At 53.3% G+C, this 230,686-nt stretch carries 187 protein-coding genes, 4 tRNA genes, 3 rRNA genes, 2 pseudogenes and 1 riboswitch (1 of these 197 cut by a window edge); of the genes and pseudogenes, 79 read left to right on the top strand and 117 right to left on the bottom strand.

All coding sequences use genetic code 11. The features are described from left to right. The 11 genes from ytfR to btuB form a co-directional block, all read right to left on the bottom strand. Positions 1 to 1,339, bottom strand: partial view of a galactofuranose ABC transporter, ATP-binding protein YtfR gene (ytfR, locus tag AB8809_RS00980; protein WP_349856683.1) — the 5' portion only. Its footprint begins 182 nt before the window's first position; 1,339 of the gene's 1,521 nt are visible here — the first part of the coding sequence; its start codon is at positions 1,337 to 1,339; its stop codon lies off the left edge, out of view. Between the two features lie 190 nt (positions 1,340 to 1,529). Next, a complete protein-coding gene (gene ytfQ / locus AB8809_RS00975; RefSeq protein WP_130637827.1) occupies positions 1,530 to 2,486 on the bottom strand; it encodes a galactofuranose ABC transporter, galactofuranose-binding protein YtfQ in 957 nt (318 codons plus the stop codon). A gap of 441 nt (positions 2,487 to 2,927) precedes the next feature. After that, positions 2,928 to 3,003, bottom strand: a tRNA-Trp gene (locus tag AB8809_RS00970). An 8-nt stretch (positions 3,004 to 3,011) separates the two neighbouring features. Continuing rightward, positions 3,012 to 3,088 (bottom strand) — tRNA-Asp (locus AB8809_RS00965). Positions 3,089 to 3,140: 52 nt separating this feature from the next. After that, positions 3,141 to 3,256 (bottom strand): 5S ribosomal RNA (rrf, locus tag AB8809_RS00960). Between the two features lie 134 nt (positions 3,257 to 3,390). Continuing rightward, a 23S ribosomal RNA gene (locus tag AB8809_RS00955) occupies positions 3,391 to 6,297 on the bottom strand. A gap of 209 nt (positions 6,298 to 6,506) precedes the next feature. Further along, positions 6,507 to 6,582, bottom strand: a tRNA-Ala gene (locus AB8809_RS00950). A 42-nt stretch (positions 6,583 to 6,624) separates the two neighbouring features. Beyond that, a tRNA-Ile gene (locus AB8809_RS00945) sits at positions 6,625 to 6,701 on the bottom strand. Positions 6,702 to 6,774: 73 nt separating this feature from the next. Beyond that, positions 6,775 to 8,314, bottom strand: a 16S ribosomal RNA gene (locus AB8809_RS00940). The 16S, 23S and 5S rRNA genes sit together here with 4 tRNA genes alongside, the layout of an rRNA operon. A gap of 379 nt (positions 8,315 to 8,693) precedes the next feature. Beyond that, complete coding sequence (gene murI, locus AB8809_RS00935; RefSeq protein WP_349855615.1) at positions 8,694 to 9,551, bottom strand: glutamate racemase; 858 nt, start codon at positions 9,549 to 9,551, stop codon at positions 8,694 to 8,696. Next, positions 9,496 to 11,391, bottom strand: a complete 1,896-nt coding sequence (gene btuB / locus AB8809_RS00930; protein WP_349855614.1) for a TonB-dependent vitamin B12 receptor BtuB — start codon at positions 11,389 to 11,391, stop codon at positions 9,496 to 9,498. The genes murI and btuB overlap by 56 nt, the downstream gene beginning before the upstream one ends. 65 nt (positions 11,392 to 11,456) lie before the next feature. Further along, a riboswitch (cobalamin riboswitch) is annotated at positions 11,457 to 11,690 on the bottom strand. A gap of 129 nt (positions 11,691 to 11,819) precedes the next feature. Between btuB and trmA the strand changes: the two genes are divergently transcribed. Continuing rightward, entirely contained in the window at positions 11,820 to 12,923 is a 1,104-nt protein-coding gene (trmA, locus tag AB8809_RS00925; RefSeq protein WP_182101198.1) for a tRNA (uridine(54)-C5)-methyltransferase TrmA, read from the top strand. A gap of 40 nt (positions 12,924 to 12,963) precedes the next feature. Here the strand turns inward: trmA and AB8809_RS00920 are convergent, their stop codons facing one another. After that, positions 12,964 to 13,350 (bottom strand): YijD family membrane protein, encoded by a 387-nt coding sequence (locus tag AB8809_RS00920; RefSeq protein ID WP_349855613.1) that lies wholly within the window; start codon positions 13,348 to 13,350, stop codon positions 12,964 to 12,966. 35 nt (positions 13,351 to 13,385) lie between these two features. Continuing rightward, positions 13,386 to 14,015 (bottom strand): HTH-type transcriptional repressor FabR, encoded by a 630-nt coding sequence (gene fabR, locus AB8809_RS00915; protein ID WP_010308157.1) that lies wholly within the window; start codon positions 14,013 to 14,015, stop codon positions 13,386 to 13,388. A 211-nt stretch (positions 14,016 to 14,226) separates the two neighbouring features. On the opposite strand from fabR, the gene sthA reads away from it, so the two are divergent. Beyond that, complete coding sequence (gene sthA, locus AB8809_RS00910) at positions 14,227 to 15,633, top strand: Si-specific NAD(P)(+) transhydrogenase (RefSeq protein ID WP_012772922.1); 1,407 nt, start codon at positions 14,227 to 14,229, stop codon at positions 15,631 to 15,633. On the opposite strand, the gene oxyR is transcribed toward sthA, so the two are convergent. From oxyR to metB, 10 genes are all read right to left on the bottom strand, one after another. Next, complete coding sequence (gene oxyR / locus AB8809_RS00905) at positions 15,625 to 16,533, bottom strand: DNA-binding transcriptional regulator OxyR (protein ID WP_012772921.1); 909 nt, start codon at positions 16,531 to 16,533, stop codon at positions 15,625 to 15,627. The genes sthA and oxyR overlap by 9 nt on opposite strands. 480 nt (positions 16,534 to 17,013) lie before the next feature. Then, a complete protein-coding gene (gene metF, locus AB8809_RS00900) occupies positions 17,014 to 17,910 on the bottom strand; it encodes a methylenetetrahydrofolate reductase (protein ID WP_012772920.1) in 897 nt (298 codons plus the stop codon). Between the two features lie 529 nt (positions 17,911 to 18,439). Next, positions 18,440 to 19,201: a phosphodiesterase gene (locus AB8809_RS00895; RefSeq protein ID WP_349855612.1), complete on the bottom strand. Its 762-nt coding sequence runs from the start codon at positions 19,199 to 19,201 to the stop codon at positions 18,440 to 18,442. Between the two features lie 47 nt (positions 19,202 to 19,248). Then, entirely contained in the window at positions 19,249 to 20,253 is a 1,005-nt protein-coding gene (locus AB8809_RS00890) for a LacI family DNA-binding transcriptional regulator (protein ID WP_349855611.1), read from the bottom strand. Next, positions 20,250 to 21,056, bottom strand: a complete 807-nt coding sequence (locus AB8809_RS00885; protein ID WP_039281140.1) for an ABC transporter permease — start codon at positions 21,054 to 21,056, stop codon at positions 20,250 to 20,252. Before AB8809_RS00885 ends, AB8809_RS00890 begins: the two co-directional genes overlap by 4 nt. Further along, positions 21,053 to 21,892, bottom strand: coding sequence for an ABC transporter permease (locus AB8809_RS00880; RefSeq protein ID WP_182101202.1), 840 nt, complete (start codon positions 21,890 to 21,892; stop codon positions 21,053 to 21,055). Before AB8809_RS00880 ends, AB8809_RS00885 begins: the two co-directional genes overlap by 4 nt. Positions 21,893 to 21,964: 72 nt before the next feature. Then, the gene (locus tag AB8809_RS00875; protein WP_180779161.1) at positions 21,965 to 23,098 is read right to left on the bottom strand and encodes an extracellular solute-binding protein; all 1,134 of its coding nucleotides are present in this window, start codon (positions 23,096 to 23,098) and stop codon (positions 21,965 to 21,967) included. Between the two features lie 22 nt (positions 23,099 to 23,120). Then, positions 23,121 to 24,287, bottom strand: coding sequence for an ABC transporter ATP-binding protein (locus AB8809_RS00870; RefSeq protein WP_012772914.1), 1,167 nt, complete (start codon positions 24,285 to 24,287; stop codon positions 23,121 to 23,123). A gap of 220 nt (positions 24,288 to 24,507) precedes the next feature. Continuing rightward, positions 24,508 to 26,943 (bottom strand): bifunctional aspartate kinase/homoserine dehydrogenase II, encoded by a 2,436-nt coding sequence (locus AB8809_RS00865; protein WP_012772913.1) that lies wholly within the window; start codon positions 26,941 to 26,943, stop codon positions 24,508 to 24,510. A gap of 2 nt (positions 26,944 to 26,945) precedes the next feature. Further along, positions 26,946 to 28,106 carry a cystathionine gamma-synthase gene (gene metB, locus AB8809_RS00860; protein ID WP_349855610.1) on the bottom strand — a complete coding sequence of 387 codons (1,161 nt, stop codon included), beginning with the start codon at positions 28,104 to 28,106 and terminating at the stop codon, positions 26,946 to 26,948. Positions 28,107 to 28,293: 187 nt separating this feature from the next. Between metB and metJ the strand changes: the two genes are divergently transcribed. The 6 genes from metJ (at position 28,294) to AB8809_RS00830 (ending at position 32,319) form a co-directional block, all read left to right on the top strand. Continuing rightward, positions 28,294 to 28,611: a met regulon transcriptional regulator MetJ gene (metJ, locus tag AB8809_RS00855; RefSeq protein ID WP_005973355.1), complete on the top strand. Its 318-nt coding sequence runs from the start codon at positions 28,294 to 28,296 to the stop codon at positions 28,609 to 28,611. Between the two features lie 216 nt (positions 28,612 to 28,827). After that, the gene (locus AB8809_RS00850; RefSeq protein WP_349855609.1) at positions 28,828 to 29,625 is read left to right on the top strand and encodes an ABC transporter ATP-binding protein; all 798 of its coding nucleotides are present in this window, start codon (positions 28,828 to 28,830) and stop codon (positions 29,623 to 29,625) included. 9 nt (positions 29,626 to 29,634) lie between these two features. Continuing rightward, positions 29,635 to 30,597 carry an ABC transporter substrate-binding protein gene (locus AB8809_RS00845; protein ID WP_349855608.1) on the top strand — a complete coding sequence of 321 codons (963 nt, stop codon included), beginning with the start codon at positions 29,635 to 29,637 and terminating at the stop codon, positions 30,595 to 30,597. Then, entirely contained in the window at positions 30,594 to 31,604 is a 1,011-nt protein-coding gene (locus tag AB8809_RS00840; protein ID WP_349855607.1) for an iron ABC transporter permease, read from the top strand. The genes AB8809_RS00845 and AB8809_RS00840 overlap by 4 nt, the downstream gene beginning before the upstream one ends. Before the next feature lie 97 nt (positions 31,605 to 31,701). Continuing rightward, on the top strand, positions 31,702 to 31,881 hold the full coding sequence (locus AB8809_RS00835; protein ID WP_010281507.1) for a type II toxin-antitoxin system HicA family toxin: 180 nt from the start codon (positions 31,702 to 31,704) through the stop codon (positions 31,879 to 31,881). Positions 31,882 to 31,908: 27 nt separating this feature from the next. Next, entirely contained in the window at positions 31,909 to 32,319 is a 411-nt protein-coding gene (locus AB8809_RS00830; protein WP_180779155.1) for a type II toxin-antitoxin system HicB family antitoxin, read from the top strand. Between the two features lie 126 nt (positions 32,320 to 32,445). Here AB8809_RS00830 and rpmE read toward each other — a convergent pair whose 3' ends face one another. Next, positions 32,446 to 32,661 (bottom strand): 50S ribosomal protein L31, encoded by a 216-nt coding sequence (rpmE, locus tag AB8809_RS00825; RefSeq protein WP_012772907.1) that lies wholly within the window; start codon positions 32,659 to 32,661, stop codon positions 32,446 to 32,448. A 314-nt stretch (positions 32,662 to 32,975) separates the two neighbouring features. Here rpmE and priA point away from each other — a divergent pair, with 314 nt between their 5' ends. The 7 genes from priA to rraA all read left to right on the top strand — a co-directional run bounded on the left by priA (position 32,976) and on the right by rraA (position 41,221). Continuing rightward, complete coding sequence (gene priA, locus AB8809_RS00820) at positions 32,976 to 35,174, top strand: primosomal protein N' (protein WP_181845672.1); 2,199 nt, start codon at positions 32,976 to 32,978, stop codon at positions 35,172 to 35,174. Positions 35,175 to 35,450: 276 nt separating this feature from the next. Further along, the gene (gene cytR, locus AB8809_RS00815) at positions 35,451 to 36,494 is read left to right on the top strand and encodes a DNA-binding transcriptional regulator CytR (RefSeq protein ID WP_012772905.1); all 1,044 of its coding nucleotides are present in this window, start codon (positions 35,451 to 35,453) and stop codon (positions 36,492 to 36,494) included. A gap of 213 nt (positions 36,495 to 36,707) precedes the next feature. Then, positions 36,708 to 37,583 carry a cell division protein FtsN gene (ftsN, locus tag AB8809_RS00810; RefSeq protein WP_349855605.1) on the top strand — a complete coding sequence of 292 codons (876 nt, stop codon included), beginning with the start codon at positions 36,708 to 36,710 and terminating at the stop codon, positions 37,581 to 37,583. A gap of 83 nt (positions 37,584 to 37,666) precedes the next feature. Next, positions 37,667 to 38,197: an ATP-dependent protease subunit HslV gene (gene hslV / locus AB8809_RS00805; protein ID WP_005973334.1), complete on the top strand. Its 531-nt coding sequence runs from the start codon at positions 37,667 to 37,669 to the stop codon at positions 38,195 to 38,197. Positions 38,198 to 38,206: 9 nt separating this feature from the next. Then, entirely contained in the window at positions 38,207 to 39,538 is a 1,332-nt protein-coding gene (gene hslU / locus AB8809_RS00800) for an HslU--HslV peptidase ATPase subunit (RefSeq protein ID WP_010299298.1), read from the top strand. Between the two features lie 145 nt (positions 39,539 to 39,683). Then, positions 39,684 to 40,601: a 1,4-dihydroxy-2-naphthoate polyprenyltransferase gene (locus AB8809_RS00795; protein ID WP_205947381.1), complete on the top strand. Its 918-nt coding sequence runs from the start codon at positions 39,684 to 39,686 to the stop codon at positions 40,599 to 40,601. 134 nt (positions 40,602 to 40,735) lie between these two features. Continuing rightward, entirely contained in the window at positions 40,736 to 41,221 is a 486-nt protein-coding gene (gene rraA / locus AB8809_RS00790) for a ribonuclease E activity regulator RraA (protein ID WP_349855602.1), read from the top strand. Between the two features lie 118 nt (positions 41,222 to 41,339). Here rraA and zapB read toward each other — a convergent pair whose 3' ends face one another. Further along, positions 41,340 to 41,579: a septal ring assembly protein ZapB gene (gene zapB, locus AB8809_RS00785; RefSeq protein WP_010281529.1), complete on the bottom strand. Its 240-nt coding sequence runs from the start codon at positions 41,577 to 41,579 to the stop codon at positions 41,340 to 41,342. 675 nt (positions 41,580 to 42,254) lie between these two features. Here zapB and AB8809_RS00780 point away from each other — a divergent pair. From AB8809_RS00780 to fpr, 4 genes are all read left to right on the top strand, one after another. Continuing rightward, positions 42,255 to 43,094: an MIP/aquaporin family protein gene (locus AB8809_RS00780; RefSeq protein WP_180779150.1), complete on the top strand. Its 840-nt coding sequence runs from the start codon at positions 42,255 to 42,257 to the stop codon at positions 43,092 to 43,094. A gap of 53 nt (positions 43,095 to 43,147) precedes the next feature. Beyond that, positions 43,148 to 44,659, top strand: coding sequence for a glycerol kinase GlpK (gene glpK / locus AB8809_RS00775; RefSeq protein WP_012772900.1), 1,512 nt, complete (start codon positions 43,148 to 43,150; stop codon positions 44,657 to 44,659). A 253-nt stretch (positions 44,660 to 44,912) separates the two neighbouring features. Next, positions 44,913 to 45,923 carry a class II fructose-bisphosphatase gene (gene glpX / locus AB8809_RS00770; RefSeq protein ID WP_181845674.1) on the top strand — a complete coding sequence of 337 codons (1,011 nt, stop codon included), beginning with the start codon at positions 44,913 to 44,915 and terminating at the stop codon, positions 45,921 to 45,923. A 233-nt stretch (positions 45,924 to 46,156) separates the two neighbouring features. After that, the gene (gene fpr, locus AB8809_RS00765; RefSeq protein ID WP_012772898.1) at positions 46,157 to 46,903 is read left to right on the top strand and encodes a ferredoxin--NADP(+) reductase; all 747 of its coding nucleotides are present in this window, start codon (positions 46,157 to 46,159) and stop codon (positions 46,901 to 46,903) included. A gap of 17 nt (positions 46,904 to 46,920) precedes the next feature. Here the strand turns inward: fpr and AB8809_RS00760 are convergent, their stop codons facing one another. Further along, a complete protein-coding gene (locus AB8809_RS00760) occupies positions 46,921 to 47,343 on the bottom strand; it encodes a DUF805 domain-containing protein (protein ID WP_349855600.1) in 423 nt (140 codons plus the stop codon). A gap of 197 nt (positions 47,344 to 47,540) precedes the next feature. On the opposite strand from AB8809_RS00760, the gene AB8809_RS00755 reads away from it, so the two are divergent. Beyond that, complete coding sequence (locus tag AB8809_RS00755) at positions 47,541 to 48,140, top strand: YiiQ family protein (protein ID WP_012772896.1); 600 nt, start codon at positions 47,541 to 47,543, stop codon at positions 48,138 to 48,140. A gap of 165 nt (positions 48,141 to 48,305) precedes the next feature. Next, a complete protein-coding gene (gene tpiA / locus AB8809_RS00750) occupies positions 48,306 to 49,073 on the top strand; it encodes a triose-phosphate isomerase (RefSeq protein WP_182101211.1) in 768 nt (255 codons plus the stop codon). Positions 49,074 to 49,212: 139 nt separating this feature from the next. On the opposite strand, the gene aguA is transcribed toward tpiA, so the two are convergent. The 7 genes from aguA to AB8809_RS00715 all read right to left on the bottom strand — a co-directional run bounded on the left by aguA (position 49,213) and on the right by AB8809_RS00715 (position 56,285). Further along, complete coding sequence (gene aguA, locus AB8809_RS00745; RefSeq protein ID WP_349855598.1) at positions 49,213 to 50,316, bottom strand: agmatine deiminase; 1,104 nt, start codon at positions 50,314 to 50,316, stop codon at positions 49,213 to 49,215. A gap of 3 nt (positions 50,317 to 50,319) precedes the next feature. After that, on the bottom strand, positions 50,320 to 51,204 hold the full coding sequence (aguB, locus tag AB8809_RS00740; RefSeq protein ID WP_180779147.1) for an N-carbamoylputrescine amidase: 885 nt from the start codon (positions 51,202 to 51,204) through the stop codon (positions 50,320 to 50,322). Between the two features lie 705 nt (positions 51,205 to 51,909). Next, positions 51,910 to 52,668, bottom strand: a complete 759-nt coding sequence (locus tag AB8809_RS00735) for an ABC transporter ATP-binding protein (RefSeq protein ID WP_336870028.1) — start codon at positions 52,666 to 52,668, stop codon at positions 51,910 to 51,912. Positions 52,669 to 52,685: 17 nt separating this feature from the next. Continuing rightward, positions 52,686 to 54,284: an ABC transporter permease gene (locus AB8809_RS00730; RefSeq protein ID WP_349855597.1), complete on the bottom strand. Its 1,599-nt coding sequence runs from the start codon at positions 54,282 to 54,284 to the stop codon at positions 52,686 to 52,688. Positions 54,285 to 54,305: 21 nt separating this feature from the next. Continuing rightward, entirely contained in the window at positions 54,306 to 54,707 is a 402-nt protein-coding gene (locus tag AB8809_RS00725) for a biopolymer transporter ExbD (RefSeq protein WP_349855596.1), read from the bottom strand. 1 nt (position 54,708) lies between these two features. Then, positions 54,709 to 55,425, bottom strand: a complete 717-nt coding sequence (locus AB8809_RS00720; protein WP_180779143.1) for a MotA/TolQ/ExbB proton channel family protein — start codon at positions 55,423 to 55,425, stop codon at positions 54,709 to 54,711. Positions 55,426 to 55,436: 11 nt separating this feature from the next. Continuing rightward, positions 55,437 to 56,285, bottom strand: coding sequence for an energy transducer TonB (locus tag AB8809_RS00715; protein ID WP_349855594.1), 849 nt, complete (start codon positions 56,283 to 56,285; stop codon positions 55,437 to 55,439). A gap of 581 nt (positions 56,286 to 56,866) precedes the next feature. Here AB8809_RS00715 and AB8809_RS00710 point away from each other — a divergent pair. The 4 genes from AB8809_RS00710 to AB8809_RS00695 all read left to right on the top strand — a co-directional run bounded on the left by AB8809_RS00710 (position 56,867) and on the right by AB8809_RS00695 (position 63,722). After that, positions 56,867 to 57,874, top strand: a complete 1,008-nt coding sequence (locus tag AB8809_RS00710) for an ABC transporter substrate-binding protein (RefSeq protein WP_349855593.1) — start codon at positions 56,867 to 56,869, stop codon at positions 57,872 to 57,874. Positions 57,875 to 57,959: 85 nt separating this feature from the next. Next, positions 57,960 to 60,230, top strand: a complete 2,271-nt coding sequence (locus tag AB8809_RS00705) for a TonB-dependent receptor domain-containing protein (RefSeq protein WP_349855592.1) — start codon at positions 57,960 to 57,962, stop codon at positions 60,228 to 60,230. Between the two features lie 4 nt (positions 60,231 to 60,234). Next, on the top strand, positions 60,235 to 62,994 hold the full coding sequence (locus AB8809_RS00700; RefSeq protein ID WP_349855590.1) for a Tat pathway signal sequence domain protein: 2,760 nt from the start codon (positions 60,235 to 60,237) through the stop codon (positions 62,992 to 62,994). Next, positions 62,994 to 63,722, top strand: coding sequence for a DUF6250 domain-containing protein (locus AB8809_RS00695; protein ID WP_181845683.1), 729 nt, complete (start codon positions 62,994 to 62,996; stop codon positions 63,720 to 63,722). Before AB8809_RS00700 ends, AB8809_RS00695 begins: the two co-directional genes overlap by 1 nt. Here AB8809_RS00695 and AB8809_RS00690 read toward each other — a convergent pair. The 5 genes from AB8809_RS00690 to cpxP form a co-directional block, all read right to left on the bottom strand. Next, complete coding sequence (locus AB8809_RS00690) at positions 63,709 to 64,638, bottom strand: LysR family transcriptional regulator (protein WP_349855588.1); 930 nt, start codon at positions 64,636 to 64,638, stop codon at positions 63,709 to 63,711. The two genes, AB8809_RS00695 and AB8809_RS00690, sit on opposite strands and share 14 nt — an antisense overlap. Before the next feature lie 496 nt (positions 64,639 to 65,134). Further along, positions 65,135 to 66,097, bottom strand: coding sequence for a 6-phosphofructokinase (gene pfkA / locus AB8809_RS00685; protein WP_012772882.1), 963 nt, complete (start codon positions 66,095 to 66,097; stop codon positions 65,135 to 65,137). 207 nt (positions 66,098 to 66,304) lie between these two features. Next, the gene (gene fieF / locus AB8809_RS00680) at positions 66,305 to 67,207 is read right to left on the bottom strand and encodes a CDF family cation-efflux transporter FieF (RefSeq protein WP_012772881.1); all 903 of its coding nucleotides are present in this window, start codon (positions 67,205 to 67,207) and stop codon (positions 66,305 to 66,307) included. A 43-nt stretch (positions 67,208 to 67,250) separates the two neighbouring features. Continuing rightward, complete coding sequence (locus tag AB8809_RS00675; protein ID WP_180779137.1) at positions 67,251 to 68,438, bottom strand: sugar transporter; 1,188 nt, start codon at positions 68,436 to 68,438, stop codon at positions 67,251 to 67,253. 397 nt (positions 68,439 to 68,835) lie between these two features. Further along, positions 68,836 to 69,360: a cell-envelope stress modulator CpxP gene (gene cpxP, locus AB8809_RS00670; protein WP_012772879.1), complete on the bottom strand. Its 525-nt coding sequence runs from the start codon at positions 69,358 to 69,360 to the stop codon at positions 68,836 to 68,838. 153 nt (positions 69,361 to 69,513) lie between these two features. Between cpxP and cpxR the strand changes: the two genes are divergently transcribed. The 4 genes from cpxR (at position 69,514) to AB8809_RS00650 (ending at position 74,714) form a co-directional block, all read left to right on the top strand. Further along, entirely contained in the window at positions 69,514 to 70,212 is a 699-nt protein-coding gene (cpxR, locus tag AB8809_RS00665; RefSeq protein WP_012772878.1) for an envelope stress response regulator transcription factor CpxR, read from the top strand. Next, positions 70,209 to 71,579: an envelope stress sensor histidine kinase CpxA gene (gene cpxA / locus AB8809_RS00660; RefSeq protein WP_010281575.1), complete on the top strand. Its 1,371-nt coding sequence runs from the start codon at positions 70,209 to 70,211 to the stop codon at positions 71,577 to 71,579. Before cpxR ends, cpxA begins: the two co-directional genes overlap by 4 nt. 190 nt (positions 71,580 to 71,769) lie before the next feature. Then, positions 71,770 to 73,944 carry a hypothetical protein gene (locus AB8809_RS00655; RefSeq protein WP_349855586.1) on the top strand — a complete coding sequence of 725 codons (2,175 nt, stop codon included), beginning with the start codon at positions 71,770 to 71,772 and terminating at the stop codon, positions 73,942 to 73,944. Then, a complete protein-coding gene (locus AB8809_RS00650; protein ID WP_349855585.1) occupies positions 73,914 to 74,714 on the top strand; it encodes a DUF3142 domain-containing protein in 801 nt (266 codons plus the stop codon). Before AB8809_RS00655 ends, AB8809_RS00650 begins: the two co-directional genes overlap by 31 nt. A gap of 10 nt (positions 74,715 to 74,724) precedes the next feature. Here the strand turns inward: AB8809_RS00650 and AB8809_RS00645 are convergent, their stop codons facing one another. Further along, positions 74,725 to 75,189 (bottom strand): tRNA (cytidine(34)-2'-O)-methyltransferase, encoded by a 465-nt coding sequence (locus AB8809_RS00645; protein ID WP_349855583.1) that lies wholly within the window; start codon positions 75,187 to 75,189, stop codon positions 74,725 to 74,727. Positions 75,190 to 75,385: 196 nt separating this feature from the next. Between AB8809_RS00645 and AB8809_RS00640 the strand changes: the two genes are divergently transcribed. Next, positions 75,386 to 75,682 carry a hypothetical protein gene (locus tag AB8809_RS00640; protein WP_181830209.1) on the top strand — a complete coding sequence of 99 codons (297 nt, stop codon included), beginning with the start codon at positions 75,386 to 75,388 and terminating at the stop codon, positions 75,680 to 75,682. Between the two features lie 13 nt (positions 75,683 to 75,695). On the opposite strand, the gene AB8809_RS00635 is transcribed toward AB8809_RS00640, so the two are convergent. The 10 genes from AB8809_RS00635 to ygbI form a co-directional block, all read right to left on the bottom strand. Continuing rightward, a complete protein-coding gene (locus tag AB8809_RS00635; RefSeq protein WP_205947371.1) occupies positions 75,696 to 76,652 on the bottom strand; it encodes an AEC family transporter in 957 nt (318 codons plus the stop codon). Positions 76,653 to 76,914: 262 nt separating this feature from the next. Beyond that, entirely contained in the window at positions 76,915 to 77,664 is a 750-nt protein-coding gene (gene ugpQ / locus AB8809_RS00630; RefSeq protein ID WP_256542691.1) for a glycerophosphodiester phosphodiesterase, read from the bottom strand. Next, a complete protein-coding gene (locus tag AB8809_RS00625) occupies positions 77,664 to 78,737 on the bottom strand; it encodes a sn-glycerol-3-phosphate import ATP-binding protein UgpC (RefSeq protein ID WP_349855582.1) in 1,074 nt (357 codons plus the stop codon). The genes ugpQ and AB8809_RS00625 overlap by 1 nt, the downstream gene beginning before the upstream one ends. 25 nt (positions 78,738 to 78,762) lie before the next feature. Next, positions 78,763 to 79,608 (bottom strand): sn-glycerol-3-phosphate ABC transporter permease UgpE, encoded by an 846-nt coding sequence (ugpE, locus tag AB8809_RS00620; protein ID WP_012772870.1) that lies wholly within the window; start codon positions 79,606 to 79,608, stop codon positions 78,763 to 78,765. Positions 79,609 to 79,620: 12 nt separating this feature from the next. Then, on the bottom strand, positions 79,621 to 80,508 hold the full coding sequence (gene ugpA / locus AB8809_RS00615; protein WP_181845690.1) for a sn-glycerol-3-phosphate ABC transporter permease UgpA: 888 nt from the start codon (positions 80,506 to 80,508) through the stop codon (positions 79,621 to 79,623). 72 nt (positions 80,509 to 80,580) lie between these two features. After that, complete coding sequence (ugpB, locus tag AB8809_RS00610) at positions 80,581 to 81,915, bottom strand: sn-glycerol-3-phosphate ABC transporter substrate-binding protein UgpB (RefSeq protein WP_349855580.1); 1,335 nt, start codon at positions 81,913 to 81,915, stop codon at positions 80,581 to 80,583. A gap of 335 nt (positions 81,916 to 82,250) precedes the next feature. After that, on the bottom strand, positions 82,251 to 82,487 hold the full coding sequence (gene feoC, locus AB8809_RS00605) for a [Fe-S]-dependent transcriptional repressor FeoC (RefSeq protein WP_349855579.1): 237 nt from the start codon (positions 82,485 to 82,487) through the stop codon (positions 82,251 to 82,253). 11 nt (positions 82,488 to 82,498) lie between these two features. Continuing rightward, positions 82,499 to 84,820, bottom strand: coding sequence for a Fe(2+) transporter permease subunit FeoB (feoB, locus tag AB8809_RS00600; protein ID WP_349855578.1), 2,322 nt, complete (start codon positions 84,818 to 84,820; stop codon positions 82,499 to 82,501). A gap of 30 nt (positions 84,821 to 84,850) precedes the next feature. After that, positions 84,851 to 85,078 (bottom strand): ferrous iron transporter A, encoded by a 228-nt coding sequence (gene feoA / locus AB8809_RS00595; protein WP_182100773.1) that lies wholly within the window; start codon positions 85,076 to 85,078, stop codon positions 84,851 to 84,853. 213 nt (positions 85,079 to 85,291) lie between these two features. Continuing rightward, positions 85,292 to 86,053 carry a DNA-binding transcriptional repressor YgbI gene (ygbI, locus tag AB8809_RS00590; RefSeq protein WP_300997069.1) on the bottom strand — a complete coding sequence of 254 codons (762 nt, stop codon included), beginning with the start codon at positions 86,051 to 86,053 and terminating at the stop codon, positions 85,292 to 85,294. Between the two features lie 336 nt (positions 86,054 to 86,389). On the opposite strand from ygbI, the gene ltnD reads away from it, so the two are divergent. The 9 genes from ltnD (at position 86,390) to AB8809_RS00545 (ending at position 100,083) form a co-directional block, all read left to right on the top strand. Then, the gene (ltnD, locus tag AB8809_RS00585; RefSeq protein ID WP_012772861.1) at positions 86,390 to 87,304 is read left to right on the top strand and encodes an L-threonate dehydrogenase; all 915 of its coding nucleotides are present in this window, start codon (positions 86,390 to 86,392) and stop codon (positions 87,302 to 87,304) included. After that, positions 87,301 to 88,575 carry a 3-oxo-tetronate kinase gene (gene otnK, locus AB8809_RS00580; protein ID WP_349855577.1) on the top strand — a complete coding sequence of 425 codons (1,275 nt, stop codon included), beginning with the start codon at positions 87,301 to 87,303 and terminating at the stop codon, positions 88,573 to 88,575. Before ltnD ends, otnK begins: the two co-directional genes overlap by 4 nt. Next, complete coding sequence (otnC, locus tag AB8809_RS00575; RefSeq protein ID WP_180779124.1) at positions 88,572 to 89,228, top strand: 3-oxo-tetronate 4-phosphate decarboxylase; 657 nt, start codon at positions 88,572 to 88,574, stop codon at positions 89,226 to 89,228. Before otnK ends, otnC begins: the two co-directional genes overlap by 4 nt. 33 nt (positions 89,229 to 89,261) lie before the next feature. Then, positions 89,262 to 90,044 (top strand): 2-oxo-tetronate isomerase, encoded by a 783-nt coding sequence (gene otnI, locus AB8809_RS00570; RefSeq protein WP_181830213.1) that lies wholly within the window; start codon positions 89,262 to 89,264, stop codon positions 90,042 to 90,044. A 190-nt stretch (positions 90,045 to 90,234) separates the two neighbouring features. Continuing rightward, complete coding sequence (locus AB8809_RS00565; RefSeq protein ID WP_012772857.1) at positions 90,235 to 91,593, top strand: GntP family transporter; 1,359 nt, start codon at positions 90,235 to 90,237, stop codon at positions 91,591 to 91,593. Positions 91,594 to 91,897: 304 nt separating this feature from the next. Continuing rightward, the gene (locus AB8809_RS00560) at positions 91,898 to 93,577 is read left to right on the top strand and encodes a methyl-accepting chemotaxis protein (protein ID WP_349855576.1); all 1,680 of its coding nucleotides are present in this window, start codon (positions 91,898 to 91,900) and stop codon (positions 93,575 to 93,577) included. 279 nt (positions 93,578 to 93,856) lie between these two features. Next, positions 93,857 to 95,527 (top strand): methyl-accepting chemotaxis protein, encoded by a 1,671-nt coding sequence (locus AB8809_RS00555; RefSeq protein ID WP_349855574.1) that lies wholly within the window; start codon positions 93,857 to 93,859, stop codon positions 95,525 to 95,527. Positions 95,528 to 96,170: 643 nt separating this feature from the next. Next, positions 96,171 to 97,841: a methyl-accepting chemotaxis protein gene (locus tag AB8809_RS00550; protein WP_349855572.1), complete on the top strand. Its 1,671-nt coding sequence runs from the start codon at positions 96,171 to 96,173 to the stop codon at positions 97,839 to 97,841. 595 nt (positions 97,842 to 98,436) lie between these two features. Next, positions 98,437 to 100,083 carry a methyl-accepting chemotaxis protein gene (locus tag AB8809_RS00545; protein ID WP_012772853.1) on the top strand — a complete coding sequence of 549 codons (1,647 nt, stop codon included), beginning with the start codon at positions 98,437 to 98,439 and terminating at the stop codon, positions 100,081 to 100,083. 89 nt (positions 100,084 to 100,172) lie between these two features. On the opposite strand, the gene AB8809_RS00540 is transcribed toward AB8809_RS00545, so the two are convergent. The 6 genes from AB8809_RS00540 to AB8809_RS00515 all read right to left on the bottom strand — a co-directional run bounded on the left by AB8809_RS00540 (position 100,173) and on the right by AB8809_RS00515 (position 106,332). Further along, a complete protein-coding gene (locus AB8809_RS00540; RefSeq protein ID WP_320702363.1) occupies positions 100,173 to 101,363 on the bottom strand; it encodes a PLP-dependent aminotransferase family protein in 1,191 nt (396 codons plus the stop codon). 29 nt (positions 101,364 to 101,392) lie between these two features. Then, positions 101,393 to 102,094, bottom strand: a complete 702-nt coding sequence (gene livF / locus AB8809_RS00535; protein ID WP_012772851.1) for a high-affinity branched-chain amino acid ABC transporter ATP-binding protein LivF — start codon at positions 102,092 to 102,094, stop codon at positions 101,393 to 101,395. 5 nt (positions 102,095 to 102,099) lie between these two features. After that, positions 102,100 to 102,870, bottom strand: coding sequence for a high-affinity branched-chain amino acid ABC transporter ATP-binding protein LivG (gene livG / locus AB8809_RS00530; RefSeq protein WP_180779116.1), 771 nt, complete (start codon positions 102,868 to 102,870; stop codon positions 102,100 to 102,102). After that, entirely contained in the window at positions 102,867 to 104,141 is a 1,275-nt protein-coding gene (locus AB8809_RS00525) for a high-affinity branched-chain amino acid ABC transporter permease LivM (RefSeq protein ID WP_012772849.1), read from the bottom strand. Before AB8809_RS00525 ends, livG begins: the two co-directional genes overlap by 4 nt. After that, positions 104,138 to 105,064 (bottom strand): high-affinity branched-chain amino acid ABC transporter permease LivH, encoded by a 927-nt coding sequence (gene livH / locus AB8809_RS00520; protein ID WP_349855571.1) that lies wholly within the window; start codon positions 105,062 to 105,064, stop codon positions 104,138 to 104,140. Before livH ends, AB8809_RS00525 begins: the two co-directional genes overlap by 4 nt. 155 nt (positions 105,065 to 105,219) lie before the next feature. Continuing rightward, a complete protein-coding gene (locus AB8809_RS00515) occupies positions 105,220 to 106,332 on the bottom strand; it encodes a branched-chain amino acid ABC transporter substrate-binding protein (protein WP_012772847.1) in 1,113 nt (370 codons plus the stop codon). Between the two features lie 404 nt (positions 106,333 to 106,736). On the opposite strand from AB8809_RS00515, the gene panM reads away from it, so the two are divergent. After that, complete coding sequence (panM, locus tag AB8809_RS00510) at positions 106,737 to 107,183, top strand: aspartate 1-decarboxylase autocleavage activator PanM (RefSeq protein WP_180779114.1); 447 nt, start codon at positions 106,737 to 106,739, stop codon at positions 107,181 to 107,183. A gap of 99 nt (positions 107,184 to 107,282) precedes the next feature. On the opposite strand, the gene rpoH is transcribed toward panM, so the two are convergent. The 4 genes from rpoH to ftsY form a co-directional block, all read right to left on the bottom strand. Beyond that, positions 107,283 to 108,140, bottom strand: a complete 858-nt coding sequence (gene rpoH / locus AB8809_RS00505) for an RNA polymerase sigma factor RpoH (protein ID WP_012772845.1) — start codon at positions 108,138 to 108,140, stop codon at positions 107,283 to 107,285. 332 nt (positions 108,141 to 108,472) lie between these two features. After that, positions 108,473 to 109,441, bottom strand: coding sequence for a permease-like cell division protein FtsX (gene ftsX / locus AB8809_RS00500; RefSeq protein ID WP_225181772.1), 969 nt, complete (start codon positions 109,439 to 109,441; stop codon positions 108,473 to 108,475). Next, on the bottom strand, positions 109,431 to 110,102 hold the full coding sequence (gene ftsE, locus AB8809_RS00495) for a cell division ATP-binding protein FtsE (protein WP_012772843.1): 672 nt from the start codon (positions 110,100 to 110,102) through the stop codon (positions 109,431 to 109,433). The genes ftsX and ftsE overlap by 11 nt, the downstream gene beginning before the upstream one ends. A gap of 5 nt (positions 110,103 to 110,107) precedes the next feature. Continuing rightward, entirely contained in the window at positions 110,108 to 111,595 is a 1,488-nt protein-coding gene (gene ftsY, locus AB8809_RS00490; RefSeq protein WP_349855569.1) for a signal recognition particle-docking protein FtsY, read from the bottom strand. Between the two features lie 349 nt (positions 111,596 to 111,944). Here ftsY and rsmD point away from each other — a divergent pair, with 349 nt between their 5' ends. Further along, the gene (rsmD, locus tag AB8809_RS00485; protein WP_205947361.1) at positions 111,945 to 112,520 is read left to right on the top strand and encodes a 16S rRNA (guanine(966)-N(2))-methyltransferase; all 576 of its coding nucleotides are present in this window, start codon (positions 111,945 to 111,947) and stop codon (positions 112,518 to 112,520) included. Positions 112,521 to 112,549: 29 nt separating this feature from the next. Beyond that, positions 112,550 to 112,825 (top strand): DUF1145 family protein, encoded by a 276-nt coding sequence (locus tag AB8809_RS00480; RefSeq protein ID WP_161797826.1) that lies wholly within the window; start codon positions 112,550 to 112,552, stop codon positions 112,823 to 112,825. A gap of 3 nt (positions 112,826 to 112,828) precedes the next feature. On the opposite strand, the gene AB8809_RS00475 is transcribed toward AB8809_RS00480, so the two are convergent. Together AB8809_RS00475 and AB8809_RS00470 are read right to left on the bottom strand one after the other, a co-directional pair. Then, complete coding sequence (locus AB8809_RS00475) at positions 112,829 to 113,188, bottom strand: DUF2500 domain-containing protein (RefSeq protein WP_180779110.1); 360 nt, start codon at positions 113,186 to 113,188, stop codon at positions 112,829 to 112,831. Continuing rightward, entirely contained in the window at positions 113,188 to 113,508 is a 321-nt protein-coding gene (locus AB8809_RS00470) for a DUF1820 family protein (RefSeq protein WP_012772838.1), read from the bottom strand. Before AB8809_RS00470 ends, AB8809_RS00475 begins: the two co-directional genes overlap by 1 nt. A gap of 191 nt (positions 113,509 to 113,699) precedes the next feature. Between AB8809_RS00470 and AB8809_RS00465 the strand changes: the two genes are divergently transcribed. After that, entirely contained in the window at positions 113,700 to 114,329 is a 630-nt protein-coding gene (locus AB8809_RS00465; protein WP_012772837.1) for a lysoplasmalogenase, read from the top strand. 94 nt (positions 114,330 to 114,423) lie between these two features. Beyond that, positions 114,424 to 116,787: a zinc/cadmium/mercury/lead-transporting ATPase gene (locus AB8809_RS00460; RefSeq protein WP_349855568.1), complete on the top strand. Its 2,364-nt coding sequence runs from the start codon at positions 114,424 to 114,426 to the stop codon at positions 116,785 to 116,787. A gap of 59 nt (positions 116,788 to 116,846) precedes the next feature. Here the strand turns inward: AB8809_RS00460 and tusA are convergent, their stop codons facing one another. Beyond that, positions 116,847 to 117,089 carry a sulfurtransferase TusA gene (gene tusA, locus AB8809_RS00455; protein WP_012772835.1) on the bottom strand — a complete coding sequence of 81 codons (243 nt, stop codon included), beginning with the start codon at positions 117,087 to 117,089 and terminating at the stop codon, positions 116,847 to 116,849. Positions 117,090 to 117,305: 216 nt separating this feature from the next. On the opposite strand from tusA, the gene AB8809_RS00450 reads away from it, so the two are divergent. Next, the gene (locus tag AB8809_RS00450) at positions 117,306 to 117,983 is read left to right on the top strand and encodes a 7-cyano-7-deazaguanine/7-aminomethyl-7-deazaguanine transporter (protein WP_181845705.1); all 678 of its coding nucleotides are present in this window, start codon (positions 117,306 to 117,308) and stop codon (positions 117,981 to 117,983) included. A 186-nt stretch (positions 117,984 to 118,169) separates the two neighbouring features. After that, entirely contained in the window at positions 118,170 to 118,736 is a 567-nt protein-coding gene (locus AB8809_RS00445; protein WP_349855567.1) for a DcrB family lipoprotein, read from the top strand. A 45-nt stretch (positions 118,737 to 118,781) separates the two neighbouring features. Here the strand turns inward: AB8809_RS00445 and AB8809_RS00440 are convergent, their stop codons facing one another. Further along, positions 118,782 to 119,981, bottom strand: a complete 1,200-nt coding sequence (locus AB8809_RS00440; RefSeq protein WP_336710555.1) for an MFS transporter — start codon at positions 119,979 to 119,981, stop codon at positions 118,782 to 118,784. Positions 119,982 to 120,110: 129 nt separating this feature from the next. Between AB8809_RS00440 and yhjD the strand changes: the two genes are divergently transcribed. Continuing rightward, a complete protein-coding gene (yhjD, locus tag AB8809_RS00435) occupies positions 120,111 to 121,127 on the top strand; it encodes an inner membrane protein YhjD (protein ID WP_181830223.1) in 1,017 nt (338 codons plus the stop codon). Between the two features lie 147 nt (positions 121,128 to 121,274). Then, positions 121,275 to 122,207: a sugar kinase gene (locus AB8809_RS00430; protein WP_181830224.1), complete on the top strand. Its 933-nt coding sequence runs from the start codon at positions 121,275 to 121,277 to the stop codon at positions 122,205 to 122,207. Between the two features lie 95 nt (positions 122,208 to 122,302). On the opposite strand, the gene AB8809_RS00425 is transcribed toward AB8809_RS00430, so the two are convergent. From AB8809_RS00425 to bcsE, 7 genes are all read right to left on the bottom strand, one after another. After that, positions 122,303 to 122,464 (bottom strand): hypothetical protein, encoded by a 162-nt coding sequence (locus AB8809_RS00425; RefSeq protein ID WP_349855566.1) that lies wholly within the window; start codon positions 122,462 to 122,464, stop codon positions 122,303 to 122,305. A gap of 352 nt (positions 122,465 to 122,816) precedes the next feature. Next, positions 122,817 to 124,334: a pitrilysin family protein gene (locus tag AB8809_RS00420; protein ID WP_349855564.1), complete on the bottom strand. Its 1,518-nt coding sequence runs from the start codon at positions 124,332 to 124,334 to the stop codon at positions 122,817 to 122,819. 353 nt (positions 124,335 to 124,687) lie between these two features. Beyond that, positions 124,688 to 125,980, bottom strand: coding sequence for a dicarboxylate/amino acid:cation symporter (locus AB8809_RS00415; RefSeq protein ID WP_012772826.1), 1,293 nt, complete (start codon positions 125,978 to 125,980; stop codon positions 124,688 to 124,690). A 319-nt stretch (positions 125,981 to 126,299) separates the two neighbouring features. Next, positions 126,300 to 127,451: an adenylate/guanylate cyclase domain-containing protein gene (locus AB8809_RS00410; protein WP_349855563.1), complete on the bottom strand. Its 1,152-nt coding sequence runs from the start codon at positions 127,449 to 127,451 to the stop codon at positions 126,300 to 126,302. Positions 127,452 to 127,836: 385 nt separating this feature from the next. Further along, positions 127,837 to 129,498, bottom strand: a complete 1,662-nt coding sequence (gene bcsG, locus AB8809_RS00405) for a cellulose biosynthesis protein BcsG (RefSeq protein ID WP_349855562.1) — start codon at positions 129,496 to 129,498, stop codon at positions 127,837 to 127,839. 1 nt (position 129,499) lies between these two features. Next, entirely contained in the window at positions 129,500 to 129,718 is a 219-nt protein-coding gene (gene bcsF / locus AB8809_RS00400; RefSeq protein WP_012772823.1) for a cellulose biosynthesis protein BcsF, read from the bottom strand. Continuing rightward, complete coding sequence (gene bcsE, locus AB8809_RS00395) at positions 129,715 to 131,319, bottom strand: cellulose biosynthesis protein BcsE (RefSeq protein ID WP_349855561.1); 1,605 nt, start codon at positions 131,317 to 131,319, stop codon at positions 129,715 to 129,717. Before bcsE ends, bcsF begins: the two co-directional genes overlap by 4 nt. Positions 131,320 to 131,649: 330 nt before the next feature. On the opposite strand from bcsE, the gene bcsR reads away from it, so the two are divergent. The 6 genes from bcsR (at position 131,650) to bcsC (ending at position 142,286) form a co-directional block, all read left to right on the top strand. Further along, complete coding sequence (gene bcsR / locus AB8809_RS00390) at positions 131,650 to 131,859, top strand: cellulose biosynthesis protein BcsR (protein ID WP_012772821.1); 210 nt, start codon at positions 131,650 to 131,652, stop codon at positions 131,857 to 131,859. 2 nt (positions 131,860 to 131,861) lie between these two features. After that, a complete protein-coding gene (gene bcsQ, locus AB8809_RS00385) occupies positions 131,862 to 132,599 on the top strand; it encodes a cellulose biosynthesis protein BcsQ (RefSeq protein ID WP_012772820.1) in 738 nt (245 codons plus the stop codon). Next, positions 132,596 to 135,295: a UDP-forming cellulose synthase catalytic subunit gene (gene bcsA / locus AB8809_RS00380; protein WP_349855560.1), complete on the top strand. Its 2,700-nt coding sequence runs from the start codon at positions 132,596 to 132,598 to the stop codon at positions 135,293 to 135,295. Before bcsQ ends, bcsA begins: the two co-directional genes overlap by 4 nt. A gap of 74 nt (positions 135,296 to 135,369) precedes the next feature. Beyond that, complete coding sequence (gene bcsB / locus AB8809_RS00375) at positions 135,370 to 137,688, top strand: cellulose biosynthesis cyclic di-GMP-binding regulatory protein BcsB (RefSeq protein ID WP_349855559.1); 2,319 nt, start codon at positions 135,370 to 135,372, stop codon at positions 137,686 to 137,688. A gap of 6 nt (positions 137,689 to 137,694) precedes the next feature. Next, positions 137,695 to 138,810 (top strand): cellulose synthase complex periplasmic endoglucanase BcsZ, encoded by a 1,116-nt coding sequence (bcsZ, locus tag AB8809_RS00370; RefSeq protein WP_349855558.1) that lies wholly within the window; start codon positions 137,695 to 137,697, stop codon positions 138,808 to 138,810. Continuing rightward, positions 138,792 to 142,286 (top strand): cellulose synthase complex outer membrane protein BcsC, encoded by a 3,495-nt coding sequence (gene bcsC, locus AB8809_RS00365; protein ID WP_349855557.1) that lies wholly within the window; start codon positions 138,792 to 138,794, stop codon positions 142,284 to 142,286. The genes bcsZ and bcsC overlap by 19 nt, the downstream gene beginning before the upstream one ends. Before the next feature lie 5 nt (positions 142,287 to 142,291). Here the strand turns inward: bcsC and AB8809_RS00360 are convergent, their stop codons facing one another. Then, positions 142,292 to 143,350: an AraC family transcriptional regulator gene (locus AB8809_RS00360; protein ID WP_349855556.1), complete on the bottom strand. Its 1,059-nt coding sequence runs from the start codon at positions 143,348 to 143,350 to the stop codon at positions 142,292 to 142,294. Positions 143,351 to 143,522: 172 nt separating this feature from the next. Further along, complete coding sequence (locus AB8809_RS00355; RefSeq protein WP_349855555.1) at positions 143,523 to 144,530, bottom strand: phosphotransferase; 1,008 nt, start codon at positions 144,528 to 144,530, stop codon at positions 143,523 to 143,525. Between the two features lie 258 nt (positions 144,531 to 144,788). Between AB8809_RS00355 and eat the strand changes: the two genes are divergently transcribed. Beyond that, on the top strand, positions 144,789 to 146,150 hold the full coding sequence (eat, locus tag AB8809_RS00350; RefSeq protein ID WP_012772811.1) for an ethanolamine permease: 1,362 nt from the start codon (positions 144,789 to 144,791) through the stop codon (positions 146,148 to 146,150). A 33-nt stretch (positions 146,151 to 146,183) separates the two neighbouring features. Further along, positions 146,184 to 147,527 (top strand): aspartate aminotransferase family protein, encoded by a 1,344-nt coding sequence (locus AB8809_RS00345; RefSeq protein WP_349855553.1) that lies wholly within the window; start codon positions 146,184 to 146,186, stop codon positions 147,525 to 147,527. A gap of 98 nt (positions 147,528 to 147,625) precedes the next feature. On the opposite strand, the gene ggt is transcribed toward AB8809_RS00345, so the two are convergent. The 3 genes from ggt to AB8809_RS00330 all read right to left on the bottom strand — a co-directional run bounded on the left by ggt (position 147,626) and on the right by AB8809_RS00330 (position 152,146). Further along, a complete protein-coding gene (gene ggt, locus AB8809_RS00340) occupies positions 147,626 to 149,404 on the bottom strand; it encodes a gamma-glutamyltransferase (protein ID WP_349855552.1) in 1,779 nt (592 codons plus the stop codon). Between the two features lie 264 nt (positions 149,405 to 149,668). Next, entirely contained in the window at positions 149,669 to 151,018 is a 1,350-nt protein-coding gene (locus AB8809_RS00335) for an MFS transporter (RefSeq protein ID WP_012772804.1), read from the bottom strand. Positions 151,019 to 151,231: 213 nt separating this feature from the next. Continuing rightward, positions 151,232 to 152,146, bottom strand: a complete 915-nt coding sequence (locus AB8809_RS00330) for a GntR family transcriptional regulator (protein WP_012772803.1) — start codon at positions 152,144 to 152,146, stop codon at positions 151,232 to 151,234. 141 nt (positions 152,147 to 152,287) lie between these two features. Between AB8809_RS00330 and AB8809_RS00325 the strand changes: the two genes are divergently transcribed. Then, positions 152,288 to 153,310: a zinc-binding alcohol dehydrogenase family protein gene (locus AB8809_RS00325; protein ID WP_349855551.1), complete on the top strand. Its 1,023-nt coding sequence runs from the start codon at positions 152,288 to 152,290 to the stop codon at positions 153,308 to 153,310. A 13-nt stretch (positions 153,311 to 153,323) separates the two neighbouring features. Then, positions 153,324 to 154,769 carry a tagaturonate reductase gene (locus AB8809_RS00320; protein ID WP_349855550.1) on the top strand — a complete coding sequence of 482 codons (1,446 nt, stop codon included), beginning with the start codon at positions 153,324 to 153,326 and terminating at the stop codon, positions 154,767 to 154,769. A gap of 73 nt (positions 154,770 to 154,842) precedes the next feature. Here the strand turns inward: AB8809_RS00320 and AB8809_RS00315 are convergent, their stop codons facing one another. Both AB8809_RS00315 and AB8809_RS00310 read right to left on the bottom strand, forming a co-directional pair. Continuing rightward, the gene (locus tag AB8809_RS00315) at positions 154,843 to 155,754 is read right to left on the bottom strand and encodes an EamA family transporter (protein ID WP_349855549.1); all 912 of its coding nucleotides are present in this window, start codon (positions 155,752 to 155,754) and stop codon (positions 154,843 to 154,845) included. 163 nt (positions 155,755 to 155,917) lie between these two features. Beyond that, positions 155,918 to 157,126: an aldose 1-epimerase family protein gene (locus AB8809_RS00310; protein WP_012772799.1), complete on the bottom strand. Its 1,209-nt coding sequence runs from the start codon at positions 157,124 to 157,126 to the stop codon at positions 155,918 to 155,920. Between the two features lie 393 nt (positions 157,127 to 157,519). Here AB8809_RS00310 and AB8809_RS00305 point away from each other — a divergent pair, with 393 nt between their 5' ends. From AB8809_RS00305 to AB8809_RS00280, 6 genes are all read left to right on the top strand, one after another. Next, positions 157,520 to 158,770, top strand: a complete 1,251-nt coding sequence (locus tag AB8809_RS00305; protein ID WP_181845719.1) for a valine--pyruvate transaminase — start codon at positions 157,520 to 157,522, stop codon at positions 158,768 to 158,770. A 556-nt stretch (positions 158,771 to 159,326) separates the two neighbouring features. Beyond that, on the top strand, positions 159,327 to 159,845 hold the full coding sequence (locus AB8809_RS00300) for an Hcp family type VI secretion system effector (RefSeq protein ID WP_012772797.1): 519 nt from the start codon (positions 159,327 to 159,329) through the stop codon (positions 159,843 to 159,845). A gap of 90 nt (positions 159,846 to 159,935) precedes the next feature. Continuing rightward, positions 159,936 to 161,789: a type VI secretion system tip protein TssI/VgrG gene (gene tssI, locus AB8809_RS00295; protein ID WP_349855547.1), complete on the top strand. Its 1,854-nt coding sequence runs from the start codon at positions 159,936 to 159,938 to the stop codon at positions 161,787 to 161,789. Positions 161,790 to 161,797: 8 nt separating this feature from the next. Continuing rightward, complete coding sequence (locus AB8809_RS00290) at positions 161,798 to 162,205, top strand: DUF1795 domain-containing protein (RefSeq protein WP_349855546.1); 408 nt, start codon at positions 161,798 to 161,800, stop codon at positions 162,203 to 162,205. Positions 162,206 to 162,216: 11 nt separating this feature from the next. Then, positions 162,217 to 166,494 carry an RHS repeat-associated core domain-containing protein gene (locus tag AB8809_RS00285; RefSeq protein ID WP_349855545.1) on the top strand — a complete coding sequence of 1,426 codons (4,278 nt, stop codon included), beginning with the start codon at positions 162,217 to 162,219 and terminating at the stop codon, positions 166,492 to 166,494. A gap of 17 nt (positions 166,495 to 166,511) precedes the next feature. Continuing rightward, the gene (locus AB8809_RS00280; RefSeq protein ID WP_336710535.1) at positions 166,512 to 166,898 is read left to right on the top strand and encodes a hypothetical protein; all 387 of its coding nucleotides are present in this window, start codon (positions 166,512 to 166,514) and stop codon (positions 166,896 to 166,898) included. Positions 166,899 to 166,975: 77 nt separating this feature from the next. On the opposite strand, the pseudogene AB8809_RS00275 reads toward AB8809_RS00280, so the two are convergent. The 6 genes and pseudogenes from AB8809_RS00275 to dppA form a co-directional block, all read right to left on the bottom strand. Beyond that, positions 166,976 to 167,101, bottom strand: a pseudogene (locus AB8809_RS00275) (SymE family type I addiction module toxin); the annotation flags it as partial. A gap of 60 nt (positions 167,102 to 167,161) precedes the next feature. Next, entirely contained in the window at positions 167,162 to 168,172 is a 1,011-nt protein-coding gene (gene dppF, locus AB8809_RS00270; RefSeq protein ID WP_180779413.1) for a dipeptide ABC transporter ATP-binding subunit DppF, read from the bottom strand. Next, positions 168,169 to 169,149 (bottom strand): dipeptide ABC transporter ATP-binding protein, encoded by a 981-nt coding sequence (gene dppD / locus AB8809_RS00265; RefSeq protein WP_012772791.1) that lies wholly within the window; start codon positions 169,147 to 169,149, stop codon positions 168,169 to 168,171. The genes dppF and dppD overlap by 4 nt, the downstream gene beginning before the upstream one ends. Before the next feature lie 13 nt (positions 169,150 to 169,162). Beyond that, the gene (gene dppC, locus AB8809_RS00260) at positions 169,163 to 170,065 is read right to left on the bottom strand and encodes a dipeptide ABC transporter permease DppC (protein ID WP_012772790.1); all 903 of its coding nucleotides are present in this window, start codon (positions 170,063 to 170,065) and stop codon (positions 169,163 to 169,165) included. A gap of 13 nt (positions 170,066 to 170,078) precedes the next feature. Continuing rightward, a complete protein-coding gene (dppB, locus tag AB8809_RS00255) occupies positions 170,079 to 171,098 on the bottom strand; it encodes a dipeptide ABC transporter permease DppB (RefSeq protein WP_012772789.1) in 1,020 nt (339 codons plus the stop codon). Positions 171,099 to 171,331: 233 nt separating this feature from the next. Then, a complete protein-coding gene (dppA, locus tag AB8809_RS00250; protein WP_349855542.1) occupies positions 171,332 to 172,939 on the bottom strand; it encodes a dipeptide ABC transporter periplasmic-binding protein DppA in 1,608 nt (535 codons plus the stop codon). Between the two features lie 1,431 nt (positions 172,940 to 174,370). Here dppA and AB8809_RS00245 point away from each other — a divergent pair. Next, entirely contained in the window at positions 174,371 to 175,714 is a 1,344-nt protein-coding gene (locus tag AB8809_RS00245; protein ID WP_180779415.1) for a 2-hydroxycarboxylate transporter family protein, read from the top strand. Positions 175,715 to 175,751: 37 nt separating this feature from the next. Here AB8809_RS00245 and AB8809_RS00240 read toward each other — a convergent pair whose 3' ends face one another. Then, positions 175,752 to 176,150: a helix-turn-helix domain-containing protein gene (locus tag AB8809_RS00240; RefSeq protein ID WP_012772786.1), complete on the bottom strand. Its 399-nt coding sequence runs from the start codon at positions 176,148 to 176,150 to the stop codon at positions 175,752 to 175,754. A gap of 104 nt (positions 176,151 to 176,254) precedes the next feature. Here AB8809_RS00240 and AB8809_RS00235 point away from each other — a divergent pair, with 104 nt between their 5' ends. Then, a complete protein-coding gene (locus tag AB8809_RS00235; RefSeq protein WP_256542664.1) occupies positions 176,255 to 176,809 on the top strand; it encodes a flavodoxin family protein in 555 nt (184 codons plus the stop codon). A 37-nt stretch (positions 176,810 to 176,846) separates the two neighbouring features. Continuing rightward, positions 176,847 to 177,251, top strand: coding sequence for a hypothetical protein (locus AB8809_RS00230; RefSeq protein WP_104213084.1), 405 nt, complete (start codon positions 176,847 to 176,849; stop codon positions 177,249 to 177,251). Positions 177,252 to 177,614: 363 nt separating this feature from the next. Here the strand turns inward: AB8809_RS00230 and AB8809_RS00225 are convergent, their stop codons facing one another. The 8 genes from AB8809_RS00225 to ibpA form a co-directional block, all read right to left on the bottom strand. Continuing rightward, positions 177,615 to 178,508 (bottom strand): hypothetical protein, encoded by an 894-nt coding sequence (locus AB8809_RS00225; RefSeq protein WP_181847313.1) that lies wholly within the window; start codon positions 178,506 to 178,508, stop codon positions 177,615 to 177,617. A gap of 370 nt (positions 178,509 to 178,878) precedes the next feature. After that, a complete protein-coding gene (locus AB8809_RS00220) occupies positions 178,879 to 179,784 on the bottom strand; it encodes a hypothetical protein (protein WP_349855540.1) in 906 nt (301 codons plus the stop codon). Between the two features lie 116 nt (positions 179,785 to 179,900). Further along, entirely contained in the window at positions 179,901 to 180,623 is a 723-nt protein-coding gene (gene dcuR, locus AB8809_RS00215) for a two-component system response regulator DcuR (RefSeq protein WP_010281107.1), read from the bottom strand. Further along, the gene (locus AB8809_RS00210; protein WP_180779418.1) at positions 180,616 to 182,244 is read right to left on the bottom strand and encodes a sensor histidine kinase; all 1,629 of its coding nucleotides are present in this window, start codon (positions 182,242 to 182,244) and stop codon (positions 180,616 to 180,618) included. Before AB8809_RS00210 ends, dcuR begins: the two co-directional genes overlap by 8 nt. Before the next feature lie 190 nt (positions 182,245 to 182,434). Then, positions 182,435 to 183,847: an anion permease gene (locus AB8809_RS00205; protein WP_012772782.1), complete on the bottom strand. Its 1,413-nt coding sequence runs from the start codon at positions 183,845 to 183,847 to the stop codon at positions 182,435 to 182,437. Positions 183,848 to 184,431: 584 nt separating this feature from the next. Then, complete coding sequence (locus AB8809_RS00200; RefSeq protein ID WP_012772781.1) at positions 184,432 to 186,090, bottom strand: putative transporter; 1,659 nt, start codon at positions 186,088 to 186,090, stop codon at positions 184,432 to 184,434. Between the two features lie 177 nt (positions 186,091 to 186,267). Then, the gene (ibpB, locus tag AB8809_RS00195; protein WP_012772780.1) at positions 186,268 to 186,717 is read right to left on the bottom strand and encodes a small heat shock chaperone IbpB; all 450 of its coding nucleotides are present in this window, start codon (positions 186,715 to 186,717) and stop codon (positions 186,268 to 186,270) included. A 155-nt stretch (positions 186,718 to 186,872) separates the two neighbouring features. Continuing rightward, positions 186,873 to 187,286 (bottom strand): small heat shock chaperone IbpA, encoded by a 414-nt coding sequence (gene ibpA, locus AB8809_RS00190; protein WP_005976748.1) that lies wholly within the window; start codon positions 187,284 to 187,286, stop codon positions 186,873 to 186,875. Positions 187,287 to 187,670: 384 nt separating this feature from the next. Between ibpA and AB8809_RS00185 the strand changes: the two genes are divergently transcribed. Then, entirely contained in the window at positions 187,671 to 188,081 is a 411-nt protein-coding gene (locus AB8809_RS00185) for a YceK/YidQ family lipoprotein (RefSeq protein WP_349855539.1), read from the top strand. Positions 188,082 to 188,116: 35 nt separating this feature from the next. Here AB8809_RS00185 and AB8809_RS00180 read toward each other — a convergent pair whose 3' ends face one another. Then, positions 188,117 to 189,421 carry a DUF3748 domain-containing protein gene (locus tag AB8809_RS00180; RefSeq protein ID WP_369986897.1) on the bottom strand — a complete coding sequence of 435 codons (1,305 nt, stop codon included), beginning with the start codon at positions 189,419 to 189,421 and terminating at the stop codon, positions 188,117 to 188,119. 212 nt (positions 189,422 to 189,633) lie between these two features. Here AB8809_RS00180 and AB8809_RS00175 point away from each other — a divergent pair, with 212 nt between their 5' ends. Then, entirely contained in the window at positions 189,634 to 189,891 is a 258-nt protein-coding gene (locus tag AB8809_RS00175) for a YdgH/BhsA/McbA-like domain containing protein (protein WP_012772777.1), read from the top strand. Positions 189,892 to 190,027: 136 nt separating this feature from the next. Here AB8809_RS00175 and AB8809_RS00170 read toward each other — a convergent pair whose 3' ends face one another. From AB8809_RS00170 to AB8809_RS00150, 5 genes are all read right to left on the bottom strand, one after another. Further along, positions 190,028 to 191,440 (bottom strand): glycoside hydrolase family 1 protein, encoded by a 1,413-nt coding sequence (locus AB8809_RS00170; protein ID WP_349855538.1) that lies wholly within the window; start codon positions 191,438 to 191,440, stop codon positions 190,028 to 190,030. 25 nt (positions 191,441 to 191,465) lie between these two features. Next, positions 191,466 to 192,788, bottom strand: a complete 1,323-nt coding sequence (locus tag AB8809_RS00165; protein WP_012772775.1) for a PTS cellobiose transporter subunit IIC — start codon at positions 192,786 to 192,788, stop codon at positions 191,466 to 191,468. Further along, a complete protein-coding gene (locus tag AB8809_RS00160; RefSeq protein WP_012772774.1) occupies positions 192,785 to 193,108 on the bottom strand; it encodes a PTS sugar transporter subunit IIB in 324 nt (107 codons plus the stop codon). Before AB8809_RS00160 ends, AB8809_RS00165 begins: the two co-directional genes overlap by 4 nt. 336 nt (positions 193,109 to 193,444) lie before the next feature. Then, a complete protein-coding gene (locus AB8809_RS00155; RefSeq protein WP_342413394.1) occupies positions 193,445 to 194,890 on the bottom strand; it encodes an MFS transporter in 1,446 nt (481 codons plus the stop codon). 746 nt (positions 194,891 to 195,636) lie between these two features. Further along, entirely contained in the window at positions 195,637 to 198,423 is a 2,787-nt protein-coding gene (locus tag AB8809_RS00150; protein WP_349855537.1) for an ATP-binding protein, read from the bottom strand. Positions 198,424 to 199,127: 704 nt separating this feature from the next. On the opposite strand from AB8809_RS00150, the gene AB8809_RS00145 reads away from it, so the two are divergent. Then, on the top strand, positions 199,128 to 199,385 hold the full coding sequence (locus tag AB8809_RS00145; protein ID WP_012772768.1) for a YdgH/BhsA/McbA-like domain containing protein: 258 nt from the start codon (positions 199,128 to 199,130) through the stop codon (positions 199,383 to 199,385). 102 nt (positions 199,386 to 199,487) lie between these two features. On the opposite strand, the gene AB8809_RS00140 is transcribed toward AB8809_RS00145, so the two are convergent. Then, positions 199,488 to 199,667, bottom strand: a complete 180-nt coding sequence (locus AB8809_RS00140) for a hypothetical protein (protein ID WP_241007253.1) — start codon at positions 199,665 to 199,667, stop codon at positions 199,488 to 199,490. A 40-nt stretch (positions 199,668 to 199,707) separates the two neighbouring features. Next, positions 199,708 to 199,839: pseudogene (locus AB8809_RS00135) on the bottom strand (hypothetical protein); the annotation flags it as partial. Between the two features lie 512 nt (positions 199,840 to 200,351). Here AB8809_RS00135 and AB8809_RS00130 point away from each other — a divergent pair. From AB8809_RS00130 to AB8809_RS00110, 5 genes are all read left to right on the top strand, one after another. Continuing rightward, positions 200,352 to 201,374 (top strand): sulfonate ABC transporter substrate-binding protein, encoded by a 1,023-nt coding sequence (locus tag AB8809_RS00130; RefSeq protein ID WP_012772772.1) that lies wholly within the window; start codon positions 200,352 to 200,354, stop codon positions 201,372 to 201,374. Between the two features lie 58 nt (positions 201,375 to 201,432). Then, positions 201,433 to 202,575, top strand: coding sequence for an FMNH2-dependent alkanesulfonate monooxygenase (gene ssuD, locus AB8809_RS00125; RefSeq protein ID WP_181845727.1), 1,143 nt, complete (start codon positions 201,433 to 201,435; stop codon positions 202,573 to 202,575). Positions 202,576 to 202,585: 10 nt separating this feature from the next. Then, positions 202,586 to 203,380, top strand: coding sequence for an aliphatic sulfonate ABC transporter permease SsuC (ssuC, locus tag AB8809_RS00120; RefSeq protein WP_180779424.1), 795 nt, complete (start codon positions 202,586 to 202,588; stop codon positions 203,378 to 203,380). Continuing rightward, the gene (gene ssuB, locus AB8809_RS00115; protein ID WP_349855617.1) at positions 203,377 to 204,177 is read left to right on the top strand and encodes an aliphatic sulfonates ABC transporter ATP-binding protein; all 801 of its coding nucleotides are present in this window, start codon (positions 203,377 to 203,379) and stop codon (positions 204,175 to 204,177) included. The genes ssuC and ssuB overlap by 4 nt, the downstream gene beginning before the upstream one ends. A gap of 172 nt (positions 204,178 to 204,349) precedes the next feature. Beyond that, entirely contained in the window at positions 204,350 to 204,607 is a 258-nt protein-coding gene (locus AB8809_RS00110; RefSeq protein ID WP_205947328.1) for a YdgH/BhsA/McbA-like domain containing protein, read from the top strand. Between the two features lie 75 nt (positions 204,608 to 204,682). Here AB8809_RS00110 and AB8809_RS00105 read toward each other — a convergent pair whose 3' ends face one another. The 7 genes from AB8809_RS00105 to AB8809_RS00075 form a co-directional block, all read right to left on the bottom strand. Continuing rightward, positions 204,683 to 206,491, bottom strand: a complete 1,809-nt coding sequence (locus AB8809_RS00105; protein WP_349855535.1) for an ABC transporter ATP-binding protein — start codon at positions 206,489 to 206,491, stop codon at positions 204,683 to 204,685. A gap of 39 nt (positions 206,492 to 206,530) precedes the next feature. Then, positions 206,531 to 207,439 (bottom strand): ABC transporter permease, encoded by a 909-nt coding sequence (locus tag AB8809_RS00100; protein ID WP_012772766.1) that lies wholly within the window; start codon positions 207,437 to 207,439, stop codon positions 206,531 to 206,533. After that, positions 207,436 to 208,413, bottom strand: a complete 978-nt coding sequence (locus tag AB8809_RS00095; protein WP_012772765.1) for an ABC transporter permease — start codon at positions 208,411 to 208,413, stop codon at positions 207,436 to 207,438. Before AB8809_RS00095 ends, AB8809_RS00100 begins: the two co-directional genes overlap by 4 nt. Beyond that, positions 208,413 to 209,420: a nucleoside hydrolase gene (locus AB8809_RS00090; RefSeq protein ID WP_349855534.1), complete on the bottom strand. Its 1,008-nt coding sequence runs from the start codon at positions 209,418 to 209,420 to the stop codon at positions 208,413 to 208,415. The genes AB8809_RS00095 and AB8809_RS00090 overlap by 1 nt, the downstream gene beginning before the upstream one ends. A 1-nt stretch (position 209,421) precedes the next feature. Beyond that, positions 209,422 to 210,375: a nucleoside hydrolase gene (locus tag AB8809_RS00085; RefSeq protein WP_012772763.1), complete on the bottom strand. Its 954-nt coding sequence runs from the start codon at positions 210,373 to 210,375 to the stop codon at positions 209,422 to 209,424. Between the two features lie 102 nt (positions 210,376 to 210,477). Then, entirely contained in the window at positions 210,478 to 211,362 is an 885-nt protein-coding gene (locus AB8809_RS00080) for a dihydrodipicolinate synthase family protein (protein ID WP_012772762.1), read from the bottom strand. A gap of 69 nt (positions 211,363 to 211,431) precedes the next feature. Continuing rightward, a complete protein-coding gene (locus AB8809_RS00075; RefSeq protein WP_012772761.1) occupies positions 211,432 to 212,982 on the bottom strand; it encodes an ABC transporter substrate-binding protein in 1,551 nt (516 codons plus the stop codon). A gap of 142 nt (positions 212,983 to 213,124) precedes the next feature. Between AB8809_RS00075 and AB8809_RS00070 the strand changes: the two genes are divergently transcribed. After that, the gene (locus AB8809_RS00070) at positions 213,125 to 214,021 is read left to right on the top strand and encodes a LysR substrate-binding domain-containing protein (RefSeq protein WP_349855532.1); all 897 of its coding nucleotides are present in this window, start codon (positions 213,125 to 213,127) and stop codon (positions 214,019 to 214,021) included. 145 nt (positions 214,022 to 214,166) lie between these two features. On the opposite strand, the gene yidA is transcribed toward AB8809_RS00070, so the two are convergent. The 5 genes from yidA to AB8809_RS00045 all read right to left on the bottom strand — a co-directional run bounded on the left by yidA (position 214,167) and on the right by AB8809_RS00045 (position 218,928). Next, positions 214,167 to 214,982, bottom strand: coding sequence for a sugar-phosphatase (gene yidA / locus AB8809_RS00065; protein WP_012772759.1), 816 nt, complete (start codon positions 214,980 to 214,982; stop codon positions 214,167 to 214,169). Positions 214,983 to 215,501: 519 nt separating this feature from the next. Then, complete coding sequence (locus AB8809_RS00060; protein ID WP_012772758.1) at positions 215,502 to 216,944, bottom strand: 6-phospho-beta-glucosidase; 1,443 nt, start codon at positions 216,942 to 216,944, stop codon at positions 215,502 to 215,504. Between the two features lie 32 nt (positions 216,945 to 216,976). Next, on the bottom strand, positions 216,977 to 217,303 hold the full coding sequence (locus AB8809_RS00055; protein ID WP_012772757.1) for a PTS lactose/cellobiose transporter subunit IIA: 327 nt from the start codon (positions 217,301 to 217,303) through the stop codon (positions 216,977 to 216,979). Next, the gene (locus AB8809_RS00050; RefSeq protein ID WP_180779433.1) at positions 217,293 to 218,606 is read right to left on the bottom strand and encodes a PTS sugar transporter subunit IIC; all 1,314 of its coding nucleotides are present in this window, start codon (positions 218,604 to 218,606) and stop codon (positions 217,293 to 217,295) included. Before AB8809_RS00050 ends, AB8809_RS00055 begins: the two co-directional genes overlap by 11 nt. A 16-nt stretch (positions 218,607 to 218,622) precedes the next feature. Beyond that, on the bottom strand, positions 218,623 to 218,928 hold the full coding sequence (locus AB8809_RS00045; protein ID WP_349855530.1) for a PTS sugar transporter subunit IIB: 306 nt from the start codon (positions 218,926 to 218,928) through the stop codon (positions 218,623 to 218,625). 214 nt (positions 218,929 to 219,142) lie between these two features. Between AB8809_RS00045 and AB8809_RS00040 the strand changes: the two genes are divergently transcribed. Then, positions 219,143 to 220,156 carry a LacI family DNA-binding transcriptional regulator gene (locus AB8809_RS00040; protein ID WP_349855529.1) on the top strand — a complete coding sequence of 338 codons (1,014 nt, stop codon included), beginning with the start codon at positions 219,143 to 219,145 and terminating at the stop codon, positions 220,154 to 220,156. A 284-nt stretch (positions 220,157 to 220,440) separates the two neighbouring features. Continuing rightward, positions 220,441 to 222,444, top strand: coding sequence for a methyl-accepting chemotaxis protein (locus tag AB8809_RS00035; protein ID WP_369986884.1), 2,004 nt, complete (start codon positions 220,441 to 220,443; stop codon positions 222,442 to 222,444). 49 nt (positions 222,445 to 222,493) lie between these two features. Here the strand turns inward: AB8809_RS00035 and AB8809_RS00030 are convergent, their stop codons facing one another. Continuing rightward, on the bottom strand, positions 222,494 to 222,862 hold the full coding sequence (locus AB8809_RS00030) for a GFA family protein (RefSeq protein WP_012772752.1): 369 nt from the start codon (positions 222,860 to 222,862) through the stop codon (positions 222,494 to 222,496). Positions 222,863 to 223,026: 164 nt separating this feature from the next. Here AB8809_RS00030 and AB8809_RS00025 point away from each other — a divergent pair, with 164 nt between their 5' ends. Next, a complete protein-coding gene (locus AB8809_RS00025) occupies positions 223,027 to 224,217 on the top strand; it encodes an MFS transporter (protein WP_225181729.1) in 1,191 nt (396 codons plus the stop codon). 395 nt (positions 224,218 to 224,612) lie between these two features. On the opposite strand, the gene gyrB is transcribed toward AB8809_RS00025, so the two are convergent. From gyrB to dnaA, 4 genes are read right to left on the bottom strand one after another with little or no spacing between them, the layout of a single operon-like run. Further along, positions 224,613 to 227,030, bottom strand: coding sequence for a DNA topoisomerase (ATP-hydrolyzing) subunit B (gyrB, locus tag AB8809_RS00020; RefSeq protein WP_349855528.1), 2,418 nt, complete (start codon positions 227,028 to 227,030; stop codon positions 224,613 to 224,615). Between the two features lie 18 nt (positions 227,031 to 227,048). Continuing rightward, positions 227,049 to 228,134 (bottom strand): DNA replication/repair protein RecF, encoded by a 1,086-nt coding sequence (recF, locus tag AB8809_RS00015; protein ID WP_010281217.1) that lies wholly within the window; start codon positions 228,132 to 228,134, stop codon positions 227,049 to 227,051. Between the two features lie 49 nt (positions 228,135 to 228,183). Beyond that, positions 228,184 to 229,284, bottom strand: a complete 1,101-nt coding sequence (gene dnaN / locus AB8809_RS00010; RefSeq protein ID WP_012772749.1) for a DNA polymerase III subunit beta — start codon at positions 229,282 to 229,284, stop codon at positions 228,184 to 228,186. A gap of 4 nt (positions 229,285 to 229,288) precedes the next feature. Beyond that, a complete protein-coding gene (gene dnaA / locus AB8809_RS00005) occupies positions 229,289 to 230,686 on the bottom strand; it encodes a chromosomal replication initiator protein DnaA (protein WP_180779437.1) in 1,398 nt (465 codons plus the stop codon).

Below are 230,686 nucleotides of genomic sequence, written 5' to 3'. Positions count from 1 at the left end.
CACACAGCTTTTCGATAAGACGAATGATTTCAGCATGTGCACCAACATCAATCCCTCTCGTTGGCTCATCCAGAATCAAAAAACGCGGCTCTGTTGCCAGCCAGCGCGATAGCAGGACTTTTTGCTGATTCCCACCCGATAGATACTGAATTTCCTGCTCTGGGCTGGGCGTACGAATCCCTAATAGGTTGATAAATTTTTCAGCGATACGAGTTTGTTCACGCAAGGAAATAGGCTTCAACCAGCCGCGCTGCGCCTGAAGCGCCAGAATGATGTTCTCTCGTACCGTTGCCGCACCGACAATGCCGTCAGTCTTGCGATCCTCAGGGCAATAACCAAAGCCCAGTTTCCCTGCTGCACGCGGCGTACGAATGCTGACTTGTTTGCCATCAACCCTGGCTTCTCCGGCATCAGGCACGTTAATACCAAATATCAGCTGCGCGGTTTCTGTCCGACCGGAACCCAGTAGACCAGCAAGGCCAACAATTTCTCCTGGACGCACGGAAAGCTCGAAGTCATTAATCGAACCACGCCGACCATAGTGTTTAAATTGCACGATGGGTTCACCCGCCACGTCACTGTGTTCACCCCGCTTCAATAACGTTTCATCAAAACTGTGTCCCAGCATCATTTGGACTAATTCAATACGCGGTAATTCTTCAACCGGTAATGTCCCCACGAGTCGACCATTACGCAAAACGGTAATTCTGTCGCTAATGCGATAAACCTGATCCAGAAAGTGCGTGACGAATATCATGCCAATTCCGCGATCCCGCAATTTCCGCAATATATCCAGCAGCATATCAACTTCTTTTGCATCAAGGCTTGCAGTGGGCTCATCAAGAATTAAGACTTTAGCGGAAAGATCAATAGCTCTGGCAATAGCGACAATTTGCTGTACTGCAATGGAGTAATTACCAAGCGGATGGCTAACATCAATCACCAGCCCATAATTCAATAAAAGTGCTTCAGCCTGACGCAGAATTTTATGTTGATCAACGATGCCCCAGCGGGTGGGTTCACGACCAATAAATAGATTTGCCGCAACGGACAGATTCGGTAATAGATTGACCTCCTGATATACCGTGCCAATCCCCAATGACTGAGCGTGGGCAGTATTAACAGGATTAATCGCCAGACCATCGAGGATAATATCACCAGACGAACGGTGATAAACGCCAGTCAACGCCTTAATTAAGGTTGATTTCCCTGCGCCATTCTCCCCTAATAGCGCCACTATTTCGCCGCGATTAAGCGTGAAGTCCACCTGATCTAATGCTTTTACCCCCGGAAACTCAACGCTCATGCCCCGAATATCTAACAACCGTGTCGTTTCCATCAGCATCACCTATGCGACAACTAAACTAGGCTATACCACACCTGAGCAATATGATGGATAAGTAGGCTGGCAATATTCACTGTTCCGTAGTTTAACGGTGCAGAAAACATAGCAAACCCACTTTTCCATATTCATATTTCTGCCAGGCATTTGGCAAATTTATATCAACGATGAATCCAAAATATAAATATCAATAACCGAGATCTTTCTTAGTTTCATATTCCTGCTTTGCCGTATCAGGCAGTAATAAACGTGATTCAGTTTGAATGAATTTTTCAGGTTGTTTGCCATCCTTCTTCATCGCTAATAAAGCATCAAAAGCAGGCCCAGCCATATTAGGCGTTAATTCAACGGTAGCATTAGCTTCGCCATTCATCATAGCTTTGAAAATGTCAGGGACACCATCAATGGAGACAACTTTTATCTGTGAACCAGGTTTCAAACCCGCTTCTTTAATTGCCTGAATAGCGCCTATAGCCATGTCATCATTATGTGCATAAACCGCACAGATATTTTTTCCGTTCTGCTCAGCTTTAATAAAGCTTTCCATGACCTCTTTACCCTTACTGCGGGTAAAGTCTCCCGATTGTGAACGAATAATTTTTATCTGCGGATCTGAAGCTATACCCTCAGCAAACCCTTTCTTGCGATTTATCGCGACACTCGCCCCAACAGTTCCCTGTAGTTCAACAACATTACAAGGCTTGCCTGCGGCCTCCTTCACAAGCCATTCCCCTGCCACTTTTCCCTCATAGACGCTGTCAGAGGCGATAGCAGCGGTGTACAGCGATGGATCGCTTACCTCAATCGTTCGATCGAGCAGGAACACCGGTATTTTTGCTTCCTTAGCTTCCTGTAACACTGGCGCCCATCCTGTGGCGACAACTGGCGCAATAAAGATGGCATCAACCCCCTGAGCGATAAAGGACCGCACGGCCTTAATCTGGTTCTCCTGCTTCTGTTGAGCATCAGCTATTTTTAACGTTATCCCACGCTTCTCGGCTTCCTGCTTTGACACTTTAGTTTCTGCAGAGCGCCATCCTGATTCTGAACCAATCTGGGAAAACCCAACAGTTAAGGGTTTTGCCTGTACGGCACCACATAACGCCGTGCTTACAGCAACAGCTACCAGTAAACGTCTGTACATACTTAAACTCCTTCTGTGTAGTCTTACAGCTACTTAGTCAGATTTCAGGTACAGCATAGCGCTACCTATTTATGCTATAGCGCTACCGATGTGATGTTGGCAGATATCACTAACAAGTGAATGCAACCTGAAGGATCGCTCTAAAAAACGATTTATCCTTCACTCAGGTTGTAGATAGTTTTAGTTCAAATATCGAACAAGGTAGATGAGCAAGTTCACAACCTGGTATTACGGTGATTTTGTGCATATTTACAGCTAAATCAGCACGATCTGACAGGAGTTCGTAAAAGAGTTTTACCGATTAAATAACAACACGTTAGATTGATTTGGCATCTAGAAAGGGGAAATAGCGAAGGGACCAAGAAGAAAGATGCAAGACAGGATTAGGCATAAAATTCAGATCAAAAAAAACCCCTCACATTGCTGTGAAGGGTTTTTATTTGGCAGGGGCGGAGAGACTCGAACTCCCAACACCCGGTTTTGGAGACCGGTGCTCTACCAATTGAACTACGCCCCTAAATAGGGTGGCGGAACGGACGGGGCTCGAACCCGCGACCCCCTGCGTGACAGGCAGGTATTCTAACCAACTGAACTACCGCTCCACCGAATTTCTCTACAACCACCAGATTGCTCCGGCTTACTGCTTAATTTGATGCCTGGCAGTTCCCTACTCTCACATGGGGAAGCCCCACACTACCATCGGCGCTACGGCGTTTCACTTCTGAGTTCGGCATGGGGTCAGGTGGGACCACCGCGCTATCGCCGCCAGGCAAATTCTGTTTTATTCCGACCGTTACTTAACATGACTTTTTTCTTTGTCATCTCCGTAACCATCAGAACCAATCTTTGAACAAGCTGAATATCGTTCTCTATGAGTCGTCTCACAAAACACCTTCGGTGTTGTAAGGTTAAGCCTCTCGGGTCATTAGTACTGGTTAGCTCAACGTATCGCTACGCTTACACACCCAGCCTATCTACGTCGTCGTCTTCAACGGCCCTTCAGGGGCATCTAGTGCCCAGGGAAGACTCATCTCGAGGCAAGTTTCCCGCTTAGATGCTTTCAGCGGTTATCTCTTCCGCACTTAGCTACCGGGCAATGCAATTGGCATCACAACCCGTACACCAGTGGTGCGTTCACTCCGGTCCTCTCGTACTAGGAGCAACCCCTCTCAATCTTCCAACGCCCACGGCAGATAGGGACCGAACTGTCTCACGACGTTCTAAACCCAGCTCGCGTACCACTTTAAATGGCGAACAGCCATACCCTTGGGACCTACTTCAGCCCCAGGATGTGATGAGCCGACATCGAGGTGCCAAACACCGCCGTCGATATGAACTCTTGGGCGGTATCAGCCTGTTATCCCCGGAGTACCTTTTATCCGTTGAGCGATGGCCCTTCCATTCAGAACCACCGGATCACTAAGACCTGCTTTCGCACCTGCTCGAGCTGTCACTCTCGCAGTCAAGCTAGCTTATGCCTTTGCACTAACCTCCTGATGTCCGACCAGGATTAGCTAACCTTCGTGCTCCTCCGTTACGCTTTGGGAGGAGACCGCCCCAGTCAAACTACCCACCAGACACTGTCCGCAACCCGGATTACGGGTCTACGTTAGAACATCAAACATTAAAGGGTGGTATTTCAAGGTTGGCTCCATGCAGACTGGCGTCCACACTTCAAAGCCTCCCACCTATCCTACACATCAAGGCTCAAGGTTCAGTGTCAAGCTATAGTAAAGGTTCACGGGGTCTTTCCGTCTTGCCGCGGGTACACTGCATCTTCACAGCGAGTTCAATTTCACTGAGTCTCGGGTGGAGACAGCCTGGCCATCATTACGCCATTCGTGCAGGTCGGAACTTACCCGACAAGGAATTTCGCTACCTTAGGACCGTTATAGTTACGGCCGCCGTTTACCGGGGCTTCGATCAAGAGCTTCGCCTTGCGGCTGACCCCATCAATTAACCTTCCGGCACCGGGCAGGCGTCACACCGTATACGTCCACTTTCGTGTTTGCACAGTGCTGTGTTTTTATTAAACAGTTGCAGCCAGCTGGTATCTTCGACTGATTTCAGCTCCATGAGCAAGTCACTTCACTTACCATCAGCGTGCCTTCTCCCGAAGTTACGGCACCATTTTGCCTAGTTCCTTCACCCGAGTTCTCTCAAGCGCCTGAGTATTCTCTACCTGACCACCTGTGTCGGTTTGGGGTACGATTCGGTGTTACCTGGAGCTTAGAGGCTTTTCCTGGAAGCGTAGCATCAGTTACTTCATCACCGTAGTGACTCGTCATCACGCCTCAGTGTTAATGATGACCCGGATTTACCAAAGTCACCCACCTTCACGCTTAAACCGGGACAACCGTCGCCCGGATAACCTAGCTTTCTCCGTCCCCCCTTCGCAGTAACACCCAGTACAGGAATATTAACCTGTTTCCCATCGACTACGCTTTTCAGCCTCGCCTTAGGGGTCGACTCACCCTGCCCCGATTAACGTTGGACAGGAACCCTTGGTCTTCCGGCGTGCGGGTTTTTCACCCGCATTATCGTTACTTATGTCAGCATTCGCACTTCTGATACCTCCAGCAACCCTCACAGGCCACCTTCGCAGGCTTACAGAACGCTCCCCTACCCAACAACACTAAGTGTCGCTGCCGCAGCTTCGGTGCATGGTTTAGCCCCGTTACATCTTCCGCGCAGGCCGACTCGACCAGTGAGCTATTACGCTTTCTTTAAATGATGGCTGCTTCTAAGCCAACATCCTGGCTGTCTATGCCTTCCCACATCGTTTCCCACTTAACCATGACTTTGGGACCTTAGCTGGCGGTCTGGGTTGTTTCCCTCTTCACGACGAACGTTAGCACCCGCCGTGTGTCTCCCGTGATAACATTCTTCGGTATTCGTAGTTTGCATCGGGTTGGTAAGTCGGGATGACCCCCTAGCCGAAACAGTGCTCTACCCCCGAAGATGAGTTCACGAGGCGCTACCTAAATAGCTTTCGGGGAGAACCAGCTATCTCCCGGTTTGATTGGCCTTTCACCCCCAGCCACAAGTCATCCGCTAATTTTTCAACATTAGTCGGTTCGGTCCTCCAGTTAGTGTTACCCAACCTTCAACCTGCCCATGGCTAGATCACCGGGTTTCGGGTCTATACCCTGCAACTTAACGCCCAGTTAAGACTCGGTTTCCCTGCGGCTCCCCTATTCGGTTAACCTTGCTACAGAATATAAGTCGCTGACCCATTATACAAAAGGTACGCAGTCACACCCCGAAGGATGCTCCCACTGCTTGTACGTACACGGTTTCAGGTTCTATTTCACTCCCCTCGCCGGGGTTCTTTTCGCCTTTCCCTCACGGTACTGGTTCACTATCGGTCAGTCAGGAGTATTTAGCCTTGGAGGATGGTCCCCCCATATTCAGACAGGATGTCACGTGTCCCGCCCTACTCATCGAACTCACAACTTGTGCATTTTTGTGTACGGGACTATCACCCTTTACTGTGCGACTTTCCAGACGCTTCCACTAACACACAAACTGATTCAGGTTCTGGGCTCTTCCCCGTTCGCTCGCCGCTACTGGGGGAATCTCGGTTGATTTCTTTTCCTCGGGGTACTGAGATGTTTCAGTTCCCCCGGTTCGCCTCATTACGCTATGTATTCACATAATGATAGTGTGTCGAAACACACTGGGTTTCCCCATTCGGGTATCGTCGGGTATAACGCTTCATATCAGCTTACCGACGCTTATCGCAGATTAGCACGCCCTTCATCGCCTCTGACTGCCTAGGCATCCACCGTGTACGCTTAGTCGCTTAACCTCACAACCCGAAGGTGTCTTTGATAAATCAAAGTCACTGTCGCGCTGCGATTATTTGAGAGACTCATTGACAGACTGCATCGCCATCGACACCCAAAGGTATCAACGCACGTTCAGCTGTCATGTTTCAATTTTCAGCTTGTTCCAGATTGTTAAAGAGCAAAATACTTCGCAGCATACTGTTTCCAATACGCTCTGAAGTCTTTTTAATGGTGGAGCTATGCGGGATCGAACCGCAGACCTCCTGCGTGCAAAGCAGGCGCTCTCCCAGCTGAGCTATAGCCCCATCGTTGCTTACAGATACCTTAGATACCACTCACGGAAGAGTTGGTAGGCCTGAGTGGACTTGAACCACCGACCTCACCCTTATCAGGGGTGCGCTCTAACCACCTGAGCTACAAGCCTATTAAGGTATTTCTGCTCGTTATTTTCATCAGACAATCTGTGTGAGCACTTCACTTAACGCACATCTTCTTGGTAAGGAGGTGATCCAACCGCAGGTTCCCCTACGGTTACCTTGTTACGACTTCACCCCAGTCATGAATCACAAAGTGGTAAGCGCCCTCCCGAAGGTTAAGCTACCTACTTCTTTTGCAACCCACTCCCATGGTGTGACGGGCGGTGTGTACAAGGCCCGGGAACGTATTCACCGTAGCATTCTGATCTACGATTACTAGCGATTCCGACTTCATGGAGTCGAGTTGCAGACTCCAATCCGGACTACGACGTACTTTATGAGGTCCGCTTGCTCTCGCGAGGTCGCTTCTCTTTGTATACGCCATTGTAGCACGTGTGTAGCCCTACTCGTAAGGGCCATGATGACTTGACGTCATCCCCACCTTCCTCCAGTTTATCACTGGCAGTCTCCTTTGAGTTCCCGGCCGAACCGCTGGCAACAAAGGATAAGGGTTGCGCTCGTTGCGGGACTTAACCCAACATTTCACAACACGAGCTGACGACAGCCATGCAGCACCTGTCTCAGAGTTCCCGAAGGCACCAAAGCATCTCTGCTAAGTTCTCTGGATGTCAAGAGTAGGTAAGGTTCTTCGCGTTGCATCGAATTAAACCACATGCTCCACCGCTTGTGCGGGCCCCCGTCAATTCATTTGAGTTTTAACCTTGCGGCCGTACTCCCCAGGCGGTCGATTTAACGCGTTAGCTCCGGAAGCCACGCCTCAAGGGCACAACCTCCAAATCGACATCGTTTACAGCGTGGACTACCAGGGTATCTAATCCTGTTTGCTCCCCACGCTTTCGCACCTGAGCGTCAGTCTTTGTCCAGGGGGCCGCCTTCGCCACCGGTATTCCTCCAGATCTCTACGCATTTCACCGCTACACCTGGAATTCTACCCCCCTCTACAAGACTCTAGCTTGCCAGTTTCAAATGCAGTTCCCAAGTTAAGCTCGGGGATTTCACATCTGACTTAACAAACCGCCTGCGTGCGCTTTACGCCCAGTCATTCCGATTAACGCTTGCACCCTCCGTATTACCGCGGCTGCTGGCACGGAGTTAGCCGGTGCTTCTTCTGCGGGTAACGTCAATCGGTGAGAGTATTAATCTCACCGCCTTCCTCCCCGCTGAAAGTGCTTTACAACCCGAAGGCCTTCTTCACACACGCGGCATGGCTGCATCAGGCTTGCGCCCATTGTGCAATATTCCCCACTGCTGCCTCCCGTAGGAGTCTGGACCGTGTCTCAGTTCCAGTGTGGCTGGTCATCCTCTCAGACCAGCTAGGGATCGTCGCCTAGGTGAGCCATTACCTCACCTACTAGCTAATCCCATCTGGGCACATCTGATGGCAAGAGGCCCGAAGGTCCCCCTCTTTGGTCCGAAGACGTTATGCGGTATTAGCTACCGTTTCCAGTAGTTATCCCCCTCCATCAGGCAGTTTCCCAGACATTACTCACCCGTCCGCCGCTCGTCACCCGAGAGCAAGCTCTCTGTGCTACCGCTCGACTTGCATGTGTTAGGCCTGCCGCCAGCGTTCAATCTGAGCCATGATCAAACTCTTCAATTTAAGATTTGTTTGATTTGCTGAACTCGTCAGCGATGCTCAAAGAATTAAAACTGTTTATTCGTAATGAATTTACTGTTGTTCACTCTTCAAGACTTTTTATATCGTTAAGATACGGTCTTGTGAGTGCCCACACAGATTGTCTGATTAAATTGTTAAAGAGCAGTGCCACATCTTCCGTGGCGCGGGCCGCATATATTATGCGTTTCCGCTGTGAAGTCAAGTCATTACTGACCGCCTTCGTTGAATCTTCTTCTGTCACACCAACTTCGTAAGTCGCTGTTGCCGTGTCAGTGGAGGCGCATTATAGGGACTTCTCGCCGCCTGACAAGCGCTAAATGCAAAATAATTTTCGTTTGTCTACTATTCACCCACAAAGCTATCAAAGTGGTAGTTTTTCCAGCGAATCGAAACCATAGCGCTGCAATATTGGCCACAAAGTAGCGACTTTAGGTGTAATCGCCAGGCAATAAACCAGATTCTTATCTGTCGAAAGTGGCGGATTATCCAGATTAGCAATTAGCCATGCTGTTCTTCTGGCAATAGCAGCTCCAGAATCAACAAGGCGTGTTCCATCTGGCAACGCCGCTTTCAGCTCTTCTGCTAACAACGGAAAATGCGTACAACCGAGTACAACCGTATCTGGCGGCTCAGGCAAACGCAGCCAAGGGCGCAGGATTTTTTGCAGCTCGGAAATAGAAATCGTCTCCCCCTGCAATTTTGCCTCTGCCAATTCAACCAGCTCTGATGACCCGAGAGACAAAATCTGGCAATCCGTCGCAAAACGGGCAATCAGTTCGTGCGTATATGGACGTTGAACCGTTGCGCGCGTCGCCAATAAGCCAACAACGCCGTTGCGCGTCAGTTTAGCTGCAGGCTTCACCGCTGGGACGACGCCCACAACGGGGAAAGTAAAACGCTCACGTAACGCAGGAAGGGAAATTGTACTTGCCGTATTACAGGCAATCACAACCAGTGCGAGCTGATGACGTAGCTGAACTGCATTAACAATCTCAACCACGCGCTCGATAATAAACTGCTGTGATTTCTCACCATACGGAAACGCTTCGTTATCGAATGCGTATATATAGTGAAGATCCGGCAAGAGCTGCCGGATTTCATCATAAACAGACAGCCCGCCTACGCCGGAATCGAAGACCAAAACCGTAGGACGGGATGGCAGGTTAGAAGGTATAGCTTCCGGTGAGATAGTATTCTCGACCTGCCGTGCGGTAGCCATATGCCGTCTCGTAATCTTTATCAAACAGGTTGGCGATTCTACCACGAACTGTCAGATGAGAGGTGACTGGATATGAGGCTGCGAGATCAACAGTACTGTAGCTTGGCAAGCGGCGAGTATTCGCTGCATTATCAAACCGCTTACCTACATACTGATAACTCAGATTAAAATCGACGTCATACAGATTCCAATCAACCTGGTACTTTGCTTGCTGCTTCGCACGACGAGCCAAAACCTTATCATTTTCATCGTTGCGGGCATCGAGATAGTCCAAAGTGATTTGGTGATTCAGAACACCTGTCTCAAATGACCCCGTCCACTCCAAACCCTTCATCGTTGCTGCATCAACGTTATAATAAGTCCCGGTATTTGTTGCAAAAGCATACTCATACGCGATCAGATTATCGATCTTATTAATATAACCCGACAAACGCCAACTTAATGGCCCGGTTACACCTTCCAATCCAGCTTCCCATTGTTTCGACTCTTCAGGCTTTAAGTTTTCATTTGATTCAATATCGAAACGCTTCTGACCATATAACTGCCCTAAAGTAGGTGCTTGAAAACCTGTCGCATAGGAAAGGGTTACCCGATAGTCGGGGAAAAACTCCCAGCCTGATGCCAACTGCCAAGTACCATGTCTACCAAATTTCTCATTATCATCACCGCGTACAGATCCTTCCAAGATAACAGCACCATACTGCTGTTGCGCGGTTAAATAAGCGCCTGAATTATCCTGCTTATAGCGATTACTTTCACGATTTAGCGTATTAAAACTAACGCCTTCTGAAGTTAACTTCTGTCGGCGCCAATCAACACCGGCACTAACCATGCCATGACTTAACGCCAAAGTGTTTCCCCACAGCATGTCATATTGATCTATATCATCTTGGGAATTATAGGCACCATAACGTCCTTGAGTGCTGAGATACTGAATTGAAGTGTATTTCTGATAGCTGGCGATCAACTGAGAAGCGTAATTTTCATGAGAGAACCGCAAACCACCACTATAAGTATGGTTGTAGATCTGCTGTTCATCATTAATAGGGCCATAGGTGTCATCAGACAGCGCATCATAATCGCTATTAGTGCCATAGCCATAGCCACGGAAGAACCCAGAAATTGAATCGTTAAACTGGTGTTCAACACCCGCCCAGAATGTTTTGTTACGCCAGCCATCTTTATCTGAGTCTAACGCTTGATTAGAAGAGTTCGGGTAAACATTAAATCCCCGAGAATCCTGATAAGCTCCAGCTAAAGAGACCCGAGTGTTATCACCAACCGACTGATGCAGGCTGCCACTGTATTCCTGATAGCGGTTCGAACCAATCCCAGTACTGAGTACGGTTTTATTTTCCGTTGTTTGCGTAATGATATTAATTACGCCACCAATAGCGTCAGCCCCGTATACCGCAGAACGTGGGCCACGCATAAATTCAATGCGTTGTACTAAAGCAATAGGAATAAGGTTGAAATCTGGATTGCCTGTAATACCGTATTTAGCAATAGGAACACCATCAATGAGTACCAACGTATGACGTGCTTCTGAGCCCCGAATATACATTGATGCGCTTTGCCCCACTCCACCGGTTTGAGCAATATTCACCCCTGGCAATCGACGCATAACTTCCAAAACATTTTTCGCTTGCCACCTATTGATATCATCACGAGTAACCACATCAATTGGTGCCAACACCGAAGACACCGGCTGTGCGAAACGATTGGCCGTTACAACCATGTCATCAGCATTTTTTGCCGATGACGAATTTTGATTTTCCTGCGCCCAGCCAGAAAATGCCGTGACGGAAAGCGCCGTCAGCAGCGAAATTTTTTTAATCATTGTTAAAGCATCCGAGAAATAATAAGGATGCCGCAGGTTCTGTTAATAGCACGCGATATGCAGAACCAATTGCGACGTATTCCGGCAGGTCTTCGGGCTCGGATGCCGTTGTTACCACAAACCGTCAACAACGGTAAGGGATACAACGAAAGCGATGACTTCCCATCCTCAAAAGTTGAAGACAGTGTCTGCATAATAATGCTATCGCCGGGGCATTCCTTACCGCTGCGCGTCAGCTCCAGATTTACACTGGATTCCCTTTTGACTTGTGATACAAGACCGGACGCTCATCCTACAATCGCGAATTGTGGAAGTCTAGACTTCTATATCACTACAGGATAATAACGTAACAAAACTGGACTTCCTGGCCGGATTCCCTACAATTCCCGGCCAATAACACCCTTTTAGACGCTGTTGACGAGAAAACCATGACGCCAGAAATCCTGCCCATCGAACAATACGACGACCAGCTTGCAGAGAAAACCGAGCGTCTGCGTGGAATGATGGCGCCTTTCAATGCACCGGAACCTGTCGTCTTCCGTTCTCCCGTCAGTCACTATCGGATGCGCGCCGAATTCCGTATCTGGCACGAGGGTGACGAGCTTTACCACATCATGTTTGACCAGCAAACCAAACAGCGCATTCGGGTCGATCGCTTTCCGGCAGCCAGCGAGTTGATCAACCGCCTGATGCCGGAGCTGCTTGCCGCAATCCAGCCCGATTCCGTCCTGCGCCGCAAGCTGTTCCAGATAGACTATCTGTCCACTCTGAGCGGAGAAGTGATCGTTTCGCTGTTGTATCACCGCGCTCTGGACGAAGAATGGCAGGAACACGCCCGTGCGCTGCGCGATAGCCTGACGGCGCAGGGGTTCCGCCTACAACTGATTGGCCGTGCGACAAAAACCAAAATCTGCCTCGATCGCGATTATGTCGATGAATGCCTGCCGATTGCAGGTCGGGATATGATTTACCGACAGGTAGAAAACAGCTTCACGCAGCCAAATGCCGCAATCAATATTCAGATGCTGGAATGGGCGCTGGATGCGACGGCGGGATCGACGGGAGATTTGCTGGAGCTGTATTGCGGCAATGGCAATTTTTCACTCGCGCTGGCAAGGAATTTCGAACGCGTACTAGCGACCGAGATCGCCAAACCATCCGTCGCGGCAGCACAGTATAATATCGCGGCGAACCAGATAAAGAACGTGCAGATTATCCGCATGGCGGCCGAAGAATTTACGCAGGCCATGCAGGGTGTGCGTCAGTTTAACCGCTTACAGGGCATCGACCTGACAAGCTACCAGTGCGAGACCATTTTTGTTGACCCGCCGCGCAGCGGGTTGGATGACGAAACGGTGAAACTGGTGCAGGCGTATCCGCGCATTCTTTATATTTCCTGCAACCCGGAAACGCTGAGCCATAACCTGCAAACGCTCTCAGAAACCCACGATATTCGCCGTCTGGCACTGTTCGATCAATTTCCTTACACCCACCATATGGAGTGTGGCGTGCTGTTGGAAAAACGTCAGTAACAGTACACCACCTGGCGGGTCCCCCCGCCAGCATGCTCCGCTACAGCGTTTCGCTCTCTTCTGCGGATACGGAATCCGACTCTTTTCTGCGGCGCAGCTTCAGGCCAATCCAGAAAACCAACACCACACACAGGATTGAAGGAATAAAGTTCGATCCAATGGCGGGATATTCAACGCGCACGATGGCGCTGTAAATCAGTAATCCCAACAGAAAACTGGCCGCAGCCAGCATCGGAATACCTTCCGGCATACTGTGGTGCAAATAACGTTGATGCAGGCAGTAAACGGACAATACCAGCGCAATCAGGGGAAAAATCGAGAACGGAACAATACTGCTGAATAAGGCGGCGAATGCGCCGTTTACGGATAAGCCCGCAATCAACGCCAGCACCAGCGTACCTTTTTCTTGGTGAGGTTTTTCTGTCATGGTTTCTCCCTTTTCATATTGTTGGTATAGAGGCTTTATGGCACGGTAAAGCTACTATCGTGTTCTTTTCTGTACCAGTAATAAGCACCTTTGGCGATCATCCGCAGTTGCAGTACCAGCCGCTCTTCCAGCTGTTTACGTTGTTCCAGAGAAACATCCAGAGCTTCTGCCCCCGCGCTGAAAACAATCGTCACCATCGCTTCCGACTGCGCTTCCGCAAAACTGCGGGGAATATGGTTTTCCACCTCAAGATAATCCGCCAGTTCAGCGATAAAATGCTGAATTTCGCGCGCGACTGCCGCACGAAAGGCCGCCGACGTCCCTGAGCGTTCACGCAGCAACAGCCGGAACGCATTAGGATTATTGCCGATAAATTCCATGAAGGTGGAAACCGACGTCCTGATGACGCTACCAGTCTTGGCAATACGCTGCCGGGCCTGTCGCATTAACTGACGCAGCATCAGCCCGCTTTCGTCAACCATTGTCAGCCCCAGTTCATCCACGTCACGAAAATGACGATAGAAAGATGTCGGCGCGATACCCGCTTCTCGGGCAACTTCACGCAGACTCAGGCTGGCAAAACTGCGCTCAGCGCTTAACTGGCTAAATGCAGCTTCAATAAGGGAACGACGTGTCCGTTCTTTTTGTTGTGCTCTGACACCCATTATGCTGCCCAAATGATCTCTCCCCTTTCCAGAGGGGCACTATAGCAAACTTTATTGTCCGCAGAATGAGACAAAGTTTGCCATATTAAGAATGTGAGAATCTGTTTCCATAGAAAAAGCAGGGATGATTGGGTTCTGTCGCAGTCGATGTTACAATCACACAATGTTAAGGCCACGTTATTATTTTGTATAAAAACAGGTTTAACCTACCATGACTCTAGAACATCAATTCGATTATGATGCCATTGTGATTGGTTCCGGTCCCGGCGGTGAAGGTGCAGCAATGGGATTGGCCAAGCACGGTGCCAAAATTGCGGTGATTGAACGTCACTACAATGTCGGCGGTGGCTGTACCCACTGGGGTACAATTCCTTCCAAAGCCCTCCGCCACGCCGTCAGCCGTATTATCGAGTTCAATCAAAACCCCCTCTACAGTGACAACTCCCGCATTATTCGCTCCTCATTTTCCGACATCCTGCGCCATGCCGACAGCGTCATTGGTCAGCAAACCCGTATGCGGCAAGGATTTTATGAGCGCAACCAGTGCGAGTTGTTCTCCGGTGAAGCCAGCTTCATCGACGCACATACGATTGCCGTTCACTATCCAGATAACACCCATGAAACGCTGACCGCCGCGAATATCATTATCGCGACGGGCTCACGTCCGTATCATCCAGCGGAAGTCGATTTCAACCATCCGCGTATTTACGACAGCGATTCTATTCTGCAACTCGACCACGAACCCCAACACGTCATCATCTATGGCGCGGGTGTTATCGGCTGCGAATATGCCTCTATCTTTCGCGGCCTGAGCGTTAAAGTCGATTTAATCAATACCCGCGACAGACTGCTGGCCTTTCTCGACCAAGAAATGTCGGATGCCCTGTCCTACCACTTCTGGAACAACGGCGTGGTTATCCGCCACAACGAAGAGTTCGAGAGTATTGAAGGGCTGTCAGACGGCGTTATCGTCAATCTGAAATCGGGCAAGAAGATGAAAGCGGACTGCCTGCTCTATGCCAATGGACGCACGGGGAACACGGAAACACTGGGGCTGGAGAATATCGGCCTGAGCACCGACAGCCGCGGCCAGCTCAAGGTCAACAGCATGTACCAGACGGCGCTGGCACATATTTACGCCATTGGCGACGTCATCGGCTATCCCAGCCTGGCATCAGCGGCGTACGATCAGGGCCGGCTCGCCGCCCAGGCCATCATCAAAGGCGATGCCAGCGCGCATCTGATTGAAGATATCCCAACGGGCATTTATACCATCCCGGAAATCAGTTCCGTGGGGAAAACCGAGCAAGAGCTCACCGCCATGAAAGTGCCTTATGAAGTCGGGCGGGCGCAGTTCAAGCATCTGGCGCGGGCGCAGATTGTTGGGATGAATGTGGGAAGCTTGAAGATTCTGTTTCACCGCGAAACCAAACAGATTCTGGGTATTCACTGCTTTGGTGAGCGCGCCGCTGAGATTATCCACATCGGACAAGCCATCATGGAACAAAAAGGTGAAGGCAATACTATCGAGTATTTCGTTAATACTACCTTCAACTATCCAACCATGGCAGAAGCGTACCGCGTCGCGGCACTGAATGGGCTCAACCGCTTATTTTGACAGGTTTTCCATATAGCCCTGCATATGCTCGCGGATGGTATCAGCAAGCTGCTCGTAGCGTCCGCGCAGCGGTGAACCGGGGCGATACACCAGCGCAATTGTGCGTTTGGGCTCCGGTTTATAGCACGGTAAATAGCAGACGCCGTCGCGTTCGCGTTCATGCGGAACCGATAACGACGGCAGCAGCGTAATCCCACTTCCGGCGGCGACCATGTTACGCAGCGTCTCCAGACTGGTTGCCCGGAAATGCGTATCTTCGTCCGCTCCAGCCTGAAAACAGAAGCCCATGGCCTGATCGCGCAGGCAGTGACCGTCTTCCAGCATCAGCAGTTTTTCACCCGCCAGATCGGACATTGCCACGCGCTCGCGGTTCGCCCACGGGTGATCCTGATAAATGGCCAGCTTCATCGGCTCGTCGAAGAGGGGAACTTCGATAAAGGCTTCGGACTCTTTCACCATCGCCAGAATGGCGCAGTCCAGTTTGCCGCTGTCCAACTGGGCCAACAACTGATGGGTTTGCGCTTCGTGCAGATACATTTCGAGCTTGGGAAAGGTGCGATGCAGCATTGGAATGATTTGCGGCAGCAGGTAAGGCCCCACCGTGGGGATCAAGCCGATATGTAGAGGCCCGGACATAGTTTCGCCCTGCTGGCTCGCCATCTCTTTAAGTACCTTAACCTCGCGTAATACCGTTCGTGCCTGCTCGACCAGCAGCAGCCCAGCTTGCGTAAACAAGACCTTACGACTGGTTCGCTCCAACAGCATTACGCCGAGTTCATCTTCCAGTTTACGAATCTGTCCACTGAGTGTTGGCTGACTCACATGGCAGGAATCTGCCGCACGCCGAAAGTGACGATGTTCTGCCAGCGCGACAAGATACTCTAAGTCCCGAATATTCATTATTATTCTCCTTATCATGATAGCTAACAGCGATAGATAGGATATCAATGAACGATAATCCCTATCAACATCCAAAATGAATAATATATCCCTTAAAGCGCGTCTGCTTCTTCCAACCACCTGTCACGCTATACCGAGCAGGCTAATATATTCAAGTGATTTGACGCTGACAGCATTTTGTGTAGTTCGGTCAGCTAAAGAGGTGTGATAGACGCAGAGAAAGCCGATGCACAGGCCGATAATGAACAATACGAAGGAGGACAAACTCACAGAAGGGGATTAGCAAGGTTTGTAACGCTGCCGCCAAAAGGGAAATAAGAAAGTGATTCGGTTCCTACTGTACGCCGTGTGAATAGGAATCTCATCCCTGAGATTCCCCCTTTTCATGGCCGCTATAAGTGACGTTGAAAGGTGTTCCGCTACCGTTCTTCTTCATCACCGCATTGCGGCCTCGTTCTTCCTGAAATCTTGCGCGTTGCCTTAGCGTGCTACATCAGGGCGAACACCCAGCGTATGGCAAATCGCGTAGCTCAGCTCGGCACGGTTCAGCGTATAGAAATGGAAATCTTTTACGCCTTCGCGGCTAAGAATTTTCACCATGTCCATCGCGATAGACGCCCCCACCATTTTGCGGGTTTCGGGATCGTTATCCAGGCCGTCAAACATGGCCGTCATCCAGTTCGGCACACGGACGTTTGTCATCGTGGCAAATTTTTGCAGTTGCTTGAAGTTCGACACGGGCAAGATACCCGGCACAATTTCAACATCGATGCCCGTCGCCACACAGCGGTCACGGAATCGCAGATAGCTTTCTACGTCGAAAAAGAACTGCGTGATAGCGCGATTCGCGCCAGCATCAATCTTGTGTTTCAGGTTAATCAGGTCAGCCTGGGCGCTTTTCGCTTCAGGGTGTACTTCAGGATAGGCGGCAACGGAAATATCGAAATCGCCAACCTCTTTCAGCAGGGAAACCAGATCCGCCGCGTACATATCCGGTTTGCCGCCTTCTGGAGGCAAATCGCCACGCAGCGCGACAATATGGCGGATACCGCTCTGCCAGTAATCCTGAGCGATTTCACGCAGTTGTTCACGCGACGCATCAATGCAGGTCAGGTGAGGCGCCGCTTCCAGGCCAGTCCGTTCTTTAATCGTTTTGATGATGCTGTGAGTACGGTCACGCTCGCCAGAGTTCGCGCCGTAGGTCACAGAAACGAACTTGGGTTTCAGGTTGCTCAGTCGGTCAATAGAGTTCCACAGGGTTTCTTCCATATCGCTGGTACGCGGCGGGAAAAATTCGAACGACACGTTAATTCGTCCCTGCAATTCCGCCAGACTTTGATTCAGCGCTTCCCGCTGGTTTGCGTGAAAAAAGCTCATACCTGCTACCCCGTTGACCGTGATTGTTATTATCATTCGTTAAACGTCTATACGTTTAGACGTCTATATAGAAAATGACGTAATCTGCTTAAAGAGTCAACGTTTTTCAGCTCAGCAGGTGGTGATGATTACTCACGGTAAATGAAAAAAGTTCATGATGGGTTTCACGCAAAAGCGCAGTCTCGTAGTCACATTGTTATGGAGACGCGGAGACAGTTTCGTGCGCGATAATGTTGCTATTTTCATGCTACCTCGTAGCACGCGCCCGACACGGGGCGGCTCACGCGCCGCTCGCCCCGTGACCCCAGGCTTTCGGCGTGAATTATGCCGCTACACGGTGCCTTCGTCGGTATCTGACTTAACGGACCGCTTGCGACACGTTCCCGACGTGGCGCAAGCTCTCGCCGCGTCCTGCGGCTCATCCTAATCCAGCTATCTCCTCAGCATAATTTTTTACGCCGGATAACAGCAAAACCCACAGAGTTCTGCATTATTTTTGTGCAATCACGATAACCTGGGAAACACACCCTCAGTCACAGGGAAAATCATGAAAATGTACGGTGTGCCCTTCTTCCGTCGTCAGAAAAATGGCGTACTGCGGAGCTTCCAGGCTGACCTCAAATCTGGGTGCGAAACGCAGGGCAGACTGATGATTGGTGCCGCGTATCGTACTGAACGACATTCCTCGCCAACTGCCGCTGGCAGGTCGATGCACGTGCCCCGCGGAGATATGCCGCACATTGCCGAAACGGTGACACACCTGATACAACGCCTCTGCTGCCTCGGGAGCCAATCGCACGCTATCAAGCGCTGGAAGCCCGATCGACATCGGAGGGTGATGTAAAAACAGGAACACGTTCTTACCTTCCGCTGCCTGAAGCTGTCGCTCAAGCCATGCCAGCCGCGCCGAACACAGCGTTCCGGCGACTTCACCTGTATGTAACGAGTCCAGCAAAATGACGCAATCGTCCCCCACGGCCGTCACGCTCTGCACAAACCCGTTCTCATCCACCAGCGTCGGGAATTGAGCCAAAAACATTTCCCGATCGTCGTGATTCCCCATCGTCACACGCCAGGGAACCTGCAATTCAGCCAGCGCTGAGGCCAGAAACGTATAGGATGCCGCACTGCCGTCATCGGACAGATCGCCGGAGATCACCACCAGATCGGCATCGCGGTAATGGGCATTAATATCGGCAATCGCGGCCTTCAACTGCTGTTCTGGATCGCGCCCATGCAAATTGCCACCTTGTGCGATCAGATGGAGGTCAGAAAGTTGAATCAGTTTCATATTATCCTCGATTTTCACTATCCACGTGCTATCGCCCACCCATACCGTTACGCCGACTGGCGGCGGATTAGCGGAGCAGCCACTTTCGCTCGACACGCGGGTTCTTGTACCTGAGACTGGCGTTGATCGAGCAACGCCAACGCCTGTGCCGCCATCGTTGCGGGATCCTGACGAAACGTCGTCAACGCATACGCATCCCACCCTGCGGCCGGAATATCATCAAATCCGATCACCATGAGATCATGCGGAACGGCAAGCCCAAACTGCTTTGCACGATCGATCACGCCGAACGCGACTAAATCGTTAACGCAGAACACCGCATCCGGCCTGACGGCTTCAGGCAGCGAAAACAGCGTCTGCCCGACCACCAGCCCATCGTCATAATCTGTATCGCTGCCGCGCACCACGGCCACGGGCAGCCCTAACGCCTGCGCTTCATCACAAAACGCCTGTTCACGTTCAATGATATTGGGCGTTGCCGAAGCCGCTCCGGCCAGCGCCAGACGCGTTCTGCCCGATGAGGCAAACAACCGCGCCGCCATACGTGCTGCGGTGTCATTATCAATGTGTACGCTGTCACACGCCGGTTCGTACCGCCCGATGACAATCAGCGGCTGACCGTTTAGCTGCGCCAGTTCGACAAATTCTTTCGGCGGCGAGCCGGAAAGCACAATCGTCGCTTCCGCCCGGTGGCCAAACAGAATGGAGCGCGCGGCAGCCATCGCCTCCCGCACATGACCGGTATTGATGAGAACAGGAATTGAGCCACGTTGAATTAACGCCTGCGACAGTTCCGCCACCAGATTGGCACGAAACCCGACTTCAGGGTGCGTCACCACCAGCCCCACCAGACGGCTGCTGTTAGCCAGCAGGCCACGCGCTAAATCGTTAACCTGATACCCCAGCTCCTGTGCCGCCGTCATCACTTTGGCGTAGGTGGCAGCAGACACGCTTGCGCCGGGGGTAAAACTACGGGACACCGCCGAGCGCGATACGCCAGCCCGACGCGCGACATCCTGTGCGCTGACGTAGCCCTGTTTACCCGCCGTCATTTCCCTATCCTTGCCATGACATCGGCTTTCAAAAAACGCTCCACCACCAGCATGAACAGCACGGAAGGAATCAGCAGCACCAAAGCGGTAATAGAAGCGATCTGGTAGTTGCCGCCCGCCCCCGCGGTATAAAGCAGCAACGGCATCATCTGCACATCCGGTGCTCCCACGAAATAGCTGCCGGTAAACTCATCCAGCGATTCGAGAAAAACAAAGATGGCGGATGCCATCAGTCCCGGCATAGCCAGCGGCAAGGTGATATCGACAAAGGCACGCCACGGCCCGGCACCAATCGATCGTGCCGCCTGCTCCATTTCACGCCCCACCGCCGAGAACGCCGCCGAGGCAATCCAGACGGCAAACACCAGTCCGTGAACCGTGTGAACCAGCACGACACCCAGCAGCGTGCCATTTAGCCCCCACTGATAGAACAGGCGAGCGATATTGACGTACACCGTCAGGTTCGGAAACGCCTGTGGGATCAGGAATACCAGCAGTATCAATCCACGAGCAGGCAGCGGCAGGCGTGCCAGCGCATATCCCGCCGGAATCGCCAGCGACAGCGAGGCCAGCACGGTGAACACCGCCACCAGCACGCTATTCCCCAGCGCTTCCCAAGCCACACCGCGTGGTGAAAATACCCGCTTCCAGAAGGCGAAGCCCCAGTCATTGGGCAGCAGATGAGGATAGAACCATTTTTCCGCCACCGACCACAGCAGGAGGTTAGCCAATGGCCCAAAGATCAAGAAGATCAGCGTCCCCAGGATCAGCATTCTCGGGATCCACCACAGTACGTTCTTCATGCTTTATCCCTCATGTTCAGGCGGAGATAAATCACAGCAAACAAGCCGGTCATCAGCAGGGAAATCACCCCCAACGCATTCGCCACACCATAATCGCCATAGGCGTTAATGCGGAAGGCAATGTTGGCGGTTAGCATCGTCGGCGACTGAGCATTAATCATCATCGGCACGGACAGTACCGACATCATGGTGACGAAAGAGAGAATGAGCCCCGTGAGCAGCGTTTGCCCGATCTGAGGCACGACAATTTCACACAGGATACGCAAGCGCGACGCGCCTAAGTTACGGGCAGACTCAATCATCGTGCGATCCAGTGACGCCATCGCGCCGGCAACCAGCAGCGCCACAAACGGCGTCTGTTTCCAGACAAAGGCGAACACGATGCCGCGCCAGTCCAGCCAGTTGCTGGCGCTGGCCATATCGACAATGCCGAGCGTATCCAGTGCGCCATTCAGCCAGCCGTTTTTGGCCAGAAACGTGCGTAAAATTTGCCCGGTCACGATAAACGGAATAAACAACGGCCAGCGATAGACCCAGCGCAGTAACGCCACCATACGTGGGCTTTCACCTAAGGTCAGGTAACCGCCGATCATGACCGACAGCAGGCCGATCAGCAGCGTCGCGAGGCTCACAATCAGTAAGGTAAACAGGATATCGGGCAGATACAGCGTCAATGCCGTGACAAAATTATCAATGCCCACGCCATTCTGGCTAACAAAAGCGCCCCCAACCGACAGCCCCAGCGGCGTAATAAAACAGACCGCCACCACTGCCAGCGCGGGTAGCACAAGCGCGATACCCGCCAGTCGGGAAGAGAATTGGGATACTTGCAACATGAATGTCTCCGCGCTCTGGCTTTATCCTGCCAGAGCGCCTGTAGTACAAGTGTATAAAAAGTTAGGGAGTTATTACTTCGCCATCGCCTGCTCATAGGCGTTTAAAATCGCGGTGTGGTAAGGCGCGATAGGGAACGTTTTTCCTTTGCTTGCCAGCTCGTCAGGCGTCACATCGGTGAACAGACGTTGCCAGACCGCGGGTTTCAACTCGGCCTGAACGTATTTGGCATCAATCCCCGGATACCAGTTAAAGCGTTCCACAATCCCTTCGGCCTGTACTTTGGCGCTGGTTGCCAGTTCAACAAACTGCTTAGCCAGTTCGCGGTTCGGTGCCTGCGCAGGGATGACGTAGTGCATCGGCTGGCCCGGCATACCAGGTGCAGGGAGCAGCAATTTGAAATTGTCCGGCAGTTGCCCACTCGCTTTCCAGGAATAGAACATGTCGACCCACACCGGTCCCATGGCAATTTCACCACGACTCAACATATCGAGCGTGCCAGCGTTGCCCGGCGTTAACGTCACGTTCTTGTTAAAGGCTTTCAGCCGTTCAAACGCTGGCTGCCATTTTTTCGCTTCCGCTTCGTCAAACGGTCCGTTCATCAGCTTCTGGGCATCGCCGCCGTAAGCGTAAATCCACCCCATCACGAAACTGACGCCCGATGCGCCGCCTTTAATCCCGTTGTAGCCGAACATCTTCGGATTCGCGGCAGCCCACTGCTGGATTTCGTCATAGCTTTTCGGCGGATTAGCCACCATGTCGGGGTTATAGGCCAGCGCCGTCTGGCTACTGAACATCGGCATGACATAGCCTTTTACGTCCGTCCCCATGGCTTTATCCGCTGCGGCCATGCTAACCAGCTTGCCGCTGGCGATGTCATCGCGATATTTCAGCAGGTCGCCCTTTTGCACCATCGGACCGACAAATTTCTCATGCACGACCGCAACATCGGTGTCCCAGACTTTGGCGCCAGCGGCCTGCTGTGCATTGAAACGCTCAAGAATCTTCTGCGACCCCGCATCACCAGGTCCGGTGCCGACCGCACGTACTTTTACGCCGGGATGCTGCTTCTCAAACAGCGGCCCCAGATATTCATTTACATAATCGACCATGTTCTGGTCACCCGCCGTCAACACCGTTAATTCCTGAGCCTGTACAGCAGCCAGCGGCGTACTCAACATCAGCGTTGCAGCAAAAATACGTTTCATATCATTTGTCTCCAATTCAGGATCAGGCCGTCAGGCCGGGAAGCGGGGAATAACGTGAAGTTGTATCTGGTACCGCCGATAAAGACGTCGTCTCGTGTGCCAGCGGGAAAAGAAACAGCGCCTCGGCAGGGATCTGCACCGCAACCCGCTGTCCGATGGCATAGGGATGCGTCGCATGAACCTGTATCCGCCAGGTACCGCTGGAAATCGTATGTAGCCAGTATCCGCCGGGGTAGCTTTGTGCCTGTACCGTGCCGTAGCGCATCAACATACCCGGCTGGATGAGCGGAGCATCGGCTGCATCGTAAAGACATGCCGCTTCCGCACGAAAGCGCGCTTCTATTGGGCCGGGCGGTAGCGACGTATTCGCCGGCACCAGCGAATGACTTTCGGCATCACCGGAAATCATCAACGTATCGCCGTCATAACGCGCGTCCAGCACCAGCCGATTCTCTGCGCCCATAAACGCCGCGACAAACGAACTGGCCGGATGGTGGTACACCTCTTGCGGGCTACCCGCCTGCATGATGCGACCCTGATTCAAAATCACGATGCGATCTGCCATCACCATCGCTTCTTCGCGATCGTGCGTCACGTGGATGGCGGTCAATCCCAGTCGCTGTTGCAGCGCACGGATCTCATCACGCAGCTGTAGGCGAATGCGGGCATCCAGATTGGAGAGCGGTTCGTCCAGCAGTAAAATATCGGGCCTCACCGCCAGTGCGCGACCTAAGGCGACACGCTGACGCTGCCCACCGGACAGCTCCGCAGGCTTACGGGCGCTCAGCCCCGTCAACCCAAGCATGGTTTCCAGTTCCGCCACGCGGCTGGCAATCTCCGCACGCGGCACGCGGCGCAAACGCAACCCGTAAGCAATATGCTGTGCCACCGTCATATGCGGCCACAGCGCGTAGCTCTGAAACACCAGCGCCATTCCGCGTTTCTCCGGCGGCGCTTGCGTCATATCCTGCCCATTAACGCGAATCGTCCCCGACCGTGGTGACGAAAACCCCGCGACCGTACGCAGTAACGTCGTCTTGCCGCATCCTGACGAACCGAGCAACGCCACGAATTCGCCCTGTGCAATCTCCAGATGAATATCATTCAAGACGGCTGTCGTGCCGTACCCAACATGTAGATGGTCGATGACAATGTGCGGGGCTGCCGCAGAGGAAGTTGTTTTTTGCACAGCTGTGCATTCCGCGATAATCAAACAATGCGCCGATTGTGCGGTGAGATCGTGTCAGTGGCGTGTTGTCACCATGACATTTCAATGACACGACTGGTGGGGAAGATTACAGCGGAAATTTTTTGGCGAGTACGAAATGGGGGAAATATGTCTCTTGAATATTGGCCGTCTCCCCAATACGCGGAGACGGCCACCAACGATGCCGCGATTACAGTAGGTGCTACAGTAACTGCGCCAAACGGTTTAGGTCAGACTGAAGCGCACCTGCTGTCACATCGCGCCCCGCCCCCGGCCCACGGATAACCAGCGGGTTATCCCGATACCAGCGGCTTTCAATCGCAAACACGTTATCACCCGGTAACAGCGACGCCAGAGGATGATCGGGACGGACGGCTTCAACGCCAACGCGCGCTTTCCCGTTGCTGTCAAAGCGTGCGACGTGACGCAGAACCAGCCCCATCTCCTGTGCCGCTTCCAGACGGCGCAGCATCTGATCGTTAAGCGAATCGCCGTTCTCGAAGAAGTAATCGACGGAACCCTGTTCACAACCCGACGGCACCAGCGACTCAACCCGAACCTGACTAGGCTCGATATCATAGCCCGCCTCACGCGCCAGAATCACCAGTTTGCGCATAACGTCCTGACCGGAGAGGTCAACGCGTGGATCCGGCTCGGTCAATCCCTGCTGACAAGCCTGATCGACCAGTTCGGTGAACGGCACGGTGCCGTCGAACTGTAGAAACAGCCAGGAGAGTGTGCCGGAGAAAATCCCGCTAATCGCCAGAATACTGTCACCGCTTTCCCGTAGATCGCGTACCGCAAAATTGACCGGCAAACCCGCGCCAACGGTCGCGTTATACAACCAGTGGCGATCCGTTTTCGCAAACGCATCGCGGATCTGGCGATAGTTATTGCCACCGGATGCGCCTGCCAGTTTGTTGGCGCTGATGACGTGGAAACCATAGCTGGCGAAATCCAGATACAGATCGGCGACCGAATCACTGGCGGTGACGTCCAACACCACCAAATCATCAAAGGGGTGTGCCCGCATCCACAGGAACAGATCTTCGCCATCCCGCTCCTGCGCTTCACTTTCGAAGAAAGCCAACGCACGGCTGGCATCCAGACCGTCATAGTTCAACAGGCTGCGCGTACTGTCCACCACGCCTGCCAATACAAACTCGAAGCCGGTACGCGCAGACAGGTTGCTTTGCTCGCGCGCAAACAGCTCCAACCAGCGTGAACCAATATTGCCTTTACCGAATAACACCAGACCGATTCGCTTCTCTGCCCGGAACAGCGAATGGTGTAGCCCGCGAATCAAGTGCTCCGTCGGACCAACACGTAGAACAGCCACTAAACTGATGCCATCATCGGCCTGGCGGACAAATTCAATCGGCTGATCTTTCAACTGTTGATAGAAACGGTGGCTGTGCAGCGGGTTTTTACCCACGCCCGCACCGACCATCGCGACCATTGCCAGTCCGTCACGCTGGTTAAGCTCAACGGGCAACGCCGCCTGCGACAGCAGTTGTAACGCGCTCTCCACAACTTCGGAGGTGTAGCACAGTTGCAGCAGGTTACGATCCTGATGAACGCCGATCGCCAGCGGTTTCAGCTGTGCACGGTTCAGAAGCTGTTCGACTTCCTTTTGCAGCAGCACAAAATCATGTTCTGAGGGAACCTGAACTTCAATCAGGCACACATCATCGTGGCTGGTGACAATTTTGGCGCCCGTGCCCGAGGCCAGCACGCGTTCGATACGCGTTGACCCTTGTTCTGGCTGATAGCTGCAACGCAGCTGTAGGTCGATATCGCTGCCGGAAACAGGCTGCAACGTACGCGTATGCAGTACCGGCGCAGCCAGACGCGCCAGCTCACTGGCTTCATCCAACCGCAGCAGCGGCAACAGACAGGCGTCTTTCACTTTGCGCGGATCGGCACTATAAACCCCAGCGACATCGCTCCAGATAGTCACACGTTCAACCCCCGCCAGCGCACCAATTTGCGTGGCGGAGTAGTCACTTCCGTTGCGCCCCAGCAGCACCGTTTCACCCGCGTTATTACGACAGATAAAACCCGTTACCACTAAACGCTGCCCTGCGTGTTGCGTCAGATATTGCTGCAACAGCGGCCAGGAACGACCTTCATCAACCTGCGGCTGCGCGGCGCGTTCTGCACAGAGAAAGTCACGCGCATCCAGCCAGGCCGCATTCATATCCAGCTGATTCAATACAGCGGACATCAGGCGAGCCGACCAGATTTCACCGTGTCCGACAACTTCGGCGTAAACGGCATCGGTAATCTTGCCATCCAGCAGCGTAGCCAAACGCTCCAGATCGCGAATAAACTGAGCGGTCAGCGTCTCTGCCGTTTGCGCAGGCAGGAGGCCGGCAATCAGTTCGCTGTGATAGCGGCGTAACGCCTGCTGAACCTGATGCGCCGACAGACGATCGCTCTGACTGAGTTTCAACCAGCTAATCAGTTGGTTTGTGGTACTGCCTGCGGCAGACACCACCATCAAATCACCGGGGTGGCTATACTCCGCCATAATACCGGCTACGCGCAGGTAACACTTCACATCGGCCAGACTGCTACCGCCAAACTTATGCAGTTGTCGGCCCGTTACCGATGGCGCTACTCCTAATGCACTCATTCTTACCTCTTGGCTGCGGCTTGAAACGCACGATCCAGATCGGCAACCAGATCATCGCCGTCTTCAATGCCGGTGGAAATACGCAGTAATGTTTCAGATATACCCGCCGCGGCACGCGCTTCTGGCGCCATACCGGCATGCGTCATCGTTGCCGCATGAGAAATGAGACTTTCAACCCCGCCCAGCGATTCCGCCAGCGTGAACAGCTCCAGCGAAGCCAGAAAACGCCGCAGGGTATCTTCATCACCATCCAGCTCAAAACTTAGCATAGCGCCAAAGCCAGATTGTTGACGGCGGGCAATATCATGACCGGGATTATTTGGCAGTGAAGGATGATACAACGCCTTCACCAGCGGCTGCGTCTGTAAGAATTCAACGATTTGTTGTGCATTACGCTGCGCGGCCGCCATACGCGGCGCCAGAGTACGCAGGCCGCGCAGCAAGAGATAGCTGTCAAACGCCGCGCCTGTGACACCGATATTGTTCGCCCACCAGGCCAATTCAGTAATGGTATCGGCATCTTTGGCGATTACCGCACCCGCCACCACATCAGAGTGGCCATTCAGGTACTTGGTGCACGAATGCACCACCAAATCGGCACCCAGCTCCAGCGGCTTCTGCAACGCCGGGCTCAGGAAAGTGTTATCTACCACGCTAACCGCACCCGCTTCACACGCAGCCTGACAAATCGCGGCAATATCCACGACACGCAGCAGCGGATTGCTCGGGCTTTCCACCAGCACCAGCTTCGGCTTTTCTGCCAGCGCCGCGTTGAGTGCAGCGGTATCACTTTGATCGACAAATTTGACGCGAAACGCGCCGCGCTTGTTCAGGCTGTCAAACAGGCGATAGCTGCCGCCGTAGCAATCATGCGGCGCCACCAGCAAATCGCCAGGACGCAGGAACACCGTGCAAACCAGCATAATCGCCGACATTCCGCTACTCGTCATTACCGCACCTGCGCCGCCTTCCAGTTCAGCAAGCGCACGCTGTACCACATCACGCGTAGGGTTACCGCGACGCGAATAGTCGTGTGCGCGTGGCTGGTTGAATCCGGTAAAATTATACGTGCTGGAAAGGTGAATGGGGGGGACGACGCAGCCATACTGTTCATCATCATTTAACCCACTGCGGACTGCGATCGTTGCCTGTTTACGCGTCATCGGCTCATTTCCTGGCTTGAGGCTGAAAAGATAGGAACTTAAGAGTAAACGCAGTTTCAATAGACGTCAATACATCTAGACATCTAAACCTCTTTGCGTATAGATTGAGCACAAGCAGAATAACCGTTAGAATCGTGGCATTTCATGACAGATGCTGTCTTCATTAGATTAATTTTTAAGGTATCCCATGGCTGAGTGGAACGGCGAGTATGTCAGCCCTTACGCTGAACACGGTAAAAAAAGCGAGCAAGTCAAGAAGATAACAGTATCTATCCCTCTGAAAGTATTAAAGATACTGACTGACGAACGCACGCGTCGTCAGGTGAACAACCTGCGCCACGCCACCAACAGCGAACTGCTGTGCGAAGCGTTTCTGCACGCGTTCACGGGTCAACCGTTACCGAATGACGAAGACCTGCGTAAAGAACGCAGCGATGAAATTCCTGAAGCAGCGAAAATCATCATGCGTGAAATGGGTATCGACCCGGATACGTGGGAATACTGATCGCGTTTATGCTATCGAGTTTCTCGCTAACCCCGCCTTTCCCGGCGGGGTTTTGCTATACGGATAATCACCGCCCGATACCTCACTCTCACTAACATCCTCCGCTCTCTTCTTCAGACCTTCCCCTCTTCCGCTCACGTTGTGAATCGGGATTGCATTTAATTTGTTATGTTATAACATATAATATTTAGCGTATAACGGTGATATACCCACATCATGACAGAGCCCCTCTCTACCAGACCCGTGCTGCTACAGCTGCACCATGTTTCCGTTGCCGACGCCAATCGCGCACCGAGGCTCAGTAATATTTCGCTGTCCATGCAGGCGGGTGAACGTTTAGCGCTGATTGGGCCCAACGGCAGCGGCAAATCCACGCTGCTACGCGTGTTAACCAGCGAACTCGGCACGACGACGGGGTACATTCATCTGAACGGTCAGCCGCTGAATAGCCTGAGCCGTCATGAGCGAGCAAAACGGATCGCGATTCTGGCGCAGAACGATACACCGGATCTACGTCTGCGGGTCGCGGAGTATGTCGCTTTAGGACGGATTCCCCATCACGGATTCAGCACGCCTGCGTACGATCGCCAACTCATCGAAGAAGCACTGGACGATACCGGGTTATTACCGCTACGCCACCGTCTGCTGGGCACGCTCTCCGGTGGGGAGCGCCAACGCGCCGCGCTGGCGCGCGCCTTTGCGCAAACGCCGCAGCTCCTGCTACTGGATGAACCAACGAACCACCTCGATCCGTTAGCGCGTGCACAACTGCTGTCTCTGGTACGGAAACGCGGCATTTCAACGCTAGCAGTGCTGCACGACCTGCCCCTCATCACGCCCTTTGCCGATCGCGTCGCCGTTTTACAACAGGGAACCCTACTCCGCTGGGGAACGCCTGCACACGCGCTGAGCGCCGACTGTGTGAAATCCGTCTTTGGGATGGAGAGTTTTACGGTATCGCACCCGATAAACGGTTCGCCCATTCGCATCTTTGAAGCCCCTGAATTGCACTAAGGAATCCTGATGAAAATAACACTTCTGTCTGGACTGCTGGCATTGACGTCGTACTGGGCGCACGCCTCAGATTTTCCGGTCACAGTCGACAGCTGTGGGCAACCGCTAACCTTCACCCAGCCACCGCAGCGCGCGGTTATTCATGACCTGAACATGACGGAAATGGCATTTGCGCTTGGGCTGCAAAAAAGTATTGTCGGGCTGACCGGTATCACCGGCTGGTATAAAGCGCCCCCTGACTTTATCAAGCAGCAGGGTACGATCCCTGAACTGGCAGCAAAATACCCGACGTTGGAAAACCTGCTGGCCATACACCCGGATTTCTTCTTTGCAGGGTGGAACTATGGCATGAAAGTCGGTGGTGAAGTCACGCCGCAATCGCTGAAAAAATACGGCATTCAGACGCTGGTGCTCAGCGAAAGCTGCGTTTTCACCGAACCGCAGCAGCAGCGTCCGAGAGCCAGCATGGATCTGCTCTACGGCGACATGCTGAAACTGGGGAAGATCTTCGGTAAGCAGGAGCTAGCTCAGAAGCAGATTGACGATTGGAAACAGCACATTGCCGCCCTGCAAACCCGTATTGGCGATCGGCCAAAACAGACGGTTTTCCTGTATGACTCTGGCGACGATAAGCCGTTTACCAGCGGGAAATTTGCCATGCCAACTGCCATCATTGAGGCTGCGGGCGGCAAGAACGTGATGGACGATATGGCCACGAGCTGGGCCTCAACATCGTGGGAAAACGTGGCGGCGCGCGAGCCTGACTTTATTATTTTGCTGGATTACCAGACGGGCAACGGCGCAGATGCGTTAAGACGTTTTCTGGAATCACATCCGCTGATGAAATTTACCCCAGCCGTACAACAGCATCGCTATCTGAAGCTGCAATATGCGGAGCTCACGCCGGGGCCAGCGAATATCGCTGCAGTCGATAAACTGGCGCGCGCACTCTACCCGGATGCCTTTCAGTGAGCCCAACATCTTCACGTTATGCCGCAACCTTTGTCGTTGCGCTGCTGATATTGGCAGGGCTGATGCTGGTAAATATTGCGACTGGCAGTACGACGATTCCCCTTACTCAGGTCGCCAGCGTCTTAGGGTTATCATCGGCGGATGTCTCACCGATGGCATCACGCATCATTTTGGAACTTCGCATTCCCCGTAGCCTGCTGGCGGCGCTGTGCGGCGCGGGGTTAGCGATGGTCGGGGCTTTTTTGCAAACGGCAACCCGTAACGATCTGGCTGACCCTTTTCTGTTTGGCCTGTCTGCCGGCGCCTCGGCGGGGGCGGTCGCGGTCATCACCCGCTTTGGTGAGCAACTCGGTGACTGGGTGCTGCCGATGGCGGCTTTCTGTGGCGGTATTTTATCGGCCGTCGCCGTGACCGTGCTGTTCCTGCTGCAACAGGCGCGCGGTGCAGAACGCCTGATCATTTGCGGATTGGCGATCTCGTTTCTGTTCGGCGCACTGACGAACTATCTGGTGTTTTCCGGCGATCAGCGGGCCGCCAGCTCGATTCTTTTCTGGTCGCTGGGTGGACTGGGCCTTGCCCGTTGGGACACGTTACCTTTTGCGGTGTTCAGCGTTCTGCTGCTATTCGGTCTCACCGCCCTACGCTGGCGCGCGCTTGATGCTCTGCTAGCGGGCGGACAAACCGCGGCCTCAATGGGGGTTAACCTGTCTCGCGTACGGGTGGAAATTTTCATCTGCTGCGCTTTTGCCACCTCGCTACTGGTCGCGCTGACCGGCGTGATCGGTTTTATCGGCCTGATGATTCCCCATCTGGCCCGCCCGCTGAGCGGCGTGCTACACAAGAGGCTTCTGCCAATGACAGCCGTGCTGGGTGCGATACTGCTGTGCGGCGGCGATTGGCTCAGCCGACAGCTACTAGCACCACAGGAATTGCCCATCGGGATTATTACGGCGGGGTTAGGCGGCGTCTTCGTTCTGGGGATGCTGGTAAAACGTCAGCAGGGATAAAAAGTGTAAGTTAAAAATAACTCCAATAACTCTAAAATGTTGTCTGCCGGAGTTATTGGGGTTATTGTTATTTAATAAAAGGGAGCGGAGTGCAGGGATGGATAGCAGGACGTTAATCGCAGAAATCAAGGCCGATGGGTGGGAGCTGATAAGAGTGAACGGAAGCCACCACCATTTTATGCACCCCAGCAAACCGGGATTAGTCACAATCCCCCACCCCAAGAAGGATTTACCAATAGGTACGGTAAAAAGCATCAGGAAACAGGCAGGAATATGATCATCGCTGACTCGAAGAGGCTGAATTATGTTTTATCCCATTGCAATTGAAGCAGGCGACGATACTCACGCATACGGCGTAACAGTACCAGATTTACCGGGCTGTTTTTCTGCAGGCGATACGCTAGACGATGCTATCGCGAATGCTAAAGAAGCGATTACCGGACATATCGAGCTACTGGTTGAGATGGGTCAGGATATTCCCACCGTATCAACAGTAGGTCAGCTGGCAAAAGGGTCTGAGTATGCAGGATACACGTGGGCGGTTGTTGATATTGATGTAACTCGTTTAATGGGTGGCTCAGAAAAAATTAACGTTACATTGCCCAAATCGCTGATTGACCGCATTGATCGTTGCGTGGCGAGTAATCCAGAATTTAAAAGTCGTTCGGGTTTTCTTGCACAGGCGGCATTAGAGCGAATTTCGTCTTCCCGATGAACAATTTCTTGATGAGCAATGCTGATACACCAGAAACAACAAAGGCACCTGTCGGTGCCTTTGTCGAAAGTTACTATGTCAAAAGGGGCGATGCCAAAAAGGACAGTGCCAATTGACCAGTAAAACTTATTTTTTAGTGCCTGGTACGGAGAAACGCTTGTTGAAGCGGTCAACACGGCCACCAGTTGCAACATCACGTTGTTTACCGGTGTAGAACGGGTGGCATTCGCCACAAACGTCCAGGTTCAGGTCACGACCCACGGTAGAATGGGTTTTGATCACGTTACCGCAAGAGCAAGTTACAGTAACTGCAGAATAATTCGGGTGAATACCTTTTTTCATGGGGAAACCTCAGTTAAGGCCGTGTCGCTATCCAGCCCTGTTCCGCCAGACACCACACGAAAGTTGTATAAGTAAGTTTCATTATGCGAACGGCGCAATGATTTTCGCGAACGACCCATCATTTGCGCGAACAGCACAGTGGCGGCGGATCATACAGAATCTGATACCCCGATGCAATCGCATCCACACATTATCCCTCGCAGCATGTACACTAGCGCCTTGCGTTATTTTCACCCTGCGCGGCGCGTGATACAAACCACCCGGTTGTGTCGTGGATCGCCTCGCCAATCCACGTCGATTACCACGGAGAAGTTATGTCTGTCGCTCAGGTCGCTTTGCCCGTGCCGCTGGCACGTACATTCGATTATTTGCTACCCGCAGGAGGCATCGCTCCGCAGGTCGGCGCGCGCGTCAGCGTCTCCTTTGGTAACCGTAAAGCTATCGGTATTATTACCGCGCTGAGCGACACCAGCGAGCTTCCGCTTGAACAATTAAAACCCGTGCATGATGTGCTGGACGAGCAGCCGCTGTTTCCCCCCAGCCTGTGGCGCATTCTGCTGTGGGCAGTTGAGTATTATCACTACCCGATTGGCGAAGTGCTGTTTCACGCGCTGCCGATCCTCCTACGCCAAGGGAAACCCGCACACCGTGCCCCGCTCTGGCAGTGGTTTGCCACCGAGCAGGGCCGGGCGACGCCGCTCAGCACGCTCAAACGCGCTGTGAAGCAGCAGCAAGCGTTAGCGGCTTTACTTCAGTCGCCGATTTATCGCCACCAGGTGAGCGAAATCGGGCTGACGGAAACGGCGTTGCAGGCACTGCGTAGCAAAGGGCTATGCGAATTACAGGCCGCGGAGCAAACGCTTCATGACTGGCGTCAAAACTTTAGTCTGGCAACTGACCGGCTGCGTCTGAATACCGAGCAGGCTACTGCCGTCGGTGCGATCCGCAGCGAAGATAACCACTTTGCCGCCTGGCTGCTCGCTGGCATCACCGGTTCGGGCAAAACCGAAGTCTATCTCAGTGTGCTGGAAAACGTGCTGGCGCAGGGCAAGCAGGCGCTGGTGTTAGTGCCAGAAATTGGCCTGACGCCGCAAACCATCGCCCGCTTCCGCGAACGTTTTAACGCCCCGGTAGATGTGCTGCACTCTGCACTCAACGACAGCGAACGCTTGGCCGTCTGGCTACGCGCCCGCAGCGGCGAGGCCGCCATCGTTATCGGGACGCGGTCAGCGCTATTTACTCCCTTTGCCCGTTTGGGACTGATTGTGATCGATGAAGAACACGACAGCTCCTATAAACAGCAGGAAGGCTGGCGCTATCACGCCCGCGATTTAGCGGTATTTCGCGCCAGAGAAGAAGACATTCCCATCGTTATGGGGACGGCGACGCCCGCGCTGGAAACGCTGTATAACGTCCAGATCGGCAAATATCGTCGTCTGAACCTGACCAAACGAGCGGGCAATGCCGCGCTGGCCAAACAGCACGTTATCGATCTGAAAGGGCTGCCGCTGACGGCAGGGTTATCTCAACCGCTGATTACCCGCATCCGCCATCATTTGACGAACGATAATCAGGTTATCTTGTTCCTTAATCGGCGCGGATTCTCCCCGGTGGTGATGTGCCACGAGTGCGGCTGGATTGCCGAGTGTCAGCGCTGCGATCACTACTATACCTACCACCAGCATCAGAAGATGTTGCGCTGCCATCACTGTGACAGCCAGCGCCCGGTGCCGCAGCAGTGCCCCAGCTGCGGCTCGACGAATATGGTGCCCGTCGGTCTGGGCACCGAGCAGCTTGAGCAAAGCCTTGCCCCGATCTTTCCAGATGTTCCGATCACCCGCATTGACCGTGATACCACCAGCCGCAAAGGCGCGTTGGAACAGCAGCTCTCTCAGGTCAGGCAAGGAGGCGCACGTCTTCTCATCGGCACCCAGATGTTGGCGAAAGGCCACCACTTCCCTGACGTAACGCTGGTTGCCCTGCTGGATGTGGACGGTTCGCTGTTCTCCGCCGACTTCCGCGCGGCCGAACGCTTTGCCCAGCTCTATACTCAGGTGGCAGGTCGCGCGGGACGCGCGGGCAAGGCGGGTGAAGTGGCGCTGCAAACGCACCACCCGGAACATCCGCTATTACAAACTCTGCTACAACAGGGCTACGATGCCTTTGCCAGCCAGGCACTTACCGAGCGGAAAAGCGTCTTTCTGCCGCCGTTTACCAGCCATATCCTCTTCCGCGCCGACGATCACGATAATCAGCAGGCCGCGTTATTCCTCCAGCAACTGCGTAATTTGCTGGAAGCGAGCCCGCTGCGGGATGAATCGCTCTGGCTGCTGGGCCCGGTCCCGGCTTTGCAACCCAAACGCGCGGGGCGTTTCCGCTGGCAACTCTTGCTACAGCACCCTTCCCGAGCGCTCTTACAGAAACTGGTCAGAACCTCGATGGCGCTGATCGGCACGCTGCCGCAGGCACGTAAAGTGAAATGGATGCTGGATGTCGACCCCACGGACAGTTAGCGTTTCTTGTTAGATCATTTTGGTTTCTTGCTACGCCTTTTTTGCGATCGGCGTCGAGAACACGATATTCATCACACTTTCTGTGCAAATTAAGCAACAAAACCTGCGTTCAATCTGTTATCACTGTCTGCGCAGGCAGTATGCTGGCCTGACGTATCGTGCCAGTCAGTCGGCATACTGCGCCGAAGAGCGTTACCCGTCATCATAGAGAGTCAGCAGGCAGGAGCGTTCTGCTGACAGTCAGCGCCAGTTAACGCTGACGCAAGGAGAAAAGCGTTGAAGCAGAAGAAAGGCGTCACCACGGCGACGATGAAAGACGTGGCGGATGAGGCGGGCGTTTCCACCGCCACCGTATCCAGAACGTTAATGAATCCGGAGAAAGTCTCTGCGACCACCCGCAGGAAGGTCGAGCAGGCCGTCATCGCCGTTGGCTATTCGCCCCACGCGCTCAACAGGAACCTCAAGCGTAACGAATCACGCACGATCCTGACGATCGTACCGGATATCTGCGATCCCTATTTTTCCGAAATCTTTCGCGGGATCGAGGAAACTGCAGCCGAACACGGCTATCTGGTGCTGATTGGCGACTGTGCTCACCAACATCAGAAAGAAAAAACCTTCGTTGATCTGATTATTACCAAACAGATCGACGGCATGTTGCTGCTGGGTTCCAATCTGCCGTTTGACGCAGGCCAGGAAGAGCAGCGTAATCTTCCGCCGATGGTGATGGCGAATGAGTTCTCACCGGATCTGGCGCTGCCAACCGTGCATATCGATAACCTGACCGCCGCCTTTGAAGCCGTACATTATCTTTATCAGGCAGGCCATCAGCGCATCGCCTGTATTGCTGGCCCGGAGCATATGCACCTGAGTCAATATCGCCTACAGGGCTATATTCAGGCCCTGCGACGCAACGGGATTCTTATCGATAACCAATATATCTTTCGCGGTGATTTCACCTACGAAACCGGAATAAATGGCCTGATTGCGCTGATGCAGCACCCACAGCCGCCCAGCGCGGTCTTCTGTCATAGCGACCTCATGGCGCTGGGCGTACTGGCGCAGGCAAGAAAGATGGGGCTGGATATCCCACGTGACCTCTCCGTCATCGGTTTCGACGATATCGAACAGGCGCAGTACTGCTGGCCCCCCCTGACTTCTGTCGCCCAGCCTCGTTATCAGATCGGACGCGAGGCAATGCTGCTACTCTTAGAGCAGTTGCAAGGTAACACGGTACAAAGCGGCTCTCGCCTGTTGTCCAGTGAACTGGTCATACGCGACAGCGTCGCTGCGCCGAATTTCGCTCGTAACAGGCTTTAAGACTTCAGGTGCTGGTCAAATATTTGAGGGTTCAGTAACATGACCCCCTAATTATGTTATCCCCTAAATAATTCGAGTTTCAGGAAGGCGGCAAGGGAAGGAATCCCGATGAGCTTACTCAGGTAAGTGATTCGGGTGAGTGAACGCAGCCAACGCACATGCAACTTGAAGTATGACGGGTACATTTACCTATCAATTCACAGCGAAACAACAGTGGCACAAAGAGACTACGTGAGCCGAGGACGTTCATCAGGGACGCGTCGGAAAACGACAAATAGCCGAAAAAAAGGCAAGGCTTCAGGTGCATCAAAAACGATGATCGCACTCGCTGTTGCCGTTTTGGTCACCTTCGCGGGCGGTCTGTACTTTATCGCCCATAACAAACCGGACGAGTCCCCCGTTCTGCCGCATCAAAACGTGGGCAAAGGTAATGGGCTGCCACCCAAGCCGGAAGAACGCTGGCGCTACATCAAAGAGTTGGAAAATCGTCAGTTGGGCGTCACAACGCCAACAGAGCCTTCTGCGGGTGGCGAAATTCGATCGCCGGTACAGTTGACGGATGAGCAGCGCCAATTGTTAGAACAGATGCAGTCTGATATGCGTCGTCAACCAACGCAGCTCTCCGAGGTGCCGTATAACGACCAGACGCAGGTTCCGCGTTCTCAGGTAACGATTAAGCCGCCGACACAACCGATGCAGCAGCCGCCTGTTGTGACAACGCAGCCCGCAACGCGTGCACCAGCGGTCACGCAAACGACGCCTGTTGTTCCAAGACAAGAAACGCCAAGACAAGAGACACCAAAACAGGAAGCGCCGAAGCAACAGCCGGTCAAGCAGCCTGAAGCGCCAAAAGCCGAGAAAACTCAACGCTGGGCAATTCAGTGTGGTTCCTTCAAAACCATGGACCCTGCCGAATCAGTGAGAGCGCAGCTGGCATTTGCCGGTATCGAAAGCCGCATCACCTCTAACGGCGGCTGGAACCGTATCATGCTGGGGCCTTACAACAACCGTGCTGCCGCGGATAGCATGATCCAACGCCTGAAAAGCGCGGGCGCATCAAACTGTATTCCTCTTGCCAGCGGGGGTTGAAAAACCCCACGCCTTCCCCCATCTATAACATCAATGCGCCCCGAATCATGCGGGGATCTTTTTCTTCAAACGGGGACTGACTCGTGACAACAATTGTAAGCGTACGCCGCAACGGCCAGGTGGTCATTGGCGGTGATGGACAAGCCACTCTGGGCAACACCGTGATGAAAGGCAACGTGCGTAAGGTACGTCGCCTCTACCATGACCGCGTCATTGCTGGTTTCGCAGGCGGCACGGCGGATGCCTTCACCCTTTTTGAGCTTTTTGAACGTAAACTGGAATTGCACCAGGGTCATCTGGTTAAAGCCGCTGTCGAACTGGCGAAAGACTGGCGTACCGACCGTATGCTACGCAAACTGGAAGCACTGCTGGCCGTCGCGGACGAAAATGCCTCACTGATCATTACCGGTAATGGTGATGTCGTGCAGCCTGAAAATGACCTGATTGCTATTGGTTCCGGCGGTCCTTATGCGCAGGCCGCCGCACGTGCGTTGCTGGAAAACACCGAGCTGGGTGCGCGTGATATCGTCGAGAAATCTCTGGGGATTGCTGGCGACATCTGTATCTATACCAACCAGTTCCACACGATAGAAGAATTAGCCTCCAAGGCGTAAGGATCAACTATGTCTGAAATGACCCCGCGCGAGATAGTCAGCGAACTCGACAGCTATATCATCGGCCAGCATAAAGCGAAACGCGCCGTTTCCATCGCGCTGCGTAACCGCTGGCGCCGTATGCAGTTGGACGAAGCACTTCGTCATGAAGTGACGCCTAAAAATATTCTCATGATCGGCCCGACCGGCGTCGGTAAAACCGAAATTGCTCGCCGTCTGGCAAAGCTCGCCAATGCGCCGTTCATCAAAGTGGAAGCCACTAAATTCACCGAAGTTGGCTATGTAGGTAAAGAAGTTGACTCCATCATCCGCGATCTGACGGATTCCGCGATCAAAATGGTGCGCCTCCAGTCCATCGAAAAAAACCGCTTCCGTGCGGAAGAGATGGCAGAAGACCGCATTCTGGACGTGCTGATTCCACCAGCGAAAAACAACTGGGGTCAGGCAGAAAGCACACCAGAACCTTCCGCTGCGCGTCAGGCATTCCGCAAGAAACTGCGTGAAGGCCAGTTGGACGACAAAGAGATCGAGATCGATCTGGCTGCCGCCCCTGTTGGCGTCGAGATCATGGCACCGCCGGGCATGGAAGAGATGACCAACCAGCTCCAGTCCATGTTCCAGAACCTGGCAGGCCAGAAGCAAAAAGCCCGCAAGATCAAAATCAAAGACGCGTTCAAGCTGCTGATAGAAGAAGAAGCCGCCAAGCTGGTGAACCCAGAAGAGCTGAAGCAGCAGGCGATTGAAGCCGTTGAGCAGCACGGTATCGTGTTCATCGATGAGATCGACAAAATCTGTAAGCGTGGCGAAAGCTCCGGCCCGGATGTTTCCCGTGAAGGCGTTCAGCGCGACCTGCTGCCGCTGGTTGAAGGCTGCACCGTATCCACCAAGCACGGTATGGTCAAAACCGACCACATCCTATTTATCGCCTCCGGCGCATTCCAGGTTGCCAGCCCGTCCGATCTGATTCCAGAATTGCAGGGACGTCTGCCGATTCGCGTGGAATTGCAGGCGCTGACGACGGAAGATTTTGAGCGCATCCTGACAGAGCCGAGCGCTTCGCTGACCGAACAGTACAAAGCGCTGATGGCAACGGAAGGTGTGGATATTTCGTTCACCGCTGATGGTATCCGCCGCATTGCCGAAGCCGCCTGGCAGGTAAACGAAAGCACCGAGAATATCGGCGCGCGTCGTCTGCATACCGTGATGGAGCGTCTGATCGAAGACGTTTCTTATGACGCCAGCGAAATGAACGGTCAAAGCGTTACCATTGACGCAGATTACGTACGTAATCATCTGGATGAATTAGTAGCAGATGAAGATCTGAGTCGATTTATCTTATAATCCGTTTTCGCGGATCGCACGATTAACGATAAAGTGGGAGGCGTTGGCCTCCCACTTTTGTTTCTGACGCCGCCATCACTGACTTTTCTTGTTTATAAACGGATGATTCACGCAATTGGATCGTCAATAAAAATTGAAGCGCACCATGACCTTATCAACCCATAGCAGCAAAACCAAAGCCTGGCTGGATAGTCTGCGTCCAAAAACGTTGCCATTAGCTTTCGCATCTATCGTCACTGGCTCGGCGATTGCGAGCTGGCATAGCAGCTTTAAACCGGGCGTAGCATTACTGGCGTTGTTGACCGCCGGACTGCTGCAAATCCTTTCCAATCTGGCTAACGACTATGGGGATGCGGTAAAAGGCAGCGATACCGAGGACCGTATCGGGCCGCTGCGCGGCATCCAGACCGGCGCCATTACGCTGACGCAGCTGCGCAATGCGCTGATCGTGACGGTCGTGCTTACCATCATTTCCGGCGTGAGTCTGGTGATTCTGGCGTGTGAAAAGCCGGCGGATATCTTTGGTTTCCTGATTCTGGGGCTGCTGGCGATTTTCGCCGCCATCACCTATACCGTCGGTAATAAACCCTATGGCTACATTGGGCTCGGCGATATCTCGGTGCTGATCTTTTTCGGCTGGCTCAGCGTCGCCGGATCGTATTATCTGCAAACCGGCCACTTCGACAGCATCGTCATGCTCCCTGCGACGGCCTGCGGTTTGTTGGCAACAGCAGTATTGAACATCAACAACCTGCGCGATATCGACAACGATCGCATCAGTGGCAAGAACACGCTGGCTGTGCGCCTCGGCGCGGAAAAAGCGCGTTTCTACCACACGATACTGCTGTTGCTGGCGCCGGTTTGTCTCGGTCTGTTTGCAACATTTTATCTGCACAGCCTGGCGGGCTGGCTTTTTATTCTGACGCTCCCGTTGCTGATTAAACAGGCGCGCTATGTGCTGCGTGAAACCAGCGCATTCAGCATGCGTCCGATGTTGGAAAAAACGGTGAAAGGCGCGCTGCTGACCAACATTCTGTTCGCCGTTGGCGTGATACTGAGTTAGTGCGGGTAAAGTGAGCGCAGGCGAAAAGCGGCACGTATTTACTGATGCGCATCAAGTTAACATTTGATGATTTTGCCAACAGCCGCCAGAAAGGGATATACTCATGATTCCAGCGGCAAACAGACGTTAATCCTATGAAATACGATACTTCCGAACTGTGCGATATCTATCACGAAGAGGTGAATGTTGTTGAGCCTCTGTTCTCTAACTTTGGCGGGCGTACTTCATTTGGTGGCAAAATCACCACGGTGAAATGTTTTGAGGATAACGGCCTGCTTTTCGATCTCCTTGAAGAGAACGGCCTCGGGCGCGTGCTGCTGGTCGATGGCGGGGGCTCCGTGCGCCGTGCGTTGATCAACGCGGAAATCGCCCGGCTGGCGACGCAAAACGAATGGGAAGGCATTGTCGTGTATGGCGCAGTGCGTCAGGTTGACGAATTGGCTGAGTTGGATATCGGTATTCAGGCGATGGCGGCCATTCCGGTCGGCGCAGGCAGCGAAGGCATCGGCGAAAGCGATATTCGCGTCAATTTCGGTGGCGTAACCTTCTTCTCCGGTGACCATTTGTATGCCGATAACACCGGTATTATTTTGGCGGAAGACCCGCTGGATATTGAATAATCTCGTTGAATCTCCGCGTTTTTATCGCGGCAATGTCATCACAAAAAAGGGCGATATACGCCCTTTTTTATTTGGCTCAATCGATAATCGATTCCGTCGCCTGAGCCGACAAGTCCTATTAGACTTCTTCCATTTTGCCTAACAGCGCGCGCAGGCGCTCTTGCCATACCACTTGCTCTTCTTTCAACTGTTCGTTCTCGCGCACCAGCGCTTCACGTGAACCCGCAGCCGCCTGAACATCCTGCGACAGCGCATTGTTCTGCTCTTTCAGCTCTTCAATTTCCATTTGCAACAGCGTGATGGTATCAATCGCCTGCTGAACTTTCGCTTCCAGCTTTTCAAACACTTCAAATGACATTCTTCAAACCCCTTTTAATCGCAACAAGGCAAAGATCGGTTAACGCTGGCTCTCGGACTCTGTAACCAACACCCAACGGTGTCGCCATCCGCCCGTAAACATAATCCTGACCGCGGGACGGCTGGCAAGACAGACCATAGCGAAATTGTATGTAGCCAACCGCCACCTGTCTAGCGCACATCCCCCACTACGCGAGTGTGGCAGCTTTTCTTACGTAACACTATCAGTACAAACTGAAAAACAGGCAGCGCAAACGGAAAAACGAACGGTGCAGGCTAAGAACGCTCCCTGTTCGCTTCCCCATTACTCCTATGTTACCCAAAATAATTCAAATTGTAGGAAGGCGGCAATCGCACGAATCCCCAGGAGCTTACACCAGTAAGTGACTGGGGTGAGTAAGGGAAGCCAACGCACATACAGTTTGAAGTATGACGGGTAAGTGTTAATAAATTTAACCTGAGCGTTACTATCAACCTTGTGCGAAAAACCACGGCGAGTCATTTTATAAGCGAATACGCTCATTTTCTTGACGCACAACACACATTTCAATTTCGATATTTCTCGTTTTCGCGCATTAACGATAAATTCACATCATAAATACATTTAAAACAGAGGATGCCACTCAGCGGTATCCTTAGACCTACCACTCTGTATGTTACCCAGCAGGAAAAAAATATGAGCCAAGCAGAACGTTCAACGCTAAGAGGTCAGTGTATCGCCGAGTTTCTCGGTACTGGCCTGCTGATTTTCTTCGGTGTCGGCTGCGTCGCCGCATTGAAACTGGCGGGAGCCAGCTTCGGACAGTGGGAGATCAGCATCATTTGGGGTCTGGGGGTTGCGATGGCAATCTACCTGACCGCCGCGATTTCCGGTGCCCACCTCAACCCAGCAGTAACCATCGCGCTGTGGCTGTTTGCCTGTTTCGATGGGCGCAAAGTGGTGCCTTACATTCTGGCGCAGATTGCCGGGGCATTTTGTGCCGCCGCACTGGTCTACGGTCTGTATCACAATCTGTTCGTTGATTTCGAGCAGACCAACAACATGGTGCGCGGCAGTACGGAAAGCCTGAGTTTAGCCGGCATTTTCTCAACGTATCCAAACCCGCACATTTCCGTCATGCAGGCGCTACTGGTTGAAACCGTCATCACCGCCATCCTGATGTGTCTGATTCTGGCGCTGACCGATGATGGTAACGGTATCCCACGCGGGCCACTCGCTCCCCTGCTGATCGGTATTCTGATTGCCGTCATCGGTGCATCTATGGGACCGTTGACCGGCTTCGCCCTCAACCCGGCGCGTGACTTTGGTCCTAAGCTGTTCGCCTTCCTGGCGGGTTGGGGCAACGTCGCCTTTACTGGCGCACGCGAAATCCCTTACTTCCTGGTTCCTATCTTTGGCCCCATCATCGGTGCCTGTCTGGGTGCCTTCGGTTATCGCGCACTGATTGGCCGTAATTTGCCATGCGATGTGTGCGAACCCGAGGCAGAAACTACCACGCGTCGTGAAAGCCGTTAAACTTAACGCCACGACCATCCTATTTCACGGTTAATCATTACAGGATTGGATTTATGAACCCGGAAAAAAAATACATCGTCGCACTCGACCAGGGCACAACCAGCTCCCGCGCCATCGTGTTGGATCACGATGCCAACATCGTGAGCGTTTCACAGCGTGAATTCACCCAGATCTACCCAAAAGCGGGCTGGGTAGAGCATGACCCCATGGAGATTTGGGCGTCACAGAGCTCAACGTTGGTCGAAGTGCTGGCCAAAGCCGACATCAGCTCGGATGAAGTCGCGGGCATTGGTATCACCAACCAGCGTGAAACCACCGTCGTCTGGGAAAAAGAGAGCGGCAAGCCGATTTATAACGCCATTGTCTGGCAGTGTCGTCGTACCGCGGACATTTGCGAAAAGCTGAAGAAAGACGGTCTGGAAGAGTACGTTCGCAACACCACCGGACTGGTGGTCGACCCCTACTTCTCCGGCACCAAAGTGAAATGGATTCTGGATCACGTTGAAGGCTCTCGTGAACGCGCCAAACGCGGCGAACTGCTGTTTGGTACGATTGATACCTGGCTGATTTGGAAAATGACGCAGGGGCGTGTTCACGTAACGGATTACACCAACGCTTCCCGCACCATGCTGTTTAATATTCATACGCTGGAGTGGGATACCCGCATGCTGGAAGCGCTGGATATCCCGCGTGAGATGCTGCCGGAAGTGCGCGCATCTTCAGAAGTCTACGGCCAGACCAACATTGGCGGTAAAGGCGGCACACGTATTCCTATCGCCGGTATCGCGGGTGACCAGCAGGCGGCGCTGTACGGCCAGCTTTGCGTCAATCCAGGGCAGGCGAAAAACACCTACGGCACCGGCTGCTTTCTGCTGATGAATACCGGTAAAGAAGCGGTGCTGTCCAAACACGGCCTGCTGACCACCATCGCCTGCGGCCCACGCGGCGAAGTTAACTACGCGCTGGAAGGCTCGGTATTCGTTGGCGGCGCCTCTATCCAATGGCTGCGTGACGAGCTGAAGCTGATCGGAGACTCAATGGACTCCGAATACTTCGCAACGAAAGTGAAGGACACCAACGGCGTCTATGTCGTACCGGCTTTCACCGGTTTGGGCGCACCTTACTGGGACCCGTATGCCCGTGGCGCGATCTTCGGTCTGACCCGCGGCGTGAACGCGAACCACATCATTCGTGCGACGCTGGAATCCATTGCCTTCCAGACCCGCGACGTACTGGATGCCATGCAGGCAGACGCCGATACCCGCCTGAAAGCGCTGCGTGTCGACGGCGGTGCGGTCGCCAACAACTTCCTGATGCAGTTCCAGTCCGATATTCTCGGCACGCGCGTGGAACGCCCGGAAGTGCGCGAATCCACTGCGCTGGGTGCCGCTTTCCTGGCAGGCCTCGCCACTGGATTCTGGAACGATCTGGACGAAGTGAAGAGCAAAGCCACGATCGAGCGCGAATTCCGCCCCAGCATTGAAACCGTGGAGCGTAATTACCGCTACAGCGGCTGGCAAAAAGCTGTGGCTCGCGCCCGTAACTGGGAAGATCACGACGCCTAATCTATCACCACATCTATCCACATCGGGCGCGCCTGTCGCGCCCGTTTTTTCCTATCGCCCAACCGCCACTCTCCCCCGTTGTGATAAAATCCTCGCCCATATCCTAATGTTGATCGTTTAAGAACCGAGATACCGGGGCGACCACGGTGCGAGGCGTCCCTGCGGGAACCTCATCACCGCGTTTCACCTAAATCCAGGCTTAAGTGGCTAACATAAGGCCACTTCTTTCCCGAACGACAACAGACAGGTATTTATGAAACGTGAATTAGCCATCGAGTTCTCGCGCGTCACCGAAGCAGCCGCGCTGGCAGGCTATAAGTGGTTAGGTCGTGGCGACAAGAATGCCGCCGACAATGCCGCCGTACAGGCGATGCGCATCATGCTGAATCAGGTCAATATCAACGGTCAGATTGTCATCGGCGAAGGGGAAATCGACGAAGCACCTATGCTGTTTATCGGTGAGCAGGTCGGCACCGGCAAGGGCGATGCCGTAGACATCGCCGTCGATCCGATTGAAGGCACGCGGATGACGGCAATGGGTCAGGCGAATGCGCTGGCCGTGCTGGCCGTTGGCGAAAAAGGCGCATTTCTGCACGCGCCAGACATGTACATGGAAAAACTGATCGTCGGGCCTGAAGCGAAAGGCGCGATTGATCTCAACCTGCCGCTGGCAGACAACCTGCGCAATATCGCGCTGAAGCTGGGTAAACCGCTCAGCCAGTTAACCGTGACGACACTGGCTAAACCGCGCCACGATGCCTGCATCGCGGAAATGCAGCAGTTGGGCGTGAAAGTGTTCGCCATTCCAGACGGCGACGTAGCCGCATCCATTCTCACCTGCATGCCGGACAGCGAAGTTGACGTGCTATATGGCATCGGCGGCGCGCCAGAAGGCGTGATCTCGGCGGCCGTGATTCGCGCGCTTGATGGCGATATGCAAGGGCGTTTGCTGGCACGTCATCAGGTTAAAGGCGATAACGCTGAAAACCGCCGCATCGGTGAAGATGAGCTGGCACGCTGCCGACAAATGGGCATCGAAGCGGGCAGCGTCCTCAAACTTGATGATATGGCACGTAATGACAACGTGATTTTCTCCGCGACCGGCATCACCAAAGGTGATTTACTGGACGGGATCGCGCGTAAAGGCAACATGGCCACCACGGAAACGCTGCTGATCCGCGGCAAATCCCGCACGATCCGCCGGATTAAGTCGACACACTATCTGGATCGCAAGGATCGCACGCTGCACGAATTTTTGCTGTAGCAGGCGATTGCCCGGCTGACTGATTGTTTCACAGTTGTTAATAAATAGCGTATCTTAAACGCACGACTTAAATGCACAAATAGTGGCGTCAATACCCTAGATAATTCGAGTTGCAGGAAGGCGGCAACCGCGCGAGTCCCCAGGAGCTTACTCAAGTAAGTGACTGGGGCGAGTAAGAGAAGCCAACACACATGCAGCTTGAAGTATGACGGGTACAACAGGAGCAAAAAAATATGGCTGAATGGGTGACAGGCAAAGTGGTTCAGGTGGAAAACTGGACAGAGAGTCTGTTTAGCATTCGGGTTCACGCGCCCACCGATTCATTCACTGCCGGGCAGTATGGCAAACTGGCGCTGGAGATTGAGGGTGAGAAAGTGCAGCGCGCGTATTCCTACGTGAATGCGCCTAGCGATCCTACACTTGAGTTCTATTTGGTAACCGTGCCAGAAGGCAAGCTTAGTCCTCATCTTCATGCGCTTCAGCCTGGCTCCGAAGTGATGGTCGTCAAAGAACCCGCTGGATTTTTCGTGTTGGAAGAGGTTCCTGACTGCGAGACGCTGTGGATGCTGGCAACAGGGACGGGTATTGGCCCTTACCTGTCGATCCTTCAGGAAGGTAAGGATCTGGAGCGCTTTAAGAACATCGTGCTGGTTCACGCCGCCCGATTCTCACGCGATCTGAGCTATCTGCCGTTGATGCAGCAATTACAGCAGCGTTACCACGGGAAGCTGCGTATTCAAACGGTCGTCAGCCGGGAAGAGGAAACGGGCTCGCTGACAGGCCGCGTTCCCCAGCTTATCAGCAACGGTACATTGGAAGCCGCCGTGGGCTTGCCGATGAATGCTGAAACCAGCCACGTTATGCTGTGCGGTAACCCACAGATGGTGCGCGATACCCAACTGTTGCTGAAAGAAGAGCGGCAAATGACCAAGCACCTGCGCCGCAGACCCGGTCATATGACTGCCGAAAACTATTGGTAAACCGTCGGTTGTTTTAATTAGCGGCGGAAGCGAAACGGCTCCGCCTCTGCTCCAAACCGGTTTTCCCCTTTTGTCCCCAGGAAAACGCCGCAATCGAGCAACGTCATCACGACAATCAGGATCGGCAAGAAGCGGGCAATACCCCACTGCCAGATAGTGGAAAACATCATCCAGTTCCCCGAAGCCAGCATCCACGCCACCACTAACAGCAGCGCCCACCAGCCGCTTTTATTACGGTCGTGCAGTCGTTTCACCATTATCGCCGCCGTTGGCCACAGCAATACCACCAAACCAAACGCCGTTGATTGCGTATCCAGCCAGTTTTGGCCGGATAGCGTAAACAGTACCGCCATCAGTGCGACCCAAATGGCCATCCAGAGCCAGAAATCACGACGGCCGATTCGGCCTTTAAACGAGAAGCACCATTGCTGTAATGTCATTAACGATAACGCCCTGAATTGTCAGCCTGTCTGGCCGAATGAATCGGTATTTTAGTGTGGCTGATTTTACCTCAACCCAAGTATTTGCCTGTAATCTTTACGCGATTTTTGACAACGACGTACCAATGCCGCTTTAATCAAACGTATTCCGCCGTTATTGGCCTGGACATCTTCTGAAGTGGCTGACCCGAATCCCTATGACACGAAAACGCATCGCTTCACTTTTGGTTTTATCATCGCTGGTGCTGTACCAGACTCACGCAGCAGCCGATCCGACGTTCCCGCCCAAACCCTCAGCCAATGCGCCGTACCTGCTGGCCGGAGCCCCAACCTTCGATCAAACCATCACGCAGTTCCGCTCCCGCTACAACCTGAGCAACCCGACGCTGCCGATTGGTGAATTTCGAGTTGTCGACACCGGTAATATCACCAGCATGCTGACTCGCGCTGCCAGTCGCATCAACGACCACCTCTATGCCTCAACCGCGTTAGAAAAAGGCACGGGGAAAATCAAAACGCTGCAAATTACCTGGCTACCGCAGCCACAGAGCGATCAAGAGACCGCAGCGCGTCGTAAGCAGGCCATAGACTATATGGCGGCGCTGGCACGAACGTTCGCGCCGTCGCTGACGGAAGAACAAAGCATGAAAAAAGTCACCGAACTGCTGGAAAAAGGCAAAGGACAGCGCTTTTATCCGCAAACGGAAGGCGCCCTGCGTTATGTTGTTGCAGATGATGGCGAAAAAGGGCTAACTTTTGCTGTTGAACCGATTAAGCTAACGCTATCTGAACCGTGATCTACACGGTAATTAATGACGAAAAACAGAGCCACGGTCACATTTCGTCTCTATACTGTGGGCAGGTCGTATTGCCTGACGGCAGTAAAATTTATGCATCGGTTCATTAATACATTGATTTATTAACATATTGATTCATTCGCGATTCCGGCTGGAGGAAAAAAGATGCGACATCCATTAGTTATGGGTAACTGGAAGCTGAACGGCAGCACTCACATGGTCAACGAACTGATCGCGGGCTTGCGTAAAGAGCTCAGCACCGTTGACGGTTGTGGCGTAGCGATTGCACCACCGGCGATCTACCTCGATCAAGCTAATCACCAACTGGCTGGCAGCCGTATTGCACTGGGCGCGCAGAACGTTGACGTAAACCTCTCTGGTGCCTTCACCGGTGAAACCTCTGCCGACATGCTGAAAGACATCGGCGCGAAATACATCATCATCGGCCACTCCGAGCGCCGCACCTACCACAAAGAAAGCGACGAATTCATTGCGAAGAAATTTGGCGTGCTGAAAGACGCGGGCCTGATTCCGGTGCTGTGCATTGGCGAGACCGAAGCGGAAAACGAAGCAGGCCAGACGGAAGCGGTATGTGCACGTCAGCTGGATGCCGTGCTGAACACGCTGGGTGCGAAAGCGTTTGAAAACACCGTTATCGCCTACGAACCTGTATGGGCTATCGGTACCGGCAAATCTGCGACCCCTGCGCAAGCGCAAGCCGTTCACAAATTCATCCGCGATCACATCGCCAAGCAAGATGCCGCTATTGCTGAACAAGTTATCATCCAGTACGGCGGTTCGGTTAATGCTGCGAATGCCGCAGAGCTGTTCACCCAGCCGGATATCGACGGCGCGCTGGTTGGCGGAGCATCACTGAAAGCCGACGCCTTTGCCGTTATCGTGAAAGCCGCAGCCGACGCGAAACGCGGCTAAGCGTTTCATAGAAAACGGGCGGAACAAACCTTCGCCCGATCAAAAAGCCGGTTCACGCTCTCGCGCCAACCGGCTTTTTTTATGACGGATATCCCTATCCGTCACCCTTCTTCTAAGCCGTCCGTTAACGGCTCAACAGTTACTTCACCGCAGGGATTTGCTGCGTAATGCAGTGAATATTTCCACCGCCCAGTAGGATTTCCCGCGCAGGCACGCCGCTAATCAGGTAGCCGGGGAACATCTGTTGCAGCAGGTCGCGGGCAACGTCATCCGTCTTTTCATCCAGCAGCGGGAAAATGATTTGCTGGTTGCTGATCAGGAAATTCACATAGGAACCCGCCAGACGAGAACCGGCAAGGCGTTCAACCGCATCGCCGCTGTCCACGCCCTGCGCTTCCTCTTTGGTCGCATAGAGCGGTCCGGGGGCTGGCAACTTCCAGATTTTCAGCTCACGCCCTTGTGCATCCCGCGCGGCCGACAGCACCTCATAGGCCGCAACGGAGCGGGCATACTGCGGATCGTTTTCGTCATCCGTCCAGTGCAGCGCCACTTCACCGGGGCGTACGAAGCAGCACATGTTATCGATATGCCCGTCGGTTTCGTCGTTGTACACGCCCTCTTCCAGCCAGATAATCGTCGAGATGCTGAGGTAATCACGCATCAGCTGTTCGATTTCTGCCTTACTCAGATGCGGGTTACGGTTCGGATTGAGCAAGCATTCCGCTGTGGTCAGCAATGTGCCTTCACCATCGACATGGATCGAGCCGCCTTCCAGAATCAGCGGCGCGGCGTAACGCGCAGCCTGATGATAGTCCAGCACCTGTGCCGCGACTTTCTCATCCTGACTCCAGTCTTCATACAGACCGCCAAGTTCGCCGCCCCAGGCGTTGAACTGCCAGTCGATACCCCGACGTTCACCCACCTGATTCAGCACGATGGTTGGACCGGTGTCACGCATCCAAGCGTCGTCGCTTTCCATTTCCACCAGCGTGACATTCACTGGCATCACTTGTTGCGCATTCGCCATGTAACGTGCGGGCACACCCATGATAACTGGCGTATTCTGAGCGATAGCTTCTGCCACGCGCGCGAACGTTTTTTGCGCCGGAATGCCTTGTTCGCGCCAGTTGTCAGTGCGATACGGCCAAATCATCCACACGGCATCATGCGGCGCCCATTCGGCGGGCATCGCAAAACCATCCTGATGCGGCGTCGTGTGAGAGGAAGTTGCTGGCTGTGACATGACTTATCTCCAGGTCTTGCCGTCAGAAGTGGCGATTGTGCCGTACATGTCTGGACGACGGTCGCGGAACAGGCCCCATGACGCACGCTGTGCAGCAATGGCCTCTAAATCAAATTCATGTACCAGAATCGCTTCATCCGTCTTATTGGCCTGTGCCAGCAACGCACCAGTTTGGTCGGCAATGAAGGACGAGCCGTAGAACGTCATTTCCAGACCGTCGATGTATTTACTGGCTTCCGTACCGATACGGTTAGATGCGATTACTGGCACGAGATTCGCCGCAGCGTGACCTTGCTGAACACGAGTCCAGTGCGGCTGGCTGTCGATATCCGGGTAAGCAGGTTCGGAACCAATCGCGGTCGGATAGAAAATCAGCTCTGCGCCCTGCAACGCCAGGCTGCGTGCGGTTTCCGGGAACCACTGATCCCAGCAAATGCCCACGCCGATTTTTGCGTAGCGCGTCTGCCAGACTTTAAAACCGGTATCGCCCGGAATGAAGAATTGCTTCTCCTGATACGCCGGACCATTCGGAATATGTGTTTTGCGGTAAACATCCAGCACGGCACCGTCCGCGTCAATCATCACCAGCGAGTTGTAATAGGCGTTATTGGCACGCTCAAAGAAGCTCAACGGCAGCACCACGTTCAGCTCCGCCGCCAGTGCGGAAAAATGCTTAATCAGCGGGCTGGTTTCCAGCTCCTGCGCCAGCGCATAATGCTCTGGGCTTTGATCGATACAGAAATACGGTGCGGCAAACAGCTCCTGAATCAGGATAACCTGCGCGCCTTTTGCATGCGCTTGTCGCACCAGTTTTTCGGCGTTTTCGATATTCTTGGGCAGGTCCCAGGAACACGCCATTTGTGTTGCGGCAACGGTAACTTTTTTCATGCGAAAACCTCAATAATAACGATATATACCCGCCCTTTCTTACCGGCAAGTATCGGCAATAAGTGTTTCTCTCGGTCACGATTATGCATCGGCGCGAACCCGCGCGGCCTTAACGAGTGTCTACTCTAAATAATTCAAGTTTCAGGCAGGCGGCAAGAGAAGGACAAATTCGTCGGGAACGAATTTGACCAGCCAAAGGCTGGCCTCCGGTGAGAGACAGGATGTCTCTCATTTCATCCCGATGAGCTTACTCAAGTAAGTGATTCGGGTGAGTGAACGCAGCCAACGTACATGCAACTTGAAGTATGACGAGTATAGGCCAACACACCTGCGCATACCCAATAGGAATATCCTGTTAAGGTATTGACCGAAAATGACATGCGCATTATGCCAGTTAATCACAGCACTTCACTATGCTGAAAATGCACGATCTCGCATGGCGGACAGAAAAGAAAAACCGCCTTTTCATGGCGGTTCAGACTGTCAACAAACTTATTTGCCGAACGAAAACGGGAATAACGGAATAGAAGAGTAAAGCGTTTGCGCCAGGGATGGCGCAAGCCGAGCGTACAGGGAAGTATTTACAGCGTCTTTACGATCTATCCGTTACTCCCGCTCTACGGATTTTGTCAGCAATCTCAATCGCCTTTTTCACGGAGGTTTCTATCGGTGATTAAGATGGAGAGAAAGCGGTAATTAGCAGCATCAGGCTTCAACGGTATCTGCCTGCTGTAAAGCCTGGCTGACCGCTTGTCGTTGCTCCAACAATGCAGTGCTGGTTCGGTCGCGAGGATAAGTGAGATTTATCGGCAGAATCCTGCTAATCCGGCCGGGTCGGGGCGACATAACCACCACTCTGTCCGCCAGAAAGACGGCTTCTTCCACATCGTGTGTCACCAGCAGGATCGTCAAATCCGTTTGCTGGCGTATCTCCGCCAAACGCGCCTGCAACTGCTGCTTAGTCAGCGCATCCAGTGCCCCAAAAGGTTCATCCAGCAGAAGAATGCGAGGCGTCGACACCAGCCCACGGGCAATCGCCACTCGCTGCGCCATTCCCCCGGATAGCTGATGCGGCCATGCATCGGCAAAGCCTTCCAGCCCCATCATCTGGAGATAGTGCGCAATACGGCGTTCTACCTCAGCAGGAGAAAGATTGAGGTTGAGCATACCGAGGCGAATATTGTCCGTTACAGTGAGCCACGGAAACAGGCGCGGTTCCTGAAACACCAGACTGACATCGTCGGGAATACCGCGCACAGGCCGCTCGCCAATCAGAATGCGTCCGCGTTCCGTGGTATCAATCCCGGCCGCCAGACGCAGCAGCGTCGATTTACCACAGCCACTGGCACCGATGATGGCAACCAGTTCGCCCGCATGCAGCGACAGATCGATATCCTGCAACACCGTCAGCGGGGTGCCGTTGACGATAAAGTGTTTAGTAATGTGCTGAAAATGCAGGGACATAGCTTCTCCGTTAACGGTCACGCAAAGCGCCAGCGGGTCAACCGCCGCTCAGATAAGGTAATCAGCCGGGAAAAGAGCGCGGCGACGGCGGCAATCAGCACCACACCCGCCATAATGCGGTCGGATTCAAGCAACTGCTGTGCGCGAATCATCATACCGCCCAGCCCTTCTCCCGACGGCATGAAATACTCTGCGCCAATCGCGCCTGTCCACGCGTGCATCAACGCCAGCCGCAGGCCGGAAAACAGCGGCGGCAACACGCTGGGCAGTATTAGCGTGCGGAGCGTCTGAACTGGCGTCAGACGCAGCACCTGCGCCACTTCCAACAGCGCAGGGGGAAGCTGAGCGATCCCCTGACGGGTTGCCAGCATCACGGGAAAGAATGCCGCCACGGCGATAAACACGATTTTGGCGCTTTCCCCTAACCCAAACCAGGCGGTGATCAGCGGCAGCCAGGCGAATAGCGCTACGCAACGCAGCGCGGACAGCGCCGGATTAAACAGCCTGTCGGTAATACGCCAGCCGCCGAGCACCGCTCCAACCAGCACGCCGATCGCACTCCCCAGCGTAAAGCCCTGTAGCGCCCGCAGCAGGCTGGCATGGAGATCAATGAGCAATCCCCCCTGAACCAGCCCCGTCCCCAGCGCGTCGATCACGCGACTCGGCGCAGGAAGGAAAGCCACGTTCACCCACTCGTAGGTGCTACTAACCTGCCACAGCACAACCAGTACCAGTGGCGCTAACCAAGGTGTCAGCGACAGACTCGGCAGCGCATAACCCAAGCTATCGCGACCCAGCACCGGTGCAGGCCAGTGAATCCAGCGACGCTCCAGCTTCAGCAGCACACGCTCTCCGGCAAATCCCAGGATTCCAATGATCAGAATGCAGACGAACACTAAATCCAACATGAACAGCTGGCGGCTTTGTACCAGCAGATAGCCCAACCCTTCGCTGGATGCCAGCAGTTCAACCGCAATCAACGCGACCCATCCGGTAGAAAACGCCAGCCGCACGCCGGTCATCACATAGGGCAGCATCGCAGGCAGAATCAGGTAGCGCAGGAAAGCGGCAGGCGGTAAACGCAGGCTACGTGCCATTTCATGCAGCTTTTGCGGCGTCTGTTGAATGCCGGCACACGTGTAGAGCGTCACCGGCACCGTTACCGATTTCACCAGCACTACCAGCTTCAGCGCCTCGCCGATGCCCAGTGACAACATCAAGAGTGGAATCCAGGCCAGCGTCGGGATCTGCGCAATAACGGTGAACAACGGCATAAATAGCGCATTCAGCCGCCGATTCAGACCGAAGAGACTACCGAGCACCAGACCCAGCGCGATCCCCCCGCTAAAGCCAATCGCCAGCCGCAGCAGGCTGATGGGCAACTGATGAACCAGCTCTTCGGGGATAAAAGCCCGTGCGCTATCGATGACCGCCAGTGGTGAAGGCAGGATTTGTTCAGACATCCATCCGTGACGACTGGCAAGCCACCAGCTTGCAAGCACCAGCAGCGGCACAACCAGAGACACGACTAACGCAGAATATCCCGCCGACAGTGCGGCGGCGGTCAGCGAGGCATCAGGGGCGGAGCGTATCCGCAGCGGATATTTGGGCATCATGATCGTCGGTATCCAGCGGCGTTATTTTTGCGTCAGCAGGGAAAGACGAGTAATCCCCGCCTGCTCGACATCGGCCAGCAGCGCGGCGACAGCGCCGTAATTCGCGTCTTTATCCGCCTGCACCTGCACCACCAGATCCGCATTACCCGCTTTAGCCTGTTGCAGGCGCGGCACCAGCTGTTCGCGCGCCAGATTCTCTTTATTGATGAACACGCGCTGCTCGCTATCAATACTAATCACTACCGGATCGGCGCGGTCAGCCGGTGCCACCGCCGACGTTTTCGGGAGCTGAATCGGAATGGCATTGGTCAACATCGGCGCGGTCACAATAAACACCACCAGCAGCACCAGCATGACGTCCACAAGGGGTGTGATATTCATTTCACTCATGACGTCTTCATCATTACGCGAGGTAAACGCCATATCAGACCACCTCTCTCAGGTTCTTCACGGAGAAGGCGGCAGACGATGGCTCCGCGCTGGCGTGAACCGTGCTGACATGAAAATCGTGAGCCTGCATCACGCTGTAGACATCATGGGCAAAGTCATCCATGTCCGCGACGGCCAGCTTGAGGCGACGTAAAAAGTAGTTGTAGATCAGCACCGCAGGCACCGCGACGGCAATCCCGATTCCGGTCGCAATCAGCGCGTTGCCAATCGGCCCCGCAACAGTATCGAGACTGGCAGAACCAGAAAGCCCGATCTCCTGTAATGCCGCCATAATGCCCCAAACGGTGCCAAACAGGCCGATAAACGGCGACGTACTGCCGATACTGGCCAGCACCGCCAGCCCGCTTTCCAACGTACGTCGCTCACGCTGAATCTGTTGTTGCAGCGCGCGCTCAACCCGATCGGGCAGATGAATATTCAGCGCAAGCTGCCCACTCATCTGCTCTGGCGCTTTGACGGCGGCCAGCGCCAGATTAGCGAGTGAACCGGGCTGTTTGGCGCTGGTTTCCGGCGTCTGGCTAACGTCATCCTGCTGCCAGAACGCCGCGCGAAAACGCCGATCGCGCCGCTGCGCCCGCCCGTATTGGACGAATTTCAGCAGCCCCAGCCCCCAGGTGACGAGGGAAAACAGCAGTAACAATAGAATCACTGCGCCTTCCGCAGAAAAGAGTTCAATGTGTCCAAGCGTCATAACCAATTACCTCATGAGTTCAGCGAAAAATCGACGGGAACAACCACCCAGCCGCTCACCGGCTGGTTGCCGCGGCGCGCCGGAACGAAAGACCAGCGCAGCACCGTGTCTCTGGCTGCCTCGTCCAACGAGGGATAGCCGCTTGATTGATGAATCCGAATGGTTTGCACTTTGCCGTCGGCACGTACCTGCACATTCAGAAGTACGGTGCCTTCATAACCACGGCTAATCGCCACGTCGGGATAAGACGGTGCCGGATTATGCAGGTAGTCCGCATTCGCCAACGGCGGCGTTAACGGCGCGTCTACGGGTGGCGCGACCGCCTGTTGCGCCACCGGAGCTGGCGTGACCGGGGCACTTGCCGATACCGTTTCAGCCTGAGGTTTTGGCGTCGGCGCGGGCGGGTTCTTTTTCACCGCGACCTTTTTCGGCGCGGGTTCCGGCTTTTTCTCGGGCGCTTTTCTCTCAGGTTCCGGCGGCAATAGCGCGTTGTCATCCACTGGCTTGTCGACGACGGGCGGAGTGAGTTCCGGCGGAGGGGCTACGACTTCAGGTTCAGCCGGCTCGGCTTGCAGTACCGGCTCGGCAACCGCCGCAACCAGTTCGATGCTGATAGGCTGTGGCCGGGCTGGTACCGTAACAGGCGGTGTCGACGCGCTGCTGAATAACGCCAATACTGCCGCGTGCAATAGCAACGTTGCGATCGCCGCCAGCCAACGCTCCGGTCGGGACGAAACCGTCGTATTCAACGCCGGCACGCGCGACTGCACGACGCCGTTCACCCGGCTGGCGTGCGGAGTCGGCTCCGGTGAATAAGACCGGGATCCTGACACCGCTCCCGCATAGAGTAATTCCGTCATGGTTAGTGCTCCTGACCGTGTTTATTGATACCCGTCATGCTTTAACTTGCAGGCGACATTGAGAGGTAACCTAAAATAGCGCTGGAATAAGCGATTCTTTCCGAGTGCTTAATAAAGTCAACGTATGTATCTGCATATCGATATTCATTTATACCCGTCATACTTCAAGTTGCATGTGCGTTGGCTGCGTTCACTCACCCGAATCACTTACCTGAGTAAGCTCATCGGGATTCCTTCCCTTGCCGCCTTCCTGAAACTCGAATTATTTAGGATATAATTATTTATTTCATCGGAAAGATAATGACGATCCTGCCTACCGACAAACTAAAGGCAATAAACCCAAACAGGCTAATGCATAGTTGGAATAGTTTTTTTTCGTTCGCTGCATAACGATGAAATAAGCGATGAATGCTGATTTAGCTATTTACTAAAAATAATAATGCTTTTTTTGTATTAGTCAGTTTATTGCCAAGCCTTTAAATGTGTTTCTGCAACAAGATGACGCCGCGCTAAACCGGCGCAATAACAACAGAAATATTCGCACACTCACATTCAAACACCTCATCACTGGCGGGCGACAAATGAAAACATCAGGACGAAAATGGTTAGTGACCAGTTTATTGGCAATGGGAATGGCCTGGTCAGGCATTGCATCGGCGATTACTGAAATTCGCATTGCCGCGCCAGACATCGGTGCAGGCACAAAACCCAGCGGCGGCGGCCTGCTTGACGTCATTCACAGTCAGAAGCTGCTGGAGCGCGAGTTTGGCAAAGACGGGATCAGCGTCCGTTGGACGTTTATTAAAGGCGCAGGCCCCGTTATCAATGAAGCGTTTGGCAACCATCAGGTTGACGTGGCCTATCTGGGGGATTTAGCCAGCATTATCGGCCGCGCGCGCGGGCTGGATACGCGCGTGATCGCCGTGGCATCACGCGGTATCAATCACTATCTGGCGGTGGCGAAAGGTTCCGGTATTGAGAAAATCGCCGATCTGAAAGGTAAACGCATCGGGATCTTTCGCGGAACAGCAGGAGAGCTTTCGTTCGTCAGCGCGCTTGATTCGCAGGGTCTAAAGCCTTCTGATGTGAAGCTGATTAATCTCGACTTCGCGGCGGCCAGCGCGGCGTTAGCGGCCGGACAGATTAATGCGACATGGGGCGGCAGCAATACGCTTTCGCTGCGAGATAAAGGACTGGCGGACATCCCACTGTCTAGCCGTGACCTGAATGGTGCCGGCCAGCTCAGCGGCTTCCTGCTGGTGGATGAGAAATTTGCCAAAGGCAACGAGGATATTCTGCGCCGCCTGGTAAAAGTCCAACGAGAAGCGGCAAACTGGGCCAGCGATGAGAAAAATAAAGATGAATTTATTCGACTCTTAGCCACCCAATCAGGTTACCCGGAAAATATATTACGCGTCGAATGGGATACATTGCCGCCATTAACCGAGCGTCTTTCACCCGAATTGGATCCAGACTTTGTGGAAAAATTAAAACGCGCCGTCACATTGGCATATGAATCGCGTCTTATTCGGCAACCTTTTGATGTCGATAAATGGCTGGATGATTCTTATCTAAAAGCAACTCAATAATTTATTCCCCCCAAAAATTATAACCCACGTATTGCCGTGACATTCACGGCAATCGGCAGCCTATTGACGACATTCGGACGAAGCTATGTATTTAAAAAAACACCAGCAGTATTTAAAAGAACACCAGCGAAAAATAACATCAGGCATTTTAATGAGCTGCGTCTTAACGCTTCCTGCTATGGCGCGAGCAGCCGATCCGCAAATCACAACGGATAACGTTCCACGAACCGAGGCAGCAACCGCCGCCCCCGTTCAACTAAAGCGTGTGAAAGTGAATGCTCAGCGTACGCCTGTTCAACCACCGACCACGCTGGCATCGGTGATCGATGGCAAAACGCTCGAAGAAGAACGGGTGTATCGCTTTGAAGAACTGTCGCAACTGGTGACAGGGCTGGACGTCGATACCGTCGATGTGATGGACACCACCGTGACCATTCGTGGGATTGGCGACGGCGGCGAGAGCGGTACGAATATCGGTATGCCGGGCAGCGTAGGGCTGTTTGTCGATGGCGTTTACTTATCCCGCCCCGGCGTCATCTCTAATGACTTGCTGGATATCGACAGCACCCGCGTATTGAAAGGCCCACAAGGGGCAGCCTACGGCTTTAACACCACCGGCGGCGCTATTGATATTCGCACCCGCAAACCGACCTTCACACCGGAATATTCACTGGAACAATCTTTCGGGCAGCGCGGTTACCTGCAATCCAAACTGATGGCATCCGGGCCACTCAGCGACCACTGGGCAGGACGCATCAACCTGTCGCGCACGGAACGCGGTGGAAACGTCACGAATATAGAAAACGGCCATAAGCTGGGAGGCAGCACCAATAACGGCGTGCGCGGCCAGTTGCTTTATCAGCCTAATGACAGTTTTAGCCTCAGAATTACCGGCGACTACAGCGATTCCACGCAGCGTCCAGTCTCGGTACTCGTGAGCGCAACCGACGATTTTCGTAATCGCGCCCAACAGACTGGCCTTAAGGTCGTCGGCGGTCGCCTGGTCGCCATGGATGACGAGAATGTTATTCGTGTTGCGCAAGGCGGTGGATCGGTAGAGGCCAATTGGAGGCTGAAAAACGGCTATAGCGTCAATTCGCTATCGTCACTGCGCTATTTCCGCGTATTACCCAGCACGGCAGATAACTGGAATATTCCGCTCTATCACGATAGCGGCGCTGACGTACGCGATCGCGTCTGGTCACAAAGTTTTTGGCTGGATTCGCCCAAAGGCAACACGTTCGATTATTCACTGGGCGTCGATTACTGGGGAGAGAACCTCGATACCGAGGCAAACAGTCGCTACTACAACGACAACCGCGTGCGGACATGGGTAGGAAATGGCTATCAGGGCATTAACGTTCAGCGCTTTGGCACGCTGGATGACACCGTTTATTCCGTCTATGGCCGCGGAACCTGGCATGCCGCCGATAAACTGGATGTGATTGTCGGCCTGCGCCAGACCTATGAGAAAAAGGAGGGGACGTTTGTACGCAAAAATCGCGCAACCTTTGACTCTGGCCCGCTTTCGCAAACCAACCGCCTGCCTTCGGGTTCCATCAGCCTGAACTGGTTTGCGGCACCGAATGTGACTCCGTACGTCACGCTGGGCTACGGGGAAAAATCCGGTGGCCTGAATGTATCATCTGGGGCAGCAAGACAGTTGGGGATCGATTCGCTGTACGTCGATCCAGAGAAAACCCGTTCCGCGGAGCTGGGGGTTAAAACCCACTGGCTACAGCGCAAAGTGGAATGGAATACCGCGCTGTTCTGGAGCGTCGTCGAAGATTTCCAGAACAATGCCTATGACGAGGAAACGGATACCAGCTATCTGATTAACGCCGGGAAATTCCGCTCACGCGGCGGCGAAACGCAACTGACGGTGCGCCCGATTGACGGGCTGAGCATCAGTCTGGCCGGTACCGTTCTGGATGCCCGCTACCTGAACTTCCCTAACGCCCGCTGCCCGGCAGAAATCTCCGCCGTCTCGTGCGATATGTCGGGGAAACGCGTCTTCAAGTCCCCGACGCTGAGCTACAACACGCGTGTGCGTTACCAATGGGATACGCCAAATAATCTGCAAGCCTCGGTTTCCGGTCAATGGTCATGGCGGAGCTGGGCCTACGGTACGCTCGACGATTCCGAATACAACCGTATTCCAGCGTATGGCGTCCTGAATCTGTCTAGCGGGCTGAGCGGCAAGCAAGGCGACAACCGCTGGAACGTATCGCTATGGGTGAAAAATGCGCTGGATAAAAACTACTACCGATCCGTCAGAGGCTCCAGCGCCACAACGGGTGTGATAGGTGAACCCCGCATGGTCGGAATATCGGTCGGCTACGACTTCAAGGGCTAACGTCATGAACAAGATGCCTTACTCACGCCGACGTTTCCTGCGCGACAGCACGCTGCTCGCGCTGTCGGCTCCGTTCTGGAACGCCACAGCGCCTCGTGCCTCTGCCTACGCAGGCGAATCCGCACCGCAGGTCAGCCTGCGCTGGCTGGACGGGAAGCGGCCCCGCGCGTTCACTGGCGTGACCTGGGGCGTCCCCTGGCCGCAAGGGGCAGTGCGCAACGACAGCGGCTTCCAACTGCATGATGCGCAACAGCACGCTTATGACTTGCAAAGTTGGCCTCTGGCGCGCTGGCCGGACGGTTCGATTAAATGGTCGGCACATGCCCTGGGTGGCGACACGCCGCCGGAAGACGGACTGACGCTACGGCCGATTCCCGCTAAGGACGGCTCGACGGGTTCAGCAATGGTCCGCGAACATGAGCACGGCTGGACAGTGGAGACGGGCCGCATTCGCTACGAGATCTCACGCTCTGGCACCCGTTTAATCTCAGAAGTATGGCGAAATAATCGGCTGGCGTTAACCAACGGCAGACTGGTGTTGCGCATGCAGCGAGGCGCGGAGACGGAGAGTACCCTGACGCAGGATGCGTATCAGGGCGTGATTGATACGGTTATGGTGGAGCAGAACGGGGTACAGCGAACGGTGATTGCGCTACGCGGTACACACCACGCGCCACAGCAGGGGGTAACGCGCATCCCCTTTATTATCCGGCTTTATAGCTATGCGAACACCGATTCACTGCGTGTCCTACACACGCTGATCTATGACAACGACGATGACCTCGTCAGCCTGAAAGGACTTGGACTGGCGTTCGACGTTCCGTTACAGGGGGAGTTGCACGATCGCCATGTCCGTTTCGTCTCGGATCAGGGTGGGCTCTTCCGTGAGGCGGTACGCGGCCTGAGCGGGCTACGGCGCGATCCCGGTTCGGCCGTTATCGCGGCACAGTTGGCCGGGCAAGCCACGCCGCCGATAGCGGATTTTTCACCGGAGGTCGTAAAACGGCTGGATTACATTCCCGCGTTTGGCAGCTATCGCCTGACGCAGCACCATCCCGACGGTTTCCAGATACATAAACGCACGGCGGCCGGACAGGGCTGGTTACTTTCCGCCACCGGCGAACGGGCGGCGGGAGTCGGCTATCTGGGCACGCCAACCGGCGGTGTGGCGTTCGGGATACGCCATTTCTGGCAGAGCTACCCGGCCTGTCTGGAAATCGACAATGCTCACACCGACGTCGCGACCGTCACGCTCTGGCTGTGGTCACCGTGGGCGGAACCGATGGATATGCGCTTTTATCATGACGGGCTGGGTCAGGATACCCATGACAAACAGCGCGAAGGACTGGCCATTACCTATGAAGATTACGAACCGGGCTTCGGTTCGGCAGTCGGCGTAGCGCGCACCAGCGAACTGTTTATCGATGTGCTACCTGCAACGCCAGACGCAGAAGATCTGGTGAATCGGGCGCGACGCATGCAGCAACCGCCGTTGCTGGTGGCAGACGCTCAGGATCTGCACCGCGCGCAGGCGTTTGGATCAATGTGGGCACCCGCCTCTGCCACCACGCCAGCCCGAATTCGGCTGGAGAAACAGCTGGATGCGTATTTCGACGTCTACCAGCAGGAGGTCGAGCAGCGAAAATGGTATGGCTTCTGGGATTTCGGCGACGTGATGCACACCTATGACAGCGACCGTCACGTCTGGCGCTACGACGTGGGCGGCTACGCGTGGGATAACTCGGAGCTCAGCACCGATCTGTGGCTCTGGTATTACTTTCTGCACAGCGGGCGCGCCGAAGCGTTTCGCCTGGCAGAAGCCATGACGCGCCACACGGGCGAAGTGGACGTACACCATCTAGGACGCTTCAGTCCGCTGGGGTCGCGGCACAATGTGCGCCACTGGGGCGACAGCGCCAAACAGCTGCGTATTTCTACCGTCGCTAACCGCCGTTTTCTCTACTACCTCACTGCCGATGAACGCATCGGTGAACTGATGGATGAACAGGTTGAGGCACTGCGTACGCTAAGCGCGGTGCTGCCCGGCCGCAAAATCGGCCAGACGCATCCCGATAACCCAAACCATATCAGCCTGGGTTTCGGCACCGACTGGGGTGCCGTTGCTGCCGCGTGGCTCACCGCGTGGGAACGCCATAGCGACCCATCGATGCGCGAACGCTTGCTCAACAGCATGCAGACGCTGGCCAGCCAGCCGCACGGTTTTTTCACTGGCAGCGCCGCCATCGATCCCGATACCGGCCGCTTTCTTCCCGCGCCTGCGGATCAGGTAGAAATTTCACACCTGAGCGCAGTTTTCGGTCTGACGGAAATCTGTAGCGAGTTGGTTGAAGCGTTGCCCGATCCCGCTTTTACACGCGCGTGGCTCGACTACTGTCGACTGTATAACGACCCCATCGCGTTAAGCGCAGGCGTAGGTAAAACGGTGAAAAAGCTCAATCTGGCTCAGGGACATGCCCGACTGACTGCGTTTGCCGCACGACGGTTGAACGATCGTGCACTGATGCAGCGCGCCTGGGCAGAGTTTACCGCGGGCAGCGGCGGCATTGCCCATCCGACGCTCGAGCAGCGGCGTGTAACGCCACCGACCGTGCTCTATCCCATCAACGAGCCGGTCATCGATTCGACCATTGATAAACATTCTGGCAGCACTACGGCCGTCAATCTGGCGACCAACGCCGTCGCCCAATGGGGGTTAACGGCCATCGCCCTGCTGGCTTTGCTGGATGACATTCCCTCTTCTTAATGCCGCCACCCGGCGGCACGCTACAGGACATCACCATGACTGACCCAGGCTGTACTGAAAACACGCTCCTCCTGTCACCCCAGGCAGACGACACACATGACATTATTGATTCGCCACACCGTTCAACGTTTATCTGGTCCACGGATTCCATCGGCCAGCCGTTACGCTGGCAGGTGGAGCAGGAAGATCCTGACCGCACGGCAATCCAAGCCACGCCAGAGCATCTGGCACTGGAAAGCGCCGCCGGGCTGACGATCTGGCTGGACGCCCCACTCTCAGGCACCTATCGCATCGCCTTCACGCGCGAAGTGTTGGTCGCGGATCGTCCCTACGACCGCGTATCCGACCTGAATCAGTTCTGGGCCGCGCGCGACCTGCACCACCCGAACCTGTTTACCCGGTACGGCAAGCTCAACGAATATGACAGCCTGAATCTGTACTATGTCGGAATGGGCGGCAACTGGAACAGCACTACGCGTTTCCGTTATTACGACGGTCACGGTGAGCGCCTGCTGCTCGGTGAATACACCGATGCCACGCACCTGCTGCGTCCTAATCATCGCTATCGCATCGTGATTGAAGTGGATCGGCGGGAAACACGTTTTTGGGTCGACGATGTGCTCTATTTCCACGCCAGCTATCCGAATACGCCCGCTCCCGGCTATTTCGGTTTTCGGACGGTATTTTCGCGTCAGGAAATCAGCGACTTCAGCATCACTCCGCTGTAAGCACCGCTGGCGTACCGTGCAGGTCGCTGTCGACCTGCACAAACGTGTCAATCAGCTTGCGTGCCAGCAGAGACAGACGGGCATCCGCCAGATAAATAATGCCGTAGTGGGTATAAAACTCGTCGGTGTTGTCGTCCAGACCCGCAATCTTCAACATATGCAGCCCGTGTCGCTCGGGCTCGCTGAAATGGTTGGTTGTCCCAATGGCATCCGAATGACGAACCACATCCAGAAGGCTGTAGCCATTCTCACACTCAATGCTGGTGCGAATATCCAGTTTACCGCTCAGTTGCACCAGCGCACGGTGCAGGTTGGGTGGGCGGATCGTTGCCGCAAGCGGGTAGGAAAAGAATTGCTCGACGGTGATCTCTTCCTGCGCCGCCAGCGGATGCCCGCTACGGCAGCAGAAGCCCCAGCGGTGCTGGCTCAGCGGCTGCACCCGATAGCGGGTATCGAATTCAAAATTGCGCATGTCCGCCACGATAAAGTCCAGCTCTTCGGCCATGAGCCGATGGCCCAGCGCCTGCCAGTTATCAACGCGAAAGACCATCCGCACCTTTGGGTAATGTCGCGAGAAATCCCCGATCACCTGCGGCATTAGCCAGGCTGCGGGAGCTGGGCCACAGCCAAAATTCACTTCGCCCGCTTCTTTCTCGTTGAATTGCTGAATATCGTTAAACAGATCGTGCGTCTGATTAATCAGGCGACGCGCGTGTTCCAGCACCACCAGTCCTTTCGGCGTCGGCTCTAATTGATTCATACGATCGATCAGACGCGTGCCAATGGTTTGCTCCAGCGACTGGATGCTGCGACTGAAGGCAGATTGGGAAAGCTTCATCGCCTGTGCTGCCGACGTAAAATTTCGATGCTCAATCAGGGCAATAAAGTGGCGCAGTTGGCGAAGATCGATGTTCATAGCAACAATCAGCGAGTCATCAGGACGGAAGGAATGGGCAGGCTAGCAGGTCTAATCGTGCAGAAAAAATAATAAAACCGATTTTTATATTCTTGCTGGTTATATATCTACAACGGCGGATGTGATGGAGGAGAAACCCATCTCCACTTAATAGCTGTCTCCTGATCATAGATTTTATGTAATTCAGGAGATAGTTTCGTGCGCGATAATGACGTTATTTTCATGCTACCTTGTAGCACGCGCCCGACACGGGACGGCTCAAACGCCGCTCGCCCCGTGACCCCAGGCTTTCGGCGGAAATTATGCCGCTGACGCGGTACCTTCGTCGATATCTGGCTTAACGGACCGCTTGCGACACGCTCCATGCGTGGCGCAAGCTTTCGCCGCGTCCATGCGGCTCATCCTAAGCTAGCTATCTCCTCAGCATAATTTTTTACGCCGAATAACGGCAAGATTGGTGTAGCCGTCAATTAGCGAAAGCATCAGCTTTTTGGGATCAGAACAGCTTTTTCGCCGTATCCAGCCAGTCCCCTTTGAAAGGACGCTTCATGTTCTCGATGGCATCAACGATGTCGTGGTGTACCATTTTTTCATTCTGGATACCGACGCAGCGGCCGCCGTAACCCTGCTGTAGCAACTCGATAGAGTAGGCACCCATGCGCGAAGCCAGAATGCGGTCATATGCAACCGGAGAACCACCGCGCTGAATGTGGCCGAGTACGGTCGCACGGGTTTCGCGCCCCGTTTCTTTTTCAATGTATTTCGCCAGCTCATCGACGTCGCACACCAGTTCAGTGATAGCCACAATCGCGTGTTTTTTGCCTTTCTCGATACCCGCTTTGATTTCGCAGACCAGATCTTCCGGGCTGAATGGTACTTCCGGCAGAACGATGAATTCACAACCGCCGGCAATCGCCGCCGCCAGCGTCAGGTCACCGCAGTGGCGTCCCATGACTTCAACAATGGAAATACGCTGGTGTGAAGAGGAGGTATCACGCAGGCGGTCAATCGCTTCCAGCACGGTTTCCAGCGCGGTAAAGTAGCCGATCGTGTAGTCCGTACCCGCCACATCGTTATCGATCGTGCCGGGCAAGCCGATACAAGGGAAACCCATTTCGGTCAGACGCTTAGCCCCCATATAGGAACCGTCACCGCCGATAACAACCAGCGCATCCAGACCGCGTCTTTTCATATTTTCTACGCAAACCTGACGCACTGCTTCGTCACGAAACTGCGGGAAACGCGCAGATCCCAGAAACGTGCCGCCACGGTTAATCACATCCGATACGCTGTAGCGATCCAACTGCTCCATGCGATCTTCGTACAAGCCCTGATAACCATCATAAATGCCGTAAACTTCCAGCCCTTCCGTTAGTGCAGCGCGAACCACACCACGAATTGCCGCATTCATACCTGGTGCATCGCCACCGCTCGTCAACACTCCGATTCTTCTAATCATGACAACCTCTGGACTTGTAGATGTAATTTTGCAGGATTCTTCTATCGTAAATTCACCACCGCCGTGAAACAGGCGGCAACGCCTTATTCTTTTATTAGCATATTATAACAAACACCCGAAGCTGAATTGATTCAGGTCAGGCTAAATTGTGCATAAATTTTCATGGCCTATCACGTTTTTAACATAAAATGCTGAAAACACGGTCAACTACGCCGTCAGCCTGCCACGCTGATTTTCCGGCACGGCGGAAACCGGATCCTGATGGATAATAATGTCAGCCCCCGGAAAGCGTTTAAGTAATGCCTGCTCCAGATCGTCTGCAATTTGATGTGCCTGAACCAGCGGCAGTGCATCATCCATTTCCAGATGCAGTTGAATAAAACGTGTTGGGCCGGAACGTCGGGTACGCAACGCATGTGCGCCACGAATGCCCGGCCAGTTAACAATCACCTCAGCAATAGCACGATGCTCATCATCCGGCAGCGCCCGATCCAGCAGTGACTGCACGGCGTCATACCCCATGCGTAACGCGCTATATAAAATGTAGCCGCCGATACCCAGAGCAAACAGGGAGTCGGCACGCGTAATGCCTTTCCAACTGAGCGCCAACGCCACCAGAATCGCACCGTTCATCAACAGGTCGGACTGATAATGCAGCATGTCCGCACGAACCGCCTGACTGTGCGTACGCTTCACGACCCAGCGCTGGAACGATACCAGCAGCAGCGTGGCGACTAGCGCAATGAGCGTCACCCACATCCCCACTTCCGGCGCGTGCAGCGTCTGCGGTTCCAGCGAGTGTTGCAGTCCCGTCAGAATCAGGAACAGCGCCGAGCCAGAGATAAACATGCTCTGCGCCAGTGCGGCCAGCGATTCCGCTTTACCGTGGCCGAACGCATGTTCAGTATCCGCCGGCTGCAACGAATAGCGCACCACCAGCAGGTTCACCAGCGACGCGGCGATATCCACCAGCGAATCAACCAGTGACGCCAACAGGCTCACCGACCCCGTGTGCCACCAGGCAAACACTTTCATTATGAACAGCACCAGCGCCACGGCAGTTGCGCTCACGGCGGCCAGCGTCACCAGACGTGCATAGTGTGGATTCATCATGCCCTCACAGAAAACCGATCGCCTGGGTTGTTACCCACGTTCAACTCGTTAATGATGTTTTTAACACACGGGAATAGCGAACAAACGTCAAAATACAGCATACCGTCGCCAGCATCGCCATCGCCGCCCCCATGAAGCCGATGTCGGGCAAGCCCAAATGGATAATAACCTGATTGCCCAGCAGCGCACCGCCGCCGATGCCAATGTTATAAATCCCCGAATAGAGCGCCATTGCCACATCCGTTGCATCCGATGCCAGCGTCAGCACTTTGACCTGCATACCCAGGCTCAGCGCCATAATGGCGATTCCCCAGACGATGCACAGCGTCGACAGGCTCCAGCCGCTAAATGACAACGGCAGCAGTAACAGCAAACATGCTGCCAGAAACGCGAAAGAGACAATCAGAAAGCCCGCCGGATACTTACTGCTGTAACGGCTGAACAGCATGCTACCAATGATTCCGGCACCGCCAAAAATCAATAGCAAGATGGTCGTGAAGTTCTCACTCAACAACGCCACTTTCTGGATAAACGGCTCAATATAACTGTAGGCGGTAAAATGCGCCGTCACGATCATGACGGTCAGGCCGTACACGCACAGCAGCGCCGGACGTTTCAGCAGAAGAGGCAAACTCTTCAATGAACCGGAATTGCTGCTTGGCAACACGGGCAGCAGTTTCATCAGACCCACCATAATCGCCGCAGCAATCAGGCCAATCAGGACAAACGTCACACGCCACCCCAGATACTGACCGACCACACGTCCCAGCGGTAACCCCAGCACCAGCGCCAACGCCGTGCCGGTCGCCAGCAGGCTTAATGCCTGCGCCTTTTTGTCCGCGGGCGCCAGACGCACCACCAGCGATGCCGTAATCGACCAGAATATTGCGTGAGCCAGTGCCACACCGATACGGGCGATCACCAGCACCCAATAGTTCCAGGCCAGACCGGATAGCACATTACTGATAGCGAACAGGATAAAGATTTTGATCAACAGGCTACGTCGTTCCATATCGCTGGACAGCAGCATACAGGGTAACGACATCAGCCCGACCACCCAGGCGTAAATCGTAATGATCAGCCCAACCTGCGCGGCGCTCATGGAAAAGCTGGCGGCGATATCTGACAACAACGCAACAGGGGCAAATTCCGCGGTGTTAAAAATGAATGCCGCCAGAGAAAGGCTGACGACGCGTAACCAGGCGGTCGAACGGGAAGAACGGGTCATGGCATTGATATCAAAGTTAAAATAAAAGAATGCGCCCTCTGTCGTGGCAGAGGCTAGCGCGATGGAGCAATGGTACAGGGAAAGTATGACATCGCCATGTAATCGGCGAGCTGCCAAGGGTGTTTCAGCGTGCTTTTATGAGGATGTCAGCCAAAAGCCTGAGGACAGGTAAGGGAGCATTCATGAGCATCATTTTTGGTGCTCATATTCTACGCGTTATATCTCATATTGTGCTGATTTTTTCGTGCCGAATTTTAGGCAAAAAAAACCCTCCATCATGGAGGGCAAAAAGACAGGGATGGTGTCTATGGCAAGGAAAAACAGGGTGTGTACCTACTACACATTACTACTCGGACTGCACTACGTTTACTACAGACTACTTACTACACTAGCGCTACTACTCGGGATTCTCTGTCTCAGTCTGGTTTGTCGTACCTGGTGCTGGCGCGGCCATCTGGTTAAACATGGATATCTGCTGCTGCATCTCTTTCATGCGTTGCTTATGCTTCACATCTAAGATCTCTTTCTGCGCCGGCGTCAGCAGGTTATACATTTGGTTGCGCACTCGGGTCATCTGAATCTGACGCTCAATCTGCACACTCATCATTCGGGTTATCTGCGCTCGCACCGCCGCTTCATCAAACGTTTCTGCCGTCACCAACTTGTGCATGGCTTTAACATCTTCGGCATTAAACGCCGGTTTGTCCTGACGGCTCTGGTGCATCAAATCACGCATTTGCTGACGCTGTTGCTCAGTCAGCCTCACGCCATCAAACATACCTTGCTGGCCGGAGACCCCTTTTGTGGCGGAATCATCGATATGCCAGCCGCTCGCCGGGGCGTCTCCACTTTCTGCTGCAACGGCGGTAAAAGTGCCTAGCATAAGCAGTGAAGCAAGAGATAAGGTTGCGAACTGTTGCATCGATAACTCTCCAGAGCGGTACGTCATTTTGTGAATCAATGAGCAGGAGTCTACGCATCTTGCTGCAAACATGCGTCAGAGGATGTAAAACTACGTAAAGTCATGGAATAGCGCTAATCTATGTCGTATTTTGCCCTTGGAGGTAGAGAAAACATGAATAAAATTCTGCTGGTTGATGACGATAGAGAGCTGACATCTTTATTGAAAGAGTTGCTCGAAATGGAAGGTTTTAACGTCGTTGTCGCCTACGACGGCGAGCAGGCGTTACAGGTATTAGATAACACCATTGACCTGTTATTACTGGATGTGATGATGCCGAAGAAAAACGGTATCGATACATTAAAAGAACTACGACAGCAGCATCAAACGCCGGTCATCATGTTGACTGCCCGCGGCAGTGAATTAGACCGCGTTCTTGGTCTGGAACTGGGTGCGGATGACTATCTGCCGAAGCCCTTTAACGACAGAGAACTGGTGGCGCGTATTCGCGCGATTCTCCGCCGTTCCAATTGGACCGATCAACAGCAAGCGGGCGATAACAGCGCGCCGACGCTGGAAGTCGACGGCCTGCGTCTGAACCCCGGACGTCAGGAAGCCAGCTTTGACGATATCGTACTGGATTTGACGGGCACAGAATTCACGCTGCTCTATCTGCTGGCACAGCGGCTGGGACAGGTGGTTTCACGCGAACATTTAAGCCAGGAAGTGCTGGGGAAACGACTGACGCCGTTTGACCGTGCGATCGATATGCACATCTCGAACCTGCGTCGTAAACTGCCAGAACGCAAGGATGGCTTGCCCTGGTTTAAAACGCTGCGTGGACGAGGCTATTTGATGGTATCGGCTGCATGATCAATAGTTTGACCGCCCGTATTTTTGCCATTTTTTGGTTAACGCTGGCGCTGGTACTCATGCTGGTTCTGATGGTGCCCAAGCTGGACTCGCGCCAGCTTACCGCCCTGCTGGAAAACGAGCAGCGGCAGGGCATCATGCTGGAACAGCATATTGAAGCAGACCTTGCCAACACGCCTGCCAACGATCTGCGCTGGTGGCTACGGCTGTTCTGGGTGTTGGAGAAGTGGGCTCCGCCGGGACAGCGCCTTTTTCTGGTCACCAGTGAAGGCCGTATCTTCGGCGTAGAGAAGCATGAAACCCCAATTGTGCGTAATTTTATCGGGCTGTCGGATAACGCCGATCACCCGCAAAAGAAAAATTACGGCCGCATTGAGCTTCTCGGCCCTTTTGCGATCCGCGATGGTGATGACAACTATCAGCTCTACCTCATTCGTCCTGCCAGCAGCCCGCAGTCAGATTTCATCAGCCTGCTGTTTGACCGCCCTCTACTGCTGTTGATCTTCACCATGCTGATCAGTTCACCGCTGTTGCTGTGGCTCGCCTGGAGTTTGGCGAAACCCGCACGTAAGCTCAAACACGCCGCCGACGAAGTAGCCAAAGGCAACTTACGCCAGCACCCTGAGCTGGAGTCCGGCCCGCAGGAATTTCAGGCGACGGGCGTCAGCTTTAACCAGATGGTCAGCGCGCTGGAACGGATGGTCACCGCACAGCAGCGCCTGCTGTCGGATATCTCTCATGAGTTGCGTACGCCGTTGACGCGCTTGCAGTTGGCGACGGCGCTGCTGCGTCGGCGTCAGGGGGAAGGCAATGAGCTGAACCGCATCGAGACGGAAACCCAACGGCTCGACAGCATGATTAACGATCTGCTAGTACTCTCACGCAATCAGCACAAGAACGAACTGACCCGCGAGTTCCTGCGTGCCGATGAGCTGTGGGGCAATGTGCTGGACGATGCCGCCTTTGAAGCCGAGCAGATGGGGAAAACATTGGAAGTTCCTTATCCACCGGGGCCGTGGACGCTCTTTGGCAACCCTGCCTCGCTCGACAGTGCGCTGGAGAATATCGTGCGCAACGCGCTACGTTATTCCCACAACCACATCGAAGTGGCCTTCTCAGTGGATAATCAGGGCATCACCATCAAAGTGGATGATGACGGCCCCGGCGTGAGCCCGGAAGATCGCGAACAGATTTTCCGCCCCTTCTACCGTACCGATGAAGCGCGCGATCGCGAATCCGGCGGCAGCGGTTTAGGCCTCGCGATTGTGGAAACCGCCATTACGCAGCACAAGGGCTGGGTCAAAGCAGAAGACAGCCCGCTGGGCGGGTTGCGTTTAATCATCTGGCTACCGCTGCATCAACGGTAAATCGGACAGGTTCTTCCCCACCGCCGACGTTCCCGCGACAACTCACATTCAGGTGCCCGATAGGGCACCTGTCATGTTCTGTTTACCTTCTCAAAGTTACACTGGATTGCGTTTTTTACGCGATTGCGTAGAGTGATCGCCACTCATGCCGAAAACAGGCAAGACCCGTGTTAAATGAAGGATACCAACCATGAAAGGAGTAACGCTGCTGGCTGGCGTACTGACCGCGTTAATGAGCAGTCAGGCATTCAGTTCCAGCGATGGAGTGTGCGGCTTTTCCGACTCAGAATGTGGCATGTCCGCCCTGCCTTACCTGCAACCGGGTAATGACACGCGTACGAATCTGATGTTACTGCAAAGCCGTCTCCACGGAATTTCGCTTCCGTTACCCCATCCTTTACCCGATCAAGCGCGTTCACGTATCGACCCTTTCACGGCCTACCGAGTCATGGGGATCGCGGCGACGGAAACACCTCAGACGTCAGAGTCAGGAGAGGACGTCACGGCTGATGCACCTTACCTCTCGACGCTCAACAAAGCGAAGCAACTGCACCTTCCTTTGTCCGTTCAGAGCACTATCTCCACGTTTTCGCCTGATGATAACGAAGGACGGCATATTTCCAATGCGCTCTCCACGTTGGAGGCGTTCTTCGACGTCCTGTTGGCGGATAAACAGCTCACAGAGGAACAGCGCACGCTGCTGGCACATCAGCGGGTGAATCTCCTCAATCCGTTGTATACCAAAGACGCGCTGAACGAAGGTCTCGCAAGCCTGCCGGACGAAGGGCATGCCGGCGCACTTATGCAATATTTGTTCGCGGTTCTGGCGTTCTATCAGGGTCACTTTGATGAGGCGGAAAGCGGTTTTCAGGCGTTGGTATCATCACCACAGCCCTGGGTGGCCGAAACTTCACGCTATATGCTGATTCGCGTGGCAATCAATAAAGCCATGGAAAACGCGCTTGATGAATACAACATGTTCGACGCCAGTAAAGCCGATAAGACCGCTGCTCAGTTGGCCGTTCAGCATATTGATGACTACCTGAAACAGTATCCCGAGGGGCAATACGTCGATTCCGCTAACGGACTGTATCGCCGCGCATACTGGATCATGAATGATACGAATGCCCTGGCGAAAACGTACCAACACGAACTGGACGGCACCACCGACGTCGAAGACCTCCTTGAATTGAACGATGAGATCGACAATAAGCTGCTGGAAAATCGGCAATTCACCAGTGCGCCGGGCAGCGCACCGTTGACGATGGTGCAAGATCTCAAGCGCTTGCGTTCGGATGAAGGCTGGCTAGCCTTACCCGCCTTATCCACCGAAGAACTGGCCGCGCAGAAACCGTTGTTTGAGCAAGACAACATGCAGGACGCGTTCAGCTACCTTCAAGCCGCCCAGCTGTTTTATGGTCAAAAAGATTACGCCGCTGTGGTTAACAGCGTTCCCGCTACGCAGGAAAACGATCTGACCGATACCGTGCGTTTTAGTCTGCAAGTATTACGCGGTCGGGCGCTGGTACGTCTGGAGCGCTGGGATGAGGCAGAAGCGCACTGGCGCCAGCTGTTAACACGCAAGATGGGGTACACGCAAAATCAGTTCCTGCAATTGGCTCTGGCAGAAACGCTGGTCAAGGCAGGCCATCCCGAGCGAATTTTTACCGCCGATAGCCCGGTGAAAAACCTGCGTTTCCGTTCCGCCGTGCTAAAGATTAGCGCCAACGCCGATTTACTCCGTCAGCAAACGGGCGCGCAGCAGAGCCATGAGGAGCGGGCCATTGCGCTGCATACGCTGTTAACCAAATCGCTGACCCACGGTGATTACGCCAGCTATCTCAAGGATGTTCAGTTGCGAAAAGACATCGCCCCACTGGTCAGCAGCGAAAATCAAAGCTGGAATCAGGAAGATCTGACGGCCTTTGACTGGGATGGCAGCGACACCGAAGAAGACTATCAATGTCCGGCGCTGAATGACGTGGTCACAACACTGAACCAACGGCCGAATGACGCGCGTGCGATTAACTGCCTCGGCGAGTTCTTCCTGCGCACCAATAACAGCGTGGGCTTCGACTGGGGTGAAGGCAGCATGTTGAGCGGGCTCACCAACGCGCCAACACAATTCGTCGGCACCGAATATAACCGTCTGGATGGTTATATGAAGGTGATTGCCGATCCGAAAGCGCCACCGGAAGACAAAACCTATGCCCTGTATCGCGCGGTCTACTGCTATGCGCCGAGCGGCTATAACGACTGTGGTCCACAGGAAATCAGCAAGGCAACCCGCAAAGCCTGGTTTACTCAACTGAAAACCAAATACAAAGGCAGCGTGTGGGCAGACAAGCTCGATTATTACTGGTAACGCCGTCAATCGTGCTGGCCTGCATACTCTCATTCTGTACGCAGGCCACTTCCGTTAACGCAGCACCTTCAACCGTCAACGCGGCGAACACCACCGTCGATGCGACACGCTATCAGAATTTCTGGCTGTGGGCAGCGGTAAAGCCGCAGCCCATCCTGCATCAGGCCCAGACGTTGTACCTGCATCAGGGAGAAGTGGCTCGCCGTCAGGGCAAGGTCGTGTTTTTGCGCCAAGGGATCCCACCGAGCCAGCTGCGTGTTAACCGCGTCTGGCTGGCTTTCCGCATGACCACGCTGGAACTTTCCGATCGCCATCTGAACCGGATGCTAAAGCTACGGGAAAAATGGCAGCGCCACGGTAATCAGGTTGTCGGGATTCAGATCGACTTTGACGCGAAAAGCTATCAGTTGGCTGGCTATGTCGCGTTTTTGACACAGCTGCGTGAGCGTTTACCCGAGGATTGTCAACTCAGCATTACCGGGCTGCTCGACTGGTCAAAAACCGGGGATGTGTCGGCGTTGAACCGCTTACAGGGTAAGCTCGATGAAGTGGTGGTACAGACCTATCAGGGGCGTAACACCATTACCAACTACGCCGAGTACCTACCCGCGCTGATGAAGCTCACTCTGCCTTTTCGGGTAGGGCTGGTACAAAACGGCAAGTGGGAACCGCAGTGGCAGCAGCGCCTTGCCACTTCACCGTATTATCGCGGGGAGGTGGTGTTTCTGGTGAATCCGCCACTGAAAAAATCCGCCACCGGCAGGCTGTAACCAGTCGTGGCTACAGGCAACCGCCGAAGCCGTTTTGCCGCCAGGCTTCATAGCTGATGATCGCTACCGCATTCGACAGGTTCAGGCTGCGATTGTTGGACTGCATAGGGATGCGGATACGGAAATCCGATTCAAAGCCATTGCGAATCTCATCCGGTAACCCCGACGTTTCCGAGCCAAACAGCAAGACATCACCTGACTGGTAGGCTGGCTGGTCATAAGGGCGACTGCCTTTGGTGGTACAGGCGAAGATGCGCTTGCCGGGAACGGCGGCCAGAAAGTCCTGATAATTTTTATGACGGCTGACGTTCGCCAGATCGTGATAATCCAGCCCTGCACGGCGCAGTTTTTTCTCTTCAAAATCAAACCCCAGCGGTTCAATCAAATGAAGCGTACAGCCGTTGTTAGCCGCCAGTCGGATAATATTGCCGGTGTTTGGTGCAATTTGAGGCTCATAGAGCGCGATATGGAACATGAGATAACGTCAACCACGAAGGAAAATTCCGCCGCAGTATAACGCATTCCAACAGGGCAACCCAAAACCTGTGCGTGCAGGATTGCGGATTACTCTGCACGACGTTTTCCTCTACAGCGATTACACTTAAGGAAACACATCAGGCTAATGTACTGATGAAAACACGATGCGGGCATACAGCCTGTGTGGAGGTTTAATGAAACACCCTACGACATTACTGGCCTGTGCTGTGCTGCTCGGCCTGCCGCTTCTGGCAAGCGCCAACACGACACAAGCGCCCACGCCCCAGCAGCAGTTTGAGAGCGGCATCAGCAGCCAGAAACAGTTGCAGCAGAATATGCAGCAGAGCCAGAAAGTGCAGCAACAGCAATTGAATCAGCAGCTCCAGCAGCGCAACCAGCAATTGCAGCAACAGCGCCAACAGCAGCTACAGAAAGATTTAGAGCGGTCGCAGAGAACCACGCCGCCACCGCCAATTAAACAGAACCCCTGAGGCTGCTGCGGCCTTATAACCGCACACCCATCAGCGTCAGAATCAACGGCGTGGTTAATGCCGCCATCGCCGTTGATAGCAGCAGGCTTGATGCCACTGGGCCACCCAGCACACCAAACTGGCGCGACATCAGATAGACGTTGACGCCCACCGCCATCGACCCCAGCAGCACAACTGCACGCGTTTCCATTTCCGGCAGGCCAAGTGCAATCGCAATCCCCCAGATCACCAGCGGCTGTACCAGCAGCTTGATCGTGCAAATCGCCGTACTGATCTGCCAACCGTCACGCACGCGGTATTCCGCCAGCCCCATCCCCAACGCCACCAGCGACAGCGGTGCGGCAATCTGCCCCAGCATGGAAAGCGGCTGATCGATATATGACGGCAGCGGCAAGCCGGTCAGGCTGAACGCCGTACCGGACAGAATGCCGATAATCAGCGGGTTCTTCAGCACACCCAGCGCGGTTTTGGTAAAGCCTTGCAGCGACAACGCCCCGTTACGCGCCCATTCCACCGACACCGTCACCAACGTCCACAAAATCAGCCCGTTAAACACCACCACCAGCGCGACCGACGGAATCGCTTCTTCACCCAGCATCAGCGTGGCAATCGGCAGCCCCAGCATCACGTTATTGGAAAAGATGCCGCTCAGTGCAAACAGCGAGCCGGAGACGCCATCGAGATGAAAGATCTTGCGCGCCACGATGCGGCCTAAGACAAACACCAGCAGGCAGCCGCCGAAAAAGGCGATCAGCAGCCGAGCGTCCACCACAGGACGTTGGGAGAAATCCGACATCAGGCGGAACAGCATGGCGGGCATGGCGACGGAGAAGACAAAGCGCGTCATGCCGTCGGTCACGGTAGTCGGCCATTTACCGTAGCGAATCAGGCTGTAGCCGAGCGCAATCAGAACAAAGAGGGGTAACGACAGAAAAATCTGGTGCCAAAGCGAAACAATAAATGCGGGCATGAAGCCACTTCCTTATTACCGGCACCAAGTCAGAAAGGGGATCCGTTATTACGGAGATATACCCTAAATAATTCGAGTTGCGTGACAAAACGTTAGCGTTTTGAACAACGCTATGCGTTGACCCTTTAGGGCAAGGCCCATTTATGGCCTTGTCATGCGGCAACTGCGAGAATCCCCAGGAGCTTACTCAGGTAAATGACTGGGGTGAGCAAAGGCAGCCAACGCACAAGCAGCTTGAAGTATGACGGGTATAAGGCAGATCTCAGCCGGTCGCGAAGCTTGCCCCAATTAAATCTATCCGGTCAGTACAGATACAGTCAACGCCCCAATCCAGCAAAGTTTGCGCGCGATCAGGTTGGTTAACGGTATAAACCAGAATGCGTAAACCCGCGGCTTTCAGCGCCGCAACGCGCTCTGCCGTCAGCAGTTTGTGATTCAGGTGGATGGACACGCATCCCAGACGCTGCGTTAGCGTCAGCCAGCCCTCGTCCCATTCATCCAGTAACAGCCCGCGCGGGAGTTCCGGTGCAGCCTGCTGCGCGGCTTCCAGGGCATCGATGGAGAACGATGACAGTAGCGGTGCAACCGGATGATCGGCCCACAGCTGACGCGCCGCCAGCGCAATCACCCGTCCGGTTTCGGTTTCATATCCGGTAGTGGGTTTAATCTCGATATTGGCCGCCATGCCATACTGCACGCAGCGTTTTGCCACTTCCGATAGCAGCGGCAGGCGTTCACCAACAAATTTATGGCCGTACCAGCCGCCGACATCCAGCCCGACCAGCTTGTCCCACGGCAGTTCTCCTGCAATGCCCCAGCCATTGCTGGTGCGCTCAAGCGTGTCGTCGTGCAGGAGGAAAATCTGGCCGTCCTGCGACAGCTTGGCATCAAATTCGATCATCTTGTGACCGAGGCTGGCGCCAACATCAATCGCCGCCAGCGTGTTTTCCGGTGCCAGTGAACCACCGCCGCGATGGGCGACAATGCTCGGGTAAGGCCAGATTGTTTCCATTATTCCATCCGTAATCCGCTTTGCGAATCAAACAGGTGCCAGGATGACGTCGGTAAATGCAGCCAAAGCGTCGAACCAATGGCGGGACAGTGCTCATAAGAGAGCCGCGCGATCACGTTCTGTCCGCCCCACTTACCGTGCGCTAAATTATCCGCGCCCAGCAGTTCGAGTGTGTCGATCTGCAACGGAATACCGTCGGTTTCGCGCGTTGCCAGCTGAATATGCTCCGGTCGTACCCCCAGCGTCAATGCTTTACCGCGCCACTGCGGCTTCGGCTCAGGCAGCGCCAGCGCGATGTCGCCGCCGATTTCAAAGCGGCAGCCGTCATCGCTAATGCGGCCCGACCACAGGTTCATGGCAGGTGAGCCAATAAAACTGGCCACAAATAGCGAGGCCGGGCGGCGATAAATATCAGCCGGCGCGCCAATTTGCTCGGCGATCCCTTTGTTCATGACGATGACGCGCTGCGCCAGTGTCATGGCTTCAACCTGATCGTGCGTGACGTACAGACTGGTAGTTTTCAGGCGCTGGTGCAGTTGCTGCAATTCCAGCCGCATCTGTACGCGCAGTTTGGCATCCAGATTCGACAACGGTTCATCAAATAGGAACACCGCCGGTTCACGTACAATCGCCCGCCCCATCGCCACGCGCTGACGCTGGCCGCCTGATAGCTCACGCGGTTTGCGTTGCAGCAGCGGCATCAGCTCCAGAATGCGCGCAGCGTCTTCAACACGCTCACGAATCTGCGCCTTGCCGAAACCACGGATTTTCAGGCCGTAAGCCATGTTGTCGAACACGTTCATATGGGGATAAAGCGCATAGTTCTGGAACACCATCGCAATACCGCGATCTTTCGGTTCCAGATCGGTGACCCGCTGGTTATCAATATAGATATCGCCGCTGGTGGTGCGTTCGGGGCCTGCCACCATGCGCAGCAGCGTCGATTTACCGCAACCCGATGGACCCACCATCACCACGAATTCGCCGTCAGCGACATCCAGATCGATGGGTTGGATAATCTGTGTTTTGCCATCGTAAGACTTGGTGACGGCCTGAAGTTTTAAACATGCCATAAGCGTTTCCGAAATTCGTCTCGATTTATTTTTCGCTGTCGACCAGACCGCGAACGAACCAGCGCTGCATCAGTAACACCACCAGCAGCGGCGGCAGCATGGTCAGCAGCATAGCGGCCATCACCTGATTCCACTGGGTCGCGCCATCGCCGGAAGCAATCATGCTTTTAATCCCGGCGACCGCAGTCCCCAGATTGGCATCGCTGATAATCAGCAGCGGCCACAGATACTGGTTCCAGCCGTAGATGAACGTGATCACGAACAGCGCCGCCAGATTGGTCTTCGACAGCGGTAAAACCATGTCGAAGAAGAAACGCATCGGGCTGGCGCCGTCGATACGTGCCGCTTCCATCAGCTCATCCGGCAGCGTCATAAAAAACTGGCGAAACAGGAAAGTCGCGGTCGCCGAGGCCATCAGCGGCAGCGTTAAACCGGTGTAACTGTCCATCATGTCCAGCCGAGCGATCACTTCCACCGTCGGGAAAATACGTACTTCCACCGGCAGCATCAGCGTCAGGAAAATCATCCAGAAGAACAAGTTGCGCAGCGGAAAACGGAAATAGACGATGGCGTAAGCGGACAGGATCGATACGGTAATTTTGCCCACCGTAATCGCCAGTGCCATCACAAAGCTGTTGAGCAGCATCAGTCCGAACGGCGTAGTGTTGTTGCCCGCGCCGTGCAGCCAGATATAACGCAGGTTTTCCCACAGGTGTGTACCGGGGATGAGCGTCATCGGCGCCTGAAAGACTTCCTGATTATCCAGCGTGGCGGCCACAAACCCCACGTACAGCGGAAACAAGACGGCAAGGATGCCGACGATCAGCATGACGTGGCTGAAAATATCTAACCCGCGACGATTCTCAATCATTGCTATCGACCTTCATTGATAGTTCACCTTCCGTTCAACAAAACGGAACTGAATAATGGTCAGCCCGATAACCAGCATCATCAGCACCACCGACTGCGCTGCCGAACTGGACAGATCCAGCCCTGCGAAGCCCTCGCGATAAATTTTGTAGATCAGCGTGGTCGTCGACTGCACTGGCCCACCGGCCGTCGCGGCATCGATAATCGGGAAGGTGTCGAAAAAGGCGTACACCAGATTGACCACCAGCAGGAAGAAGCTCACCGGTGAGATCATGGGTAACACCAGATTGAAGAAACGCCGTACGGGCCCAGCGCCATCAATCGCGCCCGCTTCTACCAGTGAACGGGGGATCGATTGCAGCGCCGCGAGAAAGAACAGGAAGTTATAGCTAATCTGCTTCCAGACCGACGCAAGGACGACTAAAAACATCGCCTGACCGCTGTGCTGCGCGTGGTTCCACGTGTAGCCCATCAGCCCGAGAAAATGGGTAATCAGCCCCAGACCGGGGTTAAATAAGAACATCCACAATACGGCAGCGACAGCAGGTGCCACAGCATAGGGCAGGATGATCAACGTCTGGTACAGGCGACTGGCACGGATCACATAGTCCACCAGCGCGGCCAGAAAGAGTGAAATCAGCATGCCAAACCCGGCTACCAGAAAGCTGAATATCAGCGTGGTATAGAACGAATCGAGGTAGTAAGGGTTATTGAACAACTGCCTGAAGTTTTCCATGCCGACAAATTCGCTGGATAACCCAAACGGATCGAGATTCTGCACCGAATACCACAGCGCCTGGCCAGCGGGCCAGATAAAGAAAATCACGGTAATCAGCAGTTGAGGTAACACCAGCACGTAAGGCAACCAACTGCTGCGAAAAACGGGGCGGGATGATGTCATGCGGTAACTCATTGCAAACAGAAAAGAAACAGGCCGATTCCCTTCGGCCCGGTATTGCTCAACAGAAGCGTATTACTTCGTCGATTGCTCAAAGCGACGCAGCAGCGCGTTACCGCGTTCGACTGCGCTATCCAACGCCTGTTGAGGCGTCTTCTTACCTGTCCATACGCTTTCTAATTCTTCATCCACAACGGTACGAATTTGCGGCATGTTGCCCAAACGCAGGCCTTTGGTGAACGGCAACGGTGGCTTGTTCAGCATCTGACGCGTGGCGATATCCGCACCTGGGTTTTTCTCGTAGAAGCCCTGCTTCTGCGTCAGCTCATACGCCGCAGTAGTAATTGGCAGGTAACCGGTTTTCTGGTGCCATTCAGCAGCATTTTCCGGCTCGGCCAGGAACTTCATAAACTCTGCCACGCCTTTGTAGGTCGCGGCATCTTTACCGCCCATCACCCACAGGCTGGCTCCGCCGATAATGGCGTTCTGCGGTGCGCCTTTCGCATCAGCGTCATATGGCATCATGCCAACGCCATAGTTGAACTTGGCGTGTTCCCGGATGTTCGCCAGAGAACCAGAAGAAGCGGTCGTGATGGCGCAGTCGCCGTTGTAGAATTTCTCGGTCGGCTCATCCTTGCGCCCGAAATAGGTGAAGTCACCCTTCTTGTTCATGTCCTGCAACAGCTGAATGTGCTTAACCTGCGTCGGCTTGTTGAATTCCAGTACGGCATCGGTGCCGTCAAAGCCGTTATTCTTGCTCGCAACTGGCAGACCGTGCCAGGCGCTGAAGTTTTCAATCTGAATCCAGCCCTGCCAGCCGCTGGCATAGCCGCACTTCATCCCGGCTGCACGCAGTTTGGCGGTGTAGTCAGCCATTTGCTGCCAGGTTTTCGGCGGTTGCTCAGGATCTAAACCGGCCTTCTTGAAGGCATCTTTGTTGTAGTACAACACCGGAGTAGAGCTGTTAAACGGCTGCGACAGCAGGTGGCCGCTCTTCGCATCGGTGTAATAACCGGAGACAGTCGGCACAAACACCGACTCATCGAAATCAATGCCTGACTCTTTGAAGACTTCATAGACAGGCTTGATGGCTTTACTTGCCATCATGGTCGCCGTACCGACTTCATAGACCTGCAAAATAGCGGGCGCATTCCCGGCGCGGTAGGCGGCAATCCCGGCAGCCAGGTTCTGTTCGTAGTTGCCTTTATAGACCGGCACAATTTTTACATCGCTGTGTGTTTTGTTAAAACGGTCAGCCAGAGAATTCACTTCTTTCCCTAATTCGCCTTCCATGGAGTGCCAGAAAGGAATTTCTGTCGCGGCCTGCGCACTGGCGCTCATCAGCGCTAATGCCACACACGCCGCGGCGGTGCGAATAGCATGTGTTTTACGAATTGTGTTGTTGAACATGCCTGTCTCCTGCAATCAATTAAATGCGCCATCATCACGGCGTTTTTTATGCGAAGGTAAACATGACATGGGCGCATGACAGAAAAATAACTGGAAGATGACGGGAAAGTGACAAGGAAAGGAGAGGCATAAGTAAAAAATTCTCTTAGCCTGCTTGAAATAGATCTTACCGATTCTCACTAAATATGGACGACAACAGGCGTAATAAGTAGAAACCAATACGCCAGATAATACTGACAGGCAACAACGCCAGACAACCATGGGCACTTTTTACTGTCACGTTTTGACACGCTTCAAAGCCAGCTTCATGCGCCAATTTGCCGCAAAGAATAATCTTAAGAAAGCCTCCACCATTCGCGCATGCAAGCCTCACCTTCTGGGCAATGCTTGCACGTCCCCGATAGACAGCCTTCTTTTTCTTCTTGAACACGCACGGCTTTCCCCATCATCTCCAGACGGTGGAGCATAGCGTCGATCAGATGTTGGGACGTATATAGCGCGGCACTGATTTGGCGCGAATCCATACGCCCCTGCAATGCCAACAAATCGCGAACCTGAATCAGTGATGCCATGCTGTTATACCTTAGTGGCAGTCGCCCGCTGTTCTGTTTCCACAGCATTGTTCAACGGTTTTACGTGCGGACAGCAGGTTAACATCAACGCGGCTGCGCGCACGACGTAGCCCACCGATAACCAACACATTAAACAGAATGACGGCAAGGATACACGTCAGGCTGTAAACCGGATGCTGAGTAAACGTGGCAAGCTGATAGAATATCGTCGCCAGTGAATAGGCAGTGTTCAGCCCCCAAAGGATTGAGAAGCCCATCCAACCACGGCTCGATTCGCGAGCCATTGCTCCCATGACCGAAATACAGGGGATATAGAGCAACACAAATATCAGATAGCTGTAAGCGGCGGCTGGACTGCCAAATTTCTGGCTCATTATCCCCATCGCTCCCATTTCCATTTCCCCATCGCCCTTACTGGCTTCAATAGGGTTGGCAAGTACGCTTAAACTAAAGGTACTCTTCAGGTTTTTCCCTGTCTCTTCCACAGCGCCGACCAGCTCATCCGTCAGGCTAAAACTGGCTGGGTCGAATGTCTCTTTCTTGATGCTTTCAGCGGTGTAAAGCGTATTTAACGTACCGACTACAACCTCTTTAGCCATCGCGCCTGTAAAGAGCCCCACGGTTGCCTGCCAATGGTTCGGCTGAATGCCGATAGGTTCCAACAGGGGTGTGAAGACATGGCTCACGGAAGCCAACGCAGAGTCATTGATGTTATCAACTACCTGTCCGTTCAGCGAGAAGCTGTTTAGTCCGCTCAGAAAGATGCTAACGACGATAATGACCTTACCAGCGCGTAGCACAAACCCTTTTAGGCGCTGCCACGTCTGGAGTATCAGGCTCTTCACATGTGGTGCGTGGTATACCGGCAGCTCCATCACGAACGGCGTTGCTTCACCACGCATAATAGTGTGCTTCAGCATGAGACCGGTCAGGATTGCCATCACAATCCCCAGCACATAGAGCGAGAATACGACCAGTGCCCCCTGCTGCCCGAAGAAGGCGGCAGAAAATACGGCGAAGATCGCCAACCGTGCGCCACAGGACATAAACGGAGCCATCATGATGGTCATCAGACGTTCACGTGGCGCATCCAGAGTACGAGCCCCCATGACCGACGGCACGTTACAGCCAAAGCCGACAATCAGTGGCACGAACGATTTTCCCGGTAGCCCGAGCGACTGCATCAGGCGATCCATAACGAACGCGGCACGCGCCATGTAGCCGGAGTCTTCCAGAAATGACAGAAACAGATACATCATGCCGATTTGCGGCACCAATGGCATCACGGTGTTAATCCCGCCACCTAACCCCTGAGCAAGGAAGATAGTCAGCCAGTCCGGGAAATGCAGCGTATATCCAAGCCACTGAATACCGTGAATAAAGAGTGCAACCGAGCCTGCATCGAAAATGGGTTGCAGTGCCCCACCAATGTTAATAGCAAGCAGGAACATCAGGTACATGACGAACAGGAAGATTGGCAGCCCCAGCACACGGTTAAGGACGATGCGATCCACCGCCGCCGTGAAACGGCTGGGCTCTGCCGTCAGGGTGTTACTGACCGATTCGCAAATGGCGGCGATCGTCTGATAACGCGCATCCACGATGTGCAAGGCGGGATCGTCCATCTCTTTTTGCAGGTTTGCCAGTGAGTGTTCCAACTGTTCGGCGGCCTCACCGGCATAGGCGCGGCTATATATATCACCTTCCAGCATTTGCAGGCCGAGCCAGCGACGTTGATGTAACGGCATGCCCGCCGCCATTGCCTGTGCCAACACATCGGCTTCGCGGAGCAACGATTGAGCATAATGCACCCGCACCACACTCTCGTTTTCATGATGGCGATCAATCGCCATTTTCAGCGCCTCGATACCGCGTGCGCGCGTGGAAACCAGAGGGATCACCGGGCAACCCAGACGTGCAGAAAGCGCATCAATATCAATATGTATCTTCTGTTTTTCCGCGATATCCAGCATATTCAATGCAACGATACAAGGAACACCCAGTTCCAGTAGCTGCAACGAAAGATACAGATTGCGTTCCAGATTAGACGCATCCACCACGTTAATAAGCAAATCCGCGTCACCACTGAGGATGTAATGGCAGGCAATCTGCTCATCCAACGACGTTTGCGATGAGATGGTAGTTAATGAGTAGGTGCCGGGCAAATCCACCAGCGTCACCTGGCTATCCGCTGTGGTGAAAAAACCTTCCTTGCGTTCAACCGTTACCCCAGCCCAGTTCCCCACTCGCTGACGAGAACCCGTTAACTGGTTGAATAATGTCGTTTTTCCAGAATTAGGGTTGCCAATCAAACCAACGGTCATTTTCTTCATATAACACCATTCTCTGTAGCGATAAGGCGATTAGCGTGAAACGGCTTCCAGCTCTAATAGCGCCAGATCTTTCTTGCGTAAAACCAGATTGACTCGACGAGTTTCGATATGGAGGGGATCGCCCAATGGTGCAACGCGGATTACATTAAAAGATGAGCCAGGCAACATACCGAGTGAAAGCAGTTTCTGACGATAAGCCGGACTGATCTCACGAGAAAATCCGGTAATTTTCCACGTACTATCAGGGAATAATTGCATAGGGCCTACTTACTTGGTCATTGGTTTATTCATCACAACTCGCAGGAAGGGACACAAACCAAATTGCTCGCCAACACAGAGCGCATCACCAGTTAGTAAGGGTAGCGATAATGAGAATGGTTTGTACCATTACTCATTAGATATCGAACGGAGAAAGGTTTAAATAGTGATTCAAATCATCCTTGATGTGGCTCAATAATCAGCGCTGTTTTCTCACCCCGCCACCAGCACCTCCACCCCCATTTTGCTCAAGGCTTCTTTGGCGGCGACAGGTAGGCCGTCGTCGGTGATGATGCTGTCGAATACGCTGAGCGGCGTGGCGAGGTGGGTGGCGATGCGGCCGTATTTCGAGGTGTCACACAGCAGTACGCACTTGCTGCTGGCTTCTACCGCCGCGCGTTTCACAACCACTTTGTCTTCGTTCGGCGTGGACAGCCCGCGCAGGCTCCAGGAAGACGCGGAGATAAAGGCGATGTCGATAAACAGGTTGCGCAGCGCCTGCGCCACGGCTTCCCCAATGCAGGATCGGTTTTCCCGACACAGCGTGCCGCCGGTGTGGATCATGCGGCACTGGCTGGACTCAATCAGAAAAGCGGCAATCGCAAAATCGTTGGTGACAATCAGGAGATCGTCGCGTTCCGCCAACTCGCGCGCCAGCGATAACGTCGTGGTGCCTGCATCCAGATAAATGCAGCTATTCAACGGAATGTGCTGCGCCGCCAGTTTACCCATCGCCGCTTTCTGCTGGCTGAACATCACGGATTTATCCTGATGCGACGGTTCAATCGCCAGACGTTCGGGCGAGCGCACGCCGCCGGAGACACTCAGCAGCAGGCCGTCCTGCTCCAGCTTTTGCACATCGCGCCGTACCGTCATGTGCGACACGCCCAGTCGCTCGGTCAATTCATTGATGCTTACCACGCCGCGTTCGGCGATCAGCGCCAGAATCTGTTGATGACGTTCTACTGGAATCACGCTGTTCATTCCCTGTTTGAGAGTGCTGGTCTGATAACTCTGGTTTGATAAATATTGTGAGAGATACCCCGTTTGATGACGATAATTATCATAAATTCACGTCATACACCACGCCAGACATGATTGCTTTCATCGTTACACAACGAGAAATCATAACTAATTACATGATATACAAAGAAAATTAAGGATATCTCTTTCCCGACGGTGTTCAGCTACACTGAATCATCACGATCTCAATGTTAATTTATGTGATAAAAATCACCATAATTTGTTCTGATAGTCCTTATATTTAACACCAGAGAACAAAAAATCACTAATTTTAACAAGGCAACCACGATGAAAAAGACTTCTGATTATGCTGTCGCCGTTATCGGTCTGGGTTCCATGGGTTTTGGCGCTGCGGCGTCCTGCATCAACGCTGGCCTGACGACATACGGCGTCGATATCAACCCGCAGGCGCTGGAGCGGTTACGTCAAGCGGGTGCGGCGCAGGCCGACACACGTATTGATGCCTTCGCTGACAAGTTGGATGCCGTGGTGCTGCTGGTCGTAAACGCCGCACAGGTGAACGGCATTTTGTTCGGTGAACCGCAGGTCGCCGCGAAACTCAAGCCCGGCACCGTGGTCATGGTGTCTTCCACGATCTCCGCGCAGGATGCCAAAAACATTGAACAGCGTCTGGCTGAGCATCAGCTAATCATGCTGGATGCACCGGTGTCCGGCGGGGCAGCAAAAGCTGCTGCAGGCGACATGACGGTCATGGCATCCGGTTCCGATCTGGCTTTTGAGAAACTGAAGCCCGTGCTGGATGCCGTCGCGGGCAAGGTCTACCGCATCGGTGAAGAAATCGGGCTGGGCGCAACGGTTAAAATTATTCACCAGTTGCTGGCAGGCGTACATATCGCTGCTGGTGCGGAAGCAATGGCGCTAGCCGCCCGTGCCGATATCCCGCTGGATATCATGTATGACGTGGTGACCAACGCCGCCGGAAATTCCTGGATGTTTGAAAACCGCATGCGTCACGTTGTCGATGGCGATTACACGCCAAAATCCGCCGTTGATATTTTCGTGAAAGATCTGGGGCTGGTCACCGACACCGCCAAATCGCTCCATTTCCCACTGCCGCTGGCCTCTACCGCGTTCAACATGTTTACCGCCGCCAGCAACGCCGGATTTGGTAAAGAAGACGACAGCGCGGTCATCAAGATCTTTAACGGCATTACGCTACCGGAAAAGAAGGAGGCGCCATGATCAAGCTAGGTGTGATCGCCGATGATTTTACCGGCGCAACGGATATCGCCAGCTTTCTGGTCAACAACGGGCTGCCGACCGTACAACTCAACGGCGTACCGCCGTCCGATTTTAAGGTCGAAACGCAGGCCGTGGTCATTAGCCTGAAATCGCGCTCCTGTCCGGCGGAACAGGCCGTGGCGGATTCACTCAAGGCGCTGGCATGGCTGCAACAGCAGGGCTGCCAGCAGTTCTACTTTAAATATTGCTCCACCTTCGACAGCACAGCAAAAGGCAACATCGGTCCGGTAACCGATGCGCTGTTGGAACAGCTCGGTGAAACGCAGACCATCATCTCTCCAGCGCTGCCGGTGAACGGCAGAACCGTCTATCAAGGGCATTTATTCGTGATGGATCAGCTGTTGTCAGAATCCGGGATGCGCCACCATCCGGTTACACCGATGACGGACAGCAACCTGATGCGCGTCATGGAACAGCAGGCGGCGGGGCAATGTGGTCTGGTGCCGTATGCCGTGATGGATCAGGGCGCGGAAGCCGTCAAACAGCGGCTGGCACAGTTGAAAGAACAGGGTATCCGCTATGTAGTGCTGGATACGTTGAACGAACAACACCTGCTAACACAGGGTGAAGCACTGCGCGACATGAAACTGGTCACTGGCGGTTCCGGCCTGGCGATTGGTCTGGCACGCCAGCTGGCAGACTCAACAAAACAAACCGGTTCCGCCACCGAGGCAGGCAAGCCACAATCCGGCGCAGGCGTTGTGCTGTCCGGCTCCTGCTCAGTAATGACCAACAAGCAGGTTGCTCACTACCTGAAACAGGCGGCGGGTCGCGCGATTGACGTCGCTCGCTGTCTGGAAAGCGATGATGCCCAGCAAGCCTACGTGCAGGAACTGGCCGACTGGGTAAAAGCACATCGCGACGACGCACTGGCGCCGCTGCTATACGCCACGTCGTCACCCGACGAACTGGCGCAGATTCAGCAGCGCTGGGGCGCAGAAGCCAGCAGTCAGGCGGTGGAGAAACTGTTTGCCGCCGTCGCCCGCCAGCTTCAGCAGGATGGCTTCCAGCGCTTCATCATTGCGGGCGGGGAAACCTCCAGCATCGTGGTGCAAACGCTGGGCATTCACGCGTTCCATATCGGGCCATCCATTTCTCCCGGCGTGCCGTGGGTACGTTCCACCAATCATCCGCTTTCGCTGGCGTTGAAATCCGGCAATTTCGGTGATGAAGACTTTTTTGCCCGCGCTCAAAAGGAGTTTGCCGCATGAGTGAAAAACACCACAACACTGAAGCCGCACTGAACAGCGAGCAGCGCGCACGCGCGGAAATGGTCAAACTGGGCGCGTCCTTTTTCCAGCGCGGCTACGCCACCGGCTCAGCGGGCAACCTCTCGTTGCTATTGGATGATGGCACGCTGTTGGCAACGCCAACCGGCTCCTGTCTCGGCGACCTGGATGCCGAGCGGTTGTCCAAAGTCAGCCTGAGCGGCGAGTGGATCTCCGGGGATAAGCCGTCGAAAGAGGTCAGCTTTCACCTGTCGATTTACCGTAACGACCCCGAATGCAAAGCGATCGTCCACCTGCACAGCACCTACCTGACGGCACTCTCATGTCTGGAAGGGCTGGATACGCAGGATGCCATCAAGCCGTTCACGCCTTATGTGGTGATGCGCGTCGGTAAAGTGCCCGTCGTCCCTTATTACCGTCCCGGCGATGCACGGCTCGGTGAAGATCTGGCGAAGCTGGCCTCGCGCTACAAGGCGTTCTTATTGGCTAACCACGGCCCGGTCGTCACTGGCAAGGATCTGCGTGCGGCGGCGGACAACATGGAAGAGCTGGAAGAAACCGCCAAGCTGATTTTTATTCTCGGTGATCGAAAAATTCGCTACCTCACCGCTGACGATATTGCAGAGCTCTCTTGATGAGCCATTTTTTGCTGAACCGAGGAGTTAACCATGCCTAAGTTTGCTGCCAATCTTTCTATGCTGTTTACCGACGTGCCGTTTCTCGATCGTTTTAAAGCCGCTGCCGATGCGGGTTTCACTTCGGTCGAGTACCTGTTTCCTTATGAATATCCGGCACCGCTGCTGGCGGAAAAGCTGCGGGAAAATGGCCTGAAGCAGGTGTTGTTCAATACTGCGCCCGGCAATATCGCCGCGGGCGAATGGGGCGTATCCGCCCTGCCCGATCGCATTGAAGATGCTCGCCGGGATATCGATAACGCGCTGGAATATGCGCTGGCGCTCAACTGTCCTTCGGTACTGGTGATGGGGGGGGTCGTCCCGCCCGGTGAAGACCGCGCAGCCTATCAGCAAACCTTTATTGATAACCTGCGCTACGCCGCCGATAAATTTGCACCGCACGGCATCAATATCATGATTGAAGCGCTGAGCGCGAAAGTGAAGCCGAATTATCTGTTCGCTAGTCAGTATCAGGCGCTGGAATTAGCCAATCTGATCGATCGGCCGAACGTCTATATCCAGTTGGATTTCTTCCACGCGCAAATTGTCGATGGCAACCTGACGCAAATTATTCACGATTTGGATGGCCGCATCGGACATATTCAAATTGCCTCGGTTCCTGCACGGCATGAACCCGATGAAGGAGAGATTAATTACCCGTTCATCTTTGCCGAATTGGATCGCGTGAATTATGGCGGCTGGGTTGGTTGTGAATATAACCCGCGAGGCAAAACGGAAGACGGGCTGGGATGGATTAAACCCTGGCTGAAGAAATAAATTATCACGGCAATACGTTACTATTTTATAAAAAAGCAAACACCAGAGACACCTTTATAAAATACGAGAAAAGGTCAGATTCCCGCATTATTTCAATGTGGGAATCAGGTCACCCTTTTCTTCAAATAAAACAATAACCCAATACCTTTTCAGCCTCTGAATTGCAAAATGGGTCAATGAGGATAAGAACATGGCCACCTCGCTCTTACTCTGCATCGCTATCGCCGGGGTATTACTCCTGTTGCTGATGGTCATTAAATTTAAAATACAGCCCTTTGTCGCCCTGCTGGTCGTCAGCTTACTTGTTGCGCTGGCAACCGGAATACCCACAGAAGAAATAATGAAAGTCATGTCCAGTGGCATGGGAGGCGTTCTCGGCTCGATCACCATGATCATCGGACTGGGTGCCATGTTGGGAAGAATGATCGAAATTTCTGGCGGAGCTGAATCTCTGGCAAGGAAATTTACCCAAACACTGGGAGAAAAGCGCGTTATTGCGGCGCTGACTATGGCAGCATTTATTCTCGGTATTCCGGTATTTTTTGATGTCGGCTTTATTATCCTCGCCCCGATTATTTACGGCTTTGCGAAAGTCGCGAAAGTCTCTCCACTTAAATTCGGTTTGCCCGTCGCTGGTGTCATGCTGACTGTGCACGTTGCGCTTCCCCCCCACCCAGGCCCAGTGGCCGCGGCCAGTTTGTTAAAAGCCGATGTGGGCTGGTTAACCATATTGGGGCTGGCGATTTCTATTCCTGTTGGCATTATCGGTTTCTGGGTCGCCAAATATATCAACCGCCGCCAATACGCCTTATCTGTTGATGTGCTGGAGCAATTACAACTCACGAAAACGGAAGACAAAAGTGAGGCCGTCCAACATAAAAATGCCCCCTCTGCGAGTCTGGTAACTGCGCTAATCGTCATTCCTATCGCAATTATCATGCTCGGTACGGTAGCGGCAACACTTTTCCCCGTAGGCCACCCACTGCGTAACATCACTACGTTGGTCGGTTCCCCTGCAGTGGCATTACTCATCGCTCTAGCGCTGGCATTTTATTTTATCGCCATGCGTCGCGGCTGGTCGCTTGAAAAGACCGGCAACGTTATGGGGGACGCCATGCCTGCCGCAGCCGTCGTGATTATGGTGACTGGTGCAGGTGGCGTGTTCGGCAAGGTATTGGTGGAATCCGGTGTGGGGAAAGCGCTGGCGGATACGCTGACCAGCATCCACCTGCCGCTGGTGCCTGCCGCATTTCTTCTGTCGCTGGCGCTACGCGCCTCGCAAGGCTCCGCCACCGTCGCCATTCTCACCACCTGCGGCCTGCTGAGCGAAGCCGTCAGCGGCCTGAACCAGATGCAGTTGGTACTGGTAACGCTCTCTGCCTGCTTTGGCGGGCTGGGTCTGTCGCACGTTAATGACTCGGGTTTCTGGATCGTCACCAAATATCTGGGGCTGTCCGTCGCCGATGGCCTGCGTACCTGGACGGTGCTGACAACTATCCTCGGGCTAGCCGGGTTCCTCTTCACCTGGGCGTTATGGCTGGTGATGTAAACGTCTCAACGTTTCACCCCTTACGACCTTTCACTAAAAGGAAAACCGCCGATCTTCGGCGGTTTTTCTCCTTATGCCGAAAAATGCGCCCGTTTTACTCCTATATTCCGCATCTGCCTATCCACACCTGTCTTTATACTGTGCGTGGGGTAAGGAACTGCGCGTTTCTTTACCACCGCTACGCAAGTCTGCATGCCAACACATGACGTCATCAGAAGTACATCCTATTCCTGACCTGTCGCAGAAGAGACCCAATCCACAAAGCAGAACCTGCATCACCGATAAAAAATAATAAAGGAACATTATGAATTTTCTAGCAAAAATGAAGCTTGGCACCATGTTGGGTGCCGGCTTCGCCTCTGTCATCATCATCGGTCTGATGGTCGCCGTGCTGGGACGCGCGCATCTGGTCGATCTGGGTGAAGATATTGAATCACTGTCCGAAAAAAATCTGACCAGCCTTATCCTGATACAGGACGCCAAAAACGGTTTTGATGCCGTGGCGCGTTCGGTGCGTAACATTGGCCTGACCGATGACAGGAGCCGTATTCAGGAAGAAAAGCGCCTGATCGATCAGCAAATCGCCCGCAATACAGAAATCCTGACCAAATTGTATGAACACATGTCTGAACCAGAAACTCGTGACACGCTGGAGAGCCTGACGCAGGCGCGTCCAGCTTATCGGGATACCGTGAATAAGGCGGTTGAACTTGGTCTATCCGAGAATGCCGAAGAAAGGGCGCGTGCCGTGCAAATCATGGTCAATGAGATGCAGGTTACGCAGGCACCAGTTTTCGCCGCGCTGGATAGCATGCGGGAATTTCAGAAAACACGGACGCTGGATATGACGACAAGCGCGATGCAGGAAGCGCGCTCAGACGGCAACATGCTGATCGTCTTCGCAGCCATTGCGGTGCTCGTTGGCATTCTGGTTTCCGTACTGATTACCCGCACCATCAAAGGCTTACTGGGTGGCGAAGTGGTTTATGCCGCACAAATCGCCCAGGCGGTTGCGCAGGGAAATCTGGCCGTCGCCGTGAACTTACGTCCCGGAGATGACCGCAGTGTACTGGCAGCCATGAACGGAATGCGCAAAAGCCTGAGTAGCATTGTTGAACAGGTGCGTGAGAGCAGTGAATCCATCGCCACCGGCGCCAGCCAAATCGCCGCAGGCAGTACCGACCTCAGCCAGCGTACGGAAGAGCAGGCGGCCAACCTGCAACAAACCGCAGCCTCAATGGAAGAGATGAGCCAGACCGTACGTCAGAACTCAGACACCGTGCGTAATGCCGCTCAGCTGGCGCAGGCTGCCAGCAACACCGCGGCTAAAGGCGGTGAAGCCGTCGGCAATATCGTTGTCACCATGAAAGAAATTACCGACAGTTCGCACAAAATTGGCGACATCATCAGTGTCATTGACGGCATCGCCTTCCAGACCAACATTCTGGCGCTCAACGCCGCGGTCGAAGCCGCCCGGGCGGGTGAACAAGGCCGTGGTTTTGCCGTGGTGGCTGGAGAAGTTCGCTCGCTGGCGCAGCGCTCCGCCACCGCAGCCAAAGAGATTAAAGAACTGATCGGCCACAGCGTCGAGAAAGTCGAGACAGGCTCCGCCTTGGTCAGCGATGCGGGAACGACAATCGAAGAGCTGGTTCGTCAGGCACGTCACGTTGCCGATCTGATTAACGAAATTGGCGTAACTACGCAGGAACAAGAATCTGGTGTCTCGCAGATTCACGATGCCGTTAACCAACTCGATCAGGTCACGCAGCAGAACGCCGCGCTCGTTGAGCAATCCGCGTCTGCCGCCGATAGCCTGAGCGATCAAGCGGCTCATCTGGTCGAGCTGATGAAAGTCTTCGTCGTTGAAGGCGGATCTTCACAGCGCCTTGCTCCGCAGTTGAAAAGGCCTGACAGCGCCAAACTCTCGCTTGCCAATTCCAGAAGCCGCGCAGGAAGCGATACGCAAAACTGGGAACAGTTCTGATTCGACACAGGGGGATCACCTCCCCCTGTTTACTTTCACATCCATTCTCCGCCAAGCCCCGCCATACCCTGCATTTTCTGTTTTTTCCTCATCAGCGTGCGCCACGCTGCAAAGGCGGCAATTAAAATCAATGTTTTCTCCGGTCATGCCGATATTCTAGAGTGAAGTGCTTAATTATTCACCAGAGGGATCGAGAAACCGCAGCAGCACATGCCTCCATCGTGCAAAGGAAAATCTGCTTAATAACAATAAATATTGTAAATAAGTCATGAGGATAACATGCAGCATACAAAAAAAATGAAACTGGGTACTCAGGTCGGTTCAGGCTTTGCCATTGTTATTATTATTGGCCTATTAGTGGCTATCTTCGGCAGAATGCACTTGGTTGGCCTCGGTAATACTACGGACAGGCTGGCCAAACACCACCTTGCCAATCTCATCGTGCTACAAGAGCTGAAAGATAATCTTAACGTCACGATCAAAGCCACATTGCGTATGTTGATCGCTACCGAGCAAAAGGTTCTGGAAGACAATCAAAAACTGATTGAAACCACGAGTGCCAAAAACACACAGCTCGTCACTCAGTTGGAAACCAATTTACGGGCAACCGAGGTTCGCAATATTCTGGGCGAGCTGCAGCAAAACCGCACTGAATTTGCCAAAGTAGGCCGCCAGGCCGTCGCACTGTCACTCAGCAATAGACAGGCTGAATCTATCGAGTTAGTTAAAACCCAGCTTGAACCCATACAAACCAAGCTTTTTAACAATCTGAACACCATGATTCAGTTGCAGAAAGACTACACCACGCAAACAGCAACCGACGCGATTGAAGAGTCCTACTATGATGGCAATTCCCTGCTCATTCTGGCTGTCATCGCCTCATTATTCGGCGCCGGCATCGCCTGGCTGATTACCCGCCATATCAAGAAGCAACTGGGGGGTGAACCCGCCTATGCCACGCAGGTCACACAGGAAATCGCACAAGGTAATCTCGCAATACCAGTCGATCTGGCGTCAGGTGACAACACCAGTTTGCTGTTTGCGATGAATAACATGCGCAAAAGCTTAAGCAGCATTGTTGAACAGGTGCGTGAGAGCAGCGAATCTATCGCCACCGGAGCCAAACAGATCGCCGCAGGAAGTGCTGACCTCAGCCAGCGCACAGAGGAGCAGGCAGCCAACTTACAGCAGACCGCAGCGTCTACGGAAGAAATGAGCCAAACAGTACGTCAAAATACCGATACCGTGCGTAACGCTGCTCAACTGGCGCAGGCCGCCAGCAACACCGCGGCTAAAGGCGGTGAAGCTGTCGGGAATATTGTTGTCACGATGAAAGAAATTACCGACAGTTCGCACAAAATTAACGACATCATTAGCGTGATTGACGGCATCGCTTTCCAGACCAATATTCTGGCCCTCAACGCCGCGGTCGAAGCGGCTCGGGCAGGTGAGCAAGGTCGTGGCTTTGCCGTGGTGGCTGGCGAAGTCCGCTCGCTGGCACAGCGTTCCGCCACCGCAGCCAAAGAGATTAAAGAGCTGATCGGCCACAGCGTCGAGAAAGTCGAGACGGGCTCCGCACTGGTCAGCGATGCGGGCACAACAATCGAAGAGCTGGTTCGTCAGGCGCGCCACGTTGCCGATCTGATTAACGAAATTGGCATTACCACGCAGGAACAAGAATCCGGCGTCTCACAGATTCATGAGGCGGTGAACCAACTCGATCAGGTCACGCAGCAGAACGCCGCGCTCGTTGAGCAATCCGCATCTGCGGCCGATAGCCTGAGTGAGCAAGCCGCTCATCTGGTAGAACTGATGAAAGTCTTCATCGTTGAAGGCGGAGCGCCGCAGCGCCTTGCTCCACAGTTAAAACGGCCTGACAGCGCAAAACTTTCACTCGCCAACCCTAAAAGCACCACGGGAAGCGATAAGCAAAACTGGGAAACCTTTTAGCCGTTAATCAAAACATGCCGAAACCGCTGAGCGATCAGCGGTTTTTTCAATAGGGAAAAACAATTAATAAAAAAGAAAAAATCGAAATTAACTTTATATTAAACGAAATAAAATAAAATCAATAAAAAACAAGAGAAATGACAACGCTGTGATGATAAAAACATCAAATATATGATGGTAAAATCATCATATCGTTCGAAAAAGAAGAATAAATAGAAAATAAAACCCGCTTTAGGGTTGAATAAATAAGCAGAGAATCATAATTCACAATGTTTATTAACATGACTGTCAATTTAACATTACAGCACGATATCAGTTTATTTTTTCTCTAACCCATAGAAATATTGCGGCTTTTCCCTTCGCCTTTTATACTCCTGCGCCATCATTTCCCTGTCATCAGAATAGGTTCTATCGCACCAGACACAACCCTACTTTGCTAAGCGATTAACCAGAAAAAGTAACGTGAAATACATTTATAGCCGAAAGGAAACGGGCAGTGATTAAAGGAAAGGATTTACCTGACATAGCTCAAACCGCAACGTGACGGCATTTGCAAAATAAATACGTTTGCGCAACGCCTATTTCACATTTAAAGCACACCTACACCAACCATATTCATCTTCAGCATATAATAAGGGACACAATGAATCTCATCAAAAATAGCAGCCTGGGTAAAATGCTAGGGACAGGCTTTACTCTGGTCATCGCCATCGGTTTTCTGGTGGCGGTATTTGGCCGTATCCAGTTAGATAAACTCGGGGAAAATATCCAGCTGCTGTCGCAGGTTCGCATTACCAACCTCATCATGATGCAGGAGTTTAAAGACAACATAAACACCAATGCCATCGCCATCAGAAACCTGACGATGCAGGAAGACAGTCGGCAGATGCAGCAAGAGAAAGTGCGTATCGAGGAGATGGTCTCCCGCAATAACGCGTTACTCACCAAAATACACGACAGCGCCACCGAGAAACATGCTCAGGAATTGGTCGCGGAACTGGAGCGCGTGCGCCCGGCTTACAGCAGTAGCTATACCAACGCCATCACATTAGCCATGGCGAATAAAAACAGCGAAGCGCAACATCTGTTATTAACAGACGTGCGGGCAAAACAGGAAGCCGTCTTCAAAGCGCTAAATGACATGGTCAACTGGCAAGAGAAGCTCACAGTCGACATCGCCGACCAGTCTTTAAAAAATGCCACTCACGCGGGCACGCTGATGGTCATCATCGCCCTGCTTTCTGTCGTGCTGGGCGCAATGATTTCATGGTGGATTACCCGCACCATTAAACGTCAGCTCGGGGGGGAGCCAGCCTACACGCTGGAAGTGACCCGTCAGGTTGCACAGGGGAATCTGGCCGTTGCGATTGAACTGCGCGATGGAGATACCACCAGCGTACTGGCTGCGATGGAGGATATGCGCCAAAACCTGAGTAATCTGGTCGGTCAGGTGCATCAGAGCAGCGAATCGATCGCCACCGGCGCGACGCAGATTGCGATGGGCAACACCGATCTGAGCCAGCGCACGGAAGAACAGGCTGCGAATCTTCAGGAAACCGCGGCCTCGATGGAACAAATGAATACCACGGTGAAGCAGAATGCGGCGACGGTGCGCACCGCAACAGAGTTAGCCCATTCCGCCAGCACCACAGCGCAAAAAGGTGGCGATGCGGTCAATAACGTTGTGCGTACGATGGAAGATATCACCGCCAGCTCGCGTAAGATCGGCGACATTATCGGCGTTATCGACAGTATTGCTTTCCAGACCAACATTCTGGCGCTCAACGCCGCCGTTGAAGCCGCCAGAGCCGGTGAACAAGGCCGTGGCTTCGCCGTGGTCGCGGGTGAAGTCCGTTCTCTGGCACAGCGTTCCGCCTCCGCCGCCCGTGAAATCAAAGACCTGATTAACGTCAGCGTAGCTAACGTGGAAATGGGCGAGAAGATGGTGAACGACGCGGGTATCACCATCAAAGACATTGTCGAAAAATCGCAGCATGTTGCCAACCTGCTTAGCGAAATCGGCCTGACAACACACGAGCAGGAACAGGGCGTTGCCCAGGTGAATGATGCAGTTAATCAGCTCGATCAGGTGACCCAGCAGAATGCCGCATTGGTTGAAGAATCGGCCTCCGCCGCCGACAGCCTGAGCCAACAGGCAAGAACGCTGCTGGAATTAATGGGCGTGTTCAAAATCAGCGGCGTTCAAGCCCAAGCGCCACGCCTGAGCGCACAGGTGAAGCAACCGACAGCGCCGAGACTGGCTCTGGCAAGCCAATCGGGCAACACAAGCAGCGATAACTGGGAAACGTTTTAACGAACGCGTTCGATCGACAGATTCCCCAGTCTTGTCGCAAAAAATAAAGCCGCTGAGTCTTCAGCGGCTTTTTATTGTATAAGGATAAAAGAAATAAATAATAAGGTTAAAAAAACCGCACTCATTGATAAATAACACAGATGGAAATAATGATTTACAAACTAATGGGTGATAAGGAAAAGCCCTAACTCTTATTAGGTATAAAGGTATTGATTAGTATTTATTATCTATTTCTATCACCATAAGAAAATAATATTAAATTTTTCCCATCTAATAAATCAGGGGTTTTTGTTACGTTTATTCTGCCATCAACCTACCACGTTATTGTCTACACTTTATTTGTCATTCCCTTGGTCTGTAATTATTCCCAACAGACATTCCATACCTGTATGCAAGCGACAGTTATCTCCCTTCGGCAATGCTGCCATCGGGGTCTAAACGCCGCTGATCTTCCTGTACCAGAAAGACATCGGGAGATAAGGGAAATGATGCAAGTAATAGAGTTCACCGGGTGAATCGCGTCTGTACCATCACCCATTAACAGAAAATAACGACACCTGCTGTGTCAGACTTCAATAAATAAAAAAGGAACATCATGAAAAATATGAGTTTGGGAAAAATGTTAGGAACAGGCTTTACGTTAATTATTGTGATTGGTTTTTTAGTCGCCATATTGGGTCGCGTCCAGTTAGAAAAACTTGGAGGAAACATCCAGCTTTTGTCACAAATGCGTATTACCAATCTTCTATTAATGCAGGAAGTGAAAGATAACGTCAACATCGCAGCACGCTCTATCAGAAATATTGCGCTTTTGAGCGATCAACAGCAAATGAAGGTGGAAAAAGATCGCATTGAGCAAACCATCGCACGTAATAGCGAGTTGCTGGCGAAAATACGGAAGAACCTCGTGGATGACGACGCTAAAACGCTGCTCAGCACGCTGGATCAAGTTCGCCCTGCGTATACCAGCAGCATGAAAAAAGCGACCGAACTGGCCATGTCCAACGAACACGACGCGTTTCGCAATTTCCTACTGACAGAAGTTCGTACCACGCAAGCAAGCGTATTCGACATTCTGGATAAAATGGTTGAGATGCAAAAACAGCTGACCGTCGAACTCGCCAATGACTCGGAGAATAATGCGTTACACGCAGGCACCCTAATGCTAATCATCGCATTGTGTTCTGCCCTGTTAGGAGGCGTTGTAGCCTGGTGGATCACCCGGAAAATCAAGCGCCAGTTGGGTGGAGAGCCAGCCTATACGCTGGAGGTGACCCGCCAGGTCGCCCAAGGGAATCTTGCCATCGCCATTGATCGGCGTGACGGAGACACCACCAGCGTCCTCGCCGCAATGGAGGAAATGCGCCAGAGCCTGAGCAACATTGTCGGGCAAGTCCATCAAAGCAGCGAGTCTATCGCCACCGGCGCCAGCCAGATTGCCATTGGCAACACCGATCTGAGTCAACGTACGGAAGAACAGGCCGCAAACCTGCAAGAAACCGCTGCCTCCATGGAAGAGATGAATACTACCGTCAAACAAAACGCCGACACCGTGCGTAGCGCCGCACAGCTCGCGAATGCGGCCAGCGCCGCCGCCCGCAAAGGGGGGGATGTCGTAAATAATGTCGTGCGGACAATGGAAGAGATCACCGCGAGTTCGCGTAAAATCGGCGATATCATCGGTGTGATTGACGGCATTGCTTTCCAGACCAACATTCTGGCGCTTAACGCCGCCGTCGAAGCGGCACGCGCCGGAGAACAGGGGCGTGGCTTCGCCGTGGTTGCCGGAGAAGTGCGTTCGCTGGCTCAGCGCTCCGCTTCCGCAGCACGCGAAATCAAGGATTTGATTAGCATCAGTGTCGGAAAAGTGGAAGCGGGAGAACTGCTGGTGAACGAAGCGGGCGTAACCATCGAGGAAGTCGTGGAGCAGTCACAGCGTGTCGCCAATCTTATCAATGAGATCGGACTGACTACCCACGAGCAGGAACAGGGCGTTTCTCAGGTGAACGATGCGGTTAATCAACTCGATCAGGTCACCCAGCAGAACGCGGCACTGGTTGAAGAATCGGCTTCCGCCGCAGACAGCCTGAATCAACAGGCCAGACATCTGGTTGAATTAATGAGTGTTTTCAAAATCGACGGGATCCAGCCACAGCGTGCCGCACCGCAGGCCGCTACGCTGCCCAGACCCAAACTGGCGCTGGCCGCTAATTCGAGTCACACAAACTGGGAAACCTTTTAAAGCTATCACCTGTTAATGCTGCACTGATAAAGAAAAACCGCTGAAATATCAGCGGTTTTTTACATTAACGGATAGCCTGTTATCGGCGATTACAGCGCCCGACGCAGTCGCGCCACCGCTTCATGCATTTGCTCATCCGTTGCCGTCGCAAAGGACAGACGCAGCGTTGAGTAATCGACATTGTCTGGGAAGAAGAACTCACCCGGCACGAAAACAACGCCCTGATCCAGCGTCTTCTTCAGCCATTCCGTCGTGTTGAAATCGTTCTGGCGGAACTTCGCCCACAGGAACATCCCGCCTTTCGGTTGGTTGAAGGTGATCACATCACCCAGTTCCTTCTCGACCAGCTGTGCCAGCAGTTCACCTTTGTGCTTATAGGCGTGGCGGATTTTTTCGATCTGCGAATCCAGACGTCCTAATCCCAGATAGCATTCCGCGACGGTCTGCGACAGCGCGCTGGCATGCAGGTCAGCGGCCTGTTTGATAATCGCCACTTTGTGCAACAGCCAGTCCGGCAGAATCGCCCAGCCGAGACGCAGCCCCGGAGCCAGCACTTTCGAGAACGTGGAGGTGTACAGCACGTATTCCGTGCTCCCCAGCTTCTCCTGCGCCAGTTGGAACAGCGTCGGGTTGCGTTCTTCGGTGAAGCGCAGCTCGCCATAGGGATCGTCTTCGATAATGACAAAACCGTAGCGCTCTGCCAGTTGAATCAATTTCAGGCGACGTTCATAACTCAGCGTAACGCCGCTCGGGTTGCCGAAGTTCGGAACGATATAAACGCCTTTGATGCGCTGTTTCTTCAGCAACTCTTCCAGCTCATCGACAACCATACCATTGGCGTCAGATGACACCGACATCACCTGCGCCTGCGCCAGTTCCAGCGTTTGCAGCGCCGCCAGATACGTCGGACGTTCAACGACGAACACGTCGCCGGGATCGACCATTGAGCGCATGATCAAGTCCAGTGCCTGCTGCGAACCCGCCGTCACCACAATATCGTCACCGCGCGTTTTTACGCCGCGCACGGCACACAGCTCGGCAATGCGATCGCGCAGCACGCCGCTGCCTTCGGTCAAGCCATACTGGAATGCCGTTTTCGGCTGTTCGGTAATCGCTAAGTGCGTGGCCTGACTTAACCCTTCGAAATCAAACAATGCATCTGACGGAATCCCGCCAGCCAGCGAGATAATATTTTCCATCTTGCTGTGTTTCAGTAGTTCACGGATGGCGGAACTTTTTAACTGAGCGATACGGTGCGCTAACAACCCTTCAATGGCCATCTCTTCTTAACCTTTCAACAAAACTTCAATTATCCGCCCAGATAGGCCGAACGTACCGCTTCATTAGCTAACAATGCCGCACCGGTATCTTCCAACACGACATGCCCGTTTTCAAGTACATAACCCCGGTCGGCCAGCTTCAGTGCCTGATTGGCGTTCTGCTCCACCAGGAAGATGGTCATGCCCTCTTCGCGCAGTTGCTGGATCGTATCGAAAATTTGCAGGATGATAATCGGCGCCAGCCCCAGTGACGGTTCGTCCAGCAGCAGTAAGCGCGGCTGACTCATCAGCGCACGGCCAATCGCCAACATCTGTTGCTCACCGCCAGACATCGTGCCGGAACGCTGGGCGCGTCGCTCATACAAGCGCGGAAACAGATCGTAGACACGCGCAATGCGTTCCTGATACTGCTCGCGATCGGCAAAAAATCCCCCCATCGCCAGATTTTCTTCTACCGTCATGCGGGAAAAGACGCGACGACCTTCCGGCACAATCGCGATAGCTTCACGCATAATCTGCGCGGTCTGCCAGTTCGTGATGTCCTTACCGTCAAACGTGATAGTGCCTTCCGTCGCGCGCGGATCCCCGCACAGCGTGCCCAGCAGCGTGGTTTTACCGGCGCCGTTTGCACCGATAAGCGTAACAATCTCGCCCTGATTAATATGCAGGCTAACCTGATGCAGCGCCTGAATTTTTCCGTAGTGGGCCGAAACCTGATGTAATGACAGCATAAACGTTATCCTTCACCCAGATAGGCACGAATGACATCCGGGTTGTTACGAATTTCAGCTGGAGTGCCCTGTGCCAGCGGCGTGCCCTGATTGACGACATAAATCCGGTCGGAAATCCCCATGACCAGCTTCATATCGTGTTCAATCAACAGCACCGATACCTGATGGCTATCGCGCAGTTCCGCAATCAGCTGATTTAACTCGTCAGTTTCTTTCGGGTTCAGACCGGCCGCAGGCTCATCCAGCATCAGTAGCTCGGGCCGCGTCACCATACAACGGGCAATCTCCAGACGGCGCTGCTGGCCGTAAGCCAGATTCCCCGCCTGACGGTTCGCTAAATCCAGCAGGCCGATACGCTCCAGCCACACTGCGGCGCGCTCTTGCGCATCGGCTTCCGCACGACGAAAGCCCGGCGTTTTCAACAGCCCGGCAAACACGCCGCTTTTCAGGTGCTGATGCTGTGCGACCAGCAAGTTCTCGATCACCGTCATTTCACGGAACAGGCGAACGTGCTGGAACGTACGCACTACGCCCATACGGGCAATAGCCTGTCCGGATAACCCTTCCAGATGACGATCGCGCAGCATGATGGTGCCGCCGCTTGGGCGATAAAAACCGGTCAGGCAGTTAAAGACCGTGGTTTTACCGGCCCCGTTTGGGCCGATCAGCGAGACAATTTCGCCCGCATGAATATCCATTTCAACGTTGTTGACCGCCAGCAGGCCGCCAAAACGCATCATCAGACCTCTGACTGATAATAGTGGCTGCGTGCTCATGCTTGCTCTTCCTTCTTCGCGACTTTCAACTTCATTTCAGGACGCTTCATCGGCAGCAGGCCTTGCGGACGCCAAATCATCATCAGAACCATCAACGCACCCAGCAGCAGCATGCTGTATTCATTCAGATCGCGCATCAGCTCACGAGACACCACCAGCAGAATTGCCGCGAGAATGACCGCAAACTGCGACCCCATCCCGCCCAGTACGACGATAGCCAGCACAAAGGCAGACTCAGCGAACGTGAACGATTCCGGGCTGACGAAGCCCTGACGCGCAGCAAACAGTGTACCGGCAAAGCCCGCAAACGCGGCGCTGATAGTAAACGCGGTCAGCTTGATACGCGTGGGGCTCAGCCCCAGAGAACGGCAGGCGATTTCATCATCGCGCAGCGCTTCCCAGGCGCGTCCCAGCGGCATCCGCAGCAGGCGGTTAATCACAAACAGGGTCAACACAACCAACAGCAACGCCACCAGATACAGGAAGATAATACGGTCGCTAGGGTCGTATTGCAGGCCAAAGAAATTGTGGAACGTATCCCAACCGCCATCGCGCGCGCTGCGGCTGAATTCCAGACCAAAGAAGGTCGGTTTAGGGATCTGGCTGATGCCGTTCGGGCCACCGGTAATTTCGGTGTTATTCAGCAACAGGATACGGACAATTTCGCCGAACCCAAGCGTCACAATCGCCAGATAGTCGCCGCGCAAACGCAACACCGGGAAACCAAGCAGGAAACCAGACAGCGCCGCCGCCATACCCGCCAGCGGCAGACTTTCCCAGAAGCCCAATCCATAATAGTGGTTCAGCAACGCATACGTGTACGCACCAATGGCATAAAACCCACCGTAGCCTAATACCAACAGGCCGGACAGGCCAACCACCACATTCAGCCCCAGACCCAGCATCACGTAAATCAGCGTGAGGGTGGCAATATCCACCGTACCGCGCGACACCAGGAACGGCCAGGCGATAGCGGCGATAATCAATGCCGCTGCCAATACCTTCTGCCGCGGTGTACTGCCATCAAAACTCGGTAGCACCAGCGGCGGCGCGGAAAATTTCTTGATACTTTGCTGGAAGAACGGGCGGATCAGTTGGAAGAAGAACACCACGACGCAGCCTGCGCCAATCCAATACCAGCGGACTTCATCAGCGCCGCGCACCACCAGTTTGGTGCCATCCAACGCCAACTGCATGCCCATTAAGAACGAGGCAAGCACCAGCAACATGAACGCGGAAACCAGCGCGTTAAACAGGTTGAGCTGTTTCATACTTTCTCAACCTCCGGGCGACCCAGAATACCGGTAGGCATCACCAGCAGCACCACAATCAGCAGGGCAAACGACACCGCATCTTTGTATTCCGTGCTCAGGTAGGCGGACGTCAGCGCTTCGGCTACGCCCAGAATCAGCCCACCGATCATCGCGCCAGGAATACTGCCGATTCCGCCCAGCACCGCGGCGGTAAAGGCTTTCATCCCGGCCATAAAGCCGATATAGGGGTTGATAACGCCGTAAAATTGCCCCAACAGCACGCCAGCAACGGCGGCCATCAGCGCGCCGATAACGAAGGTCAGGGAAATGACGCGATCGGTGCTGATACCCAGCAGGCTCGCCATTTTCAGGTCCTCCGCGCAAGCGCGGCAGGCGCGTCCCATACGGGAATAGCGAATAAACAACGTCAGCGCCAGCATGGCGAGGAACGTAACAACCCAGATGATCAGCTGCATGGAGCTAATGGTTGCGGCAAAGCCATTGCTTTCGCCCAGCACCCACTGGCCAGTCACCAGACTCGGCAGCGCAACATCACGCGAGCCCTGATTCAGGCTGACGTAGTTTTGCAGGAAAATTGACATCCCGATGGCAGAAATCAGCGCAATCAGGCGCTTTGACGTTCGAACAGGTCGATAGGCCACCCGCTCGATACTCCAGCCGTAGGCGCTGGAAATGACCACGGCGGCAATGAAGGCGGCGCCAATCAGCAGCCAGCCAGCATCGATGCCCATCATCATCAGGGCCGCAATCACAATAAAGGAGACATAGCTACCGATCATATACACTTCACCGTGTGCGAAGTTAATCATGCCGATAATGCCGTAAACCATGGTGTAGCCAATGGCGATCAGCGCATAGGTGCTGCCCAACGTCAGGCCGTTGAACATCTGCTGAAAAAAGTAAAGGAACTGCTCGGACATACCTTAACCTTAAATGCTGCCCCCGCGCCTTGCGGCTACGGGGGCTCGGTATTGAGGGATTATTATTGGTACACACTCAGAGGGCGGAGAATGATCCTCACGCCGAAGAGGCAAATAGCGGCGAATTCATCCGTTATCCGCCTCCGGCATGGTGATTATTTCACTGCGCTGGAAGTACCGTCTTTGTGCCACTCAAATACGCCAAATTCAAACCCTTTCAGGTCGCCTTTTGCATCCCAGCTTAATGGCCCCATTACGGTATCCACGGATTTCGCTTTCAGATCCGCCACCAGTTTTTCTGGCTCGTCGCTCCCCGTACGCGTCATCGCGGTGGTCAACGATTGCAGCGCGGCATAGGTCGTCCAGACAAACGGGCCAGTCGGGTCCAGTTTCTTGGCTTTCAACGCATCCACGATCGGTTGGTTCGCAGGAACCTGATCGTAACGCTTCGGCAGCGTGACCAGCATCCCTTCAGACGCATCGCCCGCGATGTTGGACAGTGAAGAGTTACCCACGCCTTCCGGACCCATGAACTTGGTCGTCATGCCAGCCTGACGCGATTGGCGCAGAATCTGCCCCATTTCTGGGTAGTAGCCGCCGAAATACACGAAATCGACGTTCTCTTTCTTCAGACGCGCAACCAGCGTAGAGAAATCTTTGTCACCCGCCGTCACACCTTCAAACAGCACAACATTCGCACCGGCTTTTTTCAGGCTATCCTGAACAGAGCGGGCCAGACCTTCACCATATTGCTGTTTGTCATGCACCACGGCGATACGCTGCGGTTTGATGGTTTCAACGATGTACTTCGCTGCGGTTGGTCCCTGATCGGAATCCAGACCCGTCGTGCGCAGCACCATTTTGTAGCCGCGCGTGGTCAAGTCGGCGTTGGTTGCCGCAGGCGTAATCATGATCACGCCTTCTTCTTCATAAATATCAGACGCAGGCTGCGTAGAGGAGGAACACAGATGGCCAATCACATAACGGATACCGTCATTGATGACCTTGTTCGCTACGGCAACAGCCTGCTTAGGATCGCACGCGTCATCATATTCCACGCCAACCAGTTTGTTACCGTTTACGCCGCCTTTTGCGTTGATGTCAGCAATCGCCTGACGCGCGCCAATGAATTCCATGTCGCCATATTGGGCAACCGGGCCAGACATCGCGCCAACCACCGCAACTTTAATATCGGCAGCACTGACTGCATGGCTAAACGCCGCAGCCATACAACCCATCAGCAATACTTTACCTTTACTGAATTTCATTCTTTTTACCCCATCTGTCATTATGGATATTGCCGAAAACCTGACCGCCTTCTGCCATAACCCGCTATTTTCTTATAAGTAAGAAAGGCTTAGGTTATTATTAGTAATAGTTTCTAATAAGGCTTTATTTTTCATATTATTAAACAGGAATTTTATGCTGCAAATCAACTCACATTGTCAGAAACAAGCGGAGCAAACAGCACAAAACGCTAGATGCAAAATCCAGCATTTAATTTATATATAGTCAGATATTCTACTTTGTGCATTAATTGTTGATGGATTACTCGAAAAACGAAGAATGAGAAAAACATTTGCCCTATTAACCATAACGATCAAATTACACAACTGATCCACTACAAAACAACTACATTATTCTTCACTCATATGATGGAGTGCCGATAAAAATGAAACTCACCGTTGAATGCCTCACCCAATTCAGCCCTCAGGACAAAATTGACCTGGCGAAAATCTGGCCGCATCAAAACATTGATTTATTAGAAGCAGGACTAAAACCGACTCGACGCCTCTTTGCCGCGCGTTTTAACGATCGGTTACTCGGCGGTATGTTGGTCGAAATTGCAGGGGACTATGCGGAACTGAGCGATATGATGGTACGTGAAGTTACCCGGCGGCGGGGCGTAGGGCAGTTGTTAGTTGATGAGGCACGCCGTCAACTCCCTGAGGTAAACGAGTGGTGGCTGGCAACGGCGAATCATGCTGCGATCAAAGAGGAAGTGCTGGCACGGTTTATGGTGTCCTGTGGCTTCTCACCGGTATCCGGCGGCTGGCGCTACATTCGCAGAAAAGAAACGCCGCTGATTCTTGACGAAATCAACTCAGAGAAACCATAGCCCAAGCACGACAGCCTGACAGCCTGACAGCCTGACAGCAGACAAAAACAAAACGACCGGGCATTACCCGGTCGCTACAAAAAGAGACGATGAGAGCGATTACGCTTCTATCGCCGCTCGCAGTTTTTTCATCGCATTCTTTTCTAACTGACGCACACGCTCTGCGGAAACGCCGTATTGATCGGCCAGTTCCTGCAAGGTGGATTTGTTGTCATCATCCAGCCAACGGGCGCGGATAATGTGCTGGCTACGTTCATCCAGCCCTTCCAGCGCGTAAGTGAGCTTATCCGCCGCATGCGTGTCCCAGTTATCTTCTTCAATGCCGTCGGCAAAGTCAGACGATTTATCCTGTAGGTAAAGCATCGGCGACATCGCTTTGCCGTCGTGCGAATCTTCTTCCGGCGTTGGATCGAACGTCATGTCCTGCGCCGCCATACGGGATTCCATCTCGCGCACGTCTTTGCTGGTCACACCCAGTTCACGTGCCACCAGTTCGACTTCATCCTGGTTAAACCAGCCGAGACGCGTTTTCGTCTTCCGCAGGTTAAAGAACAGTTTACGCTGTGCTTTGGTGGTCGCGACTTTCACGATACGCCAGTTACGCAGCACGTATTCATGAATTTCTGCTTTGATCCAGTGCACGGCGAAAGAAACCAGACGCACGCCCACTTCAGGGTTAAAGCGACGTACCGCCTTCATCAGGCCGATGTTCCCTTCCTGAATCAGGTCCGCCTGCGGCAGGCCGTAGCCGGAATAGTTACGGGCAACGTGAATAACAAAACGCAGGTGTGACAGAATCAGGTGCTTAGCCGCATCCAGATCGCCCTGATAATGCAGCCGTTCAGCCAGCGCCCGCTCTTCCTCCGCCGTCAGCATCGGATAGGCATTGGCGGCACGAATATACCCTTCCAGACTGCCCTGGGGAACTAAGGTGAAAGTTTGCATATCTTTGGTCATTCAACCCTCTCAGTTGCTCTACTCGTCATATTGCAGTCGACTATCTTAGCACTGCTTCGCCGCATCGTTTTGCGCGAAAATGGCAAAACACGACACCTTTAAAGCGTATTCACTCAAATCCTAAAATCTGTCTATTCAGACTGTGATTTCGCTCGCAAGTTCCTATCATTTTATTCACCTCCTGCCAGAGATCAAGCAGGGAGAAAACGAGCCGTTAACGCACGAAAAACCAAGGGGAAAACACAGCGGGAAGCGCAAAGAAGAGATGTCGCTGAGGAGATTTCCCCTGCAATACGGTCTGAATTACAGGGGATAATTATACCAGAAAACGCTTACTGTGGTGTAAAACGGCGTAAATGTTGCACGGTTGCCAACCAGGCGGCCAGCCAGCCAATCATGCCGGCGATTAACAGCAGCAGCAGAGACTCATCCCAGCTCAGTCCTTTAACGGCAAACGTCGTACCAAAGACGGAAGCCACCTGCGCTACCACCGCATCCAGCTTCCAGACCAGCGCCTGCGACAGAATCAGCGATAGCACCGCGCCGCCTACGCCCATTGCCGCCCCACCATTCAGGAACGGACGCAGAATAAACCCGTCCGTCGCGCCAATCAGCTTCATCACGTTAATGGTTTCACGGCGACTGAAAATACTCAGACGCACGCTGTTGCCGATCACCAAAAAGACGGCAACAATCATCAGGATGCCAATCGTCGCAGAAATTTGCCCGACCAGATTGGTTAACGCTACCAGCCGTGCAAACCAGCTGTCGTCCATCCGTACTTCCTCCACACCCTGCGTTGCCGCCACACGGTCACGCAGTGTCGTCAGCGTGGTGGAATCCTGAAAGCTCATTTTCGGCGTGATAATCGCCACCGCCGGCAGCGGATTCTCTTCCAGCATATCCAGCGCGCCGCCAAAACCAGACCAGTTGCGGAACTCGCCCATCGCTTCATTGCGCGACAGGTAATTGACTTTATCAACGCCGTCTTCAGATTGAAGCTGCGTGACTACCGCCTGCGCCGCATTGTCATCCAGTGATTTATCCAGATAGACCGTTAGCTGAGGCGAGGGATACCACTGTGTGGCAGCCTGACTGACGTTTTTCCACACCAAATAGCAAATGCTGGGCAATGCCAGCGAAATGGCGATCACCATGACGGTCAGGAAAGTGGCCAGCGGCTGGCGCAGCATATCAGCCAGCGTATTCGTCCAAGCATAGCGCCACTGTTCCTGCCAGCCGCCGCGCAACGCTTTCGATTTTGCAACAGGCTTTTTCGCATTACGGACGTTATTCGCCATCGTGGTTTCCCCCCACCATGCGGCCATCCGACAGCGTCAGCACACGGTAATTACGGCGGGCGATCAGCCCGGTATCATGCGTCGCCATCAGGACGGTAACACCGACGCGGTTGAACTCTTCAAACAGGCGTAAAATACCTTCTGACAACGCTTCGTCCAGGTTGCCGGTCGGTTCATCCGCCAGCAACACGGCGGGTTTGTTCACCACCGCGCGCGCAATGCCAACGCGCTGCTGTTCACCGCCGGACAGCTGGATAGGGTAATTTTTCGCTTTATCCAGCAGGCCAACCTTGTCCAGTGCGGCGGATACCCGACGACGGATATCCTCACTGCTGGCGCCCGCGATGATGAGCGGCATCGCGACGTTGTCATAGACTGTGCGTTCCATCAGCAGATGGTGATCCTGAAAAATCATGCCGATCTGACGCCGCAGGAACGGGACTTCGCGTTTTTTCAGGCGGCTGATATTGTGACCGCCAAACAAAATCTGCCCCGCGCTGGGACGTTCAATGCCACAAATCAGTTTCAGCAGGGTACTTTTCCCTGCGCCGGAATGGCCGGTCAGGAACGCCATTTCCGCGGGGCGCAGATGGAAATCCACCCCTTGCAATGCCTGACGCCCACCGAGGTAAGCTTTACTGACCTGTTCAAAACGAATCATCCGTTTTAATCCTCTCGGGCAAAAAGTGCCTCAATAAAATCGTCGGCCTTGAATGGCCGTAAATCTTCAATGCCTTCCCCTACCCCAATATAGCGGATAGGAATCGCAAATTGGTCGGCAATGGCGAAAATCACCCCGCCTTTCGCGGTACCGTCCAGCTTGGTCAAGGTAATTCCCGTCAGCCCAACGGCTTCATTAAACAGTTTGGCCTGACTCACCGCGTTCTGCCCGGTGCTCGCATCCAGCGTCAGCATCACTTCATGCGGCGCGTCTTCGTCCAGCTTCTTCATCACGCGCACAATCTTTTTCAGCTCTTCCATCAGGTGCGCTTTGTTCTGCAAACGACCAGCGGTATCCGCAATCAGGACATCCACGCCGCGCGCTTTCGCTGCCTGAATCGCATCGAAAATCACCGATGCTGAATCCGCACCGGTATGCTGCGCGACCACCGCCACGTTATTACGCTGTCCCCAGACCTGAAGCTGTTCCACCGCTGCCGCACGGAAGGTATCGCCCGCCGCCAGCATCACGGATTTACCCTGTGCCTGGAATTGACGCGCCATTTTCCCGATGGTGGTGGTTTTACCCACGCCATTAACGCCAACCATCAGAATGACATACGGTGTTTTGCCTTCGATATTCAGCGGGGCGTCCACCTTAGCAAGAATCTCCGCCATTTCGTCTTTCAGCTTCACAAAAAGCGTATCAGCATCTTTCAACTGGCGTCGGCTGGCGTGCTCCGTCAGGCTGGTGATGATTTTACGGGTCGTTTCGACCCCCACATCCGCAACCAGTAGTTGCTCTTCCAGTTCATCAAACAGATCGTCGTCGATTTTCTTACCGCGAAACAATCCGATAAATCCTGAACCGAGGTTTTGGCGCGTTTTTACCAGACTGCGTTTCAGACGAGCGAAGAACCCCTCTTTCGTCGGACGCTCCTGCTCTTGCGCAACAACCGGAACATCATCTGGCTGCGTAGGTTCTTGTTCTTCGTATTCTTGCTCTTCCTGCTGCGCGACATCCGGCTCTGCCTCAACCACCGTCGCGCTTTCGGCGATCTCGGTCTGCACGATCGGATCGGCAGCATCACGATCGATAACATCCCGATCGATCAGGTCACGATCGTCAGTTTCGGAAATAGCAGGGGTAGAAACAGCAGGTTCAGAAGCAATGGATTCAGAAACGTTGGCTTCCGGGGCAACGACAGCCGATTCGTCTGCCGCTGCGGTAACATCACGCTCAGCGACTGATTGAGTCAGTTCTTCCGCTTCAACGACAGGCTCTTCCGGCAGCGGTTTCTCTACCTGCTCCGGCGCGTGCTCAACGGTCTGGTGAGCTGATGCTGCGGCATCCGACTCCGCCGCTGGCGATTGTTCTTCAACAACAATCTTCTCTTGAACAACGGGTTTCTCTTGCGGCTGCTCTTGTTGTTTTTCTTCCTGTTTCCCTAGTCCCAGCCAGGAAAAAAAACCGCGCTTCTTTTCTTTTGACATGTGCGATCGCGCTCCACGCTGCTCACCGCAGCGAATCAATCAATGAAAATCATATTTAAACAATAAGTTTAACACTTTCCTGCCGACAGCAACACGCAGCCAGCGAGGGCAATCACAGACAATTCTCCGTGCGGCCAACAATCTTCGTAACGAAAGGCAATGTCCGTAACGAAGTGTGTCAAACGCTGCGCGTTACCGGAAGGCCGCAGACCGCACAAAATTTTGGCTTAAGCGCCTTAACCTCCATCTTAACATTCCCTCTACACGTAACCGCCGCTAGAATAGCGCCAGAAATTTCCTGCCCGTATCCACACCATGATGATGCGGCACAACAATAACCCTGTGAGCTATGGCTAAAAAAAACGCATCGTCAGCCGCCGGACAAATCCGAATCATCGGTGGTCAATGGCGCGGCAGAAAACTTCCGGTTCCTGATAGCCCCGGTTTACGTCCCACCACCGACCGCGTGCGGGAAACGCTGTTTAACTGGCTGGCCCCCATCATTCAACAGGCACGCTGCCTGGACTGTTTCGCTGGCAGCGGCGCACTCGGGCTGGAAGCCTTATCTCGTTATGCTGCTCACGCCACATTATTGGAAATGGAGCGTGCAGTCGCCCAGCAATTAACGCAAAATCTGGCGCTGCTTCGGGCGGAAAATGCTGAGGTGGTCAATACTGATGCCCTGAGCTGGCTGGCGCAGCCCGGTACGCCGTTTGACGTCGTGTTTCTCGACCCACCGTTTCGCAAAGAGCTGCTGAACAACACGCTCATGCTGCTGGAACAACAGGGCTGGCTAGCACCCGATGCGTGGATTTACGTGGAAACTGAGGCGGAAAATGCGCAGCTGACTATCCCAGAAAATTGGCAACTGCACCGTGAGAAAATTGCAGGTCAGGTCGCCTACCGTTTGTACATCCGTCAGTGATCTTCGCAGCAACGTAAGGGTAAGAGATGATTTTGATTAACCTTGGCAGATTATTGATGCTGGGCGTGTGGGGATTTCTATTGCTTAACCTGATTCAACCGTTTCCCAAACCGTTGAATATCTTCATGACCGTGGCAATGGTGTTTATGATCCTGATGCACGGCTTCCAACTGCTGCTGTTAAAATCCAGCCAGCCAAAGGACAGCCCTGCGCTAAACCGGGCACTTCAGGCACGTATTTTCCTTTTTGGCGTGTTTGAACTGCTGGCGTGGCAGAAAAAGCAGCCTAAGCCACCGAAACCGTAACCCCTACCTCTGCTGGGGCACAAAGCGAATAAAGCGCGTGCCCTTTAGCTGCAACGATCCCTGCATTCCAGTATCAAGCTGGTGATAATCCGCGTTCTCAAGGCGCAACGTGATAGTCGCGCCACCGGTAATCGGCCTGAACGTGACCTCATACCGCATATCCTCTACGGCCATCATTTGATGCTCGCGCGCGCGCCGACGAGTACGGGGAAACTCACGTTTGTGTTTCACCTCTGCGGCCACAATACGCAGCGGCGCCGCGTCATTCTGCGCGTCCCTCTGGCGTTGACGTCGATACTGTCGCGCCGCTAGCACCAAAATCGCACCAACAGCCAACGCCAACAGCCAGGGAAAATCATTCATCAGGGTTTCTTGCCGGGAAGATAAGGGAACGCGGTAACGTTATCGCCTAAATCAGAAATGCGGGCGCTGCCTTTTTCCGTCACGGCATCAATACGAATGATCGCCTGTAGCGGGATGAAACTACGGCTAACGCCAGAGAATTCCGTTTTCAGTTTCTCCGTTGACGGATCAACCAACACCGCAGACTGGCTATCAAACACGAAGTCGGCAATTTCAATAAAACCGAACAGGCTGCTCTGAACCAACTCACGCACGTAAAGCTGGTAATTCTTACCGTTATTTATAAATTGAATACGATAAAGCGCGGATTCGCTACTCATTCAACACAATGCTCCCTTCGAGACGTCACGGCGCCCATCTACAATAAAAACAGGCGATAACATAACATGAAGCTCACAGAAGTCGCATCCGTCTCACGACGCGTTGTTTAACTTCCTCACAATCCCCTACACTGAATAAAGAACGACTTATTTTTATCCTGACACAAACAAAAACACAAAAAGGACACGCTATGCTTTGGTCATTTATTGCTGTGCTTTTTTCTGGTTGGCTGTATGTGGACGCCAGCTACCGTGGTCCAACGTGGCAACGTTGGTTATTCAAACCAGTCACCATGCTACTGCTGCTGGCTTTGGCCTGGCAGACGCCGCTACTTGGCGTGCCGGGCTATCTGATTGTGCTGGGGTTGCTGGCAACGCTGGTCGCAGATACCCTGTTGCTGCTGCCGACTCAGCGTCTGCTTTACGCGTTTGGTGCCTATTTTCTCTCCCATTTGTTGTACACCGTTAGCTTCTTTACCGGACAAATCGCGCTCACCTTCTTCTGGCCGCTGGCATTAACGCTCGTCATTCTGGCTGCAATCCTGATCGCCATTATCTGGGGACGATTGGACACACAGCGCTGGCCCGCCTGCGCATTCATCATCATGACCACGCTGATGGTCTGGATTGCCGGCGAGCGGTATTTTGCGCTGGGAACAAACGCGAATTTCTCTCTGCTGACGGGTACCGTACTGCTGTTTATCGCCCACGCAGCCTGGTTGATTCACCATTACCGTTTTCCGTTCCGCGCCCATCAGGCGATTGTGGCAGCGGGCTATTTTGGCGGCCATTTCCTGATTGTCCGCTCCCTCTATTTCTAACGTTTACGGCGCTCACGAAAATCTGGCTAAGCGTTGAACAGCGGTGTAAAGTTCCTGATGAGAATGGCTATCACTAATAACCCAGGAGGAAGACATGCACTCTCATCAGCACCACAGCGCTGAGAAATCAGCCTGCTGCAATAACGGCGTTCACCACGCGCCACGCAGCACCGCACACAGCACCAAAAGCTGCTGCAACGAGCACGCGCAGCATTCGAACCACGCCGACCACAGCTGTTGTTCAACCAAACACACCTCTGACGCCGCAGTACAGAGCGCCTGCGGCACAGAACAGCACTCGTCAGACAGCGGCGGCAGCGCGGATTCAGACGACCCCGACGGCGGAGACAGCGACAGGCCCCGATCCAACCAGCGTTTCAGCTGGAAAATCAGCGGGATGGATTGTCCCAGCTGCGCACGTAAAATCGAAAATGCAGTAAAAAATCTCACCGGAATTGAACAAGCCAAAGTGCTGTTCGCCACCGAAAAACTGGTTGTTGATGCCTACACCGACATTCGTCCTCAGGTTCAACATGCCGTCCAGCAAGCGGGCTTTACCTTGCAGGACACCGCACTCCCCGTCGTTCCCCCGAATACATCTACCGTGCGTCGTTTCGTGCGCGAATATGGTTTCTTACTTCTTTTCACTTTGCTGGCTGCTGCAAGCTGGGGGCTTTCCCTGCTCAGCGAGCGTGGCGGGCAAATCGCGTTTATCGCGACCACGATTGTCGGATTGATACCAATCCTGAAAAAAGCGATACAACTCATTCGCACAGGCACGCCCTTCGCGATTGAAACGCTGATGAGCGTGGCTTCCATCGGGGCACTCTTGATTGGCGCCACCACCGAAGCGACGGTCATTTTGCTGCTGTTTATGCTGGGCGAATATCTGGAGTCTTACGCGGCCAACCGCGCACGACGGGGCGTAACGGCACTGATGGCGCTGCTCCCCGAAGACGCCACGGCGATCGTCAACGGGCAACGGCGTCTCGTGCCTGTCGCCAGTCTGGTTCCCGGCGATGTAATTGAAGTCGCGCCCGGCGGACGTCTTCCCGCCGATGCGGAACTTTTGAACAGCGATGCCAGCTTTGATGAAAGCGCCCTGACCGGCGAATCGGTGCCCGTTGAGCGCACACCCGGTGAAAAAATTGCTGCTGGCAGCCTGTGTGTCGATCGGGTTGTGCAGTTGCGCGTGGTTTCACAACCGGGCAACAGTGCGATCGACCGCATTCTGCAACTGATAGAAGAAGCGGAAGAGCGCCGTGCGCCGATAGAACGCTTCCTCGATAAGTTCAGCCGCTATTACACGCCGGCCATCATGCTGCTGTCGCTGCTGGTAATTCTGGTGCCGCCGTTGCTGCTGGCGCAGCCGTGGCAAGAGTGGATTTATCGCGGTCTGACGCTGCTGTTAATCGGCTGTCCGTGTGCGTTGGTGATCTCAACACCTGCGGCAATTACGTCCGGGCTGGCTGCCGCAACGCGTCGTGGGGCACTCATTAAAGGCGGTGCAGCGCTGGAATCGCTGGGCAGTATCAAGACTATCGCATTTGACAAGACAGGGACGCTAACGGAAGGAAAGCCGCAGGTAACGGACGTATTACCCGCAGCAGGCATTAGCGAAACGGCGCTGCTGACGCGCACCGCCGCCGTGGAATCCGGTTCACACCATCCACTTGCCAAAGCCATCGTCCAGCATGCGTTATCCAGCAGTACATTCCTGCCGCTGGCGGAAAACCGTAAGGCACTGGCGGGCGTCGGGGTTGAAGGCACGATAGGCGGCAAACGGATTCAGGTCAGTGCGCCGACTCGCGTTGCCTCCGACCTGCTCGACGCCGATTGGCTGCAACAGATTGACGCGCTGGAAAACGAAGGGAAAACCGTCGTAGTCGTACAAGAAGACGACAGGTTGCTGGGTTTGCTGGCGCTCAGCGATACGCTACGCCACGATGCGCGTGAAGCGCTGGATGCCTTGCAGCAGTTGGGGATCCGTGGCGTGATGCTTACAGGCGATAATCCCCGCGCAGCAGCAGCGATTGCGGCAAGACTAGGGATCGATTACCGCGCCAGTCTGCTCCCTGCCGATAAGGTCACGGCAGTCAGTGATTTAAGCAAGCAGCATCCCGTCGCGATGGTGGGTGACGGTATTAACGACGCCCCGGCAATGAAAGCTGCAACGATCGGCATTGCGATGGGCAGCGGTACGGATGTCGCGCTGGAAACCGCCGATGCGGCACTCACGCACAGTCGTCTAACCGGGCTGGCAGCCATGATCAGCCTGTCGCGGGCAACACAGCGTAATATTCGTCAGAACATTACTATCGCATTGGGGCTGAAAGCAGTCTTTCTGGTCACCAGCATTCTGGGCATTACCGGGCTGTGGCTGGCGGTGCTGGCGGATTCCGGCGCAACAGCGCTGGTCACCGCCAACGCGCTACGGCTGCTGAGAAAACAGGACTAATCGCAGTCTACGGTGCGCGGTGCAACGCCGCGCACCCGCGGCTTGAAGTATGACGAGTATTAACCTTTGCGCAGCAGATAACGATAGGGAAGCTGTTCGGTTTCCTGCGCCAGAAGCTCATGTTCCATGAACACGCAAAAACCGGGAATATCGCGGGTGGTGGCCGGATCGTCGGCAATAATCAGCAGCGTTTGCCCGGTTTCCATCTGGCGTACCGTCTTACGCACCATCATCACTGGCTCAGGGCAGCGCAGCCCCTGCGCATCAAGGGTTTTATCCGGGTTGGTAAAGGGATCGGTCATCAACGTTCTCAGTGCAGGAATCAAAAAACCGCCTTAGTTTACGCGGAGGATTTTTCGACGCAAGCGACGACAACGTTTGCGCATAAAACAACCATCTTTTATGGGCAAAACACATTGCATTAGCGAAACAATTGCGTATTATGCCGCCGCGTTGCAGCATAAATCTGCACGTTATTCCTTGGGTTCCCTAACCCCAATAACCAAAAAGGTCACATTATGTATCGTTTTACTCCCCAGCAGCGGCTTACGGCGCTTATCTGGCTATCGTTGTTCCATGTCCTGATCATTACATCGAGTAATTATCTGGTTCAGCTCCCGGTCTTGATTTTCGGTTTCCATACCACTTGGGGCGCGTTTACCTTTCCGTTTATTTTTCTGGCTACTGACCTGACGGTACGGATTTTCGGTGCACCGCTGGCGCGTCGTATTATTTTGACCGTGATGGTACCTGCACTGGTGATTTCCTATCTGGTTTCATCTCTGTTTTATCAGGGATCGTGGCAGTCGTTCGAAGCGTTAAGTCAGGTAAATATCGTCGTAGCACGTATCGCCTGCGCCAGCTTCATGGCGTATGTTCTGGGTCAGATTCTGGATGTTCACGTTTTCAACCGCCTGCGCCAAAATCGTGCGTGGTGGGTCGCTCCAGCCGTGTCGACCGTGTTTGGTAACTTCAGCGATACGCTGGCCTTTTTCTTCATCGCGTTTTACCACAGCACTGATGCCTTCATGGCTGCAAACTGGGTCGAAATTGCGATGGTGGACTATGCGTTCAAACTGCTGATCAGCCTGGCATTTTTCCTGCCGATGTACGGCGTGATGCTAAACATGGTACTCAAACGTCTGAGCGAGCAAAAAGGCTCGGCCGACTACCATTCCGTCAGCAGCCACCATTAATGCCAATCGGGCGGCTATTTACGCCGCCCTTTCCTCTTAAGTCACTCATCGTTTTGTAAAAATAACGCAGGTTCCCACAACGGTTTGCAACAACAAAATGCTTGTTTTTGCTATCTGAATAGGGTGCCATACTGTTATTACCTGTTTCAAAAGATGACCTGTTCAAAAACGAGAGAAAGGGATCCCATGTCGAATGTAATCAAATACCTCGGTGTCGGCTTGCTTGTCGGCCTGCTTGTTGCCTGTGATGGCAAAACGGATGACGCCGCAAAAGCGGGTGCGCAAGATAAACCTGCCGCAGAAGCCAGCGTAGGTCAGAATATTGAATTAATGGAAGGCAAGATTGCGTTTACTCTGCCAGCCGATATGCGCGACCAGAGCGGCAAAGTGGGAACGCAGGCGAACAACATGCACGTTTATGCCAATGACAATGGGCAGAAAGCGGTCATCGTGATTCTGGGCGACAACACTACGGAAGAACTGACCGTGCTGGCGCAGCGTCTGGAAGATCAGCAACGCACGCGTGACACCAACCTTCAGGTCGTGACCAACAAAACCATCGACGTTGACGGCAAGAAGCTGCAACAGCTAGACAGCATCATCACCAGCAGCGGGCAACAGGCTTATTCCTCTGTCGTGTTGGGTAAAGTAGAAAACCAACTGCTGACCTTGCAGATCACGCTGCCGGCCAGCAATCAGCAGCAGGCACAGAGCGAAGCGGAAGGCATCATCCACACCCTGAAGCTGAAATAATCGACGTTACTTACTGCATGACAGCAGCCACTGCGGTGGCTGCTGTTATTCTTTGACTGCCGTGCGCTGAGTCAGCCGCCACGTCAGCGCCAGACCACATAGCCCCAGCAACGCCGCCGCCAGATAAATAGAGGCTATACCGGTATAGGCCATCAGCACACCCGCCACTGGCCCGACAATGCCCAGCGACAAATCGAGAAATATCGTATAGGTCGCCAGTGCGCTGCCCTGATTCTGCGGCGAGACAGCCTGAACGGCAACCACACCTAATGCCGGGAACACCAAAGAGAAACCCGCCCCCGCGAGGAATGCGCCGACTTCGGCCATCAACGGCAGCGCCGCCCCCCACACCAGCAATAACCCCACGATCTCAACCACAAAGCACGCCATCGCTACGCGCAATCCACCAAACCGCTGAATGCTGTTAGGAAACACCAGCCGCGCACCGACAAAAGCGCAGCTGAAAATGGTCAGCGTCAGCGCGGCACCGTCCCAATTCCGATCGGCATAAAACAGCGTGATAAAGGTGGCGATCACGCCAAAACCCGCAGAGGCGATCGCCAGAATAATGCCGTAAACCCAGACTTTCCCCAGCACTTCGCGGAAGGGAATCTTTTTCCCCGGCGCGACCTGAACCGTCGGGCGTGGCAGCGCGAGAACAATCGCCACCGCCGCAATCAGGATAATGCACACGGAGAGCAGTTTTAGCCCACCGATATGGTTGAGCCAGACGCCGAGCGGTGCACCAATCGCCATCGCCCCATAGGTGGCAATACCATTCCATGAAATCACACGCCCGATGTGTCGGGAACCGACCACACCAACGCCCCAGAGCGTTGCACCTGTCCCGGCAAAACTCTGCCCAGCTCCCAGCACAACGCGCCCGAGACACAGTAGCAGCAGCGTGATCGCGGGCGATGCATCACTAAAAGCGGCCAGCAGGTAAAACACCCCGCTAAGCATGACGCCAGCCAGCCCCCAAACGACGATTTTTTTCGGTCCTTTTTCATCGGCGCTACGCCCCGCGTGCGGGCGGGTCAACAGCGTGGAAAAATATTGCAGGCTGATGACCAGACCGGCCCAGAACGCGCTATAGCCAAGGTGGTCATGCACATACCCCGGCAACACCGCCAACGGCAGGCCAATATTCAGATAGCTGGCGAAATTGAACGCCACAATTGAAACGATGCGCAGATTAAGGCGCAGACCGCTCAGCGCCGGTTCGGATGGGGAAGGTGTTGGCATGGAAAATTCACTCGCTTAACGTCCGTGTATGACGTACGTTCAGAAAAACATCTAAAAGTAACATTCTTATATTGTTGGTTATAATCAAACTTATACTAACCAGTTAATCCCGAACACAGGAGAAACGCAATGCCTGTACCGGCAGACCCGGATCGCAAATCAACATCGTCAACCCCAGAAGGGGACACATCGCCGCAGAAACCCCTCTCGTTTCTGGATAAGAGCAAACGTCTGGCCGCACGTATTCAGGCGATTCCCAGCGTGGCACACCTGATCCGCGCGGGCGAACGCTTCAACGATCGAATGGGCAACCAGTTTGGTGCGGCCATTACCTATTTTTCCTTCCTGTCGCTGATTCCCATTCTCATGGTGTCGTTTGCCGCCGTCGGTTTTGTGTTGGCCTCCAACCCCGACCTGCTGACGGGGCTGATTAACCGTATCGTCAACAGCATCAGCGATCCTAATCTGGCCAATACACTGAAAAATACCGTCAACACGGCCGTGCAGCAGCGTACCACCGTCGGGATTACCGGCTTGCTGATTGCGCTCTATTCCGGCATCAGTTGGATGGGAAATCTGCGTGAAGCGATTCGCGCCCAGTCGCGCGACGTATGGGAGAGGAGCCCGAAAGATGAAGAGAAGATTTACTTTCAGTACACGCGGGATTTTCTGTCGCTGACTGGCCTGGTCATTGCGCTGATTATTACGCTGTTCCTGACCTCCGTTGCCGGCACCGCGCAAAACATGATTGTGACCGCGCTGGGGCTGGATGGCATTGAGTGGCTGCGCCCCGCGTTGACGCTGATTGCCCTGTCGATCTCCATCTTCGCCAACTATCTGTTATTTCTTTGGATATTCTTCGTTTTACCGCGCCATAAACCCAAGCGCAAAGCGCTCTTTCGCGGCACGCTGATCGCCGCCGTAGGCTTTGAAGTCATCAAGTTTGCGATGACCGTCGCGCTGCCTAAACTGGCCAGCTCGCCTTCCGGTGCCGCGTTCGGTTCGGTTATTGGTCTGATGGCATTTTTCTATTTCTTCGCGCGTCTGACGCTCTTCTGCGCCGCCTGGATCGCCACGGCAAACTACAAAGGTGACACCTCGACAGACCGGAATGAGCAGGAAAAAGAACCGCCTTCCGATCGTTAAGAGCTGCGGGGAAGCACTGGTTTTCCGATCTGCGTCATGAAAAAGTAAAACATCGTTTCAAGACTATTGACTCAGTCTCACGTAATGTTGAGACTGATGTTAATTTCCGCATTTTTTATACCCAGCTTTTCAAACAGGCCAAAAGTGATGACAACTACTAACATTGCCGTAATCGGCGAATGCATGATCGAACTGTCGCAGAAGGGCACGGATCTTAACCGTGGATTTGGCGGCGATACGCTGAACACCGCCGTTTACATTGCCCGTCAGGTAAACGCCGATAAGCTGGGCGTGCATTACGTAACCGCTCTCGGCACCGATAGCTTCAGTACCGAGATGGTTGCCGCCTGGCAAAAAGAAGGGGTGAAAACCGACCTGATTCAGCGCCTGGACAACAAGCTGCCCGGTTTATACTTCATTGAAACCGACGCGAGCGGCGAGCGTACATTCTACTATTGGCGTAATGATGCCGCTGCCCGCTACTGGCTGGACAGCCCGGAAGCAGAAAAAATCGGTCAGTCGCTGGCGCACTTTGACTATCTCTACCTGAGCGGTATCAGTCTGGCGATTCTGAACGCCGAAAGCCGCCAACGTCTCCTCGCCCTGCTGCGCGCCTGCCGCGCCAACGGCGGTAAAGTAATTTTTGATAATAACTATCGCCCACGTTTGTGGCAGAGCAAAGAAGAAACGCAACAGGCTTATACCGACATCCTATCCTGTACCGATATTGCTTTCCTGACGCTGGATGACGAAGACATGCTGTGGGGCGCGAAGCCACTGGAAGCGGTACTGGAGCGGACACACGGTCTGGGCGTGAGCGAAGTAGTCATTAAACGCGGGGCTGATTCCTGCATCGTGTCAGAACGTGGACAAGCTCTGGTTGATGTTCCGGCGATCAAATTGCCAAAAGAGAAAGTGGTCGATACCACCGCAGCAGGCGATTCCTTCAGCGCAGGCTATCTGTCAGTGCGCCTGAATGGCGGCAGCACGCAGGAAGCGGCACAGCGCGGCCACCTGACGGCCAGCACGGTCATTCAATACCGTGGCGCGATTATCCCGCTTGAGGCAATGCCTGCATAAACCGTACATCGCGTGATAATAAGATAAAGGCCGCTATTGCGGCCTTTAGTTGCTAGACAAAGCAGGACACTCTGCCTTACATCGTCATTTGAGGTTTAACGTGGCCCCGGTTGGTTAATCGGTTGTTCCTGGAAACCGCCGAACGGGCCGCCGCCGCCTCGACCACCACCTCCGCCACCTCCCGGAGGAGGGAACAAGCAACCACTCAACATGGCGATCAGAGCGATCACCCCCGCAGCTTTAAGAGTACGACTCATGCTTTATACCTCGATTCATTATTACGACGCTCGGGGGGAATAATAGAGGTGGAGAAAAGGGCTCACAACGGGATTTATCCTGAAAACCGCTTTATAAATAAATGGTTACATAAGCTAACGTTCCACGAACGATATCCCGTATTTTATTATACGGAGTCTTGAGAGCGGTTAGCCTAGTGATAAAAAACGCCACCGAATACACAGCGTAGTATTGTGGATTTAAACAACCACCAATACTCGCCATGCTTCAAGTTGCTTGTGAGCTGGCTGTACAAATTCGCTCCAGACGAATTTGTATCTCGCTTATCACCTTCTTGTATAGGCCGCGCCGAAAGGCGACGACCTTAATACTTTACTGAGCGGCGGGAGCCGTTTCCTGCGGTTTTTTTCCTTCTGGAACGGCGCCTTCAGGTGCAGCCGTCGCGGCGCTGGCCGCAGGCTCGGTCGCCGGTGTCATAATCCGATCGTAAGCTTCCTGCAATGCCTTCATATTCGCTTCCGGCTCACCGGGCTGTTGGATCAGCATCAGCGTTGTATCCTGTACCAGCTGCTGGTGCAGTTCCTGATTCAGCATATCGAGCGTCAGCGCGGACAAATAGCTCTGACGCAGTTTCTGGTACTGCTCAGGAGCAATATCGACGACACCGTTTTGCTGGGAGCGCAGGCGTTGATCCATCAGGATGTCCGTGCTGGTACGCGCATAGGTAGCAAACAGCTTGTTCAGCTCGTCCGTCTTGCGCGCGATTAGCGAATCAAACTCTTGCTGTGTCAGCCCTTTCTCACGCAGCGTCGCCAGTTCACGCGCCATAAACGTCACGCCCGGCTCAACGCCCTCGCTATTCGGTACGTCCATATGGATCGCGCACTGAGAACGGGTATAAAACACATTGCAGTCGAAGCGGAGGTTGTTACCCTTCTGCGGGCTCTTCTCCAGCACCTGCTGCAAATGCCAGAACATCGCCTCCCGCGTCATATCACCCAGCCAGTAGCGTACCAACGCCTGCGATTCACGAATCGGGTGCCACGGCGCATCCCACATCAACGACAGCGTATCCTTCTGGACGTTGTTATTCATCAGGCTGATCGCCTGCGTCGGCAGCGGACTTAACGTCGGTAAGGGCGCTGGCGCTTCGCGTTTCCCTTCCAGCGGGGAGAAGACTTTGCCAATCTGCTCGATCACGCTGCGGTTATCCACATGGCCAACGATGTAGAGCGTCATGGCATCTGGCGTATACCAGGTTTTATAAAACTGCTGGAGCTGCTCGCCATTTAACGGCGGTTTGACGTCCTGAGCAGGATCGTGCGCCAGCAGAGGCGAGCCTTTCAGACGATAGCGCCAGCTCGGATCCTGTGGGTTAACCGGAAAGGTTGCGACCTGATCGGGCACCTTCAGCGCCGCCTGTAGGCTTTTTTCGTCGAACGTCATCTGCCCTGCGCTTTCAGCCAACCACGTCAGCGCTTCTTTCAGCAGCTCGGGGCGATTATTCGGCAAGCTCAGGTTATACGACGTGAAATCGTACGAAATAATGGCCGGAGGCAGAACGCGGGAGCCGTTAGCATCGCTCATCCACGTGGAAGGTCGCTGAGCTGCGGACAGTTTATCGCCGGGCGCCAAGGCCAGACGAGGAAGAAAATGGGCAAAACCTACCTGCTGGGCGTTTTCCAACAGTGACCCGGCATTCACCACCAAGCGCAACTCAACCCGATCGCCGGGGCGCTGTGGCGTGGTTAATAACTGCCAGGTAAAACCATTATCAAGCTTACCCTGCTGCCAGGCAGGATCGGGCTGTAGTGCTTCAGCCTGCACGCTGCTGCTGACCACTGCCAGCAACAAACCACCAACGAAAAGCGCCTTTTTGGTGCCCTGCATGTGAACCCCTACTCATAGCTATCCAACATAATAATAATGTGGTTATTGTTAATCGTTATGGTGACCTTGCGTCTGCCACCGCACACTCTCGTGGATATATCACGGAAAAAATTGAAGACGCGAAGTGTACCATTCCCTTAGACCGCGCGCTTTTGTCTATGTCACTCCATGAGGCGAAATAATCTGCAAAAAAGGTAAAAATAGTCATATTTAACAATATTTTTACGTTTCATGGCGAGTCAGGGAGGCGGGAGAAACAGTTTGGTTCGATGTGTACGCAGACAAAAAAATTCCCCACGGTGTCTTAACACCGCAGGGAACTGATTTAGAAAACTATACCGAGATTATAGGAATTATGACTGCGCTGTCGGCGTGGCCGCGTTGTCGCTTTTATTCGTACCGGACAGCTCAGCATCCAGTTTCTTCTCATCCAGTTCGCGGCAATATTTCGCTACCACGATAGTCGCAACACCGTTACCAATCAGGTTAGTCAGCGCACGGGCTTCTGACATGAAGCGGTCAATACCCAGAATCAGCGCCAGACCAGCAACAGGCAGGTGGCCCACGGCAGACAGCGTTGCCGCCAGCACGATGAATCCGCTTCCCGTCACGCCCGCTGCACCTTTAGAGGACAGCAGCAGCACCACCAGCAGAGTAATCTGATGCCAGATATCCATGTGGCTGTTGGTCGCCTGAGCGATAAACACCGCCGCCATCGTCAGGTAGATGGAGGTACCGTCAAGGTTGAACGAGTAGCCGGTAGGAATGACCAGACCGACGACAGACTTTTTACAACCTACCTTCTCCATCTTCTCCAGCATACGTGGCAGCACGGATTCAGAAGAGGACGTACCCAGTACGATCAGCAGTTCTTCACGGATGTAGCGAATGAATTTGAAGATACTGAAGCCGGTCGCTTTAGCAATACTTCCCAACACCAGGAAGATGAACAGGACACAGGTAATGTAGAAGCAGGCGATCAGCTGCCCCAGTTGCACCAGCGTACCGACACCATATTTACCGATGGTGAAGGCCATTGCACCGAACGCACCCAGCGGAGCCAGTTTCATGATCATGTTAATGACGCCGAAAATGACCTTGGAGAAGCTGTCGATCACGTCAAAAATCACTTTGCCTTTTGCCCCTAAGCGGTGCAATGCAAAGCCGAACATCACGGCAAACAACAGAACCTGCAAAATATTACCGCTGGCAAACGCGCCAACCACACTCGCCGGAATCACGTCCATCAGGAACGGAATCAGACCCTGTTGCGAAGCCTGTTGGGTATAAACCGCCACCGCAGACGCATCAAGCGTACTTGGATCGATGTTCATGCCCGCGCCAGGCTGCACGATGTTGACCACGACCAGACCGATAATCAGCGCAATCGTACTCACAATTTCAAAATACAGCAGGGCGACCGCACCAGTACGACCGACCGACTTCATGCTTTCCATTCCTGCGATACCGGTAACCACCGTACAGAAGATAACCGGCGCAATAATCATTTTAATTAATTTAACAAACCCATCGCCCAGAGGCTTCATTTGCTCGCCAAGTTGAGGGTAGAAATGCCCCAACAGTATCCCTATCGTAATGGCAGCAAGAACCTGAAAATAAAGACTTTTAAAAATTGATGTTTTCATACATACGTCCTATGGTGGGGAAAACACAGGAGGGGAATAGGGTACGAAAATGCCGCCTGTGATTGCGCCGGAAAGTAACATTGCAATAACAAGCTGAGAATGTTTTATAAGTTTAGTTTGTGAACGACAGGTTAAAAACAAGAGCTGAATCACGTCAGCAAGAATTATAAAGAAACATCAGTGCAATTTACTTGTAACAGATGCACATTTTTGCAGCAGGATAATCCCCTATAAAAGCGCACAACCCCCCGCCATACGGGGAAAGTGCCTTTCAGGAAACCTATCCACAAAAAGTAACATTTACGTTACCTGTGAAGAATCAGGAAGGCGCGGTGAGGCAATGAATACCACATTTCTTATCATGCCGCGCTAGCTGCATGGCAAAACGCGCCTGTGACAACAGCAGCGCCGCCGCCTCTGGCCGAGGATCGGTAATGGTGAGGATACCCACACTGACAGCCCGTGCAGGCTGGGCGTCCGCGGGTAAAAAAGGCAGATTGATCGCCAGCATGACGTTTTGCGCCCAGTCCTGTGCTTGCCCGGCAGATCCCAGCGTTTTCCCGATGAGAGCGAATTCGTCACAATCGAGACGTGCCAGACAGGTGAGCCCTGCCTCGTTTTGTTCCTCAATCACCGCGCGAAGCTGCGTAGCTAGCGTGGCCATATCGCCCTGCTTGCTGGCTGAGGAATCAAGCCCGAAAACCAGCAGGCTGAATGGAGTAGCATCGGCCAGACGCTGTTCGAGGCGTCGCATAAAATGCGCTTTATCCGGTAACCCCGCCCCTTCCGTTCCGGCAGAAAGAGATTGCTCCAGCAGTTGTTGATTGCGGTTGTAGCTGCGCACCAACGCGCCCAATTCATCATCATGATGCCAGGGCGGCAGCGTGAGCGGACGGTGCAGCATGGCATCCGGCGGGAGATTCTGTAACTCGATAATAATCCCACGCAGCGGGTGTATCAGCAGGCGGTTCATGCACCAGGTAATGGCGATCGACATAATCAGCGCCAGCAGCAGGTACGTTGCCAGCATGGTTGAAAAGGTGCTGACGATAAATTGATACATCCGGTAGGAATCCGCCTGCAAGACCAGATGTGCCAGCGGTGCCGAGTACTGCGTCTGCGGTGGGGAATAGAGCGGAATAGAAATACGGATCGGCAGCCTGAATACCCGCGCGATCCAGTCTGGCACCGGACGTTCTTTCGGGAAATTCGCATGCAGCGTCTGGAAATCATCCGGCAGCAGCACATCTGCCCGGCTTAGAAAAGCAACCGGTAATAAGCTGTCCAGAATATTGCCAGCCCGCTGAACTTCCCCTTGCAGCACCGCATCCGTCAGTGGTTGGCGCACGGAATAGGCGATGCTCTCCAGCTGTCTGGCATAATCTTCACGGCGTTGATGAACGAAGTGAAAGAGCTGTATGACGATAAACAGGCTGATCGTCACCAATGCCACGGCAGACACGGCTGTCATCTGTTTAATCGTTAATGAACGTCTGAGCCGCAAGCGCTTTCTCCGTCAACCTTTATGCAGACCTGAATACCTGACTCACCAGATAAAACAGGTGAGGAATACACAACGCGAAATCGCGCACGCGTTACGCACAGCAACACGGGTACGCGCGGCGACTAGTATAAGGCAGCTCATCACCGCCTCAACGCTGTTTTCTGCTGATGTCTGGGGGATTTCATCTTAATCCTAGGCGACGCTCGGCAACAGCAGTAACGCGGCCTCAGAATAGGGGATATCCCCTGCATAAGCCAGTGTGGCTATTCGGGAACAGACGGAAGAGAGCGGACGACGCCAGGAAAAGAATCGGGCAGGCTTCTCGCCTGCCCGATAACGTCACGAGATGAGATTATTGCGGGTAAGGCACCCAGTCTCCGCCGTTCAGACGAATGTAGGGTTTTCCCTGATATTGCATCACGATAGCGTTCTCATTTTCCGAGATCGCTTCCGTTTGCGGCAAGGCGCTCGTTAGCGTTTGCCAGTCAACAGAAGGCGCGGTGAACACTTTGCCATCCACCATTCGCGCCACCAGTTCCGAAATCGCCAGATAGCTGCTCGGCGACGTCACCTCCAGCGCGTTGCCCTGATGCGGAGCCTGTAGGCCAAACAGTTTCACGCCGACAGGAATATGCGTGATGCTCGGGCTGGGAATATCGCGCAGCCCGGACATTTGCATCTTATCTCCGGCCAGCGCCGCGCCGTGCTCCGGCACCACCACCACCATCACTTTGCGACCGGATTTCTGCAACACATCAAAAAACGCGTCCAGTTGGTCAAACAGAATCTTCGCGCGTGGCGCATAGTCCGCCGACTGGTTGGTGCCGACAAAGCGGTTGCCGTCATGCAGTGGGATCAGGTTAAAGAAGGTTGCGTTACGCGTCGTTGTCGCTTTATCCCGCTCGCCCAGCCAGCGATTTAGCAGTTCCAGATCGTTATAAATCGGTTCGCCGTCGAACGAGGTAATCTGGTGGCTAATGCCTTCCTGCGACAGCATTGGGATCTGAATATCGCCCTCTTCCCGTACTTCACGCAGGTAATTACCAAAGACGCCGGAATGATCGAGCATCAGTTGTTCTTCAAAACCCAGCTTCACCAAGTTGCTGAACAGGTAGCACTGTTGATTCACCGGCTGATACAAATCAGTGTGGGACTGCTGGCCGCAGCTTGCGCGCAGCAGGCGAATGGATGCAGGCCCGCTGTAAGCGGTGGCTGAGTTAAACTGACGGAACAGGATATCGAATTTCTTCCACAGCGGATGATTGTCCAACTGCGCCACGTCCAGATCCGACCACGATAACGAACAAATATTGATAATCAGGAGGTCAAAAGGCTGTGCATCCTGCGGCAGTGCGGCAGGGAACGCCGTGGTTCGTGCTTTTTCTCGCGTATAAAACTGATTCAGGTAAGCCGTTAGGTTCGCGTTCGTTGGCGGTAATGTCGCTTCAGGTAACGCCGTATCTCCCCCCGTTGGGGAAGTCGCCGCCGAGGGGGTCGTCGTCGTCGATGCCGCAGGCATCAGAGAAACAGCAGGCCCTGCCAAATTGACGATGTTTAACCACGCCAGCGCCGCCACGGTAAACACCGTAATACGAATCCACTGCGCGAAGAACAGGTAAGCCACGGTAATGACCACCGCCGCGCCGACCATTTGCCAGTTAATGAAGCGAGTTAACAGCTCCAGCAAATACGACGCGCTAAAGCCAGCGACCTGCGTTCCCTGACTAACAATGCTGTTGATACCCGGCAACCAGGTGTCATGGTAAAACAGCCCGATACCGAGTGGGATAGCAATAATATGCCGCCAGCGGTGCAGCGTAACGTTGGGGATCGGGAACAGCAGAAAGGCCAGAAAGACCAGATTAAGCAGCGGATGAAAATTCAGGTAGCCAAACCATAACAAGGCAAATTTCAGCAAGAAATACAAATTCCAGGCACCGAGCCCACGCCAGTAGCGCCATAGGTTCTGCTGTTTTTGCATATGCGGTTGCTGCGAGCGTGTTTTTTCGTCCATTTTATTTTTTAGTCTCTGCTGAAGTCGGCTTGGTTGAGACCGTCTTTGTTGAAGAAGGGCTGCGCATCCAAACGCTCGCAGGTTGCAGGTAGCGCGGCGACAGCAGCCTGTTTTTCCAGTACTGAAGCCAGTGAGGAATCACACGGTGCGCCAGATACCCAAGCGTAAAGAAGACGACCGCGCTCAATAACACCAGTTGAACAATATCAAGCAGGTTCATGACGGTTCTCCCGGCGCGCGAGCCAGTAGATCAGGTTGCAGTAAATCAGGGTTTAATAAATCAATCGCAATCGGTTCACGCCGCGGCGTCTGGCCGCGCGGTGCGGATTCGGCCTTCTGCAATTGAACATAATCGTTAAGCTGCTGCTCCTGACCCGGCGTGCCATCCTGAGCCAACGATTTCACTTCTGCCAGAATCTGTAGATCTTGCGACCAGACAATCCGATTGCTGAACACTTCATTCACTGGCAGGCGAAAAATAGATTTCAGCGCGATATCGAGCTCATTCAGACGGCAATTGGACAAGAACAAAAACAGGCGATCCTGCACGATCGTGACGACATCACCAAAGCGTCGCAGCGTGCAGAGCGTCAACGCCTGCGCCGCCCGTACGCCCGGCACGGGGCGCAATGCGACCAGCACGCCTTTGCTGCCTTCCGGCATGAGCGTGCTATCAATCAACATCTGCACGGACTGCCGAAAAGTCTCTGGAGGCTGGTAACCCTTAATCTGTAGCGGCCGCATGGTGGTCAGCAAGACCTCAACATCGACAGGCACATGCTTGGTAAAACGCTGCCCCTGCACGCTTTCAATCCGCGCCAGAAAACGGGATAACGGTTCGGAATGGGAGACAATAATATTGGCACCACATGCCAATAGCAGACGCTCGTCGCTGGCACGCAGGCAGGGCTTCATTTCCCGCACCACAATCTTCAGCAATTCACCACGCTGGCGCCGCAGGCTATGAACCTGCTTGACGAGCGTATCCACCTGACTGGTCTGATTCAGTGCAAAAACGAGGGTCGCCGCATGCGTCAGCATGCCGGTTTGTACCAAAATGGCGTTGTCGTCCATCAACTGCCAGTTTTCTGACAGCGCAGGCGCACCTTCTAGCACGCTCTTTTCTATCAGGAATAGTCCATCGTCATCCAGAGACGGCGTGAGGATGGACTGCTCTTCCGTCAGCATGTACCAGCCGTCGTTATCGGATTGCAGCATCTGTACCTGATTCGCCCGCACGCCTCTTTCTGTTGCCCACCATGACACCAGATACTGGGCACGATCCTGCTGCCATTGCAGGCTCGCCAAACCGTAGAGTCCGCGGTGTTGGGAAATCAGCATATTTCTCAGACGGGTCACACCGGTGCTGTGGCCGATGACCACCAGCGTACACTGGCGCTGATGCAGCCATGCTGCCGTGTCATCCACCCAGCGTTGCAGCCTTTCCGGCGAAATATCCCGCCACAGGCTGGCCGGCGCATAAAGCACCAGAAGGCGATTCTTGGGGCGTAATGCACGCATTAAATCATCGGTTAAATTCAGCAGCGCGGCTTTATTTTCCGGCAAAATATAGCAAGATAATTGTTTTTTTTCGGCACCATTGATCTCATTAGAAAATAGCGTTGTCAGCAGCGAATCAGATCGCTCCCCACAGCCTATTAACGCCATTCTCGCGTCATTATTCTGGACGTGTATGATTTGCTGGCAAAATAATGCGGCATCAACCTGCCGATCGATATTAACCCAATAAAAGCCAGCCTGCTGGAGCGTAACCAGCTCATCCCAAAGGTCACGAATACCTAATGAAAAGTTCTGCTTCATAGACTGATTTCTTTTCCGTTAATGGCGGGCATGCCACCTTAAATATACAGTCAAAATAAACTCTAGCAGCCCCTTGTGGGATCACAACCGTACGCTATGAATTATTCCTATTCGTTAATAAATCGCCCATTACTATTTTTCTCTATTCACATTGCAATCATGAATTCATTGCTATAGTTAATTGGCACACCTGACCCCTTATTAAAGACAGCAGAGGCGTAAACCGTCATCTGCCAGACTGTCTGTTATGAGTGCGACCACATCTGCCATGCAGATGTTTCCCTTTTATCAATCTCAATGATAATGGATAGCCTATTTCAGAGGCATGGGATGAATAACGAACCGACTCGTAGAGATACCAGCGCACGCGCCGATTTAACCGAAAATGCAAGAACCGAGGACGATCTGCGGGTTCTCAGTCAGGCTTTTTCTTTACCCGAAATAAACTATATCGATATTGCCCGTCAGGCGCGTCTGAGCCAAATGATGGCTCGCTGGCCGCTGCTGGATGAATTAAAAGAACCGGCCGGGAGCGACTGACGATGCCCGTGATTGCATTGCAGGGAATCCGTGGCGGTGTGGGCACAACCTCAATAGCGGCCGCACTGGGGTGGGCCTTCCAACGGTTGGGTGAGCCCGCGCTGGTGATTGATTTTTCGCCGGATAATTTGCTGCGCATTAACTTCAATATGCCGTTTGAGCAACGCCGCGGCTGGGCGCGGGCGGAAGCCGACGACGCGCCGTGGCAAACTGGCGCCATGCAATATCTGCCCGGATTGGATTTTCTGCCGTTTGGTCGCCTGAACGCACAGGAAGTCGCTACGCTTCAACAACATTACCATCAGCACCCCGCACTCTGGCAAAACAAGCTGGCGCAGCTCAGTGCAGCGGGTCGCCATCGCTGGATACTGATCGATGTACCAGCGGACAATAGTCCGCTCACGCGGCAGGCGCTAGCCACCGCGAATACCGTCTTTCAGGTGGTGGTGGCGGATGCCAACTGCCATTCACGCTTACATCAGCAGGCATTGCCGCGCCAGTGTCATTTTCTGGTTAATCAATTTTCCACCCTCAGCACGCTCCAGCAGGATTTACACCAGCTCTGGCTGCACACGCTTTCACATCTGCTGCCGCTGGTGGTACACCGTGACGAAGCCCTGGCAGAATCGCTGATGCTGAAACAGCCGCTGGGCGAATGCCGCCCGGACAGCGTGGCAGCGGAAGAGATCATGACGCTAGCAAACTGGTGCCTGATTCACGTTAAGGAAAGCGGCGTATGAGCGGGATCCTGCGCCTCTTTCTCGTCCCGCCCGCCAGGCAGGCGATACAGCAGCGCTACCGCGGCTATCGTCAGCAGGGTGCCTCCGCCTTCGCCGCCTTTTTCGCTACGCTGTTTGCGATACTCGGCTGGATCTTCCTGCGGCTGGAGTCTGAAGGCTGGCAACAGATTCGCGCGCAGCGGACCTACTGGTTCCCGCACATCTTGCCTCAACGCCCGCGTCCGGCCGATATCCTTCGCTATCTGACGCAAGGTCTTTGGCTGCTGACCATCAAAAACGGCCAATTGCCGACATCACGTCGCAATTACTTCTCGGCGCTACCGCGCTGGCGGCAACGCTACATGAACGCGCAGCAAGCGCTGTTTGTCCGCTTTAGTCACGCCAATACTGACGATCGCGAAAGCAGTGAATCCAATTCCGCCAAAACGAATAGCCTACAGAGGCTGGTGACGGTGATACTGAGCCTGCTGTGTGCGGCGCTGGCGCTGCTGTGCATCACGCAGCCGTTTGATTTGCTATCGCAGTTTATTTTCATGCTGCTGCTGTGGGGCATCGCCATGCTCGTTCGTAACATGCCGGGACGCATGCCGACGCTCATGATGATCGCCCTTTCTTTCACCGTCTCCTGCCGCTACCTATGGTGGCGCTACACCGAAACGCTGAACTGGGACGATCCCCTCAGCCTGGTCTGCGGTATGTTACTGCTGGCGGCGGAAACCTATGCCTGGGTCGTGTTGGTTCTGGGCTATTTCCAGACGATCTGGCCGCTGAATCGCCATCCGGTTTCACTGCCGGAAGACAGCAAAACGTGGCCGACCGTCGATCTCATGATCCCGACCTACAATGAACCGCTGAGCGTCGTGAAACCGACGGTGTATGCCGCGCTAGGCATCGACTGGCCTAAAGACAAACTCAACATTTATATTCTGGATGACGGTGGCCGCGCCGAATTTAAAGCTTTCGCAGAGGAAGTCGGCGTTCATTACATCGCCCGCGTCACGCACGAACATGCCAAAGCCGGGAACATCAACAACGCTCTGAAACAGGCAGAAGGTGAATTCGTCGCCATTTTCGACTGCGACCACGTTCCTACCCGCTCCTTTCTGCAATTAACGATGGGCTGGTTTTTCAAAGACAAAAAGCTGGCGATGCTGCAAACACCGCACCATTTCTTCTCGCCCGACCCCTTTGAGCGCAATCTGGGTCGCTTTCGCCGCACGCCCAACGAGGGCACGCTGTTTTACGGTCTGGTTCAGGACGGTAACGACATGTGGGACGCCACATTCTTCTGCGGTTCCTGCGCCATCCTGCGGCGTAAACCGCTGGATGAAATTGGCGGCATCGCAGTCGAAACAGTAACGGAGGATGCACACACCTCGCTGCGCCTGCATCGCCGTGGATACAGCTCGGCGTATATTCGTATTCCGCAGGCCGCCGGGCTGGCGACCGAAAGCCTCTCGGCTCACATTGGGCAGCGTATTCGCTGGGCGCGCGGCATGGTACAGATCTTCCGGTTGGATAACCCGCTGTTAGGCAAAGGGCTGAAACTGGGGCAACGGCTGTGTTACGCCAACGCCATGATGCACTTCCTGTCCGGTATTCCCCGGCTGATCTTTCTCACCGCGCCGCTGGCGTTTCTCCTGTTGCACGCCTACATCATTTTCGCCCCGGCGCTGGCCATCGCGCTCTACGTGCTGCCGCACATGGTGCACGCCAGTCTGACCAACTCCCGCATCCAGGGGCGCTACCGCCACTCTTTCTGGAGTGAGATTTATGAAACCGTGCTGGCGTGGTACATCGCTCGCCCCACGACCGTGGCGCTATTTAACCCGCACAAAGGGAAATTCAACGTGACGGCCAAAGGCGGACTGGTTGAAGAACAACACGTTGACTGGGTGATCACCCGGCCTTATCTGGTACTGGTGCTGCTGAATATCGCTGGGGTGGTATATGGCGTCTGGCGTCTGATTTACGGGCCATCGGAAGAGCTCATGACGGTGATCATCAGTCTGATCTGGGTCGCGTATAACATGACCATTCTCGGTGGCGCCGTTGCGGTTGCGGTCGAGGCCAAGCAGGTACGTCAGGCGCATCGAGTAGAAATGTCGATGTCCGCCGCGATTCTGCGCCCCGACGGTCATCTTTTCCCCTGCGTCCTGCGCGACTATTCCGATGGTGGCGTCGGTATTGAAACCCGCGAATCAGGCATTCTTCAGGTCGGGGACAGCGTCTCGCTGTTGCTAAAACGCGGCCAGCAGGAGTACGCCTTCCCTTTCAGCGTCACCCGCGCATTCGACAACAAGATTGGCCTGCGCATGACCAATCTGACCATTCGCCAGCATATTGATTTTATTCAATGTACGTTTGCCCGCGCCGATACCTGGGCGCTCTGGCAAGACAGTTTTGCACAGGATAAACCGGTCGAAAGTCTGGTTGATGTGCTGGCTCTCGGCTTCCGCGGCTACCTGCGTCTGGCGGATTACGCGCCGCCCATCATACGCAGCATTATTCTGGTCTTCCTCAATATCGTGGTGTGGGTGGTGTCATTCATCCCGCGCTATGTAGGAAAACGCACCGTAACAGATCAGTCGGGCACTGCCCTGCCGGAAAAAGCTGCCCATCAGGGCAAGACGCCGTTTGCCCATGAAACACGATTTGCACAAGAGAACCTGTTTGCAGAAAAGACAGTGGCTTGATTGCCATTCACAGGCCGTGATCAACGGTCTCTCTCCCGACAACGAGAAAGACCCTTAACATTGATGATGACACGATGACGAAAAAAATAATCTGGTTCACCGCATTGGCTTTAGGCGTCAGCTCATTATCTCAGGCTGTCACCGCGCCGCACGCACAGACACCGGCCACAGGGGACGCAGCCCAGCCGCCTGCTACCGCAACGTCAGCGACAGCCATGCCAGCGGTTCCTCTTGCACAGCCGTCGACTAATGCCGCCGTGCGCAACGTGATGCTGCCCTTTGCGCAAATCGCACCGGCACCGGGCACCTTTGCATTGCGCGGCATCAATCCCGACGGGCAAATTGAGTTCGGCGTTCGCAGCGACGAAGTCGTCACGCAGGCTTCCCTCGATCTCGAATTTACCCCGTCGCCGGCGCTGATCCCCACCGAGTCGCATATCAAAGTTTACCTGAACAATGAGCTAATGGGCGTCACGCCACTTGGCAAAGAGCAGATGGGGAAATCCAATCGCGTCCGTATTCCTATCGATCCGCGCTACATCACGGACTTTAACCGCCTGCAACTGGTGTTCGTCGGCCATTATCAGAACATCTGTGAAAATCCGGCCAGTACCAGTCTCTGGCTGGATGTCAGTAAAGCCAGCACGCTCAACCTGCAATTCCAGAAACTGACGCTGAAGGACGATCTGTCGCCGTTCCCTGCGCCGTTTTTTGACAGCCGCGATACCCGCCCGCTGACGCTGCCCATCGTCTTTGCCGGCCAGCCGGATCTGGTTCAGCAGCGTGCCGCAGCGATGCTTGCCTCCTGGTTTGGCAGCAAAGCGCAATGGCGTGGGCAGTCTTTCCCGGCGCTCTTCAACCAGTTACCGGAGAGCCACGGCATTGTGTTCGCCACGAACGATAAGCGGCCGGATTTCCTGCGTGATACCCCCGCCGTAAACGGGCCAACGGTATCTATCGTCAGCCACCCTAGCGATCCTCACATTAAGCTGCTGCTGGTTCAGGGGCGTGATGACAATGAGCTGCTCACCGCCGTACAGGGTATCGCCCAGGGGAACACGCTGTTCCGTGGGCAGAGCGTCACCATTGATAAGGTGGAGCAGCTTGCTCCACGCCAGCCGTATGATGCGCCAAACTGGGTTCGCACCGACCGCCCAATGACCTTCGCCGAGCTTCAGCAATATAACGAACAGCTGCAAACTGACGGCATCGTGCCCCGGCCGATTTCACTCACGATGAACCTGCCGCCCGACTTGTTCCTGATTCGCAGTCAGGGCATCGATATGCGCCTGAAATACCGCTACACCGCGCCGCAGATTCAGGACGGTTCACGTCTGAGCATCAACCTGAACAATCAGTTTGTGCAGGCTTTCTCGCTGGCGCCGGAGCACGACCAGAATTCCCTGTTAATGCGCCTGCCGCTGACGCAGGGGCTATGGGATTCCAACAAGAGCCTGTCAATTCCGGCGCTGAAACTGGGTACCACCAACCAGCTACGCTTTGATTTCAACTACACCACGCTGCTCTCCAGCGGCACCGCTGACCGCTGCGAAACCTATACGCCCGTCGTGAATCACGCCGTCATCGACAGCAATTCGACGATTAACTTCTCTGGCTACCGCCACTTTATGGCGATGCCGGATCTGCGCGCCTTTGCCAATGCTGGCTACCCGTTCAGCCGACTGGCTGATCTGTCACAAACGCTGGTGCTGGTGAACAAGCAACCACAGCCCGCGCAGGTTAGCGCCATGCTGAACGCCATCGGTAACATTGGGGCGCAAACCGGCTATCCGGCGCTGGCGGTACAGCTCAGCGATGACTGGACGCAAATCGACAAGCAGGACAACGATATTTTGATGATCGGTGCTATCCCGCCAGCGCTGCACGATGACAGCAAAATCAACCTGCTGGTCGAGCAAACGCAAAGCTGGATTAAACAACCGACACGCCAGACCGCGGTCCTGGACATTGACCCGCCTGACGCTGACGCGAAACCAGACAGCAAAACCACCGTCAGCGGTGATGGTCCGATGTCGGCGATTATCGGCTTCCAGTCTCCATATCACGACCAGCGTAGCGTTGTCGCCCTGCTGGCCGATAGCCCACAGGGCTATACGCTGCTCAATAACGCGCTGATCGACAGCGAAAAAAGAGCCTCGCTGTTCGGTTCCGTTTCCGTCATCCGCGAATCGGGTATTAATAATCTCCGCGTCGGAGACATTTATTACGTCGGCCATCTGCCGTGGTGGGAACGCATCTGGCACGCATTGGCGCAGCATCCCGTTTGGCTAGCCATCATCTCGACGCTTACCGTCGTTATTGTTGCCTGGCTGCTGTGGCGTGGCCTGAAATTCTTCAGTCGCCGTCGCCTGTCGCCGGATGAAAGGGACTAACGCACCATGCCACGCGTGCTGCGCTACCTGATCCCAACGTTGCTGTGGCTATGGGCTTCCCAGGCCACCGCCGCCGTCTGCGACTGGCCAGCCTGGGAGCAGTACAAACAGCATTACATCAGTGCGGAAGGACGGGTGATTGATACCTCAACCCCCAACAAAATCACCACGTCCGAAGGGCAAAGCTACGCCATGTTCTTTGCTCTGGTCGCCAACGATCGCGTGATGTTTGATCGGCTGCTGCAATGGACGGAAAACAACCTGTCCGCCGGTGATTTACGTGCGCATCTGCCCGCCTGGCTGTGGGGAGAAAACAAAGATAAGCAGTGGACGGTGCTGGATCCCAACTCCGCTTCCGATGCCGACCTGTGGATCGCCTACAGCCTGCTTGAGGCTGGTCGGCTGTGGAAAGAGTCGCGCTATCAGACAGTTGGCACCGCATTGCTCACCCGTATCGCCAAAGAAGAGGTCGTCAATATTCCAGGGCTAGGTGTGATGTTGCTGCCCGGCAAAGTAGGCTTCGCAGAGAAAGAGAGCTGGCGATTAAATCCCAGTTACCTTCCGCCACAGCTGCTGGCTCGCTTTGCGCCACTGAGCGAGACGTGGAAAGCGATGCAGCGCACCACGCAACGCCTGCTGTTGGAAACCGCGCCAAAAGGCTTCTCGCCTGATTGGGTCATCTGGCAAAAAGATAAGGGCTGGCAGCCTGATACCACCAAACCCAACATCGGCAGCTACGACGCCATCCGCGTCTATCTGTGGGCAGGGATGATGGCCGACAGCAGCAAAGGGAAAACCGATCTGATCAAACAGTTTCAGCCAATGGTTCAGCAGACGATAAAGCAAGGTCTGCCGCCCGAAAAAACCGACACCGCGACAGGCACCGTCACTGGACAGGGATCGGTTGGGTTTTCCGCTTCGCTGCTTCCGATGCTTTCTCGTCAGTCGGATGCACTGGCTACCCAACGACAGCGGCTGGCCGACAACCCTCCGGGGGATGATGCGTATTTCTCCGCCTCTCTGACGCTCTTTGGTCAGGGATGGGATCAGAAGCGCTATCGCTTCACTTCACAAGGCCAACTTTTACCGTCTCGGGGCAGCCAATGCACAACAACACCGTAAACTGGCTGCGCTTCCTCTCGTTATTGCTGGTTGCTGCGCCGCAGGCATACAGTGCGGAAATCGCATCGCCAGAGCAATTTTTGATGGAGCAGGTGCGTCTGGGAGAAGCCAGCAACAAAGACGACCTCGTGCGCCAATCGCTTTATCGACTGGAGCTTATCGATCCAAACAATCCCGAGGTTATCGCCGCCCGATTACGGCTGGCGCTGCGTCAAGGCGATCAGGCCCAGGCTCGTCAGCAACTGGACAAGCTGAAGGCGGTGGCTCCCGGCTCTGCCACCTACCGTCAGTCAGCCACCACGCTGGCACTGACGCAGGATGCCGCTCGCCAGCAATTACAGCAGGCGCGCTTGCTGTCTACCGCCGGGCGCTATGCTGAAGCCAAAGTGCAGTACGATGCGCTCTTTCACGGCGATCCGCCAACGCTTGAGCTCGCCGTAGAATATTGGCGTCTGGTTTCTCGCTTGCCCGACCAGCAGCCTCTGGCGATTAAACAACTGGAGGCGTTAGATCAGGTCTACCCGAATAATGTGCCGCTGCGCATGGTGCTGGCACGGCTGTTGTTCAGCCAGAACCGCAATGAGCAAGCCTATCCCCTACTCAAACAGCTTTCTAACGACCCCGTCGGGCGTAGTCAGGCAGCGTCGCTATGGCTGGAAATTATTGGCCGGATGCTGGTCACGCCACAAAGCGTGGCTGAACTAAACCGCTTTCTGACCGTGTTTGATGAAGGCGAACAGGCGGATACGGCACGTAAAGAACTCAGCCGCCAGCAGGGAATATTAGCCGACCCCGTTTATCAGGGGCGGCTGCGTGCACTGGCGCAGATTGAAGATGGTGGCGGCAATAGCGCCACGCTTAGCGAGTTGAATAAGGCACTGGCGGCCACGCCAAACGATCCTGAACTCATCGGTGCCATTGGTCTGGTTTACCTGCGCGCAGGCGATCGGGCAAAAGCGCTGACACAGTTCCAGAAGGCATTGCAGGCAGATGTTAATCGCCTGAACAGCGGCAAATGGGAAGGACTGATCCAAAGCACGCAATATTGGACCACCATTGCGGAAGGTGACAACGCGCTGAAAGCTAACAACCTATCGCTGGCGCGGCAGAAATATCAGCAGGCACGCCAGATGGATAATACCAATGCTTATGCGCTGATTGGTTTGGGCGACGTGGCTGTTGCCAGCAAAAATGATGCCGCCGCCCAGCCGCTCTACCAGCAGGCTTTACACCTTGAACCCGGTAATGATAACGCCCTACGCGGATTGGTTGGTATTTACCAGCGGCAGTCGCCGGAGAAAGCACTCGCTTACCTCAACAGCCTGCCGCGCAGCCAGCAGAATACGATGCGGGAGACACTTGCTGCCCTGCAACTCAATATCCTGAAACAGCAGGCGGATCAGTTGTCGGAACAGCAGCAGTGGACGCAGGCCGAAGAAAAATATCGTCAGGCCAACCAGCAGGATCCGAACGATATATGGCTCGCTTATCACTATGCCCAGACGCTGCGCCAGTTGGGACAAACGCAGCAAGCGGACAGCGTGGTACAACGCGCAACTGCCGTGCCACCCACCAGCGCCGAGAAGAACTATGTTTACTCACTTTACCTGTCGTCTACCAATCGTGATGAGCAAGCACTCGCTCACCTGAGCACGCTTCCCACTGCACAGTGGAGCAACGACATGCGTGAATTGTCCCAGCGCCTGACGATTCAGACCACGCTGGCGAAAGCGGAAGCGATGCGCGATGCGGGTGACGAACCTGCCGCTATTGTGTTCCTGCGCCAGCAACCGGCTGACACCCGTATCGACCTGCTGCTGGCAGACTGGGCGCTGGTACGGGGTGAATACGCGACAGCGCTGGCGGAATATCAACGTATTCGCACACGGGAGCCACAGAACCCCGACGCCCAGTTAGGTGAGATCGACGCGTTTATCGCACAGGGTCGACAAGATGATGCGCGCCAGCGCCTGAACCAGCTCCCAACGCAGGCGGTGGATACACTTAACAGCCAGCGGCGCGTCGCCAACGCCTGGCAAGCGGTAGGCAATCCGCAAAAATCAGCGGCGCTTTTCCGCCAGCTAAAAATCGATGCTCAGAAAGAGCCGGTCGGCCAAACTCCTATCGATCAAACGACAGCGCTGATCTATCGCGATGCGGCACGCGTTGAACAACAGCAGTCTCAACCAGAGCAGGCGCAGCAGGACTATAAACAGGCGATGGTCGCCAGCGGCATCGCTCCCGCGCTACCGCAAAGCGACGATGACTACACCCGACTGGCACGTAATAAAAGCAGCGATGACTGGCTGCAACGCAGCATCCGCGCTGACGCCGCGGATCTGTATCGCAAGCAGGATATTACCGTCACCCTCGATCACGATTATTCGAGTTCAAGCGGCACCGGTGGGATTTCCGACCTGAGCGCCCATAACACCCTGTTGCAGGTGGATATGCCGCTGTACGACGGCCGCGCCTTCTTCCGCACGGATACCGTACAGATGAACGCAGGTTCCTTCTCGACAGGCAGTAACGGCGCGTACCGGGAAACCTTCGGCACCTGCGCCACGCGGGACTGCTTCGACGGTAAATCACAGAAAACCACCGGCACCAGCGTTGCCGCAGGCTGGAAAAACGATCGCTGGTCAGCGGATCTCGGCACCACGCCGCTCGGCTTCGACGTAGTGGATGTTGTCGGTGGCGCAAGCTACAGCGGCGACTGGCGACAAATCGGCTGGACGGCGACGGCCTCCCGCCGCCCAATATCCAGCTCATTGCTGGCGTTCGGCGGCACCAAAGACCCCGGCACGGGCATAACCTGGGGCGGCGTGCGAGCCACGGGCGTCAGTCTCGGGCTGAGCTACGATCGGGGCGAAGCGCACGGCGTCTGGAGTGATTTCAGCCTCCACCAGATCACCGGTAAAAATGTGGCCGATAACGATCGCGCCCGTGCAATGGCAGGTTATTACTACAAGCTGATTAACGAGGATAACCGACGCGTCACGGTCGGTCTGAACAGCATGTGGTGGCGCTACCAGAAGGATCTCAGTGGCTACTCGCTCGGTCAGGGCGGTTACTACAGCCCGCAGCAATATTTCTCGCTGGGCGTGCCAGTGAATTACCGGCAGCGGACGGAAAACTGGTCGTGGGAACTCGGCGGATCGCTGTCGTGGTCGCGTTCTTCTACCAAAGACCAGCGCCGCTATCCGCTGACCGGCCTGCTGGGTAACGCTGCACTCACCGACAGAGACACCATCGAGCAGGGTAGCAGCAGTTCCGGCTTCGGCTATACGGCGCGAGCGCTTGTCGAACGCCGCCTCAGCTCACACTGGACGCTGGGTGTCGGTATCGACATTCAGCAAGCGAAGGACTACACCCCAAGCCACGGCCTCATCTACCTGCGCTACTCCGCCTCCGGCTGGCAGGGCGATCTCGACAGCCCACCGCAGCCGCTCACGCCGTACGCGGATTTTAAATAGCGGCATCAGGAAAGATTGAGGGCTTCACCTTTACGCCACTGGCGCGGGCTAATGCCAAACCAGCGACGGAATGCGCGGGAAAAGGCGCTCACCTCGGAATAGCCGAGCAACAGCGCCATTTCCGAAATCGGTAGTTGCTTCTGTTGAAGATAGTGTGTCGCCATTTCACAGCGCAGTTTGTCTACCAGCAGAGAGAAGCTGAGTCCTTCCTCCCGCAGACGGCGCTGGAGCGACCAACTGGACAACCCCACCTTCTCCGCCACCTCTTCCAGCGTCGGCTCTTTCTGCATCAATAACAGATGAACCTGCGTACGCACCTGATCGACAATACTTTGCTGCGGTGACGTCTCGTTCAGACGACGAATGGCATCTTGCATCACCAGCAGCAATGTCATGTCGCGATCCGGCATGGTGCGAACCAACTGATGCTTGGGGATAAGCAGGGAATTGTAGGGTTGATCGAAGTAAACCGGCGCATCGAACACCTTACAGTGCTCATGCCACATTTCCGGGCGTGGATGCTCAAAGTGCACTTCGCGCGGTGCCCAATGCTTGCCCAAAACATGACGAATCAGGTTAAGAAACATGCCGAGCGTCAGTTCGGCATCCTGCCGACGATGCAGAATGGCGCCGTGCCGAACCTGATAATCCAGCCGCCAGCAGTCGCCTTTATCCACCATGCGCGTCAGCGTGTCGTGCTGATGACAGGGAAACGCCTTCACCACATTGTGCAGCGCCTGCTCCAGCGTATCCGAACATAAACCGATATAGCCGATCAGACCTAATGACTGCGGTTTAAACTGCTTGCCGTAGCGTAAACCGAAATTATCAACGCCTGAATTACGCGCGGCTTCCTCCATCACACGGCAATAGTTCACCAGCCCCAGACTGAGCGTCGGGCTGGCGAGCTGCTCGGGATCGACGCCGCTGATGCCGAAGATACGATCGGCATCACCGCCACTATCATGGATAAAGTCGCCGAGTCCGGTTGCCGCCGCCGCCAGCACGCCACAGTTGCGGGAGAACGCCGCATTCAGCGCCAAAGAGTACGTCATGTTTTCCATTGCCTTTCACCTCGCCGTATCACACGGCCCGCCAACGGGCCATGAAACGATTAGCAGACTTCATACCAGCAAGTTTCATACCAGAGCGTGAGGCAGCGAAATCAATGGGTTACAAATCTCTTGTGGGACGAGCAGGCATTACCATAGCGCACGCTGCCCGCCCGTGGTGCATTCAGGCCACGCCAATCGGCAGATCGCTGGTTTCCAGATAGCGCCGACACAGGCGCACGCTATGTTTTGCCCAGTCTGGCCCAAGACTCTGCGCCATCTCGGTTTCTGCGTGCGAGCCTACCCACGCCGTAAGCTGGATGCGCCGCTGGATCAACAGCGTCGGCAACAGCGCCAATTCCTCATCGCTGACGTGCGCCACACGTTCATAACCACACAGCCAGTTTTCAACCCACTCCGCCGCACGCGGATGGTGCTCAACAAAGCTGATCGCCGCGGCCATATCGTGCAGATACCACCCCATACCGCAGTCATCAAAATCGATAACTCGCGTTTCGCCGCGATGCAGAAGCAAATTGGTCAGGCGCAGGTCGGCATGAATCAACCCGTAGCGGTGCGGCGCTTTGCCAAATTCCGCCATTTCCGCCGCCATACGCCCGATAGCCTCCTCGACAATACCGTGTTCACCACGCGATAGGTTCGGCGCGTCACGCCAGTTTCCCCAATGACTCTGCGCACTGACCATCGTGTGATGATCCCAGACAATACGCTGGAAACCGTCAGGTTTTTGCCATTGGCGGCTATGCTGGTGCAGGCGAGCAGTGATCTCGCCCAGTTGCTGGAACGCTCGCGGATCAATACTGGTGGTCGGCATCTCGCCGTCAATCCAGTGAAACAGCACGGCATAGCGACAGGAACCGTCGGATAAACTCAGTGACTGCACCCGCTCCCCGTCCACATTACGAACCGCTTCCGGCACGGCAATACCCGTCTCTCGCAGCGCATCCAGCCACAGCAGCTCGCTTTCAATCTCCGATTTCTGGTGATAGTGGCTGCGATGTAACCGCAGTGCATAACGCTTACCTGCCGACGAAACAAGAAACGTCGCATTTTCCGAGCGGCACAGCAGCCGCACTTCCCCTTGCACCGCCGCCGGATAGCAGGCAAGCGCCCGGTGCGCCAGCGCGGTAATTTCTGCATTACTTAAGGTGTCATATTGTTTAGCACTCATGGTTCCCACTCCGACGCAAGTCAACGAGCGTTCAGCATGGCGTGTGTCGTACAGAGAAACTTGACGCACCAGAACCCCGGTTTGACCCCAGAAGGCGCTGGCGCGATACCCACCGTAAAAGTTGACTTCAGCGCGCAGCATTCGATACGCCAGCGTCAAGTTTTCCACCAACAAGCGTGGGCATTATCGCTACACAAGCCAACAGGGGTTGCCGTACTGGCCCTGAATAACCATGAGCAGACTGACGGGGATAATGTGATGACGAGCAAATTAAAGCCCACGCTGGGCACCCTGCATTTGTGGGGTATCGCGGTAGGACTGGTAATTTCTGGTGAATATTTTGGCTGGAGCTACGGCTGGGGTGTCGCGGGTACGTTGGGATTTTTAGTCACAACGCTGTTCATTGCCGCCATGTACACCTGTTTTATTTTTAGCTTTACCGAACTCACTACAGCGATCCCCCATGCTGGCGGCCCTTTTGCCTATAGCCGACTCGCGTTCGGCGATCTGGGTGGCCTGATTGCCGGTATGGCCACGCTGATTGAATTTGTTTTCGCACCACCAGCCATTTCAATGGCGATTGGCGCCTATCTGAACGTGCAATACCCCGAGTTGAATCCCAAATTCGCGGCCGTTGGCGCATACCTTATCTTTATGAGCCTGAACATTCTCGGCGTGAAGCTGGCGGCGATGTTTGAGCTGGTGGTCACGCTGCTGGCCGTCATGGAACTGCTGGTGTTTATGGGTGTGGTTGCGCCAGGCTTCAGCCTGAGTAATTTCGTGGCACACGGTTGGGCGGGACAACATGAATTTTCACCCGCAGCCATTTCCGGTATGTTTGCAGCGATACCGTTCGCCATCTGGTTTTTCCTCGCTATCGAAGGCGCGGCAATGGCTGCCGAAGAAGCGAAAGATCCCAAACGCACGATTCCGCGAGCCTACGTTAGCGGCATCCTGACGCTGGTGGTTCTGGCAATTGGCGTGATGCTGATGGCGGGCGGCGTAGGCGACTGGCGTCAGCTCTCCGACCTCAACGATCCTTTGCCACAGGCAATGAAACTCATCGTCGGGGAAAACTCCAATTGGATGCACATGCTGGTGTGGATTGGTCTGTTCGGTCTTATCGCCAGCTTCCATGGCATTATTCTGGGCTACTCCCGCCAGTTCTTCGCACTGGCGCGCGCAGGCTATCTTCCGCCGGGGCTTGCCAAACTGTCCCGCTTCCACACGCCGCACCGCGCCATTCTGGCTGGTGGCGCGATCGGGATTGCCGCCATCTTCTGCGACGGGATTAACCTACAGGGCATGAACCTGACGGCAGCGATGATTACCATGGCGGTTTTTGGTGCCATCGTCATGTACATCATGAGCATGTTAAGCCTGTTCCGCCTGCGCCGTAGCGCCCCCAATATGGCACGCAGCTATCGCGCCCCCGGTTACCCCATCGTCCCCGCGTTCGCCCTCGTCTGCGCCATCATCTGCCTGATTGCGATGCTCTGGTTCAACCCGGTGATCGGTGGGCTGTTCTGCACCTTTATGCTGCTCGGCTACCTCTATTTCCTGACGACCAAAGCACGACGGGAACATTTGCTTGAGCCGCTTGTCGCCGATGCCAACTAACACTGCGGCGCACATTTTATAACGGGAGAGATTATGGCAACACGTTCAACCATCATGGATACCAACAGCTTCCGCGCCGAACATGCCGACGCGCTGAGCGCGGATATCCGTACGCTGACCGACAAGCGCAGCCGGGTCCTGGGCGAATCCTATCGGCTGTTTTATCGCAAACCCGTACATCTGGTGCGCGGCGAAGGGCAATACCTGTGGGATGCCGACGGCAAGAAATACCTCGATGTGTATAACAATGTCGCCAGTATCGGCCACTGCCACCCTGCGGTGATAGAAGCGGTACACCAGCAGATGACGATGCTCAATACCCACACGCGCTATCTGCACGAGCGTATTCTGGACTATTCGGAGCAGCTCCTCGCCACCGCACCCACGGCGATTAACCGTGCTATGTATATGTGTACGGGTTCGGAAGCCAACGATCTGGCGATCCGCGTGGCGCGTGCCTGGAGCGGCGGCACAGGCGTGATCGTGACGCGTGAAGCCTACCACGGCACCAGCGATCTGACCTCCGGCGTCTCACCTGCATTGGGCAGCGGCCAACCGCTGGCAGCGACGACCCGACTGGTGCCCCCGCCGGACGCCTACCGTGTTAATACGCCGGACTTGGGCGTGTGGTTTGCCAATGAAATCCAGAAACAGATCGACGACATGGCGGCACACGGCATCAAATTTGCTGCGTTCCTCGCGGATTCCATCTTTTCTTCCGATGGCGTACACCCCAATCCGCGCGGCTTTTTACGTCCTGTGGTTGATGTGGTTCACCGCAATGGCGGTATTTTCATCGCGGATGAAGTCCAGCCCGATTTCGCACGCACTGGCGACGCCTTCTGGGGCTTCGCACGGCATGACGTCGTGCCGGATATCATCACTACCGGAAAACCCATGGGCAACGGCATCCCGGTTTCCGGACTGCTGGCAAAAAGTGACGTACTCGCCGCCTTTAGCGACCAGATCCCCTACTTCAATACGTTCGGTGGGAATCCGGTGGCGATGGCCGCTGCGCAGGCGGTGCTGAAAGTGATTCACGATGAGCAACTTCAGGAACACAGCCGCGTCGTGGGCGCACAGCTGCTGGCGGAACTGACTACTCTGCAAGACAAATACGCCAGTGTAGGCAACGTGCGCGGTGCCGGACTCTTCATCGGGTTTGAGTTGGTGAGCGATAGAGACAGTAAAACACCGGATAAAACACTGGCGCTAAATCTGACGGAAGCGCTACGCGATCGCGGTGTGCTGACATCGGTAGCAGGCCCTTATGGCAACGTGCTGAAACTACGCCCGCCGCTGGCGTTCCAAACGCAGGACATCGACTGGCTGGTCGGCGCGCTGGATGACTGCCTGGGGGCACTAACCCACGCCTGATTTCGCAACTTTCCTCCATATCCAGCAGATTTACTCGCATCACCATGAACGGAGAAACTCAGGAGCCCACTCAAACAGGCTCCTGACATTCTTTCCGATCAATACCCTATCGCTGCCCCTGCCGGGCGGCGGATATCATTGGCGCCGTACAGGTAACCTTCACGTACTTTGCCAGATACCGCTGAGTCATTGCCCGAATCCGCAGGCGTCACACCCGCCGCACCCGGTAAGCCGACCAGAATCAGCTCCGCTGCGCCCCAAGGCGTTTGTTCCACCATCTTGTAGCCGCGCTGCTTCAGCAGATTCAGCGTATCGGCAGACAACCCGCGCTGTTCATAATACACCTCGTCCGGCAGCCACTGATGATGGATGCGCGGTGCGTCTACCGCTTCCTGCGGCGCCATGCCGTGGTCGATGATATTCAGCGCCGTTTGCAGCGTGATGGTGATAATGCGCGAACCACCGGGCGAACCGAGCACCATGAAGACCTTGCCGTCTTTCGTCACCAATGACGGGCTCATGGACGAAAGTGGGCGCTTACCGGGGGCGATCGAATTACGCTCTCCTTGCACCAACCCATACAGGTTTTTCTCGCCAACTTTCACGGTAAAGTCATCCATTTCGTTATTGAGGAAGAAACCTGTTCCCGGCGCAATCACCACCGAACCAAAACGCCCGTTCACGGTATACGTGGTGGACACCGCATTGCCCTGATTATCCACGATGGAGTAGTGCGTGGTTTCCGGTCGCTCGTGCGGACCCACCCCCGGCTGCACGTTTTTGGACGGCGTCGCATTCTCCGGCTCGATTTGTTTGCGGATTTCGGCGGCATAATCTTTGCTCAACAAGCGCTCGACAGGGTTGCTGACAAACGCGGGGTCGCCGAGATACGTATTGCGATCCATGTAAGCGTGACGCATCGCTTCCGTCAGCACATGAACGGTGGCGGCAGAATTAAAGCCTGTCGATTTCATGTCGTAGCCTTCGACAATATTGAGAATTTCACACATCGTGACGCCACCGGAGCTAGGAGGTGGCGAAGAGACAAACTGATAGCCACGATAGTTGCAGGTTACCGGTGCCGTTTCGGTAATACGGTAATCGGCAAAATCAGCCGCCGTCAAAATGCCGCCGCCCTGCTTTGCCGCCTTCTCCACCGCCTGTGGAATCTCCCCCTTGTAGAAGGCATCCGGCCCTTTCGCAGCAATCTCTGCCAGGGTATTCGCCAAATCGGTTTGCACCAGCTTATCACCGGGCTGCAACGGGCTACCGTCGGGACGCAGGAAAATGCGCGCCGCTTCAGGGTCAGCTTTGAAGCGTTTTACCGTAGTATCCAAAATATCGGTATCTGCCCGCGTAAGTTCAAAACCTTCACGCGCCAGTTTAATCGCTGGTGCCATCACCTGTTCACGCGTCAATTTGCCGTATTTTTGTAGCGCGGTATCCAGCCCCATCACCGTACCCGGTACGCCAGCGGCCAGATAGCCATATAGGCTCGCATCCTTTTTCACACTCCCATCCGCGTTCAGGTACATGTTGGCGCTGGCCGCCGCCGGTGCCGTTTCACGGAAGTTGATAAAGGTGTCTTTTCCATCGGCCAGATGCAGCGTCATAAACCCGCCACCGCCGATGTTGCCACAGCAGGGATTCACTACCGCCTGCGCATAGCCCACAGCCACCGCGGCATCAATCGCGTTGCCGCCCATCTTCATGATATCGACGCCAATCTGCGAAGCCAGATACTGTGAACTAACCACCATACCGTTTTTCGCTTCCACCGCAGGGGCTGATGCCGCCTGCACAGCTCCACTCACCAGCAGCGCCGCCACGCTCAGCGACAGCAACCATTTTCCCGATGTTGTGTTTTTTGTTTTCATGAAGACCCCTTTATCCCGTTGATTTCACTCACTGCTTTTATGTCTACCCTCGTGCAAAGCTAACTTGCAAAGCCCGCGCCAATAAACGACCGCGGCTTAACGGATTCATCAGCAGCAGTAAGAAGCGTAGGAAAGGCGTGAGAAATTGCGAAAATAGCCGCTTATCTTTGCGACGCTGCACGATAAATACGCACCGTCATAAGGCAAGGTGACAAAAAACCGCCCCGCAGAAGAAAGGGGATAGAGATGCGGGGCGGCGGAGAATCAATCCTTACGAGGATCGCTAATCGGTTGACGAACGAGGAAGACGTAGGCCAGCGCACCCAATACCGTCACACAACCACAGATGATCAGCGCCAGACGGAAGGAATGCGTGGTATCCACAATAAAGCCGGTCACAATCGGGGCGAATGATGCACAGATGAAGCTGGCAAAGTTTTGGATACTGCCGACTGATGCTGTCATACGCGACGCAACGGCAACATGGATCAGCCCCCAGCACGATGTTCCCGCAAAGTGGATGCAGAACAGCGCCATACTAATCAGTAATACCGCTTCTATTGAGGTTGTCGCCTGTGGAACAACAAAGGTAAAAGCCGCAGAGCACAACATACCGGCAATGATGCAGATTTTACGGCTCTTGATTGGTTCCATTCCCCTTTTCACCAGCCAGTCCGTGACATAGCCGTTCACCAGCATCCCAGCGGCACCAAACAGGAAAGGAATCGCGGCCATCAGACCCGTGCTTTTCAAATCCAGATTATAAGCCGTTTGTAGATAGCCGGGCAGCCAGGCTAAATATAACCACGCGGTATAGTTGATGCCGCTAAAGCCCAGCATCATGCCCCACATCGTACGGTTACGAAACAGACTGCGCCATTCAATGAAACTCAACGGATCGCGACGAGCGTTCACGCTGCCCGCGTTCAAGTACGCCTGCTCATCAGCGGTGAGTTCGATCTGCTCACGGTTGCGATACAACATATACCAGCCGATAGCGAGTAAAATACCAAATAGGCCGATGGTAATGAACATACCGCGCCAGCCCATGACCAACATCATCGCCGCCAGAATGGGGGGGCTTATTGCAACACCAATCGTTGAAGCCGCATTAAAGAATCCCATCGGGCGGCCGCGCTCTTTGATGTTAAACCAGTCGTTGATCACCTTCACGCCGCATGGGTTCATCGGTGCTTCGCCAATCCCCATACCAATACGGACCAGTACGAACTGAGTGAAGCTGTGTACCATGCCAGACAGTGCCTGAAACAGTGACCAGAAAAACATTCCAAGGCCAAGCATAATGCGCGGGCCTTTACGATCCAGCAACGGGCCACAAGGGAGCTGTGCAATCCCATAGGCAAGAGAGAAAACGGAGAGCAATGCACCAATTTCTGTTGCACTTAGCCCCAATTCCTGACGAATCGTTAAGTTAGCGACCGAAAGAGAACTTCGGTCGAGATAATTAATCACCGCCGCAAAAAATAGCAGAATCATTGCCGTAGTCTGAATACGTTTAATGCGACTACTGCGTTGAATTATTCCCTCTGGCGGTGCTGAAGAACGGGTATCAAACGAAGAACGCGGGTCTAGCGTTATATTATTCTTTTCCACGTCTGGCTCCTGGATATTATAATTTTATCTTTACTCAACGCAGGGCCGAGTAAAGTGGTTTTAAACGGAAAGCAATGAAATACGTCATCACCACTCACGAATTTTTATTAATACAGTCGACTTCTCGTGAGCATAGATAGGAGATATTTCTCAGGCGTTTTTATTTTGATAAAACCGTGCTCTTGATAATGATTTACGGTTTTTAATTGGTTTTTAATAGTCAGCTCGCACTGTTTGATTAATTGATCGAATCATCGATTGTTTAGCTGAATTCAAATGGTTACGTAGCGCCAGCGTGGCATCCAGATCGCTTCGACAAATCAGTGCGCTGAGAATGGTCATGTGCTCGTCAATCGCGATGATATTGCGCTGTTTGAGATCGCTTTCATCCCACTGGTAATGGAAATGAAATATCACAGAGATGATTTCAAGCGACTGATCAAAAAAGACATTTTCAGCAGCGGAAAGTAAAAGCGCATGAAAACTACGATCGAGCTGCGAGAACATGCGAAAACTGTTGCCAATGCTGTCACGTAACATGCGATGGCGCTCCAGCAAGGTTTTAGCCTCTAGCCAACGGGGGTCGTCGTCCGGCAGATTGAGGAAGTGTTGCAGAGCATGTGTCTCCAACATTTCCCGTAATTCAAACAGCTGTTCCGCGTAAGCCTGATCGAACTCTTTCATACTCCACTGCCCACGCTTTTCGTTCTGAATCAGATTGTAACGCCCGAATTTTAAAAGATATTCACGTACGACTACCGGACTTACACCCGCATCCCGTGCGAGCTGTAGCTCTGAAAATGTCTCTCCCACACGTAGCAGACGCTGGTTAATCATGGTGAAAAATGCCTGCTCGAAAATGCGGTTTTGCTCAGCCATCGGGGCGGTAATACAGGTGAACCCATCGTCGTGGTCGGGTTTTCGGGCAATCACATAATCGCTGCCAACCTGTATAAGCACACCGCAGTCACACAGATGAACCAGAATATGACGCACCGTTGTGCGGCTGATGTTATACATTTCTGCCAGCGCATTTTGCGATGGCAGAGGCGAGGGAATATGACCACGGGCCATATCATCGATAATCTGATTAATGACATTGTGACGTAAATTTTGTGAACGACTCATGAGAGATCTCCTTTTTTGAGCATATTAAAAACCGATTTAAAACATTTTTATGAGTCCGCATTCACAATTTATAGCTCCTGTCTCTCATCAATATTTTTTTTCATCAATATCTGAAAAAACAAAAAACAGGAGAGAATAATCATGTCAACAATGAATACATTGATTTGCCAGGAACCAAAAAAACTTGTCTGGAAAAAACGTGAAATACCTATTCCGGGTGAAGGTGAAACATTAATTAAAATTAAGTCTGTGGGTATTTGTGGCACAGATATTCATGCCTGGGGAGGGAATCAACCCTTTTTTAGCTACCCACGCGTATTAGGCCACGAAATATGTGGAGAGGTTGTCGATACGGGCAAAAATGTACATCAATTTAAAAAAGGCCAGCAGGTTGCCGTCATTCCCTATGTCGCCTGTCAGCAATGTCCTGCCTGCAAGACCGGCCGTACCAACTGCTGCGAGAAAATTTCAGTGATTGGTGTACATCAGGATGGCGGATTTAGCGAATATCTGGCGGTGCCCGCCACAAACGTGTTGCTTGCAGAAGGGATCGACCCACAGGCGGCGGCGTTAATCGAGCCCTACGCAATTAGTGCACACGCCGTTCGTCGGGCAAAGGTGTTACAGGGTGAACAGGTGCTGGTCGTCGGTGCCGGGCCGATTGGCCTTGGCGCAGCAGCTATCGCCAAAGCAGACGGCGCTCACGTGGTTGTCGCAGATACCAGTGCAGCTCGCCGCGAGCACGTTATTGCCCACCTGAATCTTTCGGTCGTCGATCCCTCTGCCGAGGATTTTGAGGCCCAGCTACGTGCCGAATTTGGCGGTTCGCTGGCAGAAAAAGTGATTGATGCCACGGGAAACCAGCATGCGATGAACAACACCATTAACCTGATCCGCCACGGTGGCAGCATCGTGTTTGTCGGTCTGTTTAAAGGTGATTTACAGTTCTCCGATCCTGACTTCCATAAGAAAGAGACCACGATGATGGGCAGTCGTAACGCCACACCGGAAGATTTCGCCAAAGTGGGTCGTTTGATGTCTGAAGGTAAACTCACCGCAGAAATGATGCTGACACACCGTTATCCCTTTTCCACACTGGCTGACATCTATGAAAAGGATGTCATTAACAACCGTGAGCTGATCAAAGGCGTCATCACATTCTGATGAGGGAATAATCATGAAGACATTGAATCGGAAAAACTTTCCCGGCGCATGCTATCCAACAAAAGTGATTCAGTTTGGTGAAGGCAACTTCCTGCGCGCCTTTGTAGACTGGCAGTTGGATGTGCTAAATGAGAAGACCGATCTCCAGGCGGGCGTAACGATTGTGCGCCCCATTAATACCGATTTTCCACCGTCGCTCAATACGCAAGATGGGCTTTACACCACGGTCATTAGAGGGCTTAACGAACAGGATGAGGCCGTCAGCGATGCGCGCCTGATCCGTTCGGTGAATAACGAGATTAACCCGTATCAGCATTTTGCCGATTATCTGGCATTGGCTCATAACGCCGCCATTCGTTTTGTTTTTTCAAACACCACGGAAGCGGGCATCAGCTATCACGCAGGCGACAGCGTCAACGATACGCCGCCGGTCAGTTTTCCTGCCAAGCTGACACGCCTGTTGCTGGAACGCTTTACGCATTTTAACGGTGAGAGCGATAAAGGCTGGGTAATTATTCCCTGCGAACTGATCGACTATAACGGAGAGGCGCTCAAAGCTCTGGTTCTGCGCTATGCTCAGGAATGGCAACTCTCACCCGCGTTTCTCAACTGGATTGAGACAGCCAACACCTTCTGTTCCACGCTCGTGGACAGAATCGTAACGGGATACCCACATGAAGAGTCGTCAGCGCAGGAAGAGGAGCTGGGCTACCACGATGCCTTTCTGGATACTGCCGAACATTTTTATCTCTTTGTCATTCAAGGCCCCGGTTGGCTGGCAGATGAGCTGAAACTAGCGGAATGCCCGCTTAATATCCGCATTGTTGACGACATCAGGCCGTATAAAGAACGTAAAGTGGCGATTTTGAATGGTGCACACACCGCTCTGGTTCCGGTTGCCTGGCTCTGCGGGTTGGATACAGTAGGTGAAGCGATGCAGGACGCCGATGTACGTCGCTTTGTAGAAAATACGCTACATCAAGAGATCATCCCTGTGCTCGATTTACCGGCGAATGAGCTGCGTGAATTTGCCGATGCCGTCACCGGACGTTTTCAGAACCCCTATATTCGCCATCAGTTGCTCTCCATCGCACTCAATGGCATGACTAAATTCCGCACACGTATTCTGCCGCAGTTACTGGCAGGCCACCGCGACGCGCGCTTTCCGGCACGATTGACGTTTGCGCTGGCCGCACTAATTGCCTTCTACCGCGGAGAACGAGCGGGCGAAACGTATCCTTTACAGGATGATGAGCAGTGGCTCACCCGTTACCGCCAGCTGTGGCCACGCGTGGGGACCGATCTAACCGTGCATGAGTTAGTCAACGAGGTACTCGCAGACACCGCACACTGGGGAGAGGATCTCACTTTGCGGCCAGGTTTAGTGGAGCAGGTGGCAGCCGATCTGGGCAATATTCTGACGCAAGGGATGCGTCAGGCGTTGAAAGCACAAGGATAATAACAATAGGCAGCGCCTCCAGGCGCTGTTTTCCCTTTCAGATAATACATACCCAAATCGTTCAACTGCACCGCTATGGCTGCCGCACAGGTAGCCATGAACGTAACCGCGCGCCAAACACATTCACCAACAGGCCGGCCATAATCAACACCGCCCCCATGATTTGCAGCAGCGAGAGCGATTCACCAAGAAAAACGGCGGCGCTGACCAGCCCAACCACCGGCACCAACAGCGATAAGGGCGCCACACGCCAGGTCTCGTAGCGCGCCAGCAGGCTTCCCCAAATCCCGTAACCGATGATGGTGGCCGCAAACGCCAGATACGCTAACGACAAGATCGTCGGCAGTTGGATCGTCGTTAAACTGTGGACAATCGCGTCCCTGCCTTCGAACAGCCAGGAACTGATGAAAAACGGCACGACAGGCACCAATGCACCCCACACCACCAGCGACATGATGCGTACATCGCTGTTTTTGCTCATGATCACTTTATTGACGATGTTACCGACCGCCCATGACAGCGCCGCCGCCAGCGTCAGCAGCAGCGTGGTAGTGGTCATACCGGAGGACATTTGCAGCGCTGTGCGCCCTTCTGCCAGCACCACCATCCCTATCGCGGCTACCAGAATCCCAACAACGTGATTCCAACGCAGCTTTTCCGACAGTAAAACCGCGCCAACCAGCAGCGTAAAAAAGGCCTGAGCCTGTAGCACCAGCGAGGCAATCCCCGCAGGCATACCCAGCTTGATAGCGAGAAACAGAAAGCCAAACTGACCGAAGCTGATTGTCATGCCATAGGCAATCAGCCATTTCAGGGGAATACGCGGGAACGGAACAAAGAAAATAGCCGGTAGCGCCACCAGCGAGAAACGTAGCCCTGCCAGTAAAAAGGGCGGCATATCATTCAGGCCGACCTTGATCACCACAAAATTCACACCCCATAACACCACGACACAAAGCGCGAGTAGCGCATCTTTCACCGACATTCTCATCCCCTGATCAAATACGTAACAAATACCTTCCTCAAGGTACGCGTAAAATGAAAAAACGGATAAGAAAAGATAATTATGACGTTACGTGACAATGACTAAGCGGAACCATGACATGGGATAGCCGACCACCTGAATCGGTGGCCGGTCTAGAGGACGTTTACTCGATGGCGATCGGTTTTTCTGTCAGCGTGGTTTTGTTATCACCCTGAATGGCTTTTACTTTCTGCTCCGTTTTCTGTACCGCTTCTGCGCTACTCAGCAGGCTGTATGTCAGCTCAAACGTCGTGCTCTGGCCAGGCTGAAGCTTTTTGACCCGTCCTTGCTCACGTTCAATCGTAACCGGGTAGGCGTAGTTAGTACCGGGTTCGATCCCTGTGACGTAGCCCTGTTTTTCCGTATCCGTGTTTTTCCACAGCGTCAGCAGCGGCAGTTGATGGGTATCAAAAGCAATCGACACGCCCTTATCCCCCGCCTTGTTTACGAGCGCTGCCAGCGTTTTGCCCTGCCCATCCGTATACGGCGTAATGTTAAACACCATCTCATCAAAATCTTTTGTCGGCCCTTTGTAGGTTTGCCAGGTTGCCAGACCCGCTTTAGCGTGGTCATTAAACGGAGAAATCTCTTTCACCGGCGCGATGAAACGCGCACCGTCCTCCAGAATCGGCGTGCCGAAATTACTGTGATAGATAATCTGATAGTCGCGCGCGTAGTCGGCTTTGTTGGTCAACACATCATGCACGGTAAACGACTCGCTGCCGGGAACGTAGCGCAGCTCGGTCCAGGTTTCCAGATTCGACTTCTTGAAGCTGTTTTCTTTCAAAAGGCCCCGCACCGTAATGGTATGCGGTGCGCTATCGCTGACTTCCACCACCACTTTTGAAGCCGGTGTGTTGCCTGCGCGGCCATGCAGGGTATAGATCATGCCCTCGCTGACGACCGGGTGCCCCGTCCATTCGAAGCCGCAGCGCACCATCATCTCATTGAAACCTTCCAGCCAGCCCAGTCCGTTACGGCTTTCCAGATTGATGGTGTTCGGGTTGACGACCTCATCAACCGGTGAATCCCACCCCAAACGGATGTTTTTCCCCGTCACGTGCAGTAAGTTCATCCCTCGCGTCGGGCTGAGAGCAATTTTCAGCCCATCCTGACTGGTAATCGTAATCACTTTACTGCCTTCCTGACGTCCGCCGTGCAGGACTTTTTGCTCAATGCTGAAATGCTGATTTTTGATCTTCAGAGCATCACTACCAATTTGCCAGTTTCCCTTTTCTACACTGCTTTCAGCATCTGTCAGCACAAACGTCTGCGCCGATAGTTGCCATGATGTCAGCGCCAGTGTAATGCCTATAGCCAGTAATTTTTTCATGTTAACCATCCCTCTTTGCTGAATTGTTTTAGCTAATGCGAGCTAAAGACTACAAATCAGCTGATGGTCAGAATGTGATAGCTATCACCAGATGGAAAAATTCAGCATTGCCGCGTTATTTATCTGATTAGCATCACTAAATCATCATGAATGGAATCTATAGTTGCAGAATTATTGAGATATTGATCGGTAAAAGCTGACATCGTTTCAGCAACATAAAGCATGTCGTATAAATCCTATTTCCCTGCCGAGGGTAAACTCAGACATTCATGCTGAATTTTAAACACATGGCGAGATAAAAAATCATCAGATTGTTTTTTGACCACATTGCACCCTATTGGCGCAAGCGCTATGGTTGCCGCTAACCTGTGTACGACCACTGATAAATAAACTATGAACTTTTCTCTTTTCGGCAAGAAATTCACGCGCCACGCTGGCATCACCCAATTAATGGACGACCTGAACGAAGGGCTGCGTACGCCAGGCGCAATCATGCTGGGAGGCGGCAATCCGGCACACATTCCAGAGATGGATAGCTACTTCCAGCAGCTGTGTCAGGATATGCTGGAACAAGGGAAATTAACGGAAGCGCTATGCAACTACGACGGCCCGCAAGGTAAGGATACGCTGCTTAAAGCGTTGGCCGAACTGCTGAGTAATGAATTAGGCTGGCAGATTGGACCACAGAATATTGCGCTGACAAATGGCAGCCAGAGTGCGTTTTTCTACTTATTTAACCTGTTTGCAGGTCGCCACAGCGATGGCAGCCTGAAAAAGGTGCTGTTCCCGTTGGCACCGGAATACATTGGCTATTCGGATTCCGGGCTGGACGACAACATGTTCGTCTCCGTTCGCCCACAGATCGAACTGTTGCCTGAAGGACAATTCAAATATCACGTTGATTTCGATAACCTGTCGATTACTGATGATATCGGGCTGGTCTGCGTATCTCGTCCAACGAATCCGACCGGTAACGTGCTGACCGACGACGAGCTGATGCGTCTGGATATTCTGGCGCAGCAGCACAAGGTTCCCTTGCTGATTGATAACGCCTATGGCGTGCCTTTCCCCGGCATTATCTTCACCGACGCGACGCCGCTGTGGAACCCGAATATCATCCTGTGCATGAGCCTGTCCAAGCTGGGTCTGCCCGGTTCACGCTGCGGTATCGTGATTGCGGATGAAAAGGTGATTTCCGCGATCGGTAACATGAACGGCATCATTAGTCTGTCTCCGGGTGCAGTCGGCCCGGCGCTGGCGTATGAGATGATTCAACGTGGCGATCTGCTGCGCTTATCTAACGACGTCATACGCCCGTTCTACCAGCAGCGCGTGATGGAAACGATCGCGATTATTCGTCGTTACTTGTCGCCTGAGCAGTGCCTGATTCATAAACCGGAAGGCGCAATCTTCCTGTGGCTGTGGTTTAAAGATCTGCCTATCACGACGGAAATCCTGTACCAGCGCCTGAAAAAACGCGGCGTCCTCATGGTACCGGGACACTATTTCTTCCCCGGTCTGGATCAAGGCTGGCCGCACGCTCATCAATGTATGCGCATGAACTATGTGCCGGAACCGGAGAAAATCGAACAGGGTATTGCGATTCTGGCGGAAGAAGTTGAAAAGGCGATGCAGGAAGGCTAATTCGCCGCCACAATAGACTCGTCATTAAACGAAATACGGTGGGGTACAGGCACATTTGCCCCACTGTTTTTATTTTGTCACCGACTATCTTTCAGCACGTCGTGATAGCAGTGCCAAATCCGCGACCGACACTCCCTCGATTTGTTCACCTGATTTCGCCATCTCATTGCCCACATTGCTATCACCCACAACATCAGTCGGCTAACGATTAATCATGGGGATTATTTTTCCCTTTTTAATCGGTAATAGCATTGGTTTATGCCCTGATTAATCGCTTATTCATTCAAAAAAGACGGCAATCTCTCAACACTAACTAAAATTTTCAGAATAAATGCGCATTCTGCGCAACTTATTGCTCACTTTCTGGTGAAAATCACTTTTTACGCAATGTCTGCAAACGATTCGCAAAGTCTGCGCAATTTTTTGCTCAAATTTCGCTTAGGTAAAATTTGAATTAATTAATTTTCATTAAAAAACAAACACATAAATTCTGGCACACGGATTGCTATGTGAACGGCGAAGTTACTCATTCCGTTCAATAACAAGGAGCAAGACTATGCCAACTCCATGCTATATCAGCATCGAAGGTAAAACGCAGGGCAATATCACCGCTGGTGCTTTCACGTCTGATTCTGTCGGCAACATCTATGTGGAAGGCCACGAAGACGAAATGCTGGTACAAGAATTCAAACACATCGTCACCGTACCAACCGACCCGCAGTCTGGTCAGCCATCCGGCCAGCGCGTACACAAGCCGTTCAAATTCACCGTTGCGCTGAACAAAGCGGTTCCGCTGATGTACAACGCCCTGGCGTCCGGTGAAATGCTGCCGACAGTGACCCTGAAATGGTACCGCACATCGGTTGAAGGCAAGCAGGAGCACTTCTTCTCTACCGTGCTGACCGATTCCACCATCGTTGACATCAACTGCCAGATGCCACACTGCCAGGATCCATCAAAACTGGATTACACCCAACTGATTGAAGTGTCACTGGCCTACCGCAAAATTGACTGGGAACACACCGTTGCCGGTACGTCCGGTTCTGATGACTGGCGTGCGCCGATCGAAGCGTAATTCCTCTCTAACCCGGGCTTGCCCGGGTTTTCTGCATTGAGCCATGGCCCACGCCATGCCTGAGTGTGGATGACAGCATCAGGAGGACGGATGGCAAACAGTACAGGATTACAGTTCACCGTTAAGGTCGGCGCATTGCCTGCGTCGACCTTTGCCGTGGTGGATTTTCAGCTCAGCGAGGCGCTCAACCAGCCGTTTGCCCTGTCGCTGAATCTGGCCAGCCCCTTACCGGGGATCGATTTTGGTGCGGTTCTCGACCAGCCCTGCGAACTCCTGGTGTGGTACGAAGGTGAACTCCAAAGACGAGTGAGCGGTATTGTCAGCGCGTTTGCGCAGGGCGATACCGGCTTTCGCCGCACGCGCTATCAGGCAGAAGTCCGTCCGGCCCTGTGGCGTTTGGGGCTACGTACCAATGCTCGTATATTTCAGGCGCAGAAGCCTGAGGCAATTATCGGCGCCCTGCTGGAAGAAGCGGGCATCACCGACTACGCCTTTGCGCTGCGCAACGAGCACGCAGTGCGGGAATATTGCGTGCAGTACCGCGAAAGCGATTTGGCCTTTATAGCCCGACTGGCTGCCGAAGAAGGCCTGTTCTTCTTCCATGAGTTTGAGGAAGGCAAACACCGCGTCGTCTTTGCCGACGATGCAGGCGCGTTGGCAAAAGGCCCTGAGCTGTTTTTCAACCTGGCGACACAGGGGCTGAGTGAAGGCGCATACGTGCGTCGTTTCCGCTATGCCGAGGCGGTGAGCACAGCAGAAGTTGCACTCAAAGACTACAGCTTCAAAACCCCAGCCTATGGCCTGTTGCACCAGAAAATCAGCGGAGAACTGGAACACCAGCGCGAAAGTTACCAACACTTCGACTACCCCGGTCGCTTTAAACAAGATCCGAGCGGTAAAGCCTTTACCGGCTATCGGCTGGATGCACTGCGAGCAGGGGCGACGACCGGCTCGGGCGAATCGAATGCCGCGGAACTGATGCCGGGCAGCAGTTTTACCTTAACCGAACACCCCAATCTGGCACTCAATATCGGCTGGCAGTTGGTCGCCATCACCCACAGCGGGCAACAGCCACAGGCGCTGGAAGAGGAAAGCGGCGGCGAACCGACCACCTACAGCAACAGCTTTGAAGTTGTGAAAGCCAGCACGACCTGGCGCGCCGACCTGCCCTACAAACCAATGGTAGACGGCCCGCAGATCGCCACCGTCGTCGGTCCGGCGGGTGAAGAAATTTACTGCGACCAGTACGGCCGGGTGAAACTTCAATTCCCGTGGGACCGCTACGGCGCAAGCGATGACCAGAGCTCCTGCTGGGTACGCGTCAGCCAGGGTTGGGCAGGCGGCCAATATGGCCTGATCGCTATTCCGCGCATCGGCCATGAAGTCATTGTGAGTTTCCTCGAAGGCGACCCGGATCAGCCCATCGTAACGGGCAGAACCTTCCACGCCACCAATCCCTCACCCTACCCGCTGCCCGCCAACAAAACGCGCACGACACTGCGCACCACAACCCACAAAGGCGCCGGGTTCAACGAACTGCGCTTTGAGGATCAGGCAGGTCAGGAAGAAGTGTTTATCCATGCCCAGAAGGACATGAACACCGTGGTGCTGAATAACCGCAGTACATCGGTGAATGTGGATCACAACGAAAACATTGGCCGCGATCAGACTGTCGTCGTGCAGCAAAACCAGACGGTTTCTGTTATTGCCGATCAGGTTACCGAGATCCAGGGGGAGCAGACGGTGGTGGTGAAGAAAAACCGAAGCACCGTCGTGGAAGACAATGAAACGCTGAGAGTGACAAACAACATCTTTATCCACGCCGAAGATGGCAGCATTCAGATTGGTACGGGTGCGGGCTATATATCAATCAAGCACAGCGGGGATATTGAGATCGTCGGGAATAACCTGACGCTGAACGGCACCCGTATCGATTTGAATTAAGGATGAATATGTATCAGATGAATGAAGGGACACTCGCTATCCCTGCCGATTGGCGCGATGAATCACTCCACGTTTTTGTTCTTCCGGGAGATGCCATCAATCTGGTTGTCAACCGCACCCCGATTGATTTCGGTCTGACGGCAGAAACGGTTTATCAGCAGACACTGGCTCAATTTGCGGCACACCTGAAAGGGTACAAAGAGCGTGGCGTTTGGACATTGACGTTGGATGGGCAACCCGCACACGGTCTGGAATATACCTGGCGGTCACCGGAAGGCCCAATGCATCAGGTTGTCGTGATGCAGGTACGCGGTGAGTTATTACTGACGTTTACCGTAACCGTAGCAGGCGAGCTCAGTGCGGAGCAGAAAACAGCAATGCTGGCGGTGGTCGAGACCTTTAAAGCCGCCACCTGAAAGGAGTCATCATGCTGAGTGATATTCTGAACCGCGTTGCCCGCGTCGGTGCTATGCACGCAGGCAAAGGCCCGACGCCGCCTGCCGAACGTCCTCAACCGGGCCAGGGAAAAGCGCCGACATCACCGGGCAAAACCATCAAGCACAAAAGCTTTCTCGGCGCGCTGGCCGGCGCTATCGCTGGGGCGGTCGTTGCTGCGGTGGTTTTTGCCGCCGCAGCGGCTGTCGCAGGAGCGATTGCCGTCGCCGTTGTCGGGACGGGCGGCATGGGGGCGGCGCTGGTTGTCGGGGCAGTTAAACTGGCGGTGGGGTTTGGTGCAGTCAGCCTACTGGGAGGGCTAATTAGCAGCGTCTCCAGCAAAGTTTCCGCCATGGTAGACAGCGGATCCCCGCCGTTTGGGCCGGTTTCTTCAGGCTCAGGAACGGTGTTTGCGGAGAAGCAGAAGATTTCCCGCGCCGAGGTTGACACGGTCGCCTGTACCAAACACAACTCGCCTCAATTGATTGCACAAGGCAGTGAGACCGTTTACGTCAATGGCTCTCCGGCTGCGCGTATCGACGATAAAACCGTCTGTGGTGCCACTATCAAGGAAGGAGCATCAACCGTCTTTTTTGGTTCCGGACAGCAAACCTGCCTGAAGATTAGTGACGAATTCAGTTGGTGGGAAAAAGCGCTACTGATCGCGGTGGAGTTTCTGGTGCCGCCAAGCCGGGGCATGTTCAAAGGGCTAGGCAAGCTGTTTACCCGTGGCCCCACTGCCGTGCTCAAAGGCATTCGGATGGGGGCGCTAAGAACAGCGGTAGGGCTACGAAAAGCGGTTCGCTGTGCCAGCAAAGGCTTTAAAAATAACAAAGGGTTAGCGCGCATTAAGGAAGCCACTCGAGGCTTTCTGAAAGATCCGGTCTACATTCCCAGCGGGGATGTCATCGAAATGCGTCAGGATATTGAACTAGGGCAAACACTCCCCCTACTTTTTGAGCGCACGTATCGATCCTCTTCCACCCATACCGGGTTGCTGGGGCGCGGCTGGTATGACACTTGGAGCGAAACAGCGCAGGTCAGCCGTGATGGTCTCAATACCCACGTTGTCATCACGCTGGCGCAGGGATATGACATCGATTTTACGTTCCATCAGGATGTGCAGTCGGTATTTTGTCCGCTCTATCCGGCTTTTACCCTGTATCGGCGGGCAAAGGGCTTTAGCCTGTGGGATCGCGACAGTCTCACCTGGCGTGAATTCGATGTGCCTCAGGGCGATCGGCTACTTCTGTCTTCGATACATGACCCGCATGACAACCGTATTACCCTGATCCGCGATCCAAAAGGCTATCTGCGCAAGATCCGCCACAGCGACGATATCGAGCTACTGTTGGTGTGGCGAGGGGAATATCTGCACCAGATACAGCGTATTGATACTGGGCAGAAAACCCTGCTGGCTGAATACCGACAGGACGAACTGGGTCGCCTAATCGAAGCCGATGCCGCCCATGCCTATCACCTGTTCTACGACTACGACAGCGAAAACCGACTCACGCGCTGGCATGACAACGACCAGACCTGGGCGCGTTACGAATATGACTATCAAGGCCGCTGCGTCTATACCACCTGTGCCGACGGCTACCTGACGGCGCATTTTGAGTATCTCGACGATCGCGTGGTGATGACCGACGGATTAGGTCAGCGCAGCGAATTTGGTTTTAACGCGCTGTCGCTGATGAGTTGGGAGAAATCCCCACTAGGGCACATCACCCGCTACGACTACGACGACCACGGCAACTTGCTACGTGAGATTTCCCCAGCTGGCCGGGTGGTTGAGTTCACGTATCTGGACGATAGCGGTCTGGTCAGCGCCTTCACTGACGGCAGCGGCCATACCTGGGCCTATGACTACGACGAGGCGCAGCGGTTATGTGGCATCACCGATCCGCTGGGGCGCATCTGGCAATGGGCGTTCGATGAGGCAGGCAACCCGGAGAAACTCACGGGACCAGATACCCGCGAAGTCCGATTTACCTGGAACCGCCATGGCCTGCTGACGCAGGTAAGCGATCAGGCCGGCGAGGTTCAGGCGCGACTGCGTTACGATCATCGCCAACGATTGCTGAGCGCCAGCGATGCGCTGGGGCGCACCCAGCAGTTGCGCTATGACCAGCAGGACAGAGTGGTGCAGTGGCAGCGGCCGGACGGCGCACAATACAGGCTGGGCTATCGTCGTGCGAGCTGGAAGCTACCGGAGCAACTCGTCCGTCCTGATGAGAAAGAAGAAAAACGTCAGTACGACAAGCATAACAACCTGCTGAGCTATGTGGACGGCAACGGCGCACTATGGCGACAAAGCTACGGCCCCTTTGACCTGCTCACCTCACGCACGGATGCACAGGAGCGTACCTGGCGTTACGAGTATGACAAAGAGAGCCAGCAGCTGGTCGCCGTTATAGCCCCAGACGGCAGCCGCTGGCAATGGTGGCTAGATGCCGATGCGCGGGTTATCCGCGAGCGGGATATGGCAGGGACCGACACCCACTACACCTATGACGAAGACGGCCACTGCATCGCCATCCGTAATGGCGAAGGCGAAACTCGTCACTTTCTGTATGACGGACGTGGGCTGCTCATTAAAGAAACCACGTCGGACGATACCCAGTATTACCGCTATGACGCCGCAGGCAGGCTGACCGAGGTCACCTCTGCCACCAGTCACGTCCAACTGGAATATGACCTCCGTGACCGGGTGGTGCGGGAGTGGCTGAACGGCACCTTGCTCACCCGACAGTTTGACGATACCGCACGCACTGTGACGCGGACACTGGTCTGGGAAAACGAGAGCGACAACGCGCTGGTCAGCGCCTTCAGCTACAGCGCGGCAGGTGAACTGCAACAGGTGCAGTTGTCGGACGGTGCGGAGCTCACCCTTGCCCATGATGCCGCCGGACGGGAATCGTCCCGTTCAGGCGGGGCGTTCGTCCAACACCGCGAATATGACGTGATGGGCTGGTTGGCGCGCGAGATGAGCGGTCAGCAGCAGGACGGTCGACTCCATGCCACACAGACAAAAGAATACCTGTACGACGGTGCGGGCAATCTGGCTGGCGTTCGCCACAATCGTGAAACCCGGGGCTACCGTCTGGATGCCACCGGGCGGGTGCTGTCCGTCCTGAGCGGTGGCGCAGGACGCACGGTCGATACTGACGAAGCCTACCGCTATACACGCAACGGTCTGCCGCAGGAGACTTCCCGACTCACCGAATGGCAGGCGGGTAGGCTGACTCAGCACGACGATACCCATTACCAGTACGACAAAGCCGGGCGACTCATCCGTAAACAGGTGGTTCAGCCGGGCTACCGCCCACAGGTCTGGCACTATCGCTGGGACAGCCGTAACCAGCTCCGGGTTGTCGACACCCCGACGGGCGAACGCTGGTTCTACCGCTATGACCCGTTCGGACGGCGCACCGGCAAACGCTGTGAGCAGACACAGGACGATATCCGCTACCTGTGGGACGGCGACCAAATCGCTGAAGTACGCCATTACCGCAACGGTGAACGCGTTGCCCGCCGCCACTGGGTACACAACGGCTGGGAGCTGCTGGTTCAGCAACGGCAGAATACTGACGGACGCTGGGAAACCGATTTTGTCACCAGCAGCCAGAACGGCGAACCGCAGGCCCTGTACAAACCCGACGGCACCCTACGCTGGCAGGTACCGAAAAGCACCCTCTGGGGCCAGCGACCAGGCTCCACGGAAGACTCTGCGGACCCGGGACTTGCCTTTGCCGGACAGTACCGTGACACCGAAAGCGGGCTATGTTATAACCGTTTTCGGTACTACGAGCCGAATGGTGGATGCTACGTCTCACCTGACCCTATAGGGGTGCTGGGTGGTGAAAGTAATTATGGGTATGTGCAAAATCCGCTGAGTTGGATCGATCCGCTGGGGTTGGCGGGGTGCTCGGTTACTAGAGATAAGGCAAATAAATTACTAGATAGCGGTGAGGTTAAAGTCACTGTCAAATCTAGAAGTGATGCAGAGCAGCTATTCATGGACAGGTATTTAGGGTCCGGTTATAAAAATATGACGGGAGAATCAGGCCCTAGCACAAAAAATATAATGGAGTATCTCACAGGGAATAAAACGAAGTCAGGGACCTATCACTGGGATGATGTAATGGATCCTAATAACAAGAATCGTGTTATGGGACATGGGCCAAATAATCCTGATGGTGATCTTCCTCACTTACAAATTCATCAGTTTGATGGAAATGTAATTCATATATTTTTCCCGTGGTAGAGAGGAATAGACCAGATATGGAAAATAAAAATCTCATAAATCTATTGCAAGGAAAGATCTTGATAAAAGAGTTCAATGATGGAGATGATGATTATCGCTCTTGGATTGAATTATCTTTACAAGACATTCTAAAGCCCAGCTATCCATTTAGGACGGAGTCAGGAGCAATGCTAGGTGGTTCTCCTTATTCAAATTTATGCAATGAATTTGACGCTAAATTTAAACTCAGAGTTTCTCATTTTCTAGCGGAAGATATAGAAAATGAGCTAGATCCATCTTACGATAGAGTCGGGAATTATACTTACCTTGATTCAGTAGATGAACTTATAAAAAAACTATCAGAATACGGTGTGAAATTAGAGAGTTTTGTTGATATAAATAAAGTCGATGACTATCCATTATAAATTTTAAGAGGCCGGAAGCGATCCCAACGATCCTTCCGGCTTTATTTTATCTGCTGTTTATTCCTTGATATGTGGCGTCAGAGATTAATCTCGGTCTCAATCACCAGTCTCCCGCGCTCAACAGTAATGGCGATAGGCATCCCCGTCATAAAACCCGACTCTTCCAGCCAACGGCCTTTAAGGTTGATAGCGGAAGGAGTGTTGGGCAAAAACACCAAAAGCCCCACGCCCCGGCAAAGCAGCGTGGGAACATCGAAGGCAAACTAGGCGACGGCGATGCCTTGTTCGTCCTGATCGACAGCGAAGCAGGCAACCTGCTGTTCGCCGTAGGTTTTCAACTGCGGCTGGAACTGTGTGCAGGTGCTGAAGCAGCGCTGACAGCGGGCGTTGAACGCGCAGCCCGGCGGTGGATTCAGCGGGCTGGGCAACTCACCAGTCAGCTTGATGCGCTCGCGGCGTAAATCCGGGTTCAGACGCGGCGTCGCGGACAATAACGCCTGTGTATAAGGGTGACGCGGGTTATTGAAAATGGCCTCTTTACTGCCCTTCTCGACACAGCGACCCAAATACATCACCATCACTTCATCAGCGATATGTTCGACGACGGATAGATCGTGCGAGATGAAGACGTAAGACAGCCCCAAGTCCTGCTGCAAATCCATCATCAGGTTCAGCACCTGCGCGCGTACCGACACATCCAGCGCCGAAACTGGTTCATCGGCAATCACCACATCCGGGTCCAACATCAGCCCACGAGCGATAGCGATACGCTGACGCTGGCCGCCAGAGAACATATGCGGATAGCGGTCATAATGTTCCGTTTTCAGCCCGACTTTCGCCATCATCGCCAGCGCTTTTTCACGGCGTTCGGCTTTTGACAGTTCAGTGTTGATCAGCAGCGGTTCTTCGAGGATCTGTCCGACTTTCTTACGTGGGTTCAGCGATCCGTAAGGATTCTGGAACACGATCTGGATCTTCTGTCGACGCAGTTTCTGCGCTTCAGGATCGGGCTTCAGCAGATCCTGCCCCTGATAGTACAGCTCGCCGTCAGACGGGGTTTCGATCATCGTCAGCAGACGGCCCAGCGTAGATTTCCCACAGCCAGACTCTCCCACCACCGCCAGCGTTTTACCGCGCTCCAACGTAAAGGAAACGCCGTCCAGCGCTTTCACCATCCGCTCCGGTGCGAAAAAGCCTTTCTTCACCGGGTAGTGTTTTTTCAAATCAATCGCATGCAGTAAATACGGCTGCGATGTGGCGTTCAGTTCACTCATAGGGTCGGTCTCCCCGCATCATCCAGCGGTGTATGACATTTCACCTGACGACCAGGAATATCGCGCAGTGCAGGTTCTTCCTGACGGCAACGGTCCTGCGCATAGGGGCAGCGTGGGTTTAACAGACAGCCGTTCGGGCGATCGTATTTGCCCGGCACCACGCCCGGCAGCGATGCCAGTCGGGATTTGTCCGCCGCGAACTCCGGCAGCGCACGCAGTAATGCCTGGGTATACGGATGACGCGGCGCGCTGAAAATATCCGCCGCTTTGCCCGATTCCACCACCTGACCGGCATACATCACGATGATGTGGTGTGCCGCTTCGGCCACCAGCGCCAAATCGTGCGTAATCAGGATCAGCGCCATGTTCTCGCGCTGTTGCAGTTCTAGCAGCAGTTCAATGATCTGCGCCTGAATGGTCACGTCCAACGCCGTCGTTGGCTCATCGGCAATCAGCAGCTTCGGCCGACAGGCAATCGCCATCGCAATCATCACGCGCTGGCTCATCCCGCCGGAAAGCTGATGCGGATACACATCGAGACGCGAAGCCGGATCGGGAATCCCGACCAGCGTCAGCAGGTCAATCGCCCGCTGACGACGGGTTTTGCGGTTACCACCCTGATGCACCTTGATGGCTTCCATGATCTGGTAACCCACGGTGTAGCACGGGTTCAGGCTGGTCATCGGGTCCTGGAAGATCATCGCGACCTCAGAGCCCACCAGATTACGCCGTTCTTTCTCGGAAATTTTCTTTAAATCGCGCTGGTTAAATTCCAGCTTGTCGGCCATCACTTTGCCGGGATAGTCAATCAGCCCCATTATCGCCAGCGAGCTGACAGATTTACCGGAGCCGGATTCCCCGACGATACCGACCACCTGCCCTTCTTCCACCTGATAACTGATGCGATCGACCGCCCGAAACGGCAGATCCTCGTCACCAAAGTGAACCGACAGTTTATCTACATTGAGCAACGCCATCTCTCTACCTCTGTTACTGCTTGAGTTTGGGGTCGAGAGCATCACGCAAGCCGTCCCCCATCAGGTTAAACGCCAATACCGTCAGTAAGATTGCCAGACCGGGGAACGTCACCACCCACCAGGCGCTTTGCGCAAACTGCAAAACGTCCGACAGCATGGTGCCCCATTCTGGCGTTGGCGGCTGTGCGCCCATACCGAGGAAACCCAAAGCAGCCATATCAAGAATGGCGTTAGAAAAACCGAGAGACGCCTGCACAATCAGCGGCGCCAGACAGTTAGGAAGAATGTTGACGAACATCTGGCGCGCCGAACCGGCTCCCGCCACGCGTGAAGCCGTGACGTAATCGCGGTTAACCTCCACCAGCACCGCCGCACGGGTCAAACGAACGTAGTGCGGTAATGCTACGAAGGTCAGCGCCAGCGAGGCGTTCACAATCGAAGGCCCGAAGACAGCCACCAGCACCAGCGCCAGCAGCAGGCTTGGCAGCGCCAGCATGATATCGACGATACGCATGATGAGCGCATCAACCACACCGCCGAAATACCCAGCCAGCAGCCCAAAGATCACGCCCAGCACCAGCGACAGCGCCACTACCAGACAGCCGACCAGCAGCGACAAGCGTGCGCCATACATCAGACGGGACAGGACATCGCGCCCAACATCGTCCGTTCCCAGAATAAACTGCCAGCTTCCGCCCTCTTGCCAGACTGGCGGACGCAGCAGCGCATCGCGGAACTGCTCAGCGGGCGCATGTGGTGCCAGTACGTTGGCGCCAATGGCGATCACCAGCATCAGCACGACATACACCATGCCAACGACCGCCCCTTTGTTACGTTTAAAATAGTGCCAGAATTCCTGTAGCGGGGTCATCGGCTTCGGAGCGCTATTTACAACAGGTTCAGTGACTTGTGTCATCTTAGCCTTCCCCTTATTTCTTGTGACGGATGCGTGGGTTAACCACACCGTAGAGCACATCCACCAGCAGGTTAACCAGAATGATCATGGTTGCTACCAGCAACACGCCGCCCTGAACTACCGGATAGTCACGACGCTGCAACGCATCGATCAACCACCGTCCCAGTCCCGGCCAGGAGAAAATGGTTTCCGTCAGGATCGCTCCAGCCAACATGGTGCCGACCTGCAGGCCAATCACCGTCACGACCGGCAACATCGCATTACGTAACGCGTGCACCACAATCACACGCAGGCGACTCAACCCTTTGGCGCGGGCGGTACGAATGTAATCCTCGCCCAGCACTTCCAGCATCGCGGAGCGCGTCATACGCACAATCACCGCCAGTGGAATGGTACCCAGCACGATGGCAGGCAGAATCATGTGTTCAACCGCGTCGATAAAGTCGCCTTTCTCACCCCAGAACAGGGTATCGATCAGCATAAAGCCAGTCAGCGGCATGCTGTCATCGAGGAAAATCGTGTCGCTAATGCGCCCCGAAACGGGCGTCAGGTTGAGCTGGACGGAAACCAGCATGATCAGCATCATGCCCCACCAGAAGATAGGCATGGAGTAACCCGTCAGCGCCAGGCCAACAGACGTATGATCGAAGATAGAGCCGCGTTTAACCGCAGCCAGCACACCAACCGGGATCCCAACCGCGATAGCAAACAACATCGCGCAGATACCCAGTTCCAGCGTCGCCTTAAAGCGAGGCACAAATTCTTCCCACACGGGGATGCGGCTCTTAAGGGAAATCCCCAGATCGCCCTGCAACACACCACCAATATAGTGGATGTATTGCTGCCAAAGCGGCTTGTCCAGCCCCATTTCAGCCAGCAATTGCGCATGGCGCTCGGCGGAAATACCGCGTTCCCCCGCCATGATCATCACCGGGTCGCCCGGAATCATGTGCACGAATGCGAAGGTCAACAGGGTGATACCAATAAACGTTGGGATAACAAGCCCCAAACGCCGGAGTATGAACTGCAACATATCCCGAACTCTCTATTCATGCCCGTTGGCTCATTGGCCATCAGGCTTATCATTGCTCACAGATAAAAAATCGCCAGATGCGATTTTAACGTCGTGTGCGACGGCCCGCTGTGTGGCGGGCAGGGAAGCCCGCCATAAGACTTTAACGGGCAAGAAACCCCGCCTCCACGGCTCCTCTGAAGAGGAACCGCAAGGTCGGGGTTTTTAGTGTCCGTGAAAATCGAGCGGCTGACTTAATCCAACGTCACGTTGTTGAAGCTATGCACACCACGCGGCTGAACCACATAACCTTTCACGTTTTTACGTACAGGTTCGTACACGGTAGAGTGCGCGACAATCAGCGCCGGAGCCTGATCGTGCATCACAACCTGCGCCTGCTTGTACAGTTCAATACGTTTTTCGTGATCGGAAACGGCGCGCGCCGGTTGGATCAAGTCTTCAAACGGCTTGTAGCACCACTTGGAGTAGTTGGAACCATTTTTAGCCGCATCGCAGCTGAACAGGGTCGCGAAGAAGTTATCTGGATCCCCATTGTCGCCTGTCCAGCCCATCAGCACGGTCTGGTGCTCGCCGTCTTTCGCACGCTTCAGATACTCGCCCCACTCGTAGGTGACGATCTTGGCTTTCACGCCAACTTTCGCCCAGTCGGACTGAATCATTTCCGCCATACGACGCGCGTTCGGGTTATACGGACGCTGTACCGGCATTGCCCACAGGTCGATAGAGAAACCGTCAGCCATACCCGCGTCTTTCAGCAGCGCTTTCGCTTTCTCAGGATCGTAGCTGTAGTCTTTAACGTCGTTGTTGTAGCCCCACATGGTCGGCGGGATCAGGTTAGTTGCGGCCTGGCCGGCTCCCTGATAGACCGCTTCGATAATGGCAGTCTTGTTAACCGCATAGTTCAGCGCCTGGCGAATCTTGACGTTATCCAGCGGTTTTTTCTCAACGTTGTAAGCCAGATAGCCAACGTTCAGGCCAGGCTGTTCCATCAACGTGATGTTCTTATCTTCTTTCATCTTCGCGAGATCGGCCGGATTTGGATACGGCATGATCTGGCATTCATCTTTTTGCAGCTTGGCGTAACGCACGGAAGCATCTGGCGTGATGGAGAAGACCAGACGGTCAACGCCCGGCTTGCTGCCCCAATAGCCTTCAAAAGCTTTGTACAGAATGCGGGAATCTTTCTGGTACTGCTGTAGCTGGAACGGGCCCGTACCGATTGGGTTCAGGTCAATTTTCTCCGGTGTACCGGCTTTCAGCATCTGATCCGCGTATTCCGCTGACAGGATGGAAGCGAAGTCCATCGCCAGGTTTGCCAGGAACGGCGCTTCAGGGCGGTTCAGCACAAAGCGGACCGTGTAGTCGTCAACTTTTTCGATTTTGCTGACCAGCTCTGGCATGCCCATACCCTGATAGTATTCGTAGCTGCCGCCAGACACTTTGTGGTACGGATGGTTGGCATCCTGCTGACGCATGAAGGAGAAAATCACGTCATCGGCATTGAATTCACGGGAAGGTTTGAAATCCTTGCTGTCCTGCCATTTCACGCCTTTGCGCAGATGGAAGGTATAGGTTTTGCCGTCTTCGCTAATATCCCATTTTTCAGCCAGCCCAGGACCGGTGTCCGTGGTGCCGTCTTTAAATTCCACCAGACGGTTATAAATAGGAATAGAGCTGGCATCAAACGTCGTACCAGATGTGAACAGCTGTGGGTTAAAACCTTCCGGGGAGCCTTCTGAGCAGTAAACCAGCGTTTTTGCCTGAACGCCTGCAGCGACGGACATGGCGAGCAAGCCAAGACCGAACTTCAACACCCTTGACTTAACCAGGGACTTTTCCATTACTTATGCTCCATTGTGGATGATGTTGTGTGCTATACCCGCCCGAATCCAAGCTGCATACGCGTTAATACTGTTGTTAAAAACACAATCGTTAAAAGCGTGATTGCTAAAAACACAGATGTTAACAACGCTGATGTCCTGTCCTGCATCTCGAAATGAATTGGGTATGGTTGGCCAGACCTGTATTTTTATGTGCTGCGGTCTGTACCCTGTCGCCCGAAGGCAAAATCAAAATAATGGGGAGAGGAATGGTGATTACCACAACCGATAGTCGCACACTGTTAGATATAGTCATAATAACTACAACCTATACCTCGACGCGCCACAACCCGCTCACGGATGCTGGATGAAGACGTAGAATCATTCAGACAAGCCGCTGCTTTCCTCCTTATATCCCTATGACGCCCTCAATTTCTCAACAGATGGCGGTGACGTCAATATAAGCAGTAAGGATTTACAAAATTTCCTTACATTTTCTTAAAAGAGAAAATACAAGCTCATCACCTTACAAAAGGTAGATGTTTTGCTTTTTTCTGAAAAAACAGCGATAAAAACCGATACATTGCGGACATAAAGAAATTATCACCATTAAAAAAACTATAGTCATCTGGTCTTACATGTCCAAGATTTGAGCACTATTTTTTGTTAAAAACGTTAACAGCAGGTGAAAATCCTGACGGATAATAAGAAATTCTGATATTTACCCCGTCACCATAAGCAGATAAATGACTATCTACGCTACATAAAAGAACTTTGCTGTCCCTAACATCAATGGGTCAAAGGGCGTGCTAAATCGTGTTTCTCTACGGGTTTCATCATAAGGCTAGATGCTGTTACCGTGGGCGAGGAGGGAGCAAAGTGGTTACGTTTTCGTCAGAAACATATCCCTGCGAGAAAATGATATTACTCAATGATTAACTGGCTATTTTAATTAAATAAATATTTTCACTAAAATAAAAGTAGGCTATTTACTTATTCCCATAAAGTGGTATTTTCATTCTGTGAGTTACCTCACTCCCCTCCTTTAATCTCCCTCCAATGCGCTCAATAATTTATTTTAATTACAAAAAAATGACGTAAGTTATTTAAAGTGGAGTTGCTGATAAGTTCACAAATACGTAATTAACGTATTATTTTTAACATTTCATCATGCTAGATTACCCTCAGAAGTGATTCATTGTTAAATAACATCCATCATTCCTTACCATTTTGTTACTAATTGATAAAAAACAAAAAAACGTATTTTTCTGCTTTCTGATAATAAACATCCCGCCGCCATTGGCATTAGCGACGTTCGATAAACATACCGATATCGATGAGCAAAACGTCAATCAGCTACGTCGATAACGATGCACTATCAATATCGCAGAGACATTACGCGGCAGGCATGTAATTTCTTTCTGTACCAACTGTCCTAGCAGGGTGAATATAATGAAAAAAATTGAAACTGATATTCTATGTGAGAACAATCTCGCTCTGGAAACACAAGAATCGTTTATCGGCGGCTTTTTTAAAAAGAAAGTCGGCTCCGTTCCCGTTGCGCTTTTTATGGCGATTGCCGCCATTGTCGCTATCGCCGCCTACGAGGGATATTTGCCTAAAAACATGATTGGCGGTTTCGCCGTCATCATGACCATGGGATTTTTACTGGCGCACATTGGCAGCAACATTCCCGTGTTCAAAGACATCGGTGGCCCGGCGATTCTGTGCCTGATGGTGCCTTCCGTGATGGTGTATTTTGATCTATTCAATGACAACACCATGAAAACTGTACACCTGTTGATGAAAGAGGCGAACTTCCTGTATTTCGTCATCGCCTGTCTGGTGGTCGGCAGTATCTTGGGCATGAACCGTAAGATCCTGATTCAGGGGATGGTGCGCATGTTCGTCCCGTTGGTCATCGGCACGGCAACAGCACTGGCAACCGGTTTGCTGGTTGGTAAACTGTGCGGCTACAGCTTCTATCACACCTTCTTCTTCATTATCGTGCCAATCATCGGCGGCGGGATTGGTGAAGGCATCCTGCCATTATCTCTCGCCTACTCTGCCATTCTGGGACAAACCCCAGATGTGTATGTGGCTCAGTTAGCGCCTGCTGCCGTCGTCGGTAACATCTTCGCGATTCTGTGTGCCGGCGTGCTGTCTCGTCTGGGTATGCGCCGCAAGGATCTGAATGGCGAAGGCCGTCTGGTTCGCAGCGATGAAGACAACGCGATGTTTGCCGTCAACGAAGCACCAAAACCGGTCGATTTTCATCTGATGGGCGGCGGATTGCTGATGATTTGCGCCTTCTTCATCGTCGGTGGCCTGTTTGAAAAACTGGTACATATCCCTGGCCCGGTGTTGATGATTCTGATCGCCGTGTTCTGTAAATACGGACGCGTTATTCCTGCCATTATGGAAACCGGCGCGCACAGCGTTTACAAATTCGTTTCCAGCTCTCTGGTCTGGCCGCTGATGATCGGGCTTGGCATGCTGTATATCCCACTGGAGAGCGTCGTCGCGGTCTTCTCTGTCGGCTACGTCATCGTCTGCGGTTCTGTGGTGCTGTCTATGGCGCTGGTGAGCTTCCTGATTGCGCCTTACCTGAACATGTACCCGATTGAGGCTTCTATCGTGACCACATGCCACAGTGGGCTGGGTGGTACAGGCGACGTCGCGATTCTGTCCGCCTCTAACCGCATGTCTCTGATGCCGTTCGCACAGATCGCCACCCGTATCGGCGGTGCGTCTACCGTCATCGCCGCAACGCTGCTGCTGGGCTGGTTTGCTTAACCTCAGTATCACGGTTTCCCCCAATCAGGGGGAAACCTTATTGATCATAGTGCGACTGCGCCAATAAAACGTCTTCGATATTTTTCTCGGCCCACCTGGCCAGCGGTTCAACGGCTTCCGATAACGTTTTACCCAACGGGGTCAGCGCATATTCCACCGTAACTGGCACCGTCGGGAATGCCTTTCGGGAAAGCAGACCGTCCCGCTCCAGTTTCTTCAGCGTTTGGCTCAGCGCTTTCTGCGATACCCCTTCAATTTCCCGCCGCAGTTGGTTAAATCTCAGCGGCCCTGTTCTCAGCAAACCGACTATCAGCAACGCCCATTTATCCGCCAAACGTTCAAGCACCATTCTCGCCGGACAGCCTTGTAAATAAACGTTATAACGCTGCTCACCTGCCTCAGTTTCCTTTCTCTCAGTCGCTGAATTTTTGGTCATGGTATACCCGAGTAAACTTAGTAGATTAAAGGTAACTTCTTGTTATGTTGGTTTCTAATATATACCTTATTGCCGTTAACTCCTAACCTGAATAAGGAAACACCATGACGAACGTTGCCGTTGTTTACTTCTCTGGATACGGGCATACCCGGCGTATCGCGGAAGACGTTGCCGAAGGCGCTGATGCGGTACTCGTTGCGATTGATGACGATGGCCATGTCGATGAACAGGGATGGGAAACGCTGAATGCGGCAGATGCCATTATTTTCGGAGCGCCAACTTACATGGGTTCCGTTCCCTGGCAATTCAAAAAATTTGCCGACGCGACTTCCAAAGCGTGGTTTACGCGCGCATGGCAGGACAAAATTTTTGGCGGCTTTACCAATAGCGCCAGCCTGAACGGCGATAAGCAAGTTACGTTGATTTACCTGCAAACCCTGGCGTCTCAGCATGGCGGAATTTGGGTAAGTCTGGGGCTTGCACCATCAAATACCCTTGCCGCGACGCGGAATGATGTCAACAACCTCGGTGGCTCCGTCGGCCTTCTTGCGCAATCCCCATCGGATGCAGGCGCAGAGGCGATCCCCTCCGGCGATCTGGATACCGCAAGACACTACGGCAAGCGTGTTGCAGACATTACACGCCGCTTCAAAGACTAATTACGAACACTAACCCTAACCAAAGGCGTCACCAAACATGAAAAAAGCACTTTCTGTTTTATTGCTGAGCGGTCTGCTGGTCACTAGCGCAACGGTTTCAGCGCAACAAACCGATCCTCATGCCGTTCCGCTGGCAACCGCGTCGGAATTCATCGCTACCGGCAAGTCCTATAACGTCGATTTCGGCGATCAGAAATTCCGTCTGGATTTCAAATCACCCTCTGAAATGACGTTCACGTCTCCCGATGGAAAAAACAAGGCAGATGTTGCAATCACAACCACGAAGGTCGGTGATGGGGTGTATATGATCTACTGGTCACGCCGTGCAGGACAACACGTGGTTCACGTCGACGACTTCAAAAACGGTGTCTCTTATACCAACATCGTGTTACCGGATGGCTCCATTTCTCGCCGTCAGGGCACGCTGATCGAGATCAAGTAAGCGTTTACCGTTTTAGTATCAGTACAAATAGCACGAGGCGGGATCGCTCCCGCCTCGTTTATCTCATTCCACACATGACACTCAATTCCGTTTGCTTACCACCACTATCTAACCTTCTTGAAAATGATCAGAATTAGAGCCACGCAGATGGGGAAACCAATTAATACGGCTGAATACATGGAATCCATAGATTCTCGCATATCAGCTAATATCGCAAAATGGTATTCAACTGGCACTGTTTTATCAGATAAAAAAACCATTCTTTCCTTATCTTGAACATGTCCAAAAGAAAAAAGAGCAATGCTTATCAAATAAAAAAAAGAGACAAAGCAAATACTGAACCATCGAATAAAAGTCTTGCACTTACTTGTTAACATCATGCATCCCTTCTAATAACCCACCGACAGTACCACCAGAATAAGGTGAAATTTTACCTATACCAGAAACCACCTCGGACACGACTCTTAAAGCGGTATCTTCGCTTATCGGTGTGTAGTTATCAGTATTCGGGTACTGCTTTCTAAACTCACTGGTCATATCAACAACAAGCATCGATGATTCAGCGCTTTTTCGTTCTAAATACCGCTGTAGCGATACCGGCACGGCAAAATCTTCTTCGTAATTAATCCGTATCTGAGAGTTAATTGTATATCCTCCCTCAAATATCTGTGATCCCGCAATCTTCACGCCTTTTGTCGCATGGGTTGTACAGTTCACGCCTGTCACATCATATTGATCGACTGTACGACCGTTTCTTTTAGTGCTTTCTCCCATCTTGATGGTTTCTTTCACTTTGCCCCCTGAACGCCATAGCTTTTCAAAGTACAATCGAGCAATCGCAGGATTCGCATCTGTAATGAGAAAAACCTTAGCTTCTGTTTGGTACAGCTCTTCTCGGTAATATGTTCTGGCATCTTCAAACTGCAAAAAATTTAAGATGCCATCACCGACTGCCCCGGCAACACCAGACCGTCTACCAAAGCGGCCATAGGTAAAAACAGAAGCATTATTACCCTCATGTACAGAGACAAAGGTGTGACCTGTGCCCTTAATTTCTGTCCAAATAAACACTCCGTTTTCTAACGGGTTATTTTCTTTCTTGCACTCTTGAATTTGATTAACCCATTCTCCTTTTGAGGACGTGAGATAAATCGGGTCATCACTGAAGTAATTTATTGGTTCGGGCTTAATATTTTCCCGTGGGTTACGCCACAACCCTAACCCACGGCCATATTGCATAAATTTATCGTGTTCCACTCAACCGGCTCCATGTGGTTTCATCATCACTGAATTGTATATAGCACGAGGCGGGATCGCTCCCGCCTCGTTTGTCTCATTCCACACATGACACTCAATTCCGTTTGCTTACCACCACTATCTAACCTTCTTGAAAATGATCAGAATCAGGGCCACGCAGATGGGGAAAGCTATGAACGCAGCTAAATACACCGCATTAGTATGTTCCTGCATAATCTCCAGGCTAGCCCTGTGATATTCAACAGATATCGTTTTTTCTGAAAAATACATAATATCCTTATCAAAGGAAATCGCACCAACCCCCCCTATCAGTAGATAATAAAATAGAGAGACAAGGGCAATACTGACCCATCGAATAAATGCCTTGCACTTACTTGTTAACATCATGCATCCCGTCTAATACGCCACCGATAGTACCACCAGAATAAGGCGACACCCTGCCAACACCAGAGACAATTTCAGAAGCGCCTCTATTTACAACCATCTCAAGGTTTTTTTCACTTATCGGTGTGTAGTTATCAGTATTCGGATACTGCTTTCTAAACTCACTGGTCATATCAACAACAAGCATCGATGATTCAGCGCTTTTTCGTTCTAAATACCGCTGTAGCGATACCGGCACGGCAAAATCTTCTTCGTAATTAATCCGTATCTGAGAGTTAATTGTATATCCTCCCTCAAATATCTGTGATCCCGCAATCTTCACGCCTTTTGTTGCATGGGTTGTACAGTTCACGCCAGTAACATCATATTGATCAATTGTGTGGCCATTTCTTTTGGTACTCTCCCTCATAGATGGAGTTTCTTTTGCCTTTCCTCCTGAATGCCACAATTTTTCAAAATACAGCCTTGCAATCGTAGGATCTGCATCCGTAATGACGAATGCCTTCGCCTCCATCTTGTACAGCTCTTCTCGGTAATATGTTCTGGCATCTTCAAACTGCAAAAAGTTTAAGATGCCATCACCGACAGCCCCGACAACACCAGACCGTCTACCAAAGCGGCCATAGGTAAAAACAGAAGCATTATTACCCTCATGTACAGAGACAAAGGCGTGACCTGTACCCTTAATTTCTGTCCAAATAAACACACCGTTTTCTAACGGGTTATTTTCTTTCTTGCACTCTTGAATTTGATTAACCCATTCTCCTTTTGAGGACGTGAGATAAATCGGGTCATCACTGAAGTAATTTATTGGTTCGGGCTTAATATTTTCCCGTGGGTTACGCCACAACCCTAACCCACGGCCATATTGCATAAATTTATCGTGTTCCACTCAACCGGCTCCATGTGGTTTCATCATCACTGAATTGTATATAGCACGAGGCGGGATCGCTCCCGCCTCGTTTTCATTTCTGCCAGCCTCATTCACCGCTAGCTATTTACAACGATTTATTCACAGTACTGGCGCAGCGAGTCCTGTTTTTCCGGCAACAGGCGATACAGATAAACCGGTCGACCGGTCGAGCCGTACAGGATGTTGGTGGTCAGGATGCCAGTGTCAGACAGATAGATCAGGTATTTACGGCAGGATACGCGGGAAATGCCAATCGCATTCGCCAGCATTTCGGTAGAGAACTCAATGCCCTGATTGCCTTCAATCCACTCGCAGACGGTACGCAGCGTCAGGCTGGTCAGCCCTTTCGGCAATTTTTTACGTTCGCTGACCGTGCTACTACTGGTGCGGCGAATCAGGTTATCAATATCCGATTGCCCAACAAAATCACGGTGCTTGAACAAGTTCGCCTCTTCGCGATAGGCGGTCAGTGCCTGCTCGAAACGCGAGAACTGGAAAGGCTTAATCAGGTAGTCAACAACGCCATAGTGCAGCGCTTTTTTGATGGTATACACATCACTGGCAGAAGAGATGATGATGACGTCCGTCTTTTCACTGAATTCACGGATAGTCGGCAGCAGATCCAGTCCATTATCCTGCTGCATGTAAATGTCCAGCAGTACCAAATCGATTTCCGAGTCAGGTTGCATCAGCAGGTTTCGCGCCTGCTGCAACGTAGGGACGGTCGCATAGCAGCTAAATCCAGAAACCTGGTTCAGATAAGATTTGTTAAGCTCTGCAACCATGGCATCGTCATCAACAATCAGTACATTAATCATGGTCAAACAGCCTTGCTTGATAAGGAATAGTAACGAAAAACTGGGTGTACACCTCAGGTTCTGATTCAAACTCGATAGTGCCGCCAATCTTCTCCAGACTCTGTTTGGTCAGGAACAGGCCAATACCGCGCCCGCTGCCTTTGGTAGAGAATCCCTGTTCATAAATGCGCGCCTGACTCTCCGGCGAAATGCCGGGACCGTCATCCCCCACGGTACAGTGAAGGCGGCCATTCTGATGATGGAAACTCACGCTGATTTCGCAGTTTTCCTGCCCATCAATCGCGTCCATCGCATTCTCAATCAGATTACCCAATACGGTAATCAATTCATTGGTGGCATCGACATCATCGGTATCTGGCAGCAGACTCTCCTCACTGATGGAGAGCGTAATGCCGAGATCGCGCGCGCGGTTGATTTTACCCAACAGGAAGCCGGCAATCACTGGCGATTTCACTTTACGAATAATTGAACCAATTTCCGCCTGATAATTATTGGCCGTCTTCAGGATATAATCTTCCAGCTGCGAGTAATACTTTAAGTGCAGCATCCCCAGAATGACGTGCAGCTTGTTCATAAACTCGTGCGACTGCGCCCGTAGCGCATCCGCATAGTACGACATCCCACTCAACCGTTGCAGCAGTTGGCTGATTTCCGTTTTATCACGGAATGTCGCAATCGCACCGATAATATCGCCCTTCACAAAAACCGGAACGGTGTTGGTCAGCAGCAGGTGGCCGTTAAAGTTAATCTCTTCATCGCGCCGTGGTGTGCCGCTCTCGAGCACCTGTTTCAGGTGCAGATGTTCCAGCCACTGCTCACTGACGCGCTCGGCAGGCTTCGACGACGGCGTTTCGCTGCCCTGCGGCTTATTCTGCCGGAACAGCCGTCGCGCCTCATCATTAATTACCGTAATTCGCCCATTCTGGTCGACCGCGATAACGCCTTCTTTGATGTGTTTGAGCATCGCGTTGCGCTGTTCAAACAGATTCGAGATCTCAAACGGCTCGAATCCCAGCATAATGCGCTTGAGCACCTTCACCAAAATCAACGTGCCGAGCCAGCCGACCAGCGCCCCAGCCAGCAGCGTCCAGGGGATCATCCAGCGGTTATCGCTAATCACCTTCTGCACGCTGGTTAAGGCAATCCCCAGCGCGACCACGCCAACCTGCTTATGGTTGCTGTCGAAAACCGGCGTAAAGACCCGCAGCGCAGGATCGAGCGTTCCCCGATTAATGGCGGTATTTTCCATACCCAGCAGCGCCGGGTAGATATCCCGACCGGCAAAATGCTCGCCAATTCTTTCCGGTTCAGGATGGCTATGGCGCACCGTATCCATGTCAGTCACCGTGACGAAAAGCAGTTGATTGCGCTGGCGAATCGTCTCCGCCGCAATCTGCACTTCCTCAGGTCGGCCAATGCCTTTAAGTTCATCAATAACGACGGGAGAGGCGGCAAATGTGCGAGCAATGGCAAAGGCTTTTTCTCGCAGATGATCTTCTGATAGCTGATTAATGCGAAAAAACAGCAAGGAATAGACCACCAGCAACACCGCGCCAAGCACAACTGACACCATCAGAAACACCGATGTTCCCAGCTTTAGCGGTGCCTTTTTCTTGCCCATGTCACTCTCCGAAACAAACATCATCACACCGTTATCTTATACTGTTTCGTCGCGTTTCGCGTGTCGTGATGCATACGCCCCGTCACAGGGACAGGGCGTAGGCGTGAAGAAAGGAATCAAGCTTAACGTGTTGCGGTACATTTTTCGCCTCAGGCATGTCCCGCATCAGGAAAGCCAGCAGTACCTGCGTTTACCAGAAGCCGAGCACTTTCCACCACATGCTACCAACACCCAGCCAGATAGGGATGATGACCAGGCTGATGGAGAAACCGATCTTCCACCAGGTTCCCAGCGGCATGTAGCCTGTACCGAACAGAATCGGAGCCGGGCCGCTGGAGTAGTGCGTCGTGGACATAAACAGGTTACTGAAGATACCGAACACCAGCACGGTCAGCATCGGTGGCGCACCGGCAGCCAACGCGATAGAGACGAAAATCGCATACATGGCGCTGATATGGGCAATCGCACTCGCCATCAGATAGTGGCTGTAGTAGTAAACCAACAGCAGCAGACCCAGCATCGGCAGCCAGTGCATGCCACTCACCGCGCTGCCAGCCAGACCACCCAGCCAGGCAATCAGACCCATTTTGTTAAGCTGACCCGCCAGCGTCATCAGCACAGCAAACCACACCACGGTGTGCCAGGCTTCTTTCTCACCCACCACATCATCCCAGCTCAGAGCACGGCTGAGCAACAGCACGCTCAGGCCAGCCAGTGCGGTCAGGGTCGCATCGATATTCAGTGTGGAGCCCAGCACCCAGAAGGTCACCAGCCCCAGGAACACGCCCAGTACCACCCACTCATCGCGGGTCATTTTGCCCATTTCACGCAGTCTTTCGACGGCGATGGCGCGCATTTCCGAGGTTTTCTTCAATTCAGGCGGATAAAAGCGGTAGATCAGATAAGGAATCAGCGCCAACGACAGGAAGCCCGGCAGCAATGTCGCCAACGCCCAGTCCGTCCAACTGATGTGAATACCAAACTGGGAAGCCAGCTTCGCCACCATCGGGTTACCCGCCATGGAGGTCATGAACATCGCGGAGGTCACGGCGTTACATTGGAAAATAGACTGCACCAGGAACGCACCAATGCGGCGCTGTGTACCTTTTTCCGGCGTGGAATCATAGGCTTCGGCAATCGACCGGAACAGCGGCGTGATAATCCCGCCGCAGCGTGCAGACGTGGAAGGCATGGCTGGAGCAAACAGCAGGTCGGTAAAGACCAGACCATACGCCAGACCGAGCGAGCTATTCCCCAGTTTGCTGATGAACAGCAGACCGATACGCCGACCGAAACCGGTTTTGATAAAGCCGCGCGAGATAAAGAAGGCGCAGGCGATCATCCAAATGGTGGGATCGCTAAAGCCCGCCAGCACATCTTTAATGGACAATAACCCTAATATGGCGACCGAGGTCAGGCTGAACATCGCCATCGCGCCAAGCGGGTAAGGAGAGAGAATCAGACCGACAACGGTGGCAATGAAAATCGCCATCAGATGCCAGGCATCGGGTTTAACCCCATCAGGAACCGGCAATAACCATAAGCCACCGGCAATACAAAGGATAATTAGAAGCTTTATAAACCTGCTGTTATTCGCAGACATAAGAACACCACTCTTCATTAAAACGGAATTCTGTATTCCCCGTCGTACTTCGAGCCGAGTTTGTGCAGCTCTCGAATTATTCAGGAGATATTCACGACGGATGTCCAGTGCGGAGGAGTGGGTATTTCGTTATTCTTCCTTCGTCACCCTGCTGAAAACAACGCAACAGGAATCATCTGCGGAAAAAAAGACGAGAAAACAAGGGTTCAGGGTGCTTCTCTCGTCTGATCAAATCAAGTGATTAATGAAGAGATAGTATTATAATGCGCCGGCAAAATAGCGTAACTTTAGTTACTAAAGGGGTTCATTAATTTATTTAAGAAACTGTCATGGTTTTAATTTCCCGATAAAAAACCGTTTAAATTCAATAATAATTGACATTTATGGAACATAAAATTAACGAAGTTAACGACGAGGATGTGATAAAAAAACCTTATACCCAATAGTGGTAATATAATTCTTTCCCAGACAGCTAGTTATCCATTCCTTATTTATTTACTCAGGTATTCCCCTCTTCATAAATAAAGAAATTAAATAGCCACGATCCAGCAAGAAAATATTATTTTTTATCCAGCTGATAACATTTAGAGGGTAAGGAAAAGTACGGCTAACAACTGCGGCGACATAATACGTAGAAACATCGCCAGTGGATAAACCGTCGCATAAGACAGCGCCGCCGCACCGCTGGTTGGGTGTAACCCATTGGCAAACGCCAACGCAGGCGGATCGGTCATGGAACCCGCCAACATGCCGCACAGCGTTAAATAGTTCATCTTGCCCAGCGTTCGCGCCAGTATGCCGACCAGCAGCAGTGGCACAATGGTAATCAGCGCACCGTAACCAATCCACCACACGCCGTCGCCGTTCAATAACGTATCAATGAAATCACCGCCGGATTTCAGCCCTACCACCGACAAGAACAGCACAATACCGAGTTCACGCAGCGCCAGATTCGCACTGGGCGGCATAAACCAGTGCAGTTTACCGATACCGCCAATGCGTCCCAGAACCAGCGCCACCACCAACGGCCCGCCCGCCAGACCGAGCCGCAGCGCGACGGGAAAACCGGGAATCATCAGCGGGACAGAACCCAGCAACACACCCAGCCCAATGCCGATAAAAACGGGCAGCATCTGTACCTGCTGGAGTTTTTGCTGCGCGTTCCCCACGATATCCGCAACGGCATCGATCGCCGTTTTCCGCCCGACCAGATTCAGAATGTCGCCAAATTGCAGGCTGGCCTGGTTGCTGGCGACCAGCTCAACGCCTGCACGATTCAGGCGTGAAATCACAACATCGTAGTTTTGCTTCAGATTGAGTTCGCGAATCTTGCGTCCCAGCACCTTCTCATTCGTCACCACGACGCGCTCAACGTGCAGATCCGTACCGCGCGTCGAGAGCGATGTCTCCACTTCATGACCAATAACCAGCCGCGCCTGCTCAAGATCGTTTTTCGCGCCAACCAGATGCAGATAGTCGCCCAGTTGGATGAGCGTCTGCGGCGACGGCACCATTAGCTCATCGCCGCGTTTTAAACGGGAGCAGACGATGGTGTCGCGGTTCAGAATTGGCACATCCTGAATCGCCAGCCCTTGCAGATTGGTATTCGTCACCGACACATTCATGGTGTGCAACTGCTCATGGTGCTGGCCGTTACTGACCTCAAACTGCTTAGCTTCGTTCTCCACCGCGACGCGAAACAGCACGCGCATCAGCCACATCACCAGTAAAATGCCGCAGATCCCGAGCGGATACGCCATCGCGTAGCCCGTCCCCATCTGGTTAACCAATGCCGCGCTCGAACCGAGATCGGTCAGAATCTGCTGACCCGCGCCCAGCGACGGGGTATTGGTCACCGCACCGGAAAAAATACCGAGGATAATGGGCAACGGGATATTAAGCAGCTTATGCAGCAGGACAGTCACCACGCAGCCGAGAAACACTGTCAGCAAGGCGAATGCATTGAGGCGCAGGCCAGATACGCGCAAAGAGGAAAAGAAGCCCGGCCCGACCTGAATGCCAATGGTATAGACAAACAGAATCAGTCCGAACTCCTGAATGACGTGCAACATGTCATCATTCAGTTGAATCTGGTACTGATGGGCAACATGCCCGACGATGATCCCACCGAACAGGACCCCGCCAATCCCTAAACCGACGCCATAAATCCGCCAGTTGCCGATCCATAACCCCAGAACCGCAACCAGCGCCAGCATACTCACGGTAAGTGCGATATCACTCATACCCGTATCCTTTGCGGACGTTTTTATTGGGAAATGTCACTGCCGTTCACTCTATTACGAGTCTATTTTGATTCTGGCAGAATGCCGGGGAAGGAAACGTGGCGGGCAACACAAAACCGCGCCCGTAATGAGACGGGCGCGGGAAATCATCAGGTTAATAACGCGGATGTCGCGTTATTACGCATCTTCAGCAGGCTGCTGGTTCAATGCCGGGCGTCCACCGCCGATGGCGATGCGCTGCGGCTGCAAGGCTTCCGGCACGTCACGCACCAGGTCGATATGCAGCAGGCCATTTTCAAAGTGTGCATCGGACACATGCAGATGCTCGGCCAGCGTAAAGCTCAGCGTGAAAGGCTTAAACACCAGCCCCTGATGCAGATATTCCACGGCTTTCTCGGTCGGTGCCGGGCTACCTTTCACGGTCAGGCGAGGGCCTTCTACTTCGATATCCAGATCGCTCTGTCGGAATCCCGCCAGCGCGAGCGTGATGCGGTAGTGATTGTCGTCTTTCTTCTCGATATTATACGGAGGAAAATCAATCGGTTCCTGGCTGCCTTGCATTGAGCTGGCTAATTTGTCGAAACCGATCCACTGACGCAGTAAAGGTGATAAGTCGTAGTTACGCATGATATGACTCCTTCTAAGAAGCGAGATTAAGATGCCCGTTCGGGCGTACCTTATGCCAGCCACATTCAATAGCTGGCGTCGTCCCCAAGCGGCAGACGATGTGTTCATTCACGGCATTGCCGTTTCAGGCAATGCACCATTACTTTGATATTGATTTACTTGATTTCAATCCGGCGCGGTTTCATCGCTTCCGGCACAATACGTTCAAGATCGATGTACAGCAGCCCGTTTTCCAGATTGGCGCCTTTTACCTGAATATGTTCGGCCAGCTGGAATTTACGCTCGAAGTTACGCTCGGCAATACCCTGATACAGGTAGTTGCGGGCAACCTGCTCACCGGCGTGGGCGCCTTTTACAATCAATAGGTTGTCGTGCGCTGTGATGTCCAGTTCCTGCTCGGCGAAGCCGGCTACGGCAATCGCGATGCGGTATTGGTTCTCGTCAACCAGCTCGACGTTGTAGGGAGGATAGCCGCCGTTGCTCTGGGTCTGGCCGGTTTCTAACAGATTGAACAGACGATCGAAACCAATAGCGGAACGGTACAGTGGGGAAAAATCGGGGTTACGCATAAAACAGCCTCCTAAACATGCAGCGAGGATTTATTCTTTGCCTTCCTATAAGGACAGGCTCACAGCCGGAACGGATACCCTGACGGCGTATCGTTTTCTTCCGGCTTATTATCAATATGGTGACCCTCCTCAGACTTTCAAGAGGCAAAAAAGAAAAATCACTACGTTTCATGCAATATTCACTCACACTTCGAGCGTTATCACATACACTCAAGATAGGCAGGTTTTGGCCTAGTGCCGATCGTTTAAGCATCGAGATACACGGGACGATCACAGGGGTGAGGCGTCCCTGCGGGAACCTCCGTTTCCCCTAACAACGGACTTAAGTGACCGATATTAGGCTCTTGACCCGCTCTGGCAGCAGGTTATTAATGGACAGGTAATATGACCTTACTGAAAAGCGCATTGTTCTCTTTCATTATTACCGGTAGCGGCGCGGTGGCAACCAGCGGTTGTTCTAGCGTCATGACGCATACCGGAAGCGATCAAGGATACTATTCCGGCACGCGCGCCAGCATGGATATGCTGCGTGACGACGACACGAGTTGGGCCATGATGCCGCTGGTGGTGATCGACCTGCCGTTCTCAGCGGTTGCCGATACGGTGCTGCTGCCCTACGACTACTATCGCTCGGGCAGCGATAAGAACAAACTGTCGACGCGCGAACGCATTTCGCACAGCGAAGAGCAAAACCAGACAGCCAGCTCACAGCTTGCCACTATGCCTCACAACGACACTATGCCTCACAACGACATGATGCCCCATAACAACACCATGCCACATAACCAACTGTGATAACGCTGCATGTAGCATGAGTCAGTTCGTACGGGTTAGGCGCTCGTCACAACAAAAAGCTGATTAAAGCCGCCAATCTCCCGCATATACGCAATGTGTTTCCCATCAGGGGAAAAAACCACGGCATCCGCACTCGGGGCGCTGTCCGTCCGCGCCGTCAGCCGAACGAGTTCACCGCTTTTCACCTCACACAGCATGATGCTGTTGTCACACACAAACGCCAGAGAACGCCCATCCGGATGCCAGTTAAAGGCAGACTGTACACCGTGTTCCGTATGCGTTACCTGCCTTGGCTCACCGCCATTCGGGGAAATCGTCCACAGCTGAACCACACCCGCCTCATCGCGCATCAGGAAAGCAATCTCGCTACCGTCGGGCGAAGCTCGCAGCCAGTGACGCGGCTGATTGACCAGGCCAGGGTAACGGCGCGAATGCGTAAAGGTTAAACGCCGTTGCTGCACACCCGCTGGCGGTGCAGGCATTGAGGTTGCCGTTCCTGCCAGAGGCGCATCCCCCTCTTTGGCGTAATCCTCCAGCGTGTCCGGCAAATCGACGATAAAGATCTCCGGCACCGTTGTCCCGTCCGCCGCACGCGTATCGCCGATGAACGCCAGCGCCCAACGCTGCCGCGAACCGTCCTGTCGGATATAGCCCACCGTTCCCACCCAGCCCTCTTCATAGGCACGGTTGATTTCATCGCTGCCGGGCTGTGGCTGCGGCGTCGTTTGGCTGACCAACACACAATAGTGGCTGCCGTCATATTCACGCGGATGGCGTTTCTCAACGGTGACGGCCTGTAGCGGCACGGCTACGCCGACATTGCGCAAGTTCAATGCCGAATCGCGCTCATGCAGCACATGGTCGTTATAGGTAAAGCTCAGGCGGCTGGCATCCGGGCTGAAGACGTGAACGTGCGTACCACCGCGCAGCGCACCGGCCTGATAAGGCGACGTAATGGAGAAGGCATCGAGCGTGATGGCTTCATCGCGCAGGCAATCCGCCACTATCGTTCCACGGCGATGGTGAAAATCATACTGCCACTCGCCGTCTGGATTTTCCGGCCCGTGGATAAAGACATAGCGTAGCGGCTCCTGCGGGCTACAGGTCACTACGCCCACATGTGCGCCCGCTCTCGCCCGATAAATCACCTCGGTTTCCCGGCTTGTCAGGTGTACTCGCTCAATTGTCAGCCCTGTGAATGAAGATCCATAGGGTCTTATGTCATAAACCAGCCAATTCCCATCGCATGACCAGCAATTAATGTTGGTAAGTTGATGACCAGCAGCATTAAACGTTAGTTGAACCTCAACAAACAAGACATCACCCCACTTATTCAACATCAGTCAATTTTTTGTAAATAAATTTCAGTTTTATGTATAACCTATTGTTTTTAATTTAAAAAAAACAAAAAACATTAATAAATGTCATTCAAAAAAATAGAAAGACTACCTCAATAACATCCGTTTTTTAATTTATTAGCATCGGCGTAACATTCTTCATATCGAAAGGGCAGCCCCCTTTCACCTATCAAATCAGAAAAGGATAAGACATCATGAAAAACGTAAAAACCATCGCCGCTGCTGTTGTTCTCGCTACCATGACTTTCGGTGCTTCTGCCGCTGAATATGTTGCGCCTTCACAGACACAGAACCTGGAAAAAGTGGGCGTCGTTACCGCTACCGCTCAAGACCTAAGCTCACTACAGGCTCAGCTCGCAGCGAAAGCAGAAAAAGCAGGCGCTAAAGCTTATACCATCACGTCTGCGACCGGTAACGATCAGCTGCGTGGCTCTGCGGTAATCTTCAACTAATCATTGTTTACCCTGAGTTTCTATCCCAGTTAGCTATCCTGTAAGCATCACGTATTACCCTCTTTCCGGCTTGCCTCCTCATCAGGGCAAGCCGGTTTTTTTATGACGGGCCGTCGCAAGCGACGTGAATAAAAACTTACGACGTTACGTCTTGAAAACCATTCTCAGCCGCTATAGTCGCGAACCATTCTCCGCTTTTCTTCACCGTGCGCTTCTGCGTTGCCAGATCAAGCTGCACAAAGCCATAGCGATTCTTGTAGGCGTTCGACCACGACCAGTTATCGATAAACGTCCACATATGGTAGCCGAGACAGTTGCTGCCTTCCGCGATGCCTTTGTGGACATACTTCAGATGTTCACGGACAAAATCGATGCGGTAATCATCCTGAATCTGGCCGTTGGCGTCGAAACGCTGCTCGTTCTCCACCCCCATGCCGTTTTCCGAAATAAAGCAGCGCGGATTGCCGTAATTCACCCGCAGATTGGTCAGAATGTCATAAATACCCGGTTCATAAATTTCCCAACCGCGATAGGGATTCATTTTTCGTCCCGGCATCTCATAGCTGGAAAAGAACCACTCGGGCATAAACGGGCTATCAGGATTGACCAGACTGTCGCGACACTGAATACGGCGCGGCTGGTAGTAGTTAATCCCCAGCAGATCGACAACCCCATCGGCCAGCAGCGCACGATCGTCTGGCTGGCAGCTCGGTAGTTGGCCGTATCGCTGCAGCAGATCGACCAGTTCCTGTGGGTACTCGCCCCTCAAAGCGGGATCGAGGAAGCTGCGGTTAAACATCAGATCGGCAATGTTGGCTGCTTTAACATCAGCCGGATGCTGGGAACGTGGATAGGAAGGCGTCAGATTGAGGATGATGCCAATTTCCCCGCCCTGAGACTGTTCACGATAGGCTTTCACCGCCAGCGAATGCGCCAGCATGGTGTGATACGCCACCGTCGCAGCTCGCTTGAAATCCACGACGTTCGGGTAGTGGAAATCATACAGATACCCGCCTTCCACCGGCACCACTGGCTCATTGAACGTAAACCAGTGTTTTACCCTATCGCCAAACAGACGGAAGCAGGTCGCCGCGTAGCCCGCATAGGCCACCACCACCGCCCGATTTTCCCAGCCGCCCAGCCGCTGCATCACCATCGGCATATCAAAATGGAACAGGTTGATAAACGGCGTGATGCCCTGCGCCAGCATTTCATCAATGACCTGATTATAAAACGCCACCGCCTGCGGATTCGGTTCCCCGACGCCATCGGGAATCAGTCGCGCCCACGAGATCGACGTGCGGAACGTGTTGTGATTCAACGTCTTCAGCAGCGCAATGTCTTCACGCCAGTGCTGATAAAACGTGGAGGTATCCGCCGGCCCAACCTGCTGGTGAAAACGACCGGGCTGCGTGGCAAACCATTCGTCCCACACGGTGGCGCTTTTACCATAATTAAGGCTTTCGCCTTCCGTTTGCGGGGCCGAACTGGCGCTGCCCCACCAAAAATTCGCAGGAAAGCGAAAATCCTTCTGAAGATGATCGTGCATACGTTCCTCTCTACTTCACTCGTATTTATGCGCTGGCGCTGGCTTCGCCTGCGGCCTGCTGTTGTTTCTCCTGCTCCTGTTTAAGTAGCGTGCGCTCATAGACTTTCAGGAACGGGTAATACATCGCGGCCGACATCACCATGCAGAGCAGACACATGATCACCGGGCTGAACGCCCAGTTCGCCGCCCATGATGCGCCAATTGGTGCCGGCGTCGTCCACGGTGTCAGGGAAACCACCTGTGCGATCCAGCCGAGCTTCGTCGCCGTATAGGCAATGACGGCATTAACCATCGGCACGAAAATAAACGGCAGGAACAGCAGCGGGTTCATGATGATCGGTGCACCAAACAGAATTGGTTCGTTGATATTGAAAAAGCTCGGCACCACGCCCATGCGGCCAATCGTTCGCAGATGGACGGCACGGCTACGCAGCAGCAAAAATGCCAGCGGCAGTGTGGAACCGACCCCGCCGATCAGCAGGTAGTGATCCCAGAAGCCCTGCAAATAAATATGCGGCAACGGCGCACCAGCCGAGAGCGCGGCCTGGTTCAGCGCCAGGTTGGTCATCCAGAACGGGTTCATAATCCCGGTGACGATCAGCGCACCGTGAATCCCGGCAAACCACAGAATCTGGCAGATAAACACCGAAATCAGAATCGCAGGCAGTGAATCCGACGCCGAAATCAGCGGTGCCAGCAGATGCATAATCGCTTCGGGGATAATCATGCCGGTCGCGGACTGGATGAACAGGTTAAACGGATGCAGCGTCGCGACGATGACCAGCACAGGGATGAGGATTTCAAACGAACGCGCCACGCCGGTCGGCACCTCTTTCGGCAGACGAATCGTGATATTGCGTTTCTTCAGCCAGGCATACACCTCACCCGCATAAATTGACGTCAGGATCGCGGTAAAAATCCCCTCGCCGGAGAAGTACTGGGTAGAAATTTGCTTGTCGTGATAAGGCGCGGCCACCAGCAAGAATGCCATCAGCGCCAGCAGGCCGGTCATGATGGGGTCCAACTTGTAGTGCTTGCCCAGGCTGGCTCCTATCCCCACCGAGATAAAGAAGGTCATGACCCCCATACTGAGGTAGTACGGCAGCATCAGCTGTTCACGGTAGGCAACGGAGAAATCGAGCCACGCGCGGGCGAACCCCAGCGTGGTATCCGGCGCGAACGGCGGGAAGATGAACACCAGCATAAACGAACCGATGATCATAAAAGGCAGCGCGGCGATAAAACCATCACGAATCGCGATGATGTGGCGCTGCTGTCCCACCACACCCGCCAGCGGGGTAATTTTTTGCTCGATGATATTAACCATCGACTGATAGAGGCCACTCATAGCGGTTGTCCTGATTTTTCGATCAGTGAAAAGGCGAAATCCAGCACGTTGTCACCGCGCTGCATACCGTAATCCATCATATCTATCGCTGCCACGGGCACGCCTTTTCCCTCGGCTTTCTCCTGAAAGGACGCCAGCATATATTTCACCTGTGGCCCCAGCAGCACAACGTCATACTTCCCGACCTGCTCATCAAATTCATGGGCAGCGTAGGCGGCAATATCAACGTCCAGACCACGAGTGCTGGCCGCCTCCTTCATCTTTTTCACTAAAAGGCTGGTAGACATCCCAGCGGAACAACAAAGCATGATCCTTTTCATTTTCAGTACCCCGTCGTCATACGTTATGAATAAAAAGCGTTATGAATAAAAAAACAGCATCAATAAAAGCATCGTGAATAAACACGTCCATTGGAAACACCTCTATGGAAACACAACGGAAACCGTTTTCCATTAAAAAAAACAAGATATGAGAATAGGTTCACGAAATGATAGACATTGCCGGAAACAATGTGAGGCAGGTCATGGAAAACGTGTTTCAGACATGAAGGAGGGGGAAAACGCGCTGTTGCTACGCTTATTACGCTAAGAATCTATCCCGGATAGGCGTTGTCATTTAATAGGTAATGACAAAGCAATCCGTTGGCTGACGCTACTCTATTTTTTCTGCGAGACGTTGATACCCGCATTTGGTGCGAGTCGCGTCATATCATACACGCCGAAGGCGGTAATAATCGCAATGACCACAAATCCCAGGCGAAACCCCATGCCAGGCACGGCTGTATAACCCAGTTCATCGCTGAGGATGTTGCCCAAGCGTATGCTTAGCGCCCCCATTGTTACCCCCAAGCCGCTGGCGAGCTGGAGTGAGGTACTGAACAGCGTATTGGCTGAGCTCATCTCTTGCGACGGAACTTCAGCGAACGCCAGCGAACTGATGCCGGTAAACTGCATGGAACGGCTCAGCCCGCCGAGGAACAGCAGCGTCAGCGTTATCAGATGCGGTGAGTCTGGAGTGAGCAGCGCGCACAGCAGCAGCGTCAATACGCAGGCAATACCATTACTGATTAGTAGCTTGCGGAAACCAAAGTAGCGAATTAGCGGCGTGGTCGCAGGCTTCATCGCCAAATTGCCTGCAAACACAGCCAGCACCATCGAACCGGCTTCAAACGCGTTCATCCCGAAGCCAACCTGAAACATCAGTGGCAACATAAAGGGCGCGGAGCTGATCGTCGCACGAAGAATAAATCCCCCACGCATGCTGATGCGAAATGAAGGCACCGAAAGCGAAGATAGGCCAATCAGCGGCGTTTTACAGGTCAAAAGATGACGGACACTCCACACCAACGTGGCAAGGCCAATCGCAATAGTGACCGCGGCTCCGGTCAGGCTGACATTTTGCTGGCTGAGCATTTCCAGCCCTACGACCAGACACAACATTGTTACGCCTGTAGCGACAAACCCAGGGAAATCAAACGGCTTACTCTCGTTCGCTGACTGGTTAGGCATCATCCGCAATGACAGCACGATGGCGATAAGCCCAAGGGGGACATTGAGAAAGAAAATCCAGTGCCAGCTGGCGTAGGTGGTAATGAATCCGCCCAGCGGTGGCCCAATGATCGGTGCCACCAGCGCGGGCCAGGTTAGCGTTGCGATCGCCTTAATCAACTGATCCTTCGGGGTGGTACGCAGAACGACCAGACGTCCTACCGGAACCATCATGGCACCACCGACCCCCTGGAGGATACGCATCAGAACAAACTCAGTGACGTTATGACTCAGGCCGCATAATAGGGATGAGAGCGTGAAAATGCACAGCGCCAGGGTAAATACATTCCGCGCACCAAAGCGCTCCGCAACCCATCCATTAGCCGGGATCAACACTGCCAGAGTTAATAAATAAGCGCTGATACCAATATTAAGGTCTATCGCCGTGACGCCAAACGCCTTTGCCATATCTGGCAGAGCCGTGGCAATCACCGTTCCATCAAGAAACTCCATAAAAAAAGCGCTGGCAACCAGCAGCGCCAGCCCTGAAATCCGCCCAGAGTCAGAGTGTTCCTGCCGAGGCGCTTTGTCCTGGGATGAATCTGTTAAAGCCACATACTGCCCTCAGCGATTCGTCACGACGTGGTAAAGGCGTGACAAGATGGAAAGTTGTTATACCAAATAAACAAACTGGCTGATAACGACTTTTTAATGTCTGTGAGGCTTCGTTGAAAAATCAGATTTGGGCACGCGTCTCTGTGACGGAACTGAGTCTCAGGCAGCACGCATTGCTTATCGCCAGCCGCCGATCTACTCCTCGCTTGTTGACACAGACGTGCTTTGGATAGGGCAGTGGAACTCCTCCCATCGAAGACAAAATGGAATCAATAAAATCCTATTGGGATAGGATCTTAGTGTGCTGATTTCAGGCATTTTCTACTTTTGGCTATAAAAACGACAAATTGAGATTTAAAAAGCCCACCGCCCCCCTGTTATGTTTATTACCTGATGTTGCATTTTCTCGCTGCATTTTAATTTTTCGTTATAAGGGAGAGGTCATAGGCATGTCATTGATGATGAAAAAATCGGTCACGGAAATACGTGAGAAACGCACGCCATTATGGAGCAACCTGACAGCGCGGCTACGCCGGCGCCCTGCTGCTCGTATCCGCCCAGACCCTAAACGATGCTGAAGATTGGAGAAAACCGGTTCCTTCTATGACAAAGTATTTTTCTGCCAGTTCTTATATGTAAAACCCAAGAATAACAATATGTAATGAGGCTTTGTAATAAACAACAAAACCGTCAAAATTCAGTTTTAGACTGATAATAAAAAAGATATAAATAACTTTTCTTTATCACTAAATAAAATCTAAATCACGCCAGACTTCCAGATATTTTCGTTTGAATTCATCTTCATCTACCTTGAGAAGAGAAAGCTTTTTATAATACATATATAAAACATCAAGTTCCTTCTCAACATCTATTTTATCCTCCTTTGGAGAAAATTTAGGAGAAAATAAATGACTACTTACCCATCGATTTAATGAAGAAGATGAATATATACCATTAGGAAGCATGTCCTTTGAAATAGAAACATCTAAGTAATCATCAGAATAACAAGGGATACTTTGTCGTCCCCAAGCATACATTCTATCCAAAGAAAGTTCGTTTTTTATCAAACCATAATTAGCTTTAAAATTAGATTTTTTATCATTGCGAAACTTAAAATTATATATTTGCCCTACATTTTTATTCATTTTTTTATTTCTAGTTGAACTGCTAAAATCAACGTCTATACTTACTTTTTGTCGCCGTGAAATTTCAGCCAAGAGGTTCATCTGCAGTGAATCTATGCTAACAAGGTTTGTATTGTTACGGTACGGATATCGATCCATTATAGATAATAACTCACTACGACCTTCAAGATAATCGCTAACTTTTATATTTTTTATTTCAAAATCTCTCCAGTTGTCAGAAACTGAATTTCCAGTATAGGCATAAATTAAAAAATCAGCCTGGTTTTTATCCACTGTGTTTTTTCTTAAATAGTCTGAATGTTTTTCAATTATCTCCTTTTTAAGGAGATACAATTCAGGTTCCCGATCGGTTCTCCCTTTCTTTCTGTCAATAGTAAGCCAATATCCTGCATCATATTTGAATATATTTATCTCACCATATAAACCCATAATGGGTTTTGGCAAATCAAACTCCACACCTTTATACTTATAATCAATAGAAGAATAACCATCAGATTCAATATCTATAGCCACACTAATATCCACACCCATGTCATAATCTGTAATATTTATATTATTGTCTTTTCCACTATTGAATTTCTTTTTACTTACATCATTAAAAAAAGCCTTATCTTCAAATCTTACGACTACATTACTACAGTCAAAATCGTCTGATAAAGTATTCATCAAATATTTACGAAAAAGACTCACCTCTGTATCTGCTAAGGGATCAAAACCTTGTCGTAGTATTTTATATGACATATCGACATTACTAAACGCATCAGATTTTTTCTCGGTAAATATAGCTGTAATTTCAGTACCTTTAAATCTTACATCATCAATCTCTCTTATAGCAATATTATAAAATTTAGAAGAAGAATCATTGATCACAGTAATTTCATAACAAGGGTTTTCTACCATCCTTGTTTTAATAACTACCTTACTACAAAGTTTAAATACACTTTGCAGCCCAATACCAAAATAGCCAGAAGGCTTTGCCCAATCAGGCATAGTCTGATTTAGTTTTTTTCTCGAGTCTGTAGATTCTGAACCGACAACTAATATTTTCTTAATATCTTTAAGATTCATCCCCGTACCATAATCTCGAACCTTAAAAGAGTTCAGGGTTACATCATCTAGATCTTGTTCATGGAGAGAAACATCAATACTATAACCAATAAGTTTATCATTAAATATCTCTCGTATTTCATTACCATTATTTTCATATTCATTATTATCAAAGATTAAATCCTCCCACACTTTGTAATAAGTCGCATCTATAGAATTTTGAATAATCTCTCTAACAAAAGGATATCGTTCGCTATAAATCTGAGCTCCTGTAATATAACTATATACTCTTTGAGAATCTAATGTTAATTTAGGAACTTTTCCATCAATTGCAATATAACCTTTTATTTCACAAGAAAGTAACCCTATAGTTGGAAGAGCTCTATAGTTGCTATCAGGAACAATCTCATTCCATATCCTCTTTTGATAATCAAATTCGTCCTGAATATAGTTGAACCAACTTTGTTGAGCATGGTATGCACCATACCCCTCACATTCTGCCCTTATCTCTATGACCTCACTATTAATCAATAAATGCCTTATTGATGCATGTTTTTCTTGATGATCAAGTGATGATTGAGGGACATCTCCGATATTATGTAATAATGTTGGACAAAAACGACCATCATCAATATCTAAAAGATCCCCAACCCTCAATAAAGCAGCTACATATCGCGGATGTGCATAATCTTCAGCATCCATCCCATCATTATATTTAGCTAAACCTAAGATCGACTCTCTATTTCTTCCATGACATTGTGTTATTTGGGCAACAAAATTAAAAAGTCGCTGTGGGATCAAAGATGTTCTTGGGGAAAAAACATTTATTCTTGTAGGATCGTTGACATTTAACCCTGAACGTTCAGCATGTATACTACGAAAATAGTCAGCAATCACAAATGTCAATGAATTAGATATATTAAGAGCTTTGACTATATCATTTTCTTCTTTACTTTGTAAGATTAATTGGGCATGAGTGGAAAGCTCATGGTTTGTTTCTGACAGATCTTTTAAGTAATTTAAAAAAGAAGCACTTGCTAATAATCCTTTTTTTTCCTCACTTGTAATAATCATTCCTGCATCATGCCAATAACAAGACTCAAGTAATAGCCAACAATCAGTAGCCGATAAATTCTCTATATTTGAGGATATAACCTTTTCAATCTGGGTAATGATAGTCGATGAATGGGAAGCATCATGAAGACTATAGTGTGGAAAATCCCGAGAAATTGTATTTAATGCTCTAGAAAGAAGTTTTTTATCAAACTCCCATTGAGCCCACAAAAGAGAGTAATTAGGATTTTCATCCGCTAGTTTTTTAAGTCTTTGTTCAATTCGCATCATTATTCCTTAACTTTCATAACAAAAATAGACAATTTTATATTGGAAAGATTTTTGAAAATAACATTCCATAGAATAAAAATAACACTCTGATATTTTAATAAGTTCTGCCAACCTGTATAATAAATTAGGAACATGTGTGCCTTTTATATATTCACGCAAAAAATTGCTCTGGCCTCATTTATACGCAAGGACACTAAATCTATGTATGATACACAAGTCTTCAATCTATTCTATAGAAAATAGAACATGTTTTTAATTTTGAGAATATAATCATAATTTTGTCATCCATTACTTTAAGACACACTAAGTATTGGAATAAATTTTAATAAAATCATTTATTAAAAAGTATATTAAAATTCATCAGGGCATGTATCTCGCTGAGATAATTGCCATGCCGTATAAGAAAAATCTTTCTATGTCTTCACTTTCACAACTGTAAAAATTAAGAATATCGACATTTAGAGACACTTTCAACCACCCCTAGCCTAAAAGCCAAAAGAGCAATAAAGAAACGTTAGAAGTCAAACCAACTGTATTCTGGCGATCGAGACTGTGCATCTTATCGCCAGATTTAACATCAAAAATATTGACAGATATTCTCAAAACACTCCGTTTTTCCTTCTATCTGCATCGGCGTAATATCCTCTTCATCGAAAGGAAATGCCCTTTCACTCCAAACAACATTGAACAGGATATATCACATGAAAAACGTAAAATTCTTCGCCGCTGCTGTCGTACTTTCTACCCTGTCTTTCGGTGCTTTCGCTGCCGAGCAGGTGTCCTCACAACAGGCACAAGGTCTGGAAAAAGTTGGCGTAGTTAGCGCTACCGCCCGTAGCCTGGATTCACTGCAGGCACAGTTGGCTCAGAAAGCAGAAAAAGCCGGTGCCAGCGCCTTCACTATCACGTCTGCAACAGGTGATAATCAACTGCGCGGCGTCGCCGTTATCTACAAATAATGGCTGCCGATAAACAATCAAAAAATTAAACGGACTTTCCTCACTAAAGAGGAAAGTCCGTTTTTTTATGGCTTTCGCCCAAGCCTTAAACACCCAGATGAATTACCCTACACGCTTCACTTCGCCCACCAGTACGATGTAGGACAGTGCACCAACCAACGCTACGCCGGCAATATAGAGCAGCGCGCACAGCAGCAGCGTCAATACGCAGGCAATACCATTACTGATTAGTAGCTTGCGGAAACCAAAGTAGCGAATTAGCGGCGTGGTCGCAGGCTTCATCGCCAAATTGCCTGCAAACACGGCCAGCACCATCGAACCGGATACCAATATTAAGGTCTATCGCCGTGACGCCAAACGCCTTTGCCATATCTGGCAGAGCCGTGGCAATCACCGTTCCATCAAGAAACTCCATAAAAAAAGCGCTGGCAACCAGCAGCGCCAGCCCTGAAATCCGCCCAGAGTCAGAGTGTTCCTGCCGAGGCGCTTTGTCCTGGGATGAATCTGTTAAAGCCACATACTGCCCTCAGCGATTCGTCACAACGTGGTAAAGGCGTGACAAGATGGAAAGTTGTTATACCAAATAAACAAACTGGCTGATAACGACTTTTCAATGTCTGTGAGGCTTCGTTGAAAAATCAGATTTGGGCACGCGTCTCTGTGACGGAACTGAGTCTCAGGCAGCACGCATTACTTATCGCCAGCCGCCGATCTACTGCTCGCTTGTTGACACAGACGTGCTTTGGATAGAGCAGTGGAACTCCTCCCATCGAAGACAAAGTGGAATCAATAAAATCCTATTGGGATAGGATCTTAGTGTGCTGATTTCAGGCATTTTCTACTTTTGGCTATAAAAACGACAAATTGAGATTTAAAAAGCCCACTTCCCCCCTGTTATGTTTATCACCTGATGTTGCATTTTCTCGCTGCATTTTAATTTTTCGTTATAAGGGAGAGGTCATAGGCATGTCATTGATGATGAAAAAATCGGTCACGGAAATACGTGAGAAACGCACGCCATTATGGAAAAACGTAGCGACGCAGCTACGCCGGATCCCTACGCTTCTGGTTGCCAGCGCAGTGCTGTTCATGTCCACGGCTTATGCACAAGACAGCGTACCCACGCAGTTACGCATCGGTTATCAGAAAGGCTCGATCAGTCTGGTGCTGGCAAAATCACACCTGTTGCTGGAAAAGCAGTTCCCAAACACCAAAATCAGCTGGATTGAGTTCCCCGCCGGTCCGCAGATGCTGGAAGCGCTCAACGTTGGCAGCATCGATCTGGGTGGCACTGGCGATATCCCGCCGATTTTTGCGCAGGCTGCTGGCGCAGACCTGCTGTATGTCGGCGTGGAGCCGCCGAAGCCTCAAGCCGAAGTGATTCTGGTGCGGGAAGACAGCCCAGTGAAAACCGTTGCTGATTTAAAAGGTCGCAAAGTCGCCTTCCAGAAAGGCTCCAGCGCACATAATACGCTGCTGCGGGCGCTGCAACGTGACGGACTGAAATTCACCGATATCAAACCGACCTACCTGACTCCCGCTGATGCGCGCGCGGCCTTCCAGCAAGGCAACGTCGATGCATGGGCAATCTGGGATCCCTACTATTCCGCCGCGCTGCTGGAAGGCGGCGTTCGCGTGCTGGTCGATAGCAGCGGGCTGGAGAAAACCGGTTCCTTCTATCTGGCTGGTCGTCCTTATGCCGAGGCGCACGGCACCTTTATTCGCCAGGTACTGGACGAGCTGACCAAGGCCGATGCCTTAACGATCAGCGACCGGGCGCAAAGCGTCACTCTGTTGGCAAACGCGGTAGGACTGCCGGAAAAAGTGATTGAAACGGCGCTCGACCATCGCCCGCCGACCACCATAGAACCGCTGGATGCCGCCACGATCAAGGCACAGCAATCCACGGCCGACCTGTTTTATGAAAACCGTCTGGTACCGGTGAAGGTCAATATCGCAGAGCGCGTCTGGCGTCCCAAGGCGAACTAATCCGCCTATCGCCCCTCTTTTGTTTACCTCAAACAAGACTGTTTAAGGAGTTCACACCATGAGTCTTAACGTATTCTGGTTTCTGCCCACCCACGGAGACGGTCGCTATCTTGGTAGCACCGAGGGCGCACGTCATGTTGACTACAGCTATCTGCAACAGGTGGCTCAAGCCGCCGAGCGGCAAGGGTTTGGCGGCGTCCTGTTGCCGACGGGCCGCTCCTGCGAAGATTCCTGGCTGGTTGCGGCATCGCTCATTCCGGTGACACAGCGGCTAAAATTTCTCGTTGCCCTTCGCCCCGGCGTGATTTCCCCCACCATCGCCGCACGTCAGGCCGCGACGCTGGACAGGCTGTCCAACGGTCGAGCGCTGTTCAATCTGGTGACCGGCGGTGACCCGGAAGAATTGGCCGCCGAAGGGCTATTCCTCAGTCATGAAGAACGCTACGAAGCCTCGGCGGAATTCACCCATATCTGGCGCAGGCTGCTGGAAGGCGAAACCGTCGATTTCGCAGGCAAACATATTCAGGTCAAAGACGCCAAACTGCTTTATCCGCCCGTGCAGCAGCCGCGCCCGCCGCTCTACTTTGGCGGATCTTCCGAGGCTGCGCAGAATCTGGCGGCAGAGCAGGTCGATCTCTACCTGACGTGGGGTGAGCCACCTGAGCAAGTTAAAGAAAAGCTGGCGGAGGTCCGTGCCAAAGCGGCCGCGCAGGGGCGTGAGGTTCGCTTCGGTATTCGCCTGCACGTCATCGTGCGGGAAACCACCGAAGAAGCCTGGCAGGCCGCCGATCGGCTGATTTCCCATCTGGATGAAAAAACCATCGCCGACGCACAGGCGGCGCTGGCGCGTTTCGATTCCGTCGGCCAGCAGCGCATGGCCGCCCTGCACGGCGGCAAAAAGGACAAGCTGGAGATTAGCCCCAATCTGTGGGCTGGCATCGGTCTGGTACGCGGCGGCGCAGGCACAGCACTGGTTGGCGATGGCCCGACGGTTGCCGAACGCATTCAGGAATACGCAGATCTCGGGATTGATACCTTTATCTTGTCCGGCTATCCGCATCTGGAAGAGGCATACCGCGTGGGTGAATTGTTGTTCCCGCACCTCGATCTGGCGCAACAGCCCACGCCGCTGCATGCGGTGAACAATGCGGGAGAAGTGGTGGCAAACCGCTATGTGCCGCGCAAAGTCTCGCAAAGCTGAGGAACCGATCATGGCAAGAACGCTCTCTTCCCTGGCACAGCGGTTGGCACCTTTCCTGCTCCCCGTGACGCTGTTGGTCGCGTGGCAGGTCGCCGTCGAGTTCGGCTGGCTATCCAACCGGATTCTGCCTGCGCCCAGCTCGGTGATCACCGCAGGCTGGTCGCTCATCTACAGCGGCGAACTGTGGCAACATCTGGCGATCAGCGGCTGGCGCGCCCTGATTGGGTTTGCTATCGGCGGTACTATCGGATTGACGCTCGGCTTTATCACCGGGCTGTCGCGCTGGGGCGAACGCCTGCTGGACAGCTCGGTGCAGATGATCCGCAACGTTCCACATCTGGCGCTGATTCCGCTGGTGATTCTGTGGTTTGGGATTGATGAGGCGGCCAAGATCTTTCTGGTAGCGCTGGGTACACTGTTCCCGGTTTATCTCAACACTTATCACGGCATTAAAAACATCGATCGCGGCCTGCTGGAAATGGCACGCAGCTACGGGCTGTCCGGTCTGAGCCTGTTTTATCAGGTGGTGCTGCCCGGCGCACTGCCGTCCATCATGGTCGGTATCCGCTTCGCACTGGGCTTTATGTGGCTGACGCTCATCGTCGCGGAAACCATTTCTGCCAACTCCGGCATCGGCTATCTCGCCATGAACGCCCGTGAGTTTTTGCAAACGGACGTGGTGGTGGTCGCCATCATCCTTTACGCCCTGCTCGGAAAACTGGCCGATATCAGCGCTCAAGGGCTGGAGCGCATATGGCTGCGCTGGAATCCGGCTTATCAAACCTCATCGGGGGACGCATCATGACCGCTTTTACCGATTCTGCAACACGCGCACATTCGCCGTCGCCGCTCACCAAGGGGACGCCGCTGGCGCTGGATGCCATTACCAAGCATTACGGCCACCGCACCGTGCTGAATGACGTGCAGTTGCGTATTCCTTCCGGGCAGTTTGTTGCCATTGTCGGCCGCAGCGGCTGCGGCAAGAGCACCCTGCTGCGTCTGCTTGCGGGGCTGGAAGCCACCAGCAGCGGAGAACTGTTGACCGGCACCGCACCGCTCAGTAGTGCGAAAGACGACACGCGGCTGATGTTTCAGGAAGCGCGTCTGCTGCCGTGGAAAAAGGTGATCGATAATGTCGGGCTGGGACTGCGCGGCAACTGGCGTGAGAAAGCGCAGGAGGCGCTGGCCTCCGTTGGGCTGGCAGATCGCGCCAACGACTGGCCAGCGGCGCTGTCCGGCGGTCAAAAACAGCGCGTCGCGCTGGCACGCGCGCTCATTCACCATCCGCGTCTGCTGCTGTTGGATGAACCGCTCGGTGCGCTGGATGCCTTAACCCGCATCGAGATGCAAAGCCTGATCGAAAATCTGTGGCTCCAACATGGCTTCACCGTACTGCTGGTGACGCACGATGTCTCCGAAGCCATTGCGCTGGCTGACAGGGTGATTCTGATTGAAGAAGGACGCGTGGGGCTGGATATTACAGTCGATTTACCCCGGCCGCGGCGTCGTGGATCGGCAAAGCTGGCGGAACTGGAAGCCCGCGTGCTGGAACGCGTGCTGGCTCCTGCTTCATCTCCTCTGCCCCAGCAGGCGGCAATATAACCTTCCTTCTGGCGATCGAGACTGTGCATCTTATCGCCAGATTTAACATCAAAAATATTGACAGATATTCTCAAAACACTCCGTTTTTCCTTCTGTCTGCATCGGCGTAATATCCTCTTCATCGAAAGGAAATGCCCTTTCACTCCAAACAACATTGAACAGGATATATCACATGAAAAACGTAAAATTCTTCGCCGCTGCTGTCGTACTTTCTACCCTGTCTTTCGGTGCTTTCGCTGCCGAGCAGGTGTCCTCACAACAGGCACAAGGTCTGGAAAAATTTGGCGTAGTTAGCGCTACCGCCCGTAGCCTGGATTCACTGCAAGCACAGTTGGCTCAGAAAGCAGAAAAAGCCGGTGCCAGCGCCTTCACTATCACGTCTGCAACAGGTGATAATCAACTGCGCGGCGTCGCCGTTATCTACAAATAATGGTTGCCGATAAACAATCAAAAAATTAAACGGACTTTCCTCACTAAAGAGGAAAGTCCGTTTTTACATTCAGCATTACGCTACCGTTTCAAGAACAAAATGTCCCTCCCCGACTTGCTTATAGCGGCGTACCGGAGGATGGAAATCAGGGGCGCGTACCGGACTGCGCAGTTCATCATTGGTGATATTACGCACCGGACGAGTATCCGGGTCAGGCACGGGTACCGCAGAAATCAGACGTCGGGTGTAATCATGCTGTGGATTGTCGAAGATCGCCGCTCGTGGCCCGATCTCCACAATTTCGCCGAGATACATCACCGCCACGCGGTGGCTGATACGCTCGACAACGGCCATATCGTGCGAGATAAACAGGAATGACAGCCCCAGCTTCTGCTGGAGATCCAGCATCAGGTTGATCACCTGCGCCTTGACGGACACATCCAGCGCCGACACTGATTCATCGGCAATAATCACTTTCGGCTCCAGCGCCAGCGCACGCGCAATACACACTCGCTGCCGCTGCCCGCCGGAGAATTGGTGTGGGAAACGCGAAGCCATATCGCCGGATAATCCCACCTGTTCCAGCAGCTCGCTCACTCGCGCACTCACATTCTGTCGGGTCGCCAGACCGTGCAACAGCATCGGCTCGGCGATAGCTTCCCCTATCCGCATACGCGGATTCAGGCTTTCATACGGATCCTGAAACACCATTTGAATCTGCCGCCGCGACTCGGTCAGCTCACGCTTATCCGCCGTCAGGATATTTTTGCCCAGAAGCTGGATGTCGCCGCTGACGGCGTCGTTGAGACGAATAATCGACCGACCGGTGGTAGATTTACCGCAGCCCGATTCGCCGACCAGCGCGAGCGTTTCGCCCGGCCAGAGATCGAACGAGACATTTTCCACCGCATGAACCCGCCCGGACAGCCGACGGAAAAATCCTGATCGGATATCAAATCGGGTGACCAGATTTTTTACCGTCAGCACCGGTTCCTCGCCGGACACGGTATTCACCGCGTCCGGCACCAGCTGGCGTTCACCCGTTTTGAGATCGATCAGCGGAAAACGCTGGGGCCATGCGCTGCCGGACATCGAGCCGAGTTTGGGCACCGCGGATAGCAGCATACGGGTGTAGGGCTGTTGCGGATGATGAAAGATCTCTCGCGTGACGGCATTTTCTACCATTTCCCCCTGATACATCACCAGCGTGCGGTCAGACACTTCCGCCACCACGCCCATATCGTGGGTGATAAACAGCACCGACATCCCTTCTTCTTCCTGAAGGGTTTTTATCAACGTCAGAATTTGCGCCTGAATCGTGACGTCCAGCGCCGTCGTCGGCTCGTCGGCAATCAACAGCTTCGGGTGGCAAGCCAGCGCAATTGCAATCACCACACGCTGGCGCATCCCGCCAGAGAAGCTCTGTGGGTATTCGTTCAACCGTGATTTGGCCGCCGGAATGCGTACTTTTTCCAGCAGTCGTACCGCTTCGGCACGCGCTTCGGCTTTCCCCATGCCGCGATGGCGACGCAGCACTTCCGTAATCTGGTAGCCAATCGGCAAGACCGGATTCAGGCTGGTCATCGGCTCCTGGAAAATCATGCCGATACGGTTGCCGCGCACATCCTGCATCGCTTTACTGGGGAGCGACAGCAGTTCGGTGTCGCCAAAATGAATCTGCCCTTCAATCCGGCTTTGACCGGGTGGCAGCAAGCGCATGATGGATTTCGCCATCACGCTTTTCCCTGAACCGGATTCCCCCACTACGGCGACCGTCTCTTTCTCGCCAATCGTGAAGGATAAATCCCGCACCACGTTCATCCACTCGCCGTTCACCTGAAAGGCGGTGGTCAGATGCGAAACAGACATAATCGGCGCTGTCATGTGTTCATTACCCCTTATTCCCATGGGCGTTCCCACGGCTTAGTTCCGTGGGTTGAGGATGTCGCGCAGCGCATCCCCGACCAGATTGATCGCCACAATCAGCAGCAACAGTGTCAGCCCCGGAAAGAAGCTGATCCAATAGTCGCCCGACATCAGGTATTCAAAACCATTCGAGATCAACAGCCCCAGCGACGGCTCCGTCACAGGCAGCCCGATCCCCAGAAACGAGAGCGTGGCTTCCAGCATGATGGCGTAGGCGATGCGCATCGTTGCCACCACGATCAGCGGTGCCAGACAGTTGGGTAAAATATGGCGAAACAGGATGCGGCGGTTGGACAGTGCCATGCTGCGCGCCGCGTCCACGTAGCTGCGGCGACGTTCCACCAGTGCCGAACCGCGAATCGTCCGCGCGTAGTAAGCCCACTGGGTCACCACCAGCGCCATAATGATCTTATCGACCCCCTGGCCCAGCACCGCCAACAGGATCAGCGCAATCAGGATGGGCGGGAAACTGAGCTGGATATCAACGATGCGCATGATTGTCGCATCCGTTTTTCCGCCAACGTAAGCGCTGATCAGACCAAGAGAAGCGCCAATCAGCAGCGCAAACACCGCGCTGGTGAATCCCACCATCAGGCTGATGCGGGTGCCGTACAGAATGGCACTGAACAGGTCGCGCCCCTGATCGTCCGTTCCCAGCCAATACGTCATGCCCGACATACTGGAGGAACCCGGTACAAGTCGGCCATCCATAATATCGAGCTGCATCAGATCGTAAGGGTTCTGCGGCGACAGCAGCGGGGCAAGCAGCGCCAGCAGCACGAAAATCGCCAGCATGATCAGCCCAAACAGCGCCAACCGATCGTTGATCAGCGCCATCACCACGCGCATCACCGGATGTACGGCTTTTTGCACGGCGGCGGGCTGGTGTATGGTATTCCCTGTCATCCCTTGTCTCCTCCCAGCCGCACGCGTGGATCGACCAGCACATACAGCAAATCGACCAGCAGGTTAATCACGCTGAACATCACGACGGTAATCATCAGATAAGCCAGAATAACCGGACGGTCGAGCACGGCGATCGAGTCGATAATCAGCTTGCCCATGCCCGGCCAGGCATAAATGGTTTCCGTCACCACCGCAAACGCGATCAGCGAGCCGAGTTCCAGACCTAGCACGGTAATCAACGGAATCAGCGTGTTGCGCAGCACATGTACCAGTACGATTCGGGTTTCCGACAGCCCTTTCGCGCGAGCAAACTGCACATAATCCTGTTGCAGACACTCCATCACGCCCGCACGCATCAGGCGGATAACCAGCGAGATTTTAAACAGCGCGAGGTTAAACGCAGGCAGGAGAAGATGTTCAAGGCCATCGCGGGTCAGAAAGCTAAACGGGATGCCGAACAGCTCATGGACATCGCCCCGGCCTGATGACGGCAGCCAGCCCAGCTTCACACTGAACAGCATGATCATCACCAACCCGATCCAGAACGTGGGCAGGCTAAAACCGAGGATGGAGAAGGTCATGATGGATTTGGATACCGCGCTGTCCGGCTTCAGACCCGCGTAAATCCCCAACGGAATGCCGACAATCAGCGCCATCACAAACGCCACCATCGCCAGTTCGAGCGTGGCGGGCATGCGTTGAAAAATCAGCGTCAGCGCGGGTTGATTAAAGATGAAAGAGTTGCCCATGTCGCCCTGAAAGGCGTTCCAGACAAACAACCCATACTGTTCCCAGACCGGCTTATCCAGGCCGAAGGACTGAATCACCGCCAGCCGTTCCGCTGGCGTGGCCGTCGCGCCCAACAACATATCGACCGGATTACCGACCAGATAAACACCCACAAACACCAGCACCGACATAACAGCCAGCGTCAGCAGCGTTTGTCCGATTCGGCTCAGCAGGTAGGCTATCATTAGCGCCCCCCGGAACCGTTTATTGCTTCGGAGCTATCTTTCTTTTCAGAACCCTCTATTTCTTCAGAGCCATAGCGGCGCAGGCGCTCGGCAATCAGCCCGAGAAACCCTTGCTCGTCGATTTCCCGCATGACCAGCGCATTCTCTGGTTCACCCAGTTTGTGATAAAAATCGGCAAACGCGTAACCCGCCGTTCTACCGGCAACTTCTACTCCGATGCGCGCGCGTTTTGATTTGAATAACTCCGGTTTCAGCAACCACGCAATGACGGTCGCATCATGAATCGGTCCACCTTCACGGCCAAAGCGATCCACTTCGCTACGGTCAAACATACGCAGCAGTGCTGCCATCGCCTTACCCGGCGCACCGCCGCTACGCTCGATGTCATCAACCTGTTCCGTCTGAATCAGCGCCTGAAAGGTCATATCCAACGGCATGATGACAATGGGTACACCGGAAGAAAACACGATTTCCGCCGCATGAGGATCGGCATAGACGTTAAAGTCCGCCCACGGTACGCGATTTCCCATTGCGGTAAAGGCGCAGCTCATGGACACAACCTGTTTGATGCCGCGCGCGACATCAGGGTGGAAGCACAGCGCCAATGCCAGATTCGTCAGTGGGCCAAGTGCGCAAATGGTGATGGGATTATTGTCGGCCGCCGCCTGACGCGTCACCCGCACCAGAAAATCAACGGCGTGTTCCTGTTCCGGCGACAGCGTGCTCTCCGGCACCCAATCAGCAGAAAATTTGCCGATATGAGCGTATTTACCGAAAACCTGATCGCGGATCAGTGGACGAGACGCCCCCGCAAAAATGGGCACATCGGTTCTGCCCGTCACACCCACCACGTTGCACGCATTCGATAGCGTGGCGGCAAGCGGCACATTGCCTGCCACAACGGTAATCCCCAGGACATCCAGCTCGGGCGAAGCCAACGCCAGCCAGATGGCTATCGCATCGTCAACGCCGGGATCGGTATCAATAATAATGCGTTCTTGAACCATGTCAGACACCCTCTCCATAGCGGCTCAATAGGTCAGCAAACAGCTCGACAACCTGTTTGGCATCAACCCCCGTCACCACATCCACATTCGGCTGACGGTCAGTTTTTCCGTACCAGTCGGCAACGGTCTGCCCCATGCACAGCTCGCTTTCCTGCTCAATGTAAACGCTGGCTTTTTCCGTCGTGAAGCAGTGCGGTGCCAGCACCCAAGCGATGACCAACGGATCGTGTAGCGGACCGCCGCGTGAACCATAGCGACGGATGTCATTACGATCCCAAAACGCCATCATTTCACCCAACGGCGCGGAAATCCGTCCGGATAGCGCGATAAAACGTGCAACTAATTCCGGCGTCAAAATCACCTGATGCGTGACATCCAGCGGTAGCGCGACAAGGGCGATTGACGAATCAAACACCACCTTCGCCGCCTGTGGATCGGCGATCATATTGAATTCAGACGTCAGGCTGCGGTTGCCTGCTTCGCGGTAGGCGCCGCCCATCATCACAATGCGCGCAATACCGTCAGCAATCTCAGGCGCCATACGCAGCGCCATTGCCACGTTGGTTAGCGGCCCTAACGTACAGAGCGTAATCGGGGTGCCATCAGCGATCGCCTGCTTGCACTGCGCAATAATAAAACTCACCGCATGCTGCGCTTCGGCCTGTTTTTGCGGCGCAGGCAGCACGGTCTGGCCCAGTCCGCTTTCACCATGAAACTGGCCATGAATAGGGTCGCGCAGCAGCGGTCGATGGCAACCGGCGAAAACAGGAATATCCGTGCGCTGACCCAGCTCAACAATTTGCAGCGCATTACGCAGCGTCTTGTCCAACGGTTGGTTACCGCACACCGTGCAGATGCCGCGAATATCCAACTCTGGCGCCACAAATGCACTTAATAACGCAATCGCGTCATCTATCCCTGGATCACAATCAATAATAATAGGTAACGCGCTCATCCCTTGATGATTCCTTTTCTCTTTTTAATAGGTACAGCCAAACTTCAAGGTGCAGAAAGCCTCACACCTCTACAGCGTGAAAAATAACAAATCTATTTGGTGTTAAAGGGAATCGACAGACGCTAAAACGTCAGCGATCTCCTTACGTGCCTTTTCATCCAGCGGCAGTTGAGGCGGCAACGGATCGCCTACCGCAAACCCCTGCAATTGCAGCGCCGCTTTAATACAGCCAGCAATGGAATAACGGGCAAAGATTTCATTGATGCGCCATAGCGGGCGCTGAAGCTCCATTGCTTTGTTCCAGTCACCCGCGCGGGCGGCTTCATACAAAGCAATACTCTGTTTGGGAACGATACAAGCTGGGCCAGCCATCCACCCCACGCCGCCAATCAGCATGACGCAGGCGGGAATATGGGCAGATGCGGAGAACACGTCCATCCGGCCACGGGTACGTTCAATGATGGAAAGCAAGCGCCCGGTATTGGTCGAGGCGTCTTTGATATAGCGGATATTGCTGACATGGCTCAGGCGCTCGATGACGGGCAAACTCAAATCGGAACGCTGGAACTGAGGGTTGGTATAGAGCACCACCGGTTTACCCTGTGCGGCTTCGGCAATGGCGCGAAAATACTGCTCGACGCCCTCGTCTTTCAGGGGGAAATAGGCTTCCAGTACAGCCAGAATGCCATCCGCGCCCAGTTCGACGTAGCGTTTCGTTTGCTCAACGGCATCCTGAATCGTTGTCGACGCGACACCAGCGATCACCGGCACACGGCCAGCCGTCGTCTCGATTACCGTTTTGACCACATCCAGACGTTGAGCCGCAGAGAGATAGGCAAATTCACCGGTGCTGCCTAACGGCACGACGCCATGCACACCGCATTGAATAAGATGTTCAGTGAGCTGCGCCAAAACGGGCTTATCAACCTGACCATCGGGCCTGACGGGTGACACCAGATAGGGAAAAACACCGCTAAACGTATTCACACCGCTCTCCTTGTTATAGGTAATAAGGGGTGAAAACCTCACCCCTTTTGGGTCATCACTGAAAGGTAACTATTTTGCGGAACGGACGAAGTACGGCAGCGTGTAGGCATCGGAACGGCCTACATAGGTATACTGCTTTTTCATCGCCCAGGTGTTGGACAGGAACATCACCGGAATGACACCCAGATCGTTCATGCCAATGTTCATCGCTTCAGCCAGCAGCGCATCACGTTTAGTTTCATCCAATGTGACACGCGCTTCGCTTAGCGCTTTATCAAAGGCAGGGTTGGAATAGCGACCACGATTACCCTGTCCTGCATTGGGGCCAAAGGTTTCTAACAATGGCCCCAATACGCCAGAAGCTTCCCCGGTTTCAATCGCGGCCCCGCCCATAATCAAACTGAATTCGAGACGAGACGCACGTGAGAAGTACACACTGCCGGGCATCGTAACGACTTCGGTTTTGATGCCGGCGCGTGTGAACATTTGGCCAATGGCCTGAGCAATTTTAGAATCATTAGGATAACGATCGTTCGACGCGTGGAAGGTCAGCGTGAAGCCGTCGGGGTAACCCGCCGCCGCCAGTTCCTGTTTGGCTTTCTCCGGATTATAAACCGGCGCAGGAATGGAAGCGGAATAGCCTGGGTACCCCTTCGGTACAAGCTGAGAGGCAACAACAGCCTGCCCCTCCATCACACGGTCGACGATTGCCTGACGATTAATAGCTAAAGACATCGCCTGGCGTACTTCTTTTTTTAGTAATGGGTTTTTACCATCAGGACCTTTGGCGAACGGTGACTCCTCTCGCTGCTGGTCCATGTGAAGGTAAATAACACGATTCCCTGGTGTTGAAATCGTTTTTAACTGCTGATTTTTTTCAATATTACTGCTGTCGGCTGTTGGAACGTTTTCGATCATGTCCACATCACCGGATAATACTGCTGCTACACGTGCACTACTGTTTTTAAATACACGGACAGTAACGTTGTCCCACTCTGCTTTTCCTCCCCAGTAATCGTCATTACGACTAAGGACTACCCGGTCGTCCGGCACCCAGGAAACAAATTTGAATGGCCCTGTACCAATCACATCTTTTCCTGAATTCAACGTTTCCGTCGGGACGTTTTCAAGTCGGGCCGGTAAAATCGAAATCCGACTTAAATTATTCAGCAGCAGTGGCGAAGCCTCTTTTGTCTTAATCCGCACCGTTAGTGGATTAACTTCTATTACTTCAGCAATGTCGCTGACGTAAGGTGCGTAAGAGCTAGGGCTGTTTTTCGATGCCAGCGCAACACGCTTAATGCTGGCAATCACATCTTTAGCCGTAAAATCACTGCCGTCGTGAAACTTAACGCCAGGACGCAATACAAATTCCCACGTCTTGTCGTCAATCACTTTCCAACTGGTTGCCAGGGCAGGTGCAATCTGCTGTTTTTCATCCTGTACAACCAAACCGTCAAAAATATTGCGCGCCATTGCGCTATTCGCTCCACTCACATAAAACTGCGGATCCATTGATGTGGTGGAGGAAGCCAAACCGATATTCAGGTCCGCGCTATAAACCAAAGGTGAAGATGAAAATAAAACGGTAAACAATAACGCCAGAGTCGATTTCTTCATTCACTAACCCTCTATTCCATGATTGAGTACTGATGAAGTGTATTAAATCTTATGATTGTGAGTCTATGCGCCAGATTGGATAATGAAAAATTGCATTTTGTGTTAAATTGATAACTAAATGTTATGTTTTAAGGTGACGAGCATGCGTATCAATCCCCGTCAGGTTGAAGCCTTTCATAAAGTCATCCTCACCGGAGGCATCACCGCTGCCGCCAACATGATGTATATCACTCAGCCCGCGGTCAGCAGGCTCATTAAAGACTTCGAAGACGCGCTGAATCTGAAGCTATTTGATAGAGACGGACGCGGCCTGATTCCACGCGCCGAGGCGATGAAGCTGTACCGGGAAGTCGAACGTCTTTATTTAGGATTGGATCAAATCGGGCTGATTGCCGATGAAATTCGCCACGCCAAGGGCAGCGTACTGCGCATCGCCGCCGTTCAGGCGCTCTCGTTCCTTTGTTCCGACCAGGTTCTCCCTACCTTACTCAAGAAATACCCCGATCTTTCCCTGTTTCTGGATATCGAAAGCAGCAGCCGTATTACGGACGCGATTGCTGAGAATCACTATGACGTGGGTTTTATTTTTGGTCAGCCTGGCATTAAAGGCCTGGAGGCCGAACCACTGGCTGACGCCAGTGCTGTCGCGGTGTTAGCGATGGGTCACCCGCTTGCCACGGCGGATGAAATTACACTCGCCGATCTGACTGGCACGCGCGCCATTCTACCCGGCAGAACCACGCCGCTGCGGGCGCAGATTGATATCTCCGCCAGAAAAGAACAAATCTATTTGCATAACCCCATCGAAACCTCGATGGCGAACTGCTGCGTACTGGCGTCAAGAAACGTCGGCATCGGCGTGGTGGATTTTATTACCGCCCTGAACAGCCCTTCCCCGGTTATCGTTAAGCCTTTCAATCCTGATATAAAAATGGCGTATTGCGCGGTTTACCCACCACAAATTCCCCGCAGCCAGGTGGTGAATCACATCACTCAGGTAATGAAAGAAAAAATAGCGGATAGTCTGGAATTAAAATAATTTCCAGTCAAAGTCGTTATTTTTATTAATGTATTTATTGAATAATGAATATCAGGGAATAGATTTATATAAAATAAATATCACGATTATTATCTTATATAAAAATAGCCATCATTGATGGCTATTCGGCTTTATCTGTAAATAATCAGGCATTCAGCACAAATTTCTCGATCGCGTAGGCGACGCCGTCTTCCGTGTTGCTTTTGGTGACAAACTGGCTGGCTTCTTTCACTTCGTCGATGGCATTACCCATCGCGACGCCGATACCCGCATAGCGAATCATTGCCAGATCGTTCTGCTGATCACCTAGCGTCATGACGCTTTCGCGTGGAATACCGAGGTGCTCTGCCAGCATCTTCACGCCTTCACCTTTGTTGACGCGCTTATCCAGAATTTCCAGATAGTATTCGGCACTCTTCATGATGGTATAGCGTTCAAAGGCTTCCGGTGGAATCTGGCTGATGGCGCGATCCAAGATCTCTGGCTCATCAATCATCATCACTTTCGGGAACGTCAGGCTGCGATCCATTTCCTCAACCGCGCGATACTTCAACGGCATTCCGGTCAGGTGGGATTCGTGAATGGTGTAAGGGCTGATATCTTTATTGGCGGTATAGACGAAATTGAAGTCCAACGCGTGGAAATGAACGCCCAATTTGCAGGCCAGCGCTTCAAAATAGAGATAATCGTCGAAGCTCAGCGCCGTTTGCGCCACACAGTCACCGTTGACCGTACGCTGAACCAGCGCACCGTTGTTGGTGATGCAGTAACAGCCTTCCTGCTGCAAATCCAGCTCCATCAAATAGCGTTCAACGCCGATGTAAGGACGACCGGTAGCCAGCACGACCTGCACGCCTTTCTCTCTGGCGGCGGCAATCGCGGCTTTTACCGCAGGTGAAATTTGATTTTGGGGCGTCAGCAACGTCCCGTCCATATCAATAGCGATCAGTTTTACAGACATAGTTTTTCCAGCATCAAGTTATCTGTTTTCATGCTAACGCGATTCAGCGATGAAGTCGTTAGTGAAATACGGCAGGGTGACAGGCGTATTACAGTACAAAACGAACCATCTTTCTGAAGGCTACCTCTGCAAACGCGGAGTCATTTCGTGCGCCACAATGCCATCCTTCTCATGCTACTTTATAGCACGCGCCCGACATAGGGGGCTCAAGCGCCAGCCCCCTATGAACCCGGCTGCCCGCTAAATTATGTCGCTACGCGATACCTTCGTCGGCATCAGGCTTAACGGAACGCTTGCGACACGCTCCTGACGTGGCGCAAGCTTGAGCCGCGTCCATGCGGCTCATCCTAAGCCTGCTACCTCCTCAGCATAATTTCTTACGCTGGGGATAACGGCAACCCCGCTTACACACTACATTCTTTGTGTATAAGAGCTCATCTTGGGGAAGAGATTAACACCGACAAGAAAAAGCCGTGCGGTTAAGCACGGCTTTGTGGCTAACGTTTTCTGCAATCGCCGTTATAGCTCGGCACCGTTGCTGGAAATCACCTTCTTGTACCAGTCAAAGCTCTTTTTCTTCGAGCGCTTGAAGGTGCCGGTGCCATCGTCGTGTTTATCCACGTAAATGAAACCGTAGCGTTTGCTGTACTGCCCGGTGGTGAACGACACACAGTCGATGCAGCCCCACGGGGTATAGCCCATCAGCTCCACGCCATCTTCCACGACGGCTTTCTTCATCTGATCGATATGCGCTTTGAGGTACTCGATGCGGTAATCATCATTAATGCTGCCGTCGGCTTCCACCTTGTCTACCGCGCCAAAACCGTTTTCGACGATGAACATTGGTTTCTGATAACGCTCGTAGAAGCTGTTCAGCGTATAGCGCAGACCAACCGGGTCGATCTGCCAGCCCCATTCCGATGCCTTCACATGCGGGTTTTTCACGCCGCCGTCAAAGCCCGTAATTGAATCTTCTTTTTTCTGGCCTTTCGCCGCCAGCTGCACCGCGCTGCTCATGTAGTAGCTGAAGCCCAGATAGTCCGTGCAACCATCGCGCAGCGTCTGTTCGTCTTCCGGCTGCATATCAATCTGATAGCCTTTTCGCGCCCACTCTTTCAGGATGTAAGACGGATAGTAACCGCGCAACTGCACGTCGCCGAACAGGTGACGTTCACGCATCGCTTCCTGTGCAAACATCACGTCATCCGGGTGGCATGACCACGGGTAGATCGGTACCAGCGCCAGCATGCAGCCAATTTTGAAGTTCGGGTTAATCTCATGACCCAGTTTCACCACTTTCGCACTGGCGACAAACTGGTGGTGCAGCGTTTGGTACATCGCCTGCTCTGGCTTGTCGTGATCGGTAAAAATCACGCCGGAACAGCAATAGCCAAAAAGCGGATACTGCCAGTTACGCTGGTTGTTGATCTCATTGAAAGTCATCCAGTATTTCACTTTGGACTGGTAACGTTTCATGACCACTTCGCTGTAGCGAACAAAGAAATCCACCACTTTACGGTTCAGCCAGCCACCGTACTGCTTAACCAAATGATGCGGCATCTCGAAGTGAGACAGCGTAATCACTGGCTCGATGTTGTATTTCAGCAGCTCATCGAACAGGTCATCATAGAATTGCAGGCCTGCCTCATTCGGCTCCAGCTCATCGCCATTGGGGAAAATACGCGTCCAGGCAATCGAGGTACGGAAGCATTTAAAGCCCATTTCGGCGAACAGGGCGACGTCCTGCTTATAGTGGGAATAGAACTCCACCGCCTGATGATTCGGATAACTGACACCAGGCTGTACGCCATCGGTAATCACACGATCAACGCCGTGGGCGCCGCCGGACAGGACATCGCAGATGCTGACGCCTTTGCCGCCTTGATCCCAACCACCTTCAACTTGATGCGCCGCTACCGCGCCGCCCCACAGAAAGTCTTTCGGTAATTGTTGAACAGACATCTTGTTTCCTTCTTATTCAGGTTTGCATATTATTAATTTATAAGCTGTTTCAGGGAGGAGATTTCCCGATGCAGTTGAATCAGCTCCTCCACCAGTTCACGGCATAGCATCGCGTTCATCAGGTGATCTTGCGCGTGAACCAGAATCAGATTGACCGGGATTTTTCCGCTGCCCTCATCGGCACCAATCAAAGCCGTCTGGATTTGATGGGCTTTGCGCGCCGCCACAGAAGCCGCGTTCAGCAGTTCTTCAGCCTTGTCCCAGTCATATTTTCTGGCGGCGCTCAGCGCCTCCATTGAGCTGGAGCGCGCCTCTCCCGCATAGATAATCAATTCCATTATCGTGGTTTCATCGAGCATCACTGACTGCCTCCTCTGCTGTGCCCACTTCTTGTTCGATCAACTGACGTTCATACATTTTGAAGAAGGGGTAATAGATTAAGGATGAGACGACAATCAATACCCCCACCAGCACCACCGCACGCCAGTCCCACCCCGTAGACCAGGCTGCGCCAATCGGGCCCGGCGTTGTCCAGGGCGCAAGCGAAATGACGCGATGCACCAAATCGGTTTTTAACGCGATATAGGCAAGGGTGGCGTTCACCAGCGGCGCGGTAATAAATGGGATGAACAGCAGCGGGTTCATCACGACGGGTGAACCAAAAATCACCGGTTCGTTGATGTTGAACATGCTCGGCACCACGGCCAGCTTGCCGATGGAGCGCAGGTGAGCAGAACGGCTGCGCAGATAGAGAAAGACCAGCCCCATGGTCGCCCCCGATCCCCCCACCGTAATGAAGAACTGCCAGAAGGGCTCAATGAAAATTTTGGTGATCGGTGCGCCCGCGTTAAACGCTTCCTGATTGATTCCTAAGTTGGTCAGCCAGAACGCCTGCAAAATGCCGCCGACGATAACGGCACCGTGAATCCCGGCAAACCACAGCAGGTGGCAGAGCAGCACCGCGATCAAGATGGCAGGGAGCGAATCGGATGCCGAGATAATCGGCGCGAAGACGGCCATGATCGCCTGCGGCAACAGCATGCCGAACTGGCTCTGCATGAACAGGCTAAGCGGGAACAGCGTCAGGAAAATGGCAAGAATCGGGATGAGCAGATCGAAAGACTGGCGGATTTTCGGCGGTACCTGTTCTGGCAGGCGAATGCCAATATTGTGCTTCTGCAAAAAATGCATCAGCTCCGTCGAATAGATCGCCACGATAATCGCGGTAAAAATCCCCTCGCCACCCAGCGACCCAACTGGCAGACTTTTATCGATTTGCGGCGCTGCAACGACCATAAACGACATCAGCGCCAGGCTGGCGGCCATAAAACCGTTCATTTTATAGCTCTGTGCCAGGTTATAGGCGATAGCGCTGGTGATATACACCGCCATAATGCCCATCGTCATATTGTAGGGCATCATGATTTGTTCGCCGTGGCGTTCCACCATCCCCAGCCACCACTGCGCAAAAGCCCATTCACTATTCGGGCTAAAAGGCGGATGAGCGAATAACATCATAAAAGAGCCGACAATTAAAAAGGGCATTGACGCAATGAACCCATCTTTAATGGCAACAACATGACGCTGGCTGGAAAGTTTCGCCGCGATTGGGCTAATACGGTTTTCGATAACGCTGAATAATGACTCAGTTAATTTACTCATTATTCCTCCCGTTATATTACGCGATCATCGCCAGGGCATCGTTAAGGACTTTTTCCCCATTCATCATGCCGTAATCAACCATATTAATAACCGCAATCGGCTTCTCTTTCTCGTCAGCTATCACTTTGAATTCAGACAGTTTATACTTAATCTGCGGCCCCAAAAGGCAACAGTCATATTCATCAATCAGTTCACTAAACTCTTCAAAACCTACGGCTTTTATCTCAACAGCGATCGCCTTTTGCTCGGCGACCTTTTCCATCCGCTGTACCAGCATGCTGGTAGACATTCCTGCTGCGCAACAGAGTAAAATCTTATTCATACTGCACCTCACCGTCTGTTTTTTTATTATTCAAGCAAGACGAAAAATAATATGCAACCGGTTTCATATTGTTTTTACTGTTTTTTGAAGGCGATCATAAATAGCGCAATCGGGGAATATTTTTATCCCTACACGCGTTATTGGTGATAAAAAAGGAGGATTTTTCCCTATAATGACGGCATAAAGCGGCGCAAAAGGAGAACGGGAAAGTACGATGGTAACCATGCTTGATGTAGCGAAAAAAGCCGGTGTCTCCAAAGCCACCGTATCACGCGTGCTGACAGGGAATAACTACGTCAGTAAAACCACGCGGGATCGGGTATTCCGGGCGATTGAAGAGATTGGCTACCGGCCCAACCTGCTGGCGCGCCAGCTCGCCACAAGCAAATCGCAAATCATTGGCTTGGTCGTGACCAACACGCTATACAGCGGCCCCTATTTCAGCGAATTGCTGTTCCAAACGGCGACGATGACGGAAAAATACGGGCGGCAGCTCATCATGGCGGATGGCAAACACAGTGCGGAAGAAGAACGGGAAGCGATCCAGTTCCTGCTCGATTTACGCTGCGATGCCGTCATTATCTATCCACGCTTTCTTTCTATCGATGCGCTGGAAAGCATTATCGAACAGCATGAACAGCCGATTATGGTCGTCAACCGCACACTGCATCGGCACGGTGACAACGGTATCTGTGCTGACCACCAGCAACACTGCCATGATGCCGTCAATTACCTGATTACGCAGGATCATCGCGATATCGCGTTTATCTGCGGATCGCCGAATTCACCCACCGGTACGAGCCGACTAGCGGGCTACCGCCAGGCGCTGGAGGAAAACGGGATTCCCTATAGTGACAGTCTGGTTGCGCCTGGCGATTGGACACATGACAGCGGTTATTCGGCAGCAAAAACCCTGCTTCAGCGGTCGACCACTTTCAGTGCACTGGTCGCCAGCAATGACGACATGGCGATTGGCGCGGCAAAAGCGCTGCGCGAACACGGCCTTGCGATTCCGCAGGATGTCTCGCTGCTGGGGTTCGACGATTTACCGATGGCTTCATGGTTCTATCCCCCGCTCACTACCGTGCACGTACCCGTCGCCGAAATGATCAACTATACCCTTGAGAAACTGCTGTGCCGGCTGGAGGGTGAAACCGTCGAGCCTGCGCCTGACTTCAAGGGCGAATTGATTATCCGAGATTCAGTCAGCAGAGGCCCTGCCGCTTAACCCTCGTTCACACGATGAGGCGTCATGCCTCACATCTCATCCGCTATCACACTGATGCGGTTTATGACCGCGCCGATTTGTGACATTTTCGTGAATAGCCTAAAGAGGTAGTGTTTCCCGCCGATAATTTATTTGTGACTTACATCACAAATAAGGGTGAGTCGCGGAAGGGAATGCCCATAAAACAGAAAGGAAGACAATCAATTGATTCTTTTATGAAAAAAGCACCTACATACCCTAAATCGACGGGTATTGGCGCTTATATCCCAGGGGATATTACGCATATGTCTACAACACTGTTACCGGTTAACCACAGCAATCCATCCATTCACTCCTCACCAACCGCGTCAAAAAGAAAACTCAGCACACGGATGCTGATGCTCCTGGCGGGCGTTAGCACTATCGCACTCGGTTTTATTCTCACTATCGGCCTGTTGATCTGGCAATCCGGCCAGCAACAAAAGACCATCGCACAGCATTATCTTGAGCAAACAGCGTATACCAACAGCTACCTTATTCAGCAAAAGCTGGATGTCGCGCTACATGCGGCGCGCAATCTGGTGCAGAGCGTTGTCAGTCTGCAAGAAGCAGGCAATGCCGATCGGAAAACCGCAGAAACGCTGCTGAAGAATGCGCTGAAGAGCCACCCCGATTTCCTTTCGATGTCGCTGGCATGGGAACCTGATGCGTTCGACGGCAAAGATCGGGAGTACGCTGGTCAGCCCGATCAGGACCCGCAAGGTCGCTTCGTCCGTTATGTCGACCGAGATACCGCAGGCAACGTTGCTCTGCATAATCTGGTGGATTATGAAACGCCCGGCAGCGGCGATTACTACCTGCTGCCGAAGAAACTCCAGAAAGAAGTGATTCTGGAACCGTATAGCTACCCTTACAACGGTGTCGATGTCCTGCTGACCTCCATTGCCGTGCCTATCATTATCAACAATAAGTTTTACGGCTCCGTCACCGCGGATTTTTCGCTGGATACGCTGCAACAGCTCACCAATAACATCAAACCCTATGAGGGTACGGGCTACGCCCAGCTGCTGTCGCACTCCGGTGCCTACATCTCTCACCCCGAAAAAGCCCGGGTGACCAAAAAAATTGAAAACGACCCGACGCTGCTTGAGCATGTCACCACAGGGCAGCCTTATCAGATTGAACGTGATAATGCCGTGCTGAACACGCCAGCGTTTAACGTGTATGTGCCAGTCACCATCGGCAATACCGGTACGCCCTGGATGCTCGGCCTGTCCGCCCCCGTTAATGTGGTGATGGCGGAAACGGTGCGGCAGCGCAACATAGGGCTACTGCTTATGGTACTGAGTATCGTGGTGGTTTCTGGCGTACTAGGCATCATCTTTAACCGCAAAGTCGCTCGGCCTATCGGTGGGGAACCGGCTCAGGCTGCACAGATCGCGCTGTCCGTCGCGCAGGGGGATTTAACGCAGACCATTCCTGTGCAGCCAAAAGACGATAGCAGTATTTTTTACGCTATGAACGCTATGCAGTCACAGCTGCGAGACATCGCCGAACAGTTGATTAGCACCAGCGAATCCGTCAGCCACGGCGCAACAGAAATTGCGGCAGGCAACACCGATCTGGCCTCCCGTACCGAGCAACAAGCGGCGGCGCTGGAAGAAACCGCCGCCAGCATGGAACAGATTACGGCGACGGTGAAACAAAATGCGGATAACGCCCATAACGCCACAACGCTGGCGCAGAACGCGGCCCACATCGCTCAGAAAGGTGACAAGATAGTCGGTCAGGTTGTTCACATTATGAGTGAGATCGACGACAGTTCGAAGAAAATTGCCGATATTACCAGCATCATTAACGGCATCGCGTTCCAGACCAATATTCTGGCACTCAACGCGGCGGTAGAAGCCGCCAGAGCGGGCGAACAAGGGCGCGGTTTTGCAGTGGTCGCCAACGAGGTGCGCAACCTCGCGCAGCGTAGCGCCAGTGCCGTAAAAGATATCACCGCTTTGATAACGGAATCCGCTAGCCGCGTCGACAGCGGCGTCACGCTGGTTCAGAGCGCTGGCGAGACCATGCAGGACATGCTGCGTGCTGTCACGTCGGTTAAAGACATCATGGATGAGATCGTCTCAGCATCGGATGAACAATCGCGCGGGATCAGTCAGGTGACGCAGGCCGTTCACGAGATGGACGGCGTTACCCAGCAGAACGCCGCACTGGTGCAGGAAGCCACAGCGGCTGCCGCTTCACTGGAAGAACAGGCCAGACAGCTCGCGCAAACGGTGCTGGTATTCAAGCTCTCGTAATTACCCTTCTTCACCAACTCCCCTGCACGGGCCGGCAACGGCCTGTGCATTATTCCCAGCGCGGGCAGCAGTCCTCGAACGAATGTGACGTTGGCTTCAGCTCCGGGCTGTTTTTCTCATCAAAATTTCCAATCGTCAGCGCAATGGTTGGCTCATCATCAATCGCTCCCAGCGTGCTGCCGCAGTGCGGGCAAAAAGCCCGGCTGGAGTAATCAGACGACCGATAGCGCGCGGGTTCTCCGCCTTCACCAATCCATTCAACTGCCGACCGGGGAAACTCAACCCACAACAGCGTTGGCGCACCGGAATGCTGCTGGCAAAAAGTACAGGAACAGGCATGTGGATTGCCCGGTTCACCCGAGGCCCTGAACCGAATCTGACCACATAAACATCCGCCCAAATATGATTTTATCGTCACGCCGTTCTCTCCCTAATCTGCCGACAAGGCGGGTATCAATATTCGCCATCGATGATATAAGTAATATGCTAACCTTATGATCCATTTACCAGGGAGTGACGCCCTGTTCTTGCGCCAGCTCTCACGATAATAAAATCTACAGACCCGTAAGCTGCAAAGATAATATGAAATTCATAAAATTACCGCTACTGGCGCAAATCTCATCAGCGCATTTGGTGAGTCACTTCCATATGATGGTGCTGCCTGCACTGATTCCACTGCTGTCAGCTCAGCGCGATATCAGTTTTGTCGAGCTCGGGTTTGCACTCAGCGTATTCAACATTGTCTCCGCCTGTGTGCAGACGCCAATTGGTTTTATGGTGGATCGCATCGGCGCGCGCCGTACGTTAACCGCAGGTTTAGCACTCGGAAGCCTCTGTTTTCTCTCGCTCGGTTTCTCAGACAGCTATGTTTGGTTGGTTGCCGCGATGGGGCTGGCTGGCGTGGCAAACGCAGTTTATCACCCGGCGGATTACGCCTTATTGTCGCGCGGGATTGATGAAAAACGCATGGGCCGCGCGTTCTCAGTGCATACCTTCTCCGGCTTTCTGGGCACGGCCATTGCGCCCGGCATTTTGCTGTCCATCGCCGCCTTTTCCGGCATCAATAGCGCCTTCATCGTTTCCGGCATCATCGGCTTACTGACGATACCGCTGCTTCTGACGGATCGCGATGAACCTAGCCGAGTGAAACCTGCAGCGGCAACAGGCACCCAGCCGGGCAAATCGCGCGCGCCCGTGTTCACGCTGCCGATTCTGGCGCTGCTGATTCTGTTCCTGCTGCTGAATTTAAGTACGGGTTCAATCCAGAATTTCTCCGTGACGGCGTTAGTCACGGGCTACGATTTGTCGCTGTCGCAGGCTAACGTGGCGCTTACCGCGTTCTTGTTCGCCAGTGCCTTTGGCGTACTGGCTGGCGGTTCACTGGCGGATAAAACCAAACGCCACGGGCTGGTAGCGACAGCAGCGCTGGCCGTGACTGCCGTGCTCGTCAGTATTGTTGCCATGTATTCCTTACCGACTATCGTCCTGGTGCCGTTGCTGGCTGCTGCAGGTTTCCTCTCCGGTATGATCGCCCCTTCCCGGGATATGCTGGTACGCGCTGCCTCACCGCCGGGAGCGGAAGGACGGGTCTTTGGGATTGTTTCTACTGGCTTCAACATCGGCGGTGCTGCAGGACCCGTGCTGTTCGGCTGGCTGCTGGATCACGGCCACCCTCACGCTATTTTCTGGTCTGCCGTCATCTTTATGCTGATTACCGCTTTCATCACGCTGCTACAGGAAATGCGCAGCGCCAAACGCCGTGCATTAGCCTGATAAAACGTTTTTCAACGTCACGGCGAGCAGGACATTCATCATAAAAAAACGTAGGGAACGTTTTTCAACGTCGCTCACGACGGCCCAAAGGGTGGCGGGCAGGAAGCTCGCCATAAAAAAAGCCAGCTCCGCAGGGAGCTGGCTCAGGTTGCTGATAAACCGATCGGGCGGTGATAATGGATAGATCGTAAAGACGCTGTAAACACATCCCTGTGCGCTCGGATTGCGCAGATATGAATCTCATCCCTGAGATTCACCCTTTCAGGGCCGTCGCAAACGACGTTCAAAAGCGCTCCTGACGCTTTTGTCCATGGCGCAAACGCTTTACTCTTCTATTCCATTATCACCGTTTTCACTCCTCAGAAAGACTTATCAACGGTCAGAATCTATCTAAATCAAATATCGATATTCATCGCCTTCAGGGCGTTTTCTTCGATAAACGCACGGCGCGGTTCAACGGCATCACCCATCAGCGTTGTGAACAACTCATCGGCAGCAATGGCGTCCTTCACCGTCACGCGCAGCATGCGGCGGCTGTTTGGATCCATCGTGGTTTCCCACAGCTGATCCGGGTTCATTTCACCCAGACCTTTATAACGCTGTACGGTCAGACCACGGCGGGATTCTTTCACCAGCCACTCCAGCGCCTGCTCAAAGCTGGCAACCGGTTGACGACGCTCGCCACGTTCGATGTATGCATCTTCTTCAATCAGGCCACGCAGTTTTTCGCCCAGCTGATTCAATTTGCGATATTCGCTACCCGCTACGAAGCCTGCACCCAGCGGGTAATCGGTATCCACACCGTGCGTACGCACGCGCAGCGCCGGTTCAAATACGCCACGTTCTTCATCATGATGAATGACAAAGCTGTATGTGCTGCCGTGCAATTCGCTTTCGTTCAGGCTGTTAACCAGTGACTCCGCCCACGCCTGCACGTTTTCACGTTCGCTCAAATCGGCTTCGGACAGCGTCGGTTGATAGATCAGACGGTTCAACAATGCGCGCGGGAAACGACGTTCCATACGGCCAATCAGCTTCTGTACGGCATAGTGTTCAGAAACCAGCTTCTCCAGCGGTTCACCCGCCAGCGCTGGAGCCTGTGCATTGGTGTGCAGCGTCGCGCCGTCCAGTGCCAGCATGATCTGGTACTGATCCATCGCTTCATCATCTTTGATGTACTGTTCCTGCTTACCCTTTTTCACCTTGTACAGTGGCGGCTGCGCAATATAAACGTGCCCACGCTCAACAATTTCAGGCAGTTGGCGATAGAAGAAGGTCAACAGCAGGGTACGGATGTGCGAACCATCGACGTCAGCATCGGTCATGATGATGATGTTGTGGTAGCGCAGTTTGTCCGGGTTATATTCATCGCGGCCAATGCCGCAGCCCAGCGCGGTGATCAGCGTCGCGACTTCCTGCGAGGAAAGCATCTTGTCAAAACGGGCTTTCTCAACGTTCAGGATTTTACCCTTCAGCGGCAGAATCGCCTGGTTCTTACGGTTACGTCCCTGCTTGGCAGAGCCGCCCGCTGAGTCCCCTTCCACCAGGTACAGTTCAGACAGCGCCGGATCGCGTTCCTGACAGTCTGCCAGTTTGCCCGGCAGACCAGCCAGATCGAGCGCGCCTTTACGGCGTGTCATATCACGCGCTTTACGCGCCGCTTCACGGGCACGTGCGGCATCAATAATTTTACCGACCACGATTTTGGCGTCTGACGGGTTTTCCATCAGGTAATCCACCAGCTTCTCGTTCATCAGCGATTCGACGGCGGTTTTCACTTCGGAAGAAACCAGCTTGTCTTTGGTCTGCGAGGAGAATTTCGGATCCGGCACTTTCACGGAAACTACGGCAATCAACCCTTCACGCGCATCGTCACCGGTGGCGCTGACTTTGGCTTTCTTGCTGTAGCCTTCTTTATCCATGTAGGTATTCAACGTACGGGTCATCGCGGCACGGAAACCGGCCAGGTGCGTACCACCGTCACGCTGTGGAATGTTGTTGGTGAAGCAGTAAATGTTTTCCTGGAAACCATCGTTCCACTGCAACGCCACTTCCACGCCGATGTCATCTTTCACCGTCGAGAAATAGAACACGTTCGGGTGAATCGGGGTCTTGTTACGGTTCAGGTAATCAACGAATGCCTTGATACCACCGTCATAATGGTAATGATCGGCTTTATCTTTCTCGCGCTCGTCGATCAGGCGAATAGAAACGCCGGAGTTCAGGAACGACAGCTCACGCAGGCGCTTGGCCAGAATTTCATATTCGAATTCCACCACATTGGTGAACGTTTCATGGCTCGGCCAGAAGCGCACCGTTGTACCGGTTCTATTGGTTTCACCCGTCACCGCCAGCGGTGCCTGCGGCACGCCGTGTTTGTAAGTCTGCTCGTGCAGTTTCCCATCGCGGTGGATAACCAATTTCAGTTTTTCCGACAGGGCGTTAACCACGGAAACCCCTACGCCGTGCAGGCCGCCGGAGACTTTATACGAGTTATCATCGAACTTACCGCCAGCGTGCAGAACGGTCATGATCACTTCAGCCGCAGACACGCCCTCTTCCGGGTGAATCCCCGTCGGAATACCACGGCCATCATCCTGCACCGACACCGAGTTATCGGCATGTATGGTGATGATAATGTCTTTACAATAGCCAGCGAGCGCTTCGTCGATAGCGTTGTCCACAACCTCGAATACCATGTGATGCAGGCCGGTACCGTCATCCGTATCGCCGATATACATACCTGGGCGTTTACGTACCGCATCCAGCCCTTTCAATACCTTGATACTTGAGGAGTCATAAGAATTCGACATCAACGTTTCTCGCTCATTTTAGTCCTGTGATTGAACCGTTATTTTACCCTGTTCTACGCGGAACATCTTGCCCTTTTCACCAACCATGTCCTCTATCTGTTCGGCGCTGACCGCGCTGACAAAAACCTGTGCATGGGTGGCTTTCAACCGTTCGGCTAACAAACGGCGGCGGGTACTATCCAGTTCGGAAGCAAAATCATCGATCAGATACAGACAGCGCAGTCCGTTCTGACGGGTGAGAAATTCACCCTGAGCCAGCCTCAGCGCGCACATCAGCAGCTTGAGCTGGCCACGGGACAGCATATCCTCGACTGCCACGCCGCTGGCGCGGATGCGGAAGTCGGCTTTATGCGGCCCCAGCGCCGTATAACCTAACATACGGTCGCGTTCGAACTGCCGTTCCAGCAGTTCGGCATACTCACTTTCTTTATCCCAGCCGCGCTGGAAAGAGAAACTGAGAGAAAATTCAGGCAGAAATTGCGTACAGGTCGTGGCGATATCATTGGCAATCGCCGCACTGTATTGCGCACGCCATTCGCTGATACGTTCCGCCAGCGGCACCAGTTCCTGATCCCAGGCTCTCAGTTGCCCATAGTGACTCACTTGGCGCAGCGCAGCATTACGCTGGCGCAGCAGGCGTTTCATATTGCTCCAGGCTGCAAAAAAGCCAGGTTCATTATGGAAACACCCCCAGTCGAGAAAGGCGCGACGAAATTTCGGACCGCCGTTGAGCAGGGTAAACCCTTCCGGGGTGATCAACTGTATCGGCAGCAGTTGCGCCAGTTCAGCGACTTTGTGCCCGTCGCTGCCGTCGATCCGCACCTTGCTATCGCCCTGACGGTTTTTACTTAGCCCAACGGAACGCTCTGTTTCCGTGCCGTCAATACGACCGTGAAGCACAAATTCCGGCTGATCGTGCCGAATGACGCGCCCCGCCTGAATGCTACGAAACGCCCGCCCGTGTCCTAGCGTATAAATCGCTTCCAGCACGCTGGTTTTACCGCTGCCGTTGGCACCCACTAAAAAATTAAAGCCGGGAACCAGCGCCAGATCGGCCGCCTCGATATTGCGGAAATCTTTGATGAGAAGACGAGTGAGAGCCATGTTGCAGTTATCTTAATAATGAAAGGGCAAGTAAACTTGCCCGATAATTCTACAACCGCATTGGCATAACGACATAGGCCGCCGCCCGGCTGGCGCTATCTTCGATCTGCACGCTGGAAACGGAATCGGTCAGCAACAAACGTACACCTTCGCACTTCAGCGCGTTCAGCACATCCAGTACGTAACTGACGTTAAAGCCGATTTCCATCTCGGTGCCGTCGTACTGCACATCCAGAATCTCTTCCGCTTCTTCCTGCTCCGGGTTATTGGCAGTAATTTTGAGCTGATTCTGAATCAGGTGCAGACGTACACCGCGGAATTTTTCATTCGATAAAATCGCCGCACGGGAGAAGGCCTGCTTGAGCAGATCGCAGCTGGCTTCCAGCGTTTTATCCGGGTTTTTCGGCAATACGCGGCGATAATCAGGGAAACGCCCATCGACCAGCTTCGACGTGAAGATAAAATCGCCGACATGCGCGCGAATATTGTTGCTGCCGATCTGCAACTGCAACGGTGTATCACCGCCATCCAGCAGACGCACCAGTTCCATCACGCCTTTACGCGGTACGATCACCGAATGTGATGGCAAAGATTGACCAACCGGCATGGAACAGACCGCCAGACGGTGACCATCAGTCGCGACCGTACGTAGCTCTTCGCCTTCGGTTTCAAACAGCATACCGTTGAGGTAGTAGCGAACGTCCTGATGCGCCATCGAAAATTGCGTCGCTTCGATCAAACGCTTCATCGTCGCCTGCGGCAACGAGAATTCAACGTCGCTCTGCCAGTCGTCCAGATTAGGGAAATCCGCCGCAGGTAGCGTAGACAGCGAGAAACGGCTGCGGCCAGAGCGCACCAGCATGCGATCGCCATCCAGCATAATGGTGATTTCCGCGCCTTCCGGCAGCCCCCGGCAAATATCAAACAGCTTGCGGGCTGGGACGGTCGTGGCACCCGGCTCATGCGGCTGCGTCAGCGCCACTTTCGCCACCATCTCCATTTCCAGATCGGTACCGGTCAGCGACAGTGCATCTTCCGTCACCTGAATCAGCAGGTTGCCCAGAATCGGTAAAGTCGGTCGGCCGCCCAGCGGACTGCTGACCTGTTGTAATGGCTTTAACAGACGTTCGCGTTCAACAATAAATTTCATAGTGTTATGACGATAGAGTTCTGATTAAATTGGAAAAATCTTCTTTGATGTCGTGGCTTTCTTCACGCAACTGCTCAATCTTGCGGCAGGCATGCAACACCGTCGTATGGTCACGCCCGCCAAAGGCATCGCCGATTTCCGGCAGGCTGTGATTCGTCAGTTCTTTCGCCAACGCCATCGCCATCTGGCGCGGACGCGCCACCGAGCGGGAACGACGTTTAGACAGCAGGTCGGCTACCTTGATTTTATAGTATTCCGCCACGGTCTTTTGAATATTGTCGATAGTAACCAGTTTTTCCTGCAACGCCAGCAAATCGCGCAGCGCCTCGCGCACAAAATCGATGGTGATGGAGCGGCCGGTAAAATTGGCGTTCGCGATGACGCGGTTCAGTGCGCCTTCCAGCTCACGTACGTTAGAACGCAAGCGCTTGGCAATAAAGAACGCAACTTCACCAGGCAGGCGAATGTCATTTTCATCTGCCTTTTTCATCAGAATCGCCACGCGGGTTTCCAGCTCTGGCGGTTCAATTGCGACCGTTAACCCCCAGCCGAAGCGGGATTTCAGGCGATCTTCCACGCCGTTAATCTCTTTCGGGTAGCGGTCAGACGTCAGAATGATTTGCTGGTTGCCTTCCAGCAGCGCGTTGAAGGTATGGAAGAACTCTTCCTGAGAACGCTCTTTATTAGCAAAGAATTGAATATCATCGATCAGCAGCGCATCAACGGAACGGTAGTAGCGTTTGAATTCTTCAATCGCATTGTTCTGCAACGCTTTCACCATATCCTGCACGAAACGCTCGGAGTGCATATAGACCACCTTCGCGTTGGGTTTACGGGCGATGATGCCATTCCCCACTGCGTGCAACAGGTGCGTTTTACCCAGGCCAGTACCACCATAAAGAAACAGCGGGTTATAAGCACCACCTGGATTATCAGCCACCTGACGCGCCGCCGCACGTGCTAACTGGTTCGATTTACCCTCAACGAAGTTATCAAACGTATGTTTGGGGTTCACATTGGAACGGTAGGTATGCTCCGCCTGCGCGGGTGAGTTATCCCAGCTTGGACGTACTGGCGCTGAGCGTACCTGCTGCTGAGGCGCAGCACTGACCTGCTTATGATGCGGTTGCGCGGGCTGGCTGATGGCCTGAACCAGCGGTTTACTGCCCACCTCAAAACGCAGTAAAGGGGCATCCATCCCGCAAAAATCATTCAGCAGGACATTGATATTATTTAAGTATTTATCACGAACCCAATCCAGCACAAAACGATTGGGGGCGTAGAGCGCCAGAGTGTTATCACTCAGCTCCGCCTGCAACGGGCGTATCCACATACTGAATTCTGTGGCAGGTAACTCATCCTGCAAACGGGCAAGACACTGCTGCCAAAGCGAAAGTGACAC

The sequence above is a fragment of the Pectobacterium aroidearum genome (assembly GCF_041228105.1).
Lineage (GTDB): Bacteria > Pseudomonadota > Gammaproteobacteria > Enterobacterales > Enterobacteriaceae > Pectobacterium > Pectobacterium aroidearum.
The sequence above is the reverse complement of the archived record's forward strand: the minus strand, read 5'-3'. Positions and strand labels throughout refer to the sequence as shown.

Coding starts and splice junctions, on each gene's coding strand:
- AB8809_RS00675 (WP_180779137.1), bottom strand. CDS start 68,438: ATGACCCGTTCTTCCCGTTCGACCGCCTGGTTACGCGTCGTCAGCCTT.
- rraA (WP_349855602.1), top strand. CDS start 40,736: ATGAAATACGATACTTCCGAACTGTGCGATATCTATCACGAAGAGGTG.
- AB8809_RS00635 (WP_205947371.1), bottom strand. CDS start 76,652: ATGCCCGCATTTATTGTTTCGCTTTGGCACCAGATTTTTCTGTCGTTA.
- glpK (WP_012772900.1), top strand. CDS start 43,148: ATGAACCCGGAAAAAAAATACATCGTCGCACTCGACCAGGGCACAACC.
- livF (WP_012772851.1), bottom strand. CDS start 102,094: ATGCTGTCATTACATCAGGTTTCGGCCCACTACGGAAAAATTCAGGCG.
- murI (WP_349855615.1), bottom strand. CDS start 9,551: ATGGCTACCGCACGGCAGGTCGAGAATACTATCTCACCGGAAGCTATA.
- AB8809_RS00705 (WP_349855592.1), top strand. CDS start 57,960: ATGTATTTAAAAAAACACCAGCAGTATTTAAAAGAACACCAGCGAAAA.
- AB8809_RS00525 (WP_012772849.1), bottom strand. CDS start 104,141: ATGAAACAGCTCAACCTGTTTAACGCGCTGGTTTCCGCGTTCATGTTG.
- ytfQ (WP_130637827.1), bottom strand. CDS start 2,486: ATGTACAGACGTTTACTGGTAGCTGTTGCTGTAAGCACGGCGTTATGT.
- AB8809_RS00170 (WP_349855538.1), bottom strand. CDS start 191,440: ATGCACGATCATCTTCAGAAGGATTTTCGCTTTCCTGCGAATTTTTGG.
- priA (WP_181845672.1), top strand. CDS start 32,976: ATGTCTGTCGCTCAGGTCGCTTTGCCCGTGCCGCTGGCACGTACATTC.
- ssuB (WP_349855617.1), top strand. CDS start 203,377: ATGACCGCTTTTACCGATTCTGCAACACGCGCACATTCGCCGTCGCCG.
- bcsE (WP_349855561.1), bottom strand. CDS start 131,319: ATGAAGCAGAACTTTTCATTAGGTATTCGTGACCTTTGGGATGAGCTG.
- AB8809_RS00070 (WP_349855532.1), top strand. CDS start 213,125: ATGCGTATCAATCCCCGTCAGGTTGAAGCCTTTCATAAAGTCATCCTC.
- AB8809_RS00515 (WP_012772847.1), bottom strand. CDS start 106,332: ATGAAATTCAGTAAAGGTAAAGTATTGCTGATGGGTTGTATGGCTGCG.
- otnC (WP_180779124.1), top strand. CDS start 88,572: ATGAGTGAAAAACACCACAACACTGAAGCCGCACTGAACAGCGAGCAG.
- AB8809_RS00085 (WP_012772763.1), bottom strand. CDS start 210,375: ATGAGCGCGTTACCTATTATTATTGATTGTGATCCAGGGATAGATGAC.
- AB8809_RS00715 (WP_349855594.1), bottom strand. CDS start 56,285: ATGACGGAATTACTCTATGCGGGAGCGGTGTCAGGATCCCGGTCTTAT.
- AB8809_RS00025 (WP_225181729.1), top strand. CDS start 223,027: ATGAAATTCATAAAATTACCGCTACTGGCGCAAATCTCATCAGCGCAT.
- AB8809_RS00875 (WP_180779161.1), bottom strand. CDS start 23,098: ATGAAACGTATTTTTGCTGCAACGCTGATGTTGAGTACGCCGCTGGCT.
- AB8809_RS00625 (WP_349855582.1), bottom strand. CDS start 78,737: ATGGCATGTTTAAAACTTCAGGCCGTCACCAAGTCTTACGATGGCAAA.
- AB8809_RS00050 (WP_180779433.1), bottom strand. CDS start 218,606: ATGAGTAAATTAACTGAGTCATTATTCAGCGTTATCGAAAACCGTATT.
- bcsC (WP_349855557.1), top strand. CDS start 138,792: ATGCACAACAACACCGTAAACTGGCTGCGCTTCCTCTCGTTATTGCTG.
- dppB (WP_012772789.1), bottom strand. CDS start 171,098: ATGTTGCAGTTCATACTCCGGCGTTTGGGGCTTGTTATCCCAACGTTT.
- ssuD (WP_181845727.1), top strand. CDS start 201,433: ATGAGTCTTAACGTATTCTGGTTTCTGCCCACCCACGGAGACGGTCGC.
- tssI (WP_349855547.1), top strand. CDS start 159,936: ATGGCAAACAGTACAGGATTACAGTTCACCGTTAAGGTCGGCGCATTG.
- ugpA (WP_181845690.1), bottom strand. CDS start 80,508: ATGACATCATCCCGCCCCGTTTTTCGCAGCAGTTGGTTGCCTTACGTG.
- panM (WP_180779114.1), top strand. CDS start 106,737: ATGAAACTCACCGTTGAATGCCTCACCCAATTCAGCCCTCAGGACAAA.
- AB8809_RS00470 (WP_012772838.1), bottom strand. CDS start 113,508: ATGAGTAGCGAATCCGCGCTTTATCGTATTCAATTTATAAATAACGGT.
- AB8809_RS00830 (WP_180779155.1), top strand. CDS start 31,909: ATGTTTTATCCCATTGCAATTGAAGCAGGCGACGATACTCACGCATAC.
- AB8809_RS00415 (WP_012772826.1), bottom strand. CDS start 125,980: ATGAAAACATCAATTTTTAAAAGTCTTTATTTTCAGGTTCTTGCTGCC.
- ugpB (WP_349855580.1), bottom strand. CDS start 81,915: ATGTTCAACAACACAATTCGTAAAACACATGCTATTCGCACCGCCGCG.
- zapB (WP_010281529.1), bottom strand. CDS start 41,579: ATGTCATTTGAAGTGTTTGAAAAGCTGGAAGCGAAAGTTCAGCAGGCG.
- AB8809_RS00690 (WP_349855588.1), bottom strand. CDS start 64,638: ATGAACATCGATCTTCGCCAACTGCGCCACTTTATTGCCCTGATTGAG.
- AB8809_RS00285 (WP_349855545.1), top strand. CDS start 162,217: ATGCTGAGTGATATTCTGAACCGCGTTGCCCGCGTCGGTGCTATGCAC.
- AB8809_RS00885 (WP_039281140.1), bottom strand. CDS start 21,056: ATGAAGAACGTACTGTGGTGGATCCCGAGAATGCTGATCCTGGGGACG.
- AB8809_RS00450 (WP_181845705.1), top strand. CDS start 117,306: ATGTATCGTTTTACTCCCCAGCAGCGGCTTACGGCGCTTATCTGGCTA.
- AB8809_RS00475 (WP_180779110.1), bottom strand. CDS start 113,188: ATGAATGATTTTCCCTGGCTGTTGGCGTTGGCTGTTGGTGCGATTTTG.
- bcsR (WP_012772821.1), top strand. CDS start 131,650: ATGAATAACGAACCGACTCGTAGAGATACCAGCGCACGCGCCGATTTA.
- AB8809_RS00235 (WP_256542664.1), top strand. CDS start 176,255: ATGACGAACGTTGCCGTTGTTTACTTCTCTGGATACGGGCATACCCGG.
- AB8809_RS00845 (WP_349855608.1), top strand. CDS start 29,635: ATGAAAATAACACTTCTGTCTGGACTGCTGGCATTGACGTCGTACTGG.
- AB8809_RS00440 (WP_336710555.1), bottom strand. CDS start 119,981: ATGCCAACACCTTCCCCATCCGAACCGGCGCTGAGCGGTCTGCGCCTT.
- AB8809_RS00290 (WP_349855546.1), top strand. CDS start 161,798: ATGTATCAGATGAATGAAGGGACACTCGCTATCCCTGCCGATTGGCGC.
- yhjD (WP_181830223.1), top strand. CDS start 120,111: ATGCCTGTACCGGCAGACCCGGATCGCAAATCAACATCGTCAACCCCA.
- bcsG (WP_349855562.1), bottom strand. CDS start 129,498: ATGGACGAAAAAACACGCTCGCAGCAACCGCATATGCAAAAACAGCAG.
- recF (WP_010281217.1), bottom strand. CDS start 228,134: ATGGCTCTCACTCGTCTTCTCATCAAAGATTTCCGCAATATCGAGGCG.
- AB8809_RS00420 (WP_349855564.1), bottom strand. CDS start 124,334: ATGCAGGGCACCAAAAAGGCGCTTTTCGTTGGTGGTTTGTTGCTGGCA.
- AB8809_RS00445 (WP_349855567.1), top strand. CDS start 118,170: ATGTCGAATGTAATCAAATACCTCGGTGTCGGCTTGCTTGTCGGCCTG.
- AB8809_RS00865 (WP_012772913.1), bottom strand. CDS start 26,943: ATGAGTGCATTAGGAGTAGCGCCATCGGTAACGGGCCGACAACTGCAT.
- AB8809_RS00565 (WP_012772857.1), top strand. CDS start 90,235: ATGGCCACCTCGCTCTTACTCTGCATCGCTATCGCCGGGGTATTACTC.
- AB8809_RS00360 (WP_349855556.1), bottom strand. CDS start 143,350: ATGGAAAACATGACGTACTCTTTGGCGCTGAATGCGGCGTTCTCCCGC.
- AB8809_RS00300 (WP_012772797.1), top strand. CDS start 159,327: ATGCCAACTCCATGCTATATCAGCATCGAAGGTAAAACGCAGGGCAAT.
- AB8809_RS00345 (WP_349855553.1), top strand. CDS start 146,184: ATGGCAACACGTTCAACCATCATGGATACCAACAGCTTCCGCGCCGAA.
- eat (WP_012772811.1), top strand. CDS start 144,789: ATGACGAGCAAATTAAAGCCCACGCTGGGCACCCTGCATTTGTGGGGT.
- AB8809_RS00850 (WP_349855609.1), top strand. CDS start 28,828: ATGACAGAGCCCCTCTCTACCAGACCCGTGCTGCTACAGCTGCACCAT.
- AB8809_RS00725 (WP_349855596.1), bottom strand. CDS start 54,707: ATGGCGTTTACCTCGCGTAATGATGAAGACGTCATGAGTGAAATGAAT.
- AB8809_RS00720 (WP_180779143.1), bottom strand. CDS start 55,425: ATGACGCTTGGACACATTGAACTCTTTTCTGCGGAAGGCGCAGTGATT.
- AB8809_RS00545 (WP_012772853.1), top strand. CDS start 98,437: ATGAAAAATATGAGTTTGGGAAAAATGTTAGGAACAGGCTTTACGTTA.
- AB8809_RS00140 (WP_241007253.1), bottom strand. CDS start 199,667: ATGAAGCCTGCGACCACGCCGCTAATTCGCTACTTTGGTTTCCGCAAG.
- sthA (WP_012772922.1), top strand. CDS start 14,227: ATGACTCTAGAACATCAATTCGATTATGATGCCATTGTGATTGGTTCC.
- bcsF (WP_012772823.1), bottom strand. CDS start 129,718: ATGAACCTGCTTGATATTGTTCAACTGGTGTTATTGAGCGCGGTCGTC.
- AB8809_RS00730 (WP_349855597.1), bottom strand. CDS start 54,284: ATGATGCCCAAATATCCGCTGCGGATACGCTCCGCCCCTGATGCCTCG.
- AB8809_RS00060 (WP_012772758.1), bottom strand. CDS start 216,944: ATGTCTGTTCAACAATTACCGAAAGACTTTCTGTGGGGCGGCGCGGTA.
- AB8809_RS00695 (WP_181845683.1), top strand. CDS start 62,994: ATGCCGCCACCCGGCGGCACGCTACAGGACATCACCATGACTGACCCA.
- AB8809_RS00755 (WP_012772896.1), top strand. CDS start 47,541: ATGACACGAAAACGCATCGCTTCACTTTTGGTTTTATCATCGCTGGTG.
- cpxR (WP_012772878.1), top strand. CDS start 69,514: ATGAATAAAATTCTGCTGGTTGATGACGATAGAGAGCTGACATCTTTA.
- AB8809_RS00760 (WP_349855600.1), bottom strand. CDS start 47,343: ATGACATTACAGCAATGGTGCTTCTCGTTTAAAGGCCGAATCGGCCGT.
- AB8809_RS00180 (WP_369986897.1), bottom strand. CDS start 189,421: ATGTTGAATAAGTGGGGTGATGTCTTGTTTGTTGAGGTTCAACTAACG.
- AB8809_RS00460 (WP_349855568.1), top strand. CDS start 114,424: ATGCACTCTCATCAGCACCACAGCGCTGAGAAATCAGCCTGCTGCAAT.
- glpX (WP_181845674.1), top strand. CDS start 44,913: ATGAAACGTGAATTAGCCATCGAGTTCTCGCGCGTCACCGAAGCAGCC.
- feoC (WP_349855579.1), bottom strand. CDS start 82,487: ATGGCATCACTGATTCAGGTTCGCGATTTGTTGGCATTGCAGGGGCGT.
- rsmD (WP_205947361.1), top strand. CDS start 111,945: ATGGCTAAAAAAAACGCATCGTCAGCCGCCGGACAAATCCGAATCATC.
- AB8809_RS00735 (WP_336870028.1), bottom strand. CDS start 52,668: ATGTCCCTGCATTTTCAGCACATTACTAAACACTTTATCGTCAACGGC.
- AB8809_RS00045 (WP_349855530.1), bottom strand. CDS start 218,928: ATGAATAAGATTTTACTCTGTTGCGCAGCAGGAATGTCTACCAGCATG.
- cpxP (WP_012772879.1), bottom strand. CDS start 69,360: ATGCAACAGTTCGCAACCTTATCTCTTGCTTCACTGCTTATGCTAGGC.
- bcsB (WP_349855559.1), top strand. CDS start 135,370: ATGACGAAAAAAATAATCTGGTTCACCGCATTGGCTTTAGGCGTCAGC.
- ftsX (WP_225181772.1), bottom strand. CDS start 109,441: ATGGCGAATAACGTCCGTAATGCGAAAAAGCCTGTTGCAAAATCGAAA.
- dppF (WP_180779413.1), bottom strand. CDS start 168,172: ATGAGTGAACTGAACGCCACATCGCAGCCGTATTTACTGCATGCGATT.
- tpiA (WP_182101211.1), top strand. CDS start 48,306: ATGCGACATCCATTAGTTATGGGTAACTGGAAGCTGAACGGCAGCACT.
- cpxA (WP_010281575.1), top strand. CDS start 70,209: ATGATCAATAGTTTGACCGCCCGTATTTTTGCCATTTTTTGGTTAACG.
- AB8809_RS00555 (WP_349855574.1), top strand. CDS start 93,857: ATGCAGCATACAAAAAAAATGAAACTGGGTACTCAGGTCGGTTCAGGC.
- feoA (WP_182100773.1), bottom strand. CDS start 85,078: ATGCAATTATTCCCTGATAGTACGTGGAAAATTACCGGATTTTCTCGT.
- AB8809_RS00880 (WP_182101202.1), bottom strand. CDS start 21,892: ATGTTGCAAGTATCCCAATTCTCTTCCCGACTGGCGGGTATCGCGCTT.
- AB8809_RS00430 (WP_181830224.1), top strand. CDS start 121,275: ATGACAACTACTAACATTGCCGTAATCGGCGAATGCATGATCGAACTG.
- AB8809_RS00150 (WP_349855537.1), bottom strand. CDS start 198,423: ATGCGAATTGAACAAAGACTTAAAAAACTAGCGGATGAAAATCCTAAT.
- AB8809_RS00355 (WP_349855555.1), bottom strand. CDS start 144,530: ATGAGTGCTAAACAATATGACACCTTAAGTAATGCAGAAATTACCGCG.
- AB8809_RS00100 (WP_012772766.1), bottom strand. CDS start 207,439: ATGACAGGGAATACCATACACCAGCCCGCCGCCGTGCAAAAAGCCGTA.
- trmA (WP_182101198.1), top strand. CDS start 11,820: ATGACGCCAGAAATCCTGCCCATCGAACAATACGACGACCAGCTTGCA.
- bcsZ (WP_349855558.1), top strand. CDS start 137,695: ATGCCACGCGTGCTGCGCTACCTGATCCCAACGTTGCTGTGGCTATGG.
- ugpQ (WP_256542691.1), bottom strand. CDS start 77,664: ATGGAAACAATCTGGCCTTACCCGAGCATTGTCGCCCATCGCGGCGGT.
- AB8809_RS00245 (WP_180779415.1), top strand. CDS start 174,371: ATGAAAAAAATTGAAACTGATATTCTATGTGAGAACAATCTCGCTCTG.
- AB8809_RS00240 (WP_012772786.1), bottom strand. CDS start 176,150: ATGACCAAAAATTCAGCGACTGAGAGAAAGGAAACTGAGGCAGGTGAG.
- AB8809_RS00175 (WP_012772777.1), top strand. CDS start 189,634: ATGAAAAACGTAAAAACCATCGCCGCTGCTGTTGTTCTCGCTACCATG.
- otnI (WP_181830213.1), top strand. CDS start 89,262: ATGCCTAAGTTTGCTGCCAATCTTTCTATGCTGTTTACCGACGTGCCG.
- AB8809_RS00560 (WP_349855576.1), top strand. CDS start 91,898: ATGAATTTTCTAGCAAAAATGAAGCTTGGCACCATGTTGGGTGCCGGC.
- AB8809_RS00410 (WP_349855563.1), bottom strand. CDS start 127,451: ATGACAGCCGTGTCTGCCGTGGCATTGGTGACGATCAGCCTGTTTATC.
- AB8809_RS00210 (WP_180779418.1), bottom strand. CDS start 182,244: ATGGGCAAGAAAAAGGCACCGCTAAAGCTGGGAACATCGGTGTTTCTG.
- AB8809_RS00795 (WP_205947381.1), top strand. CDS start 39,684: ATGACCTTATCAACCCATAGCAGCAAAACCAAAGCCTGGCTGGATAGT.
- AB8809_RS00105 (WP_349855535.1), bottom strand. CDS start 206,491: ATGACAGCGCCGATTATGTCTGTTTCGCATCTGACCACCGCCTTTCAG.
- AB8809_RS00710 (WP_349855593.1), top strand. CDS start 56,867: ATGAAAACATCAGGACGAAAATGGTTAGTGACCAGTTTATTGGCAATG.
- AB8809_RS00835 (WP_010281507.1), top strand. CDS start 31,702: ATGGATAGCAGGACGTTAATCGCAGAAATCAAGGCCGATGGGTGGGAG.
- aguB (WP_180779147.1), bottom strand. CDS start 51,204: ATGAAAAAAGTTACCGTTGCCGCAACACAAATGGCGTGTTCCTGGGAC.
- AB8809_RS00110 (WP_205947328.1), top strand. CDS start 204,350: ATGAAAAACGTAAAATTCTTCGCCGCTGCTGTCGTACTTTCTACCCTG.
- fabR (WP_010308157.1), bottom strand. CDS start 14,015: ATGGGTGTCAGAGCACAACAAAAAGAACGGACACGTCGTTCCCTTATT.
- ltnD (WP_012772861.1), top strand. CDS start 86,390: ATGAAAAAGACTTCTGATTATGCTGTCGCCGTTATCGGTCTGGGTTCC.
- AB8809_RS00315 (WP_349855549.1), bottom strand. CDS start 155,754: ATGTCGGTGAAAGATGCGCTACTCGCGCTTTGTGTCGTGGTGTTATGG.
- AB8809_RS00160 (WP_012772774.1), bottom strand. CDS start 193,108: ATGAAAAGGATCATGCTTTGTTGTTCCGCTGGGATGTCTACCAGCCTT.
- AB8809_RS00325 (WP_349855551.1), top strand. CDS start 152,288: ATGTCAACAATGAATACATTGATTTGCCAGGAACCAAAAAAACTTGTC.
- feoB (WP_349855578.1), bottom strand. CDS start 84,820: ATGAAGAAAATGACCGTTGGTTTGATTGGCAACCCTAATTCTGGAAAA.
- ugpE (WP_012772870.1), bottom strand. CDS start 79,608: ATGATTGAGAATCGTCGCGGGTTAGATATTTTCAGCCACGTCATGCTG.
- AB8809_RS00330 (WP_012772803.1), bottom strand. CDS start 152,146: ATGAGTCGTTCACAAAATTTACGTCACAATGTCATTAATCAGATTATC.
- AB8809_RS00655 (WP_349855586.1), top strand. CDS start 71,770: ATGAAAGGAGTAACGCTGCTGGCTGGCGTACTGACCGCGTTAATGAGC.
- AB8809_RS00095 (WP_012772765.1), bottom strand. CDS start 208,413: ATGATAGCCTACCTGCTGAGCCGAATCGGACAAACGCTGCTGACGCTG.
- AB8809_RS00130 (WP_012772772.1), top strand. CDS start 200,352: ATGTCATTGATGATGAAAAAATCGGTCACGGAAATACGTGAGAAACGC.
- metF (WP_012772920.1), bottom strand. CDS start 17,910: ATGAGCTTTTTTCACGCAAACCAGCGGGAAGCGCTGAATCAAAGTCTG.
- AB8809_RS00205 (WP_012772782.1), bottom strand. CDS start 183,847: ATGTCTGCGAATAACAGCAGGTTTATAAAGCTTCTAATTATCCTTTGT.
- dppA (WP_349855542.1), bottom strand. CDS start 172,939: ATGGAAAAGTCCCTGGTTAAGTCAAGGGTGTTGAAGTTCGGTCTTGGC.
- AB8809_RS00055 (WP_012772757.1), bottom strand. CDS start 217,303: ATGCTCGATGAAACCACGATAATGGAATTGATTATCTATGCGGGAGAG.
- ftsE (WP_012772843.1), bottom strand. CDS start 110,102: ATGATTCGTTTTGAACAGGTCAGTAAAGCTTACCTCGGTGGGCGTCAG.
- gyrB (WP_349855528.1), bottom strand. CDS start 227,030: ATGTCGAATTCTTATGACTCCTCAAGTATCAAGGTATTGAAAGGGCTG.
- aguA (WP_349855598.1), bottom strand. CDS start 50,316: ATGTCACAGCCAGCAACTTCCTCTCACACGACGCCGCATCAGGATGGT.
- tusA (WP_012772835.1), bottom strand. CDS start 117,089: ATGACCGATCCCTTTACCAACCCGGATAAAACCCTTGATGCGCAGGGG.
- dppC (WP_012772790.1), bottom strand. CDS start 170,065: ATGACACAAGTCACTGAACCTGTTGTAAATAGCGCTCCGAAGCCGATG.
- AB8809_RS00780 (WP_180779150.1), top strand. CDS start 42,255: ATGAGCCAAGCAGAACGTTCAACGCTAAGAGGTCAGTGTATCGCCGAG.
- AB8809_RS00040 (WP_349855529.1), top strand. CDS start 219,143: ATGGTAACCATGCTTGATGTAGCGAAAAAAGCCGGTGTCTCCAAAGCC.
- AB8809_RS00645 (WP_349855583.1), bottom strand. CDS start 75,189: ATGTTCCATATCGCGCTCTATGAGCCTCAAATTGCACCAAACACCGGC.
- otnK (WP_349855577.1), top strand. CDS start 87,301: ATGATCAAGCTAGGTGTGATCGCCGATGATTTTACCGGCGCAACGGAT.
- AB8809_RS00035 (WP_369986884.1), top strand. CDS start 220,441: ATGTCTACAACACTGTTACCGGTTAACCACAGCAATCCATCCATTCAC.
- ibpA (WP_005976748.1), bottom strand. CDS start 187,286: ATGCGTAACCCCGATTTTTCCCCACTGTACCGTTCCGCTATTGGTTTC.
- ibpB (WP_012772780.1), bottom strand. CDS start 186,717: ATGCGTAACTACGACTTATCACCTTTACTGCGTCAGTGGATCGGTTTC.
- AB8809_RS00540 (WP_320702363.1), bottom strand. CDS start 101,363: ATGGCCATTGAAGGGTTGTTAGCGCACCGTATCGCTCAGTTAAAAAGT.
- AB8809_RS00920 (WP_349855613.1), bottom strand. CDS start 13,350: ATGACAGAAAAACCTCACCAAGAAAAAGGTACGCTGGTGCTGGCGTTG.
- dppD (WP_012772791.1), bottom strand. CDS start 169,149: ATGGCGTTGCTCAATGTAGATAAACTGTCGGTTCACTTTGGTGACGAG.
- hslU (WP_010299298.1), top strand. CDS start 38,207: ATGTCTGAAATGACCCCGCGCGAGATAGTCAGCGAACTCGACAGCTAT.
- AB8809_RS00165 (WP_012772775.1), bottom strand. CDS start 192,788: ATGAGTGGCCTCTATCAGTCGATGGTTAATATCATCGAGCAAAAAATT.
- AB8809_RS00640 (WP_181830209.1), top strand. CDS start 75,386: ATGAAACACCCTACGACATTACTGGCCTGTGCTGTGCTGCTCGGCCTG.
- metJ (WP_005973355.1), top strand. CDS start 28,294: ATGGCTGAGTGGAACGGCGAGTATGTCAGCCCTTACGCTGAACACGGT.
- fpr (WP_012772898.1), top strand. CDS start 46,157: ATGGCTGAATGGGTGACAGGCAAAGTGGTTCAGGTGGAAAACTGGACA.
- dnaN (WP_012772749.1), bottom strand. CDS start 229,284: ATGAAATTTATTGTTGAACGCGAACGTCTGTTAAAGCCATTACAACAG.
- AB8809_RS00280 (WP_336710535.1), top strand. CDS start 166,512: ATGGAAAATAAAAATCTCATAAATCTATTGCAAGGAAAGATCTTGATA.
- AB8809_RS00305 (WP_181845719.1), top strand. CDS start 157,520: ATGAACTTTTCTCTTTTCGGCAAGAAATTCACGCGCCACGCTGGCATC.
- livH (WP_349855571.1), bottom strand. CDS start 105,064: ATGTCCGAGCAGTTCCTTTACTTTTTTCAGCAGATGTTCAACGGCCTG.
- AB8809_RS00895 (WP_349855612.1), bottom strand. CDS start 19,201: ATGAAACTGATTCAACTTTCTGACCTCCATCTGATCGCACAAGGTGGC.
- AB8809_RS00310 (WP_012772799.1), bottom strand. CDS start 157,126: ATGAAAAAATTACTGGCTATAGGCATTACACTGGCGCTGACATCATGG.
- AB8809_RS00425 (WP_349855566.1), bottom strand. CDS start 122,464: ATGAGTCGTACTCTTAAAGCTGCGGGGGTGATCGCTCTGATCGCCATG.
- ggt (WP_349855552.1), bottom strand. CDS start 149,404: ATGAAAACAAAAAACACAACATCGGGAAAATGGTTGCTGTCGCTGAGC.
- AB8809_RS00075 (WP_012772761.1), bottom strand. CDS start 212,982: ATGAAGAAATCGACTCTGGCGTTATTGTTTACCGTTTTATTTTCATCT.
- rpmE (WP_012772907.1), bottom strand. CDS start 32,661: ATGAAAAAAGGTATTCACCCGAATTATTCTGCAGTTACTGTAACTTGC.
- AB8809_RS00145 (WP_012772768.1), top strand. CDS start 199,128: ATGAAAAACGTAAAATTCTTCGCCGCTGCTGTCGTACTTTCTACCCTG.
- yidA (WP_012772759.1), bottom strand. CDS start 214,982: ATGTCTGTAAAACTGATCGCTATTGATATGGACGGGACGTTGCTGACG.
- AB8809_RS00320 (WP_349855550.1), top strand. CDS start 153,324: ATGAAGACATTGAATCGGAAAAACTTTCCCGGCGCATGCTATCCAACA.
- livG (WP_180779116.1), bottom strand. CDS start 102,870: ATGAGCACGCAGCCACTATTATCAGTCAGAGGTCTGATGATGCGTTTT.
- ssuC (WP_180779424.1), top strand. CDS start 202,586: ATGGCAAGAACGCTCTCTTCCCTGGCACAGCGGTTGGCACCTTTCCTG.
- AB8809_RS00185 (WP_349855539.1), top strand. CDS start 187,671: ATGACCTTACTGAAAAGCGCATTGTTCTCTTTCATTATTACCGGTAGC.
- AB8809_RS00090 (WP_349855534.1), bottom strand. CDS start 209,420: ATGGTTCAAGAACGCATTATTATTGATACCGATCCCGGCGTTGACGAT.
- bcsQ (WP_012772820.1), top strand. CDS start 131,862: ATGCCCGTGATTGCATTGCAGGGAATCCGTGGCGGTGTGGGCACAACC.
- AB8809_RS00890 (WP_349855611.1), bottom strand. CDS start 20,253: ATGACGGCGGGTAAACAGGGCTACGTCAGCGCACAGGATGTCGCGCGT.
- bcsA (WP_349855560.1), top strand. CDS start 132,596: ATGAGCGGGATCCTGCGCCTCTTTCTCGTCCCGCCCGCCAGGCAGGCG.
- metB (WP_349855610.1), bottom strand. CDS start 28,106: ATGACGCGTAAACAGGCAACGATCGCAGTCCGCAGTGGGTTAAATGAT.
- btuB (WP_349855614.1), bottom strand. CDS start 11,391: ATGATTAAAAAAATTTCGCTGCTGACGGCGCTTTCCGTCACGGCATTT.
- rpoH (WP_012772845.1), bottom strand. CDS start 108,140: ATGACCAAAGATATGCAAACTTTCACCTTAGTTCCCCAGGGCAGTCTG.
- ftsY (WP_349855569.1), bottom strand. CDS start 111,595: ATGTCAAAAGAAAAGAAGCGCGGTTTTTTTTCCTGGCTGGGACTAGGG.
- AB8809_RS00200 (WP_012772781.1), bottom strand. CDS start 186,090: ATGAGTGATATCGCACTTACCGTGAGTATGCTGGCGCTGGTTGCGGTT.
- oxyR (WP_012772921.1), bottom strand. CDS start 16,533: ATGAATATTCGGGACTTAGAGTATCTTGTCGCGCTGGCAGAACATCGT.
- fieF (WP_012772881.1), bottom strand. CDS start 67,207: ATGAATCCACACTATGCACGTCTGGTGACGCTGGCCGCCGTGAGCGCA.
- AB8809_RS00230 (WP_104213084.1), top strand. CDS start 176,847: ATGAAAAAAGCACTTTCTGTTTTATTGCTGAGCGGTCTGCTGGTCACT.
- dcuR (WP_010281107.1), bottom strand. CDS start 180,623: ATGATTAATGTACTGATTGTTGATGACGATGCCATGGTTGCAGAGCTT.
- AB8809_RS00465 (WP_012772837.1), top strand. CDS start 113,700: ATGCTTTGGTCATTTATTGCTGTGCTTTTTTCTGGTTGGCTGTATGTG.
- AB8809_RS00550 (WP_349855572.1), top strand. CDS start 96,171: ATGAATCTCATCAAAAATAGCAGCCTGGGTAAAATGCTAGGGACAGGC.
- pfkA (WP_012772882.1), bottom strand. CDS start 66,097: ATGATTAGAAGAATCGGAGTGTTGACGAGCGGTGGCGATGCACCAGGT.
- AB8809_RS00700 (WP_349855590.1), top strand. CDS start 60,235: ATGAACAAGATGCCTTACTCACGCCGACGTTTCCTGCGCGACAGCACG.